The organism is Allorhizobium undicola ORS 992 = ATCC 700741, assembly GCF_000621665.1.
In the GTDB taxonomy this organism is placed as follows: domain Bacteria; phylum Pseudomonadota; class Alphaproteobacteria; order Rhizobiales; family Rhizobiaceae; genus Allorhizobium; species Allorhizobium undicola.
In genome coordinates this window covers 56921-287606 of the sequence record NZ_JHXQ01000003.1, presented here as the reverse complement: position 1 = coordinate 287606, position 230686 = coordinate 56921, and the positions used below count along the sequence as shown (strand labels likewise).

The 230686-nt window shown below is 59.4% G+C and carries 202 protein-coding genes, 5 tRNA genes, 2 pseudogenes and 1 riboswitch (1 of these 210 only partly in view); of the genes and pseudogenes, 74 read left to right on the top strand and 135 right to left on the bottom strand.

Annotated elements, in window-relative coordinates; translation table 11 throughout:
• Nucleotides 1-1112, top strand: the 3' portion of a protein-coding gene (locus T424_RS20270) for a methyl-accepting chemotaxis protein (RefSeq protein WP_037066672.1). Its footprint begins 565 nt before the window's first position; the window shows 1112 of its 1677 coding nt (coding positions 566-1677); the start codon falls outside the window, past its left edge; it ends in the stop codon at nucleotides 1110-1112.
• A gap of 71 nt (nucleotides 1113-1183) precedes the next feature.
• Here the strand turns inward: T424_RS20270 and T424_RS21700 are convergent, their stop codons facing one another.
• From T424_RS21700 to T424_RS0105350, 7 genes are all read right to left on the bottom strand, one after another.
• Nucleotides 1184-2491, bottom strand: a complete 1308-nt coding sequence (locus T424_RS21700) for a DUF2778 domain-containing protein (protein ID WP_084268390.1) — start codon at nucleotides 2489-2491, stop codon at nucleotides 1184-1186.
• Between the two features lie 367 nt (nucleotides 2492-2858).
• Complete coding sequence (locus T424_RS0105375; protein ID WP_027486812.1) at nucleotides 2859-3266, bottom strand: hypothetical protein; 408 nt, start codon at nucleotides 3264-3266, stop codon at nucleotides 2859-2861.
• 177 nt (nucleotides 3267-3443) lie between these two features.
• The gene (locus T424_RS0105370) at nucleotides 3444-4550 is read right to left on the bottom strand and encodes an ABC transporter ATP-binding protein (RefSeq protein ID WP_027486811.1); all 1107 of its coding nucleotides are present in this window, start codon (nucleotides 4548-4550) and stop codon (nucleotides 3444-3446) included.
• Between the two features lie 149 nt (nucleotides 4551-4699).
• Nucleotides 4700-6364 (bottom strand): beta-galactosidase BglA, encoded by a 1665-nt coding sequence (bglA, locus tag T424_RS0105365; protein WP_027486810.1) that lies wholly within the window; start codon nucleotides 6362-6364, stop codon nucleotides 4700-4702.
• Between the two features lie 33 nt (nucleotides 6365-6397).
• On the bottom strand, nucleotides 6398-7543 hold the full coding sequence (locus T424_RS0105360; protein WP_037066669.1) for a carbohydrate ABC transporter permease: 1146 nt from the start codon (nucleotides 7541-7543) through the stop codon (nucleotides 6398-6400).
• Nucleotides 7543-8553: a carbohydrate ABC transporter permease gene (locus T424_RS0105355; RefSeq protein ID WP_027486808.1), complete on the bottom strand. Its 1011-nt coding sequence runs from the start codon at nucleotides 8551-8553 to the stop codon at nucleotides 7543-7545. The genes T424_RS0105360 and T424_RS0105355 overlap by 1 nt, the downstream gene beginning before the upstream one ends.
• Before the next feature lie 179 nt (nucleotides 8554-8732).
• Nucleotides 8733-10091: an ABC transporter substrate-binding protein gene (locus T424_RS0105350; protein ID WP_027486807.1), complete on the bottom strand. Its 1359-nt coding sequence runs from the start codon at nucleotides 10089-10091 to the stop codon at nucleotides 8733-8735.
• 513 nt (nucleotides 10092-10604) lie between these two features.
• Between T424_RS0105350 and T424_RS0105345 the strand changes: the two genes are divergently transcribed.
• The gene (locus tag T424_RS0105345) at nucleotides 10605-11630 is read left to right on the top strand and encodes a LacI family DNA-binding transcriptional regulator (RefSeq protein WP_027486806.1); all 1026 of its coding nucleotides are present in this window, start codon (nucleotides 10605-10607) and stop codon (nucleotides 11628-11630) included.
• Nucleotides 11631-11694: 64 nt separating this feature from the next.
• On the opposite strand, the gene T424_RS0105340 is transcribed toward T424_RS0105345, so the two are convergent.
• The 38 genes from T424_RS0105340 to flgF all read right to left on the bottom strand — a co-directional run bounded on the left by T424_RS0105340 (nucleotide 11695) and on the right by flgF (nucleotide 46200).
• Nucleotides 11695-12594 carry a bifunctional methylenetetrahydrofolate dehydrogenase/methenyltetrahydrofolate cyclohydrolase gene (locus T424_RS0105340; protein ID WP_027486805.1) on the bottom strand — a complete coding sequence of 300 codons (900 nt, stop codon included), beginning with the start codon at nucleotides 12592-12594 and terminating at the stop codon, nucleotides 11695-11697.
• A 185-nt stretch (nucleotides 12595-12779) separates the two neighbouring features.
• Complete coding sequence (locus T424_RS0105335; protein WP_245269433.1) at nucleotides 12780-13703, bottom strand: WecB/TagA/CpsF family glycosyltransferase; 924 nt, start codon at nucleotides 13701-13703, stop codon at nucleotides 12780-12782.
• 134 nt (nucleotides 13704-13837) lie between these two features.
• Nucleotides 13838-14371: a hypothetical protein gene (locus T424_RS0105330; protein ID WP_027486803.1), complete on the bottom strand. Its 534-nt coding sequence runs from the start codon at nucleotides 14369-14371 to the stop codon at nucleotides 13838-13840.
• Complete coding sequence (locus T424_RS0105325) at nucleotides 14371-14736, bottom strand: hypothetical protein (protein ID WP_027486802.1); 366 nt, start codon at nucleotides 14734-14736, stop codon at nucleotides 14371-14373. The genes T424_RS0105330 and T424_RS0105325 overlap by 1 nt, the downstream gene beginning before the upstream one ends.
• 116 nt (nucleotides 14737-14852) lie before the next feature.
• Nucleotides 14853-15446, bottom strand: coding sequence for a rod-binding protein (locus tag T424_RS0105320; protein ID WP_027486801.1), 594 nt, complete (start codon nucleotides 15444-15446; stop codon nucleotides 14853-14855).
• Between the two features lie 33 nt (nucleotides 15447-15479).
• The gene (locus tag T424_RS0105315) at nucleotides 15480-15893 is read right to left on the bottom strand and encodes a hypothetical protein (protein WP_027486800.1); all 414 of its coding nucleotides are present in this window, start codon (nucleotides 15891-15893) and stop codon (nucleotides 15480-15482) included.
• Nucleotides 15894-15895: 2 nt separating this feature from the next.
• Nucleotides 15896-16648 carry a flagellar biosynthetic protein FliR gene (locus tag T424_RS0105310; RefSeq protein ID WP_027486799.1) on the bottom strand — a complete coding sequence of 251 codons (753 nt, stop codon included), beginning with the start codon at nucleotides 16646-16648 and terminating at the stop codon, nucleotides 15896-15898.
• The gene (flhA, locus tag T424_RS0105305; protein WP_027486798.1) at nucleotides 16645-18732 is read right to left on the bottom strand and encodes a flagellar biosynthesis protein FlhA; all 2088 of its coding nucleotides are present in this window, start codon (nucleotides 18730-18732) and stop codon (nucleotides 16645-16647) included. Before flhA ends, T424_RS0105310 begins: the two co-directional genes overlap by 4 nt.
• A 93-nt stretch (nucleotides 18733-18825) precedes the next feature.
• Nucleotides 18826-19092, bottom strand: coding sequence for a flagellar biosynthesis protein FliQ (gene fliQ / locus T424_RS0105300; RefSeq protein WP_027486797.1), 267 nt, complete (start codon nucleotides 19090-19092; stop codon nucleotides 18826-18828).
• Between the two features lie 319 nt (nucleotides 19093-19411).
• Entirely contained in the window at nucleotides 19412-19855 is a 444-nt protein-coding gene (gene flgD, locus T424_RS0105290; protein ID WP_027486796.1) for a flagellar hook assembly protein FlgD, read from the bottom strand.
• Entirely contained in the window at nucleotides 19846-20295 is a 450-nt protein-coding gene (flbT, locus tag T424_RS0105285; RefSeq protein WP_027486795.1) for a flagellar biosynthesis repressor FlbT, read from the bottom strand. Before flbT ends, flgD begins: the two co-directional genes overlap by 10 nt.
• A complete protein-coding gene (gene flaF, locus T424_RS0105280) occupies nucleotides 20292-20639 on the bottom strand; it encodes a flagellar biosynthesis regulator FlaF (protein ID WP_027486794.1) in 348 nt (115 codons plus the stop codon). Before flaF ends, flbT begins: the two co-directional genes overlap by 4 nt.
• 35 nt (nucleotides 20640-20674) lie before the next feature.
• Nucleotides 20675-21742, bottom strand: a complete 1068-nt coding sequence (locus tag T424_RS0105275; protein WP_027486793.1) for a flagellar hook-associated family protein — start codon at nucleotides 21740-21742, stop codon at nucleotides 20675-20677.
• 4 nt (nucleotides 21743-21746) lie between these two features.
• Nucleotides 21747-23201, bottom strand: a complete 1455-nt coding sequence (gene flgK / locus T424_RS0105270) for a flagellar hook-associated protein FlgK (protein WP_027486792.1) — start codon at nucleotides 23199-23201, stop codon at nucleotides 21747-21749.
• A gap of 24 nt (nucleotides 23202-23225) precedes the next feature.
• Nucleotides 23226-24473 (bottom strand): flagellar hook protein FlgE, encoded by a 1248-nt coding sequence (locus T424_RS0105265; protein WP_027486791.1) that lies wholly within the window; start codon nucleotides 24471-24473, stop codon nucleotides 23226-23228.
• A gap of 538 nt (nucleotides 24474-25011) precedes the next feature.
• A complete protein-coding gene (gene rem / locus T424_RS0105255; protein ID WP_027486790.1) occupies nucleotides 25012-25683 on the bottom strand; it encodes a transcriptional activator Rem in 672 nt (223 codons plus the stop codon).
• Nucleotides 25684-25965: 282 nt separating this feature from the next.
• The gene (locus tag T424_RS20260) at nucleotides 25966-26568 is read right to left on the bottom strand and encodes a transglycosylase SLT domain-containing protein (protein ID WP_084268389.1); all 603 of its coding nucleotides are present in this window, start codon (nucleotides 26566-26568) and stop codon (nucleotides 25966-25968) included.
• Complete coding sequence (locus T424_RS0105245; RefSeq protein WP_027486788.1) at nucleotides 26489-28171, bottom strand: flagellar hook-length control protein FliK; 1683 nt, start codon at nucleotides 28169-28171, stop codon at nucleotides 26489-26491. Before T424_RS0105245 ends, T424_RS20260 begins: the two co-directional genes overlap by 80 nt.
• Nucleotides 28171-29448 (bottom strand): chemotaxis protein MotC, encoded by a 1278-nt coding sequence (gene motC, locus T424_RS0105240; RefSeq protein WP_027486787.1) that lies wholly within the window; start codon nucleotides 29446-29448, stop codon nucleotides 28171-28173. Before motC ends, T424_RS0105245 begins: the two co-directional genes overlap by 1 nt.
• 3 nt (nucleotides 29449-29451) lie before the next feature.
• Complete coding sequence (locus T424_RS0105235) at nucleotides 29452-30756, bottom strand: MotB family protein (protein ID WP_027486786.1); 1305 nt, start codon at nucleotides 30754-30756, stop codon at nucleotides 29452-29454.
• Nucleotides 30753-31400, bottom strand: a complete 648-nt coding sequence (locus tag T424_RS0105230; RefSeq protein ID WP_027486785.1) for a FliH/SctL family protein — start codon at nucleotides 31398-31400, stop codon at nucleotides 30753-30755. The genes T424_RS0105235 and T424_RS0105230 overlap by 4 nt, the downstream gene beginning before the upstream one ends.
• Nucleotides 31401-31876: 476 nt before the next feature.
• Nucleotides 31877-32839 (bottom strand): flagellin N-terminal helical domain-containing protein, encoded by a 963-nt coding sequence (locus T424_RS0105225; RefSeq protein WP_027486784.1) that lies wholly within the window; start codon nucleotides 32837-32839, stop codon nucleotides 31877-31879.
• Between the two features lie 277 nt (nucleotides 32840-33116).
• Complete coding sequence (locus T424_RS0105220) at nucleotides 33117-34082, bottom strand: flagellin N-terminal helical domain-containing protein (protein WP_027486783.1); 966 nt, start codon at nucleotides 34080-34082, stop codon at nucleotides 33117-33119.
• Between the two features lie 387 nt (nucleotides 34083-34469).
• The gene (locus T424_RS0105215) at nucleotides 34470-35429 is read right to left on the bottom strand and encodes a flagellin N-terminal helical domain-containing protein (protein WP_027486782.1); all 960 of its coding nucleotides are present in this window, start codon (nucleotides 35427-35429) and stop codon (nucleotides 34470-34472) included.
• A gap of 255 nt (nucleotides 35430-35684) precedes the next feature.
• On the bottom strand, nucleotides 35685-36641 hold the full coding sequence (locus T424_RS0105210) for a flagellin N-terminal helical domain-containing protein (RefSeq protein WP_027486781.1): 957 nt from the start codon (nucleotides 36639-36641) through the stop codon (nucleotides 35685-35687).
• Nucleotides 36642-36916: 275 nt separating this feature from the next.
• Nucleotides 36917-37654 (bottom strand): flagellar type III secretion system pore protein FliP, encoded by a 738-nt coding sequence (fliP, locus tag T424_RS0105205; RefSeq protein WP_027486780.1) that lies wholly within the window; start codon nucleotides 37652-37654, stop codon nucleotides 36917-36919.
• Nucleotides 37651-38160, bottom strand: coding sequence for a flagellar basal body-associated FliL family protein (locus tag T424_RS0105200; RefSeq protein WP_027486779.1), 510 nt, complete (start codon nucleotides 38158-38160; stop codon nucleotides 37651-37653). Before T424_RS0105200 ends, fliP begins: the two co-directional genes overlap by 4 nt.
• Before the next feature lie 108 nt (nucleotides 38161-38268).
• Nucleotides 38269-38982 (bottom strand): flagellar basal body L-ring protein FlgH, encoded by a 714-nt coding sequence (gene flgH, locus T424_RS0105195; RefSeq protein ID WP_027486778.1) that lies wholly within the window; start codon nucleotides 38980-38982, stop codon nucleotides 38269-38271.
• The gene (locus T424_RS0105190) at nucleotides 38979-39509 is read right to left on the bottom strand and encodes a MotE family protein (RefSeq protein WP_051558800.1); all 531 of its coding nucleotides are present in this window, start codon (nucleotides 39507-39509) and stop codon (nucleotides 38979-38981) included. Before T424_RS0105190 ends, flgH begins: the two co-directional genes overlap by 4 nt.
• A complete protein-coding gene (locus tag T424_RS0105185) occupies nucleotides 39506-40624 on the bottom strand; it encodes a flagellar basal body P-ring protein FlgI (protein WP_027486776.1) in 1119 nt (372 codons plus the stop codon). The genes T424_RS0105190 and T424_RS0105185 overlap by 4 nt, the downstream gene beginning before the upstream one ends.
• A complete protein-coding gene (gene flgA, locus T424_RS0105180; protein WP_027486775.1) occupies nucleotides 40621-41106 on the bottom strand; it encodes a flagellar basal body P-ring formation chaperone FlgA in 486 nt (161 codons plus the stop codon). The genes T424_RS0105185 and flgA overlap by 4 nt, the downstream gene beginning before the upstream one ends.
• Before the next feature lie 17 nt (nucleotides 41107-41123).
• Nucleotides 41124-41915: a flagellar basal-body rod protein FlgG gene (gene flgG / locus T424_RS0105175; protein WP_027486774.1), complete on the bottom strand. Its 792-nt coding sequence runs from the start codon at nucleotides 41913-41915 to the stop codon at nucleotides 41124-41126.
• 105 nt (nucleotides 41916-42020) lie between these two features.
• Nucleotides 42021-42389, bottom strand: a complete 369-nt coding sequence (locus tag T424_RS0105170; protein ID WP_027486773.1) for a flagellar hook-basal body complex protein FliE — start codon at nucleotides 42387-42389, stop codon at nucleotides 42021-42023.
• The gene (flgC, locus tag T424_RS0105165; protein WP_027486772.1) at nucleotides 42386-42823 is read right to left on the bottom strand and encodes a flagellar basal body rod protein FlgC; all 438 of its coding nucleotides are present in this window, start codon (nucleotides 42821-42823) and stop codon (nucleotides 42386-42388) included. The genes T424_RS0105170 and flgC overlap by 4 nt, the downstream gene beginning before the upstream one ends.
• Nucleotides 42824-42827: 4 nt before the next feature.
• Nucleotides 42828-43220 carry a flagellar basal body rod protein FlgB gene (gene flgB / locus T424_RS0105160; RefSeq protein ID WP_027486771.1) on the bottom strand — a complete coding sequence of 131 codons (393 nt, stop codon included), beginning with the start codon at nucleotides 43218-43220 and terminating at the stop codon, nucleotides 42828-42830.
• Nucleotides 43221-43434: 214 nt separating this feature from the next.
• The gene (locus T424_RS0105155) at nucleotides 43435-44013 is read right to left on the bottom strand and encodes a flagellar protein (RefSeq protein ID WP_245269431.1); all 579 of its coding nucleotides are present in this window, start codon (nucleotides 44011-44013) and stop codon (nucleotides 43435-43437) included.
• Nucleotides 43994-45388 carry a flagellar protein export ATPase FliI gene (gene fliI, locus T424_RS0105150; RefSeq protein WP_037066663.1) on the bottom strand — a complete coding sequence of 465 codons (1395 nt, stop codon included), beginning with the start codon at nucleotides 45386-45388 and terminating at the stop codon, nucleotides 43994-43996. The genes T424_RS0105155 and fliI overlap by 20 nt, the downstream gene beginning before the upstream one ends.
• Nucleotides 45389-45465: 77 nt before the next feature.
• A complete protein-coding gene (flgF, locus tag T424_RS0105145) occupies nucleotides 45466-46200 on the bottom strand; it encodes a flagellar basal-body rod protein FlgF (RefSeq protein ID WP_027486768.1) in 735 nt (244 codons plus the stop codon).
• 295 nt (nucleotides 46201-46495) lie between these two features.
• Here flgF and motA point away from each other — a divergent pair, with 295 nt between their 5' ends.
• The 6 genes from motA to T424_RS0105105 all read left to right on the top strand — a co-directional run bounded on the left by motA (nucleotide 46496) and on the right by T424_RS0105105 (nucleotide 51823).
• The gene (gene motA, locus T424_RS0105135) at nucleotides 46496-47371 is read left to right on the top strand and encodes a flagellar motor stator protein MotA (protein WP_027486766.1); all 876 of its coding nucleotides are present in this window, start codon (nucleotides 46496-46498) and stop codon (nucleotides 47369-47371) included.
• Nucleotides 47368-48321: a FliM/FliN family flagellar motor switch protein gene (locus T424_RS0105130; RefSeq protein WP_027486765.1), complete on the top strand. Its 954-nt coding sequence runs from the start codon at nucleotides 47368-47370 to the stop codon at nucleotides 48319-48321. The genes motA and T424_RS0105130 overlap by 4 nt, the downstream gene beginning before the upstream one ends.
• A 63-nt stretch (nucleotides 48322-48384) precedes the next feature.
• Nucleotides 48385-49005, top strand: coding sequence for a flagellar motor switch protein FliN (fliN, locus tag T424_RS0105125; RefSeq protein WP_027486764.1), 621 nt, complete (start codon nucleotides 48385-48387; stop codon nucleotides 49003-49005).
• Between the two features lie 28 nt (nucleotides 49006-49033).
• On the top strand, nucleotides 49034-50092 hold the full coding sequence (gene fliG / locus T424_RS0105120) for a flagellar motor switch protein FliG (protein ID WP_027486763.1): 1059 nt from the start codon (nucleotides 49034-49036) through the stop codon (nucleotides 50090-50092).
• A 197-nt stretch (nucleotides 50093-50289) separates the two neighbouring features.
• Nucleotides 50290-51375: a flagellar biosynthesis protein FlhB gene (gene flhB, locus T424_RS0105110; RefSeq protein ID WP_027486762.1), complete on the top strand. Its 1086-nt coding sequence runs from the start codon at nucleotides 50290-50292 to the stop codon at nucleotides 51373-51375.
• 4 nt (nucleotides 51376-51379) lie between these two features.
• Complete coding sequence (locus tag T424_RS0105105) at nucleotides 51380-51823, top strand: hypothetical protein (protein ID WP_027486761.1); 444 nt, start codon at nucleotides 51380-51382, stop codon at nucleotides 51821-51823.
• 106 nt (nucleotides 51824-51929) lie between these two features.
• Here the strand turns inward: T424_RS0105105 and T424_RS0105100 are convergent, their stop codons facing one another.
• Complete coding sequence (locus T424_RS0105100) at nucleotides 51930-52841, bottom strand: DUF6030 family protein (protein ID WP_154664804.1); 912 nt, start codon at nucleotides 52839-52841, stop codon at nucleotides 51930-51932.
• 349 nt (nucleotides 52842-53190) lie between these two features.
• Between T424_RS0105100 and T424_RS0105095 the strand changes: the two genes are divergently transcribed.
• On the top strand, nucleotides 53191-55209 hold the full coding sequence (locus tag T424_RS0105095; protein WP_027486759.1) for a methyl-accepting chemotaxis protein: 2019 nt from the start codon (nucleotides 53191-53193) through the stop codon (nucleotides 55207-55209).
• Between the two features lie 249 nt (nucleotides 55210-55458).
• Nucleotides 55459-56856 (top strand): chromate efflux transporter, encoded by a 1398-nt coding sequence (gene chrA, locus T424_RS0105090; RefSeq protein WP_027486758.1) that lies wholly within the window; start codon nucleotides 55459-55461, stop codon nucleotides 56854-56856.
• 62 nt (nucleotides 56857-56918) lie between these two features.
• On the opposite strand, the gene T424_RS0105085 is transcribed toward chrA, so the two are convergent.
• A tRNA-Thr gene (locus tag T424_RS0105085) sits at nucleotides 56919-56993 on the bottom strand.
• A gap of 138 nt (nucleotides 56994-57131) precedes the next feature.
• Between T424_RS0105085 and T424_RS0105080 the strand changes: the two genes are divergently transcribed.
• From T424_RS0105080 to T424_RS0105025, 11 genes are all read left to right on the top strand, one after another.
• On the top strand, nucleotides 57132-57314 hold the full coding sequence (locus tag T424_RS0105080; protein WP_027486757.1) for a hypothetical protein: 183 nt from the start codon (nucleotides 57132-57134) through the stop codon (nucleotides 57312-57314).
• A gap of 290 nt (nucleotides 57315-57604) precedes the next feature.
• Nucleotides 57605-58897, top strand: a complete 1293-nt coding sequence (murA, locus tag T424_RS0105075; protein ID WP_027486756.1) for a UDP-N-acetylglucosamine 1-carboxyvinyltransferase — start codon at nucleotides 57605-57607, stop codon at nucleotides 58895-58897.
• 84 nt (nucleotides 58898-58981) lie between these two features.
• Complete coding sequence (locus T424_RS0105070; RefSeq protein ID WP_027486755.1) at nucleotides 58982-59419, top strand: DUF2948 family protein; 438 nt, start codon at nucleotides 58982-58984, stop codon at nucleotides 59417-59419.
• An 82-nt stretch (nucleotides 59420-59501) separates the two neighbouring features.
• Nucleotides 59502-60800 (top strand): histidinol dehydrogenase, encoded by a 1299-nt coding sequence (hisD, locus tag T424_RS0105065; RefSeq protein ID WP_027486754.1) that lies wholly within the window; start codon nucleotides 59502-59504, stop codon nucleotides 60798-60800.
• A gap of 3 nt (nucleotides 60801-60803) precedes the next feature.
• A complete protein-coding gene (locus T424_RS0105060) occupies nucleotides 60804-61277 on the top strand; it encodes a UPF0262 family protein (RefSeq protein ID WP_027486753.1) in 474 nt (157 codons plus the stop codon).
• An 11-nt stretch (nucleotides 61278-61288) separates the two neighbouring features.
• The gene (locus T424_RS0105055; RefSeq protein WP_051558799.1) at nucleotides 61289-61780 is read left to right on the top strand and encodes an arsenate-mycothiol transferase ArsC; all 492 of its coding nucleotides are present in this window, start codon (nucleotides 61289-61291) and stop codon (nucleotides 61778-61780) included.
• A 120-nt stretch (nucleotides 61781-61900) separates the two neighbouring features.
• A complete protein-coding gene (gene infA, locus T424_RS0105050) occupies nucleotides 61901-62119 on the top strand; it encodes a translation initiation factor IF-1 (protein WP_027486751.1) in 219 nt (72 codons plus the stop codon).
• A gap of 25 nt (nucleotides 62120-62144) precedes the next feature.
• Complete coding sequence (locus T424_RS0105045) at nucleotides 62145-62765, top strand: Maf-like protein (protein ID WP_027486750.1); 621 nt, start codon at nucleotides 62145-62147, stop codon at nucleotides 62763-62765.
• 3 nt (nucleotides 62766-62768) lie between these two features.
• Nucleotides 62769-62987, top strand: coding sequence for a DNA gyrase inhibitor YacG (yacG, locus tag T424_RS0105040; RefSeq protein WP_027486749.1), 219 nt, complete (start codon nucleotides 62769-62771; stop codon nucleotides 62985-62987).
• 313 nt (nucleotides 62988-63300) lie between these two features.
• Nucleotides 63301-63376: transfer RNA gene (locus T424_RS0105030), tRNA-Phe, on the top strand.
• Between the two features lie 282 nt (nucleotides 63377-63658).
• Complete coding sequence (locus tag T424_RS0105025) at nucleotides 63659-64597, top strand: sugar ABC transporter substrate-binding protein (RefSeq protein WP_051558798.1); 939 nt, start codon at nucleotides 63659-63661, stop codon at nucleotides 64595-64597.
• 261 nt (nucleotides 64598-64858) lie between these two features.
• Here the strand turns inward: T424_RS0105025 and rfbA are convergent, their stop codons facing one another.
• From rfbA to rfbC, 4 genes are all read right to left on the bottom strand, one after another.
• Nucleotides 64859-65728, bottom strand: a complete 870-nt coding sequence (gene rfbA, locus T424_RS0105020) for a glucose-1-phosphate thymidylyltransferase RfbA (RefSeq protein WP_027486747.1) — start codon at nucleotides 65726-65728, stop codon at nucleotides 64859-64861.
• 86 nt (nucleotides 65729-65814) lie between these two features.
• The gene (gene rfbD / locus T424_RS0105015; protein ID WP_027486746.1) at nucleotides 65815-66711 is read right to left on the bottom strand and encodes a dTDP-4-dehydrorhamnose reductase; all 897 of its coding nucleotides are present in this window, start codon (nucleotides 66709-66711) and stop codon (nucleotides 65815-65817) included.
• Nucleotides 66708-67769, bottom strand: a complete 1062-nt coding sequence (gene rfbB / locus T424_RS0105010; protein WP_027486745.1) for a dTDP-glucose 4,6-dehydratase — start codon at nucleotides 67767-67769, stop codon at nucleotides 66708-66710. The genes rfbD and rfbB overlap by 4 nt, the downstream gene beginning before the upstream one ends.
• Before the next feature lie 27 nt (nucleotides 67770-67796).
• Nucleotides 67797-68360 carry a dTDP-4-dehydrorhamnose 3,5-epimerase gene (gene rfbC / locus T424_RS0105005; RefSeq protein WP_027486744.1) on the bottom strand — a complete coding sequence of 188 codons (564 nt, stop codon included), beginning with the start codon at nucleotides 68358-68360 and terminating at the stop codon, nucleotides 67797-67799.
• A 285-nt stretch (nucleotides 68361-68645) separates the two neighbouring features.
• On the opposite strand from rfbC, the gene T424_RS0105000 reads away from it, so the two are divergent.
• A complete protein-coding gene (locus tag T424_RS0105000; RefSeq protein ID WP_154664803.1) occupies nucleotides 68646-69773 on the top strand; it encodes a hypothetical protein in 1128 nt (375 codons plus the stop codon).
• Nucleotides 69774-69789: 16 nt separating this feature from the next.
• On the opposite strand, the gene T424_RS0104995 is transcribed toward T424_RS0105000, so the two are convergent.
• On the bottom strand, nucleotides 69790-70638 hold the full coding sequence (locus T424_RS0104995; RefSeq protein ID WP_027486742.1) for an NAD-dependent epimerase/dehydratase family protein: 849 nt from the start codon (nucleotides 70636-70638) through the stop codon (nucleotides 69790-69792).
• A gap of 321 nt (nucleotides 70639-70959) precedes the next feature.
• Here T424_RS0104995 and T424_RS0104990 point away from each other — a divergent pair, with 321 nt between their 5' ends.
• A complete protein-coding gene (locus T424_RS0104990) occupies nucleotides 70960-71772 on the top strand; it encodes a cephalosporin hydroxylase family protein (protein WP_027486741.1) in 813 nt (270 codons plus the stop codon).
• A gap of 271 nt (nucleotides 71773-72043) precedes the next feature.
• On the opposite strand, the gene T424_RS0104985 is transcribed toward T424_RS0104990, so the two are convergent.
• The 8 genes from T424_RS0104985 to mscL form a co-directional block, all read right to left on the bottom strand.
• Nucleotides 72044-73369 carry a glycosyltransferase gene (locus T424_RS0104985; RefSeq protein WP_027486740.1) on the bottom strand — a complete coding sequence of 442 codons (1326 nt, stop codon included), beginning with the start codon at nucleotides 73367-73369 and terminating at the stop codon, nucleotides 72044-72046.
• Between the two features lie 183 nt (nucleotides 73370-73552).
• Nucleotides 73553-74797: a class I SAM-dependent methyltransferase gene (locus tag T424_RS0104980; RefSeq protein WP_027486739.1), complete on the bottom strand. Its 1245-nt coding sequence runs from the start codon at nucleotides 74795-74797 to the stop codon at nucleotides 73553-73555.
• A complete protein-coding gene (locus T424_RS0104975; protein WP_027486738.1) occupies nucleotides 74794-75357 on the bottom strand; it encodes a dTDP-4-dehydrorhamnose 3,5-epimerase family protein in 564 nt (187 codons plus the stop codon). The genes T424_RS0104980 and T424_RS0104975 overlap by 4 nt, the downstream gene beginning before the upstream one ends.
• Nucleotides 75354-76436, bottom strand: a complete 1083-nt coding sequence (gene rfbG, locus T424_RS20250; RefSeq protein ID WP_245269429.1) for a CDP-glucose 4,6-dehydratase — start codon at nucleotides 76434-76436, stop codon at nucleotides 75354-75356. Before rfbG ends, T424_RS0104975 begins: the two co-directional genes overlap by 4 nt.
• Nucleotides 76433-77206, bottom strand: a complete 774-nt coding sequence (gene rfbF / locus T424_RS0104965; RefSeq protein WP_027486737.1) for a glucose-1-phosphate cytidylyltransferase — start codon at nucleotides 77204-77206, stop codon at nucleotides 76433-76435. The genes rfbG and rfbF overlap by 4 nt, the downstream gene beginning before the upstream one ends.
• A 407-nt stretch (nucleotides 77207-77613) precedes the next feature.
• Nucleotides 77614-78669 carry a UDP-glucose 4-epimerase GalE gene (gene galE / locus T424_RS20245; RefSeq protein ID WP_051558797.1) on the bottom strand — a complete coding sequence of 352 codons (1056 nt, stop codon included), beginning with the start codon at nucleotides 78667-78669 and terminating at the stop codon, nucleotides 77614-77616.
• 205 nt (nucleotides 78670-78874) lie between these two features.
• Nucleotides 78875-80044, bottom strand: coding sequence for a pyridoxal phosphate-dependent aminotransferase (locus T424_RS0104955; protein ID WP_027486736.1), 1170 nt, complete (start codon nucleotides 80042-80044; stop codon nucleotides 78875-78877).
• A gap of 150 nt (nucleotides 80045-80194) precedes the next feature.
• On the bottom strand, nucleotides 80195-80626 hold the full coding sequence (gene mscL / locus T424_RS0104950; protein ID WP_027486735.1) for a large conductance mechanosensitive channel protein MscL: 432 nt from the start codon (nucleotides 80624-80626) through the stop codon (nucleotides 80195-80197).
• Nucleotides 80627-80866: 240 nt separating this feature from the next.
• Between mscL and T424_RS0104945 the strand changes: the two genes are divergently transcribed.
• Together T424_RS0104945 and T424_RS0104940 are read left to right on the top strand one after the other, a co-directional pair.
• Nucleotides 80867-84400 carry a hybrid sensor histidine kinase/response regulator gene (locus T424_RS0104945; protein WP_027486734.1) on the top strand — a complete coding sequence of 1178 codons (3534 nt, stop codon included), beginning with the start codon at nucleotides 80867-80869 and terminating at the stop codon, nucleotides 84398-84400.
• Nucleotides 84401-84586: 186 nt separating this feature from the next.
• Nucleotides 84587-85024: an FKBP-type peptidyl-prolyl cis-trans isomerase gene (locus T424_RS0104940; RefSeq protein WP_027486733.1), complete on the top strand. Its 438-nt coding sequence runs from the start codon at nucleotides 84587-84589 to the stop codon at nucleotides 85022-85024.
• A gap of 167 nt (nucleotides 85025-85191) precedes the next feature.
• On the opposite strand, the gene T424_RS20240 is transcribed toward T424_RS0104940, so the two are convergent.
• Nucleotides 85192-87105, bottom strand: a complete 1914-nt coding sequence (locus T424_RS20240) for a diguanylate cyclase (protein ID WP_051558796.1) — start codon at nucleotides 87103-87105, stop codon at nucleotides 85192-85194.
• 247 nt (nucleotides 87106-87352) lie between these two features.
• Between T424_RS20240 and T424_RS0104930 the strand changes: the two genes are divergently transcribed.
• Both T424_RS0104930 and pdeM read left to right on the top strand, forming a co-directional pair.
• Nucleotides 87353-89860: a ligase-associated DNA damage response DEXH box helicase gene (locus tag T424_RS0104930; RefSeq protein WP_027486732.1), complete on the top strand. Its 2508-nt coding sequence runs from the start codon at nucleotides 87353-87355 to the stop codon at nucleotides 89858-89860.
• Nucleotides 89861-89881: 21 nt separating this feature from the next.
• Nucleotides 89882-90595, top strand: coding sequence for a ligase-associated DNA damage response endonuclease PdeM (gene pdeM / locus T424_RS0104925; RefSeq protein WP_407921380.1), 714 nt, complete (start codon nucleotides 89882-89884; stop codon nucleotides 90593-90595).
• On the opposite strand, the gene T424_RS0104920 is transcribed toward pdeM, so the two are convergent.
• The 8 genes from T424_RS0104920 to T424_RS0104880 all read right to left on the bottom strand — a co-directional run bounded on the left by T424_RS0104920 (nucleotide 90596) and on the right by T424_RS0104880 (nucleotide 102026).
• Nucleotides 90596-91918, bottom strand: a complete 1323-nt coding sequence (locus tag T424_RS0104920; protein WP_161712527.1) for a histidine-type phosphatase — start codon at nucleotides 91916-91918, stop codon at nucleotides 90596-90598.
• A gap of 90 nt (nucleotides 91919-92008) precedes the next feature.
• On the bottom strand, nucleotides 92009-93334 hold the full coding sequence (locus T424_RS0104915) for an FtsX-like permease family protein (protein WP_027486729.1): 1326 nt from the start codon (nucleotides 93332-93334) through the stop codon (nucleotides 92009-92011).
• Nucleotides 93331-94014 carry an ABC transporter ATP-binding protein gene (locus T424_RS0104910; protein ID WP_027486728.1) on the bottom strand — a complete coding sequence of 228 codons (684 nt, stop codon included), beginning with the start codon at nucleotides 94012-94014 and terminating at the stop codon, nucleotides 93331-93333. Before T424_RS0104910 ends, T424_RS0104915 begins: the two co-directional genes overlap by 4 nt.
• Before the next feature lies 1 nt (nucleotide 94015).
• Complete coding sequence (locus T424_RS0104905) at nucleotides 94016-94477, bottom strand: hypothetical protein (RefSeq protein WP_027486727.1); 462 nt, start codon at nucleotides 94475-94477, stop codon at nucleotides 94016-94018.
• A 73-nt stretch (nucleotides 94478-94550) separates the two neighbouring features.
• Entirely contained in the window at nucleotides 94551-96290 is a 1740-nt protein-coding gene (locus tag T424_RS0104900) for an alkaline phosphatase (RefSeq protein ID WP_027486726.1), read from the bottom strand.
• Between the two features lie 88 nt (nucleotides 96291-96378).
• Nucleotides 96379-97179 (bottom strand): TIGR02186 family protein, encoded by an 801-nt coding sequence (locus tag T424_RS0104895; protein WP_027486725.1) that lies wholly within the window; start codon nucleotides 97177-97179, stop codon nucleotides 96379-96381.
• Complete coding sequence (locus T424_RS0104890) at nucleotides 97176-98102, bottom strand: sulfite exporter TauE/SafE family protein (RefSeq protein WP_027486724.1); 927 nt, start codon at nucleotides 98100-98102, stop codon at nucleotides 97176-97178. The genes T424_RS0104895 and T424_RS0104890 overlap by 4 nt, the downstream gene beginning before the upstream one ends.
• 237 nt (nucleotides 98103-98339) lie before the next feature.
• Nucleotides 98340-102026 (bottom strand): peptidoglycan-binding protein, encoded by a 3687-nt coding sequence (locus T424_RS0104880; RefSeq protein WP_027486723.1) that lies wholly within the window; start codon nucleotides 102024-102026, stop codon nucleotides 98340-98342.
• Nucleotides 102027-102443: 417 nt separating this feature from the next.
• Here T424_RS0104880 and T424_RS0104870 point away from each other — a divergent pair, with 417 nt between their 5' ends.
• The 3 genes from T424_RS0104870 to T424_RS0104860 all read left to right on the top strand — a co-directional run bounded on the left by T424_RS0104870 (nucleotide 102444) and on the right by T424_RS0104860 (nucleotide 107780).
• Nucleotides 102444-104237 carry an acyl-CoA dehydrogenase C-terminal domain-containing protein gene (locus tag T424_RS0104870; RefSeq protein ID WP_027486722.1) on the top strand — a complete coding sequence of 598 codons (1794 nt, stop codon included), beginning with the start codon at nucleotides 102444-102446 and terminating at the stop codon, nucleotides 104235-104237.
• Between the two features lie 105 nt (nucleotides 104238-104342).
• Nucleotides 104343-105551 carry an acetyl-CoA C-acetyltransferase gene (locus tag T424_RS0104865; RefSeq protein ID WP_027486721.1) on the top strand — a complete coding sequence of 403 codons (1209 nt, stop codon included), beginning with the start codon at nucleotides 104343-104345 and terminating at the stop codon, nucleotides 105549-105551.
• Between the two features lie 15 nt (nucleotides 105552-105566).
• Nucleotides 105567-107780: an FAD-dependent oxidoreductase gene (locus tag T424_RS0104860; protein ID WP_027486720.1), complete on the top strand. Its 2214-nt coding sequence runs from the start codon at nucleotides 105567-105569 to the stop codon at nucleotides 107778-107780.
• Nucleotides 107781-107883: 103 nt separating this feature from the next.
• On the opposite strand, the gene T424_RS0104855 is transcribed toward T424_RS0104860, so the two are convergent.
• From T424_RS0104855 to T424_RS0104840, 4 genes are all read right to left on the bottom strand, one after another.
• Nucleotides 107884-108435: a YagU family protein gene (locus tag T424_RS0104855; protein ID WP_027486719.1), complete on the bottom strand. Its 552-nt coding sequence runs from the start codon at nucleotides 108433-108435 to the stop codon at nucleotides 107884-107886.
• 207 nt (nucleotides 108436-108642) lie between these two features.
• Nucleotides 108643-109278 carry a YitT family protein gene (locus T424_RS0104850; RefSeq protein ID WP_027486718.1) on the bottom strand — a complete coding sequence of 212 codons (636 nt, stop codon included), beginning with the start codon at nucleotides 109276-109278 and terminating at the stop codon, nucleotides 108643-108645.
• 152 nt (nucleotides 109279-109430) lie between these two features.
• Complete coding sequence (locus T424_RS0104845; RefSeq protein ID WP_027486717.1) at nucleotides 109431-110372, bottom strand: methyltransferase domain-containing protein; 942 nt, start codon at nucleotides 110370-110372, stop codon at nucleotides 109431-109433.
• A 19-nt stretch (nucleotides 110373-110391) separates the two neighbouring features.
• Nucleotides 110392-112338, bottom strand: coding sequence for an acyltransferase family protein (locus tag T424_RS0104840; protein ID WP_051558794.1), 1947 nt, complete (start codon nucleotides 112336-112338; stop codon nucleotides 110392-110394).
• Nucleotides 112339-112746: 408 nt separating this feature from the next.
• Between T424_RS0104840 and T424_RS0104835 the strand changes: the two genes are divergently transcribed.
• The 3 genes from T424_RS0104835 to T424_RS0104825 all read left to right on the top strand — a co-directional run bounded on the left by T424_RS0104835 (nucleotide 112747) and on the right by T424_RS0104825 (nucleotide 114781).
• Nucleotides 112747-113013: a DUF6460 domain-containing protein gene (locus T424_RS0104835; protein ID WP_027486715.1), complete on the top strand. Its 267-nt coding sequence runs from the start codon at nucleotides 112747-112749 to the stop codon at nucleotides 113011-113013.
• Nucleotides 113013-113567, top strand: a complete 555-nt coding sequence (locus T424_RS0104830) for a CAP domain-containing protein (RefSeq protein ID WP_027486714.1) — start codon at nucleotides 113013-113015, stop codon at nucleotides 113565-113567. Before T424_RS0104835 ends, T424_RS0104830 begins: the two co-directional genes overlap by 1 nt.
• 221 nt (nucleotides 113568-113788) lie before the next feature.
• The gene (locus T424_RS0104825) at nucleotides 113789-114781 is read left to right on the top strand and encodes an Hsp33 family molecular chaperone (protein ID WP_027486713.1); all 993 of its coding nucleotides are present in this window, start codon (nucleotides 113789-113791) and stop codon (nucleotides 114779-114781) included.
• A gap of 15 nt (nucleotides 114782-114796) precedes the next feature.
• Here T424_RS0104825 and T424_RS0104820 read toward each other — a convergent pair whose 3' ends face one another.
• The 3 genes from T424_RS0104820 to T424_RS0104810 all read right to left on the bottom strand — a co-directional run bounded on the left by T424_RS0104820 (nucleotide 114797) and on the right by T424_RS0104810 (nucleotide 118055).
• Nucleotides 114797-115177 (bottom strand): response regulator, encoded by a 381-nt coding sequence (locus T424_RS0104820; RefSeq protein WP_027486712.1) that lies wholly within the window; start codon nucleotides 115175-115177, stop codon nucleotides 114797-114799.
• Between the two features lie 202 nt (nucleotides 115178-115379).
• Nucleotides 115380-117149, bottom strand: a complete 1770-nt coding sequence (ybaL, locus tag T424_RS20235) for a YbaL family putative K(+) efflux transporter (protein ID WP_051558793.1) — start codon at nucleotides 117147-117149, stop codon at nucleotides 115380-115382.
• Between the two features lie 129 nt (nucleotides 117150-117278).
• Entirely contained in the window at nucleotides 117279-118055 is a 777-nt protein-coding gene (locus tag T424_RS0104810) for an SDR family oxidoreductase (RefSeq protein WP_027486711.1), read from the bottom strand.
• A 130-nt stretch (nucleotides 118056-118185) separates the two neighbouring features.
• Here T424_RS0104810 and glgX point away from each other — a divergent pair, with 130 nt between their 5' ends.
• Nucleotides 118186-120267, top strand: coding sequence for a glycogen debranching protein GlgX (gene glgX / locus T424_RS0104805; RefSeq protein ID WP_027486710.1), 2082 nt, complete (start codon nucleotides 118186-118188; stop codon nucleotides 120265-120267).
• Between the two features lie 131 nt (nucleotides 120268-120398).
• Here glgX and T424_RS20230 read toward each other — a convergent pair whose 3' ends face one another.
• Nucleotides 120399-120680, bottom strand: a complete 282-nt coding sequence (locus tag T424_RS20230; RefSeq protein WP_037066652.1) for a BON domain-containing protein — start codon at nucleotides 120678-120680, stop codon at nucleotides 120399-120401.
• Between the two features lie 148 nt (nucleotides 120681-120828).
• Entirely contained in the window at nucleotides 120829-121818 is a 990-nt protein-coding gene (gene galE / locus T424_RS0104795; protein WP_027486709.1) for a UDP-glucose 4-epimerase GalE, read from the bottom strand.
• Nucleotides 121819-122196: 378 nt separating this feature from the next.
• On the opposite strand from galE (T424_RS0104795), the gene T424_RS0104785 reads away from it, so the two are divergent.
• Both T424_RS0104785 and pgi read left to right on the top strand, forming a co-directional pair.
• Entirely contained in the window at nucleotides 122197-123894 is a 1698-nt protein-coding gene (locus tag T424_RS0104785) for a long-chain-fatty-acid--CoA ligase (protein WP_027486708.1), read from the top strand.
• Nucleotides 123895-124225: 331 nt separating this feature from the next.
• On the top strand, nucleotides 124226-125851 hold the full coding sequence (pgi, locus tag T424_RS0104780; protein WP_027486707.1) for a glucose-6-phosphate isomerase: 1626 nt from the start codon (nucleotides 124226-124228) through the stop codon (nucleotides 125849-125851).
• A gap of 41 nt (nucleotides 125852-125892) precedes the next feature.
• Here the strand turns inward: pgi and T424_RS0104775 are convergent, their stop codons facing one another.
• From T424_RS0104775 to T424_RS20215, 13 genes are all read right to left on the bottom strand, one after another.
• Nucleotides 125893-126819 carry a carbohydrate kinase family protein gene (locus T424_RS0104775; RefSeq protein WP_027486706.1) on the bottom strand — a complete coding sequence of 309 codons (927 nt, stop codon included), beginning with the start codon at nucleotides 126817-126819 and terminating at the stop codon, nucleotides 125893-125895.
• Between the two features lie 131 nt (nucleotides 126820-126950).
• On the bottom strand, nucleotides 126951-127640 hold the full coding sequence (locus T424_RS0104770; protein ID WP_027486705.1) for an orotate phosphoribosyltransferase: 690 nt from the start codon (nucleotides 127638-127640) through the stop codon (nucleotides 126951-126953).
• A gap of 194 nt (nucleotides 127641-127834) precedes the next feature.
• Nucleotides 127835-128872 (bottom strand): dihydroorotase, encoded by a 1038-nt coding sequence (gene pyrC, locus T424_RS0104765; protein WP_027486704.1) that lies wholly within the window; start codon nucleotides 128870-128872, stop codon nucleotides 127835-127837.
• A gap of 218 nt (nucleotides 128873-129090) precedes the next feature.
• Nucleotides 129091-130188 carry a response regulator gene (locus T424_RS20225; RefSeq protein WP_037066649.1) on the bottom strand — a complete coding sequence of 366 codons (1098 nt, stop codon included), beginning with the start codon at nucleotides 130186-130188 and terminating at the stop codon, nucleotides 129091-129093.
• 293 nt (nucleotides 130189-130481) lie between these two features.
• Nucleotides 130482-132770, bottom strand: coding sequence for an ATP-binding protein (locus T424_RS0104755; protein WP_037066646.1), 2289 nt, complete (start codon nucleotides 132768-132770; stop codon nucleotides 130482-130484).
• Nucleotides 132767-133273, bottom strand: coding sequence for a molybdopterin-dependent oxidoreductase (locus tag T424_RS0104750; RefSeq protein WP_027486702.1), 507 nt, complete (start codon nucleotides 133271-133273; stop codon nucleotides 132767-132769). Before T424_RS0104750 ends, T424_RS0104755 begins: the two co-directional genes overlap by 4 nt.
• On the bottom strand, nucleotides 133270-133725 hold the full coding sequence (locus T424_RS20220) for a response regulator (RefSeq protein WP_245269426.1): 456 nt from the start codon (nucleotides 133723-133725) through the stop codon (nucleotides 133270-133272). Before T424_RS20220 ends, T424_RS0104750 begins: the two co-directional genes overlap by 4 nt.
• A gap of 297 nt (nucleotides 133726-134022) precedes the next feature.
• The gene (locus T424_RS0104735; protein ID WP_027486701.1) at nucleotides 134023-134721 is read right to left on the bottom strand and encodes a Crp/Fnr family transcriptional regulator; all 699 of its coding nucleotides are present in this window, start codon (nucleotides 134719-134721) and stop codon (nucleotides 134023-134025) included.
• An 81-nt stretch (nucleotides 134722-134802) separates the two neighbouring features.
• Complete coding sequence (locus tag T424_RS0104730) at nucleotides 134803-135855, bottom strand: proline racemase family protein (RefSeq protein WP_027486700.1); 1053 nt, start codon at nucleotides 135853-135855, stop codon at nucleotides 134803-134805.
• Between the two features lie 83 nt (nucleotides 135856-135938).
• Entirely contained in the window at nucleotides 135939-137228 is a 1290-nt protein-coding gene (locus T424_RS0104725; RefSeq protein ID WP_084268397.1) for an alpha/beta hydrolase, read from the bottom strand.
• Between the two features lie 220 nt (nucleotides 137229-137448).
• On the bottom strand, nucleotides 137449-137706 hold the full coding sequence (locus tag T424_RS0104720; protein WP_027486698.1) for a BQ00720 family protein: 258 nt from the start codon (nucleotides 137704-137706) through the stop codon (nucleotides 137449-137451).
• Nucleotides 137707-137752: 46 nt separating this feature from the next.
• Entirely contained in the window at nucleotides 137753-138172 is a 420-nt protein-coding gene (locus tag T424_RS0104715; protein ID WP_027486697.1) for an Hsp20 family protein, read from the bottom strand.
• A gap of 1 nt (nucleotide 138173) precedes the next feature.
• Nucleotides 138174-138413, bottom strand: a complete 240-nt coding sequence (locus T424_RS20215) for a hypothetical protein (protein ID WP_037066643.1) — start codon at nucleotides 138411-138413, stop codon at nucleotides 138174-138176.
• On the opposite strand from T424_RS20215, the gene T424_RS0104710 reads away from it, so the two are divergent.
• Together T424_RS0104710 and T424_RS0104705 are read left to right on the top strand one after the other, a co-directional pair.
• Nucleotides 138412-139356, top strand: coding sequence for a nucleoside hydrolase (locus T424_RS0104710; protein WP_027486696.1), 945 nt, complete (start codon nucleotides 138412-138414; stop codon nucleotides 139354-139356). The genes T424_RS20215 and T424_RS0104710 overlap by 2 nt on opposite strands.
• A 17-nt stretch (nucleotides 139357-139373) precedes the next feature.
• Nucleotides 139374-140117 carry a pyrimidine 5'-nucleotidase gene (locus T424_RS0104705; RefSeq protein ID WP_161712530.1) on the top strand — a complete coding sequence of 248 codons (744 nt, stop codon included), beginning with the start codon at nucleotides 139374-139376 and terminating at the stop codon, nucleotides 140115-140117.
• A gap of 96 nt (nucleotides 140118-140213) precedes the next feature.
• Here the strand turns inward: T424_RS0104705 and T424_RS23175 are convergent, their stop codons facing one another.
• On the bottom strand, nucleotides 140214-142127 hold the full coding sequence (locus T424_RS23175; protein ID WP_051558792.1) for a methyl-accepting chemotaxis protein: 1914 nt from the start codon (nucleotides 142125-142127) through the stop codon (nucleotides 140214-140216).
• Between the two features lie 568 nt (nucleotides 142128-142695).
• On the opposite strand from T424_RS23175, the gene T424_RS0104695 reads away from it, so the two are divergent.
• Complete coding sequence (locus T424_RS0104695; protein ID WP_027486694.1) at nucleotides 142696-143508, top strand: EF-hand domain-containing protein; 813 nt, start codon at nucleotides 142696-142698, stop codon at nucleotides 143506-143508.
• A gap of 113 nt (nucleotides 143509-143621) precedes the next feature.
• On the opposite strand, the gene T424_RS0104690 is transcribed toward T424_RS0104695, so the two are convergent.
• Nucleotides 143622-144803: an O-succinylhomoserine sulfhydrylase gene (locus T424_RS0104690; protein ID WP_027486693.1), complete on the bottom strand. Its 1182-nt coding sequence runs from the start codon at nucleotides 144801-144803 to the stop codon at nucleotides 143622-143624.
• 47 nt (nucleotides 144804-144850) lie between these two features.
• Nucleotides 144851-144929: riboswitch (SAM riboswitch) on the bottom strand.
• 80 nt (nucleotides 144930-145009) lie between these two features.
• Here T424_RS0104690 and T424_RS0104685 point away from each other — a divergent pair.
• From T424_RS0104685 to T424_RS21695, 3 genes are all read left to right on the top strand, one after another.
• Nucleotides 145010-146098 carry a 2'-deoxycytidine 5'-triphosphate deaminase gene (locus T424_RS0104685; RefSeq protein WP_027486692.1) on the top strand — a complete coding sequence of 363 codons (1089 nt, stop codon included), beginning with the start codon at nucleotides 145010-145012 and terminating at the stop codon, nucleotides 146096-146098.
• A gap of 66 nt (nucleotides 146099-146164) precedes the next feature.
• Nucleotides 146165-146238 (top strand) — tRNA-Gly (locus T424_RS0104680).
• 117 nt (nucleotides 146239-146355) lie between these two features.
• Nucleotides 146356-147153 carry a capsular polysaccharide synthesis protein gene (locus tag T424_RS21695; RefSeq protein WP_154664801.1) on the top strand — a complete coding sequence of 266 codons (798 nt, stop codon included), beginning with the start codon at nucleotides 146356-146358 and terminating at the stop codon, nucleotides 147151-147153.
• A gap of 37 nt (nucleotides 147154-147190) precedes the next feature.
• Here the strand turns inward: T424_RS21695 and ppk2 are convergent, their stop codons facing one another.
• The gene (gene ppk2 / locus T424_RS0104670) at nucleotides 147191-148069 is read right to left on the bottom strand and encodes a polyphosphate kinase 2 (protein WP_027486691.1); all 879 of its coding nucleotides are present in this window, start codon (nucleotides 148067-148069) and stop codon (nucleotides 147191-147193) included.
• Between the two features lie 248 nt (nucleotides 148070-148317).
• Here ppk2 and phoR point away from each other — a divergent pair, with 248 nt between their 5' ends.
• The 7 genes from phoR (at nucleotide 148318) to phoB (ending at nucleotide 156394) form a co-directional block, all read left to right on the top strand.
• Nucleotides 148318-149577, top strand: a complete 1260-nt coding sequence (phoR, locus tag T424_RS0104665; RefSeq protein ID WP_037066640.1) for a phosphate regulon sensor histidine kinase PhoR — start codon at nucleotides 148318-148320, stop codon at nucleotides 149575-149577.
• A gap of 194 nt (nucleotides 149578-149771) precedes the next feature.
• Nucleotides 149772-150797, top strand: coding sequence for a substrate-binding domain-containing protein (locus tag T424_RS0104660; RefSeq protein ID WP_027486689.1), 1026 nt, complete (start codon nucleotides 149772-149774; stop codon nucleotides 150795-150797).
• 274 nt (nucleotides 150798-151071) lie between these two features.
• A complete protein-coding gene (gene pstC, locus T424_RS0104655; protein WP_027486688.1) occupies nucleotides 151072-152559 on the top strand; it encodes a phosphate ABC transporter permease subunit PstC in 1488 nt (495 codons plus the stop codon).
• Complete coding sequence (pstA, locus tag T424_RS0104650; RefSeq protein ID WP_027486687.1) at nucleotides 152556-153878, top strand: phosphate ABC transporter permease PstA; 1323 nt, start codon at nucleotides 152556-152558, stop codon at nucleotides 153876-153878. The genes pstC and pstA overlap by 4 nt, the downstream gene beginning before the upstream one ends.
• 18 nt (nucleotides 153879-153896) lie before the next feature.
• Entirely contained in the window at nucleotides 153897-154712 is an 816-nt protein-coding gene (gene pstB, locus T424_RS0104645; RefSeq protein WP_027486686.1) for a phosphate ABC transporter ATP-binding protein PstB, read from the top strand.
• A 53-nt stretch (nucleotides 154713-154765) separates the two neighbouring features.
• Nucleotides 154766-155476: a phosphate signaling complex protein PhoU gene (phoU, locus tag T424_RS0104640; protein ID WP_027486685.1), complete on the top strand. Its 711-nt coding sequence runs from the start codon at nucleotides 154766-154768 to the stop codon at nucleotides 155474-155476.
• Nucleotides 155477-155710: 234 nt separating this feature from the next.
• Nucleotides 155711-156394, top strand: coding sequence for a phosphate regulon transcriptional regulator PhoB (gene phoB / locus T424_RS0104635; protein WP_027486684.1), 684 nt, complete (start codon nucleotides 155711-155713; stop codon nucleotides 156392-156394).
• A 198-nt stretch (nucleotides 156395-156592) separates the two neighbouring features.
• Here phoB and T424_RS0104630 read toward each other — a convergent pair whose 3' ends face one another.
• The gene (locus T424_RS0104630) at nucleotides 156593-157141 is read right to left on the bottom strand and encodes a GcrA family cell cycle regulator (RefSeq protein WP_027486683.1); all 549 of its coding nucleotides are present in this window, start codon (nucleotides 157139-157141) and stop codon (nucleotides 156593-156595) included.
• 446 nt (nucleotides 157142-157587) lie between these two features.
• Here T424_RS0104630 and T424_RS0104625 point away from each other — a divergent pair, with 446 nt between their 5' ends.
• The 3 genes from T424_RS0104625 to T424_RS0104615 all read left to right on the top strand — a co-directional run bounded on the left by T424_RS0104625 (nucleotide 157588) and on the right by T424_RS0104615 (nucleotide 160646).
• Complete coding sequence (locus tag T424_RS0104625) at nucleotides 157588-158796, top strand: aspartate aminotransferase family protein (RefSeq protein WP_027486682.1); 1209 nt, start codon at nucleotides 157588-157590, stop codon at nucleotides 158794-158796.
• A gap of 15 nt (nucleotides 158797-158811) precedes the next feature.
• Nucleotides 158812-159729 (top strand): ornithine carbamoyltransferase, encoded by a 918-nt coding sequence (gene argF / locus T424_RS0104620; RefSeq protein ID WP_027486681.1) that lies wholly within the window; start codon nucleotides 158812-158814, stop codon nucleotides 159727-159729.
• A gap of 95 nt (nucleotides 159730-159824) precedes the next feature.
• Nucleotides 159825-160646 carry a transporter substrate-binding domain-containing protein gene (locus tag T424_RS0104615; protein WP_245269425.1) on the top strand — a complete coding sequence of 274 codons (822 nt, stop codon included), beginning with the start codon at nucleotides 159825-159827 and terminating at the stop codon, nucleotides 160644-160646.
• 160 nt (nucleotides 160647-160806) lie between these two features.
• Here the strand turns inward: T424_RS0104615 and yihA are convergent, their stop codons facing one another.
• The 4 genes from yihA to rpmH form a co-directional block, all read right to left on the bottom strand.
• Entirely contained in the window at nucleotides 160807-161472 is a 666-nt protein-coding gene (gene yihA, locus T424_RS0104610; protein ID WP_027486679.1) for a ribosome biogenesis GTP-binding protein YihA/YsxC, read from the bottom strand.
• Nucleotides 161473-161921: 449 nt separating this feature from the next.
• Nucleotides 161922-163709, bottom strand: coding sequence for a membrane protein insertase YidC (gene yidC, locus T424_RS0104605; protein ID WP_027486678.1), 1788 nt, complete (start codon nucleotides 163707-163709; stop codon nucleotides 161922-161924).
• Nucleotides 163709-164098 (bottom strand): ribonuclease P protein component, encoded by a 390-nt coding sequence (gene rnpA, locus T424_RS0104600; protein ID WP_027486677.1) that lies wholly within the window; start codon nucleotides 164096-164098, stop codon nucleotides 163709-163711. Before rnpA ends, yidC begins: the two co-directional genes overlap by 1 nt.
• A 32-nt stretch (nucleotides 164099-164130) precedes the next feature.
• Nucleotides 164131-164265, bottom strand: coding sequence for a 50S ribosomal protein L34 (gene rpmH, locus T424_RS0104595; RefSeq protein WP_027486676.1), 135 nt, complete (start codon nucleotides 164263-164265; stop codon nucleotides 164131-164133).
• A 411-nt stretch (nucleotides 164266-164676) separates the two neighbouring features.
• Here rpmH and T424_RS20200 point away from each other — a divergent pair, with 411 nt between their 5' ends.
• The 8 genes and pseudogenes from T424_RS20200 to T424_RS23220 all read left to right on the top strand — a co-directional run bounded on the left by T424_RS20200 (nucleotide 164677) and on the right by T424_RS23220 (nucleotide 175929).
• Entirely contained in the window at nucleotides 164677-166572 is a 1896-nt protein-coding gene (locus T424_RS20200) for a methyl-accepting chemotaxis protein (RefSeq protein WP_084268386.1), read from the top strand.
• 338 nt (nucleotides 166573-166910) lie between these two features.
• Nucleotides 166911-168407 (top strand): ATP-binding protein, encoded by a 1497-nt coding sequence (locus tag T424_RS20195; RefSeq protein ID WP_407921379.1) that lies wholly within the window; start codon nucleotides 166911-166913, stop codon nucleotides 168405-168407.
• Nucleotides 168408-168533: 126 nt separating this feature from the next.
• Nucleotides 168534-168610 (top strand) — tRNA-Arg (locus T424_RS0104575).
• Between the two features lie 722 nt (nucleotides 168611-169332).
• Nucleotides 169333-169707, top strand: a complete 375-nt coding sequence (locus T424_RS0104570; RefSeq protein ID WP_027486675.1) for a hypothetical protein — start codon at nucleotides 169333-169335, stop codon at nucleotides 169705-169707.
• Nucleotides 169708-170173: 466 nt separating this feature from the next.
• On the top strand, nucleotides 170174-171664 hold the full coding sequence (locus T424_RS0104565; RefSeq protein ID WP_027486674.1) for an acetyl-CoA hydrolase/transferase family protein: 1491 nt from the start codon (nucleotides 170174-170176) through the stop codon (nucleotides 171662-171664).
• Between the two features lie 275 nt (nucleotides 171665-171939).
• The gene (locus tag T424_RS0104560) at nucleotides 171940-172539 is read left to right on the top strand and encodes a hypothetical protein (protein ID WP_027486673.1); all 600 of its coding nucleotides are present in this window, start codon (nucleotides 171940-171942) and stop codon (nucleotides 172537-172539) included.
• Between the two features lie 63 nt (nucleotides 172540-172602).
• Nucleotides 172603-174339, top strand: a pseudogene (locus T424_RS23225) (beta strand repeat-containing protein); the annotation flags it as partial.
• 66 nt (nucleotides 174340-174405) lie between these two features.
• Complete coding sequence (locus tag T424_RS23220) at nucleotides 174406-175929, top strand: autotransporter domain-containing protein (protein ID WP_407921378.1); 1524 nt, start codon at nucleotides 174406-174408, stop codon at nucleotides 175927-175929.
• An 89-nt stretch (nucleotides 175930-176018) separates the two neighbouring features.
• On the opposite strand, the gene trmB is transcribed toward T424_RS23220, so the two are convergent.
• The 4 genes from trmB to lnt all read right to left on the bottom strand — a co-directional run bounded on the left by trmB (nucleotide 176019) and on the right by lnt (nucleotide 180400).
• On the bottom strand, nucleotides 176019-176720 hold the full coding sequence (gene trmB, locus T424_RS0104545; RefSeq protein ID WP_027486670.1) for a tRNA (guanine(46)-N(7))-methyltransferase TrmB: 702 nt from the start codon (nucleotides 176718-176720) through the stop codon (nucleotides 176019-176021).
• Between the two features lie 4 nt (nucleotides 176721-176724).
• Entirely contained in the window at nucleotides 176725-177963 is a 1239-nt protein-coding gene (metK, locus tag T424_RS0104540) for a methionine adenosyltransferase (RefSeq protein WP_027486669.1), read from the bottom strand.
• Between the two features lie 270 nt (nucleotides 177964-178233).
• Entirely contained in the window at nucleotides 178234-178659 is a 426-nt protein-coding gene (locus T424_RS0104535; protein ID WP_027486668.1) for a helix-turn-helix domain-containing protein, read from the bottom strand.
• A 157-nt stretch (nucleotides 178660-178816) separates the two neighbouring features.
• A complete protein-coding gene (gene lnt / locus T424_RS0104530; RefSeq protein WP_027486667.1) occupies nucleotides 178817-180400 on the bottom strand; it encodes an apolipoprotein N-acyltransferase in 1584 nt (527 codons plus the stop codon).
• Between the two features lie 130 nt (nucleotides 180401-180530).
• Here lnt and T424_RS0104525 point away from each other — a divergent pair, with 130 nt between their 5' ends.
• Entirely contained in the window at nucleotides 180531-181751 is a 1221-nt protein-coding gene (locus T424_RS0104525) for a DNA recombination protein RmuC (RefSeq protein ID WP_037066637.1), read from the top strand.
• A 322-nt stretch (nucleotides 181752-182073) separates the two neighbouring features.
• Nucleotides 182074-182973 (top strand): ribokinase, encoded by a 900-nt coding sequence (locus tag T424_RS0104520; RefSeq protein ID WP_027486665.1) that lies wholly within the window; start codon nucleotides 182074-182076, stop codon nucleotides 182971-182973.
• Nucleotides 182974-183214: 241 nt separating this feature from the next.
• Here the strand turns inward: T424_RS0104520 and argB are convergent, their stop codons facing one another.
• Entirely contained in the window at nucleotides 183215-184102 is an 888-nt protein-coding gene (gene argB, locus T424_RS0104515) for an acetylglutamate kinase (RefSeq protein ID WP_027486664.1), read from the bottom strand.
• 154 nt (nucleotides 184103-184256) lie between these two features.
• On the opposite strand from argB, the gene T424_RS0104510 reads away from it, so the two are divergent.
• The 4 genes from T424_RS0104510 (at nucleotide 184257) to apaG (ending at nucleotide 187148) form a co-directional block, all read left to right on the top strand.
• Nucleotides 184257-184793: a sigma-70 family RNA polymerase sigma factor gene (locus T424_RS0104510; protein WP_037066634.1), complete on the top strand. Its 537-nt coding sequence runs from the start codon at nucleotides 184257-184259 to the stop codon at nucleotides 184791-184793.
• The gene (locus tag T424_RS0104505) at nucleotides 184790-185515 is read left to right on the top strand and encodes an anti-sigma factor (protein WP_027486662.1); all 726 of its coding nucleotides are present in this window, start codon (nucleotides 184790-184792) and stop codon (nucleotides 185513-185515) included. Before T424_RS0104510 ends, T424_RS0104505 begins: the two co-directional genes overlap by 4 nt.
• A 281-nt stretch (nucleotides 185516-185796) precedes the next feature.
• Nucleotides 185797-186351 (top strand): fasciclin domain-containing protein, encoded by a 555-nt coding sequence (locus tag T424_RS0104500; RefSeq protein WP_027486661.1) that lies wholly within the window; start codon nucleotides 185797-185799, stop codon nucleotides 186349-186351.
• A gap of 404 nt (nucleotides 186352-186755) precedes the next feature.
• Complete coding sequence (gene apaG / locus T424_RS0104495) at nucleotides 186756-187148, top strand: Co2+/Mg2+ efflux protein ApaG (RefSeq protein ID WP_027486660.1); 393 nt, start codon at nucleotides 186756-186758, stop codon at nucleotides 187146-187148.
• A gap of 190 nt (nucleotides 187149-187338) precedes the next feature.
• Here the strand turns inward: apaG and treZ are convergent, their stop codons facing one another.
• The 3 genes from treZ to T424_RS0104480 form a co-directional block, all read right to left on the bottom strand.
• Complete coding sequence (treZ, locus tag T424_RS0104490) at nucleotides 187339-189120, bottom strand: malto-oligosyltrehalose trehalohydrolase (RefSeq protein WP_037066631.1); 1782 nt, start codon at nucleotides 189118-189120, stop codon at nucleotides 187339-187341.
• Between the two features lie 147 nt (nucleotides 189121-189267).
• Complete coding sequence (locus tag T424_RS20190) at nucleotides 189268-191244, bottom strand: HAMP domain-containing methyl-accepting chemotaxis protein (RefSeq protein ID WP_084268384.1); 1977 nt, start codon at nucleotides 191242-191244, stop codon at nucleotides 189268-189270.
• Between the two features lie 214 nt (nucleotides 191245-191458).
• Nucleotides 191459-192337: an LOG family protein gene (locus tag T424_RS0104480; RefSeq protein ID WP_027486658.1), complete on the bottom strand. Its 879-nt coding sequence runs from the start codon at nucleotides 192335-192337 to the stop codon at nucleotides 191459-191461.
• A 177-nt stretch (nucleotides 192338-192514) separates the two neighbouring features.
• Between T424_RS0104480 and dapD the strand changes: the two genes are divergently transcribed.
• The 3 genes from dapD to T424_RS0104465 all read left to right on the top strand — a co-directional run bounded on the left by dapD (nucleotide 192515) and on the right by T424_RS0104465 (nucleotide 195502).
• Complete coding sequence (dapD, locus tag T424_RS0104475; RefSeq protein ID WP_027486657.1) at nucleotides 192515-193363, top strand: 2,3,4,5-tetrahydropyridine-2,6-dicarboxylate N-succinyltransferase; 849 nt, start codon at nucleotides 192515-192517, stop codon at nucleotides 193361-193363.
• Nucleotides 193364-193728: 365 nt separating this feature from the next.
• Entirely contained in the window at nucleotides 193729-194922 is a 1194-nt protein-coding gene (gene dapE, locus T424_RS0104470) for a succinyl-diaminopimelate desuccinylase (protein ID WP_027486656.1), read from the top strand.
• Nucleotides 194909-195502, top strand: a complete 594-nt coding sequence (locus T424_RS0104465; protein ID WP_027486655.1) for a hypothetical protein — start codon at nucleotides 194909-194911, stop codon at nucleotides 195500-195502. The genes dapE and T424_RS0104465 overlap by 14 nt, the downstream gene beginning before the upstream one ends.
• Nucleotides 195503-195707: 205 nt before the next feature.
• On the opposite strand, the gene T424_RS20185 is transcribed toward T424_RS0104465, so the two are convergent.
• Nucleotides 195708-196985, bottom strand: a complete 1278-nt coding sequence (locus tag T424_RS20185; protein ID WP_051558786.1) for an FAD-dependent oxidoreductase — start codon at nucleotides 196983-196985, stop codon at nucleotides 195708-195710.
• A 290-nt stretch (nucleotides 196986-197275) separates the two neighbouring features.
• Nucleotides 197276-198295, bottom strand: coding sequence for a virulence RhuM family protein (locus tag T424_RS0104455; protein ID WP_027486654.1), 1020 nt, complete (start codon nucleotides 198293-198295; stop codon nucleotides 197276-197278).
• A 390-nt stretch (nucleotides 198296-198685) separates the two neighbouring features.
• On the opposite strand from T424_RS0104455, the gene T424_RS20180 reads away from it, so the two are divergent.
• On the top strand, nucleotides 198686-199585 hold the full coding sequence (locus tag T424_RS20180; RefSeq protein WP_051558785.1) for a DNA adenine methylase: 900 nt from the start codon (nucleotides 198686-198688) through the stop codon (nucleotides 199583-199585).
• Here T424_RS20180 and T424_RS20175 read toward each other — a convergent pair.
• The gene (locus tag T424_RS20175) at nucleotides 199564-200301 is read right to left on the bottom strand and encodes a hypothetical protein (protein ID WP_037066699.1); all 738 of its coding nucleotides are present in this window, start codon (nucleotides 200299-200301) and stop codon (nucleotides 199564-199566) included. The genes T424_RS20180 and T424_RS20175 overlap by 22 nt on opposite strands.
• 510 nt (nucleotides 200302-200811) lie before the next feature.
• Between T424_RS20175 and T424_RS0104440 the strand changes: the two genes are divergently transcribed.
• Nucleotides 200812-201090, top strand: coding sequence for a hypothetical protein (locus T424_RS0104440; RefSeq protein WP_027486653.1), 279 nt, complete (start codon nucleotides 200812-200814; stop codon nucleotides 201088-201090).
• A gap of 692 nt (nucleotides 201091-201782) precedes the next feature.
• On the opposite strand, the gene T424_RS0104435 is transcribed toward T424_RS0104440, so the two are convergent.
• Together T424_RS0104435 and T424_RS0104430 are read right to left on the bottom strand one after the other, a co-directional pair.
• Nucleotides 201783-201858, bottom strand: a tRNA-Thr gene (locus T424_RS0104435).
• Nucleotides 201859-201945: 87 nt separating this feature from the next.
• Nucleotides 201946-202914, bottom strand: a complete 969-nt coding sequence (locus T424_RS0104430; protein ID WP_027486652.1) for an NAD(P)H-dependent flavin oxidoreductase — start codon at nucleotides 202912-202914, stop codon at nucleotides 201946-201948.
• 424 nt (nucleotides 202915-203338) lie between these two features.
• Here T424_RS0104430 and T424_RS0104420 point away from each other — a divergent pair, with 424 nt between their 5' ends.
• Nucleotides 203339-204514 (top strand): hypothetical protein, encoded by a 1176-nt coding sequence (locus T424_RS0104420; protein ID WP_027486651.1) that lies wholly within the window; start codon nucleotides 203339-203341, stop codon nucleotides 204512-204514.
• A gap of 51 nt (nucleotides 204515-204565) precedes the next feature.
• Here the strand turns inward: T424_RS0104420 and T424_RS0104415 are convergent, their stop codons facing one another.
• The 3 genes from T424_RS0104415 to T424_RS0104405 form a co-directional block, all read right to left on the bottom strand.
• Nucleotides 204566-204979, bottom strand: coding sequence for a tellurite resistance TerB family protein (locus T424_RS0104415; protein ID WP_027486650.1), 414 nt, complete (start codon nucleotides 204977-204979; stop codon nucleotides 204566-204568).
• Nucleotides 204980-205135: 156 nt separating this feature from the next.
• Nucleotides 205136-205801 (bottom strand): S24 family peptidase, encoded by a 666-nt coding sequence (locus T424_RS0104410; protein WP_027486649.1) that lies wholly within the window; start codon nucleotides 205799-205801, stop codon nucleotides 205136-205138.
• Between the two features lie 147 nt (nucleotides 205802-205948).
• Nucleotides 205949-206596 (bottom strand): response regulator transcription factor, encoded by a 648-nt coding sequence (locus T424_RS0104405; RefSeq protein ID WP_027486648.1) that lies wholly within the window; start codon nucleotides 206594-206596, stop codon nucleotides 205949-205951.
• 389 nt (nucleotides 206597-206985) lie between these two features.
• Between T424_RS0104405 and T424_RS0104400 the strand changes: the two genes are divergently transcribed.
• Entirely contained in the window at nucleotides 206986-207333 is a 348-nt protein-coding gene (locus T424_RS0104400; RefSeq protein WP_027486647.1) for a DUF952 domain-containing protein, read from the top strand.
• Nucleotides 207330-208421 (top strand): quinone-dependent dihydroorotate dehydrogenase, encoded by a 1092-nt coding sequence (locus tag T424_RS0104395; protein ID WP_027486646.1) that lies wholly within the window; start codon nucleotides 207330-207332, stop codon nucleotides 208419-208421. The genes T424_RS0104400 and T424_RS0104395 overlap by 4 nt, the downstream gene beginning before the upstream one ends.
• Before the next feature lie 72 nt (nucleotides 208422-208493).
• On the opposite strand, the gene truA is transcribed toward T424_RS0104395, so the two are convergent.
• From truA to T424_RS0104295, 20 genes and pseudogenes are all read right to left on the bottom strand, one after another.
• Nucleotides 208494-209249: a tRNA pseudouridine(38-40) synthase TruA gene (gene truA, locus T424_RS0104390; RefSeq protein WP_027486645.1), complete on the bottom strand. Its 756-nt coding sequence runs from the start codon at nucleotides 209247-209249 to the stop codon at nucleotides 208494-208496.
• Complete coding sequence (gene fmt / locus T424_RS0104385; protein WP_027486644.1) at nucleotides 209249-210184, bottom strand: methionyl-tRNA formyltransferase; 936 nt, start codon at nucleotides 210182-210184, stop codon at nucleotides 209249-209251. The genes truA and fmt overlap by 1 nt, the downstream gene beginning before the upstream one ends.
• 338 nt (nucleotides 210185-210522) lie before the next feature.
• Nucleotides 210523-211041 carry a peptide deformylase gene (gene def / locus T424_RS0104380; protein ID WP_027486643.1) on the bottom strand — a complete coding sequence of 173 codons (519 nt, stop codon included), beginning with the start codon at nucleotides 211039-211041 and terminating at the stop codon, nucleotides 210523-210525.
• 48 nt (nucleotides 211042-211089) lie between these two features.
• Complete coding sequence (locus T424_RS0104375; RefSeq protein WP_027486642.1) at nucleotides 211090-212607, bottom strand: globin-coupled sensor protein; 1518 nt, start codon at nucleotides 212605-212607, stop codon at nucleotides 211090-211092.
• A gap of 436 nt (nucleotides 212608-213043) precedes the next feature.
• Complete coding sequence (locus tag T424_RS20170) at nucleotides 213044-214099, bottom strand: hemolysin family protein (protein WP_051558783.1); 1056 nt, start codon at nucleotides 214097-214099, stop codon at nucleotides 213044-213046.
• 11 nt (nucleotides 214100-214110) lie between these two features.
• On the bottom strand, nucleotides 214111-214617 hold the full coding sequence (ybeY, locus tag T424_RS0104365) for an rRNA maturation RNase YbeY (protein WP_027486641.1): 507 nt from the start codon (nucleotides 214615-214617) through the stop codon (nucleotides 214111-214113).
• On the bottom strand, nucleotides 214604-215689 hold the full coding sequence (locus T424_RS0104360; protein WP_027486640.1) for a PhoH family protein: 1086 nt from the start codon (nucleotides 215687-215689) through the stop codon (nucleotides 214604-214606). Before T424_RS0104360 ends, ybeY begins: the two co-directional genes overlap by 14 nt.
• A gap of 39 nt (nucleotides 215690-215728) precedes the next feature.
• Entirely contained in the window at nucleotides 215729-217114 is a 1386-nt protein-coding gene (gene miaB, locus T424_RS0104355) for a tRNA (N6-isopentenyl adenosine(37)-C2)-methylthiotransferase MiaB (RefSeq protein ID WP_027486639.1), read from the bottom strand.
• A 157-nt stretch (nucleotides 217115-217271) separates the two neighbouring features.
• Nucleotides 217272-218069, bottom strand: coding sequence for a lysophospholipid acyltransferase family protein (locus tag T424_RS0104350; protein ID WP_027486638.1), 798 nt, complete (start codon nucleotides 218067-218069; stop codon nucleotides 217272-217274).
• A 51-nt stretch (nucleotides 218070-218120) separates the two neighbouring features.
• Nucleotides 218121-218558, bottom strand: a complete 438-nt coding sequence (locus T424_RS0104345; protein ID WP_027486637.1) for a Fur family transcriptional regulator — start codon at nucleotides 218556-218558, stop codon at nucleotides 218121-218123.
• Nucleotides 218559-218601: 43 nt separating this feature from the next.
• Nucleotides 218602-219099, bottom strand: coding sequence for a GNAT family N-acetyltransferase (locus T424_RS0104340; RefSeq protein ID WP_027486636.1), 498 nt, complete (start codon nucleotides 219097-219099; stop codon nucleotides 218602-218604).
• Between the two features lie 3 nt (nucleotides 219100-219102).
• Nucleotides 219103-219207 (bottom strand): annotated as a pseudogene (locus T424_RS23170) (tRNA (adenosine(37)-N6)-threonylcarbamoyltransferase complex dimerization subunit type 1 TsaB); the annotation flags it as partial.
• 126 nt (nucleotides 219208-219333) lie between these two features.
• Entirely contained in the window at nucleotides 219334-219987 is a 654-nt protein-coding gene (tsaB, locus tag T424_RS0104330; protein WP_027486634.1) for a tRNA (adenosine(37)-N6)-threonylcarbamoyltransferase complex dimerization subunit type 1 TsaB, read from the bottom strand.
• Nucleotides 219988-219994: 7 nt separating this feature from the next.
• Nucleotides 219995-220558, bottom strand: coding sequence for a NifU family protein (locus T424_RS0104325; protein WP_027486633.1), 564 nt, complete (start codon nucleotides 220556-220558; stop codon nucleotides 219995-219997).
• Nucleotides 220559-220681: 123 nt separating this feature from the next.
• Nucleotides 220682-221173, bottom strand: coding sequence for a universal stress protein (locus T424_RS0104320; protein WP_027486632.1), 492 nt, complete (start codon nucleotides 221171-221173; stop codon nucleotides 220682-220684).
• Between the two features lie 69 nt (nucleotides 221174-221242).
• Nucleotides 221243-222307: a tryptophan--tRNA ligase gene (trpS, locus tag T424_RS0104315; protein ID WP_027486631.1), complete on the bottom strand. Its 1065-nt coding sequence runs from the start codon at nucleotides 222305-222307 to the stop codon at nucleotides 221243-221245.
• A 110-nt stretch (nucleotides 222308-222417) separates the two neighbouring features.
• Entirely contained in the window at nucleotides 222418-223983 is a 1566-nt protein-coding gene (gene murJ / locus T424_RS0104310; RefSeq protein WP_027486630.1) for a murein biosynthesis integral membrane protein MurJ, read from the bottom strand.
• A gap of 1 nt (nucleotide 223984) precedes the next feature.
• Complete coding sequence (locus T424_RS0104305) at nucleotides 223985-226774, bottom strand: [protein-PII] uridylyltransferase (protein WP_027486629.1); 2790 nt, start codon at nucleotides 226772-226774, stop codon at nucleotides 223985-223987.
• 109 nt (nucleotides 226775-226883) lie between these two features.
• The gene (gene mutS, locus T424_RS0104300) at nucleotides 226884-229532 is read right to left on the bottom strand and encodes a DNA mismatch repair protein MutS (RefSeq protein WP_154664811.1); all 2649 of its coding nucleotides are present in this window, start codon (nucleotides 229530-229532) and stop codon (nucleotides 226884-226886) included.
• Between the two features lie 185 nt (nucleotides 229533-229717).
• Nucleotides 229718-230593, bottom strand: a complete 876-nt coding sequence (locus T424_RS0104295; protein ID WP_027486627.1) for a GNAT family N-acetyltransferase — start codon at nucleotides 230591-230593, stop codon at nucleotides 229718-229720.
• Between the last annotated feature and the right edge of the window lie 93 nt (nucleotides 230594-230686).

Genomic DNA, 230686 nt, shown 5'->3' with positions numbered 1-230686 from the left:
ATCAGGAGTTCTGGACGGCGCTGCGCGGCGGCAAATATCAGGCGGAAGAATTCGTTCGCTACGGCAAGGGCGGCAAAAGACTGGTGATCAGCGCCTCTTACAACCCCATTCTCGACGAGAAGGGCCGGGTGACGAAGGCCGTCAAATTCGCCATGGACGTGACCGACCGGGTCTATGCCGTCGATACGATCGGTGCGGCGCTGGCCTCTCTGGCCAATGGCAATCTGGACATCAAGCTGACCAAGCCCTTTGCCGCTGATTTCGAATCCTTGCGCAACAACATGAACGAGGCCATTTCGCAATTGAACGGCACGCTTTCGGCCGTCAGTCAGTCCACGGACCTGATCGATTCCGGTACGCGCGAAATCAGTCATAGCGCCCAGGACCTTTCCAGGCGCACAGAGCAACAGGCCGCCTCGCTGGAGGAAACGGCCGCCGCGCTCGACGAGATCACCGTCAATGTCAATAATGCCTCGCAGCGCGCCGAAGAGGCCCGTCAGGCAACGCAGGCTGCCGACGCAAGCGCCGAACGCTCCGGCCAGATCGTGGCCGAAGCCGTCAGCGCCATGGCGCGGATCGAAGCCTCGTCCAGCCAGATCTCGAACATTATCGGCGTCATCGATGAAATTGCGTTTCAGACCAATCTTCTGGCGCTGAATGCCGGTGTGGAAGCGGCCCGCGCCGGCGAAGCCGGCAAGGGCTTTGCCGTGGTCGCGCAGGAAGTGCGTGAACTGGCGCAGCGGTCCGCCAATGCCGCCAAGGAAATCAAGGAACTCATCCGCAAGTCCTCAGAGGAGGTCCAGACCGGCGTCAAGCTCGTGAGCGAGACCGGCGAAGCGCTCAAGACCATTCAGGACAATGTGGTAAAAGCCAACACCTTGATGCAGGCCATTGCCGGTTCCACCCGCGAACAATCCACCGGTCTCGTCGCCGTCAATCAGGCCATCAACCAGATGGATCAGGTGACACAGCAGAATGCCGGCATGGTCGAGGAATCGAACGCTGCGAGCGCCACGCTTGCCAGCGAAACCGCCCGGCTGCGCGAACTCATCAGCCGCTTCAAGCTGGAAGGACGCGCCTCTCCTTCCCTCGCCAATCGTTATGCGGCCTGAAGGTTGAAAGGGGAGCGAACATCACTCCCTTTTTTGCCGATCTTACATTGACGTTAAACGTAAGAGATAACTTACAATTGCGCCATGTAGCGCGGCAGTTCGTTTATGCTCGGCACGACGATCAGCGTGCGCACCTCTCCACGCTTGAAAGCAGCAAGGAAGCGCGGATATTGATCGAAGACCACGCAGCCACTGGAATCGCCGCGAACGCGCAACAGATAGGTATGGGTCAGGAAGCCGTCGCGGCCATACATCTTGCCATCACCCACCGGCGTCATGCGCAGGGCTTCCACGCCATGGAACAGTGCTTCGCGCATGGTCAGGCGGTAGACATTGGGAGGCGTGGCGCCGCGGTCCTTGATGTGGACAGAGCGAGGGTTATCGCGGTTTTCGCCGCGACCGGAATGGGCGACCAGCTTTTCCCCGCTTGGGAGATGCACGGTTGCCGCGGAAATATCATAGACCGCAACGCCGCTTCCCCGGCCGGGCAGAGCCGCACGGCGGCGAAAAATCGACGGGCTATCGTCGTCATCCATCACGTCGCTGGAGCGGGCATAGCCCATCAGGGTCTTCGGCACGGTCTTTTCCGGGGCCGATTTCAAAGGAATGGTCTTCGGCGCGTCCGGCTGCGTCTCCGGCCGGGCTTCAGCCATGACCTTGGCAAAGGGATCATCCTTGGGACGTGAAAGCGGGGCCGGAACATCGTCCGGCAACATGGCAAGTTGCTGCTGCTCGGCGGTTTTTTCCATCACGGATGGCCGGGGCGCCACGGTTGCGGCAGCAAGTTCCGCAGGGGTGCCCTTCAGACTGTCGAGTGGCGGGGCCTGTTGCAGCACGGCTGCGGCCATTTGCTGATCCTTTTTCACCGCAGCCTCGCGCTCGGCGGCAGCCATGAGGTCGGCGGTTTCGCGGGTCAATGTCTCGTCCCATCGCTGCGAAATCGCCCTCTCGGCGATGGAGGCGGCAAGCGCCTGTTCGAGAATTGCCCGTCCCGCCTGATCGAGCGGCCGTGACACCGGCCCACGCGCCAGTTCGATCTGGGCGATGCGAACCTGCATGTCCTTGAGCGCGCGCGCGCGCATCGCCGCGATTTTCGCTTCCCGCTCGGCAGGCGTCGGAAGTGGTGCGACGGTCTGTACCGGAGCCGAGGGCATCAGAAGGCTGGCGCGCAACAGATCGGCCTTGCCCTGACTGGAAAAAGCGACCTCCCCTCGTGACAGCGACGGCAGCCCATGCAGCGCCGATAGCGTTGCCGCAAGCCACAGGCCGATTGCCACGCCACCACCCAACCAGGCGGCACTGGACTTCATGGAAGGCAGGAAAGACTTTCCAGAACGCTGAACTGCCAATGCAGCGAAGGTTTCGCTCGCGAACGCCATACTTCAACTCGCCTGTTGCATGGCGCGTGCCGGCGCAATGCGCCCTGCCCCGCCGTCATGCGGTCAACACAAAATCATGGAGAGGTTCAACCGCCCCGCTCACCGACAGACAATGGTCCGGACGCTTGCGCCAAGGCGCGGGCTTCGGCATTCGTTCGGCTGAGGCAAACCTGTCGATGACAGCCAAAGAATGAAGAAACTTGGTAACTAAAGAGTTTACAAAACAGCTCGTTTTCGACTCACGCCCCGTCCGTTAACCAAAAGGCGGATGAAATACGACATTTTTGTCGCAAAACGGCAAAAGGGAGGCCCCGCCTCCCTCAAAACATAGCAATATTCTGCTATTCTCACATAAACGTGAGCGCCCTCACCACGACCTGACGTCCAGAACCCGATCCTTATGCGCCGGGTGCGTGGAGAAAACGAAGATGCGATCCATTTCCTTCTGGTTCAAAAGACGAAGAAAACGGATTTCGGCGGTGTTGTTGGAGAAGGTCTTCATCAACAGACTGCCGATCTTGTTGATGCGGGCGTCTGGAATGTCCAGGTAAAATTGCTTGGGAAGGTTGAACTGGGTGAGAAGCGCGATTACGGCGCCGCTTTGCGAAATGCGGATGATGTCGCAACGGCGCGAGGCCATATGCGTCATGCCTTTCTCGGTATATTCAAGGCGTCCGGCATTCATGGTGTCTTCCATGCGAAAGCGGTTTTCCCGATCATACATGAAGGACTCTTCCTTTTTCAGGAAATGCGAATTGCTTGTTGCGAGCGCCATGAATTTACCCCCAAGTCCTTTCCACGCAGTTCAGATTGCGTGGACACGTCTCCTTCGGCCGTTTGCGACGATTGGCCGACACGCTCAGGCTAGGGGCCGGGTCTTAACAGATGGTGATTATTTCCCTCTGATATTCGGGGGTAAACAACGCTGCATCGAGCTTTGGTTAAGACGCTCCTAAAGCGACCGCCCTTCCCGCAGCCTGAAGCTCTTGCCCTGCCCGTCGAAAAGATGAAGCTTCTCGGGCGCGGCCGTAAAACGCAGGGTTTCACCACGCGAAATCGCAGCAATGCCGGGCAATTTCACCACAAGCGGCTCGACCGACATGGCGCCTTCCACATAGAGCAGCGTGACTTCTCCAAGCGCCTCGACCAGCGTGACGCTCGCTTCGAAGAGATAGGAATCGCCCTTTGTCACTGTCAGGTCTTCCGGGCGCACACCAAGGCTTGCCATGGCGCCGGTGTCGCTCAAGCCTGTTTCTATCGGCACGCAAACAGGCCGCTGGTCGGAGAGCATGACGCGCGTGACCGATCCCGTTTCCACCACGGTTCCGGGCAGGATGTTCATGGCCGGTGAGCCAATGAAACGGGCGACGAAGAGATTGGCTGGCCGCTCGTAAAGCTCCAGCGGCGCCCCCACCTGCTCGATCCGCCCTGCCGAAAGCACGACGATCCGGTCTGCCAGCGTCATCGCCTCCACCTGATCATGCGTGACGTAGATCATCGTGGTATCGGGCATCTGCTCGTGCAGCTTGGCAATCTCGATGCGTGTTGCCACGCGCAAGGCGGCATCGAGGTTGGAAAGCGGCTCGTCGAACAGAAAAACCTTCGGGTTGCGGCAAATGGCCCGGCCAATGGCAACGCGCTGGCGCTGCCCGCCCGAAAGCGCCTTGGGCAGGCGATCCAGATAGGGTTCAAGCTGGAGAATGGCAGCGGCCGCGCGCACCCGGCGGTCGATCTCTTCCTTGCTCTCCCCTGCTATTCGCATCCCGAATGCCATGTTGTCGAACACCGTCATATGCGGATAGAGCGCATAGGACTGAAACACCATGGCGATGCCGCGTTTGGAGGGCGGCACGGTATTGACCTTCTGGCCATCGATGAGAAGGTCGCCGTCGGTGATCTCTTCCAGACCGGCGATCATGCGCAGCAAGGTGGACTTTCCGCAGCCGGACGGGCCGACAAAGACCACGAACTCCCCCTTGGCAATATCGAGATCGATGCCATGGAGAACCTTGACCTCTCCATAGGCCTTGCGAACATCTTTCAGCACGAGACCAGCCATGGTCCTCCCCTTTCATTCTCCAGGGCATTGTCCTTCAGAAAAGCGGACCTATCCCGCTCCGGAAATGCTCAAGCGCTTTTGCGTGAAAGATGCCGCAACCGCGCGGCACCCATCTGGTTACAGGTCGAAAGCCGCTGGCGGCTTTTCTTTCACACCGTCTGGCGGCGCAGCGCAAAGGCTGCTCCCCATCCAGGCAGGATTGCCTTTGCATCGTCCAGCCCGGCTTCGAAACCATGGCCCTCGAGCATGTCCCACTCGCCATCGGGAAGGGCGATCCTGTCTTCTGCGGGGCTCATGTTGAACAGGCACAGGACCTCCTGCCCGTCCAGCAGGCGGGAATAGGCAAGCTGCGTATCGCTGACGATGTGGAAGGCAATGTCGCCCTTGACGAGCGCCGGAAATTGCCGACGGAATTGCAGGAAGCGGCGGTAATGCTCCAACACCGACCCCTCCTTGCCATCCTGCACGCTGACGGCATTCAGGCTGTGCTCCACCGGAATGGGCAGCCACGTCGTCTCGCCATTGCTGAAGCCAGCATGGTGGGCAAGCGAATCCCACACCATAGGCGTGCGGCAACCGTCGCGTCCCTTGAATTCGGGCCAGAATTCCTTGCCATAGGGATCCTGCAAATCTTCAAACGCAATATCGGCTTCCGTGAGACCCAGTTCCTCGCCCTGATAGATGCAGACCGAGCCGCGCTGCGTGAGCAGTACCGCCGAAAGAAACTTGGCGAAGGCCTGCCGGTCCACCACCTCCGCTCCCCAGCGGGAGACGTGGCGAACGACATCATGGTTGGAAAAGGCCCAGCAGGCCCAGCCCTCTGGCGCGGCAGCCCGAAAAGCGGCCTGGGTGTCGGCAACGACCTGCGGGGTCAACGGCTCTGGCGCGAGGAATTCAAAGGCGTAGCACATCTGCATCTTGTCGCCGCCGGAAGTGTACTGGCCGACAATTTCCAGTCCATACTGGCCGTCGCCAACTTCGCCTACTGCCGCAATGGCCGGAAACTCCTCCAGCAGCGCGCGGAAACGCTTCAGGAATTCCAGATTTTCCGGCTGGTTCTTGTCGTAGATGTGGTCCTGAAAGTTATAGGGATTGACGGCAGGCGCGGTGGAAGCATTGCGCCGCTCGGGCGACAGCGGCGGGTTGTCGCGCAATTGCTTGTCGTGGAAATAGAAGTTGATCGTATCGAGACGGAAGCCGTCCACGCCGCGCTTCAGCCAGAAGCGGGCCGCATCCAGCACCGCGTCCTGTACCTGCGGATTGTGCATGTTCAGATCGGGCTGCGAGGTCAGGAAGTTGTGCAGGTAATACTGCATCCGCCTTGCGTCCCATGCCCAGGCAGAGCCGCCGAAAATCGAAAGCCAGTTATTCGGCGGCGAACCGTCGGGCTTGGGATCGGACCAGACATACCAGTCGGATTTGGGATTGATGCGGCTGGAACGGCTTTCGGCAAACCATGCGTGCTGATCGGAGGTGTGGGAGATCACCAGATCGATCATCACCTTGATCCCAAGCCTGTGGGCCTCGGCGATCAGAGCGTCGAAGTCGGCCACGGTCCCGAACATCGGATCGACATCGGTGTAGTTGGAGACGTCGTAGCCGAAATCCTTCATGGGCGAGGCAAAGAAGGGCGAGATCCAGATAGCATCCGCCCCCAGCCGCGCCACATGCGGCAAGCGCGCTGTAATGCCCTTGAGATCGCCCACGCCGTCATTGTTGGAATCCTGAAAGGAGCGCGGGTAAATCTGGTAGATCACGGCACCGCGCCACCAGTCCTTGTCCACGGTCGCAGTGCTTGTCGAAACAGGGGTCATGAAATCTTCCTGTAGGTCTTGGGAGAAAATTGATCAGCCGCCCTTCACCGAGCCGGCCAGCAGGCCGCGCACGAGATAGCGCTGGAGGGTGAAAAAGACGAGAAGAGGCACGATGATGGTAATGAAAGCCGAGGCGGTGAGAATTTCCCAGTTTGCGCCGCGCGAACCCAGAAGGTTGACCAGACGCCCTGTCAGCACCAGTTCCTCGTTTCCGGTTCCCAGAAACACCATGGCGACCAGAAGATCGTTCCATGTCCACAGGAACTGGAAAATGGCGAAGGATGCCAGAGCCGGATAGGAAAGCGGCAGGACGATCTTCACGAAGATCTCGAAATCGTTTGCCCCATCGACCCGCGCCGATTCCATGATCTCGCGCGGCAATCCGGCAATGTAATTGCGCAACAGATAGATGGCGAGCGGCAGACCGAATCCCATATGAGCGAGCCAGATGCCAAGATAGGTCTTGGATGGCACACCGAAAAACGCCCCGACGCCATTGTACATCTTGAGCAGCGGAATGAGCGACATTTGCAAGGGCACCACCAGCAGGCCGACAATCAGGGCAATCAGCAGGGAGCGTCCCGGAAACTGCATCCAGGCCAGTGCATAGGCTGCAAAGGCTGCGACCAGAATGGGGATGATGGTGGCGGGAATGGCAACCGTCAGAGAGTTGAGGAAGGATTGCCCCATGCCCTCCGCCGTCAGAACCGTGCGGTAATTATCGAAGGAAAAACGGGGCGGCTGCTCGGAGGTGAAGAAAATCCGCTGGCCGCGCGCGCCTTCAAAGCTCTGCGGCGCACTCAGGCGGAAGTCGCCGGTTTCGCTTACCGTCAGCGTCTCGCCATCCTTGAGCGTCGCGCTCTCGCCGGGCCTGAATTCCTCCGGCTTGAGGCTGGAGGTTCCAAAAGCGCTGACACGGCCCTTGCCGCCATTGAAAAGATTGCCGGAAATAACCCAGACTGCACCTTCCTGCTTCTGCGCTTCAGCGCCGGGAGCCCGAAAAATATCCTTTCGACTGGCGCCCGTCAGGGCCGTCCACCAACCGGAGGCCGAGATCTGATCCTTGTCACGCAGGGAGGAAATCAACAGACCGGCGGTCGGCACCGTCCAGACGATGACGAGCAGCAGAACCGTGAGGTTGACGACGATGGAGAGCGGTGAAAAAGCGCGCATAGGCATCAGCGGTCTCCCATTTCCTGGCGGGCATTGCGAATATTCCAGACCATGATCGGCACGACCATCACCATGATCACCACGGCAATCACCGCGCCGCGGCCGAAATCGCCGCCGCCCCGGAACATCCAGTCGAACATGAGATTGGCAAGCACCTGCGTCTGCCACTGGCCATTGGTCATAGCCAGAACGATGTCGAACACCTTGAGCACAAGAATAGTGATGGTGGTCCACACGACGGCGATGGTTCCCCAGATTTGCGGCACCTTGATCTTGAAGAAAATCTGCCAGGGATTGGCGCCGTCGATAACAGCCGCCTCCACGGTTTCTTCGGGAATTCCGCGCAGTGCCGCCGAAAGCAGAACCATGGCAAAACCCGTCTGAACCCAGACAAGGATGACCATGAGGAAGAAATTGTTCCAGAAGGGCAGCGAGATCCACACCTGCGGCTGGCCGCCGAGCGCCACCACGATGGCGTTGAGAAGACCGATCTGTTCTGCGCCGGCATCGCGGTAATCATAGACGAATTTCCAGATGACCGAGGCGCCGACAAAGGAAATGGCCATGGGCATAAAGATCAGCGATTTGGCGATATTGCCCCACCAGATGCGATCGGTGAGCGCGGCAATCACCAGCCCCAGCAGCGTCGAAAGCGTCGGCACGACCACGAGCCACAGAATGTTGTTCAGGATCGCTTCGTGAAACTCGTTGTCGCCGAGAAGCCATTTGTAATTGGCCAGCCCGACAAAACTGGTGCCGCTGCGATCCATGAATGAATAGAAAATCGAGGAGAACAGCGGATAGACCAGATAGACGGCAAGCGAAAGAAGGGCCGGACCGAGGAAGAGCCATGGCCGGATGAAGGCAGCGACCCGCATATTGCGCGATGCCCGGTCGAGATCGGTGTGATGGGCCGGAAAAAGCCGGTCCAATATCCAGTTCGAGCCGAAGAAATAGCCGAGCGCGCCACCAACGCCAATGACGATGGTGATAAGTGCATAGGCAAGCTGCCCCATGATCTATCTCCCCAAAACCTGCCATGCATCATGCGGCCAACCGGCTCCGGCACAATGCTTGCGCTCGTCCAAATCCATGAACATCGTGTATGACTGGAAAGCGGCTGTCCGGCAGTCGCTGTGGATGGCACGCCGCGGCACAATGGCCTGTGCGACGTGCCCTGGTGAAATCCGAACCGCTATTTCAGCGCGTCCCACGCCTGCTGGATGTTCTTGGTGACATCCTGCGCGGATTTTCCGCCCGCATAATCCACCATGGCGGTCCAGAAGGCGCCCGCGCCAATCTTGCCCGGCATGAGGTCGGAACCGTCGAAGCGGAACGTGGTGGCCTTCATGAGAATGTCACCCTGCTTTTTCACCGGCGCGTTGGGATAGACGTCCTGATTGGCGGCCTTGTAGGCGGTCAGGAAGCTGGACTGCGCCATCCAGACCTCATGGGCGATCGGCGTCTTCAGAAAGTCTATGAAGGCCCGTGCGGCAGGAGAATCCTTGGTGATCATGGCAAGCGTGCCCGCCCCGGCCACCGGATTGCCGATTTCCGGCTTGCTGGCGTAATTGGGAGTGGGGAAGAAATCCACATCCTGCCCGACCTTGGTGCCTTCCGGGAAGAAGGACGGCACGAAAGAGGCCTGATGGTGCAGGTAGCACTTGGGCGGCGAGGTGAAGAGCCCCTTTGGACTATCCCTGAAATCGGTGGAGGCGACACCGGCCGTTCCGCCATCCACGAATTTCGGATTGCGCGAGAACCAGCCATATTCGTCGATAGCTGCTAGTACTTTCGGATCGTTGAACTTGATCTCGTTGCTGACCCACTTGTCGTAAACGTCGGCAGGGTAGAGACGCAGCATCAGGTCTTCGATCCAGTCGGTGGCCGGCCAGCCGGTGGCCCCGCCCGATCCCAGACCGATGCACCACGGAACGCCGCCGTCAGCAGCGATCTTTTCGGTCAACGCCTTCAACTCTTCCATGCTTTTGGGCACTTTATAGCCCGCATCCTCGAAGTTTTCCGGCACATACCAGATCAGCGACTTGATATCGATCTTGTATGGCATTCCGTAGATCAGCGGCTTGCCATCCTTGCCCTTGAACGTCGCAAGATCGACCCAGGACTGACCGGCGGCAAAATTCTGCTTCAGCCAGTCGCGGTTTTCCTCGCCAAGCGGCGTCAGCGCGCCCTTGGCGGCAAGATCGCCAATCAGCCCCGGCTGCGCAAGAATGGCCACATTGGGAGGGCTTCCGGCCTGCGTGTCGATGACGATCTGCTGCTCGTAATTTTCCGAGGACGAATATTTGACATCGATGCCCGTCGCCTGACGGAAATATTCCAGCACGGTTTCGAACAGCGCCTGATCCTCACCGCGCCACGGCCCGAAAATCGTCAGCACTTGCCCCTTCATCTGGTGAGCCTTGGAAAATTCCTCGTAGCTCTTCCAGTTAAACTTTTCGTCCGCACCGGGCTTGAATTTCAGTTCCGCAGCAGATGCCGTGCCAGCCAGCAAGGCAAGCGCTGCAAGGCTGGAAAGCAGATAGGTCTTCATCATGGCTCCTCCTCAAGAGCGGACGTTACGATGCTCCCCTGCATCCGCCCGCATCAGATTAAATGTATCGCGTCCAACCGCTGACAAGCGGCAGACGGGATTATTGCGCGCAATCGACGTTGAAAGTTTCTCAAAGCGCTTTGAGCGGTAAGAAGCCACAAATTATCGGGGGAAGTCAAGAGGGCGCGCGCCTGTTTTGCGCAATGGACGGAATAGGGTTCGCGCAAGGGTTCCCGGCGTGGGCTTTTGCTATTATAGAAAGGGGAGAGAAGCGGTTGAAATTGCGATCGCCCGGAAACGATTGCCCTTTGACATGACGTCTTGGGCAGGTGGTAGCCGCCCTCCTCGACTGACACGTAGAGCAGCTTCCCCAATCACATCGATGCATGTGAGCTTGCCTGAGTTTCCGTTTGTTTTGCGCATTTTGGATTGGGAAACCGTAACTACACTTTTTCTGTAAATGGTCTAAACGGGGATTATGCAGCACGTTTTCGACAAGGGGTGGATTGCCGCGTGAATCTGAAGCAACTCTCTGAACTTCTGGGGCTTTCACAAACCACCATCAGTCGCGCCCTCAACGGCTATCCTGAAGTGGGTGAGGAAACGCGCCAGCGTGTTTTGAAGGCTGCGCAGGAAACGGGCTATCGTCCCAACCGCGCCGCAAGACGGCTTGCTACGGGAAAGGCTGGATCGCTTGGCCTGGTCATGCCGATTTCGCCGCAGCAATCCTCCGACATCCATTTTGCCGAGTTCCAGAGCGGGCTGGCCGAGGAATGCCTCAAGCACGAGTTTCATTTCGTCATCATTCCCGCCCACCCCGATGCGGAGGATCAGGCCATTCGAGGTCTGGTGTCGGGAGGGGCGGTGGATGCCTATTATCTGGCCTATATGCGGGAAAAGGACCCGCGCATCGCCATGGCCAAATCCCTGCCCGTTCCCTTTATCGTCCATGGCCGCTCGCTGGGTCTGGAGACGGATTACCCGTTTCTCGACGTCGATAACGAGGATGCGTTCCGGGCATCGGCCGAACTGCTGATCGGCCTTGGCCACCGGCACTTTGCCTTTCTTAACGGCCCCGAACATCTCGATTTTGCCCAGCGGCGAAAGATGGGAATGCAGCAGGCCCTGGAAAAAGCGGGGCTGGCCCTGCCGCCACATGCCGTGACCCACAGCTTGATGAGCGACGAATGGGGCTATCGCAATGCCCGGATCGTCCTGCAAATGTCACCGCGCCCCACGGCATTGCTGGTGGCCAGTACGGTTCTGGCGCTGGGGGCCGTTCGGGCCATCGAAGAAGCCGGATTGACGCTCGGACGCGACATCTCGTTGGTTGCCCATGACGATGACCTGCAACTGCTGAAGCCGGAAAACTTCACCGTGCCGCTCACCACCACCATGTCTTCGCTGCGCGCGGCAGGCCAGCGCGTCGCCGAACGGCTGATTGCCGAACTGGAAGAGCCCGGCAAGGGGCCGCCGCTTCAGGAATTATGGAAGGCCGATCTGGTCATCCGGGCGTCCACAGGCCCTTGCGCTGGATAGGGGATTCCAGCGCGGAGACACCTTGCCTTTTGCCGCAAAGCGCTCCGCCAAACACCGTTCGAGATCAAAAGACCGGCGCGGTCAGTCCGGCCTTGCGGTGAGCTGCAATCACGGTATTGGCCATCAGCATGGCGATGGTCATGGGGCCAACGCCACCCGGAACCGGCGTGATGGCAGCCGCCTGTTCGGCGCATTCGGCAAAGGCAACATCGCCCACGAGCTTGGTCTTTCCCTCGCCCTTTTCCGGCGCGGCAACACGGTTGATGCCGACATCGATAACGGTTGCGCCCGGCTTTACCCAGTCCGCCTTCACCATTTCCGCCCGGCCAACGGCGGCCACCAGAATATCGGCGCTGCGGGCAAGGGCCGGAAGATCGCGGCTTCTGGAATGCGCCATCGTTACCGTGGCATTGGCATTGAGCAGCAATTGCCCCATGGGCTTGCCGAACAGGTTGGAGCGTCCGATGACGAGCGCATTGAGGCCCGACAGATCGCGTCCGTGGATCTTGCGCACCAGCAGCATGGCCCCCGCGGGCGTGCAGGAGATCAGGCCCGTCTGCATGTCGCCCGTCGCCAGCTTGCCGGCATTGACCACATGCAGGCCATCCACATCCTTTTCCGGCAGGATGGACTGGATGACGGCCTCGCTGTCCAGATGTCTGGGCAGCGGCAATTGCACCAGAATGCCATGGATCGAAGCATCCGCGTTCAGTTCGGCCACCAGCGCCAGAAGGTCTTCCTGGCGTGTATCTTCCGGCAGGGTATGCTGCACGGAATTGAAGCCGCATTCCTTGGCCATGCGCCCCTTGGCGCCGACATAGGCATGGCTGGCGGGATCATCGCCAACGATAATGACGGCAAGCCCCACCTTACCACCAACGGCATCCGCATAGGCCTGCGCACTCGCCTTGACTGCCTCGATAACGGAGGCAGCAACCTCTTTTCCGTCGATAACTGTGACCACGCCTGTCAATCCCGTTCGATAGCCTTTTTCGGACAATTCTGCCAAAGCGCATAAAGGCAAAGACGGGATGACCCAAGTCTTTGTTTTTGACACACTTCCCGACAGAAAGCCGCTTTCCGCTTTTCCTTGGAAAGGCTCTATATCACCCTGATGGCAAAGAACAAAGACGCGATTTCACCGGAAGCTCACGCTTTGCGGCGCGCCTGACGTCGGGCTTTCAGCACATGGAGGATGAATTGCGGAATGCCGATGAGATAACGGCGCCAGAGTCGCGAAGGCTCAAGCAGCAGCCGGTAGAGCCATTCAAAACGGATTGCCCGCATCCAGGCCGGCGCCCGCGGGACAGTGCCGGATACGAAATCGAACAGCGCGCCAACCGTCAGCACCAGCCGCGCATGGCGCTGCGTGATGTGGCGGGCCACCCATTTTTCCTGGAAGGGCGTGCCCATGCCCACAAGCAGCAGATCGATGCGGGCCTCTTCCAGTCTTTCGAGGATGATGGGCAATTCCTCGTCGTCAAAGAAACCATCGGCCATCGGCAGAAATTCATGCCAGGGGGCGTGCTGGCGGAAATTGGCCACAGCCCCGGCCAGAACGCCCGGCCTGCCGCCAATCAGCCCGATCCGCCGCGGCGTGGACATGAAGGTCAGGAGAGCGGGAACCAGATCGGTCCCGTTGAGATTGGCCGCAAAGGGCCGCCCATCGATGAGCAGGGCGGCAAGATCGAGCCCAACGCCATCGGGAAGCACCAGCTGATCCTTGAGGAGGGCCCTGAATTCACCATCCCGCAGCATGACATTGGCATTATGCGCGTTGAGAAACGCCACCTTGGCGTGGGCTCCTACCTTGCCGGCAAGGTGATCGAGAAAGCCGAGAGCCGTCATCCATGGCACGTCCAGCACAGGCTGGCCGAACAGTGTGCGGCGCGGCAGGGATTGCGCGCCCGCCGTGCCATCCGCCTCGAACCGGTCCATGCCGTGATCCATGATTTCCATTTTCAAAGCCTGCTCTGCCAGATCCTGCCGGACCTTGTGAATCAGCAGCGCAGTGCGGACGCCATCCTGCTCCTCACTGCCTGCGACGTCGGTGATGCGGTAGGCTGCACGCATGAAAGCCCGGCTCCCTTGTGGATACCGGGCCAGCCTAACGCGCCGCCATCAAATCCCGCTTAAACCTCAGGCTAAAATTTGCGAGTCGATCTTTACGCAATGGTTACTATGCGCCCGAACGGCGCGGGAGATCGTCAATGCCCTGTTTTTGGCGCATCCGCCACTGGCGGGGCTTCGCCTTCGACGATTTTCACGCCGGGTTTCAGCTTGGGCTTGCCGCCGCCCTCGCGCAGGTCTTCCTTGGCAAGGAAGTCAAGCTGCTCGATCAGCACGCTCTGGACCACTTCGTCACCCAGCCGCTTGTTGATACCGGTGCGGATGCCCTCGCGAAACTGCTCGATATCCAGGCGCTTCGGGCTTGAAAGATCGATCATGCGATTGCCCACCAGCGCCGTAAAAAGCTGGTCCGTCAGGATATCCGAGACCTGCAAGGGCGCTGCGTGGGCCTTGTCCTTTTCCACGACGAAGGAAAAGCGCCCAAGAAAATAGCCCTTCACGCCACCGTCTTCCAGATAGGGAATGGTGATGGCCTCACCGCGCACCACTTCGGTTGGCGGGGCCTTGGCCGTTTCCACCGGCGCTGGCTTCGTGGCCAGCTGCACCGAGAAATACACGGCAACGAGCGTGACGATGCAGGCCCAAATACCCGCGATGACGATCTTGACCATCAATTATCTCTGTAGAGAAACTGTTCCTGGGTATAGGTGCCGTCGCCATCGGCCTCCTGCACGGCGGTACGCAGAATTTCCGCCACTGCCTTTACCGCATGGAGATGGGCTTCGACGCGGCGGGCATTGAGCGCAAGCTTCTTCTTGACGCTGTGCATCTGCTCGACATGATGAACCGCAAGTTCGTGCGGATCGGTATCGCGAAACAGCATGGTCAGCTCATAGAGGCAACGGCTTTTATGGGCGTTGGACACCTTGAAGTCGAATTCGGGATCGCGGCCGATCCGCTCGTTCTCGTTATCGACGATCATTTCCAGACGTCCGAGAACGGTCTTGATCCGGTAGTCGTTGGACACATGTTCCATAAATGTCAATTTCCTCAAGGCTCGCGCAAAGACAGCGTCCGGCGGTCCATGACCTTTCAGGCTGACTTCAGCTTAATTCTCAAATAGTTCCGGCAAGAGATGCGGGTCGCGAAGGATCAGACGGCGGTGAAAAGCCCGTCCGTACGAACCTGATCCGTCTTGCTCTGGTCTGGCGAGGCCAGCCCCAGCGCATCACGTTCGATCTGCTGCATGTTCATCTGCGCCATATTATGCGCGGACGCATCGGCAACCACGTTCTGCACGCCCTTTGGCCGCACGCGCGACAATTCTTCCGAATACATCTGCTTGGCAATGCCGATACCGCCGCGCTCGGCAATGGTATTGCCAATCTGTTCGGCCAACATGCTCTTCCAGATTTCACCGGCATTGCCCTTGCCGAAAACGGCTTCCGAATCCTTCGGCAGCATGGATTGCACGAAATTCTGAAGGATGACGCCCTCGTATTGCTTGTAGGGCTTGGGAATGTCGGCGGCCTTGATGGCCGTCGAGGCATTGCCGAGACCTGCCTTGGAGGCTGCGCTGCTCATGGTGTTCATGGCCATGTCGAAGCCGGCATTCTTCTCGTTCAGGCTGGCGGCCTGGGTGGCAGCGCGCGCGGACTGCAAGCGCTCCTGCGCCGCGGCCATGGAAGAGCTGTCAGCCGCCTTTACAACGTCGAGAACCAGATCGCTGGGAGGAGAAATTGCCACTGTGTCGTCCCCTGAAAATCAATATGGGGAAGACTATCCCTCGTGAAGCTTGCTGGAGGCTGGTGTGGCAAATTTCATGTCGAGAAGCTCCATCAGTTGAAGCTCCGCAGCCTCTTCGTCTTCGTGCACGCGGGCCGTTTTCATCTTGTCTTCCAGCCGCTCGGCCTTGGTTCGCTCTCTGAGAACCTGATTTTCCTCTACCCTTTGCACGTCGGCCATGCGCTTGTCGTCCTGGGTGAGGCGCGAGAAGCGTTCGGCATAATTCTGGGAAAACTGACGATGCACCGGATCGAGCGAGCCCAGCGCCTGCACGACGCGGTCGAGACCCTCAGAGATTTCCTGGCGTTTGCGAATGGTATCGGCAAGGCGCAAATCGGCCATTTTTTCCAGATGCCGCTGCACTGCCACGAGACGCTTGAGCTTTTGCGACTTCCTGATGGGGGCCATGGCTATCTTCCGAGAAAAATGGGAATGAAGGCATCCGCAAACTGCCGCACCATCGCCCCGATAGACCAGTAGACCAGAAGCAGGCCACCGGTGATCAGGTAAGGCGTGGAGATGTAATAAACCGGGATCTGCTGCGCCAGCCGGTTGACCAGACCCACGCCGAAATTGAACATGATGCCGTAGATGATGAAGGGGCTCGAAAGCCGCAACATCAGCATATAGGTCTGCGACGCCGTATCCGTCAGCGTGATCAGCATTTTCTGCGTGTTGGGCGAACCACCCATCGGCATGACGGAATAGCTGTCGATCAGCGCCCTGAGCATGATGTGGTGAAAATCCATCATGAACAACATCAACAGCCCGCAAAAGCTGATCATGTTGGTCATCTGGTTTTCGCTGCTGTCTTCCAGCACATCGGGCATGGGCGTCGTGTTGAAGCCGATCATCATCGTGAGGATGGAACCGGCAAATTGCAGGCCCAGCGTAAAGAAGCGGGCAATCAGCCCGAACACTACCCCGATCAGGCTTTCGGTGACGATGAGCGCCACGAAAACCGCTCCCCCCTGCGACACCTTGGGATAAACCGTATCCCACAGAATGGGTACGCAGGACAGGGAAACCGCAACGGCCGCAAAAAGCCTGATCTGGGCAGGCACCCGCGCTGCCGCAAAGCCGGGCATGGCCATGAAGCAGCCGCCGATGCGGCAGAAGATCAGGAACAGTGCAAGCACTGTTCCCTGCGGGTCGGTGATCATGAGATGGAGCCCAGGATCTTTATCTCGATACCCTTTGCCAGTTCCACATGCGAAAGGACGGGCAAGGTTGCGAACAGTCTTTCGATAATCATGCGGACATAGGACCGCGTTTCCGGCGATGTGACAAGCACGAATGGCAGGCCGCGATCCATGAATTCACGGATAACTTTGCTGGCCTGTTCGCTGAACTCTTCCAGAGAGCGTGGATCGATGTCGAATTCGACCACCTCGCCCTTGTTGTCGCGCTTCAGCGCCTGATGGAACACCAGATCCCATTTGCTGCCAAGGCGCAGCACCCGCAGCACGCCGTTATCGGTCAGGTCGCCGCACAATTGCTGTGCCATGCGCACCCGCACATGTTCCACGATCTGCTCGGTCTTGCGCACATGCGGCGCAAGTTCGGCCACCGCTTCCAGAATGAGATGCAGGTTGCGAATGGAAACACGCTCGGCCAGAAGCAGCTTCAGCACCGCTTGCAGCCCCGAATAGGACATATGCGAGGAGCAGATTTCATCGGCCAGCTTCTTGTATTCCGGATCAAGGCGCTCGATCAGAACCTTTACGTCCTTGTAGGACAGAAGCTGCGGCAGGTTGTTGCGGATGACCTCGGACAAATGCGTGAGAACAACCGAAACATTGTCGATCGGGTGAAAGCCTTCACGCTTGAGGTCTTCGGCAAAGGTTTCCATGATCGAGACGGCCGGCATACCGAAGGCCGGCTCGCGGATCTCGTCGCCGGGAATGCGCGGCTTGCGGCCATTGCCCGTCACCACCAGAACTTCGCCGACGCGCAGATTGTTGGAAGCAATCGTCGTGCCGTGAATGCGGATATGATAGGCCTTGTCGGGGATGGCGATGTCGTCCGTCACCTTGATTTCCGGCACCACGAACCCGTATTGGCTGGCGAATTTGCGCCGCATCTTGCCCACGCGGAAGGCCAGCTCCTGATGAGCGCCCAGAAGGCGCGTCGAAACCAGCTTGCCGAGGGCAAGTTCGATTTCAGCGGTCTTCAGCACGCTCTTGACGCTATCCTTCTCCGCTTCCTTGTTCTGGATGACCTTGCTTTCCTCGATCTGCCGCCGGGCCAGATTTTCCGCTTCCATCTGCCGGGGAATGAACCAGCTGCCGAAGGCCATGATGCCGCCCAGCGCCAGAAACGGGATCATCGGCAGGCCCGGAATGAGGGCCAGCAGCATCATGAGGCCGGAGGCGACTGAAAGCGCGCGCGGATAACCGCTCAACTGGTCGATGACGGCCTTGTCGGCAGAGCCCGCATTGCCGCCGCGCGACACGAGAAGACCCGCAGCCAGCGATACGATCAGGGCCGGAATCTGCGAAACCAGACCATCGCCGACGGAAAGCTTGACGAAAACATCGGCAGCCTCGCCAATCGGCATTCCGTGACGGAAATAGCCGATGATGATGCCGCCGAAGATGTTGATGGCCGTGATGATCAGACCGGCGATGGCATCGCCGCGCACGAATTTCGAAGCACCGTCCATGGCGCCGAAAAAGGAGCTTTCCTGCTCCAGCTCGCTGCGCCGCCGCCGCGCCTCGGCTTCATCGATGCTGCCGGAGGAAAGATCCGCGTCGATGGCCATCTGCTTGCCTGGAATGGCATCGAGGGTAAAGCGGGCGCCAACTTCCGCGATACGGGTGGCACCCTTGGTGATGACGATGAAGTTGACCGTGACCAGAATGGCGAAAACGATAAGACCGATCACGAAATCGCCGGACATGACGAGGCTTGAAAAGCCCGCAATCACGCCACCTGCGGCATCATGGCCCTGATGGCCGTGCGACAGGATCACGCGCGTTGTCGCAATGTTCAGCGACAGGCGCACCATGGTCGAGATCAGCAGGATCGTCGGAAAGGACGAGAAATCCAGCGGCCTCTGGATCCACAGGGACACCATGAGGATCAGCACGGAGAAGGCGATCGAGAAGGCCAGCCCCATATCGATCATGAAGGGGGGAATGGGGAGGAAAAGAATGCAGAGAATGCCGACCACGCCAAGCGCAAAGCCGATATCCCGGCCACGGTTGGTCATTGTCGGAAGCGGTGTCGTCGGTGCCTGCGCCATGTGCCGTTCCATCTCTTCATGAGAAGGGAGGCTGAAAATCAGCCTATTTCAGCCTTCATGCTAGGCGCTGAAGCTTGCGCGAGGGTGGCGCGTTCAGAAGCCGGTCTGCACGCGCGAAAAGACGAGATTGGCAAAAAGGGAAATCTGGCCGCCGATAAAGGGAGCGCTGACGCCGACAGCCACCATGATGGCCAGGATCTTCGGCACGAAGGTAAGCGTCATTTCCTGCACCTGGGTCAGTGCCTGAATGAGGGCGATCAGAAGACCGACCGTCATGGCCGCCATCACCGCCGGACCCGATGCCACAAGGATGGTCCACACGGCAGAACGCATTATATCCAGTGCATCGGCTTCGTTCATCACATTCCCCGGCGGCATCATGCCGCTTTTGCTGATGGTCAGGATCACCGCCTCCTGCGCGAACCCGAATCGCGCGCCAAGGACAGGCTCATCCATCAATAAAGCCTTTCCGTGCTTTATTGAAACACGGAAAGGCCCTGTATCCTGGTTTTCAAGCTTATCGGGCGGAAAACCGGTTCCCTCTTTTCCTGAAAATGCTCCAGCTCTGTTTTGCGCATTTTCGGACGGAAAACCGGTTCCCTCTTTTCCTGAAAATTCTCCAGCTCTGTTTTGCGCATTTTCGGACGGAAAACCGGTTCCCACTTTTCCTGAAAATGCTTTAGCTGCCGCTGGCGAACTCGACCCCGGTTTGCAGGGTGACGGAACCGCCGTCGCTGGTGGTGAGAACAACCGAGTCGTCGTTGACCTGAACGGAGGATACCGTTCCCGTCGTTTCACCATCTGAGCTTGTCACGGTGTTGCCCACCATGTCGCCCGCCTTGGTGAGCGCCTCCGAGATCAACATGCTTTTCAAAAGCGTGTTCGTCTTGATCGACTGTTCGACCTGCGAGAAGGTTGCAAGCTGGGCGACCTGCTCGGAAGCATCCATGGGGTCGGTCGGATCCTGGTTCTGCATCTGCGCGATCAGCAATTGCAGGAAGTTGTCGTAGTCCATCGATGCATCGGACGAGTCGGAGGACGAGGACGCATTGGCCCAGGGGTTGGTATAGGTCGAGCTTGTCGTTGACGTGGACGTCGCAGACGTCGTGCTGTCTACCGCCATGGCGCGATTTCCTTGCGGATCTGCTCGACCATGGCCGGGGCGATTTCCTCGCTGTTGAGGATCTGGTCCTCGATCGGATAAAGCGAGCGAATGGCCTTGAGGGCATCGAAGGCGCGACCGGAGACGACCATGCCGTCGATGCGCTTCAGCTCGGCCAGCACCTCTTCGTTCTGGAAGCAGTTCAGCAGCATCACGATGGATTTGCGGAACATCGCAAGGGTCTGCTCCTTGCCGTCCGGATTGATGAGAATCATCTGCGCGATGAAGTAGAGCTGACGCAGCGGTGTCGTGGCGTCTTCAGGCTGCAAGACGTGGTTTTCGAGCAGGAAGGTAACATCGTTCAGGAATTCGAGGGCCACCTTACGGTCAACACGAAGAACCGCGCCGTTGATGAAAATCCGCTCGCCGGATTTAAGAGAGATTCGCAAGGTGCTTTTCATTGAAGTCCATCCCTGATGATGGTGGTTACGTCGATAATGCCCTGGTAATTGTCGGACTGGCGCTTCCGGATGCGGTCGCATTCCTTCAAAATCCAGATGGCGATGGAAATGAGATTTGCGCGCAGCTCGTCGCCAAGCTGGTTGTCAGGCTGCCTTAGATCCTCCACGAAGCGGATCCAGACCCGCCGGGTGTAGAAAAGCGCCTCGATGGCGTCCTTGCCATAGCGACCTGCATCCCGCGCGCGCGCCAGGAGGTCGATTGACCTGTTGAGAACCTGGCGCTCACGCTCCTTGGCGTCAGCAACCCCGTCCTCCATGATTTCACTGTAGGAAAACTGGTACATCTAGATTTCCTTCACTCCCCACAACCCTTTGTTCATCAAAGGTAATCGACCAGGCTCAGGCTTTGCAGCCGTGATGTCAGCGTATAGGACGTCTCCACGAGAGATTGCAGGTTGTTGATCTTCGTGGATGCCTCATAGGCATCGACACCGACCAGATCGTTGAGCTGCGTCTCGATGATGTCCTTTTGCGTGGCCAATGACGTATTCGCCTTCGTCACCCGTTCCTGCGAGAGGCCGAGCTGGGTGCGCTCGTCATTGATGCCGGAAATTGCGTAGCCTGTATATTCTATCGCTTTGTTCACCAGCGCGGTTCTTGCCTCGCTGTTGAAGTTCGAGCCAAGCAGCTCAACCCCGATGACCGACGCCAGGCCCATATAGCGGAAACCGTCGGCATTGGCCGTGGAAGAACTCTGGATAATCTCGCTCTTGCTGATGCGGCTTGTCATGGTGTCGTCGGACGCGGCAGACCATGTCGTCGTCCAGTCCGAACCAGTATATAGCGGTTCCAGATCGTCCTCAAGGAAAGACGTAATATCGTCGGCGCTAATAGTGCTGACGGCATCGTCGCTTGGATCCATGCCGAATTTGGCCTGGAATGCGGCATCGAAGGCCTGCTTTGCCGCCGAGTCGTCCCCGTTGGAATCAACCGCCGTATAGCTGGTCAACGGCTTCACATCCGTATTGGTGCCGGCGAAAAGATATTCGCCGTTCGACGATGTGTTGGCCATGTCCACGAAGGTATCCAGCGCCGTCGTGGCGGTCTGGGTTGCGGTATTGAGGGTCGATTCATCGGTATTGCTGCCGAGCGCCACCAGGGTTTCCTGAAGCGATTGCGCCGAGGAGGCAATGGAATCCAGCGCGTTCTGCGAGGACGCAAGTCGCTGGGTCACGAGCGAATTCGTGTCGATCAGCGATTGCAGGCGCAGCGAATCCCGGTTGAGATTGATGGCCATGGAGCTTTGGCCGCCAAGCTCCGTGCCCGCGTCGGCATATTGGCCGGTCGTGACTTCCTTTTGCGCCTCCACCATCTGGTTCTGCGCGTCCGAAATGGTCAGACGCATGGCATTCTGGATGGTGAGGCTGGAGATATTGGATGTTTTCATGGGCTTACACCGCCTCCAGCAATGCTTGCAGCATATCGTCCACCGCCGTGATCAGCTTGGAGGACGCCTTGTAGGACTGTTCAATATCCAGCATCCGCGACAATTCCTCATCGAGATTGACGCCGGTCTTGTTCTGGTAGGCTTCGGTGGCGCGCTGCGAAAGTGCCGCCTTGGTTTCATTGGCCGAGTCCGAGGTCGAACGATAGCTTTCCAGCCAGCCATTCGCCGAGGAGGCGTAATCCAGCACGCTGGACGTATCGCCCAGATCCGCCTCGGTATCGAAATTCATGCTGTCATCGAAAGAGTCCGCATAGGACTGTAGTAGCGTCGAGTAGCCGCTGGCGCCGGATGTGTTCCACACATAGGCGGACCCGTTATAACCGCCATCGCGCAGCAAGGTCGGCGTGCCGCCCTCGGAAGTGACATAGGCCGTATTGACGGCAATCGAGCTGGAAATTCCAGGCTCCAGAACCCCGTCATCCGGCGTCTGCGTGTCGCTCCACACGAAAAGGCCGGGCATGGGATCGCTGCCGGAACTGTCCGTCGTTTCCGAAAACATGGTGATGACCGCACGGGCAGTCTCGTCCAGCTGCTCCTGCATTTTCGGGGCCACGACATCGCGGATTTGCAGGTTTGCGGCAATGGAACCCTGGGCCGTGGTATTGGCGCCCGAGCCCGGCTGGTATGGCACGCCATCGATATAAACCGAATTGCCCGTGGTGGCCGCCGCATAGCCCCCCGTCGGATCGAAGGTAACGGTGCGCGCTTCCGTATCGAACAGCACCGTACCGTCACTGGTGTAAACCGACATGTCGTTGTTGCTGTCCACGCGCGTTGCAACGCCGACGATCTTCGAGATCTTGGACAGGAGCTGGTCGCGCTGGTCCAGCGCATCATTGGGATCGCCGCCCGACACGGTCGCCTTGACGACGCTGTCGTTGACGGTCTTGAACTGTGACAGAAGATCGTTGAGCGTCGCCACATCCGTCTTGATCGACGCATCGGCCTGCGCACGAACCGCCTGCACACCGGTGGATGTCGTGTTCAGCGAATTGGCAAGGTCCTGCGCATTGCTGACAACCGTCTGGCCAAGAGACAGTTCGTCCGGCTGCGTTGCATAGGCCTGGAGCGAATCGCGCAGCTTGGTGAGATAGGTGGAGGGCGCCAGCTCATAATCGTTGCCGCCCAGAAGGGCCTTCAGGTTGGTAAGGCCGGTATCCAGCGTATCCTGACCCTCCGCCTGCGACTGGGCCGACAGCATCTGCTTTTGCAGGATCGGATCAGCCGCGCGCGTCGTGGTGAGGATGGTTGCGCCCATGCCATTGGTGACAGTAGAGGCATCGCGCCGGACGTAACCCTCCGTCTGGGAGTTGGCAATGTTCTTGGACAACACCTGCGATTGCAGGCTTGTGTTGCTCAAGGAGCTTTTTGCCGTATTGAGGGTGGACGAAAGCGTCATGACAATGCCTCTACTTCAATGGGATCAGCGCTTCAGTTCAGTCAGGGTATCCAGCATTTCCGAAGCGGTCTGGAAGACCTTCGAGTTCGCTGTATAGGCGCGCTGCGCGACGATCATGTTGGTCAGTTCGTCCGCCAGATCGACGTTGGAGGTTTCCAGCGTGCTGGACTCGATGGAACCGAAGCTGCCGCTATTGGCAAAGCCAACCACAACCGTGCCCGACTCCGCATTGACCTGGTAGGCCGTGCCATCCACCGAGGTCAGGTTATCCGGGCTCGGAACGGTGGCAAGCGCGATCTTGTAAAGATTGCTGGTGGAACCGTCGCTGTAGGTTGCAACGATATTGCCATCCGTATCGATGCTGATGCCGGAGACCGAAGCGGCTGCCGCGCCGTCCACATCGCCGCCGATCGAATAGTCCGCAGCCGTCTGCGTCATATCCGAAAGGTCAAGCGTGAAGGACAGGGCCGGAGAAATGCTGCTGTCGGTGATGGTCAGCGACGAGGCGCTGGACGAATCGAGTTCGCCGGTGGACGAATCGAAGCTGATCGTCGTCGTGCCGAGCGAACCGTTCGTGTAGGGGAAGCCGGTTTCATCCGTGGCTTCGTCTGTCCGGTAAGCCGTGACTTCCCATTCGTTGTCAGCCGTCTTGGTGAAGTAGACGTCGTATTGGACCGAGTTGCCAAGGCTGTCATAGGCAATGATCGACGTCTTCTTGCTGTACTCACTCGTCGAGGAGTTGGCGCTGGCGGTATCGCCAGTGACAGCCGTCGCGCTCGAATCAAGGTTGCCGTCGAGCGTACCGGAGGTGGTGGCAGAGGCCGATACGGAGGTATCCGTTACCTTGACGGGCTCGAGACCGTCGAAGCCGTTGATAACCGAAGCCGGCTCGCCGTTCTCGTAGGAATAGCCAAGCAGCGTGTAGCCCGCGGAATTGACGAGGTAGCCGTTCTCATCCTCGGTGAAATCACCGGCGCGGGTGAGGAATACGTTGCCGGAGCTGTCCTGCACGACGAAGTAACCGTCGCCGCTGATCGCCAGATCGGTATCGGAGGAGGTGGATTCGTAGGATCCCTCTTCCGACACGGTCTGCGTGGTCGTGGACGATACACCACTGCCTTCGCCGGCCGTCACCATGCTGGAGAAAGATGTTTCACTGCGCTTGTAGCCCGTCGTCGATGAGTTCGCGACGTTATCGCTCGTTGTACTCAGCTTGGCCGATTGGGCCTTCAAGCCGGACACGGCTGCGTTCATGCTACCAGTAAGGCTCATAACATGTCCTCTTCTAAATCATGTTCTGGAGATTAGGGAGTGGGCCTTGCGTGAAGCTGGCTCATTAGACAGTTTCGATTTTTAGCTGTTCCATCAATACTGCCTGTCTATTTGTCCCGACACAGCCACGAGGCCGCGACGCCTGCCGAGCTGGCGGATGCCGCTATGGTTGTGCCGATTGTCTTGATTGAAAGCAGGGCCTCATGCCCTCACTGGAAATTGGGCGGGCATTCGAATGTGACGTGTGCGGGCCGCCCGGAACAGGATGCTCAAAACCGCAGGCGTCGTGAAGAAAAACGTCTTTATGAAAGCCTCTCTTCAGTCCGGGCGGCGAAGCTGTTCGCCGCTTCCGTTTTCGAAAAAGGGGGGCCGTATGTGCAGGCCGGATGGCTTTTCGCTCTCCATCCCGCCTGCCGCATAGCCTCTTGCCCCGCTTGTATCGCATCCGGTGAACAGAGGTTCAGCGTACGCGATCCATGATTTTATTTTTTCGCATGTCGTTATCGCAAAACCGCTGCACACTTTTGCGCGACGTGCTTTAGCTCCAGTCGATGCAGTAGCCAAGGAACCGCTTGGAATCCACCGGATCGAAGCCCAGCTTCTTGCGCAGCTTCTTGCGAAGCTTGCTGATGTGGCTTTCCACGACGTTTTCTTCGACTTCCTCGTCGAAAATGCCATAAATGGCATTGAAGATCTGCGTCTTGGAAACACGCCGTCCGCGATTGGCGACCAAATATTCCAGAATGCGGCGCTCGCGGCGCGGCAAGGGGAAAATTTCACCGCTGATTTCAGGATCGCGACCATCGGAAAAAACCCGGATGGCACCGATTTCCGTGTAATTCGCAATCGCCTTCAAACGACGGCGGATAGCCGCTGCCCGCGCCAGGATCTCTCTGGGATGAACGGGCTTGCGCACCACATCGTCAACGCCGCTGTCGAACAGCGCCAGCGTCGCCTCCAGGGAAGGCTGATCCGATACTGCAATGACCGGCGCCGAGGTGCGGTCACGAATTGCCCGCGGCAGATCACCGCTGCGATCGCCCTGCCCCAACAGAAATGCTTCAACGGCGGCAATATCCGCCTCGGCCGCCGAAGCGACCCATTCTCCGAATTCAACCGGGTCGAACCCGGTCGAAGGTATGCCTTCACGCCCAAACAGGGACGTATACCCATCTTTAACGAGCTCGCGCTCATCAACCACTACGATCATTCGTCCGCCTCCGAATCAGTGTGGTGTTTCAACAACCCATGGGTACGAATCGGAGGCCTCAGCGACAACTACTGAAAATTAATGATAGGTATTAATAGTTGATTAACCATAGTCTCCTGATTTGCACTATATTTAGTGGCATAAGGAAAATGATGGCACAATTATTTGGTGGAAAAAGTTAACACACGCTTGCCTTCCGGAGCGGAGACGCTCCAGGATTTAGCTTATTTGCATATTATGATTTTGGCGGCAGAAAGGCAGTAAATCGCCCAACGGTTGTATTTACTGACAGAAACCCCACGCATTGGGAGTCCAGTTTCCGTAACCTGTCGCGACGAGATTGGCGATAACCCGGCACACATATTCCTTTTGAGCGGGGTTGTTGTTGGGGCCGGCATGGTATCTTGCTACCGCCATGGTCCAGGTTTCGTGGCGCTTGTGCAGGGCAAGAAGAAAGCGTGCAGCGTAATCGACATTGAGATGGGGTTCGAACATTTCCTGCACATTATGAAATTCTTCGCCGTGAAAATAATGATTGATCTGCATACATCCCACATCAATCAGCTTTGCGCCCTGAAGTTTGGCCTGTCGGAAAATTGCCAGCGCCTCATCGACCGAAGTGGCAAAAACAGCTTTCCCCTCAATATTTAGGGCATATGGCTGGAGCGAACCTTTCCGGCCTGTTTCCGTCAAACCGACCGAGTAGAGAATACCTTCCGGAATGCCATATCGGTTGGCCGCCGCCTGGATCTCTCGCTCGCAGGCGCCAGAAGAGGCGCCGCTTGGAGCCGACGCCTCCGCACGCTCACAGATAGAGGCCGGAAGTGCTGCGAGAGCCGCCAGCAGCGCTGCCAGAGCCGGCCGTATCGCCCGAGAACGTATCATCGCCCATACCTCCTGCGGTCCGCTCGTAGAAGACACCTTGCTGCTGTGTCTGGCGGCTTCCGTTCTGGCTGGAATTGCCGCCGTTCTGCATCGTCTGCTGGCCATTGGACTGATTCTGGTTCTGATTGTTGCTCTGGCTCGTGTCGCTGGAGCTGCTGACCGAGGACAGGCTGATCTGCACCTGATCCACGGCGAACCCTTGTGCCTTGAGCGTCTTGACGATTTCGCTCTGATCGTCATGCAACTGCCGGTAAGCAGCCGCCGTCTCGACGACGAGGCTGACGCTGAGCTGTCCGCCGGTCAGCTTCATGGTTGCCGTCACGCTGCCCAGGCTTTCGGGCGTCATCTTCACCTTCAGCGTGTTCAGCGTCCGGTCCGTGGATGAGCTTTCGGAATTGAGCTTCTGCAAGCCATCGGTGTTGGCTGTGCTGTTGATCTGCTGGCCATCGCCCACCAGCGCCGCGGCGATTTTCGCGCCATTGCTCGTGTTCACCGGGGCGATCATGCGCTGCGAGCTGAGCACTTCCAGGTTGATCGGCTGCACCGAAACGTCGCTATCGACATGAACGGACGCATCGACATCCACCGCCGTAAGGCCCGCCGTCGATGACTTGGCCGTAGAAATCAGATTGAGGACATCGGCGGCACCGTCACTACCCTGGCTATCGGGTGTCGTATCGGACGTCGCAAGATCGGCGGTCGTGTCCGGGACAGCCGTTGCTGATGGCAGAACAGATGCAGCCTTGGATTGCGGCTCTGCGACGGACTGCGACGCTTCATTTGTCTGCGTGGTCTGAGCGGCCGTCGGCGCTGGCGCAACGGTGGACAATTCATTCAACAGGGAAAGGGCATCGCTTGCGGTGTCCGTCTTGCCCTGCGTGTCGCCCGACGCTTTTTCATCGGTCTTGGAGGAGGTGGTTGTCTCACCTTCTTTCGCCGTGCTGGCAACTGTTTTAGCGGCCGTAAAGGCAGCGGCCTCGTCGGCAAGGCCTGTCTGCGCCTGTAGCGTCTGTGCCGCCACAGTATTGACCGTGACAGGTATCGAGGGTTGCTCCACTTTGGCGGCGTTGGCGTCAGGCTGGCTTTGCAGATTGGCAAGCGTGGTGGAAACCTCATCACCTGCACTTGCCGCCTGCTGGTCTTGCGCCGCTTGCTGCTTCAAGGCGTCACTTTCGATGGCCGCCTGCGTCACGAGCTTTTTCAGCACGGCAGTGGCATCGGCAAGATCTGCCGTCGTATCGGTGGTTGTCGAGGCGCCGGTGGTGGTCTCGTCGGAACTGTCCGTGGCCGGGCTGCTGTCCTGCGTGGAAGAACTGTCATCCTTCTGGTCGCTCGTGTCCGCCGCGACTTTCTTGACAGGAGCGGATCGATCATTATCGCCGGAACGGTTCGCTTTTGCCGGAGCATCACTGTCATCCGACGCGGCGCGGGTATCCTTGCCGCTGTCGTCATCGTCGCTCGCGGCGTCCTTTACTTCATCCTTATCGCCCGTCTGCTTGAGCGCAGTGACGAAATCATCGCCCGTGGATGTCTTGTCCGTTGCCCGCGGGCTGTAGCTGCTGGCGGTAAAGCCCGTCGTGCCAACCGAAATCGTGGTGCCCATCAGTTTACCCCCTCCCCGTTCAGTAATTTATCTATGGCCTGAAGCTTGGCCCGACCATCGGTGACAAAGCTGCCCAGAGGGTCATCTGCTGCAACCTGTTTTTGCCCGGCTGGCTGGCCGGATGGCGCTGGCGGCGCAAGATTGGCTGCCGCAGCGCCAAGCGGGCTCTGCTGCTCGTTTGTCTCGGCCTGCGGCGGGGGCGCAACCGCTGGCAATTTGTTTTCGGGCGCTGTCGGCAGGCGAACGATTTCCGCAGCCACCGCGCGGGCTGCATCGAGCAGCGGCCTGTCGGCCTCCGGCAATTGCTCCGGCTTCAAATCGCTCATGGCCTGAAGAGCGGATTTCACATCCTGTGTCGGCAGGCGCGCAACACCGCCATAGAGCAGGGCTTGCGGGCTGCCATCTCCCGGCAATCCACTGACCTGATTGGCAAGATCGGCAGCCTTTCGCGCCAGTTCCACCTTGCCGCCAATGGCTGCCCGGCGTGCAATGCGCAGGAAAACCTCGCGCTGGCGCGCCGGATCCATGACACCCGCCGTTTCCAGCACGGCGCCCTGATCGAGCGTGCCGTCATGATCCACGACAAGCTGCACGAACAGATCGACAAACTGGCTGGCATAGGGTGAGTAGAGAAAACGCCGCGCATAACGGTTGGCGTAAACCATTGCAGGCTCGGTCTTGCCGGTCTCCAGCGCTATGGAAAGGGAACGCCGCAACGCCGCCTCCTCCACAATCGTGCCAGGCGCGGTCAGACGCGCCCAATCGTAAAATTGCAGCGCCTTTGCGGGATCCTTGGCAATGGTGACATTGCCCGCGACGAGTGCAAGGTAAGGCGCGATACGGCTGTTCTTGTAGATCGGGAGCAGATCGGCAATGGTGCCGGTCATCAACACGCCCTTGCCACCCAGATATTTGCGCAGCACATCCGTCACGCGGTTGTCGAAACGGCCATCCACGTCGCGGGCCACGAGGTAATCGAGCGTTGCCGGATTGCCGCCGCTCATCGCGTAGATCAGCGCGGCATCGACATTGCGTGGATCATCGAAGGTCTGCCCGTCGGCCTCGCGCAGCCGCTTATCCAGCCGCGACAACACGAACCGCTGCATCTCGGCTGCGGAATGGTCGCCTTGTGCGACAAGATCCTGCACATATTCGAGCGAGCGCATCATGAGATAGGGCGGCAGGCGCTCCTCCTCCTGGGCGGCCCCCACGGGAGACGCGCCAGCCAGAGCCAGCATGAGCAATCCCGTGCGCAGAGATGTCCGGCTACGCCTCATGGCTTATCCTTCACCGCCCTGCACGAGGATTTCGATACGGCGATTGGCATCGGCCATAGGCTGGTCCGGCTTCAAAAGCCTGCGATCGGCAAAGCCCGAGACCTGCTTGATCCGGCTTTCATCAAGACCACCGCGCACCAGCATGTAATAGGCCGCGTGGGCGCGATCCATCGAAAGGCTCCAATTGTCCTTGTCCTTCGCCTTGAAAGGGCGGGCATCCGTATGGCCTCTAATCAGCACGGCGCCAGAGCGCGCGGCCAGCAGACGGCCGATCTTTTCCATGGCCAGCACCATTTCCTTGCGCGGAACAGCCGAACCGACGTCGAACATGGGTTGCTCACTCTGGTCGCTCAATGTCACCAGCAGGCCACCTTCGGCGGGCGTTACCGTCAACCCTTCCGCCAGCTTGCCGGAAACGCCGGCGATGTCCGCCTCGATCTGCTTCTTCAGCTCTTCCGCCTGCTTTTCCGCCTGTTGTTCGGCCTGCTTGCCTGCGTCCTGCTTATCGCTCTGGCCGGTCTTTGCATCCGCTGCGGCGTTGTCGGGGCGGGGCTTTGGCACAGCCATGGCGACCTGCTGCTCGGTGGGCACCGGCGGCTCGGAGGCCTCGACCTTTTGTACTGTGCCATCAGCCTTGAATTCGAAAGGGGATTGCGCCTGATTGGCCTGTTCGGCCGCTGCCGCCTGTGCCTGGCTGTCCTGCGAAGCCGCCATTGCCTGCTGATTGCGCGGCGATGCAAGCTGCTTGCTCCAGAAATCCGGATCGAAAGGATCGCGATAAGCCTCGCCGCCGGAAGCGCCGGTCGAAGGCCCGGAGTCGCTTGCCCCGCCCTCGCCCTTGGCGCTGACATTGGCCTGCTGCCCGACTTCCTGAGCAATTTCCGCAAGAACGGAATAGGGATTTTCGAAAAGATCGGCCTCTGAATAAAGCGGTTTGTCGCCGGAAGTCGAGGTCATGTCCTCGCCGGTCGCGGCAGCCTTGCCCACCGTTTCATCCTGCTCCTTGATCTTGGAACGTTCCTTCTGCTCTTCGCCCTCTGCCTGATCGACCGGCTTTTTCACGCCCTTGGCCGTTGGTTTTTCATCCGCAAGCTTGATGGGATTGAAATAGCTGGCGACCGATGCCTTGGTCTTTTCATTGGCGGCATTGACCAGCCACATGACCAGAAAGAATGCCATCATCGCCGTCATGAAGTCGGCATAGGCAATCTTCCACGCGCCGCCGTGATGGCCACCATGATCGCCACCGGCGTGGCGCTTGATGATGATCTCATTCTTGCCGTGGTGGTGGTTTTCGGCGTCACTCATTCCAGAACTTTCTTCAAGCTCGCGGTCCACGCCGAGATGCGTGTCACCAGCGCACTATCGTTAACATCAACGGAAAGATCGAGGTCGTCGGCCTCGACATGACGAAGCATTTCCAGATGATCGGGCATCTTCGCCTTCAGAAGATCGAAAAGCCGCACCGGACCGTGAACGGTTATCAGGCCAGCCTCGCCTTCATTGATGGCCATTTGAATGAGCGCCGCGAGGTCTGCGACGGCCTTTTCCCGCAAGAGATCGGACAAAAAGGGCGCAATGGCCGTGACGGCCTGTTCCCCGATGCTTGCGGCCAGAGCGGAAACCAGCTTTTCCAGACCAGTCGCCAGATTGCTAGAGAGAAGCTCGGCCTGCTTTTCCATCAGCTCGCGCATCGCCTGCTGATGGGCCTCTTCCAGTGCGAGCATCTCGCCGGCGTGTTTGTGACTGAGCTCTCGCGTTGCCGCCTCGTAACCTTCCGCATGAGCCTGCGCCCGCTCGGCCTCGATATCCACCGGGTCGGGTTGCGGCAATTCCAGCAGAGGTGCGTCATCCTCGAAGGAGAGATCGCCGAAGGCCCCCTCATCCAGCGACAGCGGTGGCGGCTCAGGCGCTGAAAAATCCTTCAGATAATGCGCAAGCGTCATGCTCATCACGGAATATCCCTGGCAAAAGGCGTCATGGACAATGACCAGCCTCGTTCGATTTCGAATAACCCCGGCCGCGGTCCATCCGGCCGTTGGAGCATGGTGCGTTAAACCGGACCTGCACCTTGCTTCCGGGTCCTGGCTTCCGGCATCGATCGCTTCAAGCGCGATGCCTCGCCTGCATTCCCGTGCAATTGCCAAGAAAGGACAGGCCGTTGTCTGCGAAACTAGGGAGGCAAACTTGCGCGAAGGTTATTCGAATGCGGTAAACACTTCTTAACTTTCGGAACTGGCCTTCCTGGTCCGATGCCAGAACGGCGTTGGACCGCGCCAGGGCAGTTGCGCGGTCCAACAGTTCCACCAGATGCCGATGACCGGCGGCATGGCAGAATTTCGAAAGGAAACTGCCACCTGATTTTGCCCCTTCCCTGCCCGGAAAGGACGCCCGCGCCTTTGCCACGCGGGCCAGGTTGCTGAGCAATTTACTGGAAGAGCTTGAGAATGCTCTCCGCATTGGTATTGGCGATCGACAGGGCCTGAATACCCAGTTGCTGCTGGGTTTGCAGCGCCTTGATCTTGGTCGATTCCTCGTTCATGTCGGCATCGACCAGTCGGCCCACGCCGGTTTCGATCGTATCGCTGAGGTCGGCGACGAAGTTGTTCTGCATGTCGATACGGCTGCTGATCGCACCCAGTGTCGAGGCCGAATCGGTCAGCGTCTGCAACATGGTATCGACGGCGGAAATCATGCCATCGAGATCGGCATCGCTCATGCTGGTGGTCAGGGTGATTTCGGTGGCCGAGCTGCTCGTGGTCGAATCGGCATTCAGCAGATAGTAGGAACCCGTGGTGGTCGTCGTGCCTGTGCTGTAGGTGGCCAAAGTCGAGCGGGTCAGGATACCGCGTTCGGCATTATAAGTGTCAATCAACACCGAATTTTCGGTATTGAACTTCAACGTTGTCACCGACACGCTGCCATCACTGGCGCGGTTGAAGGAGCCAACCATTTCCTTGGTGCCGGGATCGGTCGATTCCTCGTTGTACAACCAGTTCTCGCCGGAGAAGGAGGCCGATTCGGCAATCGATTCGAGCTGGTTCTTGAGTTCGCTGATTTCAGCGTTGATCTTTTCCTTGTCCACGCCCGGTTCGCGCGCAGCCACCAGCTTGCTCTTGATTTCGCTGACGACGTCAACGGCTGATTCGAGTCCGGTATAGGCGGTATCCGATTTGGAAGCTGCAAGCCCCAAGGCATCCTGCACCGTCTGAAGTGCCTGATTATCTGAGCGCATGGTCGTTGCAATCGACCAGTAGGCGGCGTTATCGGCAGCCGTTTCGACCTTGTAGCCCGAGGAAATCCGGGCCTGCGTGGTCTGCATGTTCTGGTCGATCGAACGGAGGGTTTGCAGCGCCGCCATGGCGGCCGAATTGGTCATGATGCTGGTCATTATATGCCCCATCCTGGTTACGGGACATGCCGGATTATGCGTGAACCGGCAACGTTGGTTTGCATCATGCAGTCCGGCTACATTCTTGCCCTGGCAGCCAGCCCAACGTTTTACTTTTTGTTAACCTAAACAAAAGTAGTTAACAAATCGTTAACGCTGTTAGGAAACTCTTAATCTGTCTAAACGAAAGATGAATTTTTTCAAGCGGCGACGGTGGCAAAAACGAAAAAAGCCGCAGCTTGCGCTGCGGCCTTCGTAAATCGGTCTGATTGAGGTATCAGCCGCCCTGGAAGAGCGAGAGAACCGACTGCGAGTTGGAGTTTGCGATCGACAGGGACTGGATGCCGAGCTGCTGCTGCGTTTGCAGGGCCTTCAGCTTCGTGGATTCCTCGTTCATGTCGGCATCCACCAGTCGGCCAACGCCGGTATCGATGGTGTCGCTGAGGTCGGCCACAAAGGCATCCTGCATTTTCAGGCGAGACGTGGTCGCACCGATGGTGGCGCCCGCATCCGTCATGTTCTGGAGCATGGCATCGACGGAGGAGATCATGCCATCGATTTCGAATTCGCTCGTTGAAGAGGTCAGCGTGACTTCCGTGCCCGAACCCGTGCCAGCCGAAGAGCTGATCAGGTAGTAGGTGGCGGTGGTGGTCGTCGTGCCGGTGGCAACGGTGGCGCTCGTGCCGCCCGTCAGCAGACCGCCGGAGGCAGCGTTATCGTTGATAAGGATCGAGTCGGTCGTATCGAAGGTGATCGTCTTGACAGAAACGTTGCCGGCCGAGTCACGAACAAAGGAGCCAACCATTTCCTGCGTGCTGCCAGTGGCGTTGGTGGCTTCATACAGCCAGTTTTCGCCGTTGAAAGAAGCAGACTTGGAGATCGACGTCAGCTGGTTCTTCAGCTCGGTCAGTTCCTTGTTGATCTTTTCCTTGTCAACGCCGGGCTCGCGAGCGGCAACCAGCTTGGCCTTGATGTCGGAAACAACGTCGATGGCCGATTCCATGCCGGTGTAGGCGGTGTCCGTCTTGGCGGCGCCGAGACCGATAGCGTCCTGAACGGCGCTCAGCGCCTTGTTGTCGGAACGCATGGTGGTTGCGATCGACCAGTAAGCAGCGTTGTCAGAGGCGTTCTCGACCTTGTAGCCCGAGGAAACACGGTTCTGAGTGGTATTCATCTCGTCGGAAATCGAACGCAGGGTGTTCAGAGCCGCAATTGCGGAAGTGTTCGTCATCAAGCTCGTCATATTGAGTGCCCCTTGAGGTCTTGGAATAGCCGGGACAGACCGGGTTTCAACCGGCAACATTGGTCAGCTTCATGCCCGCCTTGGCTTCTTCTTTCCCGCCAGGCCCAACGTTTTGGTGAGCTCAGAAAACACCAAGAGAGTTAATGAAGATTAAACGCAGATGAAAAATTAACTATAAAAATCAAAAGAGATTAATTTTCTCGTGAAAGGCTTTTGTCTTTGAAGAGCCAGGAAGGTGGAAAACCAACTGCTTGCCTGGTTTACGAACATCCGCCGAGACACGTCACGGATCGAAAACGACGCGCTGGCGCTCAAATTTATCCAATGCGAAAACAAAAGAAGCCGCAGCTTGCGCTGCGGCTTCGAAGGTTCTGTCTCGGTAATATATCAGCCTTGGAAGAGCGACAGGATCGACTGCGAGTTGGAGTTTGCAATCGACAGGGACTGAATGCCCAGCTGCTGCTGCGTTTGCAGGGCCTTCAGCTTGGTGGATTCCTCGTTCATGTCGGCATCCACCAGTCGGCCAACGCCGGTGTCGATGGTGTCGCTGAGGTCGGCCACAAAGGCATCCTGCATTTTCAGGCGAGACGTGGTCGCACCGATGGTGGCGCCAGCATCCGTCATGCTGGTCAGCATGGCATCGACGGAGGAGATCATGCCGTCGATTTCGAATTCGCTCGTGCTGGTGGTCAGCGAGACTTCCGTGCCCGAACCCGTGCCAGCAGACGAGCTGATCAGGTAGTAGGTGGCGGTGGTGGTCGTCGTGCCCGTGGCAACAGTGGCGCTGGTGCCAGCCGTCAGAAGGCCGTCGGCAGAAGCGTTGTCGTTGATGAGCATGGAGTCGGACGTATCGAAGGTGATCGTCTTGACCGACACGTTGCCGGATGCGTCGCGAACGAAGGAGCCAACCATTTCCTGGGTGGAGCCAGCAGCGGAGTCGCTGTACAGCCAGTTTTCGCCGTTGAAGGAAGCAGACTTGGAGATCGACGTCAGCTGGTTCTTCAGCTCGGTCAGTTCCTTGTTGATCTTGTCCTTGTCAACGCCGGGCTCGCGAGCGGCAACCAGCTTGGCCTTGATGTCGGAAACGACGTCAATGGCAGCTTCCATGCCGGTGTAGGCGGTGTCCGTCTTGGCAGCGCCGAGACCGATAGCGTCCTGTACGGCGCCCAACGCCTTGTTGTCGGAACGCATGGTGGTTGCGATCGACCAGTAAGCAGCGTTGTCAGAGGCGTTCTCGACCTTATAGCCCGAAGAAATACGGTTCTGCGTGGTGCTCATCTCAGAGGAGATGGAACGCAGAGTGTTCAGTGCCGAAATAGCAGAATTGTTGGTGATAATGCTCGTCATATCTAGTGCCCCTTGGCGACAAGTAACTGAAGGGACATTCCGGAACTATTACTTTACCCGGCAGACGACGGAAAGCTTCATGCGATTAATCTATATTTACAAGTGATTAACCCGTCGTCTTGATGTCTTCATTCAACACCAACAGGGTTAACATTTGCTGAAGCCAAAAATTTATTTTTGTTGTCCTGATACAACCACCGGAAAACTGGAAACGGCCGGCAAGACCGACCGTTCCCATTTGCCTGACGCTTGCGATTAGCGGAACAGCGAAAGCACGTTTTCGGAGTTGGAGTTGGCGATCGACAGTGCCTGAATGCCAAGCTGCTGCTGCGTCTGCAATGCCTTCAGCTTGGTGGATTCCTCGTTCATGTCGGCATCGACCAGCTTGCCAACGCCTTCGGTCAGCGTGTCGCTGAGGTCCTTGGCGAAATCGCTCTGGCTATTGATACGCGACTTGGTCGCACCGATCGTTGCCGCCGCATCCGTCATGCTGGTCAGCATGGCATCGACGGAGGAGATCATGCTGTCAACTTCGAAGTCGCTCGTGCTGGTGGTCAGCGAGACTTCCGTGCCCGAACCCGTGCCAGCAGACGAGCTGATCAGGTAATAGGTGGCGGTGGTGGTCGTCGTACCGGTGGCAACGGTAGCGCTGGTGCCAGCCGTCAGAAGGCCGTCGGCAGCAGCGTTGTCGTTGATGAGCATGGAGTCGGACGAGTCGAAAGTGATCGTCTTGACGGAAACGTTGCCGGAAGAGTCACGAACGAAGGAGCCAACCATTTCCTGGGTGGAGCCAGCAGCGGAGTCGCTGTACAGCCAGTTTTCGCCGTTGAAGGAAGCAGACTTGGAAATCGACGTCAGCTGGTTCTTCAGCTCGGTCAGTTCCTTGTTGATCTTGTCCTTGTCAACGCCGGGTTCGCGGGCGGCAACCAGCTTGGCCTTGATGTCGGAAACGACGTCGATGGCAGCTTCCATACCGGTGGACGCGGTATCGACCTTGGCTGCGCCCATGCCCAGCGCGTCCTGCACGGCGCCGAGCGCCTTGTTGTCGGAGCGCATGGTGGTGGCGATCGACCAGTAAGCGGCGTTGTCGGAAGCGCTGCCGACCTTGTAGCCCGAAGAAATGTGGCTCTGCGTGGTGTCGAGCTGGTCGCTGATGGAACGCAGGGTCTTGAGGGCGGCGATAGCGGAATTGTTCGTATTGATGCTCGTCATGGGTCTGTCCCTTGATACTGAAAACAAAGAGGGACATGCCGGGTTGACTACCGGCAGAGACGATCGACGTCATGTCAATTAACTGGTCTTCGAGATTAACTCGTCTCTGAGATCAAACAAACCACGAGCGAATTAAACGAGCCTCAAAAAGAATAGTGAATCGCAGGTGAATCAGTGCCGTTTTGGCACTTAACCATAAGATCGGGCCAGACTTGCAAATCTATAGTTTACAGAGAGCTGAGAAACACGCCTGATATTGTGTAAACGTCTATGGTTTACGAAAAGGAACGCACCAGGCTTCCCACCAATAGATTCCAGCCGTCGATCAGCACGAAGAAGAGTATCTTGAACGGCAAGGAGATGGAGGTAGGCGGCAACATCATCATACCCATGGCCATGGTGATGGTGGAAACCACCATGTCGATGACCAGGAAGGGCAGGATGATCAGGAAGCCGATCTCGAAACCACGGCGGATTTCAGAAAGCATGAAGGCCGGAACAAGCACGCGGTAATCGATTTTCTCGTCCACGACCGGCGTCTGGCCTCGTTCGCGGGCAAGGTCGATGAACAGTTTCATGTCCTTGTCACGGGTATTGCGGGTCATGAAGGTGCGAAAGGGTTCTGCAATACGCTGAACGGCCTCTGCCTCGGTGATCTGGTTATCCAGAAGCGGGCGAACCCCGTCTTTCCACGCCTGATCCATGGTTGGCGTCATGACATAAAAGGTCATGAACAGCGCAAGGCTGGTGAGGATCATGTTGGAGGGGGTGGTGGAAAGCCCCATCCCGGAACGCAGGATGGAGAAGGCGATGACGAAGCGCGGAAAGCTCGTCACCATGATCAATATACCGGGGGCGACCGAAAGAACGGTCAGCAGTCCGAACGTACGGATAATCCAGGCAGCAACCGACCCATCGACCGGTGCATTCAGGAGGTTTGCCGGAAGCTGCTGCGCCTGGGCAAGTTCCGGGACCGCAATCATTGCGGCGATCAGTATGAGGTATCGAATCATTCGATCACAAACGTCCTAAAGATCACCTTGGATACGCGCCCTTCGGAGCGAAGGTCAACTCGCTCCTGGATGTCTTCCCGTAAATATTCAAAGCCACGTGGCCCCTGGATCTGCTGCAACGAGACGGTGCGCATATAGGACATGATGTCCTGATGGATGCTTTCCGCCAGCCCCGCATCGGCAGCACCCTTGAAAACCAGGGCAACCTCCAGCCTTATCCAGCTTTCGGAAGGATAGGCAAGATTGGTGGTGATGGGATCCAGTTGCAGAACACCGGCAGCCTCCCCCGGCATTTTGGGCAGGCCCTCCTCGCCTTTCTTTTTGGCGGCGTGCGGATCCTCGGCCTTTTTCTGGGCCTCTTCCGCCTGCTTCACCTTCGGCGCGACCATGGTGCCCACAAGCCAGCCACCGCCCGCGCCCGCCACGGTAAGACCGGCGAGAGCCGCGATCAGCAGGATTGGTGAAGCCTTTTTCGGCGGGCCTTCGAGTGCCGGTACATCTGCCATGGCAATATCCGATCAGGGAAGAGGCTGCGCCCGCGCGCAGCCATGCAGCAAGTTTCAATCCATCACCCCGCAGGTGTGACAAGGCGGCGGCAGGCGCCGCCCGTGTCATCAGAAGGGCGAGAACATGTCCACCACCTGTTGTCCCACAGGCGGCTGCTGGATTTCGGTCAGACGGCCACGTCCGCCATAGGAAATGCGGGCTTCGGCGATCTTTTCGTAGGAAATCGTATTGCTGGAATCCACGTCCTGCGGCCGCACGATACCGGCAACGTTCAGAATACGGATTTCGTGGTTGACGCGCACTTCCTGCGAACCGCTGATCAGCAGATTGCCGTTTTCGAGAATGCCGGTGACGATGGCCGCAACCTTCAGCGTCAGCGATTCGGAGCGGTTGATAGACCCCTTGCCATCGGTCGATGTCGAGGAATCCGTACTCATGTCTCCATCGGCATCCGGTGCCTTCAGGCCGAAGAGATTGATGGCGGACGACCACTTGAGCGACGTCGCATTGGTGCGCTCGCGCTTGGTATCGTTCGAGAACTTGGCCTTGTCGGCAATCGAGATATTGACCGTCAGCAGGTCGCCCACATGCAGTGCGCGCGAATCCTTGAACAGCGCGGCCTGATTGTCGCTCCACAGCGAATAGCCGTTGCTGACGGCCTTTGCCTGTTTGGGATAGGAGGAAAGCTGCGGCGCCTGACTATAGGTCAGGCCGCTGCCGATCGGGCTCATGGCGGGCGCATTGCCGACTTCCTTGAGGGTCTGGTTCCCGCACCCTGCCAAAGCGACGGAGAGGAACAGCACAGCGCTGCGTTTGCTCATGATGGGTCCTTCGAAGTATTGGGATCTGCCGCGCTGGACATGATGCCTGCCACCTGGGCGGCCTGCTGCGGATCCATTTCGGTCAGGATGAGGCTCGACTGCTTGGCAGGAAGCTTCATGATGATGGCGGCCGCCAGCATGACGTCAACCTTGGCCAGTTGAGGGGCTGCCGCATCGGGCTTCATGTTCTTGTAGATGTCCACGAGCCCGGCTTGCGCCTGATGCATGAACTGGTCACGGCGGGTCAGCCAGTCCTGATATTCGGCCCGGCGCTGCTCCAGCGTGGCGATGCGCTCGTTCACATCTGCCTGCAACTTTTCAAGATCCTGCTTTTGCAGCAGGTAGCGCTGGTCGCGGGCAGGATCGGCAATGCTGGTGCAGAACCGTTGAATGTCATCGGCGCTGGCGTTTCCGGCGGGTATGACCTGCTGCGACGCGCCCGGAAGGGCGGAGAGCAGAACGATGCCAAAAGCAAGCACGAAGCCCTGATTTCGCTTCAGCCGGGAAAAAAGGCGTTCATCGATCATTGCAGTACCAGCTCCGCTTGAAGGGCGCCCGCAGACTTGATGCCTTGCAGGATGGCGATGATGCCGTCAGGCTTCACGCCGATATTGTTGAGCCCGGCCACCAGCGTCCTGAGATCGGGACCGTCCAGGGTCGCCACCTTGCCGCCGTCCTTGCTGGCAACAATGTCGGTCTGAGGCTGCACGGCGGTCCGGCCGTTGGAAAATGCGTTGGGCTGCACCACCTGCGGTGTTTCGTTGACCTGCACGGTCAGCGTGCCATAGCTCACCGCCACCTTGGAGACCCGAACATCGGCACCGATGACGATCGTGCCGGTGCGCTCGTTGATCACGACCTTGGCGGGCGTATCGGTTTCCACCATCAGATTTTCGATCTCGGCCATCAGCTGTGTCAGGTCCGCGGTCGCGGGCTTCTGCACCACCACTTCCTGGCTGTCGCGGGCTTCAGCGATGCGGCTTCCGAAGGTGCTCTGGGCATAGGCATTGATACGGCGCGCCATGCCAAGGGCGGTCGAGAAATCCGGATTGCGCAATTGCAGCACCAGATTGGCCGAATCCTTGAACTTCGAAGGCAGTTCGCGCTCGATGATCGCACCGTTCGGCACGCGGCCCGCCGTGGTCACGCCCTCCGTTACCGTGGAGGCCTGTCCCTGCGCGGTGAAGCCGGACACCACGACCGAGCCCTGCGCCACGGCGTAAATCTGGCCATCGGCACCGGAAAGAGACGTCATGACGAGCGTTCCGCCGCGAAGCGACGTGGCATCGCCGAGCGAACTGACGCTGGCATCGATGCGGCTGCCGGGACTTGCGAAAGGTGGCAGATTGGCCGTTACCATGACGGCGGCCACGTTCTTGGCGGCCGACTGGCCGCCCTGCGTGGAGATGCCGAGATTTTGCAGCATGGCACGCATGGATTGCTCGGTGAAGGGCGATGAGCGCAGGCTGTCGCCCGTGCCTTGCAGGCCCACCACCAGACCATAGCCGATCAGCTGGTTGTCACGGCCCGATTGCAGCGAGGCGATGTCCTTGATGCGGGAGCCCTGCTGGGCAAAGGCGGGCGCGGCAAATGCCAGCGCCAGCGCGATCATGACTGCGATGGAAGGAAAGCGAAGCTTCATTTTGCCATGACCTGCACTGTGCCGTCGGCCATGACCGTTCCTGTAACGATCTGGCCGGAATCGAGATTTCTGACGCGGATGACATCGCCGATATTGGCGTCGTCCATCGGGCTGCCTGCGGCGGAAATGGTGAGATTGCCGATGTTGAACACCAGCTTCAGCCTGTCGCCGCGCGTGACCGCGTAAGGCCTTTTCAGCACCGCCAGCGGAATGGTGCGCCCGGCAAGCAGCGTCTTGGTCGATAACATGCCGATCACTTCCTTGGGGTCGGCCGCATAGCCCCCGGAAAGATTGGGGTTCGTGACCTTCACCACATCCAGCTGGCTGGGCGAAATGGCGGCACCGGGATAGATGATGTCCCGCGGCACCACGGCATAGCGATCCTGCGCTGCCGCCGGCCCCGGCATAAAGGCCAGGCCGAGCGCGACGGCAAGGCAAGCGCCTGCGGTCGAAATCCTGTCTTTCATCCGGCGAAACATCATGTTTGCCCTCCCGTGGGTTACTTGAGGTTCTGGCTGACCACCTTGGCCATTTCGTCAGCGGTGGTGATGACCTTGGAATTCATCTCATAGGCGCGCTGAGCGGAGATAAGGCTGGTGATTTCGGTGACGGAATCGACGTTGGACGATTCCAGATAATTCTGCTTGAGGTAGCCGTAACCGGCATCGCCGGGCACGCCGTTGATCGGCTGGCCGGAAGAGGCGGTTTCCTGGAACAGGTTGTCGCCAATGGCCTTCAGGCCCGCATCGTTGACGAAGGCGGAAAGTTCAAGCTGACCGATGGTCGTATAGGTCGTGCTGCTGCCCTGGAGCACGCTGACTTCGCCCGACTCGCTGATCTTCACTTCCGTCGCATCCGAAGGAATGGTGATATTGGGCAGAACCTTGTAGCCTTCCGTCGTCACCAGATTGCCGCTGTCGTCCTTGTTCAGCGAACCGGCGCGGGTGTAATAGGTGGTGTTTCCGTCGGCGCTCTGCACCTGGAGATAGCCGCGGCCGACGATGGCCACATCCAGCTCGTTGTCGGTTTCGGACAGTTCCCCTTGCGAATGCAGGGTGCGGATGGCAGCCGTCTGAACGCCCAGACCGATATTGGCGCCTTCCGGAACGGTGGACTGGTTGGCGCGGTTGGCCACGCCCACGGCCTTTTCGCTCTGGTACAGAAGGTCGGAAAACTCGGCACGCGACTTCTTGAAGCCGGTGGTGTTGATATTGGCAATGTTGTTGGCGATGACTTCGAGATTGGTCTGCTGGGCGTCCATGCCGGTCGCGGCAATTGCAAGGGCTCTCATTTGCTCTTCTTTCCCTGGGGCTGATGGCTTCTCGTCATCGCGCGACAGAAGCGGGTGTCTTCACGTCATCGGCGGCGCAATGCGCCGCCACGGCCTGCAATCGGTTCAGATCTGCATCTTGGTAATGTCGAGATAGGCGGAGACGAGCTTGTCGCGCAGCGAGAGCGCCGTCTGCAACGTCTGGTCTGCGGCCATCACCGCATCGACCACCTGACGGGTCGTCGCCTTGCCGGTCATGCCGGCAAGGGATGTGCTTTCGGCGCCTTTCAGATTGTCCACCGCCGTGGTCATCATGTTGCCGAGAACCTCACCGAAGCCCAGGCCCGTGGAGGTGCCGGGGGTGGAATTCTGGCCGGTGACACCGGTTGCCGACAGCGCGCCCGTGCCGAGCGAGGCCATGGTGCTTGAGGTTTCGGTTGCCGCCCCCGTGGCCGATGTGGCGAGCCCGCTGATTTTGCTGATGGAATCGATCATTGTGAGCTTTTCAGAAGTTCGAGGGTGGACGAGATGAGGTCGCGCGTCTGCTTGACGGACTGGAGGTTGGCCTCGTAGGTCCGGTTGGCTTCGCGCATGTCGCCCATCTCGATGAGGACGTTGACATTGGGCATTTTCACATAGCCCTTGGAATCGGCCGCCGGATTGCCGGGATCGTATTCCTCGACGAATTTCGACTGGTCGAAGCCAAGCTTCTCGACCTTGACGATTTCCGCACCCGTTGCGTTGTCCAGCTCGGAGCCGAAGGTGATCGTCTTGCGGCGATAGGGATCGGCGCCGGGGGTGTCGCCGGTGCTTTGGGCGTTTGCAATGTTTTCGGAAACGATCCTGAGCCGGGTCGCCTGGACTTCCAGGCCGCTTCCGGCAATTTTCAGGGCGGACGAGAGAGGATCTGTGGCAGTCACGGAATCCATCGGCTTACCTCTTCACTATCATCAGCATCATGCGATTGAAGCTACTCACCAGATTGGTATTGAGCTGGTGCTGCCGTTGAATTTCGCCCATCTTGCTCATTTCATCGGCAATCGAGACCGAATTACCGGAAACCTGAACGCCGATTTCGCTATCGAGCGCGGCTTCCCGGACTTCGACATCGAGATCGCTGTCAAGCTCGTTGGAGGCGAAATGTTTCGGGTTGGTGCGGGCCATGCTCATGGCCTGTCCCGCCATCATCGCGTTGAAGGGCGTAATGTCCTTCGACAAGTATTTCGGCGTATTGGCATTGGCTATGTTTCCGGCAACGACTTCCTGACGCAGCGAGAGCCATTCGGCCTGCCGGGATGCCAAGTCAAAAAGCTGAATAGGTTGCATAGGCTTTCTCCAATCTACGCCTTGGAGACTAGGCCGGTAATCTTGCGTCAGACTTGCGGTAAAAACGGTTGTTGCAGGATGGGTGAAATTTGTGAATGAAAGCTATATCCAATTGATAAATATGTATGTTTCAAAACAGAAAAGGCCGCACCCTTAGGGGGCGCGGCCGCTCGTCAAATACATCTTTTCACCGGGGGGCAAAGCGGGCCGGTGCCTACTGGTTTTCGTAGATCTGGCCCGACGTGGTGACGATCACCCATTTGCCATTGCGCTTTTCAAGCGTGGCCACGCGGCTGTTATCGGGCAGGATCGAACCAATCTGCACCATGAACATGCCGGAAGTATCCTCGATCAGGGCCCGGCCATTGGCGACATGCAGCAGGCGAAACGCGCTGCCGGGAAAAGGCTGCTGCGCATTTTCAATCGGCTTGCGGTCCGGCACCTGCCGCCCGACATCGGAAACGGTCGCCGTTTCAAGCGGATCGACACCCTCCGGCGGCTTCTGCTCGTGATCCTCGCGCGCCACGAGCGCCAGCGGGGAAACGCTGAAGACGTTGCGCGGCGTGGTTTCGGGGAGATCGCGGGTGTGATCCATCGGCGCGGCCCGGAAGCCGAACTTTTCCGGATTGAAGAACACATACCACGGAAACATCGCCGCGCTGCACGCCATGGCAACGCCCGTTGCCGCCAGCATCCGGTCGCCGATCAAGCCCTGGCGGCGCCGGGGGCTGCGCGGCGGCTTCACCGGCTCGTCCGCATCCATGTCGTTCAGGTCAAGCTCGGGCTCTTGCATTGGCATTTCCAGCATTGTTGGCCGCCTTCAGCGCATGGGCGAGATCCGCATAGGCATCGGCGGTCGGACGGTCGGAGGGGGTCTGTTTCAGGACTTCGTAGAGGATCGGCACCTGCTTGATCGCCATATCCAGATCCGCATCGCTACCGGCGCGGTAGCCGCCGATCAGGCGCAGGTCCCGTGTTTCCTCGAAACGGTGAATGAGTGTCTTCAGGCGCGAAACCAGCTTCTCCTGATCCGCCGACCAGGCCTTGCGCGCCAGACGGGAAATGGAAGAGAGCGGATTGATCGGCGGATAACGGCCTTCATCGGCCAAAGTACGGTCCAGCACGATATGCCCGTCGAGAATGCCGCGCGTGCTGTCGGCAATCGGATCGTTGTGATTGTCGCCATCGACGAGGATGGAAATGATTGCGGTAATGGTGCCCTTGCCCTCTTCACCTGGCCCTGCCCGTTCCAGAAGCTTTGGCAGTTCGGTAAAGACAGAGGCCGGGAAGCCACGGGCAATCGGCGCCTCGCCGGCGGCTGTCGCCACCTCGCGGATGGCCAGTGCGAAACGGGTGATGCTGTCGGCAATGAACAGTACGTTTTCGCCCTGATCGCGAAAATGCTCGGCAATGGTCATGGCCGTCAGCGGGGCCATTTTGCGCAGCATCGGGCTTTCGTCACTGGTGGCGACCACGGCAACGGTCTTTGCCATGTTGTCACCCAGCGTATCCTCAATGAATTCGCGCACCTCGCGGCCACGTTCGCCGACAAGGGCGATCACCACCTTGTCGAAGGCATCCGCCCGCGCCAGCATGGAAAGCAACGTGGATTTGCCCACGCCGGAGCCTGCGAAAATGCCAAGGCGCTGGCCCAGGCAAAGCGGGGCGAAAATGTCGATGGCCTTGACACCCGTGCGGAAGCCCTGCTCCACCCGCCGCCGTCCCATGGAGGGTGGCGCCGTCGTCACGATCGGGCGGCGGTCTGCACCGGCGAGCACTGGGCCCAACCCGTCGATGGGCTCTCCCAGCGCATTGATGGTGCGCCCGCACCAGCTGTCGGTCGCACCAACGCGAAAAGCGCCCTTGCGGATGACCGTGTCGCCAATGGCAATGGGTTCACCCGGCTCGATGGGACAGACATAGGCCAGTTCCGGCTCCACCCGCACCACTTCGCCGAGATGAAGCCCGCGCGGACTGCGATGGCCGACGAAATCTCCCAGATGCAGATGCTTCGAAAGGCCTGCAACCGTGTAATGCCCGGCGGCAATGGTGCGCACATGTCCGCCCTGCGCCACCGAATGGGCCGGATCGCCATAGCGCGCCGCAAGACCGGCAAGAGCCGAGAGCTTGCGGTTAGGCTCGATCTGAGGGTGAAACTGCTCGCTCACGGCTTGGCCTTTGTGTTGGGCTTTCAGAAATTGCGGCTTTCAGGAACAACGCCTGGCACGGCGCCGTATCACCGGTGTTATTTACTGCCGCCCAGCGCCTTGATGGTTTCGGCAAGGCTGTTTTCCGTCTGGCCCATGACCGAGGAAATGCTTTCAAAAGCGCGGTTGACCTTCACAAGTTCGGTCATTTCCTGAATGCCGTTGACGTTCGATTGCTCGATATAGCCCTGCATGATGCCGACGGACGGATTGTCCACCACCGGCTGCGGTGTCTGGGTGGTGACGATGCCGCTATTGTCGTAGCGCAGGAAGCCCTTGGTGACATCGGCCTGGAAAAGGCCGATCTGGCTGACCTGGCGGCCATCCTGAACGATGGTGCCGTCGCTGCCGACATGGATCTCGCCGCCATTGCGATTGAGCTGGATCGGGCCGCCGCCTGCATCGAGAACCTTGTAACCGCGCACGGAGACAAGCTCGCCCGTATCGGTCAGGGTAAAGCGCCCGTCTCTCGTGAGGATCTTGCCCGCCGGGGTTTCCAGGCTCATCCAGGCATCGCCCTTGACGGCGAAGTCGAGATCGTTGCCGGTGCGGCTCATTTCGCCGGTGCGCTGCGACAGATAGTCATTGCCCTGCGAAACGAAGGCGACCTTGGCATTGATGTCATTGCCGGTCTTGCTCAGGACCTCGTCGAACTTGACCTCGGTGGCGCGAAAGCCCACGGTGTTCATGTTCGCCATATTGTCGGCAATCGTCGTCAGGCGCCGGTCGAGGGCGCGCTGCGAAGACAGGGATACGTACATTCCCGATTGCATGTTGTTCTCTCCAAGCCTCGAGCTTTCAAGACCAGCAGGCCCGAGCCGCCTTCAGCGCCGTCCGTTCAGGTTTCATGCCTGCGGTGTGGCGCATGTGCTGCGGTTCACGGTTGCTCGTCTCCATCATGGAACGTGGAAGACCGTTCTTGCTTCCTTCCTGCCGGAAAATGCTTGCGCGAAACTGTTCCGGCCTGCGGGCGGGTGAAGAAGTGCCAAACAGGAACATCATCAGCCTCACGCAAGGCAGCGTGCCTATCGGTTGTGCTGAGAAGAAACGTTCCAATACAGGCGCGACATGAATATCATCATCGGATTCATCATCACCGTTGGCTGCGTGCTTGGCGGCTTCATGGCCATGGGCGGCCACATCGAGGTTCTCGTCCAACCGTTCGAACTCGTCATCATCGGCGGCGCTGGCGTTGGGGCCTTCATCATGGGCAACCCGATGAAGGTGGTCAAAGACTCGGGCAAAGCCATCGGAGAGGCCTTCAAGAACGCAGTTCCCAAGGAACGCGCCTATCTGGACGTTCTGGGCGTTCTTTATTCGCTCATGCGCGACCTGCGCACCAAGTCGCGCAATGAAATCGAAGCGCATATCGACAATCCGGAGGAATCCTCGATCTTCCAGGTCGCGCCCTCGGTTCTGAAGAACAAGGAACTGACCTCCTTCATCTGCGATTATGTGCGTCTCATCATCATCGGCAATGCCCGCTCGCACGAGATCGAGGCGCTGATGGACGAGGAAATCAACACAATCCTCTACGACAAGATGAAGCCCTATAACTCCATTCTGGCAATCGGCGACAGTTTCCCGGCCATCGGCATCATCGCCGCCGTGCTTGGGGTTATCAAGGCCATGGCGAAGATCAACGAATCCCCGGAGGTTCTCGGTGGCCTCATCGGCGCCGCGCTCGTGGGCACCATGCTTGGCATCTTCCTGTCCTATTGCCTTTGCAATCCGCTGACATCGCAGATCAAGATCGTCCGCACCAAGCAGCATCGCCTCTACATCATCGTCAAGCAGACGCTTCTGGCCTACATGAACGGCTCCGTGCCGCAGGTGGCGCTGGAATATGGCCGCAAGACCATTTCCTCCTACGAGCGTCCCTCCATCGATGCCGTCGAGCAGGAGATGATGAATCCCGGCGGCGGCAATGAAAAGGCGGCCTGACCATGAACGCTGAACAGGCCAACACGTCCCCTGCCATGGATCAGGCCCTCCTCGCCCGGCTTACCGGCGGCCTTGGCGACCGCCGCACCCTCGAAAAGCTCTGCCAGGATTTCGGCCATCTCTACGGCGAATTCCTGCCGGACGTCTTCCACAGCGAAACCAATCTCTCCGTCGAGGTTTCCTATCTCGACTACAAGTCCGGGCTGATGACCGAGCTGATCGCCGGGCTTGGCGACAATTATGTCCTCGCCGATACGTCCTTGCGCAACTGGTCGCCGAATTTCGTCATGGCCTGCGGCAACGGCTTCATCATCACGCTGATGGAAAACCTGCTGGGCGCTCTTCCTGAATTCATCCAGGAGCCGATCCAGCGGCCGCTGTCGCGCATCGAGCTTGATCTGGCGGTCATGGTGTTCGAGCGCATCGCCAATGTGCTGCGCTCCGGCGTGAATGCGTCTGGCGGCTTCGAGCCGATTGCCGAGCGTCCCCATAACTGGGAGGACCGCCCGAAGCCGGAAGCCGACCATGTGGACGAATATGCGGCTCTCATTCACATGAGCATCCGGCTTGGCAAGGTCGTGTCCGATTTTGCGCTGATCATTCCGCAAAAGGCCCTGCTCAAAACCGCCGTGACGTTGCCGAAATCGAAAAACCAGCCCTCACGCGGGCGCAAGGACTGGGCCGAACAGATGGCCGAGCAGGTGCGCAAGGCCAATGTCATGCTGGAAGCGCGCATCCGGCTGGAACAACTGACCCTTGCCACCGTGGCGCGGCTTCAGCCGGGCGATGTCATTCCGTTTCTGGAAAAGGGCGATGTCAGCGTCGATGTCAGCGCCCACGGCAAGGACCTCTACAGTTGCGAATTCGGCCGGGCGGGCGACCGTTACACGGTTCGCGTGAAATCCACTTACAGTTCAGACAATGACATTCTGCGTCACCTGATGACCTGACGTTTATCGCCTGCGCGTGTGAAAGTGCAGGTTGAGGCAAGTTTCAAAGGGAATAATAGTTTCATGGCACCGAAAAAAACACCTCAGACCGATGACGATGCGCTGGCCATGCCGGCAGGCGAAGCCGATCTCGATCAGGCGATCGACGATCTGCGCGGCGTCCTGAAAACCGATAGCGACGGCGGCCTCGGCGACTTTGGCGATTTCGGCGGCACCTCGACCGGCGGCCTTTCCGATTTCGAAAGCGATTTCGGCGGCGGCGAGCCTGCCAGTGATTTTGGCGGCTCGGATTTTGGCGGCTCGGATTTCGGTGGCTCCGATCTCGGCGGTTCCGATTTCGGCGGCGCCGACCTTGGCGGCTCGGATTTCGGCTCTTCCTCCTCCTCCTTCGGCGGCGGAGAAAGCCATCAGGCTCCCGGCAGCGCGCTCGACGCCAATATGGACCTCATCATGGACATCCCGATCGATGTCCAGATCGTGCTGGGTTCCAGCCGGATGCCGGTTTCCGCGCTGATGAGCCTTGAAGAAGGCGCCACCATCGCACTCGATAAAAAGATCGGGGAACCTGTGGAGATCATGGTAAATGGTCGACGGATTGCCCGCGGTGAGATTACTGTTTTAGAAAATGACGACACGCGATTCGGCGTGAAGCTGATCGAAGTTTTGGGCAGCAAGGCGTCCTGACCCCAGTTCGGGCCAGAGAGGAAAGACCATGATGGACTTTGACGATTTCGGCGGCCCGGTTGCGGGCAAGCCCCTGAGCCAGGCGGACAAGGCGGCAGCCGTCCTTCTGGCCATGGGCAAGGGCGTTGCCGGAAAATTGCTGAAATATTTCACCCAGGCGGAATTGCAGACGATCATTTCCTCGGCCCAGACGCTGAGGACGATTCCACCGGATGAACTGGCCGAACTCGTCAACGAATTCGAAGACCTCTTCACCGAGGGCGCCGGCCTTATGGACAATGCCAAGGCCATCGAGGAGATCCTCGAGGAAGGGCTGACCCCCGAGGAAGTGGATGGCCTGTTGGGCCGCCGCGCCGCCTTCCAGTCTTATGAGACCTCCATCTGGGACCGCTTGCAGGATGCCGATCCGGATTTCATCGCGAAATTCCTGATGCGCGAGCATCCGCAGACGGTTGCCTATATCCTCTCCATGCTGCCGTCTTCCTTCGGCGCCAAGGTGCTGGTGAAGCTGCCCGACAGCCGCCGTGCCGACATCATGAACCGTACGGTCAACCTGAAGAATGTCAGCCCGCAGGCCGCGCAGATCATTGAAAATCGCGTGATCGAGCTGATCAACGAGATCGAGGCAGAGCGCAACTCCACCGGCACGGCCAAGGTTGCAGAGCTGATGAACGAACTGGACAAACCCCAGGTCGATACATTGCTCGAATCTCTGGAAACGATCAGCAAGGAATCGGCCACCAAGGTTCGGCCGAAGATCTTCCTGTTCGAAGACCTGCTCGCCATGCCGCAGCGCAGCCGCGTCATGCTGCTCAACGACATCTCAGGCGACATTCTCACCATGGCGTTGCGTGGGGCATCGGGAGAAATCCGCGAATGCGTGCTCTCCGCCATCAGCCCGCGTTCGCGCCGCATGATCGAATCCGACCTGCAATCGGGCACGACCGGCGTCAACCCACGCGAGATTGCCATGGCGCGCCGCGCCGTGGCGCAGGAGGCCATTCGCCTTGCCAATGCCGGCCAGATCCAACTCAAGGATCCGGAAGCCGAGAAGAAGGAAGACGAAAGCGGCACCGCCGCCGCCTGAGGCAGGCTTTGTTGATAAGGCGGGACGTTTCGCCATTTGCGATTGAAGGCCGGGAGAATGGGGGCTACCCTCTCCCGGCCTTGCTGTTTTCAAGCCGTGGGGTGCCGCAGCATGTTCAGGCCGGACCGGAACCGCGTTTTCCGGATGGACATGCAGTAACTCTTTGAGCTGTCCCATCGGAAAAAGGCGAAGCTGCGATGGCGGAAGACGACGACAAGGAAAGCAAAACAGAAAGCCCGTCGGAGAAAAAACTCCGCGATGCCGTGGAAAAGGGCAATATCCCGATGTCGCGGGAGGCCGCGCTCTTCACGGCGATGCTGGCATTTTATGTCTATCTGGTGTTCTTCCTGCCGGACGCGGCCGCGCATCTGGCCGAAACGCTGAAGGATCTGTTCGAAACGCCCGATCAATGGCGATTGACGACGCCGACCGACGCCCTTTCCCTCATGACCCATCTCGGCTGGCAGATGCTTGCCATCCTGACGCCCATTCTGCTGATGTTGATGCTGTTCGGCCTCACGCAATCCTTCGCCCAGCATCTGCCGAGCTTCGTTCTGGACCGTATCCAGCCCAAGTTCGAGCGGGTAAGTTTGATGAAGGGCATCGAGCGGATGTTTTCGGTGCCGGGCATGGTGGAATTCGGCAAATCGCTGTTCAAGATCGTGGTGGTGGCCATCATCATGGTGCTGGCGCTGCGCGGCGAATATTTCGGCACGCTCAATGCGATGTTCTCCGATCCGCAGATCATTTTCGTCAAGCTTTCCGCCATCATTCGCGAAATGGTCATCATTCTTCTCTTCGCCACCGGACTGCTGACGGCGGTGGATGTGGGCTGGCAGCGATACCACTGGTATCAGGAACTGCGCATGACCAAGCAGGAGGTAAAGGAAGAACACAAGCAGACCCAGGGCGACCCGGTCGTCAAATCACGCCAGCGCTCCGCCCAGCGCGACCGCGCCCGCCGCCGCATGATCCAGAACGTGCCGCGCGCCACGCTGGTCATTACCAACCCCACCCACTATGCAGTGGCGCTGCGCTATGTGCGCGAGGAAATGGGCGCGCCCATGGTGATTGCCAAGGGTCAGGATCTTATTGCGCTGAAAATCCGTGAAATTGCCCAGGAAAACAATATTCCGATTTTTGAAGACCCACCTTTGGCCCGCTCCATGTTTGCGCAAGTCTCGGTCGATAGTGTGATTCCACCAGTATTTTATAGGGCCATCGCAGAACTGGTACAGCGAATCTACGCTGCGGAGGCCAAGAAGAAGAGGCGGATGCGCTAAAAATATGAGAAAATGCGAATATACAACAACCCGCGAAAAGATTGTTGCCGAAGCTATTAGTCCTGTCGCCTCCGAGTTACGGTTGCTGGATGCAGCCGATCTTATTTCGCTTATTCGCTTCGAGTTTTTCGGCAATATATCCGATCTCGTTTCTTCCGCAGCAGAGTTGTATTTTCATCCCGGCACCATCAATTTCGGTGCGGGCGGGGATTACAGGCTTGATTGGGGCGACGTTCCGGAAGTGGTTCTCGACCTGGAAATCAAGCCGCGCGATGTGACAATCTATGCGCAACTGACGCTGACGCGCGACTATGCCGGGCTGGAAATCAACCATATTTCCTTCCAGCATCCTTCGGACGATCCGGATGCGAACACGGCTTTCCTGGCCCAGAGCCTGTCGGAAGCACGCTTCATCCCCAATCATCCGCAGCCGAGCATGGCCGCCTGAAGAAGTCGAGTCTTTGTTGATACGCATTTCCAAACGGACAATGCAGCAAAAGCGCCGGCCTCCCGGCGCTTTTGCCGTTTCCGGCACTGGCCGTTACCAATCCATCTTACCTTGCAGGCCTTGAGCCGAGAGGACGAAAAAGGGAGACGGGCAAGGATTTTTTCGGTGGGGAAAGGGTGGGGCGCGCCTGCAATATGGCGCGGCTGCGCCGGTCCAGTTCCCCGTCATCCTCCAGCATCATGCTGACATTGTAGCGCTGCGGTCCCATGAATTCCTTCGTCATTTTCAGACCAATGCCGAAGTGATTGACCGAAACGGGCGAAAGACGACGCATCTCGGCCATGGCATCGGCAAGATCGGTCCATCCTGTCTGGTCCAGAATCAGTTGGAGGGCGGCCTCGAAACGCCGGCGAATATCGGAACTATCGGCAGGCTGCACGATCTTCAGGCGGATCTGCATGATGCGTCCGGTCGAATCGCCGCGGACGACCATGAAGAAAGACGGAGCATCCGCATCCGGCTTCAGCGCCACTTCCGTGGTCTCGCTCACGCATTCGAACATGGACGCATCGGCAGCAGCCGCCGTCCAGCCGCCATTTCCAAGCCCGGCCTTCTGCATGGCCGTGCAGAAACGGGCACCGTCGGCGTGAAAATAGCGAAGAAACACGGCCTGCTCGAGAAGCGGCGGCACAACCAGAAACCGTTGCGGCAAGCGCAGCGTCAAAGGCGGAATTCGCCGCCCGCGCAGCGAAATGGTTTGTTCTGCCCTATCCTGCCGCGTAGACGCGGGAAAGAAATAGTCCAGAAGAAGCAGCAGATGCCGCTCGTCGCGCGCCAGAAGCACCGTCAGCAAAAGCCCCACCACCACCAGCAGCGAAAGCGCCAGCAGCACGCCAAGGCGCCGCCGCCCGTTGCGGACAGGCCTGACCGTGACCAATTGTATTGCCGGCGCATCTCCGCTCTTTTTCACCGTCACCTCTGCCGCTTGCGCCCGCCCCGGCATGTCATCGGGCGCCATGCAGGACATCTCTTGAACCTGCAGCGCCGTGCGTTTTATCAAACGCACGGCGCTGCAACACTTCAAATCCGTGCGATGGTTTTCATCTTAAACCGATTCCGGTTTAAGGAATCATACAGTAGAGGAAATTCGCGACCATATGGCGGAATTCCATGGCCTTGTTCGCTCACGCTACAACATTAGAGTTTCCTACAATTATTTTTTAATATTTTGCGCATATACGACCTTGGATGGATGGGCGCAGTTCTCGTGGAGGAGAACGAACGACCGGCGGCGCCATTTCATGTGAGTTTTGCAAGGTCGCATCCGGCCGGTGGTGGAAGGACCTGCACCGGGCTGGGAGGCCTTTATGAAAAACGTGCCCGTCATTGGAAAAATGCTGGTGATACTCAGTCTTTTTGGCCTGTTTGTGCTTGGAATGGCAGGCTATAGCGGCCTCAAGATCGGCGAGATCGACTCCGCCTACAGCAATTTGCTCGATCAGGAATCGGCAGCCACCCTGGCCCTTGCGCGCGCCAACCGCTCCATGCAAAACATTCGCGCCGCCATGGGCGATGTCATGATGGCGCGCAGCGATGATTTCAGCGACCGGGCCACAAAGGAAATCAACGCGACCAAAGAGGGCTTCGTCAAATACATGGACACCGCCATGGCCGCCTTGCCTGCCAATCAGGCCCTGGCGCCATTGAAGGCAAAAACCCTCAAGGTCATGAACGAAACCTGCGGCAAAGCGCTTGAGCTTGGCGACAAGGCAACGTCCGACGCCGACATCGCGGCAGCGCAAACCGTTTACCTCGCCGAATGCCAGCCGGCTTTCGCGGAAATTGCCCCGGAGTTTACCCAGGTCGTCAACGATATTAACAAGGGCGCCTCGAAGCGGAGCGATGACCTTTCGGCGCTTGCCAATTTCACTCGGAATGTCAATCTGGCCAGCAGCCTCGCCGGTCTTGCTGCGGTCATGGCGCTTGGCTTCTTTGCCATACGCAGTTGGCTGGTGATACCGCTTCGCCGTCTGGCGGGTACCATGGAAACGCTGGCCTCCGGCAATCTTTCCGCCACGATCGAAGGGATTGACCGGCGCGATGAGGTGGGCGGCATGGCGCGCGCCGTGCAGATCTTCAAGGATAATGGCTTGCGCGCCCGCGAGGCCGAGCGGGAGGCAGAAAGCAATCGCAACCTCAACGAGGCCGAACGGGCCCGCACCGCCGAACAGGAGAGGCAGCGTGCAAGCGCAATGGCGCAGGCCACGGAAGGGCTTGCATCCGGCCTGAAACGCCTCTCGCAAGGCGATCTCACCGTGCGGCTTTCCCAGCCCTTCTCGCAGGAATTCGAAAGCCTGCGCGCCGACTTCAACGCCACGGCCGAGCAACTGAGCGAAACGCTGACCTCCGTCGCGTCTGCCACCGGCTCGATTGAAGGCGGATCGCGGGAAATCAGCCAGAGCGCCAACGATCTTTCAAAACGCACCGAACAGCAGGCGGCAGCCCTGGAAGAAACCGCCGCCGCCCTGGACGAAATCACCGCCAATGTCTCCAACTCTTCCAAACGTACCGAAGAGGCCCGCAGCGTCGCGGCAGAAGCCAATGCCTCAGCCCGCCAATCCGGCGCGGTGGTTGCCAATGCCGTCGATGCCATGCAGCGGATCGAGCAATCCTCCAGCCAGATTTCCAATATTATTGGCGTGATCGATGAGATTGCCTTCCAGACCAATCTTCTGGCGCTGAATGCCGGGGTGGAAGCCGCACGTGCCGGTGAAGCGGGCAAAGGCTTTGCCGTCGTTGCCCAGGAGGTCCGCGAGCTTGCCCAGCGCTCGGCGCAGGCCGCCAAGGAAATCAAGGAACTGATCCGCAATTCCGCAAACGAGGTAGAAAACGGTGTCAAACTCGTAACCGCGACCGGCGAGGCCCTGAAGGTCATTGAAAGCCATGTCGTCAACATCAATTCGCAGCTTGACGCGATTGCCACCTCCGCCCGTGAACAGGCCACCGGCCTTGCCGAGGTAAACACCGCAGTCAACCAGATGGATCAGACCACGCAGCAGAACGCCGCCATGGTGGAGGAAGCCACCGCCGCCAGCAGCAGCCTTGCATCGGAGGCAACCCGCCTGCGCGAGCTGGTTGGCCAGTTCAAGCTGGATGGCCGCCTGCCAGCAGCCGCAAAAGCCCCGTCCGCCACGGCAAAACCCGCGACCCCGCCGCCTGCTGCCCCGGCCGCTGCCCGCACGGGCAAATCGGCTGGCCGCAAGCCCGCCCCCGCCGACGCCAGCACCAGGCCGGTACAATCCCCCGCCCGCCGCATGGTCGGCCAGGTGGCACAGGCACTCGGCATCGGGAGCGCGCCGAAGGGTGAGGAATGGGAGGAATTCTGATCGGCCCTTCCCTTCTTGATTGAATGCCCCTTCATCTGCATAGTCGCCGAGCGGCCATGATCGAAGACCTCAGACTTCGCTTATGGCCGCTCGATCATCTTTGCGCCACAGGGCAAATCCAACCGGCGGGAAGCAAGGCGGCCTCGAACGATTGCAGGCAGGCGCGATGTTCTGCTTCGCCCATATAAGGACGCTGCGACGTGGTGGAGACTCTCGGAACCGGACGCTTCCGAAGAAGGGATAATGACAATGACCGATGTCACCAGGTCCCGTGTCTCGAGCGCTCAAAATCAACAACAGGACATTGTCCCTTTCAGCGAGGCGGTAAAGGTCTGGGCGCGCGTTGCCGCCCTCAGTTTCGGCGGTCCGGCCGGACAGATCGCCGTGATGCATCGCATTGTCGTCGATGAGAAGAAATGGATAGGCGAGCATCGGTTTCTGCACGCCTTGAACTATTGCATGGTGCTGCCGGGGCCGGAAGCCCATCAACTGGCCATCTATATCGGTTGGCTGCTGAACAGAACGAAAGGCGGCCTGACTGCTGGCCTGCTGTTCGTATTGCCCGGCTTTCTGGCCATGCTTGCCCTCAGTTACCTCTATGTGATCTTCGGCGGGGTCAGCGCCATCGAGGGCATGTTTTTCGGGCTGAAATGCGCAGTCCTCGCCATTGTCATGCAGGCCGTGTTCCGCATCGGACGCCGCGCCATCAAAAACACGCCGATGCTGGCGATTGCCGCGGCGGCCTTCGTCGCCATCTTCATCCTTCATGTTCCCTTTCCTTTGATCATCCTCGGGGCCGGTATCATCGGCTATGCGGGCGGGCGCGCAGGACTGCCCGCCTTCGGGGTCGGGGCAGACCACAAATCCGGCCCGATAAAAATTCTGGAAGATCGAGACTCCGCTCTCGGCGAAGATATACCGCACCATGCCAGACCCGATCTGGCATGGTCGCTGAAGATTTCCGGCGCTCTGGCAATCATGTGGCTTGCGCCAGTGGCAATACTGGTCGCAACCCTTGGATGGGATAACGTCTTCACGAAAATCGGACTGTTCTTCAGCCAAATGGCCGTTGTCACGTTCGGGGGCGCATATGCCGTTCTGGCCTATGCTGCCCAGGCCGCCGTGGAGAGCCATGGCTGGCTACGTCCGGGCGAAATGCTCGACGGTCTTGGCATGGCCGAGACAACGCCCGGCCCGTTGATCATGGTCACACAATTCGTGGGGTTTCTGGCAGGCTATCGTGATCCCGGCGTTCTGTCACCCTTGGCCGCCGCGACGGTCGGGGCAATGCTGACGACATGGGTCACATTCCTCCCGAGCTTCCTCTGGATATTCGCCGGAGCGCCCTTCATTGAAAAATTGCGCGGCAATGCGGCATTGAGCGGCGCCATGTCGGCCATCACGGCTGCCGTCGTCGGCGTTATCCTGAACCTGACGATCTGGTTCGGGCTTCACGTCCTCTTTGCCGAGATCAGGACGGTCTCAGCAGGAGGATGGACAATGGACCTGCCGGTCATCAGCTCGATTGCGTGGCCCTCGCTGGCGCTGACTTCTCTTGCCGCCGTGGCGATCTTCCGGCTCAAGCTATCGGTGGTCACGACCCTGCTGGTTTGCGCGGGATGCGGCTTGCTCTATCGCCTGATGTGACAGTCAATCCGCAATCGCAGAGGTGAAACGCCACGATAATCATGATTTCCTTGGGAAGAGAATGGTGCTGCGAAAGAGGATTGAACTCTCGACCTCTCCCTTACCAAGGGAGTGCTCTACCACTGAGCTACCGCAGCATCTTTTCGGTTCGTGTTACCTCGACCGAACGAGGGGCCTATTGCCACAGCTTGATTCCAAGCGCAAGCGACAAAACGAATTTCCTGTCATAAAATGTGGAACTTCCTGTTTTTACTCATTTGCGTTATGAAGCCTGCATGACCGACAATTCCGATGCCGACAAAGCTCCCTCTCCCGCCGAACTGCGCCGCCAGCGCGCAGCCCAGAAGCTGCGGGAAAACCTGATGCGCCGCAAGACGCAGGCGCGGGCACGCCGCGCAGGCGAGGCCGATGACACGACGGGCCTTCCCGCCGCAAAATTGCCCGATGCCGAGGTTTAGAGCATTTACAGGAAAAGTGTAGTCGCGGTTTTCCGTCCGGAAATGCGGGTAAACAAAAGCTTGGAGCGTCTCGACCTCACTCAAGAAGAACCTTCCCCCACGCCATGTTTGCGGGCGGGCCTTGTTTTCCCCTAAAACCATCGCTTGCGGGTTTTCTTTAAACATCAAACCCACTAAGAACAGGCCATTACAGATGCTGGCGCGGCGGGCTGCAAGACTGACAGCGGCCCCCAAGGCAGGGCATATCAACCAGGAAAGGCGGGGGCAGGCTTGCCCCTTGAGTGACACAGATGGATCGCATCAGGATTGTTGGCGGCAACACACTAAACGGCATCATTCCCATTTCCGGCGCCAAGAATGCCGCCCTGCCCCTGATGATCGCCTCCTTGATGACCAGCGATACGCTGACGCTGGAAAACGTGCCGCATCTGGCCGATGTCGAGCTTCTGCTGCGCATTCTCGGCAATCACGGCGTGGACATTTCCGTCAACGGACGGCGTGAACGCCAGTCCGGCAGCTATGCCCGCACCATTCATTTCACCTGCCGCACCATCGTCGATACCACCGCGCCTTACGATCTCGTCTCGAAAATGCGGGCAAGCTTCTGGGTCATCGGACCGCTTCTGGCGCGGGAAGGCCGGGCGCGGGTGTCGCTTCCCGGCGGCTGCGCCATTGGCACGCGCCCGGTGGATCTCTTCATCGACGGCCTGCGGGCGCTGGGCGCCAGCATGGAGATCGACAGCGGCTATATCGAAGCCACCGCGCCCAAGGGCGGCCTGATCGGCGCAAGCTACACCTTCCCCAAGGTTTCCGTGGGCGCAACCCATGTGATGATGATGGCCGCCGCTCTGGCGCGCGGCGCCACGACGATCCATAACGCCGCGCGCGAGCCGGAAGTCGTGGATCTTGCCAATTGCCTTAATGCCATGGGCGCGAAGATTTCGGGCGCGGGCACGGCCACGCTCACCATCGAAGGCGTCACCTCGCTTTCGGGTGCGCGCCATCGCGTGTTGCCCGACCGTATCGAAACCGGCACCTATGCCATGGCGGTTGCCATGACGGGCGGCAACGTGACGCTGGAAGACACCGATATTGCCCTTCTGGATACGGCAATAGAGGCGCTTCGCCGGGCAGGCGCCGAGATTTCGCCTGTCGATGGCGGCATTCGCATCATCGGCCATGGCGATGCCATCCGCCCCGTTGACATCGTGACGGAGCCCTTCCCCGGTTTCCCCACGGACTTGCAGGCGCAGTTCATGGGCCTCATGACCCGCGCCAGAGGTGTGGCGCATGTTACCGAAACGATTTTCGAAAATCGCTTCATGCATGTGCAGGAACTGGCGCGCCTTGGCGCAAAAATCACGTTGAACGGCCAGACCGCCCGCATTGAAGGGGTTCCCACACTGCGCGGCGCACCGGTGATGGCAACCGACCTTCGCGCCTCCGTCTCGCTCGTCATCGCCGGACTGGCGGCGGAAGGCGAAACCCTGGTCAATCGCGTTTACCATCTGGATCGCGGTTTCGAGCGGCTGGAAGAAAAACTGACCCGCTGCGGCGCGATTGTCGAGCGAATCAGCGGCTGATTGCTGCATCGGGATGGTTTGCGCCGTTGCCAAGCGGCGGCGCAACGCCTATCTCCAGAGCAATATCCCTTTTGGAAACGGCTCATGACCGACATAAAACTGCTGGCCCTGGATGGGCAGGATCTCACCATTGTCTCCGCCCATGTTCAGGATGCGGTGTTCAAACTGGCCGATGTGGATTATGCGGCCCGCACCGGCGTATTCACACTGAAGGCCAACCGCTTCGTCTGGGAAGAAAACCAGCGCCGCAGACAGGGCTTCGAGCGCCGCCGCGCCGTGCTGACGGTGAAGCGCGTTGGTGCTGTCCGCTCCATGGGCATCGATCGCAACGACCGTGAAAAGGTGCTGAGCCTGTTGGCCATGGAATTTCGCCAGAACGGCGAAGGCCCCGATGGCGTGCTGGAACTGACCTGCGCCGATGCCGCGACGATTGCACTTGATGTTGAATGCATAGAAGTTCAGCTTGCAGATGTCGGCGGCGCATGGGAAACCAAGGCAAGGCCGGACCATCGGCTGGCCTGAATGGCGGGCGCATCACGGCGCGCAGACGAGGTTAAGCGGGTTCAGCGGACCTGCGGGCGAAATTGCATAAGGATGGGTTTTAGTGGCACTCTGGCTTGAACAGGCTTCGGCGGATTTCGAGAGCCGTTTTTCGGCCTTCCTCACGACAAAGCGGGAAGTTTCCGAGGATGTGAATACAGTCGTCAGGACCATCATCGACGACATTCGCCAACGCGGGGATGCAGCGCTCGCCGAATATTCGCTGAAATTCGACGGGCTGGACTTTACCGACACCCCCATGCGGGTGAGCGAGGCCGAAATCGAAGCGGCAACCGCTTGCGTGTCCGAAGAGGTAATTGCCGCCCTCAAGCTGGCGGCCGCGCGCATCGAGCGCCACCATGCGCGCCAGATGCCGAAGGACGACATTTACGAAGACGCAATCGGCGTGGGCCTCGGCTCGCGCTGGACGGCCATCGAGGCCGTGGGGCTCTATGTGCCCGGCGGCACGGCAAGCTATCCAAGCTCCGTATTGATGAATGCCGTGCCGGCAAAAGTGGCGGGTGTACCGCGCGTGGTCATGGTCGTGCCGGCCTCCGGCGGGCAGATCAATCCGACCGTATTGGCGGCTGCGAAAATTGCCGGAGTGAGCGAAATCTATCGCATCGGCGGCGCCCAGGCCGTGGCGGCGCTGGCCTATGGCACGCAAACCATCGCCCCGGTGGCCAAAATCGTCGGCCCCGGCAATGCCTATGTCGCCGCCGCCAAGCGTCATGTCTTCGGCACGGTGGGTATCGACATGATCGCTGGCCCTTCCGAAGTGCTGGTGATTGCCGACCGAGACAATAATCCCGACTGGATTGCCGCCGATCTTCTGGCCCAGGCAGAGCATGACCGCGCCGCGCAATCCATTCTCATCACCGACAATGCCGAATTTGCCAAGGCCGTCGAAGCCGCCGTCGAGCGCCAGCTCACGACACTGGCCCGCAGCGAAACCGCTACCGCAAGCTGGCGCGATTATGGCGCGCTCATTGTCATCAAGGATCTGAAGGACAGCGTTGCCCTTGCCAACCGCATCGCCGCCGAACATCTCGAACTGGCCGTCGCCGATCCCGATATGTTGATGGCGGGCATTCGCAATGCAGGCGCCATCTTCATCGGTCGTCATACGCCGGAGGTGATCGGCGATTATGTCGGCGGCTCCAACCACGTGCTGCCCACGGCCCGCTCGGCCCGCTTTTCCTCCGGCCTTTCGGTTCTGGATTTCGTGAAGCGGACATCGATCCTGCGGCTTGGCCCTGAGCAGTTGCGGCAGCTTGCGCCGGCAGCCATTGCCCTTGCAAATAGCGAGGGGCTGGATGCGCACGCAAGATCGGTGGCAATCCGGCTCAATCTTGCGGGGTAAAGAATGGCACAGGGCGATTTCAGGCTCTCGGATGTGGTGCTGGACGAGACCATCGGCCGGTCCACGCCCGATGTCGAGCATGAACGCGCCGTCGCCATTTTCGACCTGATAGAGGAAAACAGCTTCGAGCCCGTAGGCCATTCCGGCGGCCCCTATCATCTCCTGCTCTCGCTGGTGGATTCGAAGCTGGTCTTTGCCATTAAAACCGATGGTGGAGAGGATGTGGCGACCCACATTCTCTCCTTGACCCCGCTACGCCGGATCATCAAGGATTATTTCATGATTTGCGAAAGCTATTATGAAGCAATCCGTTCCGCCACGCCAAGCCAGATCGAGGCAATCGACATGGGGCGGCGCGGCATACACAATGACGGCTCCCAAACGCTGATGGACCGGCTGAAGGGCAAGATCGTGATTGATTTCGATACGGCGCGACGGTTGTTCACCCTCGTATGCGTTCTTTATTGGCGGGGTTGACGGGAGAGGCCATGGTTGAAGCCGCTGAGGACAGGAAGACCACGCCCCCCGGCCGGAGCCTGCCCGGTTCTGTTCTGTTCCTGTGCGGCATGAATGCCATTCGCTCGCCCATGGCGGAAGCCATCGCCAGGCGCTTGCTGCCCTCAGGCATCTACGTGGCCTCGGCCGGTGTGCGCCATGGGGAGCGCGACGGTTTCGTAGATGCGGTGCTGGAAGAGATCGGCCTGACACTCGGCAAACGTCAGCCACAAACGCTGGAAGATCTTGAGGATGCCTATTTCGACCTCATCATCACACTGGCGCCGGAGGCCCACCACGCCGCGCTGGAACTCACCCGATCGTCTTCGGTAGAGGTCGATTACTGGCCCACTCCCGACCCGACCGTAGAGACGGGCAGCCGCGATCAAAGGCTGGAAGCCTATCGCGATGTACGGGAAAGGTTGACAAAGCTCATCGAAGAGCGCTTCAAGAGACCCGGAACGCAACCTCTCGGGCGAGATTGAAACAAATGCCGATTGACTGCGCAACGTGGTTCACAAAACCGCGTCGATTGTGTAGTTTCCGCCCACATTTTGATCGGCGCTGCCTCACGCGCGCCCTAATGAAAGAAAGACAAGTCCTCAATGGCAAAAGAAGAAGTTCTCGAATTTCCCGGCATCGTTACGGAATTGCTGCCCAACGCAACATTCCGGGTGCTGCTGGAAAACAAGCATGAAATCATTGCCCATACCGCAGGCCGTATGCGCAAGAACCGTATCCGCGTCCTGGCAGGCGACAAGGTTCTGGTGGAAATGACGCCCTACGACCTGACCAAAGGCCGCATCACCTATCGCTTCAAGTAATAAACCGTCTGCGGAGCGGCAAGCAATGGCGGTTAAACGCAAGCTGATTCTGGCCTCTGGATCTCCCCGCCGCGTCGAATTGTTGCGGCAGGTGGGCCTGGAGGCTGACCGGCTGATGCCCATGGACCTTGACGAAACGCCGGAAAAGAACGAGCAACCACGCTCGCTGGCGCGTCGCCTGGCGGCGGACAAGGCACGTGCGGCACTGGACGCCATTGCCGACGAGGCGGAATGGCAGGGAAGCTTCATTCTGGCAGCCGACACGGTGGTGGCGGTCGGACGGCGAATTCTGCCAAAAACCGAGTTCACCGACGAAGCGGCCGCAGCCCTCAACCTGTTATCAGGTCGCGGACACTGGGTGTTTACCGGCATCTGCCTGTTGACGCCGGACCGCAAATTTCGCCAGCGGGTCGTGGAGACCAAGGTCCGCTTCAAGCGCTTGTCCTCCCATGAAATCGACGCCTATATCGCTTCGGGCGAATGGCGCGGCAAGGCTGGCGCCTACGCCATACAGGGCATTGCCGGAAGCTTCGTGCAGAAAATCATCGGCTCCTACACCAATGTCGTCGGATTGCCACTCTTCGAGACGGCGCAACTGATGACCGGCGAAGGAATGGATGTGACCGCCCGCTGGCCGGAGGGCTAGGCCATGAGCAAGCAGCCAACCCAAGCCACCAAAGTCGAGCCCCTGCGAAAGCCCCATCCCTGCCCGGAATGCGGCAAACCTTCCAACCGGGATCATTACCCCTTCTGCTGCGACCGCTGCCGCACGCTTGACCTGTCACGCTGGCTGAACGGCTCCTACGCTATTCCCGTGGCCGAAGACGAGGCCAGCCCGGAAGACGAGCTGGACGCAGGATCGCGCTAAAATATTTCCAGGAAAAGCGGAAACCGGTTTTGCGTCCGGAAATGCAGAGCAACAAAGAGGTAAAGCACGGCCAAACGCCCTCGTCCGCGGGCCACGGCCTGATTTTCACCCTTCTCCCGACCCAACGCAACTCCGCATGGATTAAAGCTTATTGTGAAGCAATATCAACCTCTTGCATTGTTATTGCCGCCAGCCTCAAAAAAGTGACATTTGCGGCTGGACACAAGAAAATTAGATGCTATAACCGCCCTCGCTTCCGGGGGAAACTTCCCCCTCCGATAAAACCATGATCGGAAAGCCGCAAGGCTAGGATGCCCGGATAGCTCAGTTGGTAGAGCAGCGGATTGAAAATCCGCGTGTCGGTGGTTCAAATCCGCCTCCGGGCACCATTTTTAAAAAATGGTCAGCCTTGCAGATATTCATTTTCTTGTTTGAATTGTACCCAGTTTTTACCGGTGCGTTTTTTTCGCAGCCGTTTTCTCCGTTCGGTTTTTAGACATAATGCATGTCGCCCCGCTGATTCAGCGAGGGGAGGATGCAGGTCATTGCGAGAGGTTCGGGGAGAACGTGATGCAATGGCAGGCAAAAAGAAAAAGCCGGGCTTATCGGGACGATGGCGGGGCGCGAATGCGTCAGCATGTTCGATGTTCCGGCATAAGGGAGGAATAGCCATGAAGACTGCAATAAAGCTCGCCTGCGCATTTGGGGCGCTTGTCTTGTCCAGCGAACTTGCTGATGCCGAAACGCGCATTGGCGTGACGATGACCTCTTTCAACAACCCGTTTCTCACCATTCTCATGAACGGAATGAGGGATCAGGCTGCCCAGATGAAAGACGTTTCCTTGCAGATGGAAGACGCCAATCTGGATGTGTCGCGCCAGATCAATCAGGTGCAGAATTTCATTGCCTCGGGCGTTGATGCCATTATCGTCAATGCCATTGATGGCGAAATGTCGCCTACGATCACGAAGATGGTGCATTCTGCGGGCATCCCGCTGATTTACGTCAACCATCCGCCGGCCGATCTTGAAAGCCTGCCGGAGAAGGCAGTATTCGTTGGTTCCAATGAACTCGATTCCGGCACGATGGAAACCCAGGCCGTTTGCAAGCTCATGGGCGGCAAGGGCAAGGCCTTCGTGATGATGGGGCCGCTGGAAAACATTGCTGCCCGCGTGCGCACCGACGACATTCACAACGTCCTCAAGAGCGATGCCTGCAAGGGTATTACGGTTATCGACGAGAAAGTTGCCAACTGGTCCCGTGGCGAGGCCGTGGATCTGATGAACAACTGGATGACCTCCGGCCAGACCTTCGACGCGGTGATTGCCAATAATGACGAAATGGCAATCGGCGCGATCCAGGCCATGAAGGCCGCCGGGATGGACATGAAAAAGGTGGTGGTTGCGGGCATCGATGCCACACCGGACGGGCTTTCCGCCATGAAGGCTGGCGATCTTGACGTCACCGTTTTCCAGAACGCCAGCAAGCAAGGTGCGGTATCGGTGGACTCTGCGGCAAAGCTTGCCAAGGGCGAAAAGGTCGATACCAAGCTGTGGGTCCCGTTTGAGCTGGTAACGCCCGAAAACATGGAGAAATACGCCAGAAAATAAGCGGCTTTACCGGAAAAGCGTGGGCCAACCATTGGAACTACTGCATAATTCCTTAAATCGGAATCGATTTAAGGTGAAAATTATGCAGCAGCTTTAAAGTGTTACAGCGTCCTTTGTGCGTTTGAGAAAACGCACGGCGCTGTAAGCGATCTTGAACAGTTCCCATGACATTCCCGCACATGGCCCGCCAAAAAAAATAAGCCAAGGGAAAGCACTTTCCCTTGGCTTTTGATCTTTGCGGGGCGCCTGCCTGCTTGCCCGTCAAAGGCCCGCCAAAACCTTGTGCAGATATTGCCCATAGGTACTCTTGCCATAGGCCACGGCCAGCCGTTCGAGCTGGTCGGTGCCGATGAAGCCGAGGCGATAGGCAATCTCTTCCGGGCAATTGATTTTGAAGCCCTGACGGCGCTCCAGTGTGGCGACGAATTCGGAGGCCTCCAGCAGGCTGTCCGGGGTGCCGGTATCGAGCCATGCATAGCCGCGCCCCATCTGCTCCACGCTGAGCTTGCCGCGCTCCAGATAGATCCGGTTGACGTCCGTAATTTCCAGCTCACCGCGGGCGGAAGGCTTGAGATTTGCGGCAATGTCCACGACATCCTTATCGTAGAAATAAAGCCCCGTGACGGCCCAGTTCGAGCGCGGCTGTGCTGGCTTTTCCTCAATGGAGATGGCCTTCATCTGCGCATCGAATTCCACCACGCCGTAACGATACGGATCGTTGACATGATAGGCAAATACCGTCGCACCGGTCTCGCGCTTCGTGGCATTGCGGAACAGGTCGTTGATACCGTGACCGTAGAAGATATTGTCGCCAAGGATCAGACAGGACGGATCGCTGCCGACGAAGTCAGCACCGATGACATAGGCCTGCGCAAGCCCATCCGGCGAGGGCTGCTCGGCATAGGAAAGCGAAATTCCCCATTTCGACCCATCCCCGAGAAGGGACTGGAAATTCGGAAGATCCTTCGGGGTGGAGATAATGAGAATCTCGCGAATCCCGGCCAGCATCAGCGTTGACAGCGGATAATAGATCATCGGCTTGTCATAGACCGGCATGAGCTGTTTGGATGTCACCAGCGTCATCGGGTGAAGGCGTGTACCGCTGCCCCCGGCCAGAATGATACCCTTCATCGTTAAACTCCTTGAACGTCAGTGATCGGCAAAAGCAAGGCACGTACCCCACGGGACGAATGGCGCTCTTGCAATGCCAGGAAAAATCAGGCCCCTGCCAGCCGCTCCACCACGGTGGCGGTGGATTGGCGCCAAGGCGGCAGTGTCACGCCATGAAGGGCGGCAAGCTTGCCGCAATCGAGCCTGGAATTTGCAGGCCGTCTGGCAGGCGTCGGATAGGCGCTGGAGGGGATGGGGTTGACCTTGCAGGAAGGCCCGCCCGCTTGCTCCGAGAGCCGGAAGATCTCGGTCGCGAATTCGGCCCAGCTCGCCTCTCCACTTGCCGTCATGTGAAAGGTTCCACGCAGGCCCGCATCCGGCCTTGCCAGAAGATTGGCGGCCACGCGCAGCACGGCATCGGCAATATCCAGCGCCGAGGTCGGGTTGCCATGCTGGTCGGCCACCACATTCAGCTCATCGCGGCTTTTGGCAAGGGTCAGCATGGTCTTCAGGAAGTTCTTGCCAAAAGGGCTGTAAACCCAGGCCGTGCGCAAAATGGCATGATTGGCGGTCGCAGAGGCAACCGCCAGTTCGCCTTCCAGCTTGCTGCGGCCATAAACGCCAAGCGGCTGAACCGGATCGCTTTCGACATAGGCTTCGGGCTTCGAGCCATCGAAAACATAGTCCGTGGAGATGTGGACGATCGGAATATCGAGTTGAGCGGCAACTTTTGCAAGCGCCGCCGGGCCCTGGGCATTTACGACAAAGGCCGTAGCCTCGTCGGATTCGGCCTGATCCACGGCAGTATAGGCCGCGGCCGAGATGATGATCTGCGGGCTTAAGGCGCTCACAGCCGCGGCAATGGTCTGTGGATCGGCAAGATCGAGCTGCGGGCGACCGAGCGCCACGATTTCAATGTCGGGGTGCAAGGCCGCCCGCTCGATCAGCGATTGCACGACCTGACCCTGAAGGCCCGTGACGAGGTAACGCTTGCGCCCGCTCATCCGGCCGTTCCCGTTTTCAGAAGACCCAGACGGCTGCCGTCATAGCCCTGACGCAGCGGCGCCCACCACCATTCGTTTTCCAGATACCAGCGAACCGTCTTTTCAATGCCGGTGTCGAAATTCTCCTGAGCCTTCCAGCCCAGTTCCGTTTCAAGCCGGGTTGCGTCAATGGCATAGCGGGCATCGTGGCCGGGCCGGTCGGTGACATACTGGATCAGGCTTTCATGCGGACGTCCGGCGGGATGCATCTCATCCATCAGGGCGCAGATACGCTTGACCACATCGATATTGCGCCGTTCGTTGCGGCCGCCGACATTGTAGGTCTCGCCGATCCGGCCCCGCTCGGCAATGATGTCCAGGGCACGGGCATGGTCTTCGACATAGAGCCAGTCACGGATGTTGGCGCCATTGCCATAGACCGGCAGGGGCTTGCCAATGAGCGCATTCAGGATCATCAGCGGAATGAGCTTTTCCGGGAAATGGAAGGGGCCGTAATTGTTCGAGCAATTGGAAACGACCACCGGCATTCCATAGGTGCGCGCCCATGCCTTGGCCAGATGGTCGGAAGCAGCCTTGGAGGCCGAATAGGGCGAGCTTGGATCATAGGGCGTGGTTTCGGTAAACAGGCCCTCATCGCCCAGCGAGCCATAGACCTCGTCGGTGGAGACGTGCAGGAAACGGAAGCGCTCCCTCGCCTCGCCTTCAAGCGAAAGCCAATGCGCACGCGCCGCCTCCAGCATGGTGAACGATCCCATGACATTGGTTTCCACGAAATCGCGCGCGCCGGTGATGGAACGGTCCACATGGCTTTCGGCAGCCAGATGCATCACACGATCCGGCTTGAAGCTGGCAAACGCCTCGGCCATGGCGGCGCCATCGCAGATGTCGGCCTTGAGGAAACGGTAGAGCGGATTGCCCTCGACCGCCTTCAGCGAGGTCAGCGTACCCGCATAGGTCAGCTTGTCTACGTTGAGAACGTCGTATTTCTTGTCCAGCACCAGATGGCGCACAACGGCCGATCCGATGAAACCCGCACCGCCGGTTACGAGAACGCGCATGGTCACTCCTTGATCATTCAGGGCCGATCAGGCCTTATAGGTAAAATTTGCCTGCAATTCGGCAAGCGGGGGCTGCTTCTGGTCCTTGTCGGACAGAACAGCCTTGCCCTCCTCGACCGGCCAGTCGATACCGAGCGCAGGATCGTTCCACAAAAGGCCTCGATCATGCTCGGGGCTGTAATAATCCGTCACCTTATAGCTGATGACCGTATCGGGGGTCAGCGTGCAGAAGCCATGGGCAAAGCCCGGCGGCACCCAGAGCTGGCAGGCATTGTCGGCGGTCAGTTCAGCGCTGACATATTGGCCATATGACGGAGAACCCTTCCGGATATCCACCGCCACGTCGAGAAGCGCCCCGGCCGTGCAGGAAACGAGCTTGCCCTGGGCGCGGGGGTCGAGCTGGAAATGCAAGCCGCGCACCGTGCCGGTCTCGGCGGAAAAGGAGCGATTATCCTGCACGAAGGTAAAGGGGCCAACCTCGCTTTCGAACAGCGAAGCCTTGAAGGTCTCCATGAAAAAGCCCCGCGCATCCCCGAACCGCTTCGGGGTGATCAGGACGACATCGGGAATTTTCAGAGGTTCAAATTGCATGAATGGGGCTGCCTTCAACAAAGTCGTTGATTTCTTCAACCATAACCCTCCCCGCGCAGCAAGCCTTAGGGTCGAAACTCAAACAGAATGGCACTCTAAAATTTCATTTCGGCAGGATGATTTTACCATATCTGATCTCACTCGCGCCGAATCATGCTCCCAATGCATGGTTGCACTCAGCTTCGCGCCAGCTTGCGACGTTAATCAATGCAATGGGTCTATAAATTTCCGCAAACCCCTTGCGGGTTGCTGCACTGCAAGCCACTCACCTGACTGGAGACATTTGTGCCGAAGCTGTCACTTTGCATTCCTGTTACGCCGGATCATGAGCTACCGCTAAATCTGGTGGGCATGATGCTCCAGAACGCCAACTCCGATGTGGAAATCATCCTTTCCTGCATGGGAGATCGTGTGGCCGAAAGCGCGGCGCTGAACAGCATCGCCGCCACGGATGCACGCCTCAAGCTTCTGCCGCCTGCCCCTTTAAATCTTTCGGCGGCGCAGCTTTGGATCGGCACGCTTGCCGCAGCAAAAGGCGACTGGGTGTCGCTCGCAAACCCGGACGACATGATCGATGCGGATCTGCCGCTGCTTCTGGACTATGTGGAAGAAACGCAGCCTGACGCCGATGCGTTGGCATGGTCGGCCTTCCAGATCGACCCCGAGCTTCCGGCCAGCACCTCGACCAATGTTGCCATACCCGTTCTGCATAATGTCACGGAATTCGATAAAGCCCCGCTGCTTGAAGCCTTCTTTCACTGGAAAGATGCGGGCCAGACACCGAAAATGCCTTGGGGGCTTTATCACGGCGCGCTGCGCCGCAGCCTTGTAGACACGATTTTGGCCAATTGCGGCGAGCTTGCCTGGCTGACGGTGGCGCCCCAATATGAGTGGGCGGCCCGTGTGCTGATCTTTGCCAACAAGATGGCGCTTTCCAATCGTCCCTTGTCTGCCATCAGCAGCAGACCGTTTCAGAGCCGCCCAATTCCCTCTGCCCTTGAAGGCTTCCCCTTCACCGCAGGCCTTGGCCTGACGGGCGCCATCGCCGAAATCCAGGCGCGGGTGCTGGCGGATCTTGGCAGCCAGTGGCAAGGCTTCGGCGAGGATTTCGTGCGGGCCTGCATGTATGATTGCGCGTTCGAGACGAATGCCCAGGCGTTTCAGGCAAAGTGCGACGCCTATCGGCAGGCTTTGGCCGCCTTTCCCGGCGGGCAGGCCTATCTCGCCGCTTTTCAGCCGCCCTATTCGCCCGTCATTCGCGAAGATCACCGCCGCGGACTGCATGGAAAGACCTTTCTGGTAGACCGCTTCCTTGGCAAAGCCGTCACGGCGCAGGATTTCTACACCGTGGTCAACCACATCATGACCCCCGTCTGGATCGTGACCAAGGGCGAAATCAAGCTGGTCAAATAGGGCGCAGGTTCTCAACTCACCCCGCGCTTATGACATTGCACACACCCACGACCGCTGCCGGATCGGAGGGATGAATATCCGCTGTTCCAAATTCCAGAAGATCGCGCCGTCCATATTCATCGGCTATGGCTTCGATGAAGTCCCGAAGCCTTACGCCAACCCCTGAGCAGATATTGATCGGCCCGGCCTGACCGCTATCCACGACACCGGCAATCATCGCCCCCGCCTCGCGCACATTGAGAAAATCGCGCAATTGCGTGCCTTTCGAGAGTTTGGCCACCTGCCCCTGCTCAAGCTTCTGGCGGACATAGGGTACCAGACGTTGCGGATATTCGCCCTCACCATGGAGATAGAAAATCCGGCACCAGGAAAAGATCGGCCCGCCCGTCTTGAACATTTGCTGGAGCATCTGGAAAACAGCAATCTTGGAGGCCGCATAGAGTGTCTTCGGCTCCAGCGGGTGGTCGATCGTCAGATGATCGGAGGGAAGCCGGTATTCCGCACAGGTTCCAACGCCGATGAAATGTCCCACGCCAGCCCGCATGGCCCCTTCCGCCAGCGCCATGCTGCCGGCGACACAGCGTATGTTTTCGCGAGAATCGAGATAATCGCGCGGATTGACATACCAGGCGGCGTGGATCACCGCATCGATCCCGTTGCAATGACCCGCCCAATCATCGGCAGTCACGGCGAAAACATCGTCGATGACGGCGATCTCGGCGGCAAGCCCACCTTGTTCCAGCTTTGCCACACTGTCCGGCCGCACCGCTGCGACCACGAGGTGGCCTGCCTCAAGCAGACAGCGGTGAATTTGACGGCCGACGAAGCCTGTAGCCCCTGTCAGCAGAACGCGCCTGGATGTCATCTCTTTCCCCTGATTGAGTATGGACGCCTGTTTTCAGGACGCAACGGTGCCCGAGCCCGGCCCAGTCCTGGCAAGCTACCTGTGTTCCCCGCCCTTTTTCATCATGCATGTCCACCTGTCAGCGGCAATATCGAGGTCAGCCTCACACAGGCCTATCCTGCCATTATCCACCGGCTTGGCGATGTCTCTCACCTCCGTGGTTGGGATTGCCCGTTGCCGGCCTCAGAACACCAGGATCCATTGAAAATGCCTCCTGGTATTACGAACCCTTGACGACCGGCCTTTGCCTGGAGGCGGGGGAAACTGTTGATCGGATATGCAATGAACCCCACAGAAGAATTCGAGTCATCCGTAAGAAGCAATATCGACGCCATCGGCAAGAACAGGGAGTTTCTTGACCTCGCCAATCTGATGATGGAAAAATGTGCTGCCTTGCAGTATATGTATAATTTCTCCTGGCTTGGCAGGCCCATCATCCAGATTCCGCAGGACAGCTATGCCATTCAGGAGATGATCTGGGCGGTAAAGCCGGATCTCGTCATCGAAACCGGCATTGCCCATGGCGGCTCGCTTGTGCTGAGCGCGTCTATTCTGGCGATGATCGATTATTGCGAGGCGGTAGCGGCCGGAACGGTCCTGGATCCCAAGGCAAGCCAGCGGAAGGTTCTCGGTATCGACATTGACATCCGTCCCCATAATCGCGCGGCCATCGAGGCCCATCCGTTGAGCCACAAGATCGAGATGATCGAGGGTTCGTCGGTCGCCGACGATGTGATTGCAGCCGTGCGGGAAAAGGCAGCAGGGCACAAGAAGATTATGGTCTTCCTTGATTCCAACCACACGCACCAGCATGTTCTGGATGAGCTGGAGCTTTATGCGCCGCTCGTTTCCAAGGGCTCCTACTGCGTGGTCTGGGACACGCTGATCGAAGACATGCCTGCGGACATGTACCCCGATCGGCCATGGGGTCCGGGCGACAATCCGCGTACGGCCGTGATCGATTATCTGAAGCGATTGCAGGAAGAGGGCCGCACCGGCGCAGATGGCGAAGCCTTGCAGCTTAACTACGATCTCCAGCTCGAACACAAGATCGCCATGACCGTCTCGCGCGGCGGCTTTCTGAAGCGCGTCTGAAAAACCTTCAGGACGAGGATGTGTTATAGCGGCGCGCGTTTCATCGAACACGCGCCGCTATAAATTTTACTGCATAATTCCTTAAATCGCGAGCGATTTAAGGAATTATGCAGCAAGTAGACAGATGGGGTGTCCGCTCGCTCCTGCTGAAACCCGATTGGTTTCATCCGCGTCCGCGCGCCGGAAATCTTGCAAGAAATGTTCGTCAAGCCAGAGACTGCGGGGTAAGAAGCCTGTCGCTATTCGCCATTGAGGCGAACAGCCGTTACACTTACCTTCTGCGCCCCTTCAGATGCTGAAGCTTGCCGTTACCCGGCATCCGCGCCGGCTTTCCATTTTGCGCATTCGCCACCTTGCTGCGCAAATCCCTGGAGACAAGCTCGGTGCGTTCGAGGCCTTTCAATCCGTCCTCGTCCACCTGCAATGCCTCCACCGGCACGATCATCCCCAGGACCACGTCCCAAAGCTCGGCCGGATTTTTAACGCCGGCAATGTCACTGCGCACCATGACGGTACTGTCGGTGAAGCCGCTGACGGGTTCAACGGGAATGTCTCCTTTCCAGATCGGCGCATAATCCTTGAGGAAGCGACCTCCTTTCCAGCTCTTGAACGCCATTTCATAACCGGCATTGATGAGATCGAAAGCCTCCCGCTGCCGATAGGCTTCGGCATTGCGTGCGCAGGCCGTGGCATAGCCCTTCTCCCATCCGGGGCTCTTGATATTGTATTTTTTCCGGAAGACCTCCTGCACCACGCCAATCGTCGCCGTCACCCCCAGGAAGGAACTGAAAGGGAAGTCGCGAAGCTCGGGATCGGCTTCGAAATTCTTGCCGAATTCATCGAGAAAGATCTGTGCCTTTTTCTTGGTGTCCTCAAGGCGGCCGATCGAAAAGGAGTTGCTTTCCGGGCAGGCGCCGAAAATCGAAAAGGGGCGCATCGAAAATCCGAAGCCTTGCGCCTCGCAGATGACCTTCATCGCCATGTCGTAGTCTACGACCGCATGGGTGAAATAGCGTTTCTCATACTTGTCATGGATACGCTGCAAAAGGTTTCGGTGGATTGCCGCGTGATAGATGGAGAAGCCTGATGTCGGCACCGCTGCCGGCTCGAACCAGCCGAACATGCGACGGAAGGGTTCATGGCGCGGCAGGCGAATGACGCCGCGCTCATAGGGAAGGTTGATGGTACCGGGAGGCTCGTCCTGATAGGGCCAGCTATAGGTCAGGGCCGACCAGCTGAAGGCCTCGATATCAGGACTGACGCGGCCCACGCGCTCCAGCAGACCGGCCAGTTCAGGGTCGATGAAATCGTCATCGCCAATAAACGAGACCCACTCCCCCGTTGCCGCCTCGATGGTCCGCTCCCAGTTATCCATCATGGAAAGGGTTTTCCCGGTGGAGGGAAGATAGATGACGCGCCCGTCAGCCACTCGCTCCGCCATGAAATCATTCATGATCGACGGATCGTCGGAATTGTCCGCGAAAATGAATTGCACATCGTCACGCCCTCTCTTCAGCAGGCCATCGATCGTCTGCTGGAAATAGATCTGGCGATTGCGGGACGGCACGCAGACGCTCAAAGTGGGCACGCGGGTCATGCAGATTTCTCCATCTGGGGCCATTCCGACGAAACCGTAAAGGAAGTCGATCGCCGGAATCGCATATGAAAACAGGTTAGACCGTTTCAGCGGCTCATGAGGAGCCGCTCAAGGGTGTCTGCGGTAAAGTGGCCACCTGCTGAATGGGGAGCGGCATACCAACGTCCGTTTCCTCGTCATGCCTCAGGGATGCACCGTCAGGCTCGGTATCGCCGTCACGAATTTCCCATCCCAGTCGGTTATATACGAAAGCTGTTGCTTGATCTCGCTTGTCAGGTTCCATGGAAAGATCACCACCCTGTCCGGCTTTTCGGTTTGAAGAACCTCTTCACGGACAATCGGAATGCGGCTGCCCGGGAGGAACATGCCTTGCTTCGCCGGATTTTTATCGACGACGAAGGCGATCTGACCGGCCTTGATGCCGGCGAAATTGAGAAACGTGTTGCCCTTGGCCGCAGCACCGTAAGCCGCGACTTTCATACCGGCACGATGGCAATCCACCAGAAATTCGAGGAAATCGTCGCGCAGGCGCTCGGCTGTCTTCTGAAAACGGCCATAGGTTTCAAGCCGGGTGAGGCCCGCCTCTTGCTCCAGCGCCAGCATGGCGGCCACGCGCGCGCTTTCGGCATGGGCCTGATGATCGCTGCGGCAGGCAAACACCCTGAGGCTTCCACCATGCCAGGGCGTGGTTTCCACGTCGAAGACGCTCAAGCCGTTGTGCGAAAAGATCCGCATCACCGCCGTCAGTGAAAGATAGGAATAATGTTCGTGATAGGCCGTATCGAACTGGCCTTCCGCGATCATGTTCATGAGATGCGGAAATTCGAAGGTCGCCACGCCCGCGGGCTTCAGCAAGGTGGCAAAGCCTTTCACGAAGTCATTGATGTCGGGAACATGCGCCAGCACATTATTGGCCGCCGTCAGATCCGCCTGCCAACCCTCGCCAACCAACTGGCGGGCAAAGGCCTCGCCGAAAAAGTCCTGGCGGATTTCGATGCCCTTCTGGCGGGCGGCTGCCGCCGTGCTGGCGGTTGGCTCCACGCCCAGGCAGGCAAGACCGCGCTCCTGCACATATTGCAGCAGATAGCCATCATTGGCGGCAACCTCGACAATGCGCGTTTCGTCCTTGCGCGCGTCTTCGGCCAGGCCGAACCTCGCCACCATGTCATCGACATAGGTGCGGGCATGAGCAAGCCACGAGGTGGAGAAGGAAGAGAAATAGGCATAGCTTTCGGAGAAGAAGGTTTCACGCTCGGCAAAATCCTCCGTCTGAACCAGCAGGCATTCCTCGCAGACGCGAATTACCAGCGGATACCAGAGTTCCGGACGCACAAGATCCTCTTCCGCCACATAGGAGTTGGAGGGCGGCGCCGTGCCGAGATCGAGAAAGGGATGCATGGCCTCACAGCCACAATGGCGGCATTTCATGGTGTCAGTCCTTCGAAATCGGCAGTCAAAGGGGGATGCGCCCGGTCGCGATCCGACATGAGGCCCACTGGCAACGGCCAGGCAATGTCAAGGCGTGGATCCTGCGGGAAAAGCCCGCCTTCCGCCTCCGCCCGATAGGGGGCGGAATGCACGTAAATCATCCGCACATGATCGGTGAGCGATTGAAACCCATGGGCAAAGCCAGCGGGTATCAGCAGCGAACAGGCATTTTGCGCGGAAAGCTCAACCCCCACATGGCGCAGAAAGCTTGGCGAGCCCTGCCGCAGATCGACAGCAACGTCGAAAATCGCACCCTCCACGCATGTCACCAGCTTCCACTCGCCGAAAGGCGGGCGCTGAAAATGCATTCCCCGAACGGTCGCCTTGCCGGTGGTGGCGGTTTCATTGACTTGCAGCACAGGTCCCGGCCAGCCATGTTCCAGCAATTCCTCGCCGCAGAACAACCGGCTCAAATGTCCGCGCGCATCGCCGAACTTGCGGCGGGAAAGCAGGATGGGGCCGGAAATGGCAAGGCTCTCAGCCGTAAACCGCGATGTCATGCGGCCCCTTTCCTTTGTGAGGCAAGCGCCATTCCCCGGAGATAATCGGCAATATCGGCGCGGCAGAGCGCTGCCGCCGATTGTCCCTCAGCCAGATTGCGATACCAGCGCATGGTCCGCTCCACCGTTTCGCCAAGGCCCCAGACGGGCCGGTAATTCAGGCAGTTCATGGCAAGCGTGCTGTCGAGCAGCAGATAGCCCGCTTCGTGCGGCCCGGTTTCGGTTCCAGTGACGATCTCGCCATGACCATAGGCAAGCCTTGCCATGGCCAGAAGATCTCCCACCGTCGCGGCATTGGCCGGATCGGGGCCGAAATTGAAGGCCGAAGCGCCCGCCTTGCCGCAATAAAGCCGTTCCGCAAGCGCGAGATAGCCGGAAAGCGGCTCCAGCACATGCTGCCACGGGCGCACGGCGCCGGGCCTGCGAACCTCGATGGCCCGGCCATTTTCCCAGGCACGCACGGCATCGGGAACCAGACGGTCCTCCGCCCAGTCACCGCCGCCGATCACATTGCCTGCGCGTGCCGTGGCAAGCCCGACACCACGCGCAGCAAAAAAACTGCTGCGATAGCTGGCCGCGACAATTTCAGCCGCCGCCTTGCTGGCGCTATAGGGATCATGGCCGCCAAGCGGATCGCTTTCCACGAAGGGCGTTCCGGTTTCCGGGTTCTCATAAACCTTGTCTGTCGTGACGACGACGATGGCCTTGACGCTTTCCACCGCGCGCAGGGCATCGAGAACATGGGCCGTGCCCTGCACATTTGTCTCGAAAGTCCCGACGGGATCACGATAACCGGCCCGCACCAGCGGTTGGGCGGCGAGGTGAAAGACGATGTCCGGGCGCATCTGCAAAACCGCCGCATTGACGGCGGCCCTGTCGCGAATGTCGCATATGCCGGCAGCAGCATTCTGCCCGAACAACAGGCCGTGAAGATGCGGGCTGGTTTGCGGCTCAAGCGAAAGGCCTGAGACCTTCGCCCCCATGTCACCGAGCCACAGCGCCAGCCAGCTTCCTTTAAAGCCGGTATGCCCGGTCAGCAGAACGCGCTTGCCGCGCCAGAAATCAGGGGAAACGGTCATGACCAGTTCTTCCATGGCGGATTGCCGGAGGCCCAGAGGCTTTCCAGATAATTCTTGTCGCGCAGCGTATCCATCGGCTGCCAGAAGCCGGTATGGGTATAGGCGCAAAGCTCGCCATCGCTGGCAAGACCGGTCAGCGGATCGGCTTCCCAGGGCATGTCATCGCCCTCGATGCGGTCGATCACCTTGGGCGACAGCACGAAAAAGCCGCCATTGATGAAACCTGCCTCCCCCACCGGCTTTTCCACGAAGCCGCGCACCATATGTCCGTCCATGCTGAGCGCGCCATAGCGGGCGGGCGGCTGAACGGCGGTCACGGTGGCAAGCTTGCCATGCGCGCGGTGGAAGCGGATCGTGTCGGCAATATCGACATTGGCTACGCCGTCGCCATAGGTGAAGCAGAAGGCGTCCTCGCCTTGCAGATAGGGCGCAACCCGGCGAAGACGCCCGCCCGTCATTGATGACTCACCGGTATCCACCAGCGTCACGCGCCATTTTTCCGCGCTCTTGCGGTGGAATTGCAGCCGGTTTTCCGCCAGATCGAAAGTGATGTCGGACATATGCAGCCCGTAATTGGCGAAATATTCCTTGATGACATAACCCTTGAAGCCGCAGCAGACGATGAAGTCGGAAATGCCATGGGTGTGATAGAGCTTCATGATGTGCCAGAGGATCGGGCGACCGCCAATCTCGATCATCGGCTTCGGCTTCAGATGGGTTTCCTCCGAAATCCGGGTTCCCATGCCGCCCGCCAGAATAACCGCCTTCATCCCGCACATCCTCTCACCACAGGACAGCCGGGCCACATGCTTTTGAAGCCGCCTCGCACCATTCCTGCCCCACTCCACCGATGCTGGAGCATTTCCAGTGAAACCGGGAAATGCCAGCGCCCTGCTTTCGCGCCTGTCCTGACGGAAACCCGGTTTCCGCTTTTCTGAAGGGCAATGCGCTATTGGCACGGCTTTGCAACCCGTGCTTTAGGGCAACATAGAAAGCCAAGCTGTCGTCAAACTGGAGAGAAGGATTAAAGCATATCGCGCAAAGGTGTGCAGCGGTTTTGCGATAACGACATGCGACAAACCCATGACGTAAAGCGTCAGGCGCGAATCTGAAAGATCGCGAGACGCTGTAACACTTTAAATTTGCTGCATAATTTTCACCTTAAATCGATTCCGATTTAAGGAATTATGCAGTAGCGCCCGCTGGCGCTCGCGCCATCGGCAAACCGGCGGCCAGCCGCTTGCAGACGCTCTGCCATCAAGCGCCGCTCCCAGGCAAGCGCGGTTTCGACGATGGCTTCAAGGCCCGGATGCTGCGGCTGCCAGCCGAGAAGGCTGGCGGCGCGCGCGGGATCGGCAATGACGCTGGCAGCGTCGCCGGGCCGTCTTGCATCGAAGACCACCGGCAGGCTGACGCCTGCAACAGTCTCCACGGCACGCAGAACCTCAAGCACGCTTGCACCCCGGCCATAGCCGCAATTGACCGGGAGGCTTTCGCCCCCGGCTCTCAGATAGTCCAAGGCCTTGAGATGGGCCATGGTGAGGTCGTCCACGTGAATATAATCGCGCACGCCGGTGCCGTCGGGCGTGGGAAAATCCTGCCCGAAAATCCGGATTTCATTGCGCAGACCAAGAGCCGCCTCACAGGCGACCTTGATGAGATGGGTGGCGTTGCGGGTGGATTGGCCTGCCCGGCCCAGCCGGTCGGCGCCTGCGACATTGAAATAGCGTAGGGCGGCATAGCGAAAGCCCGGCGTGGCGCGGGCCGTATCGGCCAGAATGGCCTCCGTCATCAGCTTGGAGCGGCCATAGGGATTTTCGGGCCGGGTCTCGCACGCCTCCGTTACCGGCGCATCCGTGGGCGGATTGCCATAAACCGCAGCCGTGGATGAGAAAATGAAGTGGCGAATGCCTGCCTTGACGGTTTCCTCGATCAATGTCTGCGAGGCCAGCGTATTGTTGCGATAATAGCCCAGCGGATCGCGCAGGGAATCCGGCACCACGGCAGATCCGGCAAAATGCAGCACGGCCTCGATGGCATTTTCGCGAAAGATCTGCCGGAGCATGTTGGCATCGGCGATGTCGGCGGCATAAAAACGGGCAAAAGGCGCCACGGCATCACGAAAGCCGGTGGAGAGGCGATCGATGATCACCACCTCATGACCCGCGGCCGCAAGCGCCCACGCCATATGGCTTCCGATATATCCGGCGCCACCCGTCAGCAGAACGGCCATGCCTCACCTTTCCTCATCTTGCCGCCGCAAAGGCCTTTGCGAGCGAGCGCGCCTTGAATTTGCAAGGTCACATGCATCGCAAGCTAAGCCGGAAAGATCTTTCCTAACGGGTTAAGCCTTTGGGAAAAGAGGCAAATGCAGCTTTCTTTTATAGGCAATGGCTAAATTCGGGTTAACGCAAAGGCGTCAATGCGAGGGATTATGGTCAGAGCGCTTTCACATATCGGCTCAAACGCTCTGCCGCATCCTGCATTTGCGCCGGGTCGCGCAGGAAACAGGCACGCAGAAAATACTCGCCGCCAGCGCTGAAGGCCGAACCCGGCGCAAGTCCAACGCCGGTCTTGTCCACGATGTCGAGCGCGGCAAGGCGGCTGTCGGTCACGCCGTCGATTTGCAGGAAGCCGTAAAGCGCGCCATCCGGCTTGACGGAGCGCACGCGATTGGTGGCAATCAGCGCATCCAGCAGAATATCGCGCCCGGCTCTGGCCCTTGCAATATTCTGCCTGACGAATTCATCGCCTTGGTTCAAGGCCGCCACCGCCCCCCGCTGCATGAATTGCGCCACGCCGGAAGTGGCATATTGAATGAGATTTTCAATAACCTGCCCGATCTGCGGCGGCGCGACCAGCCAGCCCACCCGCCAGCCGGTCATGGACCAGTTCTTCGAGAAGGAGTTGGCAAAGATCACCCGATCCTCCGGCTCCATCACATCGAGGAAGGAGGCCGCACGCAGGCCCTGACCGTAATGATAAAGGGCATAGATCTCGTCGGCGAGGATCCACAGGCCGTGTTTGCGCGCCAGCGTCAGGATTGATTTAAGATCGTCAAGCCCTGCCGTCCAGCCGGTCGGGTTTGACGGTGTGTTGATGAAGAGCGCCCGCGTCTTCGGGGTGATGGCCCGCTCCAGCTTGCCTATGTCGAGATGCCAGCCACCGTCACGGTAGTCGATTTCGACGCCGACCGACCTTGCGCCGGCAAGATCGATGGCCGAAACGATGTTGGGCCAGCAGGGCGAAAGATAGATCATTTCATCGCCCGGCTCGGTCATCGCCTGCACGGCAAGCGCAATGGCCTGCATTCCCGAACCGGTAACATAGAAATGCTCCGGCGACAGATCGGCGGAGAAATGACGCTGGTAATAGGCCGACAGCGCCTGTCGCAATTCGGGAATGCCCCGCTGCCAGGTATAGAAGGTCTCGCCGTCGAGAAGGGCCTGCGAGGCCGCACGGCTGATAAAATCAGGCGTTGCAAGGTCGCCTTCTCCCGCCCAGAGCGGCAGGAGGTTGTCGCGCCCACGGGCGTAATTGATGATCTCGACAATGCCGCTTTCCGGCGCGGACACGGCACGGCGGCTCAGGCTTTCGACAAATGACATTCAACACTCCCTCATCTTGCCTCTTCATAGAACAGGAGTGCTGAAAAATCCCATGATAATGCTTGAGCCACCGATCAATTGCAGTGATGGAGCTAACCGTTTGTCTCCGGTCCGGGATGCGCGGGCATCCCCAAACCTCGGGAGGTCGCGTTACTGCGAACGGGCTTTCAGCAGGTCGCGGATTTCTGTCAGAAGCTGCACATCGGCAGGCGGCGGAGCGGCTGGCTTGCCGGCCTTTTCCTGATGTTCCATCTGCTTGCGCAGCGTGTTGACACCCTTGATCATCAGGAAAATGATCCAGGCCAGAATAAGAAAATTGATGACCACGGTCAGAAAATTGCCATAGGCAAACACCGCTCCCTGCTTGCGCGCTTCGGCAAGCGTCTGGGCCGTCACCGATGAGCTGAGCGGCAGAAAGTAGTTCGAGAAGTCGAAGCCACCAAACACCACGCCCACCACAGGCATGACGATATCATTGACCAGCGAGGTCACGATAAGGCCGAATGCACCCCCGATAATCACGCCTACGGCGAGATCCATGACATTGCCTCGGGCAATGAAAGCCTTGAATTCATTCAACATGATTGTCTCCTTTACAGCGCAGCACATTTTTTAGGACAATTATGCGCTATCCCCCGCCGCAAGTTTGCAGCAGCTTGTTGACGAAGACAAGCAGGCATTGCTCATATTGCGCCGCACACTGCCTTCTCCAAAACGCAAATGCGCGAAATGTCAAAGAGTTTCGACTTTATGCCGAGAGCCCGCCGATTTTAAATCATTGCCTTATGCCGTAAGGTGAATGACTGGAAGGGGAGGATGAGGATGCTTCCGGCATGGCTTATCATGGCAGCAGCCATTGCCTATCTGCTGCTGCTTTTTGCGGTGGCAAGCTTTGGCGACCGGCAAAGCCGCGTGCGGGGCGTGGCTGCGGGCGGCAGGCCGCTGGTCTATGGGTTGTCGCTGGCGGTTTATTGCACCTCATGGACCTATTTCGGCGGGGTTGGACTGGCGGCAAACCGGGGACTGGAATTTTTTGGCATCTATATCGGCCCCATCCTGATGATGACCTTCGGTATGCCGCTCATCCGCCGGATCGTCGAGATCGCCAAGGCCGAACGCCTGACCTCAAGCGCCGATTTCTTAGCGGCCCGCTACGGCAAGAACCCGCTTGTGGGCCTGCTTGTCACCGTGATTTCGCTTGCCGCCGCCATTCCCTACATTGCACTGCAACTCAAGGCGGTTTCCAGTTCCGTCGCCACCCTGGTCGATCCCGGCAGCTACGGCATTGGCACCGGCAATCTCTATTTCCTTGATCTCGCCCTGATCGTCACGCTGACACTTGCCTGTTTTTCCGCCATTTTTGGCACGCGCCACACGGATGCCACCGAACATCAGGACGGCTTGATCCTTGCAATCTCGATGGAATCCGTTGTCAAGCTGTTCGCCTTCTGCACGCTCGGCCTGACCGTGGTCTTTATTCTGTTCAAAGGCCCGGCCGATATTCTGGCGGCGGCGCGTGGCAGTGAAAAGGTCATGCAGGCGCTTTCCCACGAAACGCCCCTCAGCCGGTGGCTGCTGCTGATTGGGCTTTCGGCCTTTGCCATCCTGCTTTTACCGCGTCAGTTCCATGTGATGGTGGTGGAAAATCGCACGGCGCGCGAGCTGAAATGGGCGGCCCTGCTCTTGCCCGCCTATCTGGTGGCCATCAATCTTTTCGTGCTGCCGGCGGCAATCGGCGGCATCATCGCCTTCGACGGCAAGGGCGATGCCGATCTTTACGTGCTGTCGCTGCCGCTGGTGCATGACCTGCCAGCGGTGACGCTCATCACCTTCATCGGCGGGTTTTCGGCGGCCACCGCCATGGTCATCGTGGAAACCGTGGCGCTTTCCATCATGATTTCCAACGACATCGTGCTGCCCATCCTGCTGCGGCGCAATCTCACGCAAAGGCGCGCTCCCACCGCCAGCGCCGCCCGCAGCGTGCTGTTCATTCGCCGCACGGCAATCTTTCTCGTGCTTTTGCTGGCCTATGCCTATTACCGGCTTGCCGACGACAGCCGGGGGCTGTCCTCCATCGGGCTTCTGGCCTTTGCCGCCATCGCGCAGATCGTGCCGTCGCTTCTGGGAGGGCTGGTCTGGCGCCGGGCCAATGCGCGCGGTGCTCTGGCCGGTCTCAGCCTCGGCTTTCTCACCTGGATCTATACGCTGCTTCTGCCAAGCTTCGGGCTGGACGCCCACAAGGCGCTGGCGCGCGATATTCTGGCCTTTCTCTTTCCCGGCATCGGCGCCTTTGCCGATCTCCACGCCGACCCGCTGCTGACGGCAACGGTGCTGAGCCTGCTCGTCAACAGTCTGGCCTTCGTGCTGGGCAGTCTCAGCCGCAATCCGCGTCCGGTGGAGCGCATCCAGTCCGGCATTTTCGTGCGGCGGCATTTGCGCTCGCAGTTTGCCACGCGCGGCTGGAAGACGAGAGCCAGCATCGGCGATCTCAAGGCCGCCATTGCCCGCTATCTCGGCCAGGAGCGCATGGAGCGTTCCCTCAGAAGCTATGAGCGCAGCATTGGCCGCAGGCTGGACGACGAAGCCCTGGCAGACATGGCTTTCATCCATTTCACCGAGCAATTGCTGGGCAGCGCCATCGGCTCGGCCTCTGCGCGGCTGGTGCTATCGCTTATCCTGCAAAGGGCGGAGGATACCTCCGCCGATACCGCATGGCTGCTCGATCAGGCCAGCGAGGCGCTGCACTACAATCAGGACATGCTGCAAACCGCCCTTTCGCAGATGGATCAGGGCATTGCCGTTTTCGACAGCAGCGGGCGGCTGACGATCTGGAACCGGCGGTTCCGCACGCTTCTCGACCTGCCGGAACAGATGGGACAGGTGGGCGTGCCGCTGGAAGCCATCGTCAAGCTTCTGGCCGAGCGGGGCGATATAGATGCCGCACGCGAGGCCGACATCCTGGCCGATTTCCACCATCTCGACGCGCCGTTTCAGCTCGTGCTTCAGAACGGCGAACAGATCATAGAAGTGCGCAGCAACGCCCTGCCGGACAAGGGTCTGGTGGCAACCTTCACCGATATATCGCAAAAGGTTGCCGCCGACCGCGCCTTGAAACAGGCCAATGAAACACTGGAACAACGGGTCGGCGAACGCACGGCGGAGCTCACCCGCGTCAATCAGGCGCTGGCGGAGGCCCGCGCCGCTGCCGATGAGGCCAATATCGGCAAGACGCGCTTTTTCGCAGCCGCCGGTCACGATATTCTCCAGCCGCTGAACGCCGCCCGGCTCTATACCTCCTCGCTGGTGGAGCGGCTGGGCCAGTCACCGGATGCGCTTCTCGTCCACAACATCGATTCGGCGCTGGAATCGGTGGAAAGCATTCTGGGCGCGGTGCTGGATCTTTCCCGCCTCGATACGGGGGCAATGAAACCACGCTTCTCCACCGTCTCGCTCAGGGATCTTCTGGAACGTATCCGCACCGATTTCGAGCCCATGGCGCGGGAAAAGCGGCTGGAGCTGAAAATCATGCCCACCTCGCTGATGGTGCGTAGCGATCCCAACCTGTTGCGGCGGCTGGTGCAGAATCTTGTGTCCAATGCCATCAAATACACCCCATCCGGCCGGGTTCTGGTGGGCGCAAGGCGGCAGGGCGATCAGGTGGTCATTCAGGTCATGGATACCGGCATCGGCATTCCCCCCTCCAAATTCCGCACGGTGTTCAAGGAATTCGCCCGGCTCGATGCGGGAATGCGCAGCGCCTCGGGCCTTGGCCTTGGGCTTTCCATCGTCGATCGCATCGCCCGCGTGCTGAAACATTCCGTGGACTTGAGGTCACAGCCGGACAAGGGAACGAGCTTTCGCGTGACCATGCCGCTGGAGCGGCGAAAGCCCGCCGAAGCCGCAGCGCCACCTGCAAACCCGCAACCCTCCGCAGGGTCCGCCCTGCAAGGCGTGCGCGTGCTGTGCATCGATAACGAACCGGATATTCTGGACGGAATGCGCCTGCTTTTGAGCGGCTGGGGATGCACGGTTCTGACGGCCTCCTCCATCGCCGAAGTCGAGGAGGTGATGGAGGCCCGGCCTGGTGCAGGCAAAGCTGCCGATAAAGCCATGGTGGATGTGGCCGTAGCCGATTATCATCTGGATGACGGCAGCGGCATCGACGCCATCCTGCGGCTGCGCGACCTTTGCGCAGACCCCGTTCCGAGCCTGCTGCTGACCGCCGACCGCAGCGCCGAAGTGCGGGCGCTGGCCGAAAGCCACGCCATAACCGTGCAGCACAAGCCGGTGCGGCCGGCCGCCCTTCGCGCCTATCTGACCCAGACAGCCGCAAGCCGGCGCTTGGCCGCAGAATGAGGCCGCGACACGGGATGGCCTTGAAATTTTCCTGAAAACGCCGCGGAACCGACAGGCTTTGCGTCCATTGTAAGGATGTGCGCATGATTGCAAGCACCCCGATGGCGGCCGTGTTATCCCGCCGCCGAACCCGGAAGGGCACGGCTTGTCAAAGCTCGCCTGCCCGATCAGGAAAGGATGTCTCCCATGACACAAGCCAAGAATGGCGATACCGTTCGCATTCATTACACAGGTCTTCTGGCCGATGGCAGCCAGTTCGACAGCTCGCGCGAACGCGAGCCGCTGCAATTTGAAATCGGCGCGGGGCAGATCATTCCCGGACTGGAATCCCAGGTGGATGGCATGAATATCGGCGACAGCCAGCGCGTGACCGTGCCTGCCGAGCAGGCCTATGGTCAACACGACCCTGAAAAGGTGCAGCAGGTCTCACGCTCGCTTATTCCGGCCAATATCAATCTCGTTCCCGGCACTCGCCTTCAGGCCCAGAGCGGTAACGGTGCGCCCATGGTGGTGACTGTCACCGAGGTTGCAGATGGCGTCGTGACCATCGACGCGAACCATCCACTCGCCGGTCAGGATCTGATCTTCGACGTGGAATTGCTGGACATCGTACAGGCGGCATAAAGCGTTTTCAGCGAAAGCCTGTCCGGTTTTAAGTCCGGACGGGCGTCAAGAATGGATGTTGGAGCAGCCGGATGAACCCGGCCTCCCCTTTCCCTGAAAATTCTCTAACTATTTGTTTTTACGCATTTCAAGGCGGAAAACCGGCCTCCACTTTTGCGTGACATGCTTTAACGCAACTCCCGCAGAGGTGCGGCTGCCGGGTTGGCGCGCGCGAGGACATTTTCGGCAAACCGGAAGCCGTCGCGTCCGCCGTTTTTGACGGCATAAAGGGCATTATCGGCGGCTGCAATCAGCTCATCGGCCCTTACCCCGCCGTCCGGCACGAACACGGCAACGCCGATACTGACGGTGACAATTTTCTTGGGATTGCCAGCGTGGGCAATAGCCAGCGCACGAACCGCACGGCAATAGCGCTCGGCCACCTCGCGGGCGCCAGCCGCATCGGTTCCAGGTAGAACCAGAACCATTTCCTCGCCGCCGTAGCGGGCGGCAAAATCGGTGCTGCGGCGCGCGGCGCGGACAAGTTCTCCCGCCACAGCCCGCAAGCAGTCATCGCCAGCCTGATGACCATACCGGTCGTTGAACAGTTTGAAGTGATCGATATCGACCATCAACAGGCTCAGCGGTTCATGGCCACGGCGGGCACGGGCGAACTCCACCGACAACCTCTCGTCAAAGGCGCGACGGTTGAACAGGCCGGTAAGGCTATCGGTAAAGGCTGCCTTTTCGAGATCCCGGTTCATGCCGCGCAGAAATTCCTCTGCCTGGCGGGTGCGCGTCACGTCGGTATAGACCGCGATAATGCCGCCGCCGCCAACGCTGCGGATACGGGCTTCGAGAATGCGCCCGTCCCAGAGCCGAACCTCGCCCGTGCCCGGAGCAGGAAGGGTCGGGAGGCTCTCGCCCGCAGCGGAAGCGTCGTCGGCGATCTCCTCTCCGCACGCCTTGGAGGCCGCGACTATATCGCCGAGTTTTGCGCCCGGCACGCGCATTTCCGCCGTCTTGGAAAACAGCGAGCGGTAGCGCTCATTACAAAAGACCAGCCGCGCTTCACGATCGAACATCACGAGCCCATCGGCCATGTTGGACAGCGCGTCCGAAAGCTGCCGCCGGCTTTCATCCAGCTGCCGCTCCAGTTCCTTCTGCTGGGTAATATCGCGATTGTGGGTGAAAAGCCCGACGATGTCTCCGGTTCGTGGATCGCGGATCGGGTTCTTGAGCGTCGAAAACCAGCCACGGCGTCCATCGGCCATCACGAAGGGCTGCTCTATATGCATGGCCTCGCCCTTCTCATAAACCTTATCCTCGTCGGCCTTGTAGCGGGCAGCCATGTCCGGCGGATGCAGATCGGCATCCGTCTTGCCGATGAGGTCATCGGGTGATTCCAGGTTGAAGGATCGGGCGGTTGCCGTATTGGCAAGAATGAACCTTCCCTGTCTGTCCTTGGCATTGAGACTTTCGGGATAGGTTTCGGCCATGGCCTTGTGAAAAAAGGCAAGGCCGATCTCTTCCCTGTGGCGAGCCTCCGAACGCATCAAAAGCCCCGCAAACAGCGTTGCCACACATTGCAGGGGCGCAAGCCAGACAAGCTTTTCCAGCGCCGTTGCCCACATCTGCTCCGGCAGGAGGAAGATCGTCAGGCCGGGCGCAATACCTGTGCCCAGCGTCACCAGAAACAGGCAATAATTGCGAAACAGCGCATGATCATTGCGAAGGCCGATATAGACGCCAAGCGCGGTGGACAGGAGGATATTCAACAGGCCAGCCCCGAGGCCCGCCCCTCCAACCCAGAAACGGTAGAGGCTGGCGATCGTCGCTGCCGCAAGCCCCACCAGCGGCCCGCCCACCATGGCAGTGAGCGACAGGACGAGCGTTCGCATGTCCACGAAAATCCCGGTGGCGATGTGAACCGGAAACACCATGGCCGAAACCGCCGTCAAGCCTCCCAGAAGGCTGTGGCCCAGTGGTTTCAGCCCCGGAGACTTCCCCTCCAGCCACAAGTCCAACCTGCTCCACACCACCGCAAAGAGAACGATCAGTGCCGCGTTCGACAGAAGCGACGCCGAAATATGCTCCACCATGATGGCTCTTCCCCTATCCCATTTCGGTCAGGCTAAGCCCATCTCGTTAACCGATAATTGAAAGAGCGCTCATGCACGTAAAAATGGCATATTCGAATATCCAGTAGTGCAAAAATGGTCATATTCCGCCCTCCGTTTCCTCATCGCAAAACCGCTCTACACTTTTGCGCGACATGCTCTCTTCCCCGCATGTCGTTATCGCAAAACCGCTCTACACTTTTGCGCGACATGCGGTATCTCTACCTGCGTGACCGAAGAGCCCGTATCCGCATCGCTGCCGCCTGTTTTCCTGCGCTGGTTTTCCGCGAAGGGCTGGACGCCGCGTCCCCACCAGCTCAATTTGCTGGCGCGGGCGCAGAAGGGCGAAAGCACGCTGCTGATCGCCCCGACCGGCGCGGGCAAGACGCTTGCCGGTTTTCTACCCGCCCTGGCCGATCTGTCGAAACGCGGCCGAAAGGCGCCGGGCGAGGGCTTTCGCGGCGTGCATACGCTTTATATTTCGCCCCTCAAGGCGCTGGCGGTCGATATTGAGCGCAACCTGATGAAGCCCGTTTCGGAGATGGGGCTTGCCGTCAGTATCGAGACCCGCACCGGCGATACGCCGCAATCCAAGCGTCAGCGACAGAAGCTCAACCCGCCCGACATCATGCTGACCACGCCGGAACAGCTGGCGCTGCTGATCGCCAATGGCGAGGCCGCCCGCTTTTTCAAGGATCTCCGCTATGTGGTGCTGGATGAGTTGCACGCGCTCGTCACGTCCAAGCGCGGCCATCTGCTTTCGCTGGGGCTGGCGCGGCTGCGCAGGCTGGCGCCCGCCTTGCAAACCATCGGCCTTTCGGCAACCGTGGCCGATCCGCCGGAATTGCAGCGCTGGCTGGTGGGTCAATCCGGAGAAAGCGAAAACCTCGCCGGTCTTGTAACGGTGGCTGGCGGGGCGAAACCGGACATCACCATTTTGCAAACCGGGGAACGCATTCCCTGGGCAGGCCATTCCGCCCGCTATGCCATTGCCGACGTTTATAAAGTTCTCCATCAGTTTTCCATGACGATCATCTTCGTCAACACCCGCTCGCAAGCCGAGCGGGTGTTTCAGGATCTGTGGACCATCAATGACGACAACCTGCCGATTGCCCTGCATCACGGCTCTCTGGATGTCAGCCAGCGCCGCAAGGTGGAGCAGGCCATGGCGGAAAACCGGCTGCGGGCGGTGGTGGCAACCTCCACGCTCGATCTCGGCATCGACTGGGGCGAGGTCGATCTCGTGATCCATGTCGGCGCGCCGAAGGGAGCAAGCCGTCTGGCCCAGCGCATCGGCCGCGCCAATCACCGCATGGATGAGCCGAGCCGCGCCATTCTGGTGCCTGCCAACCGCTTCGAGGTGATGGAATGCCAGGCAGCACTCGACGCCAATTATCTCGGCGCGCAGGATACGCAGAGTGTGGGAGACGGGCCGCTGGACGTGCTGGCCCAGCACGTGCTGGGCATGGCCTGCGCCGAGGCCTTTGATGAAGACGCGTTTTTTGCGGAAATCACTTCCGCCCTGCCCTATCGCAACCTGTCCCGCCACACCTTCCGGCGCATTGTCGAATTTGTCGCCACCGGCGGCTATGCGCTCAGAACCTATGAACGCTATGCCCGCATTCGCCAGACGAAGGAAGGCAAGTGGCGGGTATCCAATCCGCAGGTTGCCCAGCAATACCGGCTCAATCTCGGCACCATTGTCGAAGAGGCGATGCTGAATGTGCGGCTTGCCAAACGCAATCATCTGGGCTCTCTCGGCCGGGGCGGCATGACGCTTGGCAAGGTGGAGGAATATTTCGTCGAACAACTCACCCCCGGCGACACATTCCTGTTTTCCGGCAAGACCCTGCGCTTCGAGGGCATCCGCGAAAGTGAATGCCTCGTTTCCAATGCCACTTCCCGAGACCCGAAAATCCCTGCCTATGCGGGCGGCAAGTTCCCGCTCTCCACCTATCTGGCCGATCAGGTGCGCGCCATGCTGGACGACCGCGCCCGCCGCGCCGCCCTGCCCGATCAGGTGCGTGACTGGCTGGAAATTCAGCGGGAGAAATCCATGCTGCCCCGGCGCGGCGACCTGCTGGTGGAAACCTTTCCGCGCGCGAAGAAATTCTACCTGGTGCTTTATCCCTTCGAAGGCAGGCTGGCGCACCAGACGCTCGGCATGTTGCTGACCCGGCGGCTGGAGCGGCTGCGGGCAAGGCCGCTCGGTTTCGTGGCCACCGATTACGCGCTGACCGTCTGGGGCTTGCAGGACATGGGCGCCATGATCGCCACGGGAAGGCTGAAGCTTTCCGAACTTTTCGAGGAAGACCTGCTGGGCGATGATCTCGAAGCATGGCTGGATGAATCCGCCATGCTGAAGCGCACCTTCCGCACCTGCGCCATCATTGCCGGCCTTATTGAAAAACGTCATCCCGGCAAGGAAAAGACCGGACGTCAGGTGACGGTTTCCACCGATCTGATCTATGACGTGCTGCGCAGTCACGAACCGGACCATATTCTGTTGCAGGCCACCCGCATGGATGCGGCAACGGGACTTCTGGACCTCAGGCGGCTTGGCGATATGCTGAAGCGAATCAAGGGCCATATCGTGCATAAGGCGCTGGAGCATGTTTCGCCGCTGGCCGTGCCGGTCATGCTGGAAATCGGCCGTGAAAGCGTTTCCGGCGAAGCGCAGGACGAGCTTCTGGCCGAAGCTGCCGAAAAGGAACTGATCGCCGAGGCGATGGGATGACCAAAACGGATGACAGGATTGATGACGGCGCGGATCACCGTGCAGGAGCAGATGACAGGCCATACACAGACGCAGATTGCCGGGATCGAGGCCGTCTGCGATCTTTCCGGCGCGCTTTATCTTCCCTCGCTTTCGCTGCTGGTCGTTTCGGATCTCCATCTTGAAAAGGGGGCCGCCTTTGCCCGGCGCGGGCAATTGCTGCCGCCTTACGATACGCTGGCGACATTGAAAAAGCTGGACGCCGTGCTTGCCCGCTACAATCCCGCCATTGTCATCAGCCTGGGCGACAATTTTCATGACCGCGCCGGATCGGCGCTGATGCCGGACGCCTTCCGCCAGTCGCTGACCGGCCTTGCCAAGGGTCGGGAATGGATCTGGATCAACGGCAATCACGATCCCGACGGTGTTACCGGCCTGCCGGGAATGGATGCCGATATATTGAGTTATGGCGGACTAACCTTCCGGCACGAGCCGCAGGCAGGTGTGGCCACGGGCGAAATCGCCGGCCACCTGCACCCGGCGGCAACCGTGCGGCGACAGGGAAAATCCGTGCGCCGCAGCTGTTTTGCCAATGATGGCCAGCGCCTTGTCATGCCCGCCTTTGGCGTTACCACCGGCGGGCTCGATCTTGGCCACAAGGCCTTTGCCGGGCTGTTTTCGAAGCCTAGCCTTGTGGCCCATCTCCTGGGGCGCGACCGGGTCTATGCGGTGCGCTTTGGCAATCTCCGGGAATAATCAGTGATAGGCCTGAGGCCCGACGGCGCTCATGTCCAGTTTCGGGCGGGCAAGCGCCAGAAAGCGATCGAGCGGGCAGGCCCCCTCCACTGTTTGATCCTCGCAACCTGGCATGGCGATCTCGGCCTGCAAGGGCGGATGGGCAGCGTCGAGAACGGCAGCACTGCGGATCTGGTCAAGGCTTGGCGCGATGAAGCGAAGGCGCACATAGGCCTTGCCCGCCGCATCATGCAGACGCTCAAAGGCAAGCGTGCCGGTTGGCGGCGTTTCGTCGTCGGTATAGGGCGGAATATGCCAGTGCAGGCCGAGAATGGCCGCAATTTCCGCCTGCTGCGTATCCGATCCGGCAAACAGCACCAGACGGGCATTGGGCGGGCCGTCATTGACAGCGCCCTTGGCAGGGTCCGCCTCCACCGCCAGCAGAAGCTGATTGAGGATATTCGACCCATCACGCCGGGCCAGATAGGGAACGCGCACGCTGACATCATATTTGATCTGCCGCAGCTCGGAGAGGCGGATAATATCCTCCGCCGTCGGCGCCTTGCCGAAGGCCACCTGATCGGCGGGAAATCCATTGGCATATTGCAGCAGGAAAACCTGGACCACGGTGCCGGCCTCCTTCAACGGCCCCGCCACCTCGACGCTGGCTGGCTTTTCGCCCTTTGCCTCCTTGACCTTGATGGCCCAGGGCCGCTCGGACAAGGTGCAGGCGGAGGCATTGGCGGTGTTGTCGCACAGGCTCGGCGCGCAGCAATCGAGAATGCCGTCCAGCTCCTTCATCAAGGTCGCGGCACGGGCACGGGGCTTTTCAAGATCGCCGCCAGCCGCCTCCAGAATGGCCGCCTTGGCCTTTTGCGGATCGACGGCACCGAGCTTTGCATCCGAGGGCGCGTAGAGAACATCCACGTCATCGGTCCGGTTGAAACCGACCGTCAGCCCGCAGCCGGGAAAGAGCGTGGAGAGCATGACATTGCCGGTATCGATGGTGCGCTTCACCGAGCCGTTGGCCCATCCGAACACCGTGCCTGGAGCCGGACAACCCTCCTTCGCCAACAGGCCGCGCTGGCGCAGCATTGCCCCTTCCCAGGCGGCAAGACGGCTTGCGGCCTCCGCGCCATGCGGGGTTAGCTGACCGTCTGCCGTATCCCACTTTGCCCAGGGTTTCGACGACAAGGGCTCGATTTCCTTGAGGCTGGTCTGAGGGCGCACGCCATGGCGCATCATCACGACATATTTGTCGAGAGTCAGGCTTTGCGCTCGCGCGGCTGCGGGCAGGACTGAAAGAGACAGCAGGAAGCTGACAAGAATTCGGGGGGCTTTCATCATAATCATCCATTATGGCCCGGTGGGGGAAAGACGGGCGAACGGCCCGTCTCTACCCCGCCATCATGATGGTGTTATGACATAACAATCCTACCCGCGCAGAGCCTGTGCCGGTGACTGGCGATAGGCCATAAGTGCTGGAATGACGGAGAGCGCGGCGGCAAAAAGCAACACGCAGGCAAGCTGCACCGCATCTTCGCGGGCAAATTCAACCGGCAGGCTGAAACCGCTGCGTGCCTCGGCCAGACGGGAGATGACGCCCGCCGCGCCAAAGCCCGCCGCCACGCCAAGCGCTATGCCTGCCAGCATCAGCACAAAAAGCTCCAGCCAGACAATGGCGAACACGGCGCGACGCGGCGCACCGAAAGCACGCAGAGCGCCGATCTGCTTGCGCCGCTGGCCGATATGCACCACGGTCAACAGCAGCAATGCCGCCGCCACCAGCACCTGCGCGCCAATGGACACAGCCTGTAGCACGAGCTTTGCATCGCCAAGGGTCGCATAAAGCCGGGTCAGCACTTCACCGGGGAAAACGCCAACGGTGCCATTGCCGCGAAACTCCTGACGCAGCTTGTAAGCGGCCGCCACGCTTTTCGGCTTCACCAGAATGGCCGGAACGCCGGGATCCTGCGCATCGAAGACCTCGTTCAACGCCGCAGCGGCATCGATATGGCCGTGATGCTCATGGTCATGGTCATGGTCGTCTTCGGCTTGGACCGGTGCGCCAGCATCGGCATGGTCGTGATCATCCCCGGCGCCCTCATGCGCGTGGTCATCGCCTCCGCTCTCCTCATGGTCATGGTCGTGATCGTCGCCAAGGCCGTGAATATGCCATACGGCCTGAACAGGCACCAGAATGGCGCGATCCCAGGCCGTGCCTGTCGGCTTGAGACGGCCCGTGACGGTGTAGGCAAGTTCCGTATGGGTATGGCCGCCTTCTTCCGCCGTACCATGCATGGGCTTGACGGTATCGCCCGGTTTGAGCGGCACGGCAGAGCCGACAACCGCCTCGCCTTCATGGGCGAAAATCCGGCCGCCATCATAGCCGCTCGTCGTGCTTTCGATGAGTTTCGTTGTCGTACCCACGATCGGGTAGCCCATGAAACTGTCACCAAAGGCAACCGGAGCGGCCCATTCCACGCGGGGATCGGCCTGCAATTTCGCCAGCACATCGCCGCCAAGCAGCGGCAGTGGCGCAGGCTGCAAGAACACCGAAGACAGCACCAGTTGCGTTTCGGAACCGGCAGCGCCAATCACCAGATCGAATTTATCGGCAGCGCGCGCACTTCCCAGTCGCAAGGCCCGCTCTTGCAGGCTCACGGCAAAACCGAGACCAACGGAAAGCGCGACCAGCAGCAGGATAACCAGCGCGCCCGCCCACAGGCGGCGCAGATCGGCGAGAATGAAACGGATCATGCCTTCTCTCCGGAATGGTCGGCAAGGATCAGGCCACCCGCCAGCTCGAGTTTCTGCGGCAGGCGCGCCATCAGGCGTGGATCATGCGTCACGACGATGAGGGTGCTCCCCTCCTCGCTTGCCGCCGAGAGAAGGAGATCGGTGACGGCGGCACCTGCCTGTGCATCGAGGCTTGCCGTCGGCTCATCCGCCACGATCACAGAGGGGCGGCGCAGCATGGCGCGCGCCACGGCCACGCGCTGCATTTCTCCGCGCGACATGGTGTTCACATCCTGATCGGGGCGCTTCAAGCCGAAGCGCGAGAGAAGTTCACCGGCTCGGGCAATCTCGGCGCGGCCTGCAACACGGGCAAGGCGGGCCGGCAAAAGCACGTTTTCCAACGCCGAAAGACCGGGGAAAAGATGAAAATCCTGCATGACCAGACCGATATGGGCAGCACGGAACCGGTCACGCGCACCTTCCGAAAGCTTCGCGAGATCTTCATGACCCCAGCGCACATGGCCGCTCTCCACGGGCTCGAGCCCGGTAATGCGGTTGACGAAGGTGGTCTTGCCGGAGCCGGAAGCCCCCGTTACGGCCAATCCGGCGCCAGCGCCGAGACTGAAGGCGGGAATGGACAGAACCGGAGCAGCAAGGCCGCGATAGGTGACAGTGAGGTTTTCAATCTGAAGGGCAAGCATCTCATACCACGCTGTAAGCGGCATCGCGCAGCCTGAGCAGACTGACAAAGCCGGTGTCGGGATCGGTCCAGGAGCCCATTTCCAATCTTCCCGTCACCGCGATGCGGGCACTGGGCTGCACGAAGGTCTGCTTGCGGTCGAGATAGACCACGACGATATTGTCCGGCCAATCGGCATCGGAGGAGCAGAAGGGGCAAAGCGCCATGGGAATTTCGGTCAGCACGAAGAAGGTGGCCTCGGCCTTGAGCGGCGGCGCCATGAAGCCCTGCATCGTCACGATCCGGCCAGCCTGCTGCTTGACGAGATCGGAAAATTCCAGTCCCAACACACCGACCTTGCCGTAAAGCTGGTCGAAATCGATGGAGACAGGGGCGGCGAAGGCCGACCGCGCCAGGAAGGGCATGGCCATCATCATGCCAAGGCAGGCTCTGCGGGTCGCGGTCGGAGGGCGGCGGTAAACCATCGAACTATTCCCGAAGTCAAAACGGACATGTCCGGGCACGGCCTCATGCCCTGCCCGGACGCATTATCAGGCCTTACTTGGCGCCAAGCGCGAAGCTGTCGGCCAACACCTTGTAGATGTCGCTTTCTTCCATGTAGCCCTTGAACTCTTCCGAGCCGGGGCCGGTGGCCTGAAGTACGATGTCATCCACGGCATGAACGGCGGTATCGGCGCTACGCGGCAGGTTGCCTTCGCGGAAAACGGCGCCCGGCACGTTCTTGTAGGCCTCGTTGGCGACATATTCCTTCTTCTCGTTCTGGATCGCCGGCTCGAAAGGACCATCCATCTTCGGGCGGAAGGTCTCGTAATAGTCGGGGAAGTTGGACGAGAAGACGGCCAGGCGGCGCGATACGTCCACCTTGTCGGGATAGCCGTCGCCGTTCTTGTCTTCGTAGTTCGGGAAACCGGCATCGGCGTAAACGCCAACCTTTTCGCGCATTTCGGTGCCCGGCTTGTCGTCATCGACCGTGCCGATGATGGAAATGCCGTGGGTATGGTCGCCGGTAACGACGATCAGCGTATCGGGATTGTTCTTCAGGAATTCGAGACCGACACCGACGGCCTGATCGAATTCGATGGTTTCGTAAAGCGCGCGGTCCCAGTCCATCGGGTGGGACATCTTGTCGATGGAGGCGCCTTCGACCATCAGGAAGAAGCCTTCCTTGTTGTTGGAAAGACGCGACAGCGCCGCCTTGGTCATGTCCACCAGACCCGGCTGGTTCGGGAACTTGTCCACGGTGCCCTTCTTCAGGAAATCGCGGTCGAGAACCGAATCCATGTTGCCGGTGTGGAACAGGCCGACCAGCTTGTCACCCTTGGCATTGGCAAGCTCGGTCTTGTCGGTGGCGATCTCGTAACCGGCCTGCTTGAACATGCCGATGAAATCCTTGTCGTCCTTGCGCTTGGAGCCCGGAACGGACTTCGGCAGGAAATAGGCCGAGCCGCCGCCCAGAAGCACATCCGGCTTGATCTCGTACATCATCTCGGCAATAGCGGCCTTTTCGGCGCGCAGGCGCGTATGCGCAACCACGGCGGCAGGCGTTGCATCTTCCAGTTCGGCGCCGGAAACAATGCCGATAGACTTTTTGGTCGTGCGGCGCAGGGCTTCCGCGATGGTTTCCACCTTCGGATCGTCCAGCGGGTTCGGCGTACGGTCGGCGTAAACGCCAAGCGCGTTCACCGCGGTCTTGTGGCCGGTCATGTAGGCCGACATGGTGTTGGCGGAGTCGGTCGCGATGGCATTGGTGGACGAGGTGCCGACAAAGGCCATGCGGTCCAGCGTATCCATGTTGAGGTGGCCATTGGCCTTGCCCTCGGTCATGCCCTTGGACATGATGCGCGCGCCGGTGCGGTGGGCAACGGAAAGACCATCGCCAAGGAAGAAGATGATGTTCTTTGCCTTCGGCTTGGCGGGCGTTTCATAAACGTCCCAGGTCACGGTCTTCTTCTCGTCGCCGGCGGCGACTTCAACCTTGTAGGAGCCAGCCTTGAGCTTGGCGCCGCGCAGAATGAGGGCGGAGCCCAGAACCTTGTCTTCCTTGCCTTTTTCCTCGGCCACGAATTCGGCCTGGCTGCCAAGGATCTGCTTGTAGTCCTGACCGTTGATGGTGATCTTCACATCTTCCGGCTTGACGACGGATTTCAGCTCGACCTTGAAATCGAAAGGCGAGCCGTTGAGAATGGTTGCCCGGTCGAGCGGGTAGACGGTTGCCGCATGGGCGGACGCGCCGAAGAGGGCAGTGGTGGCCACGAGGCCGATAAGCAAAGCGCGCATAACATGTTCCCGAAGTTCGCGTTGACATTGCACGGCCCTGTTAGTCTTCACGCATGACAAGCGCGTGACAGAGGGAAAATTGCAAAAATCAGGACTTGCGGAAGATCAGGCTGGCCAGCCAGCCGGTAATCAGCGCGATCAACACGGCAAAAATGCCGTAAAGCACCGGCTGGTTATGGGCCGCGTCAGTAATGGCCTGCTCAAGGCCGGTCTTGACGACACGCAGGCGCAGCTCCTTTTGCGAAACGAATTCACCGCTTTTGAACAGATAGGCCCGCACCACATGCACGCCATCGGGAATGTTGGCGGGCAATCTCAGGCTGGCGCGAAACAGGTTGGCGCTGACAAAACGAACCCCGGAGCTTTCATGGGCATAAAGCCCTCCGGCCTGTTGCAGGCGCCGATAGGCCTGTCGGAACTCACCGATATTGACCCTGCCGCCAATATAGCCGGTAGGGGTGAGTGGCAGGTAATCCACGCCGATGCCCAGATCCGTCAGCGTATTGCGCGGCGCGATGTCTTCGATCTGCCGGGTGGTGGCGATGGAATACGAGGTTGGCACGCGCTCGAAATTCAAGGACTGGCGATTGATCCAGATGCCGAGAAGCCGCTCCTTTTTCCGCACGATGCTGTTTTCGCGCGGACCTTCCAGCGTCACCACCACATCATATTGCCCGATCGCCAGCAGCAACTGATCCGCATTGCCAAGCGCGCCGAAAACCGTCAGATCGGCGCCGCGAAAATCCGGGGTAATGGCAATTTCGCTTGTGGAGGTGCCGATTTCAAGCGTTTCGCGGACGGGATTGCCGGCGGAAAGATAAGGCACCTGCGCCGCCGCGTCCGTGGCAAACAGCAGAAGGGCGCAAAGGGCAAGACCGAGGCGTCTCATCGGCCCGACCCTGCAAGAACGATGGAAAAGGGATCGTCCGGCGTCATCACCAGCTCGATGGCAAGGCGCAGACCAACCGCCAGCACCAGAAGACCCAGCAGGGCGCGCAATTGCTCGCCGCGCAGCTTCTGCCCGACGCGCACGCCGTATTGCGCGCCAATCACGCCCGCAATCATCAGCAGGAAGGCCAACACGATATCCACCGAGTAATTGGTGGCGGCCTGCACCACGGTCGTATAGGCCGTGGTGAAAATGATCTGGAACAGCGAGGTTCCCACGACGACATTGGTGGGAATGCGCAGCAGATAGATCATCGCCGGGACCATGATGAAGCCGCCGCCCACGCCCATGATCGAGGTGAGCATACCGATGCCGAAGCCAAGGCCGATGATGGGCAGGACGCTGAGATAGATCCTGGATTTCTTGAAGCGCATCTTGAAGGGCAGACGGTGTACCCAGTTGTGCTGGCCCGGACGCTTCAGGTTGACGGGCTGGTTTTTTGCTGCCCGGCGCATGGCGCGCAGGCTTTCCATCAGCATCAAGGCGCCGATCGTGCCGAGAAAGACGACGTAGAGCAGCGAGATGATGAGATCGAGCTGCCCAAGCCGTCTCAGCCAGGAAAAGATCACCACGCCGAGCGAGGCCCCTGCCAGACCGCCGACAAGCAGCACGGTGCCGAGCTTCATGTCCAGCGTGCCGCGCCTGAAATGGGTGATGGCGCCCGATACCGAAGAGGCAACCACCTGATTGGCGCCGGTGGCCACCGCCACGACCGGCGGAATATTATAGAAAATCAGCAGTGGCGTGATGAGAAAGCCGCCGCCTACGCCGAACATGCCGGAAAGAAAACCGACAGCCGCACCCATGCCGAGAATGATGAAGATATTCACCGACAATTCCGCAATGGGCAGGTAGATTGTCACGCGCGTCCCCGCAACTGAAAATGAGCCGCCAGACCGGAAGGCAGCACCTCTGCTTCACGTTTTTCGATGTTCATGACCGTCAGAACCTTAAATCGCGTCGGATTCAAGGAAAAGCCGGAGGCGGCGCAAACACGGCGCATCCAGCCAAGCTACAGGGCTTTTATGACCATTTGGTTGCCATGATGGCAAGCCCCGCTTGCCCGATCATGCCAAGGCTCATCTTCAATGACCCTGGTATCATCCGTTGCGTGACAGCAGCGCCTTCACCAGATCGTTGTTGATCTTGCCCGTTGCCTCTTGCCCCACCGATGTCTGGAACGACTTGATGGCCGCGACCGTCTTGGGGCCAAGCTTGCCATCCGGCTGCCCGGCATCGAAGCCGTTGCGGTTGAGAATGGCCTGAACGTTGCGAATGGCCTTTTCCATGTCCACGCTGCCGGTGGTCACACCCTTGCCCACCCAGGCATCCGGCAGGTTTACCGTGTTGGCGTCGGCATTTCCGGTCTTGACCTTAAAACCATCGGCGGCGGCGCGCGCGCGTCCCAGCTGATCGGCTTTCAGCACCTTGACCAGCTCGTCCCGCTTGGCAGCCGCATCCTTGTCGCCCGCCTTGGCGGCAATGGAAAACCACTTGTAGGAGGCCTCCAGATCGGCCTTCACACCCGAGCCCTGCGCATAGAGAACCGCAAGATTGAACTGGCTGTCGGCAACGCCCTGCTCGGCGGCGCGGGCAAACCATTCGGCGGCAAGGGCCATGTCCTGCTTGCCATCCGCACCGGAGGCATAAATAACGGCCAGATTGTGCATGGCGCTGGCATTGCCAGCCTCGGCGGCCTGTTGGTAAAGCGCCTTGGCCCGGCCAAGGTCGCGGGAAACGCCGGTTCCCTTTTCATAAAGCCCTGCCAGCCGGTATTGCGCGGGCGCAAGGCCCCTGTCGGCCGCCCGCTGATACCATTGCGCCGCCTTTGCATGGTCGGCGGTCACGCCCCGGCCCTCAAGATAGCGGGAACCGATTTCGTAAAAGGCAGCCGCATCTCCTGCTTTGGCGGCGGCAACGAGGGAGGCAGGCCCGATTTCGGCTGGCACCTCGATGGCAGGCCCGGAAACCTCGGCCTGCGGGGCGGCGGGAGCAACCGGCGCCTCGTCCGGCGCAGCCATCTCGACGCTCTCCACGGGTTCGACGGCAGCCGCTTTCAGCGGCTCGGGCGTCAGCCCCCCGGCGGCTCCTGCCGGATCGGGAGAAGCGGAAGACGGCGCCGGTGCCTGCGCATTCTCGCTGGAGGCCACGGCCGGAGCGGCTGCGGCCTGAGGGGCAGACTGAGGCGCGGCCTGAGGCACAGATTGCGACAGCACGGGAGCAGGTGCGGGTTCAGGCGCTTGCTTGCCCGCGATCATGTTTTTGGCCATGGGCAACACCATCGCGGCCAGCAAGAGCGCGCCAACCGCCATCAGAATGGGACGACGATATTTCGCAAAGGCCGATGCCTTGCCCTGAACCTCACGCGAAAGCGGCATCCGCGCCGTGCGGCTGCCGCGTTCTGCCTCCTGGGCGGCGGCTTGAGCGGCGCGGCGGGCAGCGGCAATGAAATCCATCTTGTCATCGGTGCGGGCGCTTGCCCCACGGGCCTGCTCGGCCTGCCGCGCCCGAACCTTTTCCAGGATCTTGCGCACATCCGGCGTGCCGGAACCGGGTTCCAGCAACTCATTGGCCTCTTCCGGCGGCAACACATCCGCAGGATCGATGGAAGGCGCATCATCGACCATCTGACGTTCGATGGACGCCGCCGGTCTGGTTTCGCCAGCCTCCTCCTTGCGGCCACGAGCCATGAGCTTGCGGCCCAGACCGACCATGCGGCCAAGGGGCGAACCGCTCTCTGCCTCTTCCGGCGTTTCGGTTTCCACCTTCGAGGCGGCGGCATCCGGCACGGGGCTTTCCACGGTACCCATGTCCGGCGGCCCCTGAAAGGCGACCTCGATTTCGCGCTGCGCTGCCTTGACCAGCGAGGCGGGCACGGGCGCGGGCACTTCCGAAGCCGCAGGCTCGGCAAGGCGCGGAAGGCTCTGCCGGGTTGCCTGCTCCAGTTGCTCCAGCTTGTCGGCAATCTGTAGCAAGGTCTGCTGAAGCGCATCGAAACTGCGCAGGTTGCGCTCGTCGCTACCCCGGCCAATATCCTCAAGCTGGCGCAGGTGCCCGGCGAGAACGCCCAGCATTTCCGAAGTCTGATCACCCGAGCCATGCGCCTGACGGCTATAATTTTCCATAACCGCTTCGGCGGCCTGCCGGGCTGCCTCCACCACATATTCGTCGCTGCTGGAGAGATAATCCTCCAATTGCGCCAGACGGCCATTCAGCTCCGCGCCGAAGGAGGCATCCTGCTGCGGGGCGGCATTGATGAGGGCGGAAAGATGGGCGATCTGCTGCTCCAGCCCGGCCAGAGCGGAATTGTCGTGGCTGGAAATCGCCACCGTTTCATCCAGACGCGCGGCGATGGAATAGAGCCGCTGGTCCATGCTGGCAAGCAGCGTCTGATCGGGCATGGGCTGCGGCTGGCGCTCAAGCTCGTCAAGCCGCTGCGAAATGCTCGCAAGCTGGCTCATCATCCGCTCGCTCATCGCACCATGATCCATGGCATCGATCCGGCGCGAAATATCGGCAAGATAGCCGGTGACTTCCGGCTCCAGACCGGTGGTTTGCGGCCGCTCCAGCATGGCGGCCAGAATGTCCAGCCGTTCTTCCAGCCGATGCCCGGCCTGACGATCCGCCATATCCTCGATGCGGCGGGACAAAGCATCGATGCGATCCGCCAGCTGACCCTCGCTGCCATGACCGGCGGTGCGCTCGGAAATCAGCTCGAGATGATGGGCAATCACCGCAATCCGGTCTTCCAGACGCTCGATGAGGCGGGGATCGCCCGGACCTGCGCCGCGATGGCTGGCAATGGCACGGGAAATCTCATCCAGCCGCCGGTCGAGCTTCGAAAACTGCTCCAGCACGGCGCGGCCATTGGGTTCAAGATGCGTGCCGACATGTTCCAGCGCGGAGGCAATTGCAATCAGCTTGCCTTCCAGCAGGCGCACCGAGCGGGCATCGCTCATCCCGGAAATCTGGCTTTTGATGTCGTCCAGCCGATAGGCAAGCGCCAGAAGCTCCTGCTGGATCTTTTCCGGCTCGACCGTTTCAAGCCGGTTTTCCAGCGCCTGCCAGCGATCTTCCATGCCACGCAGGCTGTCTTCGCGGGCAAGCCCGTCGATCAGCGAGCGCAGCTCCTGAACATCGGCCTGAAGGTCACGGCTCTGCGGACGGGCAAACTCCTCCAGCCGTGCAAGGCCGGAGGCAAGGCGCTGCAAATCCTCCGACACATCGGCGCTCTGGCGCGATTGTTCCGCAAGAGCACGTATATCCTTGATTTCGCTGCGCAGCCCCTGCAATTCGCGGGCAAGGCCTTCCGAGAGGTCACGGCCGAGATCCTGACGCAAATCGGCAAAAGCGCCGCTCAGCATCCGGTCAAAGTCGGGAAGCGGCTCGCGAGGGGCAGGCGAAAAAGCCCCCGCGAGGGGCGAGTGTGTGGCGGGCAAGGTCTTGTTTGGCAGGGGCGAGCGGGGCTCCTCCATGCGGAGCGGCGGCGCGGGGCTGCGCGTTTCGGCAGGTTTGGACCGCGCAGCGTTGAGCGGACGGGCGCGCGAGGCTTCCAGCGCACGCTGACGCTCCCGGATTTCCATCAGCGGATCAGGCCGCACCGGAAGCGGATCGGGCCGCGCCGGGGAAGCAGGCCTTGCGGCACGCGGTTCGCCAGCCGGTTCCTGCCGCGGCAGATTGCCCATCAGGCCCTCGATTCGTGCCTCCAGCCCCTCAATCGTCCGGCTCAGGGCATCGAGCGACGAAGTGCCTGCGTGTCTCGGAGATGGAGAGCGCTGTCCGTTCATTGTCTTAAGCCCGTTACTTGCACTGGCGATGGAGCCATTCAGGGAAAGCAGGGCGGTGCGAAATGAAGAGAATCAGTTCACCCGACCTGCCGGTCGTTCATGCCGCAGAATTGCCAAACGTAGTAAACAAGCCGTTAACGTCATTCTTGTTTTTTTAACCATTCATAGCAAGACCCGAAGATGCTCACGCATTATCTCAAATGCGCCAGAGGCTTGAGATATTCGAAAGCGGAATATCAAGGTTATGTTCAACGGCCATGGGCAACAGCCTTGCCTTGTGAAATGCTCCGGCATCCGGTTGCAGGCCGCCTGCCAATCACTTTATGATTTTGCGTATTGACGTTTACGCGCACGTCAATATTTTGGTGGGCAAAGGCCGTGGAGGAAGACGGCCGCTTACTTTGGAGGACGCATCCCATGCCCGTCTACAAGGCTCCGGTCGCAGACACGCTTTTCATCCTCAACACCGTTCTCGGCCTTGACCGTTATAACAACCTGCCCGGCTTCGAGGACGCCACGCCGGACATGATCGAGGCAATCATCGGCGAAGCGGCGAAACTTGCCGAAGAGGAACTTTTCCCGCTCAACCTTTCCGGCGACAGGCAAGGCTGCACACGCCAGGACGACGGCACCGTCACCGTGCCGAAGGGCTTCAAGCAAGCCTATGACGCCTATTGTCAGGGCGGCTGGCTCGGCCTTTCGGTTCCCGCCGAGTTTGGCGGCCAGGGCCTTCCTTACGTGCTGCATAGCGCCGTCGGCGAATATATGTCGTCGGCCAACATGGCGCTGATGATGTATCCGGGCCTGACGCAGGGCGCCATTGCCGCCATTCTTGTGCATGGATCGGATGAACAGAAGCAGACCTATCTGCCGAAAATGGTGGAAGGCATCTGGACCGGCACCATGAACCTCACCGAGCCGCATTGCGGCACCGATCTTGGCCTGTTGCGTACCAAGGCCGTGCCGAACGGCGATGGCACCTATAAAATCTCCGGGCAGAAGATCTTCATCTCCGCTGGTGAGCATACCATGTCGGACAATATCATTCATCTGGTGCTGGCCCGTATCGAAGGCGCACCGGAAGGAACCAAGGGCATTTCGCTGTTCATCGTGCCGAAATTCCTCGTCAACGAGGATGGCTCCGCCGGTGAGCGCAATGGCGTGTCCTGCGGCGCAATCGAGCACAAGATGGGCATTCACGGCAATGCCACCTGCGTGATGAATTACGACGAGGCGACCGGCTATCTGATCGGCGCGGAAAACAAGGGCCTCTCGGCCATGTTCGTGATGATGAACGAGGCGCGTCTCGGCGTCGGCCTTCAGGGCCTGTCGATTTCGGAAATCGCCTATCAGAATGCCGCCAATTATGCCCGCGAGCGCATTCAGGGCCGGGCGCTCTCCGGCGTCAAGGCACCGGAAAAGAAGGCCGATCCGATCATCGTCCATCCCGATATTCGCCGCGCCCTGATGACCATTCGCGCCTTCAACGAGGCAGGCCGCGCCTTTACCCTGTGGACGGCGCTGAAATCCGACATTGCCCACCGTTCCGGCGATGCAGCGGAAAAGCAGGCCGCGGATGACATTCTTGGCCTGATGACGCCGATCCTGAAAGGTGTGCTGACCGACAAGGGCTTCGACCACGCCGTGATGGCGCAGCAGGTTTATGGCGGCCACGGCTATATCGAAGAATGGGGCATGAGCCAGTATGTGCGCGATGCCCGCATTGCCATGATCTATGAAGGCGCCAACGGCATTCAGGCGCTGGACCTCGTAGGCCGCAAGCTCGGCATGAATGGCGGACGCGCCGTCATGGCGCTGTTCAACGAGATCGGCACCTTCTGCGAGGAAAATCGTGGCGACGAGAAGCTCGCCTTCTTCACCAAACATCTGAAGAAGGGCCTGAACGACCTGCAAGCCTCCACCATGTGGTTCATGCAGAACGCCATGGCCAAGCCCGACAATGCCGGTGCAGGTTCCACCGATTACATGCACCTCTTCGGCATCGTGGTGCTGGGCTATATGTGGGCCAAGATGGCCAAGGCTGCGGAAGAAGCGCTTTCCAGCGGCACGGGTGACGCGGATTTCTTCAAGAACAAGCTGATCACCGGCAGGTTCTACATGGAAAAGATCATGCCCGAGACGGCCCTGCGCAAGACCCGCATCGAAGCGGGCGCCGACAGCCTGATGGAACTGGCGGCAGAGGCGTTCTGAGCATTTCCAGGAAAAGTGGAATCCGGTTTTCCGTCCGGAAATGCGTAAAGACAATTGGCCAGATTGGAAAAAGGATTTCGGGCGTGAAGCCCAAGGGAGAGAGATATGAGTGACGTCTATATTTACGATCACGTGCGCACGCCGCGCGGGCGTGGCAAGAAGGACGGGTCCCTGCACGAGGTGCCCTCCGTTCGCCTCGCGGCGAAAACGCTGGAAGCGATCCGCGACCGCAACGGGCTCGATACGGCCACCGTCGATGACATCATCATGGGCTGCGTCGATCCGGTGATGGATGCCGGTGCGGTGATTGCCAAGGCCGCCGCCTTCGAAGCCGGATACTCCACCAAGGCTCCGGGAATGCAGATCTCGCGCTTCTGCGCCTCCGGCCTCGATGCCATCAATTTCGCCGCTGGCAAGATCGCCCAGGGCGCCGATGACATCGTGATCGCGGGTGGCGTGGAAAGCATGTCGCGCGTCGGGCTCGGCATGTCGGGCGGCGCGTGGTTCATGGACCCGTCCGTCAACTTCCCGGCCTATTTCATGCCGCAGGGCGTTTCCGCCGATCTCATCGCCACGAAATATGGCTTTACCCGTGATGACGTGGATGCCTATGCCGTGGAAAGCCAGAAGCGGGCCGCCCACGCATGGCAGAACGGCTATTTCGACAAGTCCGTCGTGCCGGTGAAGGACCAGAACGGCCTGACCATTCTGGATCGCGACGAACACATGCGCCCCGGCACGGATATGCAATCGCTGGCGGGCCTCAACCCCTCCTTCCAGATGCCCGGCGAGATGGGCGGCTTCGAGGCCGTGGCCATTCAGGCGCATCCGGATGTGGAGCGGATCAATTACGTGCATCACGCCGGTAATTCCTCCGGCATCGTCGATGGCGCGGGCGTTGTGCTGCTCGGTTCAAAGGCTGGCGGCGAGAGCATGGGGCTGAAGCCTCGCGCCCGCATCAAGGCGTTTGCCAATATCGGCTCCGATCCGGCGCTGATGCTGACCGGCCCGGTGGACGTGACCGAAAAGCTGCTGGCCAGAACCGGCATGTCGCTGTCGGACATCGACCTCTTCGAGCTGAACGAAGCCTTTGCGTCCGTGGTGCTGCGCTATATCCAGGCCTTCGACATCCCGACCGACAAGATCAACGTCAATGGCGGGGCGATTGCCATGGGCCATCCGCTGGGCGCCACCGGCGCCATGATCCTCGGCACCGTGCTGGATGAACTGGAGCGGCGCGATCTGAACACCGCGCTCGTCACGCTCTGCATTGGCGCGGGCATGGGCACGGCAACGGTGATCGAGCGGATCTGATCGGGAGGGATGACAATGGCTTACAAGAATTTCACCGTCGAGACCGACGCAGACGGCATTGCCCTCGTCACCTGGGACATGCCCGACAAGAGCATGAACGTCTTTACCGCCGAGGTGATGGACGAGATTGACAAGATCGTCGATGCGGTGGTGGCCGATGCCGCCATCAAGGGCGCGGTCTTCACCTCCGGCAAATCCTCCTTCTCGGGCGGCGCCGATCTCAGCATGATCCGCGGCATGTTTTCCATGGTGGAGGAAGAGCGGGCGAAAGATCCGGCCAATGCCGTGAAGAAACTGTTCGATGGCGCAGGCCGCATGAGCTGGCTGTGGCGCAAGATCGAAACCTGCGGCAAGCCGTGGGTCTCGGCCATCAACGGCACCTGCATGGGCGGCGCTTTCGAGCTGTCGCTCGCCTGCCATGGCCGCGTGGCCTCCAATGCGAAATCGGTGAAGCTGGCGCTGCCGGAAGTCAAGGTCGGCATTTTCCCCGGCGCTGGCGGCACCCAGCGCGTGCCGCGCCTTGCCAATACGCAGGACGCGCTGCAAATGATGACCACCGGCCAGACGCTGACGCCGCAACGCGCCAAGGCCATGAACCTCGTGCATCAGGTTGTCGAGCCGGATCAACTGATCCCCGCCGCCAGGCAGATGATCAAGGACGGGCTGAAGCCCGTTGCCCCCTGGGATGAAAAGGGCTTCAAGGCCCCCGGCGGCGGCATCTGGACGCCCGCCTCCGCCCAGCTCTGGCCTGCTGCTCCGGCCGTTTTGCGCCGGGAAACCTCCGGCAATTATCCGGCGGCCCTTGCCATTCTCAAATGCGTCTATGAAGGCCTGCAAGTGCCCTTCGATACGGGGTTGCGCATCGAGCAGCGCTATTTCACCGAGATTGTCCAGACCACGGAAGCCTTCTCGATGATCCGTTCGCTGTTCATCTCCATGCAGGAGTTGAACAAGGGCGCCCGCCGCCCCGCAGGCCAGCCGAAGAGCGAGATCAAAAAGGTCGGCGTGGTCGGCGCGGGCTTCATGGGCGCGTCCATCGCCTATGTCACGGCTGCCGCAGGTATCCCCGTCGTGCTGATCGACCGCGATCAGGAAGCCGCCGACAAGGGGCTCGGCGTTTCGCAAAAGCTGGTTTCCGAAGCCGTCGGCAAGGGCAAGCTCAGCAAGGATGAGGGTGAAAAGCTGGTAGGCCTCATCACGCCCACGTCCGATTACGCCGCCCTTGCCGCTGCCGATCTCGTCATCGAAGCGGTTTTCGAAGACCGCGACGTGAAAAAGGCAGTGATGGAAAAGGTCGAAGCGGTTCTGCCGGAAGGGGCGATCTTCGCCTCCAACACCTCGACGCTGCCAATCACCGGGCTGGCGAAGAACTCGAAGCGTCCGGTGGATTTCATCGGTATCCACTTCTTCTCGCCCGTCGAAAAGATGATGCTGACCGAAGTCATTCTCGGCAAGCAGACCGGCGACAAGGCGCTGGCCGTGGCGCTGGATTACGTTGCCGCGATCAGAAAGACGCCGATTGTCGTCAACGATACGCGCGGCTTCTTCGTCAATCGCTGCGTGCTGCGCTACATGGCCGAAAGTTACGACATGCTGATCGAAGGCGTGCCGCCGGTGATGATCGAAAATGCCGCGAAATTTGCCGGAATGCCGGTCGGCCCGCTGTCGCTCAACGATGAAGTGGCCATCGACCTTTCCTACAAGATCCTCAAGGCGACCGTGGCCGATCTCGGCGAAAATTCCGTCGATCCGCGCCATATGGAGCTTGTCGCCCGCATGGTGGAGAAGGAACAGCGCTTTGGCCGCAAGAACGGCAAGGGCTTCTACGACTATCCGGCCAAGCCGGCGAAGAAATCGCTCTGGCCGGGCCTGAAGGATTTCTATCCGCAGAAGCAGGCGCAAGAGGTCGATGTGAAGGTCTTGCAGCAACGCTTCCTTGTTACCATCGCACTGGAAGCGGCCCGCACCGTCGAAGAAGGCATCGTCACCGACCCGCGCGAGGCCGATGTCGGCTCCATCCTGGGCTTCGGCTTTGCGCCCTATACGGGCGGCGCGCTCTCCTACATAGACGGCATGGGGGTCAAGGCCTTCGTGGCGCTGTGCGAAAAGCTGGCCGGGCAATACGGCCCGCATTTTGCGCCAACGCCACTGCTGAAGGACATGGCCGGGAAGGGCGAAACCTTCTATGGCCGGTTCGATCCTTACGGACAGGCACGGGTGGCAGCCTGACTGGCATTACCGTTCTTGCGGTGAAATCGGCTTTGGCCACTCACACTTTCATCCGGCGGCAGGGATCCTGCCGCCGGATTTTTTCTCTCATATTCTGGATTTTTTACTCGGTGGCCCAATTGCCCTCGATCGGCCTGGCGAAGAAGCCAAGGACCGCAATCAGGCAGATCTCGATCGATACCGACCAATAGACATGGCCAAGGATCTCGCTCCACAATTCATAACCGTTCAGGTTCCACAGCCAGCCCTTTTCTCCGGGCGCGTAGACGGGGTTGCGGAAGCCGAGCAAGGGAATGAAAAAGCCATGCATGACGATGGTGATGACAAGCCCGTAAAAGGCCCCGTACCACAGCCTGATCTTCGGCCAATAGACAGAGACGGCCACATAGACAAAAGCGAAAGCAAAGCTGAAGAGCCAGTGATAAAGCGTTACCGCGCCCGCCACGGTCGCGCCCTGATAGACATAATCCAGAGAGTGCGACGTGATGCCGAACCCGCCGAGCCAGGCATCGATATGGGCTCCGGGCGGTGAAATCTCCCCCGGCACACGCGGCGGCATATTGACCTCCGATCCCCATTTGACCAGTGAACTGATAAAGCCGCCGATGAGTGTGGTCCAGAAAATGATCTGGCGGTTGACCCGGTTTTCGAGCATAAAACATCCTTCCTGATGAAGATCCTGCCGGAACGGACCTTCAACGCGCAATTCGACAATCAAAACCGCCTGCCTTTCACCTGGCATTTTACAGCCCATGGTAGAAAAAGACGATCCCGATGCGATATTGCAAAGGCATGTCATCCACACCTTGATTTCAATCAAGGCGATTTTTTATATAGTATATGCAATTTATAGATGCTGGATTTACCGTAGTGCGATGTAGCGGTCCGAGCGGTGGTTGATCAGCACGAAGAGATTGAGGACCACGGCGCCGATGAAGGAATAAAGCACCACCTTGGGGCTTGCGACCGTAAATGCCAGCGCCATGACGACAAGATCGAAGGCAAGCTGCACCAGACCGGCAGGAATGCGGAAACGGTCCTGCACGAAAACCGCGAGAATGCCGATGCCGCCAAGGCTGGCGCGGTGGCGATAAAGCGCCAGCAGACCGAAGCCCAGCAAAAGCCCCGCCATGACAGCACCCCAGACGGGATGGATGGATTCGATATGCAGGAAGCGGTTTTCGATTTCGACAAGAAAGGATGTCAGCCCGACCGCGAGAAATGTCTTGAGCGTGAAATCCACACCCACCCGCTTGAGCGACAGAATGTAAAAGGGCAGGTTGAGCAGAAAGAACAGGACACCGAAGCTCCAGCCGCTCCAGTAATGTAGCACGAAGGCAAGGCCTGCCATGCCGCTGGTGACAAGGCCGATCTTGGCAAGGATATAAAGGCCAAGGGCTGCAATCATTGCGCCGCAGAGAATGCCCTGCGCATCCTCCACAGGGCTGTGGCGGGCCGGATTCTGGTTCAGTATGCCAAACATGCTCAGATTTGCCATGACCTTGCGCCCCACGATTTCGTCTTTAGAACGGTTCCTTGTTTCACGGAAACAAGGAACCGTTCCATCAGAAAATGCCTGAAAATCAGGGGGGTTCAAGGGATCAGCCACCGTCTCGGACGGTTGCCGGCAAAATCGCAATATTTGATCCTTCAGGACGATCTGGCCGCAATAAACAACATGCCGGAGACGGGTTTTCCGCCATCCTTGCGAATGACCGTTTCCTCGCTTGCCATGGGCAGGAAGCCGTTTTCGCCAAGGCACCCCTCCACATAGGCGCGGCTGTGCTGGTAGCGGAGCGAATGGGCAAGCGCAAAACCTTGCGGCCCGGCGTGCCTTTCAACGGAAAATGCAAAATGCCCGCCGGGCGCCAGCAGCTCACGCGCCAGCGAAAATACCCCTGAAAGATTGCCGAGATACATCAGCACATCGGCTGCGGTCACGAGATCGGCGCGCGCGCGCTTTCTCTCTCCAAACAGCCCGCAGCTATCGGCATCGCAGGAAAGGTCCGCCTCGCCGAGAAGGCTGTAAATGCCCTTTTCCGCCGCCTTGGCCAGCATGGCGGAGGAAAGATCGAACCCTTCGAGGGCGCTTGCATTTCCGGCAAGCTCCACGCCCATCAGGCCGGTTCCGCAGCCGAGATCCACGACGCGGGAAAAATTGCGCTGCGGGCCGAGATGCGCGAAGATCATCGAGGCCAAAAGCTTCGGAACCCGATAGTCGAGCTTTTCGATCAGCGAGGTCTCGAAGCGGTCGGCATATTCATCGAACAGCGCCTCCACATAGCGGCTTGGCGGCTGCTGCGGCATTTCACCGGCACCGATAATGGCAAGCTTCAGGCTTGCGGCAAAGACATCCGCCGGGTCGAGCGCCATCACCTGGCGATAGGCCGTGGCGGCGCCATCCCGATCATTGGCCTTCAGGCGATATTCTCCAAGCTGGAACCAGCCCGCCGCCCAGCATGGCGAAAGCTCCAGCGCCTGCTCCATCAATTCGGCGGCAGCGGCGAAATCGCCACCCTCCCCCAGCATTCGGGCATAATCGGCGCGGCGATCAGCAGTGACATCACCGGAGGAAAGCTGAAGGGGTTGCACGGCAGCACGGGTCCAATATCTATTTCATCACGGTGGAGTCGATCATCTCGGCGCCGCTCACCCAGTCCGGGTTGAAGTGGCTGGAGTCCTTGAAGATCGGCCTTCCGGCCTCGCTGATAACCTCGCAGGAGCCATTTGAACAGATGGAGCCGTAGGGGCCAAGGATTTTAGCCCCGGTTCTCTGGGCAATCTCCATCAGGCGCCCGGCCAGTTGCTGCTCGCTCTCGTCATAGTCCATGCGGCTGCCGCTGACAGGCAGGGTGTTGAAGATACGGTTGCTTGGCGAAGCAACCCTCCAGCCGTGCAGGATGGGATTGCCAAGCAGCAGAAACACCTGCCGCCCGTCGCGCCGCAGTGACAGCAGGGTCTTTTCCAGCGAGGCCAGCGCCAGTTCCCTGCCCTGCGCAGAGGAAAGCGGCAGCGGTCCGGCGGGCGTTGCGATGGTGTAGAGCGAGTTCAGGAGATACCAGTTCCAGGATGCGCCGATGACGACTCGGTCATATGTCGGATCAAGCGCGGCGGCATAGCCCTGATCGCGCACCGGCCAGCAGTCCTTGCGCTCGAGACTGTCGATGAAGACACCGGCCAGCGGAACGCAGCCACCGCCGATATAAAAGGTGGCGCCGTGGGCGTCGGCGTTCCGATCGATGGTCGTCGCAATGCGTTCTGCATATTGGGCAAGCTGGGAATCGCCGATGAACAGCGTCTGCCCGGTCCGCCCGGCGCCGAAGCGATAGATGCCATCGCCATTCGGCCCCATCTGCGGATAGCGGCTCTTCAGAAAATCCCACTCCGTCTTGTCCGAGGGCTGGAAGGCATGGTTGCGGACCGGCACCAGGCCCTGCGACACCAGGAACCCGAAACCCGCAATGCAAAGCATGGCAAGACCCAGCAGCACCGGCTTTGCCACGCGCTCGTCCCGGCCTCGAAAAGGTCGCTCGATAAAGAAGAACGTCAATGTCGCAAGAAGGATGGCAAGCGCCACCAGAGCCAGCGCATGGCTGGTGACATGATAGCCGAAAACGACACGGTGGACGGCAAGCAAAGGCCAGTGCCACAAATAAAGCGGATAGCTGATAAGGCCGAAAAACACGAAGGGCCGCGAGGCAAGCACCACCCTGTTGAACCAGGCCTGCCCGCCGGCAGCGATGAGGCAGGCGGTTCCAAGCGTTGGCAGCAAGGCCCAGTAGCCGGGAAAGCTGGAGGTCGAGCGCACGAGGAGCAGCGCGGCGGCAATCATGAAAACACCGGCCAGCGACAGGATATTGCCCGTCAACGGCGCGGGAAAGGGCATTCGCCCCGGACCATGCGCATAAGCCAGCAAGGCGCCGATCATCAGTTCCCAGAAGCGGCCAAACGGAGAATAATAGGCCGCCGTCAGGTCGGTGTGGACATAATGAATGTTCATTGCGAAGGACACCGCTGTCAGCAGCAGCATCACCCCGAGCTGGCCATGCCGCCAGCCGCGCGTGAAAAAAAGCAGCACCGGCCAGAACAGGTAAAACTGCTCTTCCACCGCAAGGCTCCACAGATGCAGCAATGGTTTGGTTTCGGAATCGGCATCGAAATAGCCACTTTCCGACCAGAGCTGGAAATTCTCGTAGAAAGCGCTGGCCGAAACCACATGACGGCCAAGCAGCCGGTATTCGGCAGCGAAAAATACCAGCCACGCCACGGCAAGCGTGCAGCACAGCACCACGACAAGGGCTGGAAAAATCCGCCGGATGCGCCGGTCATAAAAATGCAGGATGGAAAAGCGGCCCTTCTCGACATCGCCGAGAATGATTTTGGAAATCAGATAGCCTGACAGTACGAAGAATATATCGACGCCGATAAAGCCACCCGGCATCCACAGCGAAACGGCGTGGTTGATGACAACCACCCCCACGGCAATGGCCCGGATGCCATCAATGTCGGGACGATAGGCGCCGCTATGCAGCGATTTGGCAACGGTATTGAATGGCATGAAAATCCCATGCTAAAAAATACCCCATCGCCCTTGGGAATAGTTACCTAAACTATCAGGAAAAAAAGGCAAGCCCGACATGGCATCGAGCCCCCCTTGCGGCGCCACAATTGCGTGCTTATCTCTGCCGCACAGGAAGCTGCCGATAGCGATCAGGCCGAGCCCGCGTATTTCCCCACGGTTGGGATTGCGCCATCCGCGCGTCCCACCCGTTACTCGCTACAGCGCCATGCGTTTTATCAAACGCACAAAGGACGCTGTAACGCTTTACATCTGCTGCATGATTTTCACCTTAGATCGATTCCGATTTAAGGAATTATGCAGGAGAGCATTTCGAAAAGAAAATCTTAGAGCGCCGATCTCATTCAATCAGATCGAAAAGCGCTCCAAAGCCAGGGAGCAGGCCGCATGAACGATGGCGTCAACAGATTTTTGGGCGACTCGATCGGCCGCACGATCATCAAGTTGATTGTCGTTTCGGTGATTGTCGGCTTCATCATGACGATTTTCGGCATTTACCCGGTGGACATCGTCGAAGGTCTGCGGCATTTCGTTCTCGACATCTGGTACAAGGGCTTTTCTGCTCTTGGGCGCGTGGGGGATTATCTGCTTCTGGGCGCAAGTGTCGTCATTCCGCTTTTCATCGTCATCCGCCTGTTGAGTCTTCGCAAATAATGTCCGATCTCCTTGCTTCCACCCGGCGAAAAATACTGATCGTCGCCGGTCTCGGTGTCACCTCCATGCTGGCAAGCTGCCGCAGCACGCCGCCCTCCGCGCCGCAGCCCGGCAATATCGAGGATCAGACGGCAGCCTTCCTGCCGCTGGTCAACGCGCTTCGTGCCAGAAACGGCAAATCCGCGCTTGTCATGGATGGGCCCGCGACGAAGGCGGCCATGTTTCAGGCCAACCGCATGGCGCAGAACGAGAAGATGTCGCATCTGATCGGCTTCGGTGACAGTTTCGGCTCGCGTATGCTGGCATCCGATGTGCAGCTTCCCGCGGCTGAAAACATCGCCATGCGCCAGCAGAGCGTCGAGGCCGCTTTTCAGGCATGGGTCAACTCTCCCCATCATCTGGAAAACATGCTCGGCCCCTATCATGGCCTTGGCGTGGCCGTGGCCCGTCTTCCGGCCAGGGGCAATGTTCCCTATTGGGCCATGGTGCTTTCCGGCGCCCCGCATCCGGCCGCCCCCGCCCGCACCGGCGTTCTCGGCATCACCATCGGCTGACAGAAGCTGAAAGACCGAAAGCCGGTTTTCGATCCGGTGTGAGCGGGCATCATGCCCCGCATGGCGCTTCCGGGATAAAATGCATTGCGGCTTGATATTCACCGCATAAAATACCAATTGTCGGCCAAGCCATCATGGCGCGCCAAGGCGTGCCTTTTCCTTTCCTAAACGAGGCTGGCCGGGGCGTCATGCGCCGACCGTTCCAGCCTTTGGAGTTCATTATGACAGATGCACCAAGCCAGCTTGGCGAATTCGGCTTCGCAGGGGATGACCGGGTCGTTCCCTTTCAGGTGGATGGACTGGATGTGCGTGGCCGCGCCGTGCAGCTCGGCCCCTTGCTCAACAGCATTCTCAGCCGCCATGATTATCCGCCCGCGGTGGCACGGCTGCTGGCGGAAGCCATTTCGCTGACGGTGCTGATCGGCACCTCGCTGAAATTCGAAGGCAAGTTCATCGTGCAAACGAAGAGCGACGGTCCCGTCGATCTTCTGGTCTGCGACTTTACCACGCCGGAAAATGTGCGCGCCTATGCCCGCTTCGACGAAGAACGGTTGCAGGCGGCCCTTGCGGCGGGCAAATCCTCCCCGCCCGACCTGCTGGGCACCGGCGTTCTGGCCTTTACCATAGATCAAGGCTCCTTCATGCAGCCCTATCAGGGGATCGTGCCGCTGGATGGCTCGTCGCTGGAGGAAATCGCCGGCTTTTACTTCCGCCAGTCCGAGCAGATCCCCACCCGGATCCGCCTTGCGGTTGCGGAATTGTTCGATCGCGATGCGGATGGCAAGCCCCGCCATAGCTGGCGGGCGGGCGGCCTCGTGGCGCAGTTCCTGCCGGAAGCACCCGAACGGATGCGCCAGCCCGACCTCGATGGCGGTGACGGCAGCGAGGTGCAAAACAGTGAGCCGGAAGACGACAGCTGGTCCGAAGCCCGCATGTTGGTGGAAACCATCGATGGCGATGAACTGACCGATCCACAGGTCGGTATAGAACGGCTGCTGTTCCGCCTGTTTCACGAGCGCGGCGTGCGCGTTTACGATCCGCAGCCCATTCTGGACAAATGCAGTTGTTCTCGGGAGAAGATCAAAGGCGTTCTCCAGGGTTTCTCGGCGGAGGATATTGCCGATAGCGAAGAAAACGGCGTGATCTCCGTTTCCTGCGAATTCTGCTCCACCACCTATCGGTACGAAATATCCGAGGTAACGTCTCTGGCCTGATGCAGCGACGGAGAATTACAGATTGGCGCGCAGGCTGGACCACGGCCTGTCGCGCACCAGCTGCGCCATGACCTTGAGGTAATCAGCGGGCTTCGACACGATACGGTCGGCGGGAATCCCGCGAGAGATGATTTCCTGCACGGGCGAACCCGACACCACCCGATAGGGGATCCCGGATCGTTTCAACCGCTCCACCACCGGGCCGACATTGCCGTCAAGCACCTGAAAATCCAGGATAGCCGCGGTTATGCGGTTGGCCTCCAGACAGTGCAGCGCATCGCTCACCGTCTCCGTGGTGACGACATTGGCCCCGGCACGCGCCACGCTGTCGGCGGCGTCCATCGAAATAAAGGCATCGTCTTCGACGATCAGCACTGTTTCCGGCTCTGGCTTCATGGCGTCATCTCCTTGGTATCGGGCTAACGCCGCAGGCCGGACTTTGTTCAATACTGGACCAGAATGAGAATATTATGGTAAATGCATCGTTAATATACCAAAATTCTTTCGGCTATGCGATACAATGATACTGTCACTTCCGGCCTGAATGGAACATTTCAAGCAAAAGTCTAAATTTTTCCCTTGCGAAGCTCTGGCATGATCAGGGTGCAGGCATCGTGTCGCGCATTTCGGCAGGTATGAAAAGACGCGCCATGGCCAGGGCGATTTCACGCTCGCCAAGCACCACATTATCGGCGCCCAATTCGGTCAGATGCTCCACCTCGGCATCGGAATGCGCACGGGCGATAATCCGCAGGCCGGGATTGAGCCGTCTTGCCTGCGCCGCAATCTGCCCAGCCTCGAACGCATTGGGAATGGCGATGAAAAGGGCTGCCGCCTGGCCGATGCTGGCCCTTTCGAGCAGGCCGGGCGCGGCCCCATTGCCGGCCATATGGGCAATGGCGCCCGCCGCAAGCTCCTGAAGACGCCGCTCGTTATCCTCCACCACCAGCAAAGGACGATCTGCCTGCTGCACGTGGTCCGCCACGACGCGGCCGACGCGGCCATAACCGATGAGAACTGCATGGCCGCTCATGCCGACCGGCGGCGCATCATCCTCCTCATCCGCTCTTTTCTCGCTGGTCCCGACCTCGGCAGGCTCCGACATATCGCGCGGGAAGCGCCGTTCGAGCCAGGGCCGCAACCATTCCACGCCAAGGAAGATCAGCGGGTTCAGGATGATGGAAATGATCGCGCCGCCCAGGATGAGATGTCGCCCCTCTTGCGGCAACAGACCCTGCGCCACGCCCAGCTCCGCAAGGATGAAGGAGAACTCGCCGATCTGGGCGAGACTGGCGGAAATAATCAGCGCCGTGGCAACGCTGCGGCGGAACAGGATGACGATAAGAAAGGCCGCCAGCGATTTGCCGATGACGATGATGCCCACCGTCGCCAGCATGGGCAGGGGATCACGCACCACGCTCATCGGGTCGAACAACATGCCCACCGAAACGAAGAACAGCACCGCAAAGGCATCGCGCAGCGGCAGGCTTTCTTCCGCGGCGCGATGGCTGAGTTCGCTTTCGGAAAGAATCATCCCGGCAAAGAAAGCACCCAGCGCCAGCGAAACGCCGAAGAGCTTGGCAGAGCCGAAGGCCACGCCAAGCGCAATCGCCAGAACGCCAAGGCGAAACAGCTCCCGCGAGCCGGTATGCGCCGTGTAATGCAGCAGCCAGGGTATGACCCTGCGCCCGACAATCAGCATGAAGCCGATGAAGGCCAGCACTTTTGCCAGCGTGACCGCAACGATGACCGTCAGACCGGGCTGGAGCCCAAGCAGGCTGGCGGCCCACACGGCAAGCGGATCGCCGCCCGCCTGCCCCGCACCCGTGCTTTCTCCTCCTGCCGAAAGCCCGGCAATGGCAGGGATGAGAACCAGGGCCAGCACCATGGCCAGATCCTCGACGATCAGCCAGCCAACGGCAACCCGGCCCTTTTCCGTCTCGACCAGCCGCCTTTCCTGCAATGCCTTCAGCAACACCACGGTGGACGCAACCGATAGCGCCAGCCCGAAGACCAGACCCGCGCCATGGCTCCAGCCAAAAAGCATGGCCAGCGCCCAGCCGAGAAATGTGGCAAAGCCAATCTGCACCAGCGCGCCCGGCACCGCGATCACCCGGACGCTGAGCAGATCCTTCAGCGAGAAATGCAACCCCACCCCGAACATCAGCAGGATCACACCGATTTCCGCCAGCTCCAGCGCCAGCGCCTGATCGGCAACATAGCCCGGCGTATAGGGGCCGACGACAATGCCCGCCAGAAGATAACCCACCAGCGGCGGCATTTTCAGCCGTTGCGCGAGGGTTCCAAAGATGAAGGCCAGCACGAAGCCCGCGACGAGAATGGTAATCAGTGGCGTCGCGTGCGGCATCGTCCCTCCTGCTGTAATATTTCGTGAAGATAGGAACCCGGACCCGGCCCAGCAAGTCTTGAGGGGAAAAAAGCGCAAGCCAGCCCCTCTTGGTCACATAAAACCGGTTCCCACTTTTCGGTCCGATGCTTATCTCAACAGGCTTTGAGCGCCATCGACATAAATCGCCGTGCCCGTGATGTGGCGCGCCGCTTGCGACAACAGAAAAACAATGGCCTCGGCCGCGTCGGCAGCCGCCCCCGCTTCACCCGGCGCAAGCGGAATTTCGCCTTCCGGCAGGATGACGGGAACCGCCGTTCTTTCGGCGTGACGAATGCTCGTATTATCCTCGATGCTGGTTTCGACCGCGCCGGGGCAGACGGCATTGATGCGGATTGCCTTGCGCCCGAGTTCGACGGCCAGCTGCTGCACCATGGCAAGTTGCGCAGCCTTCGTTGCGGCATAGGCCGTCGCGCCGGGCGAGGTGAAAGTGCGCGTGCCGTTTATTGAGGAAACAACGACAATGGCGCCGCCGCGGATCTTGAGATGCGGCACAACGTGGTGCAGCGTCAGATAGGTACCGCGCAGATTAATCCTGACGGTTTCGTCCCACTCATCCGGGCGAAGATCGTCTATCGGTGCCCAGGTGCCGTTGATACCGGCATTGACCACCACAAGATCGAGCCCTCCCCCTTCTTCCGAAAGTTTTGCCGTTGCTGCCTTCATGGCGTCATCGTCCGAAATGTCGGCAGGCAAAACCATGGCCTGCCCGCCCGCTTCGGCAATTTCCTGCGCCACCCTGCGCAGCTCTTCCTCCGTGCGGCCAAGCAGCCCGACAAGGGCGCCGGAGCGTGCCAGCATGATTGCACTTTCCCGGCCAATGCCCGATCCGGCCCCCGTGACGAGGGCGGTTAATCCTTCAAACATCCTGCAACACTCCCTGCTACCCGGCCAGTAACCGGCGACCGGCGCTGTTGTTCCGCCAGCTTCATCAGCATCATCGGAACAAAGGCGGCATCTGCACCCTTATCGGAAAAACCGGCAGATCGAGGGTCAGATGGATACGCAAGTCACGCAATTTTCCATGGTAGCAGGCGACTGGCAAAGGCTGGGCGCGCATTTCGACGGCGAGGGCGTGAATTTCGCGCTGTTTTCCGCCCATGCCACAAGGGTCGAACTTTGCCTTTACGATTCCAGCGGCAAGGTGGAAATCGCCCGGATGGACCTTCCGGAAAACACCCATGAAATCTGGCATGGCTATGTGCCCGGCCTGAAGCCGGGGATGCTTTACGGCTTTCGCGTTCATGGCCCCTTCGATCCGGAAAACGGCCATCGCTTCAACCATAACAAATTGCTGATCGACCCCTATGCCCGCGAACTGGTGGGCGACATTCAGTGGGACAGCGCCGTTTTCGGCTATAATTTCGACGATCCGGAAAAGGATCTTTCCTTCAACGACCGCGACAGCGCGCCCTTCATGCCCAAGGCCCGCATTATCGACCCTTTTGCCGCCGATTGGGGCGATGACCGGCTGCCCGGCATTTCATGGGCCGATACGATTGTCTATGAAACCCATGTGAAGGGGTTTACCCAGCTCAATCCGGCCATTCCGCAGGAATTGCGTGGAACCTTCGAAGGGCTAGGCCACACGGCGGCAGTGGACTATATCAAGAGCCTCGGCATCACCTCGGTGGAGCTTTTGCCCATTCACGCCTTTCCCGATGATAGCCTGCTGCTGGACAAGGGCCTGAAAAACTTCTGGGGTTATAACAGCATCGGCTTTTTTGCCCCGGCCAGCCGCTATTACGGGCCGCAGGGCCTGCAAGGCGTGCGCAATATGGTGCGGGCTTTCCACGATGCGGGCATCGAAGTCATTCTGGACGTGGTTTACAACCATACGGCGGAAGGCAACGAACAGGGCGCGACGCTTTCCTTCAAGGGTATCGACAATTTTTCCTATTACCGCACCCTTCCCGACAATCACCGCTATTACATCAATGATACCGGCACGGGAAACACCGTCAACACCTCCCATCCCCGCGTGCTGCAAATGGTGCTGGACAGCCTGCGATACTGGCGCGAAGACATGCATGTCGATGGCTTCCGCTTCGATCTCGGCACCATTCTGGGCCGCGAGCCGGAGGGCTTCGACCAGCGCGGCGGCTTCTTCGATGCCGTCACGCAGGATCCGGTTCTGTCGCGCACCAAGCTTATCGGCGAGCCATGGGATATTGGCCCCGGCGGCTATCAGGTCGGTGGCTTCCCTCCCGGCTGGGCGGAATGGAACGACAAATACCGTGACAGCGTGCGCGACTACTGGCTGAACGGCGATAACACGGCGCCGGATTTCGCCGCCCGCCTTCTCGGCTCCGGCGATATTTACGACCAGCGGGGCCGCCGCCCATGGGCAAGTGTCAATTTCCTCACCGCCCATGACGGTTTCACTTTGAACGACCTCGTTTCCTATGACGGCAAGCATAACGAGGCCAATGGCGAGGATAACAACGACGGTCACAACGACAATCGCAGCCATAATTACGGCGCCGAGGGCGTGACCGAAGACGAGGGCATTATTGCCATCCGCGAGAGGCAGAAGCGCAATTTCCTGGCAACGCTGTTTTTCTCGCATGGAACGCCCATGCTGCTGGCAGGCGACGAATTCGGTCGCTCCCAGCTTGGCAATAATAACGGCTATTGCCAGGACAGCGAAATCAGCTGGGTGCATTGGGAAAACCTCCCAGACAGCGCCGAGGGTCTGCGCAACTTCACCCGCGAGGTCATCGCCCTGCGCAAGCAACAGCCGCTCTTGCGACGCGAAAGCTGGCGTGATGGCATGATGATCGACTGGTATAACGTCAATGGCGGCTTACAGATGCCGGAGCATTGGGAAAATCACAACTCCATCATCGTTCGCCTGCAACGCGATGACCTGCGTGACCGGGAAGGCGTGTGGTCCGACATCATGATGCTGTTCAACCCTGTGGACAGCGATATTGCCTTCACCATCCCCTCCGACAGCGGCGGTGATCGCGTGCTGGAACTACTGACCGCAGAACCGGACCGTAAGGGAGAAGCCGTGCGGGAAGGCCAGACGCTGACGCTTCAGGCCCGCAGCCTCGCGGTATTGCGCAGCGTTTAGCGCATTGTCCCGAGAAAAGTAGAAACCGGTTTTACGTCCGAAATGCGGGAAACAAAAAACGGACTGCCGGGCAGAAAACAAGACGCAGCCTCAATTGCTGAGCCTGCGTCTTTTAAACTTCATATAAAATGTCAGTGCAGGCTGCGGCGCACTATGCCCAGATCGACCGAAACCTTCGCAACACCTGGCACGGAAAGCGCGACATCGACGGCGCGATCCACCTCTTCCTCGGAATTGACCGTGCCGGTCAGGCAAAGCTCCTCGCCCAGTGAAGTGACGTTTATGGCAGACGCATCGAGCCCTTCGGAAACGGCAAGCTTTGCCGCCACGGTTTCTTCGAGCTGCTCCATGGGCGGATTTTCCTTGGTCACTTGCGGCGCTTCGCCGTGATTTCTGGCGGGTTTGAACACCATGACACTCTCCTTCAATTGACCTTGAAATGCTTCCGATAAGCATGGATTTACCGGAGTGACTGAGAGGGAACGTCAAAATGAGCATTTGGTTTCCACCGGGCGGGCAGAAAGGGTTTGGCTCCCCCCTTCCACCGCCCGCTGCCGAACCTCATGCCTGAAGGATATTGGCGCTCGAATGCCATTTCCAGGCGGTGCGGATAATGTCTTCCAGCGTATATTGCGGGCTCCAGCCCAGAACCTCGCGGGCCTTGTCGTTATTGGCAACCAGCGTATGGCTGTCGCCTTCGCGCCTGCCCACGAATTCAACCGGAAATGGCTTGCGGGAAACCGTTTCGATGGCAGACAGCAATTCCTTGACGGTCGTGCCGGTTCCGGTGCCCAGATTGAGCGCAACGGTTTCTCCGCCCTTCAGCAGATACTCGACGGCACGCACATGTGCATCGGCAAGATCGAGAACGTGGATATAATCGCGAACGCAGGTTCCGTCCCGCGTTTCGTAATCGCTGCCGAACACCTTGAAGCCCTGGCGGCGGCCAAGCGCAGCCTCCAAAGCCAGCGGAATGGCATGGGTTTCAGGCGTATGCCATTCGCCGATCCGGCATTCAGGATCGGCACCGGCAGCATTGAAATAGCGCAGAATGACCGAGCGGAAGCCCGTATAGGCATCGTAATCCTTCAACGCCTGCTCAACCACCCATTTGGTGCGGCCATAGGGATTGATCGGCGCCTGACGGTGGCCTTCATCCAGCGGCAGGCTTTCCGGCAGGCCATAGGTTGCGCAGGTGGAGGAAAAGACGAAAGCCTTGATGCCCGCAGCCTGCGCCGCAGCCAGAAGCGTGAGCGAGCCGATAACATTGTTTTCGTAGAATGCCACCGGATCCTTGACCGATTCACCCACCTCGATCAGTGCCGCAAAATGCAGGATGGCAGCGGGCTTGTAACGGGCCAGAACCGCATCCAGACGGGCGCGATCGCGAATATCGCCTTCTTCGAGCGGGCCCCATTTGACGAACTCCCCATGTCCGTTCGAAAGGTTGTCATAGACAATGGGCAGAAAACCCCGGCGCGACAATTCCAGGCAGGTATGCGAGCCGATATAACCGGCGCCGCCGACGACGAGGACAGGCGTTTCACTCATTCTCTGACTTCCCTGTTGTTGCACTGCCGCGATACATAGCCCGCAATAAGGGCCCTGAAAACCGCTTTCGACGAAACATGCCTAAAATGGGAAGGTTGCGCAGCCAGTGCGGGAAGACATCACGATTGCACTTCTCTAATTGACGTTTACGTTAAAGTTATGCGAGGTTCCGTTGCAGGAAGAGTTTGCTGCTGTCATAATCGAAAGCATGTCGCTGTCGTAGACACGCCGAGCCCCCGCGCTGTTGCCAGCGGTGGACGGGCTATTTGAATGTCGAGCGGAATGCGCGGCATTTTTCGGCACGGTGACAGACGGGCGGAGGCCGGACTGGAGGAGGATGGCTTTCGCACCGGCAATGATAAGATCTGGGAGTGAGGAATGAATAGCATGTCAAAGCCTAGTGGCGGTGTGCCGGATCGCATCTGGCTTCAATCCTATCCGCGGTCGGTGCCTGCCGACCTGCCGCCCTTCAGGCACGAATCGCTGGGCGCACTTTTCGATGACAGCTGCCGCGTCTATGCCGGCCGTTCGGCCTTCACCAGCATGGGCCGCGCTCTCAGCTATGCGGAACTGGGAGAACAGGCCACCGCCATTGCCAGCTGGTTGCAGGGGGAAGGCTTTCGCAAGGGCGACCGTATCGCGGTCATGATGCCGAATATCCTGCAAAATCCTGTGGCCGTCTTCGGCATTCTCAAGGCCGGCATGACGGTGGTAAACGTCAACCCGCTCTACACGCCCCGCGAACTGGAGCACCAGTTGAAAGACAGCGGCGCCGTCGGCCTGTTCGTTCTGGAAAATTTCGCCCACACGGTAGAGCAGGCGATTGCCCGCACCGACGTGCGTCGTGTGGTGGTGGCAAGCCTTGGTGACATGCTGGGACTAAAGGGCCATCTCGTCAATTTCATCGTCCGCAAGGTCAAGAAACTTGTGCCGGCATGGTCGCTTGCGGGGCACAAGCGTTTCCGCCAGGTCCTCGCCCAGGGGGCACGGCGCGGTTTTACCCCTGTCGCCGTTCACCGCACCGACATTGCCTTCCTGCAATATACGGGCGGCACCACGGGCGTATCGAAGGGTGCCGTTCTGACCCACGCCAATCTGATCGCCAACAAGATGCAGATGGCCGTCTGGTTGAACTCCTCCTTCGACAATCGTCCGAAGCCGGAGATTCTGACCTTCATCTGCGCCCTGCCGCTTTACCACATTTTCGCACTCACCGCGAACGCATTGATGGGCATTGCCACGGGCGGCCATAATATCCTTATCGCCAATCCGCGCGATATTCCGGCTTTCGTCAAGGAGATGCAGAAATATCCGGTCAATGTCTTCATAGGGCTCAATACGCTGTTCAACGCCCTGCTCAATAACGAAGCCTTCCGCAGGCTCGACTTTTCGCAACTCAAGCTCACCTTCGGTGGCGGCATGTCGGTACAGCGACCCGTCGCGGAGCGCTGGCATCAGGTCACGGGCTGCCCCGTCACCGAGGGCTACGGGCTTTCGGAGACCTCGCCGGTCGCCACCGCAAACCGGATGGACGAACCCGAGTTTACCGGCTGCATCGGAATGCCCGTTTCCTCGACCCTTGTCGATATTCGCGACGAGGATGGCGCCAGCCTGCCGCTTGGCGAAGTCGGGGAAATCTGCATTCACGGCCCGCAGGTGATGGCGGGATACTGGAACCGGCCGGACGAGACGGCTCGTGTCATGACCCCGGACGGATTTTTCCGAACCGGCGACATGGGCTTCATGAACGACAAGGGCTATGTCAAGATCGTGGACCGGAAGAAGGACATGATCCTCGTCTCCGGCTTCAATGTCTATCCCAACGAGGTCGAGGAAGTTGCCGTCATGCATCCGGGCATTCTGGAAGCGGCGGCCATCGGCGTGCCCGATCCCCATTCCGGTGAGGCGGTCAAGCTCTTCGTGGTGCGCAAGGACGAAACCCTTACGGAAGAAGCCGTCAAGGCGCATTGCGCTGCCAATCTCACCAATTACAAGCGTCCGCGCCACATCGAGTTCCGCACGGAACTGCCCAAGTCCAATGTCGGCAAGATCCTGCGGAAAAATCTGCGCTGCTGATTTCAAACGATTGAATCGGAGCCGGTATTTTCGCTTTTTGTGAACTTGTTTGATCCGGCCTGAGCGATGACAGCGCCGTGCGTTTTATCGAACGCACAAAGGACGCTGTAACACTCTAAATCTGCTGCATAATTTTCACCTTAAATCGATTCCGATTTAAGGAATTATGCAGTAGTGTCTTGTCCCAATGACTTATACCCGGAGTCACATGAATGGCGCCGGGTGTTTTTTTCCGGCTATCACGCGCCCGTAATGGAGGCGCGCTATCCGGAAGCCCTCAAGGCCGGGCCCGCTACGGCACGACCGCGCCTTGGAATTTTGGAGAACAGACATGCAGGCCCTTGTTGAACAGCTGAAAACCGCCGTCGCCCGGACATCCGCGACGGATTTGCGCGCCGCCTTTGCCGCCGATGCGAAACGCTTCGAAAAATTTACCGCCCGTCTCGATGACCTGCTGATGGACTACTCCAAATGCGCGGTGAATGACGAGATCATGACCCTGCTGGAACAACTGGCGAGCGCTGGCGGCGTGGCTGAAAAGCGTGAAGCGATGTTCACCGGCCAGCCCATCAACTTTACCGAGGGCCGGGCGGTGCTGCACACGGCGCTGCGCAACCGCGCCAATACGCCCGTGGTGGTGGATGGCAGGAATGTCATGCCGGATGTGAACGGCGTTCTCCACGCGCTGGCAGGTTTTGCCGAGGGCGTGCGCGGCGGCACGATCAAGGGTGCAACCGGCAAGGCCTTTACCGATGTGGTGAATATCGGCATTGGCGGCTCCGACCTTGGTCCGGCCATGGCAACGCTGGCGCTGGCGCCCTTTCATGACGGACCGCGGCTGCATTTCGTTTCCAATGTCGATGGCGCGCATATTGCCGATACGCTGGCGCTGCTGGAACCGGAAACCACGCTGTTCATCGTCGCTTCCAAAACCTTTACCACCATTGAAACCATGACGAATGCGGCAACGGCGCGCAAATTCGTGGCCGATGCGCTTGGCGAGGCAGCGGTCGGCGACCATTTCGCTGCCGTTTCCACGGCCCTCGACAAGGTGGGCGCCTTCGGCATCGGCTCCGATCGCGTCTTCGGCTTCTGGGATTGGGTTGGCGGGCGTTATTCCATCTGGTCGGCCATTGGCCTGCCGCTGATGATTGCGGTTGGCGCCGATAATTTCGACCAGTTCCTGAGCGGCGCCCATGCCGTGGACAATCACTTCCGCACTGCCCCCTTCCGTCAGAACCTGCCGATGTTGCTGGGGCTGATCGGCTTTTACCACCGCAATGTGCTGGATTACCCCACCCGCGCCATTCTGCCTTACGACCAGCGCCTGTCGCGCTTTGCCGCCTATTTGCAGCAGCTCGACATGGAATCCAACGGCAAGGGTGTGCGCATCGACGGCAAGCCGGTTGAAGGTCAGTCCGGCCCCGTCGTCTGGGGTGAACCCGGCACAAATGGTCAACACGCCTTCTACCAGTTGATCCACCAGGGAACGAGCATCATCCCGGCGGAATTCATGGTGGCGGCCAATGGCTTCGAACCGGACCTCCGCCACCAGCATGAGCTTCTGATGGCCAATTGCCTTGCCCAATCGGCAGCATTGATGAAGGGCCGGACACTCGAAGAGGCAAAGGCTCAGCTTGCCAGGACCGGCATGGATGCGGAAAAAGCCGATCACATCGCTCCGCACCGCGTTTTCGAAGGCAATCGCCCGTCGATCACCTTCATCTACGAACAGTTGACACCTTATGCTCTCGGCCGCCTGATCGCACTTTACGAACACCGCGTCTTCGTGGAAGGCGTGTTGTTCGGCATCAACTCCTTCGACCAGTGGGGCGTGGAACTTGGCAAGGAACTGGCAACCGGCCTGCTGCCGGTGGTGCAGGGCAAGGCCGGAACGGACGGCCAGGACACCTCTACCGCCGGTCTTGTGGACGCGCTGCGCCGCGCCGGACACTGATGAGAACATTGTGCGGTGAACACAGGTTCACCGCACAATGCTCAAAGACCGATTTCAGCCGCAAAGGGCGGGTTTGCGCCCGCGCGCGAAACGGTGACGGCCGCAGCCTTCGCACCAAGCGCAAGGGCGCTAGCAATCGCCGCCTCGGAAAGATGCGCCACCTGCTGCTTGGTGAGGAGATTTTGCATTTTCAGCGAGGCGAGAACGCCAGCATCAAAAGTATCCCCTGCCCCGACTGTGTCCACCACCGTCACCTTCTCGCTTGGCACTTCTACCTTGTGGGCAGCGCTATAGGCGACCGCCCCGTCTGCGCCACGGGTGACGATAACCAGTTTGGCGCCATGATGCAGCCAGTGGCGGGCCAGCGTTTCCTCGTCGCCTTCAAGGCCGAACCACGCCAGATCCTCATCCGAAAACTTGATGATGTCAGACATGGCCGCCATCCGGCGGATACGGGCCAGATGGGCCGCCTTGTCCTTGATGAAGCCGGGACGAATATTGGGATCGAGCGAAATCACCCGCCGCTCATGCTCGCGCCGCATCAGCGCTTCGTAGGTAGAGCCGCAAGGTTCGGGGATCAGGCTGATCGCACCGAAATGCAGCGCCTCGCAATCATCGCCGATGGCGGGAAGGTCGGCCTCCCCAATCATCCGGCCAGCGGTATTCTCGTCATAAAAGGCGTAGGAAGCATGGCCATCGACCAGTTTGACAAAGGCAATGGTGGTTGGCCGGGACAGTGTGGCGCAATAGCTGAAATCCACATGGCTCTTGCGCAAGGTCTCGCGCAGAATATCGCCCATCATGTCATCGGAAAGCCCGGTGAAGAAGGCCGACGGCACGCCGAGACGGCCAAGCGCAATGGCCGTGTTGAACACCGCCCCCCCTGCATAGGGTGCAAAACCGGCCTCCCCCAACGTGGTTTCACGCGGCAACATGTCGATCAGCGCCTCGCCACAACACAGGATCATTTCGATCTCCTCATTTTTCGACCGCAGCACGGCAAAGCAGGCCCGCCACGATCGCTCATACGCTTCAATCGATTTAAACCATTTGCCGCGCAATTGCCAGCGAACCGACCAAGCTTGATGCGGCCCGATGATTACAGGACGCCTACCCCGCCATTGCGGCTGGACCATGCCAGCGGCGCATCGAGGAAGGCTTCCACTTCGCTCAGCGTTTTCTCATCGAAGAGTTTCCGGTCGCGGGCAACCGCCAGCACATTGCGCCATGTGGCGATGTAATGCAGCGTCACGCCGCCCTGTTCGAAGCGCTGATGTGCTTCCTGGAAAATACCATAGAAAAACAGGGCGATACCGTGATCCACCACACCGCCTGCGGCACGAACCGCATCAATGAACTTGAACATGCTGCCGCCTGCCGTGGTCAGATCTTCGATGACCAGAACGCGGGCGCCTTCTGGCATATGCCCTTCGATCTGCGCGTTGCGGCCATGGCCCTTGGGCTGCTTGCGCACATAAATCATCGGCAGGCCGAGACGATCGGCCAGCAGCGCGGCAAATGGAATGCCCGCCGTCTCACCGCCTGCAATGCAGTCGAACTGTTCGAAACCGGCATTGGTCATCAGCGTGGCCACGGCAAAATCCATCACGGCGCTGCGCACGCGCGGATAGGAAAGCAGCTTGCGGCAATCGATATAGACCGGGCTGCGCATTCCGGAGGAAAGCTTGTAGGGCTCAGCGGCATTGAAATGCACGGCCTTGATTTCCCACAGCATTTTCGCCAACAACTCGGCCATGACGGCAGGATCGGTAAAGGACATGGCGGACATTGGGCGCTCCTTTTCTTGATAAATGCCTGGAGCGGTTCATTGTCTTACGGAAAAAATGAACCGCTCTGGCTGTTTGTTTCTACGCATTTTCGGAGGGAAAACCGGAATTTGCGCGACGCTCTGCTTTTTGTAGTCGCATCGGAATTTGCCGGAAACCGGCTCCCAATTTTGGGGTCCGTTGCTCCGGTATTACGCTATTGAACGTCCCAGTGCAGCGGGAACATCGGATCGAACACGGTGACTGGCCCCGCCCCGGTATCGATCTTTTCCGGGAAGCTTACCGGCTGCTCGCGCTTCACCAGCGTGATCCTGTCCTCGTTGGGCTTCAGACCGTACCAGGCGGGACCATTGAGGGAGGCAAAGGCTTCGAGCTTGTCCAGCGCATTCTCCTCCTCAAAGACATGGGCAAGGCAGCTCATCGTATTGATCGATGTGTAGATGCCCGCGCAGCCGCAGGCACATTCCTTCAACGGATCGACATGCGGCGCGGAATCGGTCCCGAGGAAGAAGCGGCTATCGCCGGAAACAGCCGCCGCACGCAGCGCCAGCCGGTGGCTTTCCCGCTTGGCAACCGGCAGGCAGTAATAATGCGGCTTGATGCCACCCACGAGAATGGCATTGCGGTTGATGATCAGGTGATGGGTCGTGAGAGAGGCGGCCAGATTGCCATTTGCCGAACGCACGTAATCAATGCCATCGCTGGTGGTGACATGCTCCATGGTGATTTTCAGCTCCGGCAGGCGGCGGCGCAGAGGCTCCAGCACGGTCTCGATGAAGACGGCCTCACGGTCGAAAATATCCACTTCCGGCGTCGTCACTTCGCCATGCACACACAGGTTGAGGCCGATTTCGGCCATGCGCTCCAGCACCGGCATGGCCTTGTCCATGTCGCGCACGCCGCCATGGGAATTGGTGGTGGCGCCAGCGGGATAAAGCTTCACGGCGTGGATCAGCCCGCTTTCCTTGCCGCGCGCCACATCGTCCGGTTGCGTATGCTCGGTCAGATAAAGCGTCATCAGCGGTTCGAAGCTGTGACCTTGCGGCAGGGCATCGAGAATGCGGCTGCGATAGGCCTCGGCATCGGCGGTCGTCACCACCGGCGGCACGAGATTGGGCATGATGATGGCGCGGGCGAAGTGGCGGCTGGTGTCGCCGATCACGCCACGCAGCATCAGGCCATCGCGCAGATGCAGGTGCCAGTCATCGGGGCGGCGAATGGTGAGTGAGCGCATGGGGCCTCCGGCTTTTCAGAGATACAGCCGGCAGCAGCAGAAGGCTGGAGGACGGCATGTGGCAAACATGACGACCATGAAGGCAGGCAAAACCCCTTGGCTGCACCTGCATCCGGTCCTGCCGTCGATAGCATGTTCGCGCCCACAGGCAAGAGCAAATTCAATACGTCAACGGGCGGGCAAGACCGGCAAACGGCGGCGGCAACATCCCGCCCTGTTCAACTGGCGGCTTTCATATCGTCAAGCGCTGTCGGTGCCGCACGGCGGACCGCCTCTTCGGCCTGTTCGCGCCGGTCATTTTCCATGATGTCGCGAATCGTCGGCAAGGCGCGTTCGAAGGCGGCCACACAGGCGGGGTCGAACTGGCTGCCGGAACGACTGAGAATATGCTCGACCGTGCGGTCATAGGACCAGGCGGCCTTATAGGGGCGTTCGGTGGTCAGCGCATCGAAATTATCGGCAAGACAGACGATGCGGCCCGGCAGTGGAATGGCCTCGCCCGCCAGCCGGTTTGGATAGCCCTGTCCATCCCAGCGCTCGTGGTGGCTGACGGCGATTTCCGAAGCAAGCTGCAAAAGCGATGAATGCGAGCGGGCGAGAATGTCGCCGCCGATCTGCGCATGGGCCTGCATGTCGCGATATTCGGATTCCGTGAGCTTGCCCTGTTTCAGCAGCACCGTATCGGGCATTGCCACCTTGCCAATGTCATGCATGGGCGCTGCCAGCTTGAGATCGCGGCAATATTGCTCCGGCAGACCAAGCTCGCGGGCGATCGCCTCGGTATAGGCCGCCACGCGCAGGGTGTGGCGGGCGGTTTCCGGATCCTTGTAACCGGCGGCAAGCGTCAGACGCTCGATGATTTCCTGCTCGCGCTGGCGAAGCTCCGCCACCGCACGCTCTACCTCGCGCCGCAACCATTCCGCCTGATCGGCAAGCTGACGGCGGGCCTCCGCAAGGCTGACGATGTTCTGGATGCGGGCCTGGAACTCCACCGGATTGACCGGCTTGGTCAGGAAATCGATGGCGCCCGCATTCAGTGCCGCCATGCGGGTGGTCATATCCTTGTCGGCGGTGATGAACACCACCGGCACATTGGCATATTTCTCGAAACGCACGATTTCCGTATAAAGCTCGACACCATTATAGACCGGCATCTGGTAATCGATGATCGCCACGTCGAAATCGAGGTCCGGCAGGGCCGAAAGCACCTCATCGGGGGTATTGAAGGCCACGGCTTCACACCGGCCAATTTTCTTGACCAGCCGGGTCAGCAGCTTGAGATTGGTATTATTGTCATCGACAACAAGAATTCTCATCAATGTCTCCGTGGCATCTTGGTGCATTCTTGCTGCACAATTCCTTGAACCGGACCGATTAACGGTAAAATTACGCAGCATATTTTAAAGTTACATCGTTTTTTGTGCGCTTAATGAAACGTATGGTGCTTTAGGCTTTTTCCAGCAAAACTATTCTTGGCTTTTTTCCCGCACCTACATCAAAGCAAAACCTCAAACATGGACTGCAACAGCCTCTCCACGAGTGCACGATAACGTCCCCTCTGGAAAGGACGGGTAAATATTACATTTCAAAGTTGAAATTCATGATTGCATCAAGCAACAAGTTTCAGCTTCATGGTTTCGATCTGCTGGTGCAAACGCCCGACATCCCCCTCTGTCGGCCGCACGCGGCGCAAGGCATGGGCCTGCCCGGCAATATCGCTAAGCCCCACATTGATGGCTGCCCCCTTGATCGTGTGCAGAACCCGGTCGATTTCATCCGGGTTGTCCCGCAGCAACGCCTTGTTCAATTCCACCATCAGGAGTTCCGCATCGGTGAAGAAGGACTCGATCAATTCCCGGTAGACATCCTCGCCCAGCGCCTCGACCAGTTCTTCATATCGGCTTTCATCCAGTCCATGCATTTCGTTCAAATGTTCCTGAAGGGTCAGTGGGGGAAGCGACGGGCTTGCGGCATCCATGAGGGACGGATCGACCAACGGAAAAGCCGAACCGGCAGGCATCACCTGAGCCTCCGCCTCGGCGTGTTCCAGGGGCGCAAATGTCAGGATGACCTCGCGCAGGCGGTCCATGGTGACGGGCTTGGATTCGAAGCCGGTCATCCCGGCGGCGCGGCAGCGGCGACGATCGTCGTCAGAGGCATTCGCCGTCATGGCGATGATCGGCGTGAGCGCGGAAGGGCCACCCCTGGCGATGATTTCGCGGGTTGCCTCGATCCCATCCATGACCGGCATCTGCATATCCATGAGAATAAGGTCGAAGACGGCCTCTTCCGTCAATGTCACGGCCTCCGCCCCATCCCCGGCAACAACCACCTCCTGTCCAAGCTTGGCAAGAAAACGAGTGGCAACCTGCTGATTGACCTTGTTGTCCTCGACCAGCAGGATCCTCAGTCGCGGGAAATCCTCATCCGGCAGCTTGCTGGCGCAAACCTTCTGGCGCACTTCGGATTTGTTGGCGGCAATCACCGGCAGCTCGAACCAGAAAATACTGCCAACGCCAACCGTGCTGCTCAGGCCAAGCTCGCCACCCAGCTTTTCGACGATCTGCTTGCAGATGGTAAGGCCAAGCCCGGTGCCGCCATATTTGCGGCTGATACTGGCATCGACCTGCGAAAAAGGCTTGAAGAGCTTTGCAAGACCGGTCTCATCGATACCGATGCCGGTATCTTCCACCTCGAAGCGCAGCATCAGTGCACTGCCGCGATAGAATTCGCGCAGCCGCAATGTCACCGTTCCCTGCTTTGTGAACTTCACCGCATTGCTCAACAGATTGAGCATGACCTGGCGCAGGCGCGTCGGATCGGTGCGCACATAAAGCGCATCCAGCGACACCGGAATATCGAGAACCAGCCTGTTGCCCTGGCTGACCGCGCGGCCCTGCATGATGGCCGCCGTGCTTTCCATGAGGCCCGCAATATCGACCACGCGCTCTTCCAGCTCAAGCTTGCCATGTTCGATCTTGGAGTAATCGAGAACCTCGTTGATGACCTCCAGCAGCGCTTCGCCGGAAGAGCGGATGGTCTTCACACTGCCAAGGGCATCCTGCGGCAGTTCGGAATATTCCAGAAGCTCGGCCATGCCGAGAATGGCGTTGAGCGGCGTGCGGATTTCGTGGCCCATCGTGGCCATGAACTGCGATTTGGCGCGGTTTCCGGCATCGGCGGCCTCATAGGCATCGGAAAGCTCACGGGTCAGAATTTCCAGCCGCTGGCTTGAAACCTGCGCCGCTTCCAGTTGCCGCCGAAGCTTGAAGACCAGAAAAATAACCGAAGCGAGCAATAGCGCCAGCATCACGGCGGAGGTGCGCTCCAGTTCGATTATGGTGGCGCGAATAGAGGAGCGCTCGTCTCCCACATAGGTGTTGGTGTAGATAAGGAGCGCTTCCGTTTCCTTCTCCAGCCTTGCAAAATTATCGGCAAGCCGGGCAAGATCGTCCTGCGAGGGCACCCATCCCGTCACCAGCTGGTTGAATTGCGGCTCAACGGTCATGATCAATTCGTTTATGGCCGCAAGATGCCCGTCGATGACCGCATTGCCGCGAAAATAATCGCCAAAACGCGAATTGCTCATGAGGTTCTTGCGAGAGAACAGAATATCGTAGCGTAGCGCAAGATTATTGAGGCTGGACTGATCGGGCGTTTGCAAGCGCCTCAGATCGGAAACCGCGCCCACCATGGTGCGGGCCTCCCGGTCCATCTGATAGGCCGACCACACGGCATTTTCCCGCACATCGTCGTAAAGCAGCCGGAAGCGGTCCGATACATCCTTGAACAGCAAGAGAAACGTGACGAGCAGCACCCCGGACAGCAAGTGCAGGATGAACGTGATTTTCGGCTTCGGCTGCCGCGTTCCAGGTCTGCTGCGCGGGGGTCGGATCACGGAAGAACCTCGATTTCCCGGATTTGCCAGACCGAGCGGGCAAAATATTTTTCCGTGAAGAGCTTTGTATCCAGATCGAAGGGATAGACCAGCATCAACGGCCCCTTGTCCCGAACGGGCATCAGCTTGCCGTCCTGACGGGTCGCCAGAATGGTTTCGAGCGTTTCGGCATCGCTTACCGGCACGTCGGCCTTGTAATCATTGAGCGCGCGGACGACGAGAACACGTCCGCTGGCGCCTGCCGCCTTCAGCACTTCGCGCAGCAGCGGGCCGGAATATGCCACCGTGCCCTTTACCCACGGGGTTTCCATGCGACCCGAACGGCCCGGCAGCGCTTCAAGCATGGCAAGGTCGAAATCTGCCTCGCCGGCCCGGTTGGGCTGGCTGACATTCCCCTTGATCGTCAGGATAACCGGCCCTTTCGGCTGTTCCAGCGCAAAGGCAGGCACCATGGACACCGCCAGAAAGCCAAGGAGAACGAAGGGAAAATGCCGGCGTCTCATATCCACTCCCCCTGAGGCGCTGCGTTACGTCGGCTGAAATGATTGGCAATGAGCTGGCGGAAGGCGAGCGCCTCAACCGGCTTGGTCAGGAAATCGTCGATTCCGGCATCGCGCGCGGCCTGGCGCAAACGCGGCTCGTTATCCGACGTAACCATGACGATCGGCACGCCGTCGTAACGGCTGAGCTGGCGAATGGCTTTTGCAAATTGCAACCCGCTCATGCCCGGCAGGATCTGATCCACGATCAGAAGCGAGAATTGCTCGTTGTGACAATGGGCCAGCGCACTGCTTGCATCGGCCTCCACGACGATCTCCTCATCAACCACTTTCTTGGCCAGATGCTTCAGGATCATTGCATTCGTCGGGTTATCCTCGACTATCAGAATGCTCAACGTCATGCTCCTTTTGTCTTCGGCACCAGTGGTTTGATCGGTATTGGGACCGGACGGCATCCAAACTCTTCCTCCCACCGGATTGAGCCCCGATGGACGTCCATAATTAGCAGCGAGGCACTGAGATTGATTAAAGCAATCGAATAGAATTTTAGTTTTTTCGATTGTGCGCAGGATAAAAGAGACAGAACTTGACAAAGCGCAGGTTATTCCAACGAATACAATCTCTTAAGGAAAAACGGCATTCATCGCGCGCGTAAGCGCATTTCCGCCTCCAGCGCGGAAAACGCCCGCAAAATCAGATTGCCAGCCGCATTTCCGGACGGAAAACCGCAGCTGCACTTTTCCTGGAAATGCTCAGGACAGCACGGACCCCGACAGGCGGCGGGCCAGTTCGCGCGGCTGGCGGATGATGATGGCGTCGGGCGCCTTTTCAATCACCGCATCCTGCATGAGCCGCGACATTTCGCGCGACACCGTTTCGCGGCTGGCACCGATGTAATCGGCAAGCTCCGCGTGAATGAGGGCGGGCCGGATGATGCGCCGTTCCTCATGCTCGTCCATTGGGCGCGACAGGCGCAGCAGGCTGCTGTAAAGCCGCATCCGGGCATCGAGATGGGACATTTCCGTCATCCGCTGCTGCAAGGCGCGAAATCGGGAAACGATCAGCACCATCACTGCCATGGCGACCTGTGGGCGGGTCTCGATCATCTCCCGCAGCACGGTGCCGGGAAGCTGAACCAGCGTCAGATTATTATCGGCCACCATTCTGGCAGAATAGGGAGCGCCGTCCAAAAGCGACAATTCGCCGACAAGCTGACAGGGGCCTACCCCATCCAGCAACAATTCCTTGCGCTGATTGAGCTTGACCGCGATCCGCAGAAACCCATCAAGCGCAAAAAAGACATTCTCGGCTTTTCCGCCATAATCGAAAACAATCGTTCCGGCCGCCAGTTCGCTGACGCGGCATTGCCTTGACCAATAAAGATCATCATCTTCCGAGAGGGTGGAAAACACCCCCACCCGGCGCAACAAGCCTTTGCCCTCATCGACCATCGAGACCCTCACCCTTCTGCCGGGGAAACCGTAGCGAGGGTTGGAATGCGACCGGCGTGAAACGCACCATCGGCTCCATGGCTATGCCTGTTGCTCGCCAAGTTCCGCCAGTGCCTCGCCCCAGACATCGGTCAGCGCAAATCCGGCATGGAGGGGGTCGAAGGCATCGAGCGCCACCTGATGCAGGCCAAAGGTGAAACCCCGGCCTCGGATGGTCGGAATGACGGCAGGCCGCCCCGCCACCTCGCTTATGCCGGAAAGCCCCACCTCGAATTGCGAGCCGATAATCGATCGTGACAGAAAACTTTCGCCCGGCCGCACCTTGCCGCGGGCATGGAGAACGGCAAGATTGGCGGAGTTCCCCGTTCCGCACGGCGAACGATCCACGCGACCCGGCCACATCGTCGTGCAGGTGCGCACGGCCCCATCGGGATCGACATCCCGGAACATGACATAGGCCACCCCGGAAATGGCCGGGATCTCCGGATGCACCACCTCGAACTGGCGATTGACCGCCTGACGCAGCACCATGCCCGCCTCCACCAGCCGCCGGGCCTGACCGGGCTCTATCCGCAGACCGATCTGGCTGACATCGACCAGCGCATAGAAGATACCGCCATAGGCAAGGTCGAAGCGGATTTCCCCCCATTTCGGCAGGTCGATCACGGCATCCAGCCTATGCACGAAGGAGGGAACCATGGTCAGGGACACGCTTTCGCAATGCCCGTCACGGCATGTTGCCGTGGCCCGAACCAGCCCGGCCGCCGTTTCCAGCATCACCACGGTCTCCGGCTCCGACATCTCGATCATGCCGCTTTCCAGAAGCGCCGTCGTCACGCAGATGGAATTGGAGCCGGAACTGGCATGAGCCTGATCCGGCTGAAGGATGATGAAAGCGGCATCTGCCTGCGGATGCTTTGGCGGCAACAGCAGATTGACCGAACCGATCGGCGCTCCACGCGGCTCCAGAACCAGAAAATGCCGAAGTTCCTTGCCCTTTGGGTCGCTGTTCAGCCAGGCGAGCTGCTCTGCAACATTTGCGCCGGGTATTTTCGGCACGCCTCCAATCGCGACCTTGCCGATCTCCCCCTCGCAATGAACGTCGAGGAGCTGCATCACACGCTTCCACCGCATCGGCAATCTTTCCCTCTACAGCCCTCGCCTTCTCTGCAAATGCTTTTAACAACAAGTTCGCAAGATCGAAAGAGCCGGCGCGCTCACTGCGGCACCGTATCGCCCACCGCGCCGAGCGTGCCGGTGGCATTCTCGCCGAGCCTCTTCCACTGTCCGGCGTAATTGCGGCGCGTTCGTGGATCGAAAATGGTAATAGGCGCACTGATCACCGTACTGGCGGCCTGCCCCACCGTGCTGGTCGCGCCAAGGGTAACGGCGCCCAGCGCCTCGCCGAAGCCGACATCGGAAGATGTGACCTCCTGTCCGGCAATCAGCCGCTGGCCAATGAGCTTCACCACTTCCGGGCTTGCGGCGAATTTGCCATGGTTCAGCCGGTCTCCGGCCTTGAGCTTGGTTAAATCCAGAACCGTGATGCCCGCCTGCTCCAGCCGCGAGCGGTAAGGCTCCTGCGCCGGATTGATCTGGCCGAGACGATCGACATTGCCGGAAATGCGCCGTGAAATGCTCAAGGCCCGGTCATCGCGTGAAACGAAAAGCGTAAAATGCGGCGGCTTCTTGCCCAGCGCGCCAAACTGGCGCCCGAAGACATCCACATCGAGATCCGGCGATGCCAGAATGATATTGCCGATTTTGCCGTTGACCTTTCCGTGGCGGATTGCCATCTGCCGAAGCGCCTCGACGGCCAGCCAGGAGCCCATGGAATGGGCCATGACGGTCACTTCCGAAACCTGCGGATCGCGCACGATACGGGTCAGCATGTCCTCCAGCGCATCGCGGGAATAATTGGTGCTTTCCTTGTCGTAGTTATAATCGAAAATGCTGGCGCGCGAGGGCCAGGTGAAGACCACCGGCACGACGTCGGCGCGGGAATCATGGGCGATCTGGGCGAAGCGATAGACCGATTCCTCGTAGGTATTGTTGAAGCCATGGACGAAAACCAGCACGCGCCGCTTGCCCGGCAGATGCGCGTGAAGCCAGGCCTGTCCCTTGGCTTCCGAAAGAATGGGCTCCACGCCCAGCGTCGCAAAATCGCGTCTGGGATCGGGCGGCAATTTTTTCGGCCATTGCACCTCGCCGATCTTGCGATTGGCATCCGGCGGAACGGATACGCTTACCGCATCCACCATCAGGCCGGAGCCACGCTCGCCGCTGAACAGAAAGGCCTTGTCCACCGCCGGATCGCGGGTTGTGGCCACCAGCATCTGCACAGTTGTCGCGCCTTCAGGCTGTGCCAGCCTCACAGGCTGCATCACGCCTTCCACGCGGCCTGCACAGGCAGAAAGAATGGAAAGAACCAGTCCCAACGCAGCAACCCGGCCAGCTCGCACACCCGGATGGCTCCCGAGCCCCCGGCGCGAGAAAAACCCGGCCATTCTCCCCGCAACCTGCTCGCACGGATTATCGTCATGCGAAAGCGGGTTGGAATGAAACCCGGACAGCCGTTCCGTCATCGTCAAACATCCTTGCCAGATATGGCTTTATGGAAGTGCCGGAACTGCTTTATCGTCATTTATGGGGAAAGGCCAGACAGAAACCGCTTTCCCGTCAATCGGCGGCCCTTGGGCGAGAGCCTCGCCTCTGGCCTTTCGCCCGTCAGTGCAGACTGACGGTCCGCAGCTCGTCTTCCGCGGCCTTGAAGAAGGTGGAGGAGCGATTATCGGTCAACAGGATCGGCGTGCCATCGGCAGCAAACAGCGCCCAGAGATCGGAGCGGGGGTCTATCTCGGGAGCGTCGGGAAAGCAGTTCGTGACTTCATCATACCGGATCCGGCGCACATAGGCCACTTCGCCGGAGCCCAGATGGGCAAGCTCGGTCTTGGTGAGGTTCGGGGTCGCTTCTTTAATCAACATTCCGCATCTCCTTCAGTGAGGGAGTGGCGGATGATCCGCCATGGTCCTACTTTGAAGCGGAAATGTTAATTTTTCTCACCACGTCCTGCGGTTCGGGGCGTTCCAGTTCAATCACCAGCAGTCCATTGCGAAGCTGGGCTCCGGCCACATCCATGCCTTCCGCCATGACGAAAACCCGCTGGAACTGACGCGCCGCGATGCCACGGAACAGATAGTCCGCATCCGCCCGCTCTGCCTGCGCCCCGCTGATGATCAACTGACGGCCTTCGACCGTCACATCCAGCTCGTGCTCACTGAAGCCCGCCACGGCCAGCGTAATGCGCAGGCGATGCACGCCAGCCTCGCGCAGCAGCTCTATATTATAGGGCGGGTATCCGTCATTGGCGCGGGCCAGCTGAGCCGCCAGCGCCTCGGTGAAATCGAACCCCAGAAGAAGCGGCGTTGAGACGGGTTTCAGTCTGCGCATTTCATCCTCTGTCTGCCGTGGCGCCCTTGCGGGCCATAGCGGCGGAACGATCACCGGCCCCGCCAATGTCTGCGGATGGCGCTGGCCGGGCTGGCCGCGTCCATTCCGTTTCAAGCAATATGGGAATGCGTGGCTCGCTTCGCAAGCGTCTTGCCGCATAGACCGCCTGCAATGGGCGAATGCTTGACAAGCCCGGCGCAAGCTGGTCTTCACTCGCCATCATCAGCAGGATCACGACCATGGCTCAACCCCGAAAGATCATCATCGACACCGATCCCGGCCAGGACGACGCAGCCGCCATCATGCTGGCGCTGGCAAGCCCCCAGGAGCTGGAGGTTCTGGGCCTGACCGTGGTTGCCGGCAATGTGCCGCTGTCCATGACCAGCCGCAATGCCCGCATCGTTTGCGAACTGGCCGGACGCCCCGATCTGCCCGTCTACGAGGGCGCGCTGAAGCCTCTGGAGCGCCCGCAGGTGACGGCAGAACATGTGCATGGCAAGACGGGGCTTGATGGCGCGGTGGTCGATGAGCCCGTCATGACCGTAAGCGACCAGCACGCGGTCGATTTCATCATCGACACGGTCCGCCGCGAGGAGCCCGGCACCGTCACGCTCTGCACGCTGGGCCCGCAGACCAACATTGCGCTTGCCCTGCAAAAAGCGCCCGACATTGCGCCCCGTCTGCGCGAAATCGTCATGATGGGGGGCGGCTTTTTCGAGGGCGGCAACATCACCCCGGCCGCCGAGTTCAATGTCTATGTCGATCCTCAGGCCACGAAGATCGTCTTTACCTCCGGCGTTCCGATCGTGATGATGCCGCTCGACGTCACGCATCAGCTTCTCACCACCAGGGAGCGCGTGGCCCGCATTGCCGCCATCGGCACCCGGCCCGCTCAGGTCATGGTGGAATGGCTGCAATTCTTCGAACGGTTCGATATTGAGAAATACGGCTCCGACGGCGGCCCGCTGCATGATCCTACCGTCATTGCCTATCTGCTTCAGCCGGCGCTTTTCTCCGGTCGTCACTGCAATGTCGAGATCGAGACGGTCTCCGATCTCACCGTGGGAATGACGGTGGTGGATTGGTGGAAGGTGACGGGCCGCACGCCCAACGCCATGGTGATGCGCAATGTCGATGCGGACGGCTTCTTTGCCCTGCTGACAGAGCGACTTGCCCGTTTGTGACGCGAACCTCAAGGCCCATCATGTTGCAGCCCGCTTCCCTTGCCGATCCAGCCGATTTCGCGCACGTGCGCGAATGGGTTTTCGATCTTGATAATACGCTCTATCCCCATCGCATCAATCTGTTCGCCGAGATAGACCGCAATATGACGGCCTATGTCGCGGCGCTTTTGCAATTGGAGCATGACGAAGCGCGCGCGCTGCAAAAGCGTTATTATCACGACCACGGCACGACGCTGGCGGGTCTCATGCTTCATCATGGCGTGAACCCGGACGATTTTCTGGAAAAGGCCCACGCCATCGATTACTCCCGCCTTTTGCCGGACGAGGGCCTTGGCATTGCGATAAAGGCGCTACCCGGCCGCAAATTCATTTTCACCAACGGAACGGTGGCCCATGCGCAGGCCGCCGCCCGCGCCCTTGGAATCCTCGATCATTTCGACGACATTTTCGACATCGTGGCGGCGGGTTACGTGCCAAAGCCCGCCGGAGCGACCTATGATAAATTCGCCAGCCTGACAGGTCTCGATGCCTCGAAAGCAGCGATGTTCGAGGATCTTCCCCGCAATCTTGCCGTACCCAAGGCGCTCGGAATGAAAACGGTCCTCATCGTGCCGCGCAATCTCGATGAGGTGGTGCTGGAGCAGTGGGAAAGGCTGGAGACCTCCGAGGGGCGCGAGCATGTCGATTACGTCACCGACGATCTTGCCGGCTTTCTTGAACGCCTTAACCCCTTTAAAGCTTCAGAGCGGCGCCCCGGTTGACCGGGATCGCCGCTCTGAAGCTTTGCTTTGACGCATTTCCGGACGGAAAACCGTGAATACACTTTTCCTGGAAATGCTTTAGAACTCCGACCATTCCTATTGCATGGCCGTGTTTCCTTGTGCGGCAAATCTTGCAACTCTGTGCTGGGGGCTGCTCGTAACAGGCTTTTCACCCTCGAGGGTGCGGTAAGAAATTTCCACCGTCTGCTGGCCCGGCTGATAATCGAGGCGGAACTCAGCAACGAGGTCGCGAAGCTTTCCGGCCTCTTGAGCCAATGTCGTGGCCGCTGCGGTCGATTGTTCGACCATGGCCGCGTTTTGCTGGGTTGTCTGGTCCATCTGATTGACGGCCACGTTCACTTCCGCAAGCCCTGTCGATTGCTCGCGCGCCGATGTTGCGATGGCCTGCATGTGATGGTTGATCGTTGCAATATAGCTTCCGATCGTCTTGAGAGCCTCGCCGGTGTTTCTTACGAGCTTGACGCCACTCTCGACCTCCAATGTGGAATTCTGGATCAGCCCCTTGATTTCCTTGGCGGCCTGCGCCGAGCGTTGCGCAAGTTCACGCACTTCCTGAGCAACGACCGCAAAGCCTTTGCCTGCCTCTCCGGCGCGTGCGGCCTCGACACCCGCGTTGAGGGCCAGAAGATTCGTCTGGAAAGCAATCTCGTCGATCACGCCGATGATATTGGAAATCTGCTGGCTGGACTGCTCGATACGCTGCATTGCCTCTTCGGCGTGGGAGACAACCGCGACCGATTGCGTGGCGCTCTGGTTTGCCGTCTGCGCCACCTGTCGCGCCTCGTCCGTCAACTGGCTTGAACTGGAAACATTCGAGGTGATCTCATCCAGCGCTGCGGCCGTCTCTTCCAGCGCGGCGGCCTGTTGCTCCGTGCGCTTGGAAAGGTCCGATGCACCGGCCGAAATTTCCTGCGTGCCGAGATCCATGTTGCGCACGGCCACCGACACGCCAGAGATTGCCTGCGACAATTGCCGGATCGTCGCGTTGAAATCGGTGCGCAACCCCTCATATTCGGGCGCGAATTCCTCTTCGATATGGCACGTCAAATCGCCGCCCGCCAGCCGCTTCATGCTGTTGCCAAGCACTTCGGTCGCCAGCCGCAGCTGGTCTGCTTCCCGCTCGATACGACGCTGCTCCGCAAGTCTGACCTCATCGGCCTCCATCTGCATACGGTCGGCTTGCGCTTCCAGTTCCCGCGCCTTGATGCCATTAACCTTGAACACTTGCACGGCACGCGCCATCACGCCGACTTCATCGGCACGATCGATTCCGGCAATCTCCGTTTCAAGGTCGCCGTCCGCCAGAAGTCCCATCTTGCTTGCCAGCTGCCTGACGGGCGTGACGAGACTTGCCCTGATACCGAAGAACCCGATAAGGCAAACGGCCACCAATCCGACGACAATACCGCTTGCCATCGAAAGGATTGTGAAATTCGACAGGTCGGTCAGTTCGTCGCTCCGCTTGCTGGCGACATCCATGAGACGAGCGGACTGCGCGACCATCGACTTGGTAAGCTCGCGGAATTTCGGCTGGCAGACCTGAAGGAAATCCTTCTGGATCATCTCGTTCGTGGCAACGTCCGTGCTTGTCTGCGCTCTCGAGACGATATCCTTGCACACGACGTTGATGGTCTTGAGACCATCGGCTTTCAATTGCTTGAGAACAGTGTCGTCGGGCTGCATCTCGATCGCCGTGTTCATCGCCGCGTCGAAACCGGAAACGGCCTGATCGAACTCCTCCTGCGATCGTTTCCGCAGAGGCAGGCTGGTGATGATCATCAGATCGCCAATCACCGATCGCACGGTCTGGAAGCTGCGGCCCGCCTGCGCAATGGACGTCGCCGCTGCCGATTCATGATCGATCAGGCTGCGGTAACTGTCGTCGATAAGGCGAATTTTCGTCGCGGCGAAAATTGTTATGGCGACAGCGAAGACTGCGAAGACGCCTATGATCATCAGGAACTTTCCGATGATGGGTATGTTTTTCATACTGTTCCCCTGCGGCAAGGATGTGAGACCTTATCGCCGCACCGTTTTCGCAAGCATGAGCGGAAGGCCCATGTCAGATGAAAGGGGCCAGAAGACTGTCCCCCAACAAGCACCGATCGGTCGATATGTGACGGATAATCTATGCACTGAGTGCAAATTTTAAGTTAATACCATTATTTTAAATAAATGGCTAAATTACGAAATTATACGTATTTTATTATTAAATTTTTCTACTGAAATCCATTGTCGTAGATTTAGAAAATATGATCTGAGTATTGTTGATTTTATTTGAACGATTTTCGGTCCGGTTGGGTCGCAGCGGACCCTATCGAAGCCGAAGGTCCGTTGAAGCCGGTCAGCAGGCCGGGCGCCGCCCCCCCCCTCATTGAGCGGCATTCAGGCGCGGGAAGGGCGAAATCCTGATCTGCAAAAGCCCGCCAAACGACCCATGCCCGCGTCGAGATCGTTATCTTACAAAATTGTAATCACGCCTTACCGAACCGTAAGTGGTTTTCTGCGTTGTGCTGACCTAACTTTGAATTGTCAGAACGACACGTAAGGAGACACCATGAACACCCGGAAGACCACACTATCCGCCCTGGCTGCCGTGCTGCTCGTCAGCACATCCTTCGGCGCCGTCATGGCCGAGGAAGGTAAGGGTCCGAAGGCCCCCCCGGAGCCTCCGGGTGACGCTGCCTGCGGACCACGCCCGATGATGATGCGCGGCCCGGCGGCCATGTTCATTCATGCCCTGCAACAATTCGACGCCAACAAGGACGGCAAGATTTCCAAGGATGAGGCCAAGGGCGCCGAGGAAAAGCTGTTTGCAGCAATCGACACCAACAAGGACGGCACTCTGACGCCCGGTGAGTTGCGCAAGTTCCACGAGGCCCGCATGGAAGCCATGAAGGCCGAAAAGCCGCCAATGCCGCCCAAGCCGGAAGATGGCAAGGCCCCGCCGCCCCCGCCCGGTGCCCCAGACAAGGCCGCAAACGATGCAAAGGGACCGCCGGATGGCGCCATGCCCGGAATGGGACCGATGGATGACGAGGATGGCCCGATGGGCGGCTGCGGCCCGATGGGTCCCGACCATGCCGGACCCGGCCCGAAAGGCCATGAACGCCCCGGCGAGCGCGGTCATGACCGCCACGGACCGGAATTTGGCGAGCGCGATGGTCCGCATCACGGCCCCCACCAGGGCATGATGGGTCCGAAGCACATGTTCCGCGAACTGGATACGGATGAAAACGGCCAGATCAGCAAGGCCGAAGCCGATGCCGGTCTCGACAAGCTGTTCGACCGCCTCGACACCAACAAGGATGGCTTCATCTCCGCCGACGACTTCCCGGCAGGTCCGGCGCTTATCCCGGCCGGCAAGTAAGCGACGGCTCGCCCTTACCGTCAGGCCCGCCCCTACCGTCAGGCCCGCCATGGCACATCATGGCGGGCTTTTCCGTGTTTGCCGAACCACTCCCTTCGGAGCAAGGCGGCATATCAGGCGAGGCTGCGCAACGCCTGATCCAGATCCTCCAGCAGATCCTGACTATCTTCGATACCGCAGGAAAGGCGCAGTGTGCCGCCGGTGATACCCGCTTCGAAGCGCGCCTCTTCCGGCAGGTTCTTGTGCGTGGTGGTGGCCGGGTGGGTAATGAGGCTCTTGGCATCGCCGAGGTTATTGGAAATCCTGATGATTTCCAGCGCATTCTGAAGTGCGAAGGCGGCGGGCTTGTCGCCCTTCAGTTCGAAGCAAACCAGCGTCGATCCGCCCGTCATCTGCCGGGCAATGATGTCGGCCTGCGGATGATCCTTGCGGCCCGGATAGATCACCTTGGCCACCTTGGGATGCTCCGCCAGAAAATCGGCGATACGCGCGGCGTTCTCCGTTTGCTGGCGCACGCGCAACGGCAGGGTTTCAACCCCCTTCAGCAGCGTCCAGGCATTGAAGGGCGACATGGCCGGACCCGTATGGCGGAAGTAGTCCCGCAGGTTTTCCTCGATCCAGTCCTTGGACGACAGCACGATGCCGCCCAGGCACCGGCCCTGACCGTCAATATGCTTGGTGGCCGAATAGACCACGACATGCGCTCCAAGAGACAGCGGATTTTGAAAGAGCGGCGTGGCAAAGACGTTATCGACCACCACCTTGGCGCCTATCTGGTTGGCCAGCCTCGACACGGCTGCTATATCGACCACTTCCAGCGTCGGATTGGTCGGGCTTTCCAGAAAGAACACCTTGGTATTGGGCCGCACGGCCGCTTCCCAGTTGGCAATCTCGCGGCCATCGACCAGTGTGCATTCGACGCCATATTTCGGCGCCAGCGTTTCCACCACCCAGCGGCAGGAGCCAAACAGCGCGCGCGCCGCCACGATATGATCGCCAGCCTTCACCTGACACATGATGGCCGCCGTGACCGCCGCCATGCCCGATGCGGTGGCACGGGCATCTTCGGCACCTTCCAGCAGACACATGCGCTGTTCGAACATGGCATTGGTGGGGCTGCCGAAACGGGCATAGATAAAGCCGTCATCCTCGCCCTTGAAGCGCGCTTCCGCCGCTTCGGAGGTGTCGTAGACAAAGCCTTGGGTAAGGTAGATCGCCTCGGAGGTTTCACCATAGGGTGAACGCAATGTGCCGCCATGCACGAGCTTGGTGGCCGGACGCCAGGTCTTGCTCATCGTGTCTCAAGCCTTCTCAAACAAAAACCGGTCGTAAAACGGACCGGCTTTGAGAAAACCCGGTCTATTTAGCCAGTTATTTAACGTGGCTGCAAGCCGACCGGCCAAATCACCACGGGATAACTTGGCATACGCCCATCATGGTCTTGCGTCAATTGGCAGACTTTGATTTTGTTCGCCCAGTCTATGAAGGATAAAATGAACCCATGACGGGAATTCTTGCGGATCGCGCAATCGGCGAACTTTTCGAGCAGGCGCGGCTGAGGTCGGAGGGGACGCTGGATCACGACCAGATCCAGCCTGCAAGCCTCGACCTTCGTCTCGGCTCCAGGGCTCTTCGCGTGCGCGCAAGCTTCATGCCGGGCAAAAACAGCCGCGTGGCCGACAAGCTGGAGCGGCTGACGCTGCACGAGATCGACCTCACGCAGGGCGCCGTGCTGGAGACGGGCTGCGTCTATATCGTGCCGCTGATGGAAAGCCTCGACCTGCCGGAAGCGCTTTCCGCTTCCACCAATCCGAAAAGCTCGACCGGTCGGCTGGATATTTTCACCCGTGTCATGGTGGATTACGGACAGGAATTCGACAAGATCCCCGCAGGCTATAAGGGTCCGCTCTATCTCGAAATCAGCCCGCGTACCTTTCCCATCATCGTGCGGCGGGGTTCGCGACTGTCGCAAATCCGCTTCCGCAGCGGCCAGGCGCTGTTGAGCGATGCGGAAATGCAGGCCCTGCATGAGGCCGAAACGCTGGTTGCAAGCGAGGCGCCGAATATTTCCGGCAGCGGCATTGCCCTTTCCATCGATCTCAAGGGCACGGGCCCGGAAGGCCTGATCGGCTATCGCGGCAAGCACCACACGGCCGTGATCGATGTGGATCGCAAGGCCGCCCACGATCTTCTCGATTTCTGGGAGCCGCTCTACAGCCGTGGGCGAAACGAATTGATCCTCGATCCCGACGAATTCTACATTCTCGTCTCGCGAGAGGCGGTGCATGTCCCGCCGCTTTATGCGGCGGAAATGACACCCTATGACACGCTCGTCGGCGAATTTCGCGTGCATTATGCAGGCTTCTTCGATCCCGGCTTTGGCCATGCCGCCGCAGGCGGCACCGGCAGCAAGGCCGTTCTGGAAGTGCGCAGCCACGAAGTCCCCTATATTCTGGAGGATGGGCAGATCATCGGCAGGCTGGTCTACGAGCGCATGACCGAGCGCCCGCAAGCGCTCTACGGCAGCGGCGCAGGCTCGAACTATCAGGCACAGGGCCTGAAATTGTCCAAGCATTTCCGCCTTTCATGAGAGGGCGCATTTACCGCCGACAGGCTTGACATCGCCGCGCAAGTATAGGAACTGTGCGCGGGCAAGGCGGGTGTAGCTCAATGGTAGAGCAGCAGCTTCCCAAGCTGAATACGAGGGTTCGATTCCCTTCACCCGCTCCAGCGCCGTTCTGGAGCTTGCAGGAGACCATAAGACGCTTTCCCCAAAAACAATTGAACGCAAGTGACGCAGCGAAGCCTGCTGTTTTCGTTCGATGTAAAAATTCGGAGTTTCTGCCTGTGGCCTTCGGCAGCTCATCTTCATGCCCCAAAGTTATCTGGATGCTCTGGCTGCAAGGATGGGACAAGGCACCAGAAATAGCCCGGCTTTCCCGCCGCTCTTGGGAAATCTCCAATCCGGGCTGGCGCGTTGAGGCACTGACGCTGGAAACGGCAGGGCGCTTCATTCCGCAGGAACTACTTGCCGAATATACGGCGACCTCGAAACCGCCGGAAGCTCTCGCCAACCTGATCCGCACCGAACTTCTTTATCGCTACGGTGGGGTCTGGGCCGACGCCACCACCCTTTGCGCACGACCGCTGGATGACTGGCTGCCTACCGCAATAGCAACAGGCTTTTTCGCCTTTCACCAGCCTGGACCCGACAGGATGTTGTCGAACTGGTTTCTGGCAGCCAGCAAGGGTTCGCGCATCATTGCCGACTGGCGAGAGGAAGGACGAGCCTATTGGGAGGGCCGCAGCGAACGCGATATCTACTTCTGGCATCACCGCTGCTTTGCCTGGGCCTATGAAAAACACGCGGAATTCCGTAAGCTCTGGGACAGTACACCGAAAATTCCTGCTGCCAACCCTTTCCATTTCGGCCCGAACTCCGCCGCGCTGCTTGCGCCGCCCGGCCGCGAAATCGAGGCGTTGCTGAAATCTCCGCCGGTGCCGGTCTTCAAGCTGACGCATAAATTTACCAACAGGCCGGATGAGCATTCTCTCTATCAACGACTGCTAGAGTTTGCCGCCAGGCAAAAGTCTCCGAGCCGGCTACGGCGGCTGGCCGGTTGGCTTGTCAACTTGGCAAAGTGACCGCCAAAGACGCTTGCAACGGAGCCGTTACGGAGCCTCAAAGCATATCGGGGGCCTTGCCGATGATCTTTTCGTCGATCTCTCCCAGGGCCTTCTTGTCCTTGCCCTCGTAATCCAGCGCATGGAGCATGTGGCGGATGACATTGAGACGGGCGCGGCGCTTGTCATTGGCCTTCACCACCATCCAGGGGGCGCCTTTGGAATGGGTTTTTTCCAGCATCCGGTCGCGCTTGCCGGTGTAGTCCTCCCATTTGTTCAACGCCGCAATATCCATGGGCGAAAGCTTCCACACTTTCAGCGGATCATGGCGCCGGTCGTGAAAGCGCTTGATTTGCATTTCCCTGCCAATATCCAGCCAGAATTTGAAGAAATGGATGCCGTCCTGCTCAATCATTTTCTCCAGATGCGGCACCTGGTCCATAAACAGGTGATATTCCTCTTTGGAGCAGAAGCCCATCACTGGCTCGACAACGGCGCGGTTGTACCAGGACCGGTCAAACAGCACGAATTCCCCGCCGCTTGGGAAATGCGATACATATCGCTGGAAGTACCATTGGCTGCGCTCGGTCTCGCTGGGCTTGGAAAGCGCGACCGTGCGGGCCGATCTCGGGTTCATGTAAGCACGAATGGCATTGATGGTGCCGCCCTTGCCTGCGGCATCCCGCCCCTCGAAAAGCGCCATGACACGGCCCCCCGTGACCTGAAGCCAGAACTGCACCTTGACCAGCTCGATTTGCAGCCGTCTCAGTTCCTTCTCATAGTCTTCCGCGTCGAGCTTTTCCTTATAGGGATGATGACCCGATGTCAGTGCCGCGTCCTCTACCCAGTCCGCAAGCACGGGATCGTCTATGTCGAAAAGCCTTGTTTTTCCGCCAATTTCCAGCTCCACGGTGCGGCTGCCCATCCTGCCTGTCATCACCAACCTGCTCCTTTGCCTCATCATCCGCGACCGGCGCATGTTCCGCCTGCCTGTTGAGAACATGGTGTCGAAACCTGCCGTCATCCACCGGCACTGGCGATCTTTCCCGTAAAAATCTGTCATCGAACCGGATTATGAGCAAATGTGGGTCATTGCCTCGCGGTGCAAACCGTGAGAGCCATGCGGCTGAGCCACAAGACACGAGAACAGCGGCGGGAGGCCCCGGCAGCCGGGGAGAAGACGACATGGATTCCAAGGCATTCATTCCAGACTGGCCCGCATTGCGCCACAGGCTGCGACAGCGCCGCGACCTGATGCTTCTTTCGCTGGTGCTGGCGGGTGGAGCCTATCTGTCCGGTGCAGACTGGCTCTTCTGCCTTGGCGGGCTTTTCGTGGGCATGGCCTTCCTGTGCCTCCGCGCCAGCGATCAGCAAAGGGCGGAAAATGCCGCCGCAAAAGCCACGGAAAACCACCGGCACGATGCGGCGCTTCTTGCGGAGGCGGGAAGTTTTGCCGCCTTCACGGCCATTGACCTGCCCAGCGTCATTTTCGACGCGGATGGCACCCTGCTATTCCAGAATCCGGCCGCCAGCCTCGACTTTGGCGAAATCGAAGCCGGTCTGCACCTGTCCGCCAAATGGCGCTCCCCCAATATTCTCGATATGATGCGCGAAACGATAAAGAGCGGCAGACCGAACCAGATCGAGCATTCCGAATTTCTGCCGTCGGAACGGGTCTTCATCGTCAGGATCGCCCCGCTTATGGTGCCCCAGCGCGCCAGGCCGCTTTACCTCATGACGTTCCGCGATATTTCGGAACTCAGGCGCATCGACCGTATGCGCTCGGATTTCGTGGCCAATGCCAGCCATGAATTGCGCACGCCGCTTGCCTCGCTGCGCGGCTTTATCGAAACATTGCTCGGCCCGGCACGCAACGATGCCAGGGCGCAGGAACGCTTTCTCAACATCATGCTGGAGCAGGCCACCCGCATGAGCCGTCTCGTGGACGACCTGCTGTCGCTTTCGCGGCTTGAACTCAAGGCGCATCTCGCGCCTGCGCAGAAGGTGGAGCTTGCGCCGGTTCTCACCCATGTGCGCGACAGCCTCGCCCCCCTTGCGGGCGAACTGGATGTGGATGTGCGCCTGCACCTGCCCGACGGGCCGGTGGAAGTGGTCGGAGAGCGCGACGAGCTGATCCAGGTCTTCGAAAACCTCATCGAAAACGCCTGCAAATACGGCCAGGAGGGCAAGCTGGTGGATGTCACCTTGCGCCGCCGTGATGGCGTGGTGGAAGTGGCCGTGACCGACAAGGGGCCGGGCATCGCGCCCGAACATGTGCCGCGCCTGACGGAGCGCTTTTACCGCGTCAGCGTGGCCGACAGCCGATCGAAAAAGGGCACGGGCCTTGGTCTGGCAATCGTCAAGCACATCCTCACCCGTCACCGCGCCCGCCTGATCGTGCGCTCGGATGTGGGGCAAGGAACGGAGTTTACTGTGCGTTTTTGACATGAAAGAGACATTCTCTCATGCGCGCAATCGATTTTTACTATTTTATTCAATGACTTGAACTGTCACAAATGTTTCATCGAACTGACATAAAAGCAAAAGCCGTGAGGGTCTAAGAAGAGGCCGCCGGAGCCCGGCGATTGCAGGCGCCAAGTGCCGCAATTCCACAAAAGTTCATTTCTCGGGAGAGATAGATGTCCATGTTGAAACTTTCCGTAGCGGCCCTGGTCGCCTCCGTCGCCTTCGCTGGCGCCGCCGCTGCTCGCGATCAGGTCCAGGTCGCCGGTTCCTCCACCGTTCTGCCCTATGCCAAGATCGTTGCCGAAACCTTCGGCGAGACCTTCACCAAGTTCAAGACCCCGGTTGTCGAGTCCGGCGGCACGGGCGCTGGCCTCAAGGAATTCTGCAAGGGCGTCGGCCCGGAAACCATCGACATTGCAAACGCTTCGCGCCCGATCAACAAGTCGGAAGCTGAAGCCTGCCAGGCCGCCGGCGTAACCGACATTCAGGAAGTCAAGTTCGGCTATGACGGCATCGTCTTTGCCGTTGACAAGTCCAACAAGGACCTCGCCCTCGTTCCCTCCGACCTCTACAAGGCTCTCGCGGCTGAAGTAGTCGTAGATGGCAAGCTCGTTGCCAACCCCTACAAGAAGTGGTCGGAAGTCAACAAGGACCTGCCGGACACCGACATCATGGCCTTCATTCCGGGCGAAAAGCACGGCACGCGCGAAGTGTTCGAAACCAAGGTTCTCGAACAGGGCTGCAAGGACACCAAGGCCATCGACGTGATCAAGGCTGCGGTTGGCGAAAAGGATGCCTCCAAGAAGTGCATCGCCGTGCGCAAGGACGGCAAGGCTGTGGACATCGACGGTGACTACACCGAAACGCTGGCCCGCATTGCCGCCAACAAGACCGCGTTTGGCGTATTCGGCCTGTCCTTCTACGAAAACAATGCCGACAAGCTGAAGGTTGCCACCATTTCCGGCGTCAAGCCCTCGGTCGAAACCGTTGCCACCGGCAAGTATCCGGTTTCCCGTCCGCTGTTCTTCTACGTGAAGAAGGCGCATCTGGGTTCCGTTCCGGGCATGAAGGAATATGTGGACTTCTTCCTGTCCGAGCAGATGATCGGCCCCGATGGTCCGCTCGCCAACTACGGTCTGGTTCCGGCTCCCGACAAGGAGCGTGAAGAGTTCCGCACCAAGTTCGCTGCTGGCAAGTAAGACTTTCCCCGGCGCGGCTCACCCCCGCGCCGGTCTTCTTTGGAGCGTATGACGGAACCTGCGGCGGATATTGACGATAACATCCATGCCGCCCTCGACGTAAACGCCCTGAAGACCCCGGCATTCTCCCGCGCGGGAGTGGCGGAAAACCAGATTTTGCTGACTGATTTCCTCGGCATCCGCCTCCGGTCAAGGAAATTGGCAGTCGCGCCCCGAAATGACGGCACAGGCTTCAGCACTTACCGATGCTATTCTTCAATAGCGGGGGATTTTGATGAGTACCTCAACACTTTTACTGATTGTGATTGCCCTGGGGGTGATCGGCTATTTCATAGGAGCGTCGCGTGCCGCCGCCATGGCTGGCGGCAAGGCATCCACCCTCCACTCCCGTTATGGCTATCACGGCAGCTTTGTCGCCGTCGCAGCCACGGTGCCAGCCCTTTTGCTCATGGCCGTCTGGCTTTCGGCATCGCCGGCCATTATCGAAAACCGCATTCGCGGCGAACTGCCTCAGACCGTGCAGGGACAGGATCTTGCCAGCCGTAACCTTTCCTACGGCACGATTTCCTCCATTGCCCGCGGCCTGACCGACCTTTCCGACGAGGAACGCGCCCGCATTGCCGCCGCCGATCCCGCCACCGCGCGTGCGCTGCTGGGAGAAAAAGGCATTCCGCTGGCCTCCGATCCCGAGCCTTACATGGTTTCCGCCGCAGAACATCTGCGGGATCTTCAGGCCACCAACAGCCTCATGCTCAGCGCGGCCACGCTGGCGATTTCGGTTCTCGGCCTGCTGGCGGCCCTGAGACTGCTGGCGCCGCGTTTTCGCGCCCGTAACCGGGTGGAGCAGGTCATGCTGGCGGCACTGGTGCTTTGCTCCTCCATTGCCATTTTGACCACCCTCGGCATCATTCTTTCGATGCTGACGGAGGCCACGCATTTCTTCCGCGCCGTTCCCCCTCATGAATTCTTCTTCGGCACCGTCTGGGATCCGCGCTTCGCCGCCGCCGGCTCCGGCGGATCGGAAGGCCAGTTCGGCCTTATCCCGCTGCTGATGGGAACGCTCTATATCGGCTTCGTGGCCATGCTGTTTGCCGTGCCGATCGGTCTGTTCTCGGCCATCTACATGGCGGAATACGCCACACCCACCCTGCGCTCGGTGGCAAAGCCGCTGCTGGAAGTGCTGGCCGGTATTCCCACCATCGTCTACGGCTTCTTCGCCCTGACCACGGTGGGACCGTTCCTGCGCGACATTTCCGGCGAAATCAGCGGTCTGGCCACCGGCGATTACACCAGTTTCATCCAGGCGCAGAGCGTGCTGACGGCTGGCTTCGTCATGGGCATCATGCTGATCCCTTACGTTTCGTCTCTCTCCGACGACATCATCACCGCGGTGCCGCGGGCCCTGCGGGACGGTTCGCTCGGCCTTGGCGCCACCCGGTCGGAAACAGTGAAGCGCGTCATCCTGCCCGCCGCCCTTCCCGGCATTGTCGGCGCACTGCTGATGACAGCCTCGCGCGCCATCGGAGAAACCATGATCGTCGTTCTGGCCGCAGGCGTTGCCGCCCGCATCCAGTTCAACCCCTTCGAGCCGATGACCACCGTAACCGTGAAGATCGTCAATCAGCTGACCGGCGACCTGGAGTTTACCTCGCCGCAAACGCTGGTGGCCTTTGCACTCGGCATCACGCTGTTTGCCATCACGCTCTGCCTTAACATCTATGCGCTTTACATCGTGCGCAAATACCGGGAGCAGTACGAATGAGTGAGATCGTATCCCAAGGCTCCGCCACGCTCGCAAGGCCCGCTGCCGGGCGCCGCGACATCGGCATCAAGCGCCGCTATGCCGCTGAACGCCGCTTTCGCGCCTATGGCATCGCCGCCATCAGCTTCGGTCTGATCTTCCTGTTCATCCTGCTGGGATCGGTCGTTTCGAAGGGCTATACCGCCTTTCAGCAGACGACCTTCACCCTGCCCATCGAGTTCAGCGCGCAGGTGATCGACCCCTCCAACCAGCGCGCGGACAATCCCAATGTGCTGGTGGCGGCCAATTATCCGCTGCTGGCGCGCAATGCGCTGGCCAGGCATCTTGGCCTCGAAACCAGCAACCGTCCGGCCATGAAGGCCCTGACGGACATGGTTTCGGAAAGCGTGCGCGTGCAACTGCGCCAGATGGTGCAGAACGATCCCTCGCTGATCGGCAAGACGGTGCCGGTTTCCATTCTGGCCAGCGCCAATCTGGACTCCGCCTTCAAGGGCCAGGTTGATCTCACCGTCGATGAAACCAACCGCAAGATCTCCAATCAGCAGATCGAGTGGATGAATAAATTGGCCGCCGACGGCGTACTGGCGAAGAAATTCAATACCGGGATTTTCTTCAACGGCGCCTCAAGCCGTGCAGAAGCAGCGGGCGTGGGTGTCGCGCTGATCGGCTCGGCCTATATGATGTTGATCGTTCTCGTTCTCTCGCTGCCCATCGGCGTTGCGGCGTCCATCTATCTGGAGGAATTTGCCCCGAAGAACCGTCTGACGGATCTCATCGAGGTGAATATCAACAACCTCGCCGCCGTTCCTTCCATCGTCTTCGGCCTGCTTGGTCTTGCCGTATTCGTCAACTTCGCGGGCCTGCCGCGTTCGGCCTCGCTGGTCGGCGGTCTCGTGCTGACACTCATGACCCTGCCGACGATCATCATTGCCACCCGTGCGGCGTTGAAGGCGGTGCCGCCATCTATCCGCGCTGCGGCGCTGGGACTTGGCGCCTCGAAGATGCAGATGGTGTTTCACCACGTGCTGCCGCTTGCCATGCCGGGCATTCTCACCGGCACCATCATCGGCCTTGCCCACGCGCTGGGCGAAACCGCGCCGCTGCTTCTCATCGGCATGGTGGCGTTCGTGGCCGATTATCCGGGAACGCCCATGGATCCCTCCACCGCGCTTCCTGTCCAGATCTACATGTGGGCAAACGAAGCCGAACGGGCCTTTGTCGAACGCACCTCCGGTGCAATCATCATCCTGCTCCTCTTCCTGCTCATCATGAATGTAGGAGCCATTCTGCTGCGCCGCCGTTTCGAGCGACGCTGGTAATCCGGAAGGAACAAGGCCATGAACATGATGTCCGAAGCAGCAGTTGAAAAGGCGCTGGATCAGAAAATGACCGAGATGAACTACAAGATGGTCGGCAAGGACGTATCCGTCTATTACGGCGAAAAGCGTGCCCTGTTCGACGTCAACCTGAATGTCCGCGAAAACACCGTGACGGCGCTGATCGGCCCCTCCGGCTGCGGCAAATCCACCTTCCTGCGGACGCTGAACCGCATGAACGACACGATCGACAATTGCCGCGTTACCGGGCGCATCACGCTGGACGAGATGGACATCTACGACCCCTCCATCGACGTGGTGGAACTGCGCGCGCGGGTTGGCATGGTGTTTCAGAAGCCGAACCCCTTCCCGAAGTCGATCTATGAAAATATCGCCTATGGCCCGCGTATCCACGGCCTTGCCCGCAGCAAGGCCGACATGGACCAGATCATCGAGTCCAGCCTGCAACGCGCCGGTCTGTGGAACGAGGTCAAGGACCGCCTGCAAGAGCCGGGCACCGGCCTTTCCGGCGGCCAGCAGCAGCGCCTGTGCATTGCCCGCGCCATTGCGGTGAGCCCCGAAGTCATTCTGATGGACGAGCCCTGCTCGGCACTCGACCCGATTGCCACCGCCCGCGTCGAGGAGTTGATCCACGAGTTGCGCGCCAACTTCACCATCGTCATCGTCACCCATTCCATGCAGCAGGCGGCCCGCGTTTCGCAGCGCACCGCCATGTTCCATCTGGGCCAGCTGGTGGAAGAAAACGATACCGACAAGATGTTCACCAACCCCGATGACCAGCGCACCCAGGATTACATCATGGGCCGCTTCGGCTGATCCTGACCTGTCAGGACTTGCTTACAGATAAAAGGGATTTGAGGAACACGCACATGGCATCGCATATCTACACCGCATTCGATGAGGAACTGAAATTTCTGATGCGCCGGATCTCCGAAATGGGGGGGCTGGCCGAACAGATGGTGGGCGAATCCGTTCGCGCCCTCGTCAATGCCGATGCGGCTCTTGCCCAGAAGGTCATCTCCGACGATGTCATCATGGACAATGCCGAACGTGAAGTGGGCGAAAAGGCGATCGTTACCATTGCCAAGCGCCAGCCGATGGCAGCGGACCTTCGCGAAATCATCGGCGCGCTGCGCATTGCAAGCGATCTGGAGCGCGTTGGCGACCTTGGCAAGAACAACGCCAAGCGCGCCATGGCCGTGCAGGGAACCGGCGTGCCGCGGAAGCTTGCCCGCGGCATCGAGCATCTTTCCGAGCTGGCGCTGACGCAGCTCAAGGAAGTGCTGGATGTCTACACCACCCGCTCCGCCGAAAAGGCCAAGTCGATCCGCGACCGTGACGAGGAGATCGATGCGATCTACACCTCGCTGTTCCGCGAGCTTTTGACCTACATGATGGAAGATCCGCGCAACATCACCACCTGCACGCATCTTCTGTTCTGCGCCAAGAACATCGAGCGGATCGGCGACCACGCCACCAACATTGCCGAAACCATCTACTTCATGACCACGGGCGCACCGCCGGAAGGCGAACGCCCGAAGGACGACACCACGACCGACGTGGGTGCCGTGGAGAAGTGATGGCTTACCGATCGGGCCGCTTCCGCTTGCAAGGCGGCGGGAACGGCCGGGTCTCCTCATGGTAGGAAGGCAGATTGCATTCCTGTCATGAAACACAGGGAACAGTCAGGCCATGATAGCCTGAAGCACAATGCGAAAACGCGGAGTGGACACCACGGGCCCGGCTTTTGCATGACCCGGACGGTCTACGAACAGGCTGCGCTTTTCGATCCGTTGCTCGAAGGAATACAAACCATGCTGCCAAGAATTGCCGTGGTGGAAGACGAAGAAGCGCTGAGCGTTCTGCTTCGCTACAATCTGGAAACGGAAGGCTATGAGGTCGAAACCATTCTGCGGGGCGATGAAGCCGAAATCCGCTTCCAGGAACGGGTTCCCGACCTGTTGATACTCGACTGGATGTTGCCGGGCGTCTCAGGCATCGAGCTATGCCGCCGCCTGCGCATGAGGCCGGAGACCGAGCGTTTGCCGATCATCATGCTGACCGCGCGCGGCGAGGAAAGCGAACGGGTTCGGGGCCTTTCCACCGGCGCGGACGATTATGTGGTCAAGCCGTTCTCGACGCCGGAACTCATGGCCCGCGTCAAGGCCATGCTGCGCCGCGCAAAGCCCGAGGTTCTTTCCAGCGTTTTGCGCTGCGGCGACATCGAACTCGACCGCGAAACCCACCGCGTGCATCGCAAGAGCCGGGAAGTGCGGCTGGGGCCAACGGAATTCCGCCTGCTGGAATTCCTGATGTCATCGCCAGGCCGGGTTTTTTCCCGCTCGCAACTTCTCGATGGCGTCTGGGGCCACGACATTTATGTCGATGAACGGACCGTGGACGTGCATGTCGGCCGGTTGCGCAAGGCGTTGAACTTCTCGAACCTTCAGGATGTCATCCGCACGGTTCGCGGCGCAGGCTATTCCATGGAAGCCTGATGCTTTCAGGCGAGTGCATTCCAAAGGCTCCGGATGTCCGGGGCCTTTTGCTTTTCAGCATAAGTTCCATCCCAAACCGGGACCGGTTTGAACAATCATGCAGTAGAGCCTCACTGCCTGACATGCCTCAAACGCAACAGCGGGAGGCATGATGCTCATGCCTCCCGCTGTTGACCCTGTCTTCACTTGTCTTCCAGCTCAGCGCGCCGCGGCAGCGGCTGCCCGGCGGCGGTCATTGACCGGCTGGTAGGCAAGCTTTGCATGATAGGCGCAATAGGGTGAGCCATCGGCGCTATCACAGCCACAAAAGTGGAAATCTTCCTTCATGGGATCGCCAACGGGCCATTTGCAGGTGCGCTCCGTCAGGTCCGTCAAGGACAGACGCTTCGAGGCAGGCAGGCTTGTGCTGGAGACCGGCGTGGCGATGACCCGATCCAGGCTTTCGACATCCATGTCGTCACGCAAAACGGCAACGGCGCTGGCGGGGCGCACAGCCGCAGGGCGGGGAGCGGACGGACGCGCCTGATAATTTGCCGGGCGTGGGGCGGCCGCCGGACGCTTGGGTGCGCGAGCCGGGGCAGCCGTTGCCCCGCCAGCCTTTGCGCGGCCCGGCAGGCACAGACGATGCACCTTGCCGATCACCGCATTGCGGCTGACGCCACCAAGCTGCGTGGCGATCTGGCTGGCACTAAGGCCTTCCATCCATAATTTCTTGAGCTTTTCAACGCGCTCATCTGTCCAATTCATGCCGCAATCTCCGCCTGTTGCGAGCGCTTGCGCAGAATCCGTCACCGTGGCCTCGGAAGGTCCGAAACCTGTACTGCTCGATACTGTTGGTGACTAGTTCCGCCGCATGCAGTCTAGTAATTGCTCATTAACCTAGTGCCACGCTGACTCCGTGACAAGAGTCGGAAGAATCACGGCGAATCGAATTCTTGGCTTTTCCCCAACTTGCTCTGCAACCGTTATTTTCGCGCGCCCGGCTCGTCCGGCGCAAAATGTCGCTGGTATCGACATGTTGCTCGCCGCAATCCCGTAAGCCCCTGCCGCACCCGCCCGAAAATGCAGGAAAAGACTGATATTTATTGACATCGCAACCGTAAGCCGGAATAGTGCAGGCGCCGCCGCAAGGCGGCATTTTTGATTTTTCACAGCTATTTTAGCTGCTTCAGAGGATAAGGGACCAGACTGCCATGGCCGAGAACTCAACGCCGCTGTTCAACACGTTCGCACGTGCGCCGCTGCGTTTCGAGCGAGGCGAAGGCGTTTGGCTGCATACCGAAGACGGTCAGACCTATCTGGATTTCGGCGCGGGCGTCGCTGTCACCTCCTGTGGCCATTCCCATCCGCATCTTGTCGCCGCACTGAAGGATCAGGCGGAGAAAGTGTGGCACGTTTCCAACCTCTACGAGGTTCCGGGGCAGGAGAAACTGGCAGCACGGCTGACGGCGGCGACCTTTGCGGACAAGGCGTTCTTCACCAACTCCGGTGCGGAAGCCCTTGAATGCGCCATCAAGACGGCGCGGCGCTATCACTATTCCAAGGGCCATCCCGAGCGCTTCCATATCATCACCTTCGAAGGCGCCTTTCACGGCCGCACCATTGCCACCATCGCAGCCGGCGGGCAGGCAAAATATCTGGAAGGCTTCGGTCCCAAGGCCGAAGGCTTCGATCAGGTGCCCTTCGACGATCTCGATGCGTTGAAGGCGGCCATTACCGACAAGACTGCCGCCCTGCTCATCGAGCCCATTCAGGGCGAAGGCGGCATTCGCGTTGCCTCCAATGAGTTTTTGCGTGAATTGCGCGCCCTTTGTGACGAGCACGGCCTGTTGTTGATTTTCGATGAGGTTCAGACGGGCGTTGGCCGTACCGGAAAGTTCTTCGCCTATGAATGGTCCGGCGTCACGCCGGACATCATGGCGATTGCAAAGGGCATTGGCGGTGGCTTCCCCTTTGGCGCCTGCCTTGCCACGGAAGAGGCCGCTTCCGGCATGGTGCCCGGTGTGCATGGAACGACCTATGGCGGCAATCCGCTGGCCATGGCAGCAGGAAATGCCGTGCTGGACGTGGTGCTGGCCGATGGTTTTCTGCAAAATGTCCGCGAGGTTTCGCTTATCTTCCGGCAGGGTCTCGCAGCGCTGAAGGACCGCTTTCCCGATGTGATCGAGGAGGTGCGCGGCGAAGGCCTGCTTCTCGGCGTCAAGGCTGCAATTCCGAATGGCGAACTGCTGATGGCCTTGCGCAAGCAACATCTGCTGGCCGTACCGGCTGGCGACAATGTTCTGCGCCTGCTGCCGCCGCTGACCGTTACCGCGGAAGAAGCGCGCGAAGGATTGCGCCGTCTTGAACAGGCCGCCGAAACATTGACCGCCCAACAGGCTCCCAAGGCTGCACAGGCCTGAGATACAGGTAACACCATGACATCCCCGAAGCACTTCATCGACCTCTCGGCCATGACCTCCGAGGATCTTCAACGCATTCTTGCCGACGCGAAAAACCGCAAGGCAAAAACCAAAGCCGGGACAGACGACAAGCCGCTGGCCGGAAAAATGCTGGCGATGATCTTCGAGAAGCCCTCTACGCGGACGCGCGTCTCCTTCGATGTCGGAATGCGCCAGCTTGGCGGTGAAACCCTGTTTCTTTCGGGCACTGAAATGCAACTTGGCCGGGCAGAAACCATTGGCGATACCGCCCGCGTATTGTCGCGCTATGTCGATGCCATCATGATCCGCACGACGGATCACACGCGCCTGCTGGAAATGGCCGAGCACGCTACGGTTCCCGTTATCAATGGCCTTACCGACCTGACGCATCCCTGCCAGATCATGGCGGACATTCTGACGATCGAGGAACATCGCGGCCCCGTGCAGGGCAAGACCCTGGCCTGGACGGGAGATGGCAATAATGTTTTGCATTCTCTCGTGGAGGGTTCGGCACGGTTCGGTTATCGCATGAACATGGCCGTTCCGCTCGGTTCGGAGCCGGACGACAAGATCCTCAACTGGGCACGCGACAATGGCGGCGACATCATGCTGTGCCACGATGCGGAAAAAGCCGTGGACGGCGCCGATGCCGTTATCACCGACACCTGGGTTTCGATGAATCTCGAACACAAGGCCCGCGGCCATAACGTGTTCCAGCCTTTCCAGGTCAATGCCGATCTTATGGCGCGCGCCCGCAAGGACGCCCTCTTCCTGCACTGCCTTCCCGCCCACCGCGGAGAAGAGGTGACGGACGACGTGATCGACGGCCCGCAATCCGTGGTGTTCGATGAAGCGGAAAATCGCCTTCACGCGCAGAAGTCGGTTCTGGCCTGGTGCCTTGGCGCCGTATAAAACAAGATGCACATCCCCGCCCGCCTGCCGGGCGGCGGGGAGCCATTACCGGAGGAATGATGCTTCGCAGGAAGGGCCTTTTCGCTGGGATGCTGATGACACTCGCCTGCCTCTTGCAGGCGCAGCCATTCACGGCGCTGGCCAGCGAAGCAGCCCCCCCCTTCCCGGTTATGTTCGATGCCGGGGAACACTTGCAGAAGCCTGATCTTTCCGTCTTGTTGCGGCTGCGTTTTCTGACGACGAACGACTTTCCGCCGTTCAGTTTCATGGACCAGACCGGGCACCTCACCGGCTTCAACATCGAGTTGACCCGTGCGATTTGCGCCGAACTGAGCGTAGCGGACAAATGCGAAATCCAGTCTGTGCCGTTTGCCGATCTGGAAATCGCCCTTTTGAGCAAGCATGGCGATGCCGTGATTGCGGGCAACGCCGTCTCGCCCCGCCTGCGGCAGGATTTTTCCTTCTCCCGGCCTTATCTTCTGCTTCCAGCCCGCTTTGCGGTTGGCCGTGGACTTGCGATGCTGCGAGATCCCCGTGATCTTCAGGGTAAAACAGTGGGCGTTATCGCCAACTCGACACATCAGGCAATGTTAAAGGCCTTTTTTCCGGCGCTCCAGCAGCAGCCTTTTCCAGACAGCGCCGCATTGATGGATGCCTTGAAGACCCGGAGGGTCGAAGCCGTCTTCACCGACGGGCTGCAATTGTCTTTCTGGGTGGCAAGCCCTGCATCCGGCCAATGTTGCAGCTTCACGGGCGGCCCCTATCTTTCCCAAGCCTTCCTTGGCGAAGGCATGACGATCATGGTGCGCAAGGAAGACGGTTTTCTCGCCCAGGCGTTCGATTACGCGCTCGCCTCCCTCGCCCGCAAGGGCAAGCTTGACCGGCTGGCGCAGCAGTATTTTCCCTCAGGCTTATGAGCGATTAGCCGGTGGGCAAAATTTACCCCCCACCATCCCATGGCCCTACTGCATAATTCCTTAAATCGGAATCCATTTAAGGTGAAAATTATGCAGCAGATTTAAAGTGTTACAGCGTCCTTTGTGCGTTTGTTAAAACGCACAAAGGACGCTGTAGCGCTCAATCGAAAGCGCGAAAGCCGACGGTCTGGGCAATGGCGAGCCGCAATTCATCAAGGCCACGCCCTTTTTCCGATGACGTGGAAATAACCTCCGGATAGGCGGCAGGGTGCTTGCGGATCTTTTCCATGGTCTCGGCGATCAGCTTCGGCACGCCTGCTTCCTTGATCTTGTCCTGCTTGGTTAGAACGATCTGATAGGAAACGGCGGCCTTGTCGAGGAGGGACAGGACATCCTCGTCATTCTTCTTGATGCCATGGCGGCTGTCGATCAGCACATAGACGCGCTTCAGCGTGGCCCGGCCGCGCAGATAATCGAAGACCAGCTTGGTCCAGGCATCGACCTGCTCTTTTGGGGCCTGCGCATAACCGTATCCCGGCATATCCACCAGCGCCATGGGCGGCAGATCGCCGCCTTCCCCGCTATAGCCCTCTGGCACGAAGTAATTGAGTTCCTGCGTGCGGCCGGGCGTATTGGAGGTCCGGGCAAGACCCTTCTGCCCCACCAGCGCGTTGATAAGCGACGACTTGCCGACATTGGAGCGTCCCGCAAAGGCAACTTCGAGCGGGCCTTCCGGCGGCAGGAATTTCATCGACGGGACACCGCGGATGAAGATCCAGGGCCTGCCAAACAGAGGCTGGTCTTCTGGGATTTTCCTGTCGTTCATTCGATCCTGCCCATGGTCAAGGTAAAATATAATACCAAGGCTCGAAGATGCGAACGCATCCTCGCCTTGAGGGGATTTCGAATATCTCAACTGCGTCAGTGGCTTGAGATATTCGAAAGGGGAATACCAAGGGTCATTTTCAATGACCCTTGGTATAAGAGGTTTTCCGGGTTTCAGTCAGAGACGGAAATCCTCCAGATCTAGAGCATTTCCAGCAAAAGTGTAGTCGGTTTTGCGTCCGGAAATGCGCCGAAACAAGAAGTTAGAGCATTGCAGGTGAACCCGTGTTCACCGGAAGTGCTCTAGTGAGTACGGATTTCCGAAGAAAATTCCGCTTCGCCTTCTGCTGGAAATGCGATCATGCCGGCCTGTTCAGAGGCCGGCATGATGAAGGTTGGCCGAGTCATCAGTCATAGACAGCGCTGCCGGCCCGACAACGCCGACCGGTCTTATGCCTTTGACGACTTTCGCCGGAACGTTCTCTTGAGGTTATCGAAGAGTTCGATTTTCACCCCGTGACGCTTCATGATGACCGACTGCTGGAGAACGGACAGCGTGTTGTTCCATGCCCAGTAGATCACCAGACCCGAAGGGAAGGAACCCAGCATGAAGGTAAAGACCAGCGGCATCCAGTTGAACAGCATGGCCTGCGTCGGATCCGGCGGCGTCGGGTTCATCCGCATCTGGAAGAACATGGTGATGCCCATGATGATTGGCCAGACACCGAGATGCAGGAAGCTCGGTGCCGCAAAGGGCAACAGACCGAACAGATTGACGATGCTGGTCGGGTCCGGCGCGGAAAGGTCATGAATCCAGCCAAAGAACGGCGCATGGCGCATTTCGATGGTGATGTAGATGACCTTGTAGAGCGCGAAGAAAACCGGAATCTGCAAGACAAGCGGCCAGCAACCGGCGACGGGGTTGATCTTCTCTGTCTTGTAAAGCTCCATCATCGCCTGCTGCATGGCCATGCGGTCTTCGCCGAACTTGGCCTTCAACTCCTCCAGCTTCGGCTGGATGCGCTTCATATTGGCCATGGAAGCATATTGCTTGTTGGCCAGCGGGAAGAACAGCAGCTTGACGACAACCGTGGTGAGCAGGATCGCCACGCCGAAATTGCCCACGTGACGGAAGAAGAAATCCATCAGCTTGAACATCGGCTTGGTGATGAAATAGAACCAGCCCCAATCGATCATCCGGTCGAAGCCCGGAATGGAATAGCTGGTTTCGTAGGCGTCGATGACCGGAACTTCCTTGGCGCCAGCAAAAACCAGAGTCTTCAGGGAGACCGACTGGCCCGGCGCCACGCTCACGGCATCGTTCTTGTAGTCGGCCTGGAAGCGCGGCTGCCCATCCGTGAAATGCGAGAAGCGCGATTCGTAAGCCACAGCCTGCGGCGGAACGAGCGCTGCGGCCCAGTATTTGTCGGTAATGCCAAGCCAGCCGCCCGTGGCCTTGGGCATGGATGCGTTTTCTTTCTCGATTGCCGCATATTTGGATTCGGTCAGGCTGGTTCCCGCGCCGATGACACCCAGAAAACCTTCATGCAGAACATAGGCCGACGGCGTGGTGGGCTTGTTGTAGCGCGTGATGCGGCCGTAAGGCGCAACGCTGGTTTCAGCCGTACCCGCATTGGCAACCGTGTCCTCGATGGTGAACATGTAATGATTGTCCACCGAGATCTTGCGGGTGAAGGTCAGGCCCGCCTCATTGGTAAAGGTCAGCGTGACGGGCGAGGTTTCCGTCAGCTTCTGGCCTTCCTTCACGGTCCAGACCGTGGATGGACCGGGAACGCTGCCGGAATTGGCGCTTCCCACAAAGCCGGTTTCGGTGAAATAGCCGTCCTTGGTATCTGCCGGATTGAGCAGGGTGATGATCGGGCTCGTCCTGTCCACCGTCTCGTGATAGCCCTTCAGGCGAAGATCATCGAGCCGTCCACCGGCGAGATTGATGGATCCGGAAAGGGCTTCCGTGTCGATTTCGATGCGTGCGCTCTTGGCAATGGCATCTTCACGGCTCTCGCCCGCAGCAGACTGGGCGGACGGAAGGGTGCCTGTTGCAGTGGCTGCGGCTCCGGCCCCGGCGTCCTTGGGCTGCTGCCTGGCAAGCTCTTCCTGACGTAGCTGTTCTGCCTGGCGCTGCGCCTCGATGCGCGGGTTCATGTAAAAGAACTGCCAGCCCAGGACGACCAGCACGGAGAGTGCAATCGCTATGAAATAGTTGCGGTTGTTTTCCATCATGTTTTCCTGGAACGGGGCCTGTCGGAATGCCGGTATGCTTCATCGTTGCGGATCCGGCGATGAAGTTGCGCCTTGAGATCCTCGAACGGGGCGCTCAGCACATCGCGCCGCGCTACGATCACATAGTCATGTCCGGGCTGCATTGCAAAGCCCGCGGAGAGGCGGACCGCCTCTTTCAGGCGACGGCGCATACGATTGCGCTCCACCGCGTTGCCCTGCTTCTTGGTCACTGTAAAGCCGACACGAGGTCTCGTTTCGGGCTCGCCTCTGTCGAGAACCTCGATGAGGACATAACGCCCCTTGCGCCGTTCACCCTCGCGCACAGCAAGAAACTGCGGCCGGCTTTTCAGCCGCCCGACAGTGTCATATTTCATCCTTGAGGTCATGTGCCCGGCTCTTTCATCGGGCCAATCCGGCTTTAGGCCGAAAGACGCTTGCGGCCGCGGGCGCGGCGGGCAGCCATGACCTTGCGGCCGCCGGCAGTAGCCATGCGGGCGCGGAAACCGTGACGACGCTTGCGAACAAGCTTGGAAGGCTGGAAAGTACGCTTCATTTATTTAATACCGCGGTGTGCGGCCCTTCTTTGATTTGCACTTCGTGCAAGAGCGTTGGATTTGAACGCATGGCAAATAGCCGCCGGAGCGGGTTTTGCGCGAACGCGCGGCTTATACGGAGGAAGGTGCGTTGAGTCAATGACGCAAGCGGCTATGCGTCTTCAACAGCCTTGCGCACGCTTGTCGAGGCCAAATCCGCTCAGGACAGAAAACGTTTCACGGATGGGCCGGGCGGCAGCTGGATGGCTCCCGTGACATTTTCATAATATTCTATAATATTATATATCGCTAATTTTCGGTCATTCTTCGCGAATACTTGGCGTGTTTATTCGTGAAATTCTTTATTAAAGTAAGTTTGTTAAGTTCGAAAACTGAATATAGATGCCGATAAATTTTCCAGGGGGAGACCAGTGCGGATCAAGGGAAAAGTGAACTGCCTCGTGGCGGTGATGGGTGCTGCGGCCATTATCATTGGCGCCATGGGCGTTTTCGTTACAATCAGCTACGGCGCCAAATTACAGACCTACCGCACCCTGTCGGAGCGTGCCTTTAACGGCGAACGTCTCAACCGGTTTGTAACGGCGGTAGTGATGGAAGCGCGCGGCATTTATGCCGCCCCCACGACCGAAAAGGCCCAGCCCTTTGCCAAGGGGCTGACACAGAACCTCGCCGCCATCGACAAGACGCTGGATGAGTGGGCGCCCCTCATTCCGGCCGAGGAGCGAGCCTCCTTCGATGCCATGCGGGCCAAGGCGGCGGAATTTCGCAAATTCCGCACGGAAACCGCAAGGTTGAGCCAGGAGGTCGGCCCGTCTGCGGCCAACGAACAGGGCAATAACGAAGCCAATCGCAACAATCGCAAGGCCTTTCAGGCCGATATAGACAAGATCGTGGAAGCAGACCGCCTGCAACTGGAGACGCTGCGCGGCTCGCTGGAAGGCTTCAGCCTGACCATGCTTGTCTCCATTGCCTCTGTCACGATTGTTGCGGTTCTGGGCGGCATCGGCGCCGGTCTGGTTCTGGGCGGAACCCAGCTCAGCCGTCCCATTCGCCTCCTGACATTGTCCATGTCCAGGGTCGCGGAGGGCCGCTATGAAACGGAAGTGCCCTTTGCCGCACTCAAGGACGAGATTGGCGAGATGGCGGCGGCTGTCGAGGTTTTCAAACGCAACGGCCTCGCCGTACAGCAACTGAACGCCCAGGATGCGGCCTTGCGCGCCAAAAGCGACAGCCTGCAAAAAGGCATGGCTTCCGTTGTTGCCGCCGCAACCGAGGGCCATTTCGACCAGCGCATCGACACCAGTTTCGACGACGAAAACCTGGACCGTTTCGCTTCCAATGTGAATGCGCTTCTGGAAAATGTCGAAAGCGCCGTCAATGAAGTGGGCAATGTCGTGGGCCGGATCGCCAATGGCGATCTTTCCCGTGACATGCAGGGCAATTTCAAGGGCGTGTTTGCCGATCTCCAGCGCAATATGAACCACTCGCTCGAGCGCCTGCGCGCCACCATGCTGGAAATCAGCGGCAAGGCCATGACGATCGATCGCAGCACGGTGGACCTGAGTTCGGCGGCGGAAGACCTCTCCCATCGCACGGAACAACAGGCAGCAGCCCTTGAGGAAACCTCGGCGGCGCTGGAAGAAATCACGGTCGTCGTGAAAACCTCGAGCGAACGCGCAACCGAAGCCAGCCGCATGGTGACGGAGGCAAAGCGCAGCGCCGAGCAATCCGACGCCGTCGTGCGTGAGGCGATCGGCGCCATGGGCCGGATCGAACAGGCCTCGCGTGAAATCTCGCAGATCATCAACGTCATCGATGAAATCGCCTTCCAGACCAATCTGCTGGCCTTGAACGCAGGCGTTGAGGCGGCTCGCGCCGGTGAGGCCGGCAAGGGTTTCGCGGTGGTTGCCCAGGAAGTCCGCGAACTGGCCCAAAGATCGGCCGCGGCGGCAAAAGACATCAAGGCACTGATCAACCGTTCCGGCGACGAGGTCGAGGGCGGCGTAAAGCTCGTGCAGCGAACCGGTGAAGCCTTGGCCACCATCGAACAGCAGATTGCCCGGATCAACGACAATGTTCAGGCCATCGCCTCCGCGGCAGGCGAACAGGCCACCGGCATTCACGAGATCAGCACGGCCATCAACGACATGGATCATGTGACGCAGCGCAACGCGGCCATGGTCGAGCAAAGCTCGGCCTCGACGCGCCGCCTGAAGCAGGATTCGGAAATCCTCGCCAATCTCGTCTCCGGCTTTATTCTCCACGCCCAGGATACACGCCCGACGGAGCGTTCCATGGCCGCCTGAGGCTTTACGACAAGAGGCGGCGCGCCGAAAGCTTGCCGCTTCTGTTTTCGCACCATGTCCGGGTCGGCTTTTGCCATATGCCGCTTTGCTGAAGCGCCGTGCGTTTTATCAAATGCATGGCGCTTCAACACTTTGAATTCGCTTCATAATTTTTACCTTAACCAGTTCCGGTTCGAGGAATTATGCATTGGCTGCAAAGAAAATTGTGATCCGGCTTTCGCATTTCGTTTTTGCAGTGCATGACGTATAAACGAAGCAGATGACATTGCCTGGCGGACCTGTCAGCCGCCCGTTGCGGCCCCTGCCCGCCAAACCCAGATGAGGCATGGATGTTCGGTCTGCCCACCGAAGACAGAAACCAGCCTGGAGAAGACGGCAGGACGGCCTCTGCCGCCAAGCTCCGTATGCCGAGCCGCCTGCGCGGCCTGTCGGGAAAATTGCTTGCGCTGACGGTGATTTTCGTTCTGCTGGCCGAGGTTCTGATCTTTGCGCCCTCCATTTCCTCCATGCGCCTCAACTGGCTGCGCAATCATCTCAACAAGTCTGCCGCCGCCGCCGTGGTGATAGACGGCTTGCAATCGGTGGAAATTCCCGCCGAGGTGCAGCGCGATATTCTCTCTGCCACCGGCACCAGAGCCATTGTGCTGCGCAAGGATGGCACAACCCGGCTTCTGGCCGTCAGCGAGATGCCGCAACAACTCGACGCGCAATATGACCTGGCGGAGATGGATGGCTGGATCGCCATTCGCGACGCGCTTGAGGAAATCGCCTTCGGCGGCGAGCGCACCATCAGCGTCAGCGCTCCCATTGGGGAATCCTCGATGCAGGTCGAGGTGGTGATGAACGACAGCGTGTTGCGCAAGGCCATGCTGCAATATTCCACCAGAGTTGCCATTTTCTCGCTGTTGATTTCGCTGATGACCGGGGCGCTGCTGTTCATTTCGGTCAATCGCCTGCTCATTCGTCCGGTTCGCAGATTGACACATAATATAGAGAGCTTTGCCCGCGATCCCGAAAACCCCGCCAGCGTCATCCGCCCCTTTACCGGGCGCGACGAACTGGCCTTCGTGGCCGCACATCTGGCGTCCATGCAGACACAGCTGCAAAAGACCCTGCGCCAGCAGCGCAATCTGGCGGATCTGGGTCTGGCGGTTTCGAAGATCAATCACGACATGCGCAATATTCTGGCCTCAGCGCAACTGATGTCGGACCGGTTGGCGGATATCGATGACCCCATCGTGAAAAGTTTCGCCCCGAAGCTGGTGCGGGCGATTGACCGGGCAGTAAGCTATAGTACGGATGTGCTTACCTTCGGCCAGGCACCGGAGGCTGCACCGAAACGCCGGCGTTTTCCGCTGCACTCGCTTTGCCAGGACCTGCGCGACATGCTGGCCCTTGGCGCTGACATCGAATTTGTTGACCAGATTGCCGAGGATCTGGAAGTCGATGCCGATAGCGAACAATTGCTGCGCGTGATCCACAATCTTTGCCGTAATGCCGCGCAGGCTCTTTCCGGCTTCATCACCGAAAGCCCCGGCGGCACGGGCCGCATCACCCTTTCGGGCCAGCGCATCGGGAGCGTGGTGGCCATCACGATTGACGATAATGGGCCGGGAATGCCGCAAAAGGCACGCGAAAACCTGTTCTCCGCCTTCCGCGGCTCCGCCCGCTCCGGCGGCACGGGACTCGGGCTGGTCATCGCCCGCGAACTGGTTCTGGCCCATGGAGGAACGATTGCTCTGGTGGAAAAACCCGGAGCCGGCACGCAGTTCCGCATCGAGATCCCCGACCTGCCCGCCATGCTCGAAGATTTCCGCCTCAAAGCCAAGGGCTGATTTTTCATATCATATCATCGGCTTATGTAAAAATTGCAACGCATATCGATTTTTTCTCCGATTTGGCTTGCAATCACCGGCAGATGCCTTTAGAGAACCGCTCACGCCACCAGATGGTTGGCAGACGCACCCGTAGCTCAGCTGGATAGAGCACCAGACTACGAATCTGGGGGTCAGGAGTTCGAATCTCTTCGGGTGCGCCATTCTTCCCTTCCCAAGTCGAAATTCAGCTCATTGTTTTCCGGGTTTGGCGTCAAACGCTGATGTTGGAAACGCCGTCGCGTAGTGTCTGTCGTTTCGGACACGAAGCCGGATAGGGTTTTGCTGCAACTGATCTACTTTCATTTGTGCACGAAACATTAGCGAAAATTGAAGAATTTCAGGCTACGCTCGTCTCATTATTATACGATGCCGGCAGTCGGCAGGGCGTGGGTCCGTAAGATTGCCGCTGGGCAAAACCGGGATTGCGTTGCTTGTGCCATTTCCTTGGTGCGGACAGTGTAATACCAAAGCTCTAAGATGCTACTGCATAATTCCTTAAATCGGAATCGATTTAAGGAATTATGCAGCAGATTTAAAGTGTTACAGCGTCCTTTGTGCGTTTGATAAAACGCACGGTGCTGTAACGCATCCTCGCTTGAAGAAATTTCGAATATCTCAACGGCGTCAGTCGCTTGATATATTCGAAAAGGGAGCACCAAGAGTCATTTTCAATGACCCTTGTTATACGTTTTCTTGATTAAACCTTTCCCGGAAATTCTGCGGGAAAAGGTTCAGGATGAAGTGTGCTTCGCGCTCCCACCGCGATGCGCGTATTGGAGAAGAACGATACATGTCCGGAAAGCAGCAGTGCCCGGCATGTGTTGAATGGACGTAAACGGGTGCGGCGGGAAGGAACGATCCAAACCGCATCAAGGATGAATCGATGCCGGAACAGACGATTGGCGCCATACAGGTTTCCGCGACAGCGCAGCCAGCCGGCAATGCGCAACGCAGCAATGCGTCCGAAGCCGAGATGGAAGGCTTGAGCTTTGCACAGAAGGAAACCTATCGGCTGGCGCGCGATGCGGAAGCGGGCAATGACATCGACGACAAGCTTATCCTGAACGTCATCCATCCACCTGCCCTTATTCTTTTTTCCCTGTTGAACGGCGCAAAAAACGACAGCCCCGCCGATCTTCAGCGGGCACATGAGGCCTATGGCGAAATCAGCGCCGCCTCTTCGATGGTGGCCGATGCTGATAACAATGCCGCCGCCGCGAAGCTGAGCGACCCCTCCAGCGACGCTTCGGCCACCTGAGACCAGAGCATGATCCGATCGGAGTGAAACGAGGATCGACAAGTTTATGCTTCGAAAAAAAGCTTAGAGTATCCAGCAAAAGTGTATTCGGTTTTGCTTCCGGAAATGCGGGAAAATAAAATCTTACTGCATAATTCCTTAAATCGGAATCGATTTAAGGTGAAAATTATGCAGCAGATTTAAAGTGTTACAGCGTCCTTCGTGCGTTTGATAAAACGCACGGCGCTGTAGGGCGCCGATCTGATTAAATCAGATGGAAAAGCCCCGAAGTCCGATTTCGTCCCGCCTTCAGCTTACGTTCCCATGCAATAGACTCATAGCTGCCATGCGCGGGCGTTTTGCGGAAGATCAAGCCATCCAAGCTCTCCTGCCTGCATGGTGGCTGCGAAAGGGGCTGCCTTTGCAGGCCATGACCGCTGACGCCAACCCTTGGCGCGCGCGCCCCGCAACGGAGAGATGAACCGAGATGTTACGTGACCGGATTCGTTGCCAGCCTCTGCTGGACAAACTTTGCACCGCAGACGAGGCTGCCGCCCTCATTCAGGATGGCATGACCATTGGCATGAGCGGTTTCACCCGTGCGGGGGAAGCCAAGGCGGTTCCTTTGGCATTGGCCGAGCGCGCCCGAAAACAGCCACTGAAGATCACCCTCATCACGGGCGCGTCTTTGGGCAACGATCTGGACAAGACCTTGACCGATGCGCATGTGCTGGCGCGGCGCCTGCCGTTCCAGTCCGATCCCGGCCTGCGCCGTGCGATCAATGCCGGTGAGGTGATGTTCATAGACCAGCATCTGTCCGAGACGGTGGAGCAACTGCGCACCAGACAGATCCCCCCCGTGGACATTGCCGTAGTGGAGGCCGTGGCGATTACGGAGCATGGCGGTATCGTGCCCACCACCTCCATCGGCAATTCGGCAAGCTTTGCCATTCTGGCCGAAAAGATCATCGTCGAGCTGAACCTTTCACAGCCCACCACGCTGGAAGGCCTGCACGATGTTTACATTCCCTCGCGCCGTCCGGCCCGGATGCCCATTCCGGTGGTGACGCCGGAAAGCCGCGTTGGCCTGCCCTATATTCCGGTGCCACCGGAAAAGATTGCCGCCATCGTCGTTTCCGAAAAGCACGACAGCTCTTCCTCCATTCTGCCGCCGGATGATGAAACCCGCGCCATTGCCGGACACCTGAAGGCATTGTTGCTGGAAGAAGTCCGGCAAGGCCGGATGGGTTATGATCTGCTGCCCTTGCAGGCAGGCATCGGCACCATTGCCAATGCGGTGCTGCACGGCTTTCTGGACTCGCCCTTTCACGATCTGAAAATGTATTCGGAGGTCTTGCAGGATTCGACCTTCGAACTGATGGATGCGGGCAAGCTTACCTTTGCCTCCGCCTCCTCCATCACGCTTTCCTCGGAAATGTATCGCAAGGTTCTGCCGAGACTTGCGGAATACAAGCATCATCTGGTGCTGCGACCGCAGGAAATCAGCAATCACCCGGAGGTCATTCGCAGACTGGGGATCATCTGCATCAATACGGCTCTGGAATTCGACATTTACGGCAATGTCAATTCCACCCATGTGGGCGGCACGCACATGATGAACGGCATTGGCGGCTCTGGCGATTTTGCCCGTAACGGCTATCTGTCGATCTTCGTCACCAAATCCCTGGCGAAGAACGGCGCGATTTCATCCGTCGTGCCGATGGTGAGCCATGTGGACCATACCGAACATGACACCGATATTTTCGTAACCGAACAGGGACTGGCCGATCTCAGGGGCCTTGCTCCGCGTGAGCGGGCCATCTCCATCATCCGCAATTGCGCCCACCCCGATTATCGGGAGCAATTGGAGGATTATTACGCGCGCGCCGTAAAACGCGGCGGGCATACCCCGCATATCCTTGAAGAAGCCCTTTCCTGGCATCAGGCGCTGAAGGAAACCGGAACGATGCGACGGTGAGGCGAACCTTGCATGTCGAATACCTCAAGCCTTTGACACAATTGAAATATTCTAGAGCATAATCCGACCGGAGTGAAACGAGGATCGACAAGATTATGATTCAAAAAGAAAAGTTTAGAGCGCCGATCTGATTCAATCAGATCGGCGCTCTAAACCCTTTCAAGACGAGGATGCTTCAGCATCCCGCATGTTGCAGGGGTTTGGGTAACGCGCCCAAAATCGGTCGTTTTAAAGTCTTGCCAGCCACCTTATGCAGCCGGAAGCTGAGGTGGTCCATGTCTTTTCTGTTTACGATTCTGTTCTATTCCGCAAGCCTTTGCCTGCGGCGCCTGCGCTTTGGGCAGGCTTGGCACACGCCTGTCAGGCTTGCGCTGGGCGTGCTGATAGCACTGCCGTTCGCGGGCATTTCCGGTGCTGCCGCAGCCGACGTCACTCTCAAGATCGGCGTGGAACAGACCAAGTATTCGCTTATCGGCTCCATGGGCGACATCGTCTATTCCAGCCTTGCATCGGACAATCCGACCATTCCCGGTGTTACCGTCAGAACATTCGACTCCAGCGGCATTCTTTATCTCAACACCAGCGGAACGCCGACGACCACCGGCACATACACATTCAACGGTTCCTATTATTATTATGCCTATGATCAGGAATGCGGCGCTTACTATGAAGCTACGGTCAATTACGGCCTTGATTACGACCCACCGGCCGGGAAAAACTGCTCCGGCTACTATAATATCGTCAGCGGCACGTTTACCCGCACGGTCGAAGTTGTTGCCGCCACCCTGTCCGTCAGCCCCACCAGCCTCGGCACGTTGACCGTCGGTCAGGCCGCCAGCGTCTCGCTGACGACAACGGGGGGATCCGGCACCTAAAGCTATGCGCTCGCCAGCGGCAGCAGCCTTCCCGATGGCCTTACCCTCAGTGGCTCGACCGTCCAGGGAACCCCGACGAGCGCGCAATCCTACAGCTTTTCGATCGAGGCGACGGATAATTACGGCAATACGGCCACGCAGAGCTATTCCGGCACGGTGACGGCTGCGCCGACCATCAGCCTGTCCACCTCTGCCACGACGACAACGAAAGGGAGTTCCGTTACCTTCACCGCGACGCTTTCGGGCGGCACATCCCCAAGCGGCAGCGTGGTTTTCAAGGATGGTTCGACAACCTTGCAAACCGTGTCGCTCAGCGGCTCCACTGCCAGCTACACGACATCGGACCTCAGCGTCGGCAGCCACAGCATCACCGCCACCTATGGCGGCGATGGCGATAATAACAATGCAAGCGCCTCGGCAATCACCGTGACGGTGGCCAAGACAAGCCCCGGCCTGACCTTGAGCCCTTCCACCAGCAGCCTGACCGTCAAGGAGAGCCTGACCCTGACGGCAACGCTGTCCAGCGGCATCTCCCCCACCGGCACCGTGACGTTCAAGGACGGCACTACGACCCTTGGCACGGGACAACTCAATGGCACCACCGCCACTTTCACCACGGAAAGCCTCGGCGTTGGCAGTCACACCATCACCGCCACCTATGGCGGCGATGGCGACAATGGCACCGCAACGGCCTCGGCCGTTACCGTCACGGTCACGCAGGCAAGTCCGGCGCTCACCCCTGCGGCATCGGCAAGCAGCCCGACCATCCATGACAGCGTGACATTTACCGCAACGCTCTCTGGCGGCGTCTCTCCCACCGGAACCGTGACGTTCAAGGATGGCAGCACGACGCTTGAAACCGTTCAGCTCAGCGGCATGACGGCAAGCTTCACCACCAGCAGCCTTGCGGTTGGCAGCCACAGCATTACCGCCACCTATGGCGGCGACACCAACAATGCCAGCATCACATCCTCCGCCATCAGCCTGACCGTGCAGCAATCATCCTCAGCCCTTGCGTTGAGCGCGTCTGCCACGAGCCTGAGGCTGAACGAAAGCGTGACCTTTACCGCCAGCCTCTCCGGCGCCATTTCACCCGGTGGCACCGTGACATTCAAGGACGGCACCACGACGCTTCAAGCCGTGCAGGTCAGCGGCACGACGGCAAGCTTCACCACCAGCAGCCTTGCAGTTGGAACGCACAGTATTACGGCCAGCTATGGCGGCGACAGCAATAATGCGGCCTCCTCATCATCCGCATTGAGCGTCAGCGTAGCTCTGCCGGTTCTCACCCTTTCGCCAACGGCCAGCGGCCTGACCTCCGGCACATCCGGCGTCAGCTATAGCCAGAGCTTTACCGCCACCAACGGCACCAGTCCCTACAGCTTCGCGGTAAGCGCCGGAAGCCTGCCGGCAGGCCTGACGCTTGCCGCAGGCGGCACGCTTTCCGGCACTCCCTCCGCGAATGGCAGCTACAGCTTCACCTATACCGCCACCAACAGCTCCGGCGCATCTTCGGCGGCAACCGTCACCCTGACAGTTACCGCACCGACACTGACGCTGACACCCGCCTCCGGCGCGCTGACCGCAGGCGTCGTCGGATCGGCCTATGCCAGCACCAGCCTTTCCGCATCGCTGGGCACCGCGCCCTACAGCTTTGCCCTCTCCTCGGGAAGCCTGCCTGCCGGGCTTGCGCTGTCCTCCTCCGGCACATTGTCAGGGACGCCCACGGCCGCGGGCTCGGCAAGCTTCACCGTCCGGGCCACCGATGCCAATGGCGCGACCGGCAGCGCCAGCTATTCGCTGACAATCAGCGCGCCTGCCGTCAGCTTCAGCTTTTCTCCAGCCGCCGGCACCCTGACAGCCGCCATGGCAGGGGAGGATTACAGCCAGACCATCGTGGCCAGCGGCGGCACCGGCACTCTTGTCTACAGCGTCTCCTCCGGCACGCTGCCCTCCGGCATGATCCTCAATATCTCCACCGGCACGCTCACCGGCCCGCTGGCCAGCGGTTCGGAAGGCAGCTACAGCTTCACCATTGCCGTTCGTGACGGAAACGGCTCCACCGGCAGCGCGCATTACAGCCTCACCGTCAAGCCGCGTGCAGTGACGGTGAGAGACAAGACCGTCACGGTTGCCGCAGGTGAAACCCCGGCGGATGTCTATCTCAACCGTGGCGCAACGGGCGGGCCGTTCACCTCGGCCGATGTGGTTTCCGTAGAACCCGCCATAGCCGGTACCGCCACCATCCGCAGCGGCGAGCTGGCCGATACCAGTTCAAGCACCCCGGTTGGCTGGTATCTGCAATTCACTCCGAACGCCTCCTATGGCGGCCAGGCGCGGGTGAGCTATCGCCTGATCAGCAGTCTCGGCTCATCCAATGCAGGAACCGTGACCTATACTCTTTCCTATGATGCAACGACTGTCACCAGCGAGGTGAATGGGCTGGTGCAGGATTTCGTCCGCACCCGGCAAAGCCTCATTTCTTCCGCCATACAGGTGCCCGGCCTTCTTGAGCGAAGGCAGATGAGCATGGCAACCGAGCCTGTCACGACGAAGCTTTCTCCCGGCGACACATCCATGGTGATGGGCTTCTCCACGAGCCTCGCGCAGATCGATGCTGCCAGAAACGGCGGCGCATCCGGCCCTCCTGACTTCAATCTCTGGATCGACGGCACGATTTCCACCTTCAACAATCAGGACAGCAATGGCAGCAAATGGGGCTCCTTCGGGATGCTGAATCTTGGCGGCGACTATCTCGTTTCCGATCGCCTGCTGCTTGGCCTGTCCTTCCATTATGACCGCATGACCGATCCCACCGATGAAGACGCGGAACTGAAGGGCAATGGCTGGATTGCCGGTCCCAACGCCTCTCTGGAAGTGGCGAAGGACATCTTCTGGGATACGAACCTGCTCTATGGCGGCTCGGCCAATACCGTCGATACCGGTGTGTGGAGCGGTGACTTCGACACCTCGCGCATCTTTGCCGATACGGCCCTGACCGGCCAGTGGAAGCTCACCCCGGATACGGTCATCACCCCCAAGCTCAGGGCCGTCTATTTCTCCGAGCGGGTCGAGACATACACCGTCAGCAACAGCGCCAACGACAGCGTCAGCATCGAAGGCTTCAACGAAGAGCAATTCCGCCTTTCGCTCGGCGCGGAAATTGCCCGCTCCTTCAAGCTTGCCGATGGTGGAAAATTCTCGCCCAAGCTTGGCCTGACCGGCGGCTATTCCGCCATGGACGGCAGCGGCGCCTTTGCCTCTGCCACGGCAGGCTTCTCATGGCAGCCGGATGCGGCGTGGAACGTCAATGCAAGCCTGCTCTTCAGCGTCGAGGGCGACGGAACGACATCGATCGGCGCGCGGGCAAGTGCTGCGCGCAAGTTCTGAAACCGTGCAGGCGCAACGAAAACCCCGGACGACACGATCGACCGGGGTTGTTGTTCCTGTCCAGAGGTTCGTGAGACGGAAGCCCGGCCTCAGGTTTTGCGGAAGGTCAGATAGGCCGAGGAGCGGCCTTCGCGGCGGGCCTTGGCCTCATAACGGGTGCCGGGCCAGCCCTCATAGGGCGTCAGCCAGTCTGCGCTGCAACGGGCCTGCCATTCAAAGCCGCCATGGTCGCGGCAATGGGCAAGCGTCCAGTTGACATAGCTATCGATGTCGGAGGCAAAGCAGAACAGGCCGCCGGGCTTCAAGACCCGGTGGAAGCGCTGAAGATTGACCTGGGAGACAAAACGGCGCTTCCAGTGCCGCTTCTTCGGCCATGGATCGGGATAGAGAAGATCGATCTGGTCCAGACAATTGGCCGGAAGCCAATCCAGCAACTCCGTCGCGTCGTCATCATATACGCGGATATTGGGCAGGCCCTCCGCCTCGATGACCGCAAGAAGCTTGGCCATGGAATTGACGAAGGGCTCCACGCCGATAAAGCCGGTGTCTGGCGCATTTCGGGCGCGATGCGCCAGGTGTTCCCCGCCGCCAAAGCCGATTTCCAGGCGAAGACGTGTTACCGGAACCGGAAACAGCGCCTCAAGCCCGGCGGGCGGCTCTGTGGAAAGGTCCAGCTTGCGCTGCGGCAGGAGATGCGACATGCGCTCGACCTGCTGTTCGCGAAGCGGCTTTCCCTTGCGGCGACCGAAAAATGCTTCGGTCGCCCGGCTGCGGCGTGTTTCTTCAGTCATACAATCAGGCTTTCAGAGCGTCCTTGAGCGGCTTGACCAGATCGATCTTCTCCCAGGAGAAGGACCCGTCACGGCCAGCCTTGCGGCCAAAATGGCCATAGGCCGAAGTCTTGGCATAAATCGGCTTGTTGAGATCCAGATGGCGGCGAATGCCGGAAGGCGAAAGGTCAATCACCTTGCGGATTGCCGCTTCGACGGCGTCCTCGCCATATTTGCCGGTGCCGTGCAGATCGACATAGATGGACAGAGGCTGGGCAATGCCGATAGCATAGGAAATCTGGATCGTGCAACGCTCGGCAATGCCTGCGGCCACCACGTTCTTGGCAACATAGCGCGCGGCATAGGCCGCGGAGCGGTCCACCTTGGTGGTATCCTTGCCGGAAAATGCGCCGCCGCCATGCGGTGCTGCGCCACCATAGGTATCCACGATGATCTTGCGGCCTGTCAGGCCCGCATCGCCATCCGGTCCGCCAATGACGAACTTGCCCGTGGGGTTGATGTACCATTTGCAATCGTCAGCGATCTTCAGATCACCGAGAGCTTCGCGAATGTAGGGCTCCACCACCGAGCGAACCTTGGCCGAATCCCAGCTTTCATCGAGATGCTGGGTGGAAAGAACGATGGAGGTGGCCTCATAGGGCTTGCCGTCCACATAGCGAACCGTAACCTGGCTCTTGGCATCGGGGCCAAGCTTGCCAACGTCGCCCTCGCCCTTTTTGCGCGCGGCAGAAAGCAATTGCAGGATCTTGTGCGAGTAATAGATGGGAGCCGGCATCAGATCCGGGGTTTCCGTGCAGGCATAGCCGAACATGATACCCTGGTCGCCAGCGCCTTCGCTGTTGTTCTGGTCGGCGGCCTTGTCCACGCCCTGGGCGATATGGGCCGACTGCGAATGCAGCAGAACGTCGATCTTCGCGGTCTTCCAGTGGAAACCATCCTGTTCATAGCCGATGTCGCGAATGGCCTTGCGCGCCGCGGCCTTGAACTTGGCGGGATTGATGACTTCATTGCCCGCCTTGTCGGTTTTCATCAGACTGGGAGGAAGGCGGACTTCACCGGCAATCACCACCCGGTTGGTGGTGGCCAGCGTTTCGCAGGCGATGCGCACTGTCCAGGGATCGACACCCGTTTTGGTGGCTTCACGATAGACCAGATCGACAATTTCATCGGAAATACGGTCACAAACCTTGTCGGGATGACCTTCGGAAACGGATTCACTCGTAAACAGGTAAGCGGAGCGCATACGGGATTCCCCTCAATGAACCAAATGACTCTGCCTCAGAGCATCTCCAGGACATAGGGAAAGCGGATTCCCCTGCGGAAATGCGTGAAAACAAAGGTTTAAAGTCTCGCCGTGCTTCAATCAAACACGATCGGACTCTAGAAGTTATCGGCTCAAAAAACAAGGGACACAACGACATAAATATATCTTTATGTCAGCAATCCTCCCTGTTCCAGACACAAAAAAAGCGGCCCGCACGCCGCTTCTTTTGTCCGGTAAAGTCTGACTGCCTTACTCTGCGTCCGCCTCGGCGGCAAGCGCCTTGACAAGATCCACCACGCGGCGGCGCACCTTGGGATCGTTGATCTTCACGAAGGAGCGGTTCAGTTGCAGTCCCTCGGAGGAGGACAGGAAATCCACGACATAGTTCGAGCTTGCCGCATCCGAGAAACCGGGATTGCCGCCGGAAGCCGACTGCTCGCCGGGCGCATCCTCGAAGAAGAAGGAAACCGGGACGTTCAGAATGCTCGAAATATTCTGAAGGCGGCTGGCTCCGACGCGATTGGTGCCCTTTTCATACTTCTGAATTTGCTGAAAGGTGATGCCGAGGCTCTCGCCCAGCTTTTCCTGGCTCATGCCAAGCATGGTGCGGCGAAGCCGGATACGGCTACCGACATGAATGTCGATCGGGTTCGGCTTCTTCTTGTTTTCCAACATGGTTCAATCCTGACGATGGTTGTAATTAACGCATAACCCGCTCCGCTTGCAACTCTTTATAACGTCACGTTGTGCAATTGAAAGACCAAGGCACACGGCAAGTCGGTTACGAGTACAACCACTATGCATTTTTAGGGGTTTTGGGTCAATCGATCCTCTAAACAAAACCTAAACGAGAAATTACAGCTAAAGATAATAACAAACATGTTACCACCAAAAAGTTGTAGCCATCATGAGAATAGTCACTTTTATTCAAAATCTGCAACTTTAGAGAAATGTCCTCTGCACCTTCTGCGTTCAATCGCATTCCGGAAACGACCCTGCCCTTACCATCAATTATGGCAGAAATGCCATTATTGGCATCGCGGATCACCGGCCTGCCGGTCTCCACGGCACGCAGGCGGGCCTGAAGAAAGTGCTGGTACGGACCCGGCGTATTGCCGAACCACGCATCATTGGTGACGTTGATAATGGCGCTCGCGCCGGAAAGTTCCGGCGTCATCTCGTTTGGAAAAATTATTTCATAGCAGATCAGCGGATAGAGCCCGATCCCGCCCGGCAGGCTGAGGAGATTGCGGCGCGCACCCGCCGTAAACCCTCCCGGCAGCGCGATGAGGTTTTCGATGCCAAGCTTGCCAAGCAGGCGCTCGAAGGGAACATATTCACCAAACGGGGTCAGATGAACCTTGTCCGTGGCGGCGATAATCTGACCGTGATGGTCGATGGCGTAGATGGAGTTGTAGTAGCGCGGCGGCTCGCCTGCGGCCTGCTCCTCGGAGCGCACCGTGCCGGTGATCAGCACCTGCCCCTCCTGAAGCGTCTGGGCGATGCGCTGAAGCGCGTCGGGATTTTCCGTCAGGATGAAGGGAATGGTGGTTTCCGGCCAGATCACCAGATCGGGCCGCTTGCCCCCGTCCTTCGGCGGAAGGGCCGTCAGCCGCAAATGCTTTTCGAACACGGCAACACGGTCTGAATTTTGCAGCTTCACCGATTGATCGATCGCCGGCTGCACGAGCCTAACGGTCATCTCCCGCCCGTCGCTACCGGCTACGTCATCAAGGTTCAGCCGGTAGACGCCATATCCGAAATGCGCAAACACCAGCAGGCTGGCCAGTGAAAGACCAAGGCGCAGGCCCCGTCTTGTCGCCAGAAGTGCTGGCGCCGAATAGACAAAGACCGCCAGCGCCGACATGCCGAAGAGACCGACAATTCTGACCGATTGCATCATCACCGGCACTGGCATGGCGGTGTAGCCCATGGCATTCCATGGAAACCCCGTGGCGACGAAGCTGCGAAGCCACTCCGCAAGGCCAAAGGCGGCCGCAAGCGCGGCAACCCTCCCAACCCCGTCCGACCAGAAAAACCGCGCGAGCGCCGCCGCAAACCCGTAAAACAAGGCCAGCACCGCCGGAAGGCCAAGCACCGCCAAGGGCAGCGCCCAGGCAAACTCGTCGGCCTCCAGCAACAGGGCCGCGCCCAGCCACCACAAGCCCGCCACGAAATATCCGAAGCCAAACAGCCAGCCAAGAAAAAAGGCGGATCGTAAACCGCGAGAGCCAAGGCGTCGCGGATCGCCCCCAACCCCATCCATGAGCCAGACGAACAGCGGAAACGACAGGAAAAGAATGCCGAACACACCAAAGGGCGGCAAGGCAAGCGCACCCATCGCCCCCGCCAGGATCGCCAGAAGCGCGCGGCGCCATCCATCCAGAAGCATGATCCTGCCTGCCACCCGCTCCATCCCTGCCCTCTCCCATCATTTTCGAATCAATTCGACGCAGTCTTCCAAAAATGCGGCCTTTTGTCGTGCTTGCCTGTGAATGGGCATAATTCACCATTGCGGTCTGGCCGCGCAGGGATAAGATCATAACATGAACAAAATCGAATCTTTGCTGGCCACTACGGCACTGTCATCCGGCGACAGCCATATCAGCTTTGGCGCACTTCTGTTTGTGCTTGCCCTGATTTTCGGGCTTTGCCTTCTGTTCGGCCTGATCTTTCGTCGCAATAGCGGCCCATGGGAGGCCATGGCCGATGCCGCAGCAGAGCAGCAGGCACTGGAAGACCAGCGCATGGCGGCGCTCGTTCAGGCTCAGGCCGAAATGCAGGGACGGCTTGCCGCCATGACGGACATGCTCGGCTCCAAGCAGAGCGAATTCAACCGCACGATCAACGAGAGGCTGGACGGCCTGACGCATCGCATCGGCGCGACACTGACGGAACAGACGAAATCCACCCATGAAAATCTGCGTCACCTTCAGGAGCGGCTGGCCGTAATCGATGCGGCGCAGAACAATATTCAGTCGCTGGCCAAGGACGTTGTCGGGCTGCAAGCCATTCTTTCCAACAAGCAGACGCGCGGGGCCTTCGGGCAGGCGCGCATGGAAACCATCGTCGCCGACGGCCTGCCCATGGGGGCCTATGCTTTTCAGGAAACCCTGTCGAACGGATCGCGTCCGGATTGCGTGATCCGGATGCCAAACGGCCAGCCGCCGCTGGTGATCGATGCGAAATTCCCGCTGGAAGCCTGGAATGCCATTCGCGACGGGGCAGGCCCCGAGCAGAAAAAACAGGCAGGGCAACAATTCCGCCGCGATATGGAAGTGCATCTCAAGGATATTTCCGATAAATATCTTCTGGCGGGCGAAACGCAGGAAACCGCATTTCTTTTCGTCCCCTCCGAATCGATCTTCGCCGAGATCCACGAGAATTTCGAGGCCGTGGTGCAAAAGGCCCATCGGCTGCGCGTGGTCATCGTCTCGCCTTCCTTGCTGATGTTGTCCATTCAGGTCATTCAGGCGGTTCTGAAGGACCAGAGAATGCGGGAACAGGCGCATCGGATTCAGAAAGAGGTCATCCATCTGATGGAAGATCTTGGCCGGTTGGACGACAGGACCCGCAAGCTGCAAAGCCATTTTCTTGCCGCGCAGAAGGATGTCGATATGATCCTGACTTCCGCGGAAAAGCTTTCCAAGCGCGGCGGCAAGATCGAGGCGATGGATTTTGAAAGTCAGCCGGAAAGCACGTCCAAACCCGTCAGCGCGGAAAGCCGCACCGGCCTGCTCAAGCTCAGGGTCGTTGACGAAGACTGAAGGCGCACGCCTCGAAAAGCGGCAACACGTAAGCATTTAGCCGGCCGCATTTCCGGACGGGAAACCGGTTTCCACTTTCCCTGGAAATCAACTGCTTTTGTTCGGCGCATTTCCGCACGGGAAACCGGTTTCCACTTTCCCTGGAAATCAACAGCTTTTTGTTCGGCGCATTTCCGGACGGGAAACCGGTTTCCACTTTCCCTGGAAATGCTTTATGGAACCCCGCGGTCGTTTACACACATAAGCATGTTGCGAGAATACGCGGCAGCAGACGGGCTCAGGCCAAGAGGCCGATGCGCCAGCCAGTTTCGGGAGACTAGTGATGATTACGGTTTTTGGTTCCATCAACATGGACCTCATTGCGACCACGACTCGCCTGCCCAAGCCCGGCGAAACGGTAGCGGGAACCGGCTTTGCCACGGCTGCGGGCGGCAAGGGCGCCAATCAGGCCTTGGCTGCCAGAAGAGCGGGGGCCGAGGTGCGGATGGTCGGCGCGGTCGGCGCGGACCAGTTTGCCGCCCCTTCCCTGGAATTGCTTCGGCAGGCCGGTACCGATCTGACCAGCGTTAGGACGGTGGAAGGCCCGACCGGAACGGCGCTCATTCTCGTTGAACAGGACGGCGAAAACATGATTACCGTCATTCCGGCAGCAAATGCCAGTGTCACCAGCGCGGATGCCTCCGCAACCGTCAAGGCCATGACCGGCAATGACAGTCTGGTTCTGCAACTCGAAATTCCCGCCGATGCCGTCGAGACGGCGCTTATCGAGGCGAAAGCTGCGGGCATTCGCACGATCCTGAACCTCGCTCCGCTGACGGAGGATGCCGCAAGGCTGGGCGGGCTTGCCGATATGGTGATCGCCAACGAAACCGAATTCGAACGGCTGGCAGGTGAAACCGGTTTGGGGAACAGCGAGCGTGAAGCCGCGCTGAAGCGCCTTCATGCCCAATCCGGCCAGACGTTGATCATCACGCTTGGGGCAGACGGCGTCATGGCCATTCGCGACGGGCAGATCGTGCGGGCCAAGGGCCTCAAGATCGAACCCGTCGATACCGTCGGAGCAGGAGATACGTTCTGCGGCTATCTTGCCGCCAGCGTCGATGCGGGCATGGAATTCGAAGCCGCGCTGCGCAGGGCGGCGGTTGCCGGGTCATTGGCCTGCCTGAAAGCGGGCGCCCAACCGGCCATTCCGTCGGCCAGCGACGTCGAGCCGCACCTTTAGAGCATTTTCAGGAAAAGTGGAAGCCGGTTTTCCGTCTGAAAATGCGTAAAAACAGATAGTTAGAGCGGTTCAATGTCTCCATGAAACAATGAACCGCTCTAAGGGATTTTTCCCGCGATTGCCTTGTCCGTGTTTCATTGTAACACGGACAAGGCTGATTGTTTGTTACAATGCCGTGAAGCATCCGGGCCATGAAGCATGGCCGGTTCTGATTTTGGCGCGAAGATCCCGAAAAGTCGGATCAGGGAACGAGCAAGGTTCCCACGCCATGCTCGGTGAAGATTTCCAGCAGCACCGAATGCGGCGTCTTGCCGTTCAGGATAACCACGCCCTGCACGCCCGCATTGATGGCCTCGATGCAGGTTTCCACCTTGGGGATCATGCCGCCGGAGATCGTGCCGTCCTTGATGAGCGCGCGTGCTTCGGCAACCGACAATTCCTTGATAAGCTCGCCCTGCTTGTTCAGCACACCCGGCACATCCGTCAGGAACAACAGGCGGTCGGCGCGCAGCGCCCCGGCAATGGCGCCTGCGAAAGTGTCGGCATTGATATTGTAGGTGTGTCCGTCCCGGCCGGGCGCCACCGGCGCGATCACCGGAATCATCTCGGATTTGGCAAGCAGATCGAGCAGCGTGCGGTCCACCTCGACCACCTCGCCGACGAAACCGAGATCCAGCACGCGTTCGATATTGGAATCGGGATCGGTTACGGTCTTCTTGGCCTTTTCGGCAAAGACCATGTTGCCGTCTTTGCCGCAAAGACCAATGGCCCATTCACCCGTCTGGTTGATGAGCGCAACGATTTCCTTGTTGATCGAGCCTGCCAGAACCATCTCGACGATTTCGACGGTTTTCTGGTCGGTGACGCGCAGACCGCCTTCGAATTTCGATTCGATGCCCATTTTCGCCAGCATCGCGCCGATCTGCGGCCCGCCGCCATGCACGACGATGGGGTTGACGCCCGATTGCTTGAGAAGCGCTATATCCTCGGCAAAGATTTTGCCCAGTTCCGGGTTGCCCATGGCGTGTCCGCCATATTTCACAACGATGGTCTTGTTCTCGTAACGCTGCATGAAAGGCAGTGCCTGGGCCAGCAGGCGGGCCTGAATTTCGCTTTCAGAGGCGCTCATAAGCAATTCCTTCGTCGGATTCTATGCGGATGTCCGGCGCCTTTTAACGGAAGAATCGCCGGGAGGGAATAATCCACTTGGGCTCTTCCGCCGAATTGCCAAGGCAGGCCTTGGCAATTCCACGCAAATGCGCCGAAACAGGGACGGGAAGAGGATGAGCGAGACAATAGCAGCATTGCTGGCAAGAGTTGGCCTGAAGCAGCAGGCCGCCTTTCGCGAACTTTACCGCCTCACCAGCCCGAAGCTTTTTGGAGTGTGTCTGCGGATGCTGAAGCGCCGGAGCGATGCCGAAGATGCCTTGCAGGAGGTTTACGTCCGCATCTGGCAAGGTGCGGCAGGCTTTGCGGGCAGCGGTCAGGGCGCATGGCCATGGCTATTTGCCGTGGCCCGGCATCATTGTCTCGATCGCCTGCGGCGCCGCCAGATGGCGACAGTGGAAATCGAGGAGGCCGCCGACATTGCCGATCCCGGCCATGACCCTGAAACGGCGCTGCACTGGGCCGGGGAAGGAAAGCGCATTGACACCTGCATGGAAGCGTTGGAAGCTTCGCGTGCAGCTGCCGTAAGGCAAGCCTATGTGGAGGGGCTCAGCTATCGCGAACTGGCGGATCACCATAATGTACCGCTGAACACGATGCGCACGTGGCTGCGGCGCAGTCTACTGACGTTGAGAGAGTGCATGGACAGATGACGACACCGGATCAAAGCAAGGGAGGACGCTCGCGGGACGAAGTTCTGGCGGGCGAATATGTGCTGGGTGTGCTTGCATTGGAGGATCGCAAGCGCGTGGAAGCCCGCATTCGCAAGGATCGGCAATTTGCCGCCATCGTGCATCGCTGGGAGGAGAACCTCGCCAGTTTCAATGAGGATTACGAGCCGGAACAGCCGCCGCCCCTGACCTTTTCCCAGGTGGAGGCACAGATTGGCGGCAACCGAAGCCGACCTTCCGGCCCGCGCGCAACGTCAACGCTGTGGAACTCGCTTTTACTCTGGCGAACTCTGGCGCTGGTCAGCGTCATCGGTATGGCGACCTTTGCGGGCGTTGAATTCGGCTTGTGGGACAAGCATTTCCACAGCGCGCCGCTCGTGGCCGATCTTGGCGCCGCAAACCGGCCTTTCACCCTGGTCGCCAGTTTCGACCGCATGACCGGCAGCCTGAGCGTGACCCCGGCGGCGCCATCCGATGTCGGGGCGAAATCCCTGGAACTCTGGGTGATCGAGGGCGACAAGCCCGCGCGTTCGCTGGGCATTCTGCCGCAATCGGGCGAAGGCCGTGTGATCGTGCCTGAAAAGCTGCGCCGTCAGGTGCGCGAAGGCATGATCTTTGCCGTCAGCATCGAACCGCTTGGCGGCTCACCGACCGGACATGCCACCGGCCCCGTCATCGCATCCGGCAAATTGCACGCGCTGTAGGGTCAAAACCCATCCTGATTGAGTTTTGACCCTACTGCATAATTCCTTAAATCGGAATCGATTTAAGGTGAAAATTATGCAGCAGATTTAAAGTGTTACAGCTTCCTTTGTGCGTTCGATAAAACGCACGGCGCTGTAACGCCAATGTGAACAAAAATTTGCCCGTGGGGTGAAACTCTTTTGCGCCTGCGCACGTCTTTGAAGGCAGTTCCGGCTGAGCGGGGGACATCGTCTCCTTCTGAAGCCGGGACGTTTCAACGTGACAGGAAGAGGAAATACCCATGAAAAAGAACGGGCTTCGCCTGCTTGCCCTCGCCTCCGTGATTGCCATCAGCGGCACGGCTTTCGCCAAAAACCCCATGGTGGGAGGCGCTGCCATGTATGAAAACAACAACATCGTCGAAAACGCCGCAAATTCGAAGGATCACACCACGCTTGTCGCTGCGGTCAAGGCGGCCGGATTGGTAGAGACCCTGGAAGGCAAAGGCCCCTTCACCGTATTTGCTCCGACCAATGAAGCTTTCGACAAGCTGCCCAAGGGCACGGTCGATACTTTGCTGAAGCCGGAAAACAAGGAAAAGCTCACCAAGGTTCTCACCTGTCATGTGGTTGCAGCCGATGTCATGTCGTCCGCGCTCGCCAAGATGATCAAGGATGATGGCGGCGAACACGATGTGAAGACCGTTGGCGGCTGCGTACTCAAGGCCAAGGAAAAGGCTGGAAAGATCACGCTGACAGACGAAGCCGGTGGCGTGGCGCATGTCACCATTGCCGACGTGAAACAGTCCAACGGCGTCATCCATGTCGTTGACCATGTTCTGCTGCCGAAAATGTAACGGCGCAACCGTGCCAGAACCGGACCATGTCAGAACCGGACTGAGCCGGCTTTTGTGATGTCGAGGCTGTCAGGGTCAAAGCGAGCCTGACAGCCTCTGGCCTCTTCGCAGGGCGGCGCGGGCGCCGGTATTTGAACCCTGTGCCAGCTCAGGCTCTGCGGCGGCTATGAACAGATTTTTGAATATCTTTCGGATTTTTTACCCTAAATTAAGCGCTGACGTCGCCTATTGGGAAAGATAGGGCTATCACGCCCCTTTCTTTCCAGTTCGCCAATGCCCCTGTCATTCCATTGGAGAGACATTGCCGAGCTGGCGACGATATCGTAAAAAAACCGTAAAACCGAAAGATATGGTCGGTCCTGCCGATGTTTGCTGCCGCTGAAAGCGTTGAGAATATGCCACACATGTACCGCGCCTTGACCCGGGACATTGAGGTAAGCGTAGAGCCTTACTACCTGCCCGAACAATCGGACCCGGAAGACAGCCGCTTCGTATGGGGCTACAGGATCGTCATAACCAATCGTTCCGCAATCGCCGTGCGGCTCACCCATCGCTACTGGCATATTACCGACGAAAACGGTCAGGTCGATGAGGTTAGCGGTCCAGGCGTGATTGGCGAGCAACCGCGCCTCGTGCCGGGAGAAACCTACGAATATTCGTCGGGCTGCCCGCTCGATACTCCTTCTGGCATGATGTTCGGTCACTACCAGATGGTGACGGATAGTGGCGAAACCTTCAATGTTGCCATTCCCGCCTTTTCACTGGATACGCCCAACCTGCGCCGCGTGCTGAACTAAAGCATTTTCAGGAAATATGTAGTCACGGTTTTCCGTCTGGAAATGCGGGCAAACAAAGGCCCTACTGCATAATTCCTTAAATCGGAATCGATTTAAGGTGAAAATTATGCAGCAGATTTAAAGTGTTACAGCGTCCTTTGTGCGTTTTATAAAACGCACGGCGCTGTAAAGCATCAGGAGCGCATCACGCTCAGGTCATTTCCTGCAAGGCCCAGACCACCATCCATGGCCGCATCTGGCCTTCATTCCACTCGACATTGCTCCACAAAATGTCACCGTCCGGGGCTTCTGGCACAAGGCGGGCTTCGTCGGTGAGATTGGCATAGAGCGATAGCAGGCTGCCATCTGCCAGCCACCACTCCACATGCAATATCTCGTTGCTTGCATTTGCGCGCCCCGCATGGCCGCCCATGCCGGCAAGGCGCGGCACGATCTTTCGTTTGCGAAGGGCGATGAGCTCCTTGTAAAGCTGAAGCCGGAGGGCGTGGGCCGGATGCAAGCGCTCGTCCCAGTCCAGTTTTGCGGAGAGGAAAGTTTCCTCGGTGATCGGATCCGGAAGGCTGCCCGCATCACCGTCGAAACCGGGCAGGCCAGCCATTTCCTTCAGCCGCCCCTCGCGGATCAATCCATTCAGTTCATCGCCCATATCGCAGAAGAACGGAAAGGGGCTCGACGCCGCCCATTCCTCGCCCATGAAGATCATCGGGATTTGCGGCGCCAGAAGATAAATTGCCGCGAGGGCGGAAAGGGCAGGTGCCGGGGCGATCTCGGTGATGCGCTCGCCAAAGGCGCGATTGCCCACCTGATCGTGGTTTTGAATGAAGGAAATGAAGGCCGTTGGCGGCAGATGCGCGCTTGAACTGCCGCGGGGAGAGCCGCGATGCGGCATATGCTCGCCCTGATAGACGAAACCCTCGCAAAGCGCCTTGCCGATTGCGCCCGCCCCTGCCTGATAATCGGCATAATAGCCAAAATTCTCGCCGCTTGCCGCGACATGCAGCACATGGTGAATGTCGTCGTTCCATTGCCCATTATAGAGGGCGGCGGTACCATCGCCATTGCGCTCCAGCAGAGCGGGGTCGTTTTCCTCGTTCTCCACCACCAGATGGATATGCCGGTCCACGAAGGTTTTTCGGATGCGCCTTGCCATCTCCACCAGCAGATGCTCTCCACTTGTGTCTTCTATGGCGTGAACGGCATCGAACCGCAGTCCGTCGAAGCGGTAGGTTTCCAGCCAGAACATCGCATTGCCGATCGCCCATTCCCGAACGGGACGCGCATCCCCTCCATCGTAATTGATCGCATCGCCCCAGGCCGTGCTGTGCCGGTCGGTCAGAAAGGGCGAATAGGCAGGCAGATAGTTTCCCTCCGGCCCCAGATGATTGTAAACGACATCCAGAAACACCTGCATTCCGCGCTCATGGGCCGCATCCACCAGCGCTGCCAGGTCCTCCGGCCTGCCATAGCTGCTGTCGGGCGCATAGGGCAGCACGCCATCATAGCCCCAGTTCCGCAGCCCGTGAAAATCGGCAAGCGGCATGATTTGCAGGGCCGTTACGCCAAGCTCCACGAGATGGTCAAGCCTGTCCATGGCGCCCCGAAAACTGCCTTCCGGGCTGAAGGTGCCGATATGCAACTCGTAAAAAATCGTCTCTTCCCAAGGCAGCCCGCGCCAATCGCCAGCCTTCCACGAAAAGCCTGTGTCGATAACCTCGCTTGGCCCATGCACGTCCTCGGGCTGGAAGCGGGAGCCCGGATCGGGCACGAGAAGATCGCCGATCTGAAAGCGGTATCTGGCGCCCGCTCCCACGCCTTCCACCCGCAACCTGTGCCATCCGTCGTCGTGACGCAGCATTGCCATGGGCGCACGATCTTCAATTTTGAGCCGAACATCGGGCTTCGAAGGCGCCCACAAGGAAAAGGTAACGCCCCCTTCATCGAGAACGGGACCAAAGATCGGGGGAGCTGGCATTTTCGACAAGGGAACCTCGCAGGAGCGCACGGACGGACCTGCGGTTGAACAGCGAGCTGGCGCGAAAGTTCCCCTCCCCGCGCAATTCCGCCGCCCCGGAAGGCGGCGGAATGAACGCAAGCAAGATCATGCAAGCCGGGACGCGCCTCAGAATTCTTCCCATTGGTCCTGCGCCACGGCGGCATTGCCGTGAGAGACAGGCGCGGCGGGGCGGCGGGCAGAGGCAGGCCGTGCAGAAGCTGCCGATACCGGGGCGGCGGCGGGCTGGCGGGCGGCCGGGCGCTTGGGCGCCGGGGTAGCCGCCGGAGCCGGAGCGGACACAGACGCAGCCGGGCGCGAAACCTGACCACCCGTACTGAACCGTGCCAGAAGCTCTGCCAGCTTGCGGCTCTCCTGAGCAAGACCCGCCCCTGCTGCATTCATTTCCTCGACCATGGCGGCGTTTTGCTGCGTAGCCTGATCCATGTGGTTGACGGCCACATTGACCTCTGCCAGACCCGTGGCCTGTTCCTGCGCCGCCGAGGAGATGGCGTCCATGTGATGGTTCATGTCCTCCACCACCTTGGCGATGGTGGAAAGTCCCTCGCCCGTATCGTTGACCAGCTTCACGCCTTCACTGACAGCCGCTTCCGAATTGCCGATGAGCGCCTTGATTTCCTTGGCGGCATTGGCCGAACGCTGGGCAAGCTCGCGCACTTCCTGTGCGACCACCGCAAAGCCCTTGCCCGCCTCGCCAGCGCGCGCAGCTTCCACGCCCGCATTCAGCGCCAGAAGATTGGTCTGGAAGGCAATTTCATCGATCACCCCGATAATCTGGCTGATCTGGCGGGAAGCGTGTTCGATACGCTCCATGGCGGCAACCGCATTATTGACGACCACGGCGGAATGTTCGGCGTGCTGGCGGGCATTCTGCACCAGATTGCGGGCCTCGCCGGTTCGCTTCGACGTGGATTGCACGTTGGACGTGATCTGCTCCAGGGCTGCCGCCGTTTCTTCCAGCGAAGCGGCCTGCTGCTCGGTGCGCCTGGCCAGATTGTCGGAGGCCTGCGAGATTTCGCCACTGCCATTGGCAACGCCTTGCCCCACCTGCCCCACCGCCAGAAGCACGGAGCGCAACTGGCTGACGGAGGTGTTGAAGTCGTGCCGAAGCCCTTCGAATTGCGGCGCAAACTGCTGGTCGATCTCGCACAGAAGGTCGCAGGCAGCAAGACGCTTCAGGGCATTCGCCAGAGAGCCGGTTGCCTCGTTCAGCCGGCGCTCGGCATCTTCCTCGGCCCGGCGCTGCACTTCGGCCCGCTCGCGTTCGGCGTTCTGACGATTTTCCGTGGCCTCTGCCTCCAGCCGCAGCCGGGCAAGGGAAGACTGGCGCATGACCTCGACGGCGCCTGCCATATCACCGACTTCATCCTTGCGATGGGCATCGGGCACCGTCACATCCAGCTTGCCATCGACGATTTGCAGCATGACGCGGGTCATGCGGGAAATGGGCCGCGATACACTGGAAATGATCCAGAACGCGAAAGCGACCATCAGCACGACGCCAAGAACGATAAGCCCGAGGCTGAAGCGCGATGAACTGTCATAGGCAGCCTGGGCGGCGGCCGCAGACTTGCTTGCGCCCTCGTCATTGGCCTTGATGACCTCGCCAAGAGCCATGAAAGAATCGACCAGCGGCTGACGGGCAGGCGCAATGGCGGCCACGGCGGCGGTGCGATCGTTGGCCGCCACCGCATCCATGATCGCCTTGCGGGCTTGCAGGTAAAGCGCCCACTTCGCCTCGAAGTTCGACCAGAGCTGACGCTCGCGGTCATTCAGCAGCGAAGCCCGAAAACTGGCATAGGTCTTCGGAATGGAGGCATCCATTTCCGAAAATTCGTCATCCAGCCCCTTTATTTCAGCCGGATCGGTGGCAATCGTCTTGCGGATGGTGGTCGTATGATAACGCAGCATCGTGAACTGGATGCCATCCAGCTTGGACATTCTCGGCATCCACACCTGCCGCGTATCCGAGGCTGCGGAGAAGACGACCGAAATCTGATTATACCCGAAGATACCCAGGGAAACGACGAGGGCAATGGCCGCTGCGGCCATCACCATCAAGCGGGCAGAAATTCGTAGAGTCATGAAACGCCCCAAAACCGTATTATTCTTATTTCATTTAAAATGTAATTTATAAAATAAGAGTGAATGCGGTTAACTTTTGCAGTGCGATCTACGACTTGCAGCGCTTTTGAACCATGATCCTCGCTTCACTCCGGTCGGATCATGCTAACGGAAATTGCGCCCCATTGAGGAAATGCCGCCGCACAATGTGCGGCGGCATTTCACGCACGAGGCTTCACCGCAGGGCTTCCCCCTCATGCTCGTAGTGGCGGGCAATAATCGCCCAGGCCTCATCCGCCGTTTCCACGAAGTTGAGAAGGTTGACGTCGTCCGGGGCAATCGTGCCGAAATCGGCAAGCGAATCGAAATCGATGATCCGGTGCCAGAATTCGCGCCCGAACAGGATGAGCGGGATGGGCGCCATGCGTTTGGTCTGAATGAGCGTGACGGCCTCGAACAATTCGTCCAGCGTGCCGAAGCCGCCGGGGAAAACGGTGATTGCCTTGGCCCGCATGAGAAAATGCATCTTGCGGATGGCGAAATAGTGGAAATTGAAGGAAAGATCCGGCGTCACGAAAGGGTTGGGAGCCTGTTCGTGCGGCAGCACGATATTGAGGCCGATGCTGGGCGCGCCCACTTCGCTGGCGCCGCGATTGCCCGCCTCCATCACGCCGGGGCCGCCGCCCGTGACCACGACATATTCATGATAATGAAACCGTGCGGCATATTCGCTGCATAACCGGGCAAAGCGGCGCGCTTCCTCGTAAAACACCGAGGCTGCCTGAAGATTGCGCTGCTGCACCTCATTGCGTGCCGCCCATGCCGCCTGTCCGGGGGCGGGAATGCGCGCACCACCAAACATCACCACCGTGGACTTGATGCCCTTTTCGGCAAGGATCATCTCCGGCTTCAGCAGCTCCAGTTGCAGCCGCACGGGGCGCAACTCCTCCCGGCACAGAAAATCCTCATCGGCATAGGCCAGCCGGTATGAAGGCGATTGTGATTGCGGGGTTTTCGGCACCACGGCCGCGCTCTGGCGGTCGGTGTGGCTGTCCTTGAGCGGATCCCAGGCGCCGTCGCTCTTGCGGCGTTTTCCATTTCGCAGTCTCGCCATTGATCTGGCCTTTCATCACGTCGGTATGTCACTCTGGCGATTGCCACCGTCAGCACATATTTCCTTGCCAGGGCGGTTCCGGTTTGCAGAAGAATGCAGTAGATCAGAGCCATCTCGACCCGATACAAACCAGGGCAACGCAGTTTCACGTTAGCCAAGGAAGTTTAAGGAAATCTCATGAGCGATACCGCTTCTCTCCAGTCCGTGATCGAAACCGCCTTCGACAATCGCGATGCCGTCAACACCTCCACCCGTGGCGAGGTTCGCGATGCCGTGAACGAGGCCCTTCAGCTTCTCGATCAGGGCAAGGCACGGGTCGCCACCCGTGGCGAGGATGGCCGCTGGAGCGTGCATCAGTGGCTGAAAAAAGCCGTTCTTCTTTCCTTCCGCCTCAATGACATGGAGGTCATCAAGGGCGGTCCCGGCCAGTCCACCTGGTGGGACAAGGTGCCGTCGAAATTCGAAAACTGGGGCGAGACGGAATTCCGCGCCGCAGGCTTCCGCGCCGTGCCCAATGCCGTGGTGCGCCATTCCGCCTATATCGCGCCCAACGCCATTCTCATGCCCTCCTTCGTCAATCTCGGCGCCTATGTCGGCGAAGGCACCATGGTGGACACCTGGGCAACCGTCGGTTCCTGCGCACAGATCGGCAAGCATGTGCATCTGTCGGGCGGCGTCGGCATTGGCGGCGTGCTGGAGCCCATGCAGGCAGGCCCCACCATTATCGAGGACAATTGCTTCATCGGCGCCCGTTCCGAAGTGGTGGAAGGCTGCATCATCCGCGAGGGTTCGGTGCTCGGCATGGGTGTCTATATCGGCCAGTCCACCAAGATCGTCGATCGCGCCACCGGCGAAGTGATGTATGGCGAGGTTCCGCCCTATTCGGTCGTGGTCGCAGGCACCATGCCCGGCAAGCCGCTGCCGAACGGCGAGGCCGGTCCCAGCCTCTATTGCGCCGTCATCGTCAAGCGCGTCGATGAGAAAACCCGCTCCAAGACCGGCATCAACGAGCTGCTGCGCGATTAGAGCATTTTCAGGGAAAGTGGAAGCCGGTTTTCCGTCTGAAAATGCGTAAAAACAAATAGTTAGAACGGTTTGTTGTTTCCGTGAAACAATGAACCGCTCTAAAGCATAATCCGACCGGAGTGAAGCGAGGATCGACAAGATTATGCTTCAAAAATGAACGCTTGGAGCGCTGATCTGATTCAATCAGATCAGTGCTCTACTGCATAATTCCTTAGGTCGGAATCGATTTAAGGTGAAAATTATGCAGCAGATTTAAAGTGTTACAGCGTCCTTTGTGCGTTTGATAAAACGCACGGCGCTCTCATGGACCAATCCTGGCGCGGCTGAAAGGCCGCGCCTCTCTCCTGCCCTGGAATGTCGAAGTCATGCCCGTCACCGATCCTGTCGAAAACCTGCAAACCTTGATCCGCTGCCCCTCCGTCACGCCTGCCGAAGGTGGCGCGCTGACGGCGCTTGCCACCATGCTGGAGCCGCTGGGTTTTGCCGTTTCGCGCATGACCGCCTCCGAAGACGGCACGCCGGATGTGGAGAACCTCTATGCCCGGCTTGGCGAGAACGGCCCGCATCTGATGTTTGCCGGCCATACCGACGTGGTGCCGGTCGGAGACGAGGCTGCGTGGAGCCATCCGCCCTTTGCCGCCGAGATTGCCGATGGCACGCTTTTCGGGCGCGGCGCGGTGGACATGAAGGGCGGCATTGCCTGCTTCGTGGCGGCCATTGCCCGCTGCATCGAAAAGCATGGTCCGCCCAAGGGCTCCGTTTCCTTCCTCATCACCGGCGACGAAGAAGGCCCCTCCATCAACGGCACCATAAAGCTGCTGGAATGGGCAGCCGCCCGCGGCGAACGCTGGGATGCCTGCGTGGTGGGCGAACCCACCAACCCCGACAGGCTTGGCGACATGGTCAAGATCGGCCGTCGCGGCTCGCTTTCCGGCGTGTTGACGGTGCAGGGCGTGCAGGGCCATGCCGCCTATCCGCATCTGGCCGACAATCCCGTGCGCGGCATCATAAAGCTGGCGGAAGCCTTGATGGAGCCGCCCTTCGATCACGGCACGGAAAATTTCCAGCCCTCCAATCTCGAAGTCACCACGATCGATGTCGGCAATGCCGCAACCAATGTCATTCCGGCAAAGGCGACGGCGAAATTCAACATCCGCTTCAACGACACCTGGACGGCGGAGACCTTGAAGGCCGAAATCATCCGCCGTCTCGATGCCGCAGCCGAAGACGAGGCACTGCAGCCGGGCCGTGCGCCCGTGCGCTACGAGCTGCACTGGGCCGACCGGCCAAGTCACGTTTTCCTGACGAAAAGCCCGGCACTGATCGAAAGTCTGTCTGCCGCCATCGAGCGGACCACCGGCAAGCGTCCCGAACTTTCCACCACGGGCGGCACGTCGGATGCCCGTTTCATCAAGGATTATTGCCCTGTGGTCGAATTCGGCCTCGTCGGACAGACCATGCACATGGTCGATGAGCGCGTGGCCGTGAAGGATCTGGAAGTGCTGACCACCATCTACGAGGACTTCATTCAGGGCTGGTTCGGCCATGCCGGGGCGTGAGGAAGTCAGCCACTATATGTATGGCCTCTGGCTGCTAATTCTCGGCAACCGTCAGGGCTTCGACTATCTCGACATCAGCGCGAGAGGGGCCAGCCGCTCCTTCTTTGCCATTCTTCTGGCGCTGCCCGCCATCGTCACCTCCTGGTGCTGGTGGCGCCTGTCGCTGGTGGGCGAAGTGCCTGCCGACATGCTCGGCGGCATCTTCTTCTTCCGCATGGCGGTTCTGGATGGGCTGAGCCTGCTCATCCCCCTCATTCTCGTCGGGATCGCCGCGCTCCTCTTCGGCCTCGAGGCGCATTTCAACGCCATCATCGTCACCAGCAACTGGCTTTCCTTGCCGATCTGCTACGGTTATGGCGTGCTGATTGCCCTTGCGACACTGACACCCGGCCTGTCACCCATTATCCTCGCCCTGTGGCTCTGCCTGTTCATCACCGTGCTTATTGCCACATTCCGCCTTCTCCAAGCCATTCTCGGGGCCGAGCCCCTGACCGTCGCTGCCCTGACCCTGCTGCTTCTGGTGCCGAACGAGCTGATCTCAGACCTGCTGGAACGCTATCTCGACGTGGCGCCATTCTGAGCGCCTGATGTCTCAACCTTCCGTCCGATTGGCTTTTTTACGCATCGGAACCACCCGAAAACCGGTTTCCACTTTTCGGTCCGATAGCTTTCTTCACGCATCGGAACCGCCCGAAAACCGGTTTCCACTTTTCGGTCCGATAGCTTTCTTCACGCATCGGAACCGCCCGAAAACCGGTTCCCACTTTTCGGTCCGATAGCTTTCTTCACGCATCGGAACCGCCCGAAAACCGGTTCCCACTTTTCGGTCCGATGCTTGGGAACAAAGTCACGTGTTCCGGACGGAAACCAAGGCCGATCAATCGTCCGGCCAGATGCGCCAGCAGCGGAAGGCGGGCAATGGCCTTGATAAAGCCCGGCGGCCCTTGCCTCGGCCTTTCCTTTTCCTTCGGCTTTCGCCGCATCATCAATTGCATTTTCTGCGTGGCAACAGTGGGAAATTGCCGCCGCTTTTGCAGCGCGCTTAGCGCAGGTTCCAGCGCTTCGCCACCTTTCAGCGGGGCCGCCAGAAGATTGGCCGCGGCCACCGCATCCTGAATGGCGAGATTGACGCCCACGCCACCAATCGGCGACATGGCATGGGCAGCATCGCCAATGCACACCAGCCCCGGCCGCCACCATTGCGTCAGCCGATCGATACGGATGCTGAGGAGCGACACATCATCAAAGGAGCGGATTTCCTGCATACGCGCCGCAGGCAGCGGCGAAACCGCCGCCACGGCGGCCCGGAAGGCATCCAGCCCCTTTTCCTTGATGTCCTCGAAACTGCCTTTGCGCACCACATAGCCGCATTGCCAGTAGTCGCCGCGATCGATCATCACAAAACCCTGCCGTGGTCCGCCATGGCCCATGGTATAGGGTGGATCGGTTGCAAGATGTGAGAGCTTCATCCACACTACATCACTGGGCGAGCCAAAGCTTTCCACCGAAAGCCCGGCGCGGGCGCGAACGACGGAATGGCGCCCATCCGCCCCGACCACCAGCCTTGCATGAATCCTCTGCCTTGCCGAACCGGAACTCACGACAAGCCCACTCACCCGCTTGCCGTCCTGCAAGAGATCCACAACGCGCGTTTCCATAAGCAGCCGGAAATGCCCGGTGGCCTTTGCCTTTTCGGCAAGAAAGCTCAGAAAGTCCCATTGCGGCATGAATGCAATGAAGCGGCAGGCCGTGGGCAAACGGGAAAAATCGGCAATCGTCACATCCCGCCCGCCTATTTCCGCGTGGAGTTTCGGCGCCTTGGTATGCGGAAGCCTCAACAGCTCGTCGAGAAGACCAAGCTCCCGCATCAACTCCAGCGTGGAAGGATGAATCGTATCACCGCGAAAATCGCGCAGAAAATCGGCGTGCTTTTCAATGACGACCACATCAATGCCAGCCCGCGCAAGCAGATAGCCCAGCATCAGCCCACCCGGCCCGGCCCCGGCGATCACGCAATCGGCATACACATCGCTTTCAGCTGCCATTCGCTCCAAGCCGTTCATGCCCGCTCCGCATCAACACGTTTCGCCCATGCCGGATTTCATACACCGCAACGCCGTCACGCGCATCTCCCGCGTGCGATCAACACTTCAAATTGAGGGGAGGAAAACTGGTGCCGCTTAGGTGACTCGAACACTCGACGATGTCGAGGAACTGGCGATTCTTGAAATGAAGACCGATCCGCCTCGTTGATTTCCGGCCGTCAATTAGCAATCGGAACGAATAAACAAAATCGAGATTTCGTTAATTAACGCGCCATACCTGTTAAATCCCGCACGGAATAGATGCACGATCAACCCTTGCCCTGTCCACCCTTCTTCATGTCCTCGGCGATACGTTTCAATTCGTCTAGTTCGTCGGTCTTCGCATCTGCCAATCGCTCGGCTTCTTTGCGTGCCTCGTCAAAACTTTCATATTGGGCTTCTGCAACCGCCGCAGCTTTCTTGCGCGATACAGAACCGGCGTTCTTCAACACATTCAGCTCGTTAGACCGCAAGAAGTTGTCGAGGACGCCCTCCCAATCCGCCAACTGCATGGTCTGGCGACGCCTGGCGCGCAAATCGGCCGTGTCCAGAAACATCGTGACGATGAGGTTGAGATCCGAAATCTCGGGCTGCGCCAGATAATTCTTCGCAGTCACGACATCGCCTTTGCGTACTCGTGAGCCTTTCCATGAGGTCAGCCCCATATTCGGTGCTGTCGCGTCGGCGCGGGCGACGATAAGCTCGGCAGCGGTATGGCCGGTGACAGCGTGCAGCATCTTGTTCTGGATGGTCGCATAGAACGTGTTCGCGGATTTTGAGGTGGGATCGTAGTCCTCGCTGAGCGCCAGAATATCCCGCACCTTTTGATAGAAGCGCGCTTCCGACGCCCGGATGTCGCGGATGCGCTCAAGCAACTCGTCGAAATAATCATAACCCGGCTGCTTTAGCCGGGCATCGTCCATCACGAAGCCTTTGACCAGGTATTCGGTCAGTGTCGTTGTGGCCCATCTGCGGAACTGGACACCGCGCGCCGACCGAACGCGGTATCCTATGGCGAGGATCATATCGAGATTGTAATGCTTCAATGCACGGGAAACCGTGCGATTACCCTCGGTTCGAACCTGTAAGAGTTCCTTACAAGTTGCCTCTTCGCTTAGCTCCTGCTCGTCGTAAATGCTTCCGATTTGCTGGGTCATTGCCTGTGGGGACGTCTGGAACAACTCGGCCATTTGGGCCTGCGTCATCCATGCCGTTCCATCAATCGCGCGTAACTCAATCCGACTGCGGCCGTCTTCCGTGGTGTAGAGAATGAGGTTGTCGTCAGACATCGGCAGCAAGCTCTTTCAGATAGGTGTGCTCAAACAGTTGAAACAATGATGGCTCAAGCGCCTGTCTACTGCATAATTCCTCAAATCGGAATCGATTTAAGGAATTATGCAGTATATTTAAAGTGTTACAGTGTCCTTGGTGCGTTTGACAAAACGCACGGCGCCGTAGGATAGCAGCGGCAAATGGTTGCGCTGATCAAAAAGCGGAATGCAGCAGAGGCGAAAAATGAGCCAACAAGCATATATTGCAAATTATGGTGTTCCAGCCGAACTCCACGTCCTCTGACTATTGATTTAAGGCATCAGATAACGGGGGACAGGTGATGCCTTGCCTTGAGCGTGGGTGTCTAACCGGTTAGACGAGTTTGACTGCCCCTATGGAACCTATCGATGAAGCTTCCGCACCCCATACCGTATCAGGGATCAAAGCGATCACTCGCACCTTTGATCGCACCGTATGTCCCGAAGAAGGTTGCAACGTGGTATGAGCCGTTTGCGGGTTCAGCGGCAATGACGCTTTGGGCGGCACATAACCAGATCGCGGAGCGGTACGTTATCGGAGACGTTCTCGCGCCGATCGCCGACCTTTGGCGGGTTATCATCAATCATCCGGACCACACGGCTGCGCGCTACTCTGAAGTTTGGCAGGAGCAGATGGACTCGGACGAAGGTTATTTCAATGCCGTACGAGATCGCTACAATGAGCAACGTGATCCCGTGGACCTGCTCTATCTGATCTGCAGATGTGTCAAGAATGCTATCCGTTTCAACACGAAGTCTGGCAACTTCACGCAGTCCCGGGACAAGCGGCGTCTTGGGATGCGGCCTGAAAAAATGGCTGAAGCGATCCTTGGTGCCTCGATGTTGCTGAGTGGCAAGACAGAAGTCTATTCAGGCGACTGGACATCTACGCTTGCCACCGCAGATGCGAGCGACTTTGTTTATATGGACCCTCCTTATCTCGGAACAACCATAGGTCGGGACAAGCGATATGCTGAGGGGTTGCCTCAAGATCGATTGATCAGCGGCCTAGAGAACCTACGTGCCCGAAACATTCGTTTTGCGCTCTCGTATGACGGAATGACCGGCGGCAAAGAATACGGTCCACCTTTGCCGGACAGCCTTGGTCTTACGCGCCTACTCCTTCATGCTGGGAAGTCATCTCAGGCGACGTTGGTAGGGCGAGACGAGGAAACGGTTGAGAGCCTGTATATTACTCCTGATTTGGGTGATGCCGTTGAAGGTGTGATACGCAGGCAGCGCGCAATTCAGACAGAACTCGCTTTCTGACGAGCAAGCTCTAGCAGGACTTCCCGTACGGAAATACCGCGTGCGTCCGCCAGCGCCTTAATTCTATCGTGGACTTCCACGTCTTCACCCTGCCACGCTACGTCGGTTCGTCGGATATCCATCAGGGCGATATGAGTGTAGTCTTCTGGGAATGCCCAGTAACAGGTTTGACAGAGTTCCAACGTTCGGAGCTCCATGTTCTTGCAATGCTCGCAGGACCATGACTTCGCTCGTTGAGACGAAGCGTCCAGGAGCATGTAGGCTTCCACATCGTGATCGGACAAACCCGCGTCACCAGCTATTCTGTATGGTATCCGATGATCGATTTGGAGCACGCGCTCGTCGAGTTCTGCTCCTGTTATGCAATCTATTGAGCCATAGCGTGAGAGAAGCGCTGCCTTGAATTTCTTCGGAAGCGCGGACCGTCCACCGATGCGCCCTTCTTGAATCTTGTCCGGGTCTCCGAAGGAGTATATCGCCATTCGCCGCCCAGAGCGCTCTGAAGTCCCTGCACCCGTTTCGATTGGAATGCCCGCGTCTCGGACGTCGCCTACTGCCCGTGGAGGATGATTGTAACCGAGGTCATTAAGGTCGTCTGTTGATATCGATCCTTTATCTAACAGGACTTTTAGGACGGCGATCGCGCGCTTGTTTTTGCCTTCGCTTATTACCCTCTCTGCTAACTCACGAATCCTTGGATCGACAGGCTTGGACACATAAACCTCCACAACGAATTATTGTGTAAAAGTTTAACGACCAACTCTTTGATATTTCGTTTCAACGCGTACCAACCTTGCGATCAAAGCGTTGACGCTGGCCGACGTGCATGTCTAACCCGGAGGTGGTGCGAAGCATGATTGCAGGGCGAAGCCGCCCGTTAGCGTTTATAGCTTTGGGGTCACACGTGGTTCGTCAAAAGGTCCACCGGCATTTAGCCATGCGAGAGTGCATTTTAGGAGACGAACGTCGGTGTCGTCATCGGGACCGTTCGGAACATAGCATTTCAGAAGGTCGGCCCACAGGCCCCACCGCTCGATGTGCTTCAACCAATCCAAGGACGCCTCTGGACTGCGCCTGCGAAGTTCCGTCAACGCATCGCGGCGGGACACACCGCCGCGGCGGATGTCGTCAAACAGAATGGAATAGGGAACCATGCCTAATCACACCAAGAAAATGTCAGCGAACAGACATTCGAGGCAAACCCTGTTGCCGTGGCAGTAGTGGACATGATGCAGGAAACCCCTTCCGGCATGTGGAGCGGCACCGCGAATGAGCTGCTGGCAAAACTCGTGTTCCACGCATCAGAAGACATTCGCCGTATGAGCATATGGCCGCGCACAGCCGCCAGCATGAGCAACAACATGGATCGCGTTGCGCCGCTCATCCGGAGCAAAGGCATCGAGTGCGCCAAAAAGCGAACGGGCAAAGCGAGGCTGATAACTTTAGCCAGGATCAACGATTACGCCGAGGCGAAGGCGAAAAACGCGCCCCCCTCCTATCCCTGAAGCGGCACCGTCACAGAGGCAGGCCGAAAGTGCAGAGCGCCCATCGAACCGTTGGTGGGCGCTTTTTGCTGTCTAGATGCAACCAAAGAGAGATTTTTGGACAATCCTTCCAAGGATGCACACCGAACGGCGCATGGTGTGCATGAGCGTGTACGCCTTTCGATGCAGAGCGACTGGAGAAATTCCGGGCTGCGTTCCCCACCGCAGGCGGGGGGTACCGGGGAAGGACCCAAAGGGGGGGGTACCCCCTGCCAAGCGTACCCCGCCGCACCCCACTCTTCAAATCCAGCGACTCCTAAAATCCCGGCCTGCGTTCCCCACCGCAGGCGCAAGGCGGCAGCCAAGCGCATCATTGCGCCGAAAAGCCCACCGACAACAAAGCGATGACGACTTGTGACGACCAGTGACGGTGGATAAATCGCCAAGTCGTCACCTGCGGAGTGTTGTTTTCATTAGATAAAACAAGCGTGTGACGACTTGTGACGACTTTTCCCTATTTATAAAAGATAAAAAGGACACAGAACCCCATAGCCCTGTGACTGCAAAGCCAGTGCCGAAGCCTGAGAGACAGAGGGGCGGCGGGGAGAATGGGCAAATTGCGCCGCTTGGTGACCAGTGGTGACTCGATGAAAGAGTTTGCCCATGCACCCGCGAACTTGTGAGGAAAAGGCAAATATTTTCAGTAAGTTGAATGGTGCCGCTTACGTGACTCGAACACGTGACCCCATCATTACGAATGATGTGCTCTACCGACTGAGCTAAAGCGGCCCTTGGCGAACCGGAGCTATCCGGTTCGTTTCGATGGCGGGTGGATACAGGCAAAGTTCGTGGATTTCAAGATGCTTTTCGCAAGACTTACATTTTTGCGCAGATCTTTGCCCGCGCCGCCTGATATTCTGCCTCCAGCCGGTCCACGAGCTTTGCGACAGGCAGGACGCTATCGATCACGCCCACGCCCTGGCCGCAGCCCCAGATGTCTTTCCACGCCTTGGCGCCGGGTTCGGCGGCGGCATGGAAATCCATTTTTCCCGGATCGGCCTCCGGCAGGGCATCGGGATCAAGGCCGGCAGCGCGGATCGATGCTTTCAGATAATTGCCCTTGACCCCGGTGAAATAGCTGGACAGCACCACATCGTCAGCGCCCGCCTCCACGACGGCCTGCTTGTAGGCATCGCTGGCGCGGGCCTCGTCAGTGGCAATAAACGGCGAACCGATATAGGCCATGTCCGCGCCCGCCGCCCGGGCCGCCAGAATAGCGCCGCCCGTGGCAATTGCCCCGGCCAGCAAAAGCGGCCCGTCGAACCAGGCACGGATTTCCTGAAGGAGGGCAAAGGGTGATAGCCCCCCTGCATGACCGCCCGCACCGGCTGCAACGGCAATCAGGCCATCGGCCCCCTTGCGGATAGCCGAATGGGCATGGCGATTGTTGATGACATCATGCAGCACGATACCGCCATAGGAATGAATGGCCTGATTGACCTCCGGCACTGCACCAAGCGATGAAATGACGATCGGCACCTTGTACTTCACGCAAAGCGCAAGATCGTGCTCAAGGCGCTTGTTGGAGCCATGGACGATCTGGTTGACGGCGAAAGGCGCTGCCGGACGGCCGGGATTTGCCGAATCATGGCGGGCAAGCTCTTCCGTGATCTGGGCCAGCCATTCGTCGAGCTGGCTTTCGGGCCGGGCATTCAGGGCAGGAAATGCCCCGATCACGCCTGCCTTGCATTGCGCCAGCGTCAGCGCAGGATGCGAAATGATGAAGAGCGGTGAAGCTATGACCGGCAGGCGAAGCTTCTCCGTCAGGACCGAAGGCAGAACCATCAATTCCTCCCATTGACGTTTGCGTAAACGTCAATCACGCTAGCAAAGCTTGAAGGATTTGAAAAGTGGTTGCAGCTTCAGCCTGCGGTTTCGGCCGCAGCCATTCCTCCGCCCTCCATGCTTTTCCCCACCCATGATGCGCAGCGCCGTCTTTTGCGGGGCAGCCGCTTCGGTCAGCCGGAATGTTAACAGGAATTTACCCCCGGAATGCGGCAGGTTTGGCCGCCTTGCCGGGCTTACAGCGCCGTGCGTTTTAACAAACGCACGGCGCTGTAACACTTTAAATCTGCTGCATAATTTTCACCTTAAATCGATTCCGATTTAAGGAATTATGCAGTAGGCCTTGCGGATCATGCGTCCAGAAGCTACCGATTTGCCAAAGGAAAGGCTGAATGAAGCAGCCCATCTGACGGAAAGGAATTGCGTGAGCGGATTGGAGACGGCCATCAAGAGCGCCCTGGAGCGGGCAGACCGCACCAAGGCCGAGATCCGCGCCCGGATCTACCAGTCGGCGCGTCAGGCGCTGGAGGCTGGCCTCAGCAAACAGAACATCAACGATCCCGAAACCATTGCCGAGCAGCGCCACCGTCTGGAACAGACCATCCACACCATCGAGCAGGAGGAGCGCGCCCGGCTGAAGGCTTCCGTTTCCGTCGAACCGCCCAGCCCGCCCGCTGCCAGATCCTCCTCCGCTGGCACGGTTCCGCCCGTTGGCATGTCTTCGCCCGCGGCAGACGAAAGCCATCTATCCTTCGGCGCCGAACGGGATGCGCCGCGCTCCTCCCTCGAAGATGACGGGGTTCTGGACGATATTCGCGCCGAACGCGACCAGCCCGGCCAGCCCCCTGCCGCAGCTGAGCTTGCACCCGACGCACGGGTCCGGCCGCAACGCAGCGGACGAAAAGCCTCCAGGCAGGCGAAGGCACCCGCCGGACCCCGCCGCCGCAGGGGCTTTTTCTCCCGGCTGTTCATTTTCGTGACCATCGTCACATTTCTTGGCGTCGGGGCATGGTGGATCTATTCCACCGGCCTGCTGCTGACAGCCCAGCAGCGCGATAGCGGCCTGCCGGATCCTGTTCCCAGCGTTTCGGAACAGGATCTTGGCGCGACGGAAGAGCCAAAGGCGCTCGATCCGCAGCGTGGCGGCTTCTCAAGCGATTGGGTGGAGGTGTTCAAGCCCTCCGACATCAAGCTGATTGGCGCCCGGCCCAATGCCACCGTCGACGTGGTGGGCGCCAGCGACGGGCAGGCCGTGCGCATCGTTTCGCGCAGCGCCGATGACGACGGCGCAGCCATCGTGCAGCTGCCTGCCGAGGTTCTGGCGCAACTGGCAGGCCAGACATCGACCCTGGCATTGACCGTTCAATCGGCCGGAGAAAAACCGCTGCAATTTTCCGTAACCTGCGCCTTCGGCACGCAGCAAGGCTGCTCGCGTCATCGCTTCACCGCAAATCCGGAAAAGGCCGACCTGTTATTCCGTGTCACCCTGCCCGATAGCCTGCCGCCCGGCACGAAGGGTCAGCTTGCTCTGAATGCCGACATCAATGGCCAGGGGCAGGGCATCAATCTTTATGCGGTCCGGGTGCTGCCGGGCCGCTGACAAAGGCAAGCCAGTGCAGGCTGGCGCTGCCTTCCTGGCCGAAAAACCGGATCAGGCCCGGCGATAGCGGGCAATTGCACTGCGTTCGATGGCCGCACAGGTGAGTTTGTCGAGCGAAAGCCGGTCGCGAAGCAATTGCAGCAGGCGGATTTCCTCCGGCCGCACCGCGTGATCCACCGCCGTCACCTCGACCGCAAGCGCATAAGCGGTATCGTAGAGACGCTCGGGAAGGGCGTCGCGAATGGTTTCCAGCATGATGTCCAGACCTTCCGCTTCGCTCAGGATCACTGCGCAGCGCTTAGAGGCCGACATCAGCCCTTCGTGATCAAAACCCGCAAAGACCGGCGTTTGCGCCACGAGATCGCCGATGCGACGCAGTTCCTCGTCATGCATGGCGCTATCGACGGCGGAAGCCATCACCATGGTGAAGATCAGGGCATCGTGGATCGTAACAGGGCTGCTCATGGCTATCCATCCTTCGTCAAAGCGCCTTCAAGCGTGATTTTGCAATCCATGGAGCGCCCTGTATGGGGCGCCAATCCATGGGGCGCCAATCTATGCGGTGTCGGCGGCGAATGCGCAATGCCGGATCTGTGCGCCAAAGAACTTTGGCAAATATTCCTACTGGCTTGCCCAGATAATACGGGCAATCCATTCCACTTCCGCCAGTTCAAGGGTGCGCAGGGGATGGTCGGGATTGAGGGAAACCAGCTCTACCGTGCGCGGACCGTTCCGGCCGAGAATCTTGGCCATCACTTCGCCGTCACGGGTTTTGGCCACCACGCGATCGCCGCGCCGCACCTGCGCGCCCGGCTCCACGATGAGAATGTCGCCATCGCGGTAAAGCGGCTTCATGCTCTCACCCTGCACTTCCAGCGCATAAAGCCCGCCCTTGGCGGCTGGCGAGGCGGGAAACTCCACCTCATCCCAGCCTTGGCCCGCGGGAAAGCCGCCATCGTCAAAGAAGCCACCCGCCCCCGCCTGGGCAAAGCCAATCAGCGGAATGGTTGCCGCCTGCGGCTGAGAAACAGGCTGGACGGCAACCAGACGCTCACCGCGCCCGCCAATCAGATCCATGAACTGATCGAGACTGGCCCCGGTGGCCTCCAGCACCTTGGCAATCGATTCCGTCGAGGGCCAGCGCATACGGCCATCCGGCCCGACACGCTTGGAACGGTTGAACGAGGTCGGATCAAGCCCGGCCCTTCGTGCAAGCCCCGACGGGGTAAGCTGGTGGCGCTCTGCCAGCCTGTCAATCGCGCCCCAAATATCGTCATGTGAAAGCATGTGCCAAAGCCTCGCCGCCAGAAGTTCGGCCTGTTGCAAAGCCGCCCCCGACCCCTCTTCTTTATTGGTCAGAATGCGTTCGAAGTAAAGATCAAAAAAGGAATAAAATCCTTAATTTGCGCAACATCAGCCATTTTAAGAAAAAATTCAGGCCACTTGCGCCCCATTCAACCGCCCGAGCTGTATGACCGCCTGCGTGCGGCTGTCCACCCTGAGCTTGAGCAGGATGGCCGAGACATGCGCCTTGATGGTGGCTTCCGAAACGCCGAGTTCATAGGCGATCTGCTTGTTGAGCAAGCCTTCGCACAGCATGGCGAGCACGCGGCTCTGCTGCGGGGTCAGCGTGCGCAACCGGGCAATGAGGTCTGCCATTTCCGGATCCTGCTCGGCGCCCGCCTCAAACCCCTTCGGTGTCCACAAATCGCCTTTCAGCACGGCGCGAATGGCTGCGCGGATCTCGTCGATGCCGGATGATTTTGAAATGAAGCCCGAAGCGCCCAGATCCAGCGCCCGGCGAACGGTCGCGCCATCGTCGCTGGCCGAACAGATGATGATCGGCAGGCTGCTATATTGGGCCCGCAGCAGCATGAGGCCGGAAAACCCGCTGACGCCGGGCATGGCCAGATCCAGAAGCATGACATAAGCTTCGGGATTGTCGTCGGCGGCCTTGCGGGCGGCCTCGAAATCACCGGCCTCCACCACCCTTCCTATTTCTTCCAGGCCATCCACCGCCTGCCGCAATGCGCCGCGAAACAGCGGATGGTCGTCTGCAATGATCAATGTGCCATCAGCCATCATCTGCCCCCTCCCAAGAGCATCCCTGACCGGACCACTCCCTATGATCCGGCGCAGGCCGTGAAAATCCTATCCTATTCCTCCTGAAAGCTCTATTGTCCTTCAAGGGAAATTATTCAGCGCATTTGCAATGCGGCACTTTTTTGCCGGGAGCCGGGACGAGCACCCCTTGGCCGGACCTGCCCAGAGCGTGAATATCCCTTTTAACGCCAGGCCAGTTATGTGACAATGGGCACGACCTACCAAGGGTTGCTTCTTAGGATGTTGCACTCCGAAAAATTCCGCTTGCGCATTTTCCCCGCCCGGAAATGGCAGCGTCCTGCCTGTTGCGCATGGACAAGCGGCCAGCTTTGCGGCAAACCCGATTTTCAGCAGTCCGGGAGAACACCATGGCATCGCAAATCTACAAGATCCTGTCGGAAGCGCTGTGGCAGGCTTCCCTCAAGCAAGGCTATTTCAGCGGTGCGCCGGTGGATCTGGCTGATGGCTATATCCACTTCTCCACCATCGCCCAGTTGCGGGAAACGGCCCGCAAGCATTTCTATGGCCAGAGCGGCCTGATGCTCGCCGAAATCGATGCCGACCGCCTTGGCGACAATCTGAAATACGAGCCCTCACGCGGCGGCGATCTTTTCCCGCATCTTTATGGCATTCTGCCGCTGGATGCCGTTGTCTGGGTCAAGCCGCTGCCTGTCGATGCCGACGGCGCCCACCAGTTTCCCGAGGATATTGCCTGATGAGCCTGTTCAAGAGCTTTGCCCGCCCGAGCCTCTTTCTTTTCGAAGGCGAACTTGCCCATAAGCTGTCGATTGCCGGATTGAAGACGAGCAGCCTGCTGAAACGCACGATCGAGATCGATCCGCGTCTGACGCAGACCGTCGCAGGCCTCACCTTCCCAAATCCCGTGGGCATGGCCGCCGGCTATGACAAGAATGCCGAAGTGCCCGACGAATTGCTGGGACTTGGCTTTGGCTTTGCCGAAGTGGGAACGATCACGCCCCGCCCGCAAGAGGGCAATCCCAAGCCGCGCGTCTTCCGGCTGGTGCGCAATGAAGGGCTGATCAATCGCCTTGGCTTCAACAATGAGGGTCATGATGCCGCCCTTGCGCGGCTTGAAGCCCGCAAGGGCCGAAGCGGAATTGTCGGCGTCAACATCGGCGCCAACAAGGATGCGCAGGACCGTATCGGCGATTATGTCGCCGGCATTCGCCGCTTTTACGATGTCGCCTCCTATTTCACCGCCAATATTTCCTCGCCCAACACGCCCGGCCTGCGCGATCTGCAAGCCCGCGAAAGCCTTGCCGAACTGCTGGATCGTGTGCTGGCGGCCCGTGCCGAAGAAGCGCAAAGGACCGGCCGCCGCCTGCCGGTGTTCCTGAAGATCGCCCCCGATCTGACCGAGGACGGCATGGATGACGTGGCCGAGGTGGCGCTTGCACGTGAACTTGATGGCTTGATCGTCTCAAACACCACCTTGTCGCGCGAAGGACTGAAGGCGGAAAATTTCACAAGTGAAACTGGCGGTCTCTCCGGCAAGCCGGTCTTTTCCCGCTCCACCGCCGTGCTTGCCCGTATGCGCAAGCGTGTCGGCAAGGACCTGCCGATCATCGGCGTTGGCGGCATTTCCTCGGCACAGACCGCACTGGAAAAAATTCGCGCCGGGGCCGATCTGGTGCAGCTTTACTCCTGCATGGTCTATGAAGGACCGGGCCTGCCTGCCGAAATCGTCAAAGGGCTTTCGGCAGCCCTGACCCGCGAGGGCGCGTCATCCCTGCGCGAATTGCGCGACAGCCGTCTCGATCACTGGCTGTCGGTAAAGATATGATGCGGGCGAAAACTGGCTACTCCATAATTCCGAATCTGTTTGCGTTTCAATGAAACACGGAAAATCGGCCTATCAGCCATCGTCCCCGTAATCCACCTGCATGAAATAAAGCCCCTCGGGCGGCGCAACGGGTCCGCAGGCGGCGCGGTTTCTGGCGTCCAGGGCAGCGCGCACATCGGCGGGCGTCATCTTGCCTTCTCCGGCCATTTTCAGCGTTCCGGCGAAGGAGCGGATCTGATTGTGCAAAAAACTTTGCGCCGATGCGCGGATTTCGATGAGATCGCCGCTGCGGCTCACATCCAGCCGGTCAAGCGTGCGCACCGGACTGCTCGCCTGACAGTGAACGGAACGGAAGGTGGTGAAATCGTGGTGGCCCACCAATTGCTGGGCTGCTTCATGCATGGCTTCGTGATCGAGCGGCTTTGACACCCACCAGGCCCGGTTGGCCTCGATGGCCAGACGGGAGGGCCGCGAAATGATGCGGTAGAGATAATGCCGTTTGCGGGCCGAAAAGCGGGCATCGAACTCATCCGTCACGCTCTCGGCCTCCAGCACGCAGACCGCCTCGCCCGCCAGCGCCAGATGCGCATTCAGCGCGTTGCGCAGCTTGTAGGGCTGCCAGGCGCGGGAAAGATCCGCATGGACGACCTGCCCCCTGGCATGAACGCCCGAATCGGTGCGTCCCGCCCCGCGAATGGAAACTGTTTCTCCCGTCAGGGACAAAATGGCCTTTTCCAGCGCGCCCTGCACGGATGGGCCGTTTTCCTGCCGCTGCCAGCCCACATAGGGCGTGCCGTCATATTCGACGATCATCTTGAAGCGCGGCATCAGCCAATCTCCATGCCGCTGGAAATGGCTGCGCCGCGCCGGAAATCCTCGGCCTGAAGCGGCTTCCCCCCCGCCCTTTGCAGGCGCAGAAGGCGCACGGCGCCGTTGCCGCAGGCAATCGTCATTGCCTCATCCAGCACCAGCCCCGGCGCACCATGGCCCTCAGCAAGCGTGCTGGCGAGAACCTTGACCCGCTCTGCCTTGCCGTTGATCACCATTTCGCACCACGCGCCCGGAAAAGGCGCCAGCGCCCGAATATGGTCATGCACGGCAGCGGCAGGGCGTGAAAAATCGATGCGGGTTTCGGCCTTGTCGATCTTGGCGGCATAGAGAACGCCTTCCTCAGGCTGCGGTGTCAGCGGCAAATCGCCCGCCTCCAGCTTCGCCATGGCCTCCACCATCGCCTCGGCGCCAATCGCACTCATGACATCGTGCAATTCGCCGCCGGTCATGTCGGGCGTGATGTTTACCCGCCGCGTCAACGCCACAGGGCCGGTATCCAGCCCCTTGTCCATCTTCATCACCATCATGCCCGTTTCGCCATCGCCCGCCATGATGGCGCGTTGCAGGGGAGCCGCCCCGCGCCAACGCGGCAGAAGCGATGCATGACCATTGTAACAACCAAGCCGTGTTCCCTCGAGAACGGCTTGCGGCAGCAGCAGCCCGTATGCCACCACCACCGCCACATCCGCCTGAAGCGATGAGAAGCGGAGGCGCTCCTCCTCATCCTTGAAGTTCAGCGGCGTGCGCACCTCAAGGCCAAGCTTTTCTGCCGCCTCATGGACCGGAGATTTCGTCAGGTCGAGCCCACGTCGCCCCGCCGGCCGCGGCGGCTGGCTGTAAACGGCGGCAATCCGGTGCCCCGCCTTGACCAGCGCTTCGAGCGTCGGCACGGAAAAGGCGGGCGTGCCCATAAAAATGATGGAAAGGGCCATTACTTGCTCCGGCTGCTCATCTGGCTACGCAAAGGACAGCCCCAGGCGTTGCATAAAACGCATTCCGGGCGCTGTAGAATTTTAAATCTGCTGCATCATTTTCACCTTGACCCGGCTTCGGTTCAGGCAATTAGGCGAGAGGACAAGGGCATGGCAGGAGCCATTTTCAATCGCTCCCGGCATGGCGCTTTTTCGTTACAGCGCCGTGCGTTTTATCAAACGCACAAAGGACGCTGTAACACTTTAAATCTGCTGCATAATTTTCACCTTAAATCGATTCCGATTTAAGGAATTATGCAGTAGAGCGCTGATCTCATTCAATCAGATCGAAAAGCGCTCTAAAGCCCGGCCCTGGCCTTTGCCGCCTTGGTGAATTTCTTGATCACCATATCACGCTTCAGCTTGGAGATATGATCGATGAACAGCGTACCGTTCAGGTGGTCGATCTCGTGCTGAAGGCAGGTGGCCAACAAACCATCGGCCTCGGTGATCTGCTCCTTGCCCTCCCGGTCGAGAGACCGGACAGTGATGGCGGCGGGGCGCTCCACTTCCGCGTAATAGTCGGGAATGGACAGGCAACCCTCCTCATAGGTCGAGCGCGCATCCGAGCTGTGGATGATTTCCGGATTGATGAAGGTCAGGGGCTGCTTCGGCTCACCTTCCCGCGCCACGTCGATCACCAGCAAACGGCGCGGCACTGCGACCTGAATGGCGGCAAGCCCGATTCCGGGAGCGTCATACATGGTTTCGAACATGTCGTCGATCAGACGGCTGAGGTCTTCATCGACACGCTCGATGGGTTGGGATACCTGCCGCAGCAAGGGATCGGGGATGATGATGATAGGCTTTGTCGTCATGGGTTTCCCTTATCCCATCACGTTCGCCAAGGAAATAGCAAAGGCCCCTCAACTCGCCCGTTTCATCCAGCCGTGGTGGCGGGCTGCCGACGCCGCAGCCGCTCTCCCGTCGCTGGTGCGGAAATGCCGCAGCGACGCCACAAGCCGCTCCACCTCCTCGCGCAGCGTCGATGTCTGGGCGGAGGTCTCCTCGACCATGGCAGCATTCTGCTGCGTGATACCGTCCATGTTGCCAATGGCGATATTCACTTCCTTGAGCCCGCTCGACTGGTCGCCTGCGGCAATGGCTATGCGTGAGACGATGGCGTTGATCTCGTCGATGCGCACAATGATATTGCCCAGCGCATCGCCAGCCCCATTCACCAGCGAAACGCCGTTCTGCACCTGATCGGAGCTTTCGGAAATCAGGCCCTTGATTTCCTTGGCTGCATTGGCGCAGCGTTGCGCCAGTTCGCGCACTTCCTGCGCCACTACGGCAAAGCCGCGCCCTGCCTCGCCGGCGCGGGCGGCCTCGACGCCCGCATTCAGTGCCAGCAGGTTGGTCTGGAAGGCGATTTCATCGATGACGCCGATGATTCGGGAGATCTTGTCCGAGGATTGTTCGATAGCGCCCATGGCCTCGACAGCCTTGGTGACAACGGCGCCGGACGTCTGCGCCTCTTCCAGCGTCAGCCGCACGACATCGGATGCCTTTCGGGCGCCTTCAGCTGCTTGCGAGACGCTGCCGGTCAATTCCTGAAGCGCACTCGTGCTTTCTTGCAGTCCGGCGGCCTGCTGCTCGGTCCGCTGGGCAAGGTTGTCGGTCGCCTCGGCAATAACCGTCGTCGAGCGCAGGATTTCCTCTCCCGCCTCGCGCACGGTCCCGATCGTGCCGCGCAAGGTGCTGACCGTGGTGTTGTAATCTTCAGCCAGGGCGCGAAAATTCTCTGGCAGGTCGTCAGGCAGGCGGTATTCAAGATCGCCCCTGGACAGGCGAGACAAAGCCTCTCGCAGCGCCGCAAGCGCCTGCATCTGTTCCTCCTCCGCCTTCTGGCGGGCCGCCTCCGCCTGTAGACGCTGTTCCTCCAGACTTTCAAGATAGACGGAGATCGAGTAATCCATGTCGAGCAGCGCAGCCTTCACCATGACGCTCACAGCCTGCGCCAGCTTGCCGGCACCGCCCTTGCCGAACATGCCGGGCCACCGCTCCTTCATGACGGCATGGATCAGCTGCTCGAGAATGAGGGCGTAACCGCCGATATACCAGCGCGGCTCCAGCCCGATGCGCGCATGGGTGCGGCCAATGGCGCGCACGCCATCCACGTAATCCCCGTCATATTGCGCGGCAGTAACGATGCCCCAGTGATCCTGCTGTAACCGCTTGGCACCGCTGACATGGTCATCATTGCGAAAGAAGCGGGATGTTTCCGGGGTCTTTCGGACCTTGTCGTAGAATGCGTCCAGACCCCTGCCGATATGGGCTTCGATCGCTGGCGCCATCTCCCTCAGCAGGGCAAGCGATGCCTGATCGAGATCAATGAATTCCAGCCTTTTGCCGAGATCTGCATCTGCGTGCGACGAACCCATGATGCCCATACTCCTATCCCCAGCTCGGTTCATTGTCTCACAAAATCAATGAGCCGATCTAAATATCTGTTTTTACACATTTTCGGACGGAAAGCCGGTTTCCGTTTTTCCGGAAAATGCTCCACCTGTTTGCTTCTGTACAGTTGCGGACACAAAACCCAATACTGCCTTGCTGGAATTCTCCCGCCCCATTGCATGGGCACTGAACGACCTTCACCTGAACCTGCAAAGCTGATGGGGTTTTTATCCGACACCGTCCCCTGCCGCACCCCTGAATTGTGAGTGGCAAAAGACATCATCCCAGCGGGGAGTAAAAATATGCTTAGCAAATGCTATAAATCAGCACTCAAAACGTGTTTATATTTTCGAACGCACGCAAATTCGGAAAGCTGCGCTCCTTCTCCATCGAAGGAAACAGAAGCGCAGCTGTAACGTCTCAACGGGCCGTTGCCTCTTCGGAAAGCCCCGCCGTTACGGCTGACACGCCATCTGGCCCTTGCTTGCGATGGGCGATCGGCGCCATGCGGGTAATCTTCACCCTTTTGATCCGGCGCGGATCGGCGTCGAGAATCTGAACCTCGAAACCGGCAACGGCATCGACGATCTCCCCGCGAGCCGGTATGCGGCCAATCGCCGAAGAAATCAGGCCGCCTAACGTGTCCACCTCTTCCATTTCCGCGCTGACATCGAAATCCGGACCGATCACCTCGGCGATTTCCTCCAGCTCAATGCGGGCGTCTGCCAGAAAAACATCTTCGGAAACGCGGCTGACAAGCGCCTCTTCCTTGTCGTGCTCGTCGTCTATGTCGCCGACGACCATTTCCACGATGTCCTCGTGGGAGACCAGCCCGTCAGTGCCGCCATGCTCGTCGATGACGAGCGCCATCTGCGTGCGCGCCGCCTGCATTCGCGCCAGAAGATCGGCCGCCTGCATGGAAGGCGGCACAAAAAGAATGGAGCGCATGATGCCGGCGTCTTCCAGCGTCATCGAAAGGTCCACCCGCGCCAGATCGAGATGGCCCTCATGCATGGCCTGAAGGGTGATATAGGACAGCAGATCGCGAATATGGACCATGCCGCGAGGGTCATCCAGTGTTTCGCAATAGACCGGCATACGGGAATGGCCACTTTCCTGCAAAAGCTCCAGCAGTTCTGCAAGGGAAACGGAAAGCTCTACAGCCTCTATGTCGGAGCGCGGCACCATCACGTCTTCCACCCGCACTTCACGGAAACGCAGGATATTGTTGAGCATGGTGCGCTCTTCCTGCGAAAAGGCCTCGTTGGCGGCAGGCGCCGTCAAAAGAGCATCGGCAATATCCTCGCGCAGGGTTTCAGCGCTGGAGGGCCTCAGAATTCGGGCGGCACGCGCCCAGAAGGAATGCGGCTTTGACGCCGCGGGACTTCGGTGCGGGCTACTGGAGCCTTCTTCGGATGAAGAGCCGTCCTGGCCCGAAGTGGCCTCGGTGGCCGTGCGTGTTGAAAAATCGTTCATTTTTCCATCTATCAAAGTGCTTCCTGTCCCGCATAGGGGTCAGAAAGGCCTAATTCGGCCAGAATACGGGTTTCCAGCCCTTCCATTTCCTCCGCCTCTCCGGTTTCCATATGATCATAACCGAAAAGATGGAGAAATCCATGTACCATTAAATGCGTAAGGTGGTCGCTGAAACTCTTGTCAAGATCAACCGCTTCGCGCGCCACCGTCTCGTAAGCGATAATGATGTCTCCCAGCATCGGCCCCGGCCTGTCGCCCGGCTCAATCGGGTAGGCCGGAAAGGACAGAACATTGGTAGGCTTGTCCTGACCGCGCCATTCGGCGTTGATGCCGCGAATGTCGTCATCGTTGATAAACACCAGCGAGACCTCAACGGGATGTTCGGGAAAGGGCTGCCCTTCCTCGCGCGCGATGAAATCGGAGGCGGCACCCAGCACGCGGGCACTCAGCGCCTCCAGTTCGGCCTCGGTTGGCCAGTCGCCGTTTTCAACGGCGAGCTGTATCTCAAGCTTGCTCATCAGGGCTTTCTGCTTCGCCTTTCGCTGTCGCAACCGGCTCTGCCCGCTCGACATACTGGGCGTCATAAGCCTTCACGATGCGTCCGACAAGCGGGTGGCGCACGACATCGACATCCTTGAAGTGCACGAAGGACACGCCTTCCACACCCTTCAGCACCTGAAGCGCCTCCACCAGGCCGGATTTGACACCACGCGGCAAATCCACCTGACTGGGATCGCCGGTGACAATCATCCGGGCATTTTCGCCAAGACGGGTCAGAAACATCTTCATCTGCATGGAGGTGGTGTTCTGTGCCTCGTCAAGAATGACGGCGGCATTGGCAAGCGTTCGCCCGCGCATGAAAGCCAGCGGCGCAATTTCGATGACGCCGGCGGTAATGGCCCGCTCCACCTTGTCGCCGGGGATCATGTCATAAAGCGCATCGTAAAGCGGGCGCAGATAGGGATCGACCTTTTCCTTCATGTCGCCCGGCAGGAAGCCCAGCCGCTCCCCGGCCTCCACGGCGGGGCGGGAAAGGATGATGCGATCCACCGCGCCGCGTTCCAGCAATTGCGCCGCCTGCGCAACGGCCAGATAGGTCTTGCCCGTACCGGCAGGCCCCACGCCAAAGACGAGTTCGGAGCGCTCCAGTGCCCGCATATAGGCATCCTGGGTCGGCGTGCGGGCGACGATGGTCTTCTTGCGGGTGGAAATCTGCGCCATGGTCAGGCGCGATTTGCGCTCCAGCGTGGGCAGGGTCAACTGGTCGTCGGCGGCAGCCGCCATGCGGATTGCCCCTTCCACGTCGGAAAGCTCGACGCTTCCGCCGCTTTGCAGCCGGGCATAGAGGCTGTCCAGCGCGCGCCTTGCCTGATTGGTGGCCACGACATCACCCGAAATGGCGACGGAATTGCCCCGTGCCCTGGCATCGATGTTGAGGCGCTGCTCCAAGAGCTTCAGGTTCTGATCGAACTGACCGAACAGCTCATTGGCAAGTCGGTTGTTCTCGAAGGTCAATATGAAGTGATTGGCGTCGGACGCGACCGGTTTGGTGTTGCGCGAGGGTGAAGTTACCACTTCCTGTCCGTTCAAGCGATCAGGCTCCTGTGAACGATGGTTCCTGCCCCCACTCTAACCCTGTGCCACCTCGGCAAACAAGCTGTTTGGGCCGGTATCGGTGATTCGTACATGAATAATGTCGCCGATTTGCAAAGTTTTTGCATCAACATTCACAGATTGCAGCCAGGGCGACCGGCCGATCATCTGCCCTTCCATGCGGCCGGGCTTTTCCAGCAGGATGTCCATGGTCTTGCCGACGAGCGAGCGGGCAAAATCATGCTGCTGTTTCAGCAGCAATTCCTGCAAGCGCGCCAGCCTTTCCGTCTTCACCTCTTCCGGCACCTGATCGGTCAGATCCGCACCCGGCGTGCCGGGGCGGGTGGAATATTTGAAGGAAAACGCCTGCGCATAGCCGATTGTTTCCACCAGCCTCATGGTGGCGTCGAAATCCTCATCCGTCTCGCCGGGGAAGCCGACGATGAAATCCCCCGATAGCGCAATATCGGGGCGCGCATTGCGGATGCGCTCGATCAGCGCCACATAGTCGGAAGCCTTGTGGCGACGATTCATGGCCTTCAGGATCCTGTCCGATCCCGCCTGCACCGGCAGATGCAGATAGGGCATGAGCAGGCGCAGATCGCGATGCGCCTCGATCAGCCGGTCATCCATGTCGCGCGGGTGGCTGGTGGTATAGCGAAGCCTTGCAATGCCGGGCACCTCCGCCAGCCGGTAGAGAAGATCGCCAAGCCCCATGGGGCGGCCCTTTTCATCCTCGCCATGCCAGGCATTGACGTTCTGGCCAAGCAGGGTGATTTCCTTCACGCCGTTGGCCACCAGTTTTTCGGCTTCCCGAAGGATCTGCGCCAGCGGACGCGACACTTCCGATCCGCGCGTATAAGGCACGACGCAGAAGGTGCAGAACTTGTCGCAACCTTCCTGCACGGTCAAAAAGGCCGTGACCATGCGCGGACGCCCCGAAACCTTCTTCGGATCGGGCAGATGCTCGAACTTGTCCTCCACCGCATATTCGGTATCGACCACGCGGCGGCCGCTTCTTACCTTCTTCAAGGCATCCGGCAGGCGATGATAGGTCTGCGGGCCAATGACGATATCCACCCCCGGCTCGCGACGGATGATCTCCTCGCCTTCGGCCTGAGCCACGCAGCCCGCAACGCCAATGGTGAATTCCTTGCCTTCCGCCGTGCGGGTCTTCTTCATTTCCCGCAAACGCCCTAGCGCCGAATAGACCTTGTCGGCCGCCTTCTCGCGGATATGACAGGTATTGAGCAGCACGAGGCTCGCCTCATCGACATTTTCGGTCGGCTCATAGCCTTCCGCTGCCAATGCATCAGCCATGCGGCTGCTGTCATAGACATTCATCTGGCAGCCATAGGTCTTGATGAAGACCTTGCGCGGTTCGGCTACGGGATTTTCAAGCGTCTGGATGTCCTGGGTCATGGCCGGGCTTTTACAGCAAGGACCCCCATACTGTGAAGCAAATTCCAGCCTGCACGAATTGCCGATATTCCAGCCGGGACGCCTGCATTTTTCCAACCCTGAACCACGATGGTATCAAGCGAGGAATTATACATAAAATTCAGGGCGCTACAGAGATTCAGGACAGGTCGCGCCCTAAAAGCCTTGCGCTCAGCAGCGCGCGGATGCGCGCTTCCACCGTTGCAGCCAGCCGCTTCCGGTTGACGCCTTCGCGATATTCCTCAGGCTCTCCAAAGCAGACATCCACCTCCACCGCGCCGATCCCGAGAAGGTCGGCCAGATGCGGCGCCAGCTGCACATCACCCGGCCAGCTCACATAGGGTCGGTGAAACCGGCCCATCGGCATCCCATGAATGCCGGTATAGGCGATGGCGACCGGCTGGATATAGACGCTGCCCTCCGGCGCAAGCGGCAGCGCCATGGCGGCGGCACCATAAAGCGAGGATTTGGTGGGCAACAGGCGGTTGCCATCCGAAGTCGTGCCCTCCGGGAACAGCACGACGATTTCTCCCGCCGCCATGCGCTCGGCAATGTCGTTGGCCTGCTTGCCCGTGGAACGTTTTTCCTCGCGCTTGACGAAAACGCTTTTCTGCAATTTGGCGAGCGTCCCGAAAATTGGCCAGTCGGCAACTTCCGTCTTGGCGATGAAGGCCACATCCGCCACGGAGCTCAGCACCATGATGTCCAGCCAGGAGCAGTGATTGGCCGACAGCATCAGCGGACGGCGCTCTTCTATTCTTCCATGCACGCGCACCTTCACGCCAAGCGCAAGGCACGCCACCTTATGCCAGTAGCGCGGCAGGCGACGGCGCAATTTCCAGTCAAAAGCCAGCCCCAGCAATTGCGCCGGCAGCATGACGAAGGTGACGGCAACCAGAAGGCCCAGCAGAATGAAGGCACGAATGCGAAGGATCACGTCAGCTGGCCCCGTCCTTGCCCTTGCCCTTGCCCTTGCGCTTGCCCTTGCTCATTCCTGCCCGTCCTCGTCATGCGTCAGCGGCACGCCGTAAAGCTCCAGCCGGTGATCGATCAGGCGGAAGCCGTGTTCGCGGGCAATTCTTTCCTGCAAGGCTTCGATTTCGGGAGAGCGGAACTCGATGACAAGGCCGGATTTCAGGTCGATCAGATGATCGTGATGCTCTTCCGGCACGGTCTCGTAGCGCGAGCGGCCATCGCGAAAATCATGCCGGGCAATGATGCCCGCATCCTCGAACAGCTTGACCGTTCGATAGACGGTGGAAATGGAAATGCGGCTGTCGATGGCGGAAGAGCGGCGATAAAGCTCCTCGACGTCGGGATGATCCCCCGATTCCTGGAGAATGCGGGCAATGATGCGGCGCTGCTCCGTCATGCGCATACCGCGCTCGGCGCAAAGCTCTTCCAGGGTTTTCTGGGATGCCGTCATGAAGGGTTCGAACCTGCCGCTTGAAAAGGTCAAAACATACGAGTTAGCGAAGATCGCGCCGCATGACAAGCGCCGCACTTCGCTGCCCCCGTGCGTCCGCATAATAGGAAGGCCGCTTGCCGACGACCGCAAAACCCAGCTTGCGGTAAAGGCCGATGGCAGGGGCATTGCCCTCCTCCACCTCCAGAAACATGCTTTCGCCACCCTGAAGGGCCGCCTGGCGGATGGCCGCCTGCATCAAGCGCCAGCCAAGCCCGCAACGCCCCGCCTTTTCCTGCACGGCAATGGTGAGGATTTCCGCCTCGCCCGCCACTTCGCGCGCCAGGACAAAACCACTCAGGCCCGGTTTGAAAACCAGACTGTTGCTGGGCCGGGCCACAAAACCGAAAGTGGCCGATTGCGAAAGCAGGCTGACGAATTCGCCATCGCTCCAGGCCTGCGGGAAACGCTGGCCATGCAAATCCGCAACATCGGCGCAATCCCGGCTTTCCATGGCCAGAACTTCATATTCCGCTTTCCAGGAAAAGAGGGTGTCGATCATTGATCAGGCTCTCGCGACGGCATAACCCGTCTGCGGCTTGGCATCGGGTCCGCGCAGATAAAGCGGCTTCGGCTTGCCCGAAACGGGAGCCGCCGCACCAAGACGGCAAATCTGGATCAGCGGGAAGCAATCCCCGTCCTCCGGCCCGTCGAGGCCGATGATTGTCCGGCCTGAGCCTGCGACGCCAAAGCCCGTTTCGGCCACTTTCCAGGAAAAGAGGGTGTCGATCATTGATCAGGCTCTCGCGACGGCATAACCCGTCTGCGGCTTGGCATCGGGTCCGCGCAGATAAAGCGGCTTCGGCTTGCCCGAAACGGGAGCCGCCGCACCAAGACGGCAAATCTGGATCAGCGGGAAGCAATCCCCGTCCTCCGGCCCGTCGAGGCCGATGATTGTCCGGCCTGAGCCTGCGACGCCAAAGCCCGTTTCGGCCACCATGGTTCGCAATTCGTCGTGCGAGATCATCGCCGCCGCATCAAGGGCTGCGCCATCCGCGCCGAAGGACTGGACATAGACCTCGTCACGCTTGGCATCCATGGCGGCAATCACCGGCTGCGGCCCCTTTTCCGCCTGATGAGCGGCAGCAATCGCCGCAAGGGTCGTTACGCCGACAATGTCCACCGAAAGCGCAAGCGCCAGCCCACGGGCGGCGGCCAGACCGACGCGGATGCCCGTGAAGGAACCCGGTCCGATGACGACGGCAATGCGCCCTATGTCCTGCATGTCCTTGCCCGCCGCTGCAAGCACGTCATCGATCATCCCCATCAGCCGTTCGGCATGGCCGCGTCCGATCCGCTCCGATGTAGAGGCCAGCAGGGTTTGAGACGATGAACAGTATAGAGCGGCGGCACAATCGGCCCCCGCCGTGTCGATGGCAAGGAGAATCATGACGGGATCAGACCGCTTCCACTTCCTGCACTTCCGGCACGAAATGCTTGAGAAGGTTTTGAACGCCGTGCTTCAGCGTGGCGGTGGAAGACGGGCAACCCGCACAGGAGCCCTTCATGTTCAGATAAACCGTACCGTCACGGAAGCCCTTGAACGTGATGTCGCCGCCATCCTGCGCCACGGCAGGCCGCACGCGGGTTTCAAGCAACTCCTTGATGGTCGCCACGATTGTCTCATCGCCCTCATCGAAGAATTCGCCATCCAGATCACCCGCTTCGGCGGTTTTCGCCGAGCCCATGATCGGCGCGCCGCTCATGAAATGCTCCATGATCGTGCCGAGAATGGCGGGTTTCAGATGCGGCCATTCCACACCGTCCTTGGTGACGGTCACGAAATCATAACCGAAGAACACGCCCGTCACACCGGGAATGGCGAAGAGCCGTTCCGCCAGCGGCGAGGCGGCAGCCTGTTCGCGGTCACGAAACTCCGCCGTTCCATTGTCCAGCACCACCTTGCCCGGCAGGAATTTCAGCGTGGCGGGATTGGGGGTGGCTTCCGTTTGAATGAACATTTCAGGCTCCTTGCGGAAGAACCCTCCGCATTTTTAGAATTCTTCCAAAATAAGAGTTTTACGGTCAGGCTTCAAGGGCGAAGTTCCGGGCGAGGCCTTGCAGCAAGCATGGTGCAACAAGCCTCAGCAAAGCGCGTCGATCTCTTCATCGCCGAGATTATCCGGCAGCACCGTGACGGGAATGGGGAAGGCAGCGGTGCGCCCGGCAATCATCGAAACCAGGGGCCCCGGCCCTTCCTTGGCCGAACCTGCCGCCAGCACCAGAATGGCAATGTCGCGGTCTTCCTCGATCAGCGTATGAATCTGGCTTGCCGCCGCCCCTTCGCGAATGACGATTTCGGGCTCGATGCCGATCGTCTCGCGAACGGTCTGGGCGGATTTCGCCATGATGGCCTCGGCCTCGTCGCGGGCCTCGGCACGCATGATCTCTTCCACGCCCAGCCATTGCTGGAAATCCCCATCCGGGATGACATAAAGCAGCACGAGCCCGCCATTGGAGTTCTTGGCGCGACGGCCTGCATAATGCACCGCGCGCGAGCATTCCGGCGTATCGTCGATCACCGCCAGAAATTTCCGTCGATGCCCTTCAAGACGCGAAAGACGCTTTGAAACCATGAAAAGCCCCGTTTTGCCTCGTGTCACCAACCGGGAGATGCGGCAAGACCGTCTCTCCCGGCGCTGAACTTATCGCACGAAGCCGATAATGTCGCGTATTTCCGTCATGGTTTTCTCGGCGCGTGCGCGCGCCCTTTCGCCACCATCGCGCAGCACGGCGTCGATATGGCCGGGATCGTCCATCAGGCGGCGCATCTCGGCATTGATCGGCGCGAGAACCTCCACCGCAAGCTCCACCAGCGCAGGCTTGAAGACGGAGAACTGCTGCCCGCCGAATTCGGTCAGAACCTCGGCTTTCGTCTTGTCGGCAAGGGCTGCGAAAATACCCACGAGATTATCCGCCTCCGGACGGCACTTCAGTCCATCCACTTCGCTCGGCAAGGCATCCGGGTCAGTCTTGGCCTTGCGGATCTTTCTGGAAATGGCCTCGGAATCATCCATCAGGTTGATGCGCGACAGGTCGGACGGATCCGACTTGGACATTTTCTTGGAGCCATCCTTCAGGCTCATGACGCGCGGCGCCGGACCGTCGATCAGCGGCTCCACCATGGGGAAATAGGCATGGACCGGCTCATCGCCAACGGTGATGTCCACGCCAAGCCCGGTGGGACGGATCTTTTCCATGAAGTCCATGTTGAACTTCATGGCGATGTCGCGGGTCAGCTCGAGATGCTGCTTCTGGTCTTCGCCGACCGGCACATGGGTAGCGCGGTAGACGAGAATGTCGGCGGCCATCAGGCTCGGATAGGCATAAAGACCAAGCGAGGCCTGCTCGCGATCCTTGCCTGCCTTGTCCTTGAACTGCGTCATGCGGTTCATCCAGCCGATGCGCGCCACGCAATTGAAAATCCAGGCCAGTTCGGCATGTTGCGGCACCTGGCTCTGGTTGAAGACGATATGCCGCTTCGGGTCGATGCCGGCGGCAAGGAAGGCGGCGGTGATCGAACGGATCTGGCCGCGCATATCCTCGTGCACGAGCTGCGCGGTCAGTGCGTGGAGGTCAACGACGCAGTACATGCAGTCATTATTGTCCTGCAAGGCGACGAATTTCCGGATCGCTCCGAGATAGTTGCCGAGATGGAGATTGCCGGTCGGCTGCACGCCGGAGAAGACCAGTGGCTTGAATTCGCTCATATGAACCTCAACAGGCTTGTGGAGGGCCTGATACCTCAGGGTTTGTGATGCCCGCGCTTATGCACGGGGCCATGATGCCAATCAAGCGATGCTTTTGCTTTGCAGCGGCATTATTTTGCCCGGCGCCGCAGGTTTTTCCGCAGCATGGCAAGACCGATGCCGCCAATGGCGAAGGCGAGCCCGAAATAGACCAGCATGGCAATGCCGATTTCGGCAAAAAGCGCTGCCACCTTGTGCAGAAAGGGCGCACCGCTGGCCAGATAGGGGGCGAAGGCCGGGCCGATTGCCAGAAGCACGCCGCCCATGCAAAGCGCAGAGACGAGAAGGCGCAAGGCCCTGGAAATCAGCGGCCAGTCAGGCTTCAGATGGCCTCTTCTCACCAGCGTCGTGCCAAGCTGGAGGGTGTTCAAAAGCCCGGCCACGGCTTCGGCGATCGCAATGCCGCGCTCGAACAGGAAAGGAAAGAGCGCGATCGAAAGCAGCGAGTTGACCGCCACTGACACGCCTGTATAGCGCATCGGCGAGCGGGTATCCTCGCGCGCATAAAAGCCTGGCTGCAAGGCCTTGATCATCACGAAGCCCGGAAGACCCAGCCCGTACCATGCCAGAATACCGCCAACGATGGCCGTATTTTCGGCGGTGAAGGCGCCGCGTTCATATAATACGCGGATAATATCATCCGACAGCACAAAGAGCCCCACGGCAGCCGGCAGCGTCAGAAACAGCACGAATTCGATGGATCGGTTCTGGATCGCGCTGGCTTCGTCCGCATTGCCGCCTTTCAGCGCCCGCGCCAGTTCCGGCAAAAGTACGACGCCGACGGCCACGCCGACGACGCCAAGCGGCAGTTGATAGATCCGGTCGGCATATTGCAGGGCGGCAATCGCCCCTTCCTTGCCCGAGGCGATGGCCTGGCCGATGACGAGATTGATCTGCGTGACGCCGCCGGTAATGGCGGCGGGAACAGCCAGAACAAGAAGGCGCCTCACATTCGGCGTGATTTTCGGCCACTTGAAGCCGATGCGCATTCCCGCATGGCGCACGCCGAGATAGACGACCAGCATCTGCAACAGGCCCGCCACCAGCACCGACCAGGAGAGATACCAGGCGGTCTGCACAGGCTCTGCCCCGGTATAGAGCGCATAGAAGAGCGCAGCGATCATCACCAGATTGAGGAAGATCGGCGCCACCGCCGCGGCAAAGAAGTGATGCAGCGAATTGAGCATTCCCGACAGCATGGCTGTCAGCGACATGCACATGAGATAGGGAAACATCACCGCCGCAAGCCGCACGGTCAACTCGAACTTGTCGGCATCATCGGCAAAGCCCGGCGCGATGATGAAGCGCACCAGAAGCGGCATGGAAAGCTCCATGACGATGGTGATCAGCAGCAGGACAGAAAACAGAACCCCGAAGACCTCCTCCGAGAAGCGCTTGGCCCCATCCATGCCATGCGCCTCGATTTCCTTGGAAAACAGCGGCACGAAAGCGGCATTGAAGGCCCCTTCGGCAAAAAGGCGCCGGAAGAGATTGGGGAAGCGGAAGGCGGCATAGAAAACATCCGCCATCGGCCCCGTGCCCAGCGCTGCCGCCATCAGCGTTTCGCGCGCGAAGCCGAAAATGCGGCTGCCGAGAGTGGCCGCTCCCACGGTCATGAATTTCTTGATGAGCGACATCTCAGGCGCGGGCCTTCCTCGGCAGGCGGACAGGTTCGGACGCCACCTCGTCGGACGCCTCGCTCATCACATCCTTGAGACGGGACGAAATGCCGGCCTGTCTGTTTTCATTGGTAATTTTCTGCCCCACAAGATCGGTGACGTAAAAGGTGTCGATGACCTTTTCACCAAAGGTGGTGATTCGGGCCGAGTGAATATCGAGCGAAAGATCCGCCAGGGCCGCCGTGACCTCTGCCAGAAGACCAATGCGATCAAGGCATTCAATTTCGATAACCGTGAACTTGTTGGACAGGCTGTTGGCGATCGTCACATGCGGCTTGACGGTGAAGGTCTTGTTTTTCTTCCTGGACTTTGCCCGTGTCGCGATAACCTCCGGCAGCCGCTTGCGTCCGGAAAGCACGTCTTCGATCATCTTGCCAATGGTGCTGCCCCGGCGCATCTCGTCCTCGTCCACGGGGAATTCACGATTGATCAGGATCGTGTCCAGCGCGCGGCCGTCGGACGTGGTGAAAATCTGGGCATCGGCGATGTTGGCCCCGGCGGCCGCGCAGGCGCCGGTGATGATGGAGAGAAGACGCGGATGATCCGGCGCCAGCACGGTGATTTCCGTGATGGCGTGAAAGGAATGCGTGCGCACCATGGTGGAAAGCGCCTGTCCGGCCTTGTCGGCCTGACGGATGAAGTGGGCGTGGCGCACCTGATCTTCCAGGGGCACGGTCAGCAGATAGGGCTGGTAATGCAGCTTGGCATAGGTCTTCTGATCCTTCTGGCTCCAGTCGGACAGCGCGGCCTGCAATTGCTCGGCAGCGTGGCGCGCCCGCTCCTTGCGGGGGCTGGCGGAAAAGCCGCCGGACAAAAGCAGCTCGGTCTCGTAATAGAGCGTTCGCAGCAATTGCCCCTTCCACCCGTTCCACACGCCGGGGCCGACAGCGCGAATATCGCAGACCGTCAGCACCAGCAACATGCGCAACCTGTCCAGCGACTGCACCTTGTCGGCAAAATCGGTGATGGTCTTGCGGTCATGCAGGTCGCGGGTCTGGGCCACCATCGACATGGTGAGATGCTGGTCGATCAGCCAGACCACCATTTCTGTCTGCTTCTCGTTCAGGCCAAGTCTCGGGCACAGCTTGCGCGCCACGCGCGCGCCGGCGATGGAATGATCCTCCTGACGGCCCTTGGCCACGTCATGCAACAGCACGGCGACAAAAAGCGCGGTCCGCTCCTCGATCAGGGGCATGAGCTTGACGGTAAGCGGATGAATATCCTCCACCTTGCCCTGCTCGATTTCCGAAAGCACCGCGACGGAGCGAATGAGATGCTCGTCCACTGTATAGTGGTGATACATGTTGAACTGCATCATCGAAACGATTTTGCCGAATTCGGGAATGAACCGGCCAAGCACGCCCGCCTCGTTCATCCGCGTCAACATCAGCGCCGGATCGCGCCGCGAGGTCAGCACGGAGAGAAACAGACGGTTAGCCTCTTCGTTTTCGCGGAATTCATGGTTGATCAGCGGCAAGGAGCGCGTGAGGGCCTTCAACGCATCGGGATGCAATTCCAGCCCGTGCAGATCCGCAACATGGAAGAAGCGCATGATATTGAGCGGATCGCGGCTGAAAGCCTCGGGATCGGCAAGGGCGATGCGGCCGCGATCCTCAATGAATTGCGGCGTGCCGGGAATGCGTCGCGGGCGGTTGGCAAAGCGGCCGATCACACCCGTCAGCCCCGGCGCGGCCTTGGCCTGCTTTTCTTCCAGCGTCGCGCAGATGATCCGCGTGAGATCGCCCACATTCTTGGCGACGTGGAAATAATGCTTCATGAAGCGTTCCACGGACGAGAGACCGGGACGGGGCTGATAGCCCAGATTGGCGGCGATTTCCGGCTGGATGTCGAAAGACAGCCTTTCCTCCGGCTTGCCGGTGACGAAATGCATGTGGCAGCGCACCGCCCACAGAAAATCCTCGGATTTCTGAAACATCCGCCATTCCTGGCGGGAAAGAACGCCAAGCTTTACGAGCTCCGCCGGGTCGGCGATGTGATAATAATACTTGGCGATCCAGAACAGTGTATGCAGATCGCGAAGGCCGCCCTTGCCTTCCTTGACATTGGGTTCGACGAGATAGCGGGTATCGCCCGCCTTCCTGTGACGCTCGTCGCGTTCGGCAAGCTTGGCGGCTATGAATTCAGGCGCCGTCTTTTCGACAACCTCGATCTCGAACCGCTTGAGGAGATCGGCCACCAAAGGCTTCTCGCCGCAGACATAGCGGGTTTCCAGAATGGCCGTGCGGATCGTCATGTCGGTCCGGGCAAGCTTGATGCATTCCTCTACCGTACGGGTGGCATGTCCGACCTTGAAGCCCAGATCCCAGAGAATGTAGAGAAGAAATTCAACCGCCTTGCGCGCATCCGCGCCAGCCCTGGCCGACAACAGGAACAGAAGATCGATGTCGGAACCGGGCGCCAGTGTCTTGCGGCCATATCCTCCGACAGCCACCACGGCGAATTCGGTCGCGGTCTGCGGATAGACCGCTTTCAGGACAATCCGGTGGGTCAGAGAAATCAGCCTGTCCTGAACCTCGGCAATGCGCTCGGCGCATTTGACCCCGCCGCCATCGGCATAAAGAAGCCTGCGGGCTGCGTCACGGCCATCGGAGCTGGCTTTTTTCAAAACAGGCAAGAGTGCCGCCCGCATGTCCGGAACCCTCGCCTCACGCTCGGCAATGGCAAGGCATTCCTGCTCCAGCGCGTCGAAGTCGGGAAAAACCGGTGCGGAAATTTCGATGTCAGCCATGATCGTCCATTCTCTCGCCGCCACCATGAAGACATGGCATGGTTAACGCAAAAGCGTGTTAGCCGATTTTCCTTCGGAAGGGAAACGGTCTCCCTTCAAGGCTTATCACTCAAGTCTTGCCAAGCTGTTTCTTGAGGTCATAAAGCGCTTCGAGAGCCTGGCGCGGCGTGAGGTCATCGACATCGAGCGCCCGAAGCGCTTCTTCGATGGCAGAACCGGTGGCCAAAGTCCCGACTTTCTGCTCGCGCCGCACCGCCACCTGAAAGAGCGGCAGATCGTCGATCAACTGGCTCGCCGGGTTTTTACGGTCGGCATCCTCCAGTTGATGCAGCACATCGCGGGCACGATCGACCACGGCGGCCGGAAGCCCGGCCAGACGCGCCACCTGAATGCCATAGGAACGGTCCGCCGCTCCGGGACCGACCTCATGCAGGAAGATCACCTCGCCCTGCCATTCCTTGACCTTCATGGTCACATTGGACAGGCGCGCCAGCTTTTCCGACAGCGCCGTCAATTCGTGGAAATGGGTGGCGAAGAGCGACCGGCAACGGTTGACCTCATGCAGATGCTCTACCGTCGCCCAGGCAATGGAAAGTCCGTCGAAAGTGGCCGTTCCCCGTCCGATCTCGTCGAGAATCACCAGCGATTTTTCCGTCGCCTGATTGAGGATGGCCGCCGTCTCCACCATCTCCACCATGAAAGTGGAGCGCCCGCGCGCCAGATCGTCGGAAGCGCCGACGCGGGAAAACAGCCGGTCCACCACCCCGATACGGGCCGAACCCGCCGGCACGAAGGAGCCCATCTGCGCCATGATGGCAATCAGCGCATTCTGGCGCAGAAAGGTGGACTTACCGCCCATGTTGGGGCCGGTCAGCATCCAGATCGCCCCGTTTTTGCCGCCATTCGGCGAAAGATCGCAATCATTGGCGATAAAAGGACTTTCCGCCTTTTTCCGCAACACCTGCTCCACCACCGGATGGCGGCCCGCGACGATGGCAAAAGCATGGCCATCATCGACCAGCGGGCGGCAATAGCCCTGCTCCTCTGCAAGCGTTGCCAGCCCTGCCGCCACGTCCAGCACGGCCAGGGCACGAGCTGCCTTCTTGATCGGCTCCACCGCCTCCGTCACGGCAAGGCGCATACGTTCAAAAGCGGCAAGCTCGATCTCCAGCGCCTGCCCTGCCGCATTGGCGATGCGGCTTTCAAGATCGGCCAGTTCGGTGGTGGTGAAACGCATGGCATTGGCCATGGATTGGCGATGGATGAAGCGCGCCCGAGCTTCCCCTTCGGTCAAGGGACCGGCATTGCCCGCCGAAACCTCGATGAAGTAGCCCAGCACGTTGTTATGCTTGATCTTCAGTGACTTGACGCCGGTTTCCTCGCAATATTGCAATTGCAGCGAGGCAATCACCCGTCGGGACTCGTCGCGCAGGGCGCGCACCTCGTCCAGAGCCTCATCGGCCCCCTCCTTCAGGAAACCGCCATCGCGCTTGAGCAGCGGCAGGTCATCCGCCAGCATGGAGGACAGTAAATATTCAAGCGACGGCGGCAGATGTTCGAGATCGGTCAGTGCGGCGGAAAGCTCATCCGGCAGCACCGTGCCGCGCATCCGCCCGGCCACCTCGGCGGAGGTGATCAACCCCTGACGAATGGCGGCAAGATCCCGCGGGCCGCCGCGGTCGAGCGCAAGGCGCGATAGAGCCCGCGGCATGTCGGGCGCGCCTTTCAGGAGGTTGCGCAACTGATCGGTCAGAAAATTGTCGCTGAGCAACCAGGCGACGGCATCCTGCCGGGTGGCAATCTCCTGCGGATCGGTGAGCGGCGACATCAGCCGCTCGGCCAGCAACCTTGCGCCGCCGCCGGTGACGGTGCGGTCCATGGCATTGAGCAACGAGCCCTCCCGCTGGCCGGAAAGCGTTTTGACCAGTTCCAGATTGGCGCGGGTGGCCGCATCGATAAACAGGGTGGAGGCGGAGGATTGCCGCTCCGGCAGGCCAAGCGGCGGACGCTCGGAAATCTGCGTTTTTTCCACATAGGCAATGGCCGCCGATGCCGCCGCCATTTCAGGGCGCGAAAAGCCCCCGAAACCATCCAGTGTCTGCACGCCGAAATAGCGTGTAATGCGACCCTCCGCCGAGGCGCTGTCGAACAGGACCGCAGGCTGGGGCACGACCAGGCGGCCCAGCACGTCGAAAACCGGCTTCAACTCTGCATCCTGCATGAGATTATCCGGCACGATCACCTCGCGCGGCTCAATGCGGAAAATATCGGCAAGAAGGCGTGTGGGCGTGGTTTCGGCCAGCCGGAAGACGCCGGTGGAAATATCGATCCAGGCCAGCGCCAGTTCCTGCGCGCCGCCGCGCACGCGCGCCAGCGCCATGAGATAATTGGTCTCGCCCGGCGACAGCAGCTTTTCCTCCGTCAGCGTGCCGGGGGTGACAAGGCGCACCACGTCACGCTTGACCACGGATTTCGAGCCGCGCTTCTTCGCCTCCGCCGGATCCTCAACCTGTTCGCAGACGGCCACGCGGTAGCCAAGTGCAATGAGCTTTTGCAGGTAATCATCCGCCGCATGGACCGGCACCCCGCACATGGGAATATCCTGCCCCATATGCTGGCCGCGCCGCGTCAGCGTGATGCCGAGCGCCCGCGAGGCTTCGATGGCATCCTCGAAGAACAGCTCGTAGAAATCGCCCATGCGATAAAACAGCAGCGAACCGGGATTATTCGCCTTGATTTCGATGAACTGTTCCATCATCGGCGTTGCGGAGGCGCGGCTTTCCTCCGACGTCAGATGGGCGGCATTCAGAACATCCAGTTTTTCAGTGCTGTCGGTGGTCACGGGGCCTGCATCATGTCCGGGGAAACTGCATGGACAGTATTGGGGCAAAGCGGCAACCGCAACGCCCTTTCCCCGACACGATCACCCCCTCCACAACATGCTCAGCTTGAAAAACGCCCCGCATCCGCGCCGTAGTGATTGCGATAGCGGTCGGAAATGCTGGCAATCGGCAGCACGATCAGCACATCGGTGGTGTTGAAGGCCTGATCCACCACGGCACCGGACCCGACCATGGCGCCAAGCCTGAGATAGCCCTTGATCAGCGGCGGCAGAGCATTGAGCGCCTTGCGCGGATTGACCGCTTCCGAAGGCACGAGATCCATGGAGCAGGCCAGTTCCGGCCAGGCCGACACAGCCCACTCGCCCTTGGCCTCGGCATTCTGCACCAGGAAAGACAGGGCCAGCGCATGTTCTTCGGGCTGGATGCCGGGGAAGGAAGCGCAGCCGAACATGGCGCCCATATTGTGCTTCAGCGAATAAGCCCAGTTGCCCTGCCACAACAGTTCGACCGTGCGCTTGGTGCGGTAGGCTGGCAGCACGCAGGAGCGGCCAAGCTCCATGAATTGCTTGTCGGGGTGGCGGGCCAGAAGCGGCGCAATATCGAATTCCCCGGCAGAGTAGAAGCCGCCATTGGCCATGGCCACTTCCTGCCGCAGCAGGCGGTAGGTGCCGACGATCTGGTCTTCCGGGTCGCCTTCGATGGCGTTATCCACCACCAGGAGATGATCGCAAATAGCATCATAGGCGTCGAAATCGCGCCTTGCCTGCATGGCCTCCTGCGGCAGAACAGCGTTCATTTCCTCGACGAATACCCGGTAGCGCACCGACTGCGCCGCCTCGATCTCGCGGCTGTTGCGCGCCAGACGGGTTTCAAGCGAGCCGATGCGGCCGAACACATCCGAACCCGTTTCATTGCCGCCGCCAAGGGCTGCTGAACCGTCGAAAGAGGAGGAGCGATCCAAAAGGTCGAGTGCCATGGCAAGGTCCGATTCCGTTAAACCTGAAGCGTCTAAAGCATGTCTGTGCGACAAGACGTTGACACCTAATGCTATCGAGCGCGATTTCTGGCG

What these genes read in the sequence shown, in the direction of transcription:
- T424_RS21700 (WP_084268390.1), bottom strand. Translation starts at nt 2,491, where the DNA reads ATGGCGTTCGCGAGCGAAACCTTCGCTGCATTGGCAGTTCAGCGTTCT.
- T424_RS0105375 (WP_027486812.1), bottom strand. Translation starts at nt 3,266, where the DNA reads ATGGCGCTCGCAACAAGCAATTCGCATTTCCTGAAAAAGGAAGAGTCC.
- T424_RS0105370 (WP_027486811.1), bottom strand. Translation starts at nt 4,550, where the DNA reads ATGGCTGGTCTCGTGCTGAAAGATGTTCGCAAGGCCTATGGAGAGGTC.
- bglA (WP_027486810.1), bottom strand. Translation starts at nt 6,364, where the DNA reads ATGACCCCTGTTTCGACAAGCACTGCGACCGTGGACAAGGACTGGTGG.
- T424_RS0105360 (WP_037066669.1), bottom strand. Translation starts at nt 7,543, where the DNA reads ATGCCTATGCGCGCTTTTTCACCGCTCTCCATCGTCGTCAACCTCACG.
- T424_RS0105355 (WP_027486808.1), bottom strand. Translation starts at nt 8,553, where the DNA reads ATGGGGCAGCTTGCCTATGCACTTATCACCATCGTCATTGGCGTTGGT.
- T424_RS0105350 (WP_027486807.1), bottom strand. Translation starts at nt 10,091, where the DNA reads ATGAAGACCTATCTGCTTTCCAGCCTTGCAGCGCTTGCCTTGCTGGCT.
- T424_RS0105335 (WP_245269433.1), bottom strand. Translation starts at nt 13,703, where the DNA reads ATGCGTGCAGCCTACCGCATCACCGACGTCGCAGGCAGTGAGGAGCAG.
- T424_RS0105330 (WP_027486803.1), bottom strand. Translation starts at nt 14,371, where the DNA reads ATGGTCAAGATCGTCATCGCGGGTATTTGGGCCTGCATCGTCACGCTC.
- T424_RS0105325 (WP_027486802.1), bottom strand. Translation starts at nt 14,736, where the DNA reads ATGGAACATGTGTCCAACGACTACCGGATCAAGACCGTTCTCGGACGT.
- T424_RS0105315 (WP_027486800.1), bottom strand. Translation starts at nt 15,893, where the DNA reads ATGGCCCCCATCAGGAAGTCGCAAAAGCTCAAGCGTCTCGTGGCAGTG.
- T424_RS0105310 (WP_027486799.1), bottom strand. Translation starts at nt 16,648, where the DNA reads ATGATCACCGACCCGCAGGGAACAGTGCTTGCACTGTTCCTGATCTTC.
- flhA (WP_027486798.1), bottom strand. Translation starts at nt 18,732, where the DNA reads ATGGCGCAGGCACCGACGACACCGCTTCCGACAATGACCAACCGTGGC.
- fliQ (WP_027486797.1), bottom strand. Translation starts at nt 19,092, where the DNA reads ATGAACGAAGCCGATGCACTGGATATAATGCGTTCTGCCGTGTGGACC.
- flgD (WP_027486796.1), bottom strand. Translation starts at nt 19,855, where the DNA reads ATGGCGGTAGACAGCACGACGTCTGCGACGTCCACGTCAACGACAAGC.
- flbT (WP_027486795.1), bottom strand. Translation starts at nt 20,295, where the DNA reads ATGAAAAGCACCTTGCGAATCTCTCTTAAATCCGGCGAGCGGATTTTC.
- flaF (WP_027486794.1), bottom strand. Translation starts at nt 20,639, where the DNA reads ATGTACCAGTTTTCCTACAGTGAAATCATGGAGGACGGGGTTGCTGAC.
- T424_RS0105275 (WP_027486793.1), bottom strand. Translation starts at nt 21,742, where the DNA reads ATGAAAACATCCAATATCTCCAGCCTCACCATCCAGAATGCCATGCGT.
- flgK (WP_027486792.1), bottom strand. Translation starts at nt 23,201, where the DNA reads ATGACGCTTTCGTCCACCCTCAATACGGCAAAAAGCTCCTTGAGCAAC.
- T424_RS0105265 (WP_027486791.1), bottom strand. Translation starts at nt 24,473, where the DNA reads ATGAGCCTTACTGGTAGCATGAACGCAGCCGTGTCCGGCTTGAAGGCC.
- rem (WP_027486790.1), bottom strand. Translation starts at nt 25,683, where the DNA reads ATGATCGTAGTGGTTGATGAGCGCGAGCTCGTTAAAGATGGGTATACG.
- T424_RS20260 (WP_084268389.1), bottom strand. Translation starts at nt 26,568, where the DNA reads ATGATACGTTCTCGGGCGATACGGCCGGCTCTGGCAGCGCTGCTGGCG.
- T424_RS0105245 (WP_027486788.1), bottom strand. Translation starts at nt 28,171, where the DNA reads ATGGGCACCACGATTTCGGTTGGCACGACGGGCTTTACCGCCAGCAGC.
- motC (WP_027486787.1), bottom strand. Translation starts at nt 29,448, where the DNA reads ATGAGGCGTAGCCGGACATCTCTGCGCACGGGATTGCTCATGCTGGCT.
- T424_RS0105235 (WP_027486786.1), bottom strand. Translation starts at nt 30,756, where the DNA reads ATGAGTGACGCCGAAAACCACCACCACGGCAAGAATGAGATCATCATC.
- T424_RS0105230 (WP_027486785.1), bottom strand. Translation starts at nt 31,400, where the DNA reads ATGAGCATGACGCTTGCGCATTATCTGAAGGATTTTTCAGCGCCTGAG.
- T424_RS0105225 (WP_027486784.1), bottom strand. Translation starts at nt 32,839, where the DNA reads ATGACCAGCATCATGACCAATTCGGCCGCCATGGCGGCGCTGCAAACC.
- T424_RS0105220 (WP_027486783.1), bottom strand. Translation starts at nt 34,082, where the DNA reads ATGACGAGCTTGATGACGAACACTTCCGCAATTGCGGCTCTGAACACC.
- T424_RS0105215 (WP_027486782.1), bottom strand. Translation starts at nt 35,429, where the DNA reads ATGACGAGCATTATCACCAACAATTCTGCTATTTCGGCACTGAACACT.
- T424_RS0105210 (WP_027486781.1), bottom strand. Translation starts at nt 36,641, where the DNA reads ATGACGAGCATCAATACGAACAATTCCGCTATCGCCGCCCTCAAGACC.
- fliP (WP_027486780.1), bottom strand. Translation starts at nt 37,654, where the DNA reads ATGATTCGATACCTCATACTGATCGCCGCAATGATTGCGGTCCCGGAA.
- T424_RS0105200 (WP_027486779.1), bottom strand. Translation starts at nt 38,160, where the DNA reads ATGGCAGATGTACCGGCACTCGAAGGCCCGCCGAAAAAGGCTTCACCA.
- flgH (WP_027486778.1), bottom strand. Translation starts at nt 38,982, where the DNA reads ATGAGCAAACGCAGCGCTGTGCTGTTCCTCTCCGTCGCTTTGGCAGGG.
- T424_RS0105190 (WP_051558800.1), bottom strand. Translation starts at nt 39,509, where the DNA reads ATGATCGATGAACGCCTTTTTTCCCGGCTGAAGCGAAATCAGGGCTTC.
- T424_RS0105185 (WP_027486776.1), bottom strand. Translation starts at nt 40,624, where the DNA reads ATGAAGCTTCGCTTTCCTTCCATCGCAGTCATGATCGCGCTGGCGCTG.
- flgA (WP_027486775.1), bottom strand. Translation starts at nt 41,106, where the DNA reads ATGATGTTTCGCCGGATGAAAGACAGGATTTCGACCGCAGGCGCTTGC.
- flgG (WP_027486774.1), bottom strand. Translation starts at nt 41,915, where the DNA reads ATGAGAGCCCTTGCAATTGCCGCGACCGGCATGGACGCCCAGCAGACC.
- T424_RS0105170 (WP_027486773.1), bottom strand. Translation starts at nt 42,389, where the DNA reads ATGATCGATTCCATCAGCAAAATCAGCGGGCTCGCCACATCGGCCACG.
- flgC (WP_027486772.1), bottom strand. Translation starts at nt 42,823, where the DNA reads ATGGATTCCGTGACTGCCACAGATCCTCTCTCGTCCGCCCTGAAAATT.
- flgB (WP_027486771.1), bottom strand. Translation starts at nt 43,220, where the DNA reads ATGCAACCTATTCAGCTTTTTGACTTGGCATCCCGGCAGGCCGAATGG.
- T424_RS0105155 (WP_245269431.1), bottom strand. Translation starts at nt 44,013, where the DNA reads ATGCAAGAGCCCGAGCTTGACCTGAACGACATGGATGCGGACGAGCCG.
- flgF (WP_027486768.1), bottom strand. Translation starts at nt 46,200, where the DNA reads ATGCAATCGGGAATGTACGTATCCCTGTCTTCGCAGCGCGCCCTCGAC.
- motA (WP_027486766.1), top strand. Translation starts at nt 46,496, where the DNA reads ATGAATATCATCATCGGATTCATCATCACCGTTGGCTGCGTGCTTGGC.
- fliN (WP_027486764.1), top strand. Translation starts at nt 48,385, where the DNA reads ATGGCACCGAAAAAAACACCTCAGACCGATGACGATGCGCTGGCCATG.
- fliG (WP_027486763.1), top strand. Translation starts at nt 49,034, where the DNA reads ATGATGGACTTTGACGATTTCGGCGGCCCGGTTGCGGGCAAGCCCCTG.
- flhB (WP_027486762.1), top strand. Translation starts at nt 50,290, where the DNA reads ATGGCGGAAGACGACGACAAGGAAAGCAAAACAGAAAGCCCGTCGGAG.
- T424_RS0105105 (WP_027486761.1), top strand. Translation starts at nt 51,380, where the DNA reads ATGAGAAAATGCGAATATACAACAACCCGCGAAAAGATTGTTGCCGAA.
- T424_RS0105100 (WP_154664804.1), bottom strand. Translation starts at nt 52,841, where the DNA reads ATGGCGCCCGATGACATGCCGGGGCGGGCGCAAGCGGCAGAGGTGACG.
- T424_RS0105095 (WP_027486759.1), top strand. Translation starts at nt 53,191, where the DNA reads ATGAAAAACGTGCCCGTCATTGGAAAAATGCTGGTGATACTCAGTCTT.
- chrA (WP_027486758.1), top strand. Translation starts at nt 55,459, where the DNA reads ATGACCGATGTCACCAGGTCCCGTGTCTCGAGCGCTCAAAATCAACAA.
- T424_RS0105080 (WP_027486757.1), top strand. Translation starts at nt 57,132, where the DNA reads ATGACCGACAATTCCGATGCCGACAAAGCTCCCTCTCCCGCCGAACTG.
- murA (WP_027486756.1), top strand. Translation starts at nt 57,605, where the DNA reads ATGGATCGCATCAGGATTGTTGGCGGCAACACACTAAACGGCATCATT.
- T424_RS0105070 (WP_027486755.1), top strand. Translation starts at nt 58,982, where the DNA reads ATGACCGACATAAAACTGCTGGCCCTGGATGGGCAGGATCTCACCATT.
- T424_RS0105060 (WP_027486753.1), top strand. Translation starts at nt 60,804, where the DNA reads ATGGCACAGGGCGATTTCAGGCTCTCGGATGTGGTGCTGGACGAGACC.
- T424_RS0105055 (WP_051558799.1), top strand. Translation starts at nt 61,289, where the DNA reads ATGGTTGAAGCCGCTGAGGACAGGAAGACCACGCCCCCCGGCCGGAGC.
- infA (WP_027486751.1), top strand. Translation starts at nt 61,901, where the DNA reads ATGGCAAAAGAAGAAGTTCTCGAATTTCCCGGCATCGTTACGGAATTG.
- T424_RS0105045 (WP_027486750.1), top strand. Translation starts at nt 62,145, where the DNA reads ATGGCGGTTAAACGCAAGCTGATTCTGGCCTCTGGATCTCCCCGCCGC.
- yacG (WP_027486749.1), top strand. Translation starts at nt 62,769, where the DNA reads ATGAGCAAGCAGCCAACCCAAGCCACCAAAGTCGAGCCCCTGCGAAAG.
- T424_RS0105025 (WP_051558798.1), top strand. Translation starts at nt 63,659, where the DNA reads ATGAAGACTGCAATAAAGCTCGCCTGCGCATTTGGGGCGCTTGTCTTG.
- rfbA (WP_027486747.1), bottom strand. Translation starts at nt 65,728, where the DNA reads ATGAAGGGTATCATTCTGGCCGGGGGCAGCGGTACACGCCTTCACCCG.
- rfbD (WP_027486746.1), bottom strand. Translation starts at nt 66,711, where the DNA reads ATGAGCGGGCGCAAGCGTTACCTCGTCACGGGCCTTCAGGGTCAGGTC.
- rfbB (WP_027486745.1), bottom strand. Translation starts at nt 67,769, where the DNA reads ATGCGCGTTCTCGTAACCGGCGGTGCGGGTTTCATCGGATCGGCCGTT.
- rfbC (WP_027486744.1), bottom strand. Translation starts at nt 68,360, where the DNA reads ATGCAATTTGAACCTCTGAAAATTCCCGATGTCGTCCTGATCACCCCG.
- T424_RS0104995 (WP_027486742.1), bottom strand. Translation starts at nt 70,638, where the DNA reads ATGACATCCAGGCGCGTTCTGCTGACAGGGGCTACAGGCTTCGTCGGC.
- T424_RS0104990 (WP_027486741.1), top strand. Translation starts at nt 70,960, where the DNA reads ATGAACCCCACAGAAGAATTCGAGTCATCCGTAAGAAGCAATATCGAC.
- T424_RS0104985 (WP_027486740.1), bottom strand. Translation starts at nt 73,369, where the DNA reads ATGACCCGCGTGCCCACTTTGAGCGTCTGCGTGCCGTCCCGCAATCGC.
- T424_RS0104980 (WP_027486739.1), bottom strand. Translation starts at nt 74,797, where the DNA reads ATGAAATGCCGCCATTGTGGCTGTGAGGCCATGCATCCCTTTCTCGAT.
- T424_RS0104975 (WP_027486738.1), bottom strand. Translation starts at nt 75,357, where the DNA reads ATGACATCGCGGTTTACGGCTGAGAGCCTTGCCATTTCCGGCCCCATC.
- rfbG (WP_245269429.1), bottom strand. Translation starts at nt 76,436, where the DNA reads ATGACCGTTTCCCCTGATTTCTGGCGCGGCAAGCGCGTTCTGCTGACC.
- rfbF (WP_027486737.1), bottom strand. Translation starts at nt 77,206, where the DNA reads ATGAAGGCGGTTATTCTGGCGGGCGGCATGGGAACCCGGATTTCGGAG.
- galE (WP_051558797.1), bottom strand. Translation starts at nt 78,669, where the DNA reads ATGGCCGTTCTGCTGACGGGTGGCGCCGGATATATCGGAAGCCATATG.
- T424_RS0104955 (WP_027486736.1), bottom strand. Translation starts at nt 80,044, where the DNA reads ATGTCATTTGTCGAAAGCCTGAGCCGCCGTGCCGTGTCCGCGCCGGAA.
- mscL (WP_027486735.1), bottom strand. Translation starts at nt 80,626, where the DNA reads ATGTTGAATGAATTCAAGGCTTTCATTGCCCGAGGCAATGTCATGGAT.
- T424_RS0104945 (WP_027486734.1), top strand. Translation starts at nt 80,867, where the DNA reads ATGCTTCCGGCATGGCTTATCATGGCAGCAGCCATTGCCTATCTGCTG.
- T424_RS0104940 (WP_027486733.1), top strand. Translation starts at nt 84,587, where the DNA reads ATGACACAAGCCAAGAATGGCGATACCGTTCGCATTCATTACACAGGT.
- T424_RS20240 (WP_051558796.1), bottom strand. Translation starts at nt 87,105, where the DNA reads ATGGTGGAGCATATTTCGGCGTCGCTTCTGTCGAACGCGGCACTGATC.
- pdeM (WP_407921380.1), top strand. Translation starts at nt 89,882, where the DNA reads ATGACGGCGCGGATCACCGTGCAGGAGCAGATGACAGGCCATACACAG.
- T424_RS0104920 (WP_161712527.1), bottom strand. Translation starts at nt 91,918, where the DNA reads ATGAAAGCCCCCCGAATTCTTGTCAGCTTCCTGCTGTCTCTTTCAGTC.
- T424_RS0104915 (WP_027486729.1), bottom strand. Translation starts at nt 93,334, where the DNA reads ATGATCCGTTTCATTCTCGCCGATCTGCGCCGCCTGTGGGCGGGCGCG.
- T424_RS0104910 (WP_027486728.1), bottom strand. Translation starts at nt 94,014, where the DNA reads ATGCTTGCCCTTCAGATTGAAAACCTCACTGTCACCTATCGCGGCCTT.
- T424_RS0104905 (WP_027486727.1), bottom strand. Translation starts at nt 94,477, where the DNA reads ATGGTTTACCGCCGCCCTCCGACCGCGACCCGCAGAGCCTGCCTTGGC.
- T424_RS0104900 (WP_027486726.1), bottom strand. Translation starts at nt 96,290, where the DNA reads ATGCGCGCTTTGCTTATCGGCCTCGTGGCCACCACTGCCCTCTTCGGC.
- T424_RS0104895 (WP_027486725.1), bottom strand. Translation starts at nt 97,179, where the DNA reads ATGAGACGCCTCGGTCTTGCCCTTTGCGCCCTTCTGCTGTTTGCCACG.
- T424_RS0104880 (WP_027486723.1), bottom strand. Translation starts at nt 102,026, where the DNA reads ATGAACGGACAGCGCTCTCCATCTCCGAGACACGCAGGCACTTCGTCG.
- T424_RS0104870 (WP_027486722.1), top strand. Translation starts at nt 102,444, where the DNA reads ATGCCCGTCTACAAGGCTCCGGTCGCAGACACGCTTTTCATCCTCAAC.
- T424_RS0104865 (WP_027486721.1), top strand. Translation starts at nt 104,343, where the DNA reads ATGAGTGACGTCTATATTTACGATCACGTGCGCACGCCGCGCGGGCGT.
- T424_RS0104860 (WP_027486720.1), top strand. Translation starts at nt 105,567, where the DNA reads ATGGCTTACAAGAATTTCACCGTCGAGACCGACGCAGACGGCATTGCC.
- T424_RS0104855 (WP_027486719.1), bottom strand. Translation starts at nt 108,435, where the DNA reads ATGCTCGAAAACCGGGTCAACCGCCAGATCATTTTCTGGACCACACTC.
- T424_RS0104850 (WP_027486718.1), bottom strand. Translation starts at nt 109,278, where the DNA reads ATGGCAAATCTGAGCATGTTTGGCATACTGAACCAGAATCCGGCCCGC.
- T424_RS0104840 (WP_051558794.1), bottom strand. Translation starts at nt 112,338, where the DNA reads ATGCCATTCAATACCGTTGCCAAATCGCTGCATAGCGGCGCCTATCGT.
- T424_RS0104835 (WP_027486715.1), top strand. Translation starts at nt 112,747, where the DNA reads ATGAACGATGGCGTCAACAGATTTTTGGGCGACTCGATCGGCCGCACG.
- T424_RS0104830 (WP_027486714.1), top strand. Translation starts at nt 113,013, where the DNA reads ATGTCCGATCTCCTTGCTTCCACCCGGCGAAAAATACTGATCGTCGCC.
- T424_RS0104825 (WP_027486713.1), top strand. Translation starts at nt 113,789, where the DNA reads ATGACAGATGCACCAAGCCAGCTTGGCGAATTCGGCTTCGCAGGGGAT.
- T424_RS0104820 (WP_027486712.1), bottom strand. Translation starts at nt 115,177, where the DNA reads ATGAAGCCAGAGCCGGAAACAGTGCTGATCGTCGAAGACGATGCCTTT.
- ybaL (WP_051558793.1), bottom strand. Translation starts at nt 117,149, where the DNA reads ATGCCGCACGCGACGCCACTGATTACCATTCTCGTCGCGGGCTTCGTG.
- T424_RS0104810 (WP_027486711.1), bottom strand. Translation starts at nt 118,055, where the DNA reads ATGTTTGAAGGATTAACCGCCCTCGTCACGGGGGCCGGATCGGGCATT.
- glgX (WP_027486710.1), top strand. Translation starts at nt 118,186, where the DNA reads ATGGATACGCAAGTCACGCAATTTTCCATGGTAGCAGGCGACTGGCAA.
- T424_RS20230 (WP_037066652.1), bottom strand. Translation starts at nt 120,680, where the DNA reads ATGGTGTTCAAACCCGCCAGAAATCACGGCGAAGCGCCGCAAGTGACC.
- galE (WP_027486709.1), bottom strand. Translation starts at nt 121,818, where the DNA reads ATGAGTGAAACGCCTGTCCTCGTCGTCGGCGGCGCCGGTTATATCGGC.
- T424_RS0104785 (WP_027486708.1), top strand. Translation starts at nt 122,197, where the DNA reads ATGAATAGCATGTCAAAGCCTAGTGGCGGTGTGCCGGATCGCATCTGG.
- pgi (WP_027486707.1), top strand. Translation starts at nt 124,226, where the DNA reads ATGCAGGCCCTTGTTGAACAGCTGAAAACCGCCGTCGCCCGGACATCC.
- T424_RS0104775 (WP_027486706.1), bottom strand. Translation starts at nt 126,819, where the DNA reads ATGATCCTGTGTTGTGGCGAGGCGCTGATCGACATGTTGCCGCGTGAA.
- T424_RS0104770 (WP_027486705.1), bottom strand. Translation starts at nt 127,640, where the DNA reads ATGTCCGCCATGTCCTTTACCGATCCTGCCGTCATGGCCGAGTTGTTG.
- pyrC (WP_027486704.1), bottom strand. Translation starts at nt 128,872, where the DNA reads ATGCGCTCACTCACCATTCGCCGCCCCGATGACTGGCACCTGCATCTG.
- T424_RS20225 (WP_037066649.1), bottom strand. Translation starts at nt 130,188, where the DNA reads ATGAGAATTCTTGTTGTCGATGACAATAATACCAATCTCAAGCTGCTG.
- T424_RS0104750 (WP_027486702.1), bottom strand. Translation starts at nt 133,273, where the DNA reads ATGAGACGCCGGCATTTTCCCTTCGTTCTCCTTGGCTTTCTGGCGGTG.
- T424_RS20220 (WP_245269426.1), bottom strand. Translation starts at nt 133,725, where the DNA reads ATGCCGTCCGGTCCCAATACCGATCAAACCACTGGTGCCGAAGACAAA.
- T424_RS0104735 (WP_027486701.1), bottom strand. Translation starts at nt 134,721, where the DNA reads ATGGTCGATGAGGGCAAAGGCTTGTTGCGCCGGGTGGGGGTGTTTTCC.
- T424_RS0104730 (WP_027486700.1), bottom strand. Translation starts at nt 135,855, where the DNA reads ATGCGGTGGAAGCGTGTGATGCAGCTCCTCGACGTTCATTGCGAGGGG.
- T424_RS0104725 (WP_084268397.1), bottom strand. Translation starts at nt 137,228, where the DNA reads ATGGCCGGGTTTTTCTCGCGCCGGGGGCTCGGGAGCCATCCGGGTGTG.
- T424_RS0104720 (WP_027486698.1), bottom strand. Translation starts at nt 137,706, where the DNA reads ATGTTGATTAAAGAAGCGACCCCGAACCTCACCAAGACCGAGCTTGCC.
- T424_RS0104715 (WP_027486697.1), bottom strand. Translation starts at nt 138,172, where the DNA reads ATGCGCAGACTGAAACCCGTCTCAACGCCGCTTCTTCTGGGGTTCGAT.
- T424_RS0104710 (WP_027486696.1), top strand. Translation starts at nt 138,412, where the DNA reads ATGGCTCAACCCCGAAAGATCATCATCGACACCGATCCCGGCCAGGAC.
- T424_RS20215 (WP_037066643.1), bottom strand. Translation starts at nt 138,413, where the DNA reads ATGGTCGTGATCCTGCTGATGATGGCGAGTGAAGACCAGCTTGCGCCG.
- T424_RS23175 (WP_051558792.1), bottom strand. Translation starts at nt 142,127, where the DNA reads ATGAAAAACATACCCATCATCGGAAAGTTCCTGATGATCATAGGCGTC.
- T424_RS0104695 (WP_027486694.1), top strand. Translation starts at nt 142,696, where the DNA reads ATGAACACCCGGAAGACCACACTATCCGCCCTGGCTGCCGTGCTGCTC.
- T424_RS0104690 (WP_027486693.1), bottom strand. Translation starts at nt 144,803, where the DNA reads ATGAGCAAGACCTGGCGTCCGGCCACCAAGCTCGTGCATGGCGGCACA.
- T424_RS0104685 (WP_027486692.1), top strand. Translation starts at nt 145,010, where the DNA reads ATGACGGGAATTCTTGCGGATCGCGCAATCGGCGAACTTTTCGAGCAG.
- ppk2 (WP_027486691.1), bottom strand. Translation starts at nt 148,069, where the DNA reads ATGACAGGCAGGATGGGCAGCCGCACCGTGGAGCTGGAAATTGGCGGA.
- phoR (WP_037066640.1), top strand. Translation starts at nt 148,318, where the DNA reads ATGGATTCCAAGGCATTCATTCCAGACTGGCCCGCATTGCGCCACAGG.
- T424_RS0104660 (WP_027486689.1), top strand. Translation starts at nt 149,772, where the DNA reads ATGTCCATGTTGAAACTTTCCGTAGCGGCCCTGGTCGCCTCCGTCGCC.
- pstC (WP_027486688.1), top strand. Translation starts at nt 151,072, where the DNA reads ATGAGTACCTCAACACTTTTACTGATTGTGATTGCCCTGGGGGTGATC.
- pstA (WP_027486687.1), top strand. Translation starts at nt 152,556, where the DNA reads ATGAGTGAGATCGTATCCCAAGGCTCCGCCACGCTCGCAAGGCCCGCT.
- pstB (WP_027486686.1), top strand. Translation starts at nt 153,897, where the DNA reads ATGAACATGATGTCCGAAGCAGCAGTTGAAAAGGCGCTGGATCAGAAA.
- phoU (WP_027486685.1), top strand. Translation starts at nt 154,766, where the DNA reads ATGGCATCGCATATCTACACCGCATTCGATGAGGAACTGAAATTTCTG.
- phoB (WP_027486684.1), top strand. Translation starts at nt 155,711, where the DNA reads ATGCTGCCAAGAATTGCCGTGGTGGAAGACGAAGAAGCGCTGAGCGTT.
- T424_RS0104630 (WP_027486683.1), bottom strand. Translation starts at nt 157,141, where the DNA reads ATGAATTGGACAGATGAGCGCGTTGAAAAGCTCAAGAAATTATGGATG.
- T424_RS0104625 (WP_027486682.1), top strand. Translation starts at nt 157,588, where the DNA reads ATGGCCGAGAACTCAACGCCGCTGTTCAACACGTTCGCACGTGCGCCG.
- argF (WP_027486681.1), top strand. Translation starts at nt 158,812, where the DNA reads ATGACATCCCCGAAGCACTTCATCGACCTCTCGGCCATGACCTCCGAG.
- T424_RS0104615 (WP_245269425.1), top strand. Translation starts at nt 159,825, where the DNA reads ATGACACTCGCCTGCCTCTTGCAGGCGCAGCCATTCACGGCGCTGGCC.
- yihA (WP_027486679.1), bottom strand. Translation starts at nt 161,472, where the DNA reads ATGAACGACAGGAAAATCCCAGAAGACCAGCCTCTGTTTGGCAGGCCC.
- yidC (WP_027486678.1), bottom strand. Translation starts at nt 163,709, where the DNA reads ATGGAAAACAACCGCAACTATTTCATAGCGATTGCACTCTCCGTGCTG.
- rnpA (WP_027486677.1), bottom strand. Translation starts at nt 164,098, where the DNA reads ATGACCTCAAGGATGAAATATGACACTGTCGGGCGGCTGAAAAGCCGG.
- rpmH (WP_027486676.1), bottom strand. Translation starts at nt 164,265, where the DNA reads ATGAAGCGTACTTTCCAGCCTTCCAAGCTTGTTCGCAAGCGTCGTCAC.
- T424_RS0104570 (WP_027486675.1), top strand. Translation starts at nt 169,333, where the DNA reads ATGCCGGAACAGACGATTGGCGCCATACAGGTTTCCGCGACAGCGCAG.
- T424_RS0104565 (WP_027486674.1), top strand. Translation starts at nt 170,174, where the DNA reads ATGTTACGTGACCGGATTCGTTGCCAGCCTCTGCTGGACAAACTTTGC.
- T424_RS0104560 (WP_027486673.1), top strand. Translation starts at nt 171,940, where the DNA reads ATGTCTTTTCTGTTTACGATTCTGTTCTATTCCGCAAGCCTTTGCCTG.
- T424_RS23220 (WP_407921378.1), top strand. Translation starts at nt 174,406, where the DNA reads ATGGCAGGGGAGGATTACAGCCAGACCATCGTGGCCAGCGGCGGCACC.
- trmB (WP_027486670.1), bottom strand. Translation starts at nt 176,720, where the DNA reads ATGACTGAAGAAACACGCCGCAGCCGGGCGACCGAAGCATTTTTCGGT.
- metK (WP_027486669.1), bottom strand. Translation starts at nt 177,963, where the DNA reads ATGCGCTCCGCTTACCTGTTTACGAGTGAATCCGTTTCCGAAGGTCAT.
- T424_RS0104535 (WP_027486668.1), bottom strand. Translation starts at nt 178,659, where the DNA reads ATGTTGGAAAACAAGAAGAAGCCGAACCCGATCGACATTCATGTCGGT.
- lnt (WP_027486667.1), bottom strand. Translation starts at nt 180,400, where the DNA reads ATGGAGCGGGTGGCAGGCAGGATCATGCTTCTGGATGGATGGCGCCGC.
- T424_RS0104525 (WP_037066637.1), top strand. Translation starts at nt 180,531, where the DNA reads ATGAACAAAATCGAATCTTTGCTGGCCACTACGGCACTGTCATCCGGC.
- T424_RS0104520 (WP_027486665.1), top strand. Translation starts at nt 182,074, where the DNA reads ATGATTACGGTTTTTGGTTCCATCAACATGGACCTCATTGCGACCACG.
- argB (WP_027486664.1), bottom strand. Translation starts at nt 184,102, where the DNA reads ATGAGCGCCTCTGAAAGCGAAATTCAGGCCCGCCTGCTGGCCCAGGCA.
- T424_RS0104510 (WP_037066634.1), top strand. Translation starts at nt 184,257, where the DNA reads ATGAGCGAGACAATAGCAGCATTGCTGGCAAGAGTTGGCCTGAAGCAG.
- T424_RS0104505 (WP_027486662.1), top strand. Translation starts at nt 184,790, where the DNA reads ATGACGACACCGGATCAAAGCAAGGGAGGACGCTCGCGGGACGAAGTT.
- T424_RS0104500 (WP_027486661.1), top strand. Translation starts at nt 185,797, where the DNA reads ATGAAAAAGAACGGGCTTCGCCTGCTTGCCCTCGCCTCCGTGATTGCC.
- apaG (WP_027486660.1), top strand. Translation starts at nt 186,756, where the DNA reads ATGTACCGCGCCTTGACCCGGGACATTGAGGTAAGCGTAGAGCCTTAC.
- treZ (WP_037066631.1), bottom strand. Translation starts at nt 189,120, where the DNA reads ATGCCAGCTCCCCCGATCTTTGGTCCCGTTCTCGATGAAGGGGGCGTT.
- T424_RS20190 (WP_084268384.1), bottom strand. Translation starts at nt 191,244, where the DNA reads ATGACTCTACGAATTTCTGCCCGCTTGATGGTGATGGCCGCAGCGGCC.
- T424_RS0104480 (WP_027486658.1), bottom strand. Translation starts at nt 192,337, where the DNA reads ATGGCGAGACTGCGAAATGGAAAACGCCGCAAGAGCGACGGCGCCTGG.
- dapD (WP_027486657.1), top strand. Translation starts at nt 192,515, where the DNA reads ATGAGCGATACCGCTTCTCTCCAGTCCGTGATCGAAACCGCCTTCGAC.
- dapE (WP_027486656.1), top strand. Translation starts at nt 193,729, where the DNA reads ATGCCCGTCACCGATCCTGTCGAAAACCTGCAAACCTTGATCCGCTGC.
- T424_RS0104465 (WP_027486655.1), top strand. Translation starts at nt 194,909, where the DNA reads ATGCCGGGGCGTGAGGAAGTCAGCCACTATATGTATGGCCTCTGGCTG.
- T424_RS20185 (WP_051558786.1), bottom strand. Translation starts at nt 196,985, where the DNA reads ATGAACGGCTTGGAGCGAATGGCAGCTGAAAGCGATGTGTATGCCGAT.
- T424_RS0104455 (WP_027486654.1), bottom strand. Translation starts at nt 198,295, where the DNA reads ATGTCTGACGACAACCTCATTCTCTACACCACGGAAGACGGCCGCAGT.
- T424_RS20180 (WP_051558785.1), top strand. Translation starts at nt 198,686, where the DNA reads ATGAAGCTTCCGCACCCCATACCGTATCAGGGATCAAAGCGATCACTC.
- T424_RS0104440 (WP_027486653.1), top strand. Translation starts at nt 200,812, where the DNA reads ATGATGCAGGAAACCCCTTCCGGCATGTGGAGCGGCACCGCGAATGAG.
- T424_RS0104430 (WP_027486652.1), bottom strand. Translation starts at nt 202,914, where the DNA reads ATGGTTCTGCCTTCGGTCCTGACGGAGAAGCTTCGCCTGCCGGTCATA.
- T424_RS0104415 (WP_027486650.1), bottom strand. Translation starts at nt 204,979, where the DNA reads ATGAGCAGCCCTGTTACGATCCACGATGCCCTGATCTTCACCATGGTG.
- T424_RS0104410 (WP_027486649.1), bottom strand. Translation starts at nt 205,801, where the DNA reads ATGCTTTCACATGACGATATTTGGGGCGCGATTGACAGGCTGGCAGAG.
- T424_RS0104405 (WP_027486648.1), bottom strand. Translation starts at nt 206,596, where the DNA reads ATGGCTGATGGCACATTGATCATTGCAGACGACCATCCGCTGTTTCGC.
- T424_RS0104400 (WP_027486647.1), top strand. Translation starts at nt 206,986, where the DNA reads ATGGCATCGCAAATCTACAAGATCCTGTCGGAAGCGCTGTGGCAGGCT.
- truA (WP_027486645.1), bottom strand. Translation starts at nt 209,249, where the DNA reads ATGCCGCGCTTCAAGATGATCGTCGAATATGACGGCACGCCCTATGTG.
- fmt (WP_027486644.1), bottom strand. Translation starts at nt 210,184, where the DNA reads ATGGCCCTTTCCATCATTTTTATGGGCACGCCCGCCTTTTCCGTGCCG.
- def (WP_027486643.1), bottom strand. Translation starts at nt 211,041, where the DNA reads ATGACGACAAAGCCTATCATCATCATCCCCGATCCCTTGCTGCGGCAG.
- T424_RS0104375 (WP_027486642.1), bottom strand. Translation starts at nt 212,607, where the DNA reads ATGGGTTCGTCGCACGCAGATGCAGATCTCGGCAAAAGGCTGGAATTC.
- T424_RS20170 (WP_051558783.1), bottom strand. Translation starts at nt 214,099, where the DNA reads ATGAACGATTTTTCAACACGCACGGCCACCGAGGCCACTTCGGGCCAG.
- ybeY (WP_027486641.1), bottom strand. Translation starts at nt 214,617, where the DNA reads ATGAGCAAGCTTGAGATACAGCTCGCCGTTGAAAACGGCGACTGGCCA.
- miaB (WP_027486639.1), bottom strand. Translation starts at nt 217,114, where the DNA reads ATGACCCAGGACATCCAGACGCTTGAAAATCCCGTAGCCGAACCGCGC.
- T424_RS0104345 (WP_027486637.1), bottom strand. Translation starts at nt 218,558, where the DNA reads ATGACGGCATCCCAGAAAACCCTGGAAGAGCTTTGCGCCGAGCGCGGT.
- T424_RS0104340 (WP_027486636.1), bottom strand. Translation starts at nt 219,099, where the DNA reads ATGATCGACACCCTCTTTTCCTGGAAAGCGGAATATGAAGTTCTGGCC.
- tsaB (WP_027486634.1), bottom strand. Translation starts at nt 219,987, where the DNA reads ATGATTCTCCTTGCCATCGACACGGCGGGGGCCGATTGTGCCGCCGCT.
- T424_RS0104325 (WP_027486633.1), bottom strand. Translation starts at nt 220,558, where the DNA reads ATGTTCATTCAAACGGAAGCCACCCCCAATCCCGCCACGCTGAAATTC.
- T424_RS0104320 (WP_027486632.1), bottom strand. Translation starts at nt 221,173, where the DNA reads ATGGTTTCAAAGCGTCTTTCGCGTCTTGAAGGGCATCGACGGAAATTT.
- trpS (WP_027486631.1), bottom strand. Translation starts at nt 222,307, where the DNA reads ATGAGCGAATTCAAGCCACTGGTCTTCTCCGGCGTGCAGCCGACCGGC.
- murJ (WP_027486630.1), bottom strand. Translation starts at nt 223,983, where the DNA reads ATGTCGCTCATCAAGAAATTCATGACCGTGGGAGCGGCCACTCTCGGC.
- T424_RS0104305 (WP_027486629.1), bottom strand. Translation starts at nt 226,774, where the DNA reads ATGGCTGACATCGAAATTTCCGCACCGGTTTTTCCCGACTTCGACGCG.
- mutS (WP_154664811.1), bottom strand. Translation starts at nt 229,532, where the DNA reads ATGATGGAACAGTTCATCGAAATCAAGGCGAATAATCCCGGTTCGCTG.
- T424_RS0104295 (WP_027486627.1), bottom strand. Translation starts at nt 230,593, where the DNA reads ATGGCACTCGACCTTTTGGATCGCTCCTCCTCTTTCGACGGTTCAGCA.